Source organism: Paraburkholderia sp. GAS348 (assembly GCF_050434205.1).
GTDB lineage: Bacteria > Pseudomonadota > Gammaproteobacteria > Burkholderiales > Burkholderiaceae > Paraburkholderia.
On the sequence record NZ_JBNPVT010000010.1, the window covers coordinates 1 to 230686 of the forward strand.

A 230686-nucleotide genomic window follows, 5' to 3' on the forward strand; every position below is an offset into this window, starting at 1 on the left:
AGAAGCAATTTGTTCGCGTTGTCGACCGCGGTGAGCTGAGCCGTGCCCAACGCCGCGACCTGCGTGTTCGTCAACGACTGGATCTGCACCGACGACATGTCATTGATTTCGGTGCTTGACAGCCCCGACAGCTGAGACGCGGTGAGCGCCGCCACCTGGGTGCTCGACAAGTTCGCAATGCCCGTCGAGAAAGCTCCGCTGAGCTGCTCGCTATTGAGCGTGGCGATCCCAGCCGCGCTCAGGTTGACAACACTCGAACTCAACGAACTGATCTGCGTCGAGGTCAAACCGCTCACCTGAGCGGCGGACAAGGCACCGAGCTGAGCGGTCGACAGCGCGTCGATCTGTGAAGTCGTCAGAACCGATATTTGCGACGACGTCATGTACAAAATCGGCGATGCTGTTACGGCTGAGGTCATACTTCTCTCCTTTGAGAATTTTGTTTATTCGACGAAAGGCGTTTGTCACCTCTGTCGTCGTCGGCCACTCACAGACTCGACCCGATCTCGCACTGGCTTCGCTCCGCTCGCTGCCTCGCATTGTCGTCACTGTCGCAGCCCTTACCCGTCCCAAGCCTATATCCCGCGCACCACAGTGCCGCAAATTCCGGCGTTACGCGGGCCTGACAAAGTCATCAACGCAAACGTTCGCGGTCAACCCCATGACCGCAAGCATTTCTGTCGTTCGCTGTGTCCGCCCGTTCTGCAGCACACTGAGGATGACCCTGACAGCTACCTAGCTAGTGCGTTTACGGACGGAGGGAGGACAAACTTTAGGGGGAATTGGATGGGAGCTAGTGACAAAACATGCGGCGTATCTTTCAATTAGAAAGAAACTCGTATTAACTGCCCGCCGCGCAACGATTCGATACTCTGAGCCTGCCCCCGTCTGGCTGAATCCCATAATCGAGGATGTTATGCAGCCTTGTCTTTCTGTGCTGCGAACCCGTTTTTCTCGAACATCTGAAGGGCAGTAATGTGCGCTACCGCAGCCTCCATACCGAACAGACAGGGCTCCAGACCGGTGAAGAACGGTGCCGCCCGGGGTCGGCCGAGACGTTTGCGGTATGCGGGATGCGATATGGCCACGAGCATCCACCGCGTGCCCCCGGAAGATGTGTTTCGCGAGACCCACATCGACAGCGGTAATATCCATTTCGGGTACCGCCGCTCGTCAGTTGAACGTCAGACCTCAACTTGTCGTTTGGGTGGGTGGCACCTATATAAAGGGCGGGCTCACTAGCGTCGACGCGCGCGGTCCGCGCTCGACGCCCGATACGATCGTCGCCAGCGGTCCGGCCTGCGGCCGCGCCGCCCTCATACGACCTACCCATGCGCGCGGCGCCTGCGTTACTGGAACGTCGTGCCAAGCGACAAGTCAACCGCATTGTTCATTTGGCCGGTTGCTCACGTTGAACTCCTTAACCCAGCGCAACGTCGCGCCCACCGGCGCCTTGCTGATCTTGCCGTTCCACGTGACCGCCGGCCCAACGCCCACCGAGTGCCCCTGCGCGCCGCCCACAAGGTCTGCGAGACCGCCGGTGTCATGGCCGAGTTCCTGAATATATGCATGCCGAGATGTTTGCACGACGATTGCGCCAACGCATCCTCACCGCCCGAACCGCCCACCCCCGCCACCAAAGTGCCGCTGCCCCTGAAACTGCCCACTCGCTCGCGCATTCCCAAGATCATGCCCTTGCTTGAGCGAGTCGAGCCGCTGGGTCTGACTGGCATTCGGCTGAACCGGCTGCCAGCCGTTGGCGCCGTGCTGCTCCCAGCCGCCGCCCTGATCATGCCGGTAGACGTTGCCGTCGCTGCCCGCATAGACATTGCCGTTATTCCACGCGACAGCGCGCCCCGTGTCCTTGTTACCCACGATGCCTTTCGTGCCCGCCTGGTGATCGCCTGAATACGCGTTCCCGGTCACGCCCGCTTCAGCCGCACCATAACGCCCGGTCTGCGCGTTGTAGCCGGCGCGCTGCCTGCCCGCCGCATAGTCGCCCGTGCCTTCATTGCCGACCACGCCGCCGCGCGCCGCCCCGCTGCGTCCCGTCGACGGATTGCTGAACGAGCCTTGCCGCCCGGCCGCGAAGTTGCCGTTGTACGCATTCTCGACGGCCCCGCGGCTCGCCTGGAAGTGACCGCCGGTGTACGGATTGAAACCGGATGCCGCCGTGCCCGCCCAACTGTTGCCGGTCCAGCCGTTCCAGCCGCTCGCGTGGGTCACGGTGGCCTGCCCTCCCCAGCGGCCGTAAATATTCGCCTGATTGACGTTTGCGTACTGCCAGCTCGCCGGGCCGCCACCCCAATACGGTCCCCAGTATGGCGATGGCGCGCCCCACGTGGCGCCGATTGCAAAGCCGAAGGCGAAGCCCACCGTCGTGCCGAGCGCAAAGCCCGCGCCGTAGCCATAGGTGGCCGGGTAGCCGTAGTAGACATCTCCGACATACGGCGCGTAGACATAGCCAGTGCCGTACACGACGGTGCCGTCCGCATTGACAACCACGCCCATGTAGCCCGGCGTATAGCCGACCACCACCGTATCCGGCGTCGCCGCATAAACGTGCACGTACGTCACGTAATGCACGGGCGACGCCGCCGGAATCGTATAGATCGCGGCCGGCACGGTATCGGCGACATGCCATGGGCCACTCGTCGCGTTCGCAGTGAACCAGATCCCGTTGGCGACCGCGAAGAATTGCGCAGGCCCGGTCCGGATCACCGGCGTCGCCGTGTTCACCGCATAAGACAGCGACGTGCCCGCGATGCCGACGAACTTCGGCGCGCCGTCGTAGACCACCTTCAATGTAGTGGACTTGCGCGACACAGTCGCCGTCTGCGGGATGGCGGCGGCGATCGCCGCCTCCTTCGCCTGCGGCGTGCCGGGCACGGAGACGAGCGCGTTCGCATGCGGGTCGTCGGTGGCGATCTTCGCGAAGTCGGCGGGCAGGCTCTTGCCGTCGACAAAGGTCCAGGGTCCGTTCAGGCCGACTGCAGTGAACCACCGGCCCGACAGCAGCAGATAGTAATGGTTGTCGCGCGGTTCGACGAACAGCGCGTGGTCCGCGTTGGCGACGGAAAGCAGGTTCACCCCCTTCACCGGTTGCAGGGCGGGCTTGCCGTTCGTCACCACCAGTTCGGCCGGTTGCGCGGCGACGATCACGTCCGGAGCCTGCGCCGGCTTCTTACTGTCGGCGGGCAACATCGGATCCGCTTTCAGATTGGTTTGCGCTTTGTTCGCCGCGGCGACCAGCTCACGCGGCGGGGCTGCGTTCAGATGCCACGGACCGTCAAGCGTCGTCGCCTCGTACCAGTAGCCCGCCGCGTTCAGATGCAGCGTGCCGCTGCCGTCCTTGAGCAGCATCGCCCGCGTGTTGATCAGGCGTTGATAGTGCGCGTCGCCGAGCGCACGCCAGTTCGCGTCGCCATCAACCAGCACGAGCAGCGTGGGGCGTTCGGCAAAAAGGATGTGAGGCACGTTGTTCTGCACCGCGAGGCCGGGTTCGCTGCCTTGGTGAGTGCTGGCATAACTGGCCTGCAGTTGTTCGAGCGACGTGGTCAGGCCGTCTTTCGGAATCCGTGCCTGCAAGGCTGTTTTGACGCCGGCGGCAGCGGACGGCGTAGCCGGCATGTCGACCTGGTCGATCACGATGTCGAGCAGTTGGACAGTCGAACTCGCCTTGTCGACGTCAGCACGCGCCGTGAAGTGGGCGACGCCGTAGTTCGGAGTGGTGTTCTTCGCCCCCACCGCGAAAGCTGCGCGTCCTTCGATCCGGTTGCCTTGCCACACTTCCACCTGCGGCTGATACAGCTCGATGCGCTGCTGCGCGCTATCGAAGTCGCGCGGCCAGGCCGTCGGCAGTGGCTGCAATGCGGGCTGCACCGCGGCGGCGGCGAGCGCCTGCGCGGGCGTGGCGAGCGTCACCGCCAGTGACGTGCAGACGCCGGCCAGCAACAACAAGGATCGCTTCATCGTGGTTTTCATGGCGCTTGATTCCTTCAACATGGACATCGGTATGCGGAAACAGGTAGACGGCGGCCGGCGCTCGCACCGTGCATGCAACCGGTTGCCGCGCCCTTTAGCGAACTCGACTGAACTGATTGACTCTCGTCACCGCCAGGCGCTGCCCACCTGCACATAGAAAGCGTTCTGCCCTGGCCCATGCGCGACATCGAGCCCCATCGTCACGCCGAGCTTGCGGGCAATCAGATAACGAAAGCCGGTACCGAAACCGAAGGCGGTCGGCGCATCCGAAAACGAATGCAGATGGCCATAGGCTTTGCCGACGCCGCCGAAACCGAGCAGCGACCAGCGCGGCGTGACGTTCCAGCGGATTTCGGCTTCGGCGGTAAGCTGGTTGCTGTCCTGGAACTTCGCATCGGACACGCCGCGCAGCGACACATACGGCTGCGCAAAAAACGGAATGTTTCCTTGCGAAAAGCCGGTGTCGGCACGCAGACCGAGCACCCAGCGCTTCGACAGCGGAATCCACTGGTAGGCACGCCCTGTCTGTTCCTGAAAATTGGTGGAACTGCCGAGGCCGCCGCGCGCGAGGTCCGCTTCGAGTTCCGCATAGGTTCCGCTCGACGGATAGAACATGTTGTCGCGTGTGTCGAAGTCGGCCACCACGCCGCCCTTGGCGACGCGCTGGTCCCGCTCGAACTGACGGATCCCTGCCGGAATGGCCGAATCGAAGCGCGTGCTCGCGTCGAAGAAGGTATAGCGTGGACCGACATACCAGTGACTATTGCCGACCCTGAACAGGACCTGTTGCACGAGTGCGATACCGTCGAGCTGGTACGCGCGTGGCTGGTTCTGGATGCCGTAGTAATTCAGATGCAGCCCAACCTTGCCGATTACGCCGAGATAGCGGATGTGGTCGTCGTCCCATGTGTGGAAGTGCATGAGCCCCGCGCCCCAGCTATGCGTGCCGGTCACGAAGCCGCCGAGGCCGGTGATGTTCGGCGGCGTCTTCGAATCGTCCGGCGCGTCGGTGCTTTTCTTCGGCATTGAAAAATAAAGCAGACCGAGGCCCAGGCCATAACCGACCGCCGGCTCGGTGATCAGCGTCGGCACCGGCAAGACGCCGCGATGCGTCAGCAGAAAATTGCTCAGGTCGAATGCACCGTCTTCGGGATCGGTGAATTTCGACTCGGCATGACCGTGGATCGACAAGAACATCAGCGCCACGGCCGCAACCGAAGCACGCAGCGCGCGGCCGCTTGGCACGCGCGCGCCGCTGTCAGGCCTCGCCAACGGAAACGGCACATACAGGAAAAGGCAGATCAACGGGGGCGTGCTCCGTTACTGGAAAGTCGCACTCACCGACAGCTCCACGGCATTCCCCTTCGGCCGGTTGCTGACGTTGAACTCGTTGACCCAACGCAGCGATGCCGACACCGGCGTTTTCTCAACCTTGCCCGACCATGTGACCATCGGCCCGATACCCACCGAATGCCCCTGATTGCCACCGGTGGCATCGGCCAGCCCGCCGCTGTCATGACCGATCTGCTGGATATAGCCGCCCACCACGCCCACTCCCCAACCGCCGCCAAAGCGCTTGAGCGCGAGCAGGTCGAGCACGCTGACCGGTGCGTTGTGGTAATGGGTGTCGTTGTTCGGCGTGTAGAATTCGACGCCGTAGTTCAGCGACAACTCGATCTCTTCTTTCGGGAACAGCTTCGTGTACGAGACCGTCGGCGTGAAGGTCCACGTGTTCTGCCCGGCATTGGCGAGGCGGCTCGAGGTGTATGCGCCGGTCGGTGCATAAATCTGCAGGCTCAACGCGATATGGTCAGTTCTGGTCAGGTGATAGCCGGCCACCACTGGCGTGAAGAAGAGGTCGGCGAACTGGGTGCCATGATCGTTCGGCAAGCGGCTATGAAACGACGACACGTCGGTGTACTGGATCGGTACGCCGAACGAAGACGCGAAGTTCCAGCCGCCCGCGGTAATGCCCCAGGTTTTGACCGCGTTGACGAGCGTGTACACGATCGAATAGTCGAGCCCGGCAGTGACAGTCCCGGCGATCGGGATCGTCTTGCTCGCACCGAGCGAGCCTTCGTAGTAAATCGTATTGGCCGACACGATCCAGTCGCTGGTGGGCGGCACCACGCCTGCATACGGCGAAATCTGCATGCCGGTGATCGGCCTGCCGATGCCGGTCTCCGTGGCCCACCCTTGCGGCGAGAGACCCACACCGGCGGTGGTAAGAAGCGCACCCGTGCACAACCTGGCGAGTGACCGGCTTGCGGACAAACGGTTTGGGCGACTCATAGTCATCCTCATGAAATTGGTCTTTCGCATTCTCACTCTGCGGAAGCAGTTGTTGACGAGTTGCGGCGGCAAGCCGCATCACAACGGCGTGTTTCTCACGGTTGGCGCACAACCGGCGGCGGCGTCCAGCTGCCGTCGAGCGCCGCCTGCTGCGGCCAATAGGCGCGTACATACAGCGAGAAAGTCTCGTTGGCCGGCGCCGGCAGCCAGTTGGCGAGCTTGTCGTCGCCGGGGCTGGTGTTCTGCACGTAGAGCGTCAACGAGCCGTCGGCATTGAACTTCAGGTCCTTGTTCTTGGTACCGAGCGAATAGCGGCGCTGCGCATTCGGCGAAAAGAAGTGATGCGAGTTGTACAGCGTCAGCGACCAGAACCCTTTGACAGGCGGCAGACTATCTTTGGCAAACGTCACCGCATAGTGCGCGTTGCCGTCGAGGCGCTGACCGGACGCGTCAGCATCGGCGTAGAAATACTTGGTCTCATTCGGCTTGTTGACGAAGATGTTCGACTTCGCCACCGCCGTCCGCGTGAAGTAGTCCGTGCCGAACGCGGCGCCGTTGCTGATGGTGTTCCAGTTGGCCGGCAGCCGCTTGCCAAAGGTGTTGAAGTTGAACAGCGGCGTGACCAGGTCCGTCTCGGCCTTGGCCCCTTCGTCGACAATAGCGGCCTTGATCGCCGGATCTTTCTGCGCCGCCGCGATCAGCGCGCGCGCCTGCGCGTAGAGGGCTTCTTCACCGCTTTGCGGCGGCGTCTCGTCGAGCACCGTGGGCAGCAGATCCCAGAAGCGGTTCGGATCGACCCACTTGATCTCTTCGGCGCTGCCGCCCGCGGCACCACCGGCCAGACCGAAGCTCGGCAACTTCGACCAGTCGGTCTCCTTGACCTTGCCGTCGTACTCGGCGAGCGGATACAGGCCAACCTTCGCAATCACCGACTGCACGGCCACGCGATCTTCAGGCGTGTCGTCCATGAAAACGCGCGGAATGAAACTGCCGACCCCGGTCGACGAACGGAACACCTGGCGGATGCCCTTCGGCACCTGGCCGTGCCAGTCGGGACCCGCCAACAGATAGAAGCCCGGACGCGTGCCGTACATCTTGCCGAGACTCGCGAAACCGTCGGTACGCAGATCGACGGCCTGATAGACCCAGAAGCGTTTGCCGAAATCGGGCACCTGCACGACCACCGGCGTCTGATTCAGATCGAGGATCGCGGAGCCGTAGACCACGTCCTGGTTCGGACACGCGACAAATCGCTCCTGCGGCTGAATGTAGTCGCGCAGCATCGAGAGGTGATTGGGCGGCGCGACCGGCACGATGCCGCCGTTCAGCCCCGGCTGCGGCACCTGCTTCATCGCCAGCAGACGGCCATAGACGTTCACCATCGGCCACGCCCAGAAGTAGGTCTGGCGCGCCACCAGCCGTGCGTATTCTTCAGCGACTACGTAGCCGGCCACCGGGCCCGATACGGTCGTCGTGGACGCCGTCGCATGGGCCGGCGGGTCCTGCTGCGTCTTCGCCAGAATGGGGGCGCCGACCGATGCCAGTACCGCTACCGTGACCCATGTCGCAGTTTTCTTATTCATGTTGTTGTCCCGTTCGTCCGTGCGCGGCTTAGCGCTTTTGCGGCACGGGGAATTTCCAGGCGCCGTCGAGCACGGCCTCATCCGGGCCATAGATCCGCATGATGAGGGTGTAAGCACCGGTGGGCGCCGGCAGCCAGTTCGACACCTTGTCCGCACCCGGCGACGTTTTCTGCACGTAGATATCCAGCGAGCCGTCAGCGCCGTACTTCAGGCCTTTGGTGCGATCACCGATCGAGTAGCGGCTGATCGGATTCGCGACCAGATGACGCGCGGGCAGGTCATACAGCGTCATCGACCAGAAGAACTTCGCGGGCGGCAGGTCCTTCTTGTCGAAGTGCAGTACGTAGGGCTCAGAGCCGAGCAGTTGCTGGTGCTCGCCGTTCACGCGCGTGCCCACGTACATCGCTTCTTCCTTGGTGTTGCCGTAAATCCCCATCGCCGCCGCGACGGCGCGCGTGGTGTAGTCGCCCTTCAGATCATCACGGCTGCCGAACAGGTTGAACGACCTGGTGGTGCGTTTTTCCGCATCGGCCAACGCGGCTTTGCCGTCGGCGACACCGGCTTCGAGCGCAGCGCGGGTTTCCGGCGGCAAAGCGGCGGGATCGAACGGCGCGCCCGGCGCGATGCCAATCTTCGCGAAGCGCTCCATCAATTCCTTCTCGGACGGCGCGCACGGTTGCGCGAACTGCAGCAGGAAGTTCAGATAGGCGATGAAGTCGACCGAGGTCGCCTTCGCTTCATCCCACTTCGGAAAATCGGGCTTCGCGACGGGTGGCGGCGCAGCCGTATGCTCGAAGGCGGACAGCGGCTGAAGCTTGTATTGCTTCTGGATCGCCTCGACGTTTTTGACGTCGCTCGCGCCGTTGAGCGCCGTGCGGCCGAGTGTCAGGATCAAGTCCGTCTCGGAGCGGAACACCTTGTCGATGCCTTTGGGCGTATCGCCGTGCCAGTTAGGTCCGGCGAACAGATAGTGACCGGCGCCGTTGCCCGTGGTGCGCGAACCGACGTACGCGAAGTTGTAGGTAAACAGGTCGATCCATTGGAACACGTAGTAGCGGTCTTTCGGTACCGCAGGCACGCTCAGCACCCACGGTTCGCGACGCAGATCGAGCCACGCCCACGAGTACGGCGTGTCGTTGTTCGGCGTAACGATTTCCTTGTTCTCAGGGCCGTAGGGATGAGAGTAGTTGCGGAATGTGCCGAAGCCGCCCACATAGGATTTCGAGCTGGAATCGACCGCCTGCTCATAAAGCGTCTTGTAGTCGAACAGCATTGGATAGGCGTAGAGGAACGCGTCTTTGGCGATCGCGCGCGCTTCTTCAGGCGAGGCAGTGACGGCCGCTGTCGCCGCATTGGGTGCGCTCGCTTGAGCGGTGGCTTGCGTGTGCGGCAACATGGTCAGTGACAGGGCAGCGATGATTGCGCAGATAGGCAGACGTTTGAATAAGGTCATGGTTAAGCCTTCGGTTTCTGTGTTCAGTTTTTGTGCTCAGTTATTGCGCTTACTTGCCGAACGTCATGTTCAGCCCGGCGAAGATGGTGAACTTCGGCACGCCGGCGCCGGAATGCGCTACCGAGTATTGCGGTTCGATAAACGCGTTGTAGATAGTCGAGCCGCCTTTCCACGCTTTGCCCGCGCCCAGACCCACCGGGATGTAGTAGCTGCCATGCTGCAGGTCGAAAGTCCAGGTGCCAGTCGAGCGGATGTACCAGCCACCCGGCAGGTTGAAGATGCCGAACGGCTGCGCGGTGAGCGATTGCGTGGTGGGACGGCTGCTCTGCCCGGCGAACGAGTGTTGCCACTGCACCAAGGCGCCCAGCAGTCGCGCCTTGGTTGCGCTCACCGCGACCGCAGCCAGACCGGCCTGCCATTTGCCAGTGCCGAGGCTCGGGTCGGTGGCGGTCGGCATGGTCACTAGCGGGCCGACGCCAATCTGCACGTCGCCCTGCGAGAGCAGGAAGATGTCGAACAGGTTCAGGTCGCCGAGACCGGTGTTATAGCCGCCGCCTGGATCGGGACGCGTGCTGACCGGCACCGTGGCGCGGAAAATTTCCGGCACGCCGATCAGGCTATTCGGGCCGATCGGCACGGTGGGCCGCAAGAGCAGATCGTTGGTGTGCGCGCTCGCGCCGAACACGCTTGGCGTGTAGTAATTCTGGATATTGAATGAGGCTGCCAGGTTGAGTGGGTTATTACTTTTATTGGCTTCGTCGGCTGATGCCTGAGCGAACGCAGGCGACCACATCACCGAGACAGCGTATAACACTGCCGCCCCAACCATGCATTTCCAATCCATTCCCGTACCTCGTCTATGGGCATTTCTTATTGGCGAACACACTTCTTTGCCCGGCGCAAATAAAACCAAAGAAACGGCATTCGTATTTTCGAATTAAGTCAAACTAATCGCGGGCGTAAGTCCACCGCACCCGGCGGCATATGTGCAGCCGGGAAAATATGCAAAACAGATGAGGCGCACAATTAAATCGCGCTAAGTCTCTCGAGCGAGCCGGAAAGACGGTACGGCCGGATACAGGGCTTGCATGGACGCTCCTTTTCAAACTCAAGAGACGCCGCACAAAACGACGCATGCGGGAGTAAAAAGTGCACAGCCGAGGACTGTTGTGGCGGAATGGTAGCAAACGTTTCAGCAGATTACAGAGATAAATTTGTAACACGGGAAAAATTACGTCATTTCCGATCGAGTTAGATTTTGGTCGCCATTCTTATTCCACACTTCTGCCATAGTTTTGAGCATTTATTCTGCATAATTGTGGAAATTCGCATAGCGGCATATGCCATTGCAAATTACAGCATTGACGCCGCCGCTGAAAAAATCCACAGAATGGGCTGCAACAACCACCGCGTCCTATTAGACTTGCGCTCGCTTTAGATTCGACCCACCGCTTTTGATGAGGCATTCATGATTCGCACAATGCACCGGTACTGCGTTGCTTTCACCGTTGTGGTTCTTTCAGCTTGCACCGCTACGCCTCGTTACGACGCGAGCGGGTCGCCGGCCGGCGCATCGAGCGCAGCAGCCCTCGCGTCATGGAACGACACCGCGACCAAACGCTCGATTGTCGATTTCGTCACGCTGGTCACCACGCCCGAGTCGAAAAATTTCATCGCACGCGCAGACCGGATCGCCGTGTTCGACAACGACGGCACGTTGTGGCCGGAGCAACCCGCCTCGGTGCAACTGGTGTTCGCGCTGCAACGGGCGAAGACAATGGCCGGCCGGCATCCGGAATGGAGACGGCAGGAACCGTTCCGCTCAATTTTGAGAGGCAATCTGAAGCGTGCCGCGGCGAGCGGCGACGCTGGTTCGATGAGACTGCTGGCGGCGGCGTATGCCGGCATGACTAGCGATCAATTCGCTGCTCTCGTGCACGAATGGTTCGATTCCGCGAGCGACCCGCACTTTAACCGCCCGTATGCCGACCTCGCTTATCAGCCGATGCTCGAGTTGCTCGGCTATCTGCGCGCAAACGGCTTCAGGACCTATCTGGTGACGGGCGGCGATGTCGAGTTCGTCCGCGACATGGCGCAGCGCGTGTACGGCATTCCGCCCGAGCAGGTAATCGGCAGCACTGTCAAATACAAGTACAGCCAGACGAACGGTGCCGTTGCGTTGACCCGACTTGCGCAAGTCGACAATCTCGTCGATGGAGCGGCCAAACCGCTCGCCATCGACCGCGTGATTGGCAGGCGTCCAGTGATTGCGTTCGGCAACGCGGACAGCGACGTGCCGATGCTCGAATGGACCTCGGCCGGCGACGGCCCGCGCTTCGCGGTGCTGCTGCATCACACCGACGGCGAACGGGAGTATGCGTACGACCGCACGGCGAAAAGTGGCAAGCTCGACAGGGGACTGGACGAAGCCGGTGAGAAAGGCTGGCTCGTCGTCGATATGAAGGACGACTGGAAGACCGTGTTCAAGCCGGATAGCGCGGCAACGGTTGCGGCATCGTCCAATTAAGGGTGGCGTTTGGCTCGGCCCTCGCTTTAGTCATCGCGGTGGCTTTTGCCGCCGTCTTCCTGCCTTTCATCACTCGCTTAGCGGGTCAGCGTGATCACCAGATAGCTGGCGTACAGCACGCCGCACACCAGCAACGCCCACACCGGCACGCCGCGCGCGCACACGTTGATCCTCAACCACGCGGCTGCGGCGAGTGTAATCACGATACCGGTCACCACTTCGACGCGCGGCGTCCACGGCGTCAGCAGAATTCCGATTGCGGGCAGCAAGGTGCCCTGAAACACCATCGCGCCAGTGATATTGCCGAACGCCAGCGTGTCCTTGCCACGGCGAATCCACAGGATGCTGTTGACCTTCTCTGGCAACTCTGTTGCGATCGGAATGATCAGCAGCGACAGCAGCAGCGGCGAGACACCGAGCGCCTGCGACACGCCCCGCACCCCGTGGATGAAGCCTTCCGCGCCCCACACCAGCAATGCAACCGCCAGCGCCAGCTGCACCGCGATGGTCGCGAGGTTGGTGTGCAAGCTCAGACGCGACAGCAGCATCTTGCCGGGCGCTTCGGTGCCGTGGCCGGCGTCGACCAGTTTGGTCGATGCGCGGAACGTCATCACCACATAGGTGATGTACACGCCGACCAGAGCCACGCTGAACAGCGCCCGCACGACCATGTGTTCGTGCGGCACGTACATCGCCGCGGCCGCCAGCACGAAAGCGCACAGGAAGAAGTTCAGATCGCGCGTGAAACCCGTGCGTTCCGGCGTGACCCAACCGCCGGCGCCGCGCGAGCCGAGAATCGCGAGCGTCATCAGGAAGGTGGACAACGTTGAGAGCATGAGCGGCGCGCCGAGAATCGCGCCGACGCCGATTTCCTGATTGACCGCGCTATCGGCCGTGCCGCCCGCAATTGCAAGCAGCGGGACGAGAGTTTCGGGCAAGGCGGTCCCGACCGCCGCGAACAGCGAACCCGTCACGCCCTCGGAGATTTTCAGGCGCTCGCCTAGATGTTCGAGTGCGTTGGTGAAGAGCTCAGCCGCCACCAGAATGACGACCAGCATGATGGCGAGTTGGAACAGGAGGCCGGTCATGTGCGGCTCCTTGCAGATGCAAGGGGGAAGCGGCACAACGGACGGGTAAGCGGCGAGACTGGCAGGGCACAACGATATTTCACAGGGCAACTCCGCGGTCGGACGTAAGTGACGAACCAATGACGCACCGCGACCCGTCCGACCAGAACGAAGCAGTGCGCCAATGGTCTCGCCAAACCGACCCGGTCGAACGCGCCATGACCCGCAGGCCAAGTATGTTGACGCGCTCTCCTTCAATGGATGAAGGAAGGCTACTCCCCAGTGACCGGGGAATTCTAACGGGATGCGCAGCTTTCAACAAGCTTGGGATCTGGTGCATGCTCGGGCGCCTGTCGGCTTCTTTGCTTGCGTGCGTCCGTGATGCGGCGTCGGGCGCGCGAGGGTGCGACGGTCCCACTGGTAAGATCGCTCACCGTCCATGACAGCAGTGAGTCTTCAAATGAATTATCAAAATCGTCAGTGGTTTTACGTCAAGCGTCCCGAAGGACGAGTGAGCGATGAGCATTACGAGTTGCGCGAAAGCGAACTCGACGACACGTTGTCATCCAACGAGGTGCTCATTCGGGCGCGCATCATTAGCGTCGATCCGTACATTCGAATCCAGCAACACGAACGTAATACTTACGATGTGCCGCATCCACTCGGCATCGTGCAGCGGGCGGGTGTGGTGGGGGAAGTGGTGGCGTCGGCGAGCCCTCTGTTCAAGCAGGGCGACTGGGTGTCGGCCTATAGCGGCTGGCAGTTGTACGTCAAGTGCCATCACAGCGAACTGACCAAACTGGACCCGAACGCGGCGCCGGTTTCGACCGCGCTCGGCGTGCTCGGCATGCCGGGACGCACCGCATGGTTCGGTTTGATGGAAGCGGGTAAGCCGCGTCCGGGCGATACGCTGGTTGTGTCTGGTGCGGCGGGCGCGGTCGGCTCGTTGGTCGCGCAGTTCGGCAAGCGTGCAGGGTGCCGCGTGATCGGGATCGCGGGCGGCCCGGACAAGTGCGCGTTTCTGACCGACACGCTGAAGCTCGACGGCGCGGTCGACTATCGGGCGCATCCCACGCTCGAAGGCTTGCAGTCAGCGCTGCAAGCGGCGACCGGCGGCGTCGATGTCTATTTCGACAACGTGGGCGGCATGGTCACCGATGCGGTGATTCCGCTCATCAAGCGCCGCGCGCGGATCGTGATCTGCGGGGCGATCGCTCAATACGACGGCGGGCTGGACACACCGGATCTTGCACCGCGCTTCCTGCAGCACATGCTGTTTCAGCGCGCGACGATTCAGGGGATTCTGGCGCGCGACTTCACGCATCGGATGGACGAGATGCTGCAGACGGTCGCGCCGTGGGTGAAGAACGGGGAGATCGTTTATCAGGAGACATATGTCGATGGGTTTGACGCGTTGCCGAATGCGCTGAACAGTCTGTTCGAAGGGAAGAATCTTGGGAAGCTGCTGGTGAGGGTGTGATCGGGCGAGATGAAGCGGATGGCAGACCGTCGTGACGACGGTGGGCCGGAAAAGCCGACGGTTCCGACGCCTGTAATGGCGCCTGGAAGATCTGCGGTCTGCCCGCGCAGGCCGCCCTGCAGTCCACGGACACGCTCGTACGCGACGCAACTCGCAGTGCCGATATCTAGCTGACGACCCTTGGTAGCAGCACTGCGCTCAGTCCGCAAGCAAGCGGGGCAACTGTCCCCAAGCAATATTCCGCGTATGTCGTATCGTGCATTTTCAGAGCCTCGCAGTTCTAGCCTGGTTTGGCAGCGAGTATCCGTTCGTTCGCAGCCGTGCTTCGGCTATTTGGGTCGATGTGTGGCGATAACCTGCTGAGAACTCGGAGCTTCGCAAATCGAATATCTAAAGTGGGTAGAATTCGTTACACCCTCAGCCGAGGGGATGCCTGCTCAGCCAGGAGCGAAGACGGCACGATTTCGCCAACTGTTGGCGGCGATCCAGGCTCTCGCCGTCAGTCGATGTAGATTAGCCGCGCTTCCGCACGAGTGCGCCATAAGCCCAAGCGAGTTCCGAAGTCCGCGATTACCAAGGCAATAGGCAATGAAAATCTCCGAACTGGTGCTGCACAACTTTCGCAGGTACGAGGAGGCCTTCTTTCAGTTCAACCCCCAGTTCAATGTCCTGATTGGCAATAACGGGAAGGGCAAGACGACGGTACTCGACGCACTGGCGATGCTGCTCAATACCTACTTTCAAGGCGGCAAACTCACGACCGGCGGAGGCACAATCAAGAATACCGATGCGCATGCCGTCTACAAGGAGATCGAAGGCCAAGTCTTCTACGAGCCTACCACCGACGTCTGGCTGGAGGCTACGGCCGCAGTGGGCAACGTGCGCACTCAATGGCGGCGGGATCTCGGCGACCGTGGCGGCAAAGCAAAGACTCTTGTCAGAAAGGGCAAGGAGGCGCGTGATCGCGTGACCAAGCAGTCGGACGTCGATCTGCCACTGCTTCTGTATTATGGCGCAGGCCGCCTCTGGGACAAACACGACGATATCGAGACGGATCAGCCGGCGTCCCGCCTCATGGGCTACCGGTATTGCCTTGACCCGAAATCGGATCACAAGGCCTTTGAGAAATGGTTCAAACGTCTGTCCCTCTCAAGACTACAGAAGCGAGTTGAGATACCGGCGCTGGACGCCGTCACCAACGCGGTGACGGCGTGTATCCCGGGGGCACATGGTTTCTTTTTCGACATTGGATACGACCACCTGATGGTCAAGCTAGACCACGAAGGTCTGATCCCATTCGACGATTTGAGCGATGGTTATCGAAACATGATCGGGATCATTGCCGACATTGCCCATCGCGCCTCACGTTTGAACCCGCACTTCGGCGCTGAAGCCGCGCTAAAGACACAAGGCATCGTTCTAATCGACGAGATCGATCTGCACCTGCATCCCAAATGGCAACGCCGCGTCGTCGCGGATCTGAAGCACGCGTTTCCCGAGCTGCAGTTTATTGTCTCCACGCATTCTCCGTTCATCTTGCAATCGCTGGAACCCGGAGAAGTCATTGACCTGGGGCGCGGCCTGAAGCCTGCTCAGGCGAAGTCGATCCCAGATGGTATTGCCGCGCCCGCTTCGGACGCAAAGTACGTCAATCGGTCCATCGAAGACATCGTTGAAGATGTGATGAAAGTCCCGGTGCCTCAGCGTGGAGAGCGCTACCAGAAAATGTATGACGCTGCGCTGGAGTATTTTCGTCTACTCAAAGAGACTCCCAAGGACGTAAGTGAGGAGCTGAAGGCGCAGGTCAAGCAGCGACTCGATCAGCTATCTGGCCCATTCAGTGACAACGTGGCCTACCACGCCTTCCTGGAGATGCAGCGCATGGCTTCTGGAATCGATGGTGCTCCTGAGACGAGTTCCACGAGGAAAGACGCATGAGGCCGGTGGTGCGCGGAGCCTGGCCCACTGACGACGAGGGAAATCAGGTTGCGTTCAGTACATACTCAATGGCGCGCGGTGAGCTCATCAAGCGACTCGGAGAATGCTGCTCGTATTGCGAGCAGCATCTCGATTCCAGCCTGGCCGTGGAGCATGTCCAGCCCAAAAAACCACCAGGCGCTGTTACCAACGACCCGACTCGCGAGTTCAACTGGGAAAACTTCCTGCTCGCATGCACGAACTGCAACAGCACAAAAAGTAACCACGATATCGACCTCGACGACCACCTTTGGCCGGATCGGGACAACACCTTTCTTGCCTTGATCTACAAGCAGGGAGGACTTGTCGAGGCCGCGCCTGGCACCGAACATACTCGGGCCCAAAACATCGTCGAGCTAGTCGGACTGGACAAGGTTCCTACTGATCACGAGCAGGAAACAGAGGCATCCGACCGTCGATGGAACAACCGGCGAGAGGCCTGGGACATCGCCGAGCTATCGAAACTGAATTTAGCCCAATTTGATTATCCGCAAATGCGCGCCCAGATTGTGTTGCAAATACAGGGTTACTGGTCCATTTGGATGACGGTCTTCCATGACGACCCAGATATGCTTGAGCGCATCCTGGACCGCATTCCAGGCACAGCGAAACACTGCTTCGACGCTGCCAACGGGTATCGGGCTGTGCCCCGCGTGCTGCCGTAGTAAGCCGCCGTTAGGTAGAGTTGTTGCCCGTTGGCACGAAGCAGCACGAATTTTTGTCGGTTCATCGCCGATCTGCGGGTGATTGAGGGGCGGAGAATGGCACGAAGCGGTCGGTTTGCCACAAAACGGGCAATGCAACTTCAACGGAGTGGCATCCGAGGAATGCCGAAGGCAGTTACCGCTCCTTCTTTTTCGCCTGTGCAGCGACCATCCAACAGACCACTGCACCCGCAGCCCAACCTCATGCGAACATCAGTTCGAGATCGAGCAAGTTTGAAAATTCGCCGCATTTTCGTCGTCGAGGAAGAACCATTTTGGGGTACACAGCCGGGCACATGCAACCGCCGGGTTTTCCAGGATCTGCTTGGCTTTCCCCGGACGCAAATTTCCCACAACGCCTTATCTGGCGGAGGTTTTCAGGATTTCGGGGGATTTCTGCGGAAAACCAGATGGTGCGCCCGGCTGGGATCGAACCAGCAACCCCTGCCTTCGGAGGGCAGTACTCTATCCATTGAGCTACGGGCGCTTCAACACGAAAGCGCGGCAACCTGAGCAGGAGCGACGCCAAAGCGAGACCGAAAGGATACCCGGTTTCGGCCAAACCGTCCACCGGGCGGCCTATATGACGGGATTGTGCGCCTCCTGCCCGTCATCCGGCCGATACCGGCCGCGCCCCACGATGCGGGTAAACGCCTCCTGAACACCTCGCCGCGCCCCTCGCCGCCGCCGAAATGTTGCGTCTATAATCTTCCGTGCCTGATTAAAGAACAAGAAGTTGCCGTCACGCTGTACCGCTCACATACCCACGGAGACGAGACAAGCATGAGCGAAGCACCACACGGAGCCCCAATCAAAACCCCCGGGCAGCTCATTGCCGCGATCATTGCCAGTTTTGCGGTACCGATCGTCATCATCGTTCTGCTAGTGATCTACGTCGATAATTCGACCCGCACTGGCGCCGGCACCGACAGTCTTTCCGAAGCCGAAGTCAGCGCCCGTATCAAGCCCCTCGCCCAGGTCGACATCCGCGACGCCAATGCGCCGCGCGTCTACAAGAGCGGCGAAGAGGTCTACAAGGCCGTTTGCTCCGCGTGTCACGCGTCGGGTGCGGCAGGCGCGCCGAAATTCACCAATACCGCCGACTGGGCGCCGCGCATTGCGCAGGGCTTCGACACGCTGTGGCACACGGCGCTCGCCGGCAAGGGCGCGATGCCCCCGCGTGGCGGCACCAGTCCGGACGACTACAGCGACTTCGAAATCGCCCGCGCAGTGACTTATATGGCGAACAATTCCGGTGCAAGCTTCCCTGAACCGGCGCAGCCGGCAGCGGGTGCGGCCGCCGCCGCTTCGGGCGCTGCCGCCGCGGCGCCAGCGGGTGCTTCGGACGCAGGCGCCGCACAAGCCGCTGCCGCGATGGCAGCCATTGCAAGCGTGCCGCAAGCGGCCGCGCCGGCAGCAGGCGGGACACAAAGCGCGGACGCCTCGCAAGCTGGCAAGGCGTTGTATCAGCAGGTTTGCCAGGCGTGTCACGCGGCCGGCGTGCTGAACGCACCGAAGTTCGGCGACAAGGAAGCGTGGGCGCCGCGCCTGAAAGACCCGATCGACACGGTCTACAACTACGCACTGCACGGCAAGGGCGCGATGCCGCCCAAAGGCGGCTCGACTGCTTCCGATGCGGACGTGAAGGCCGCCGTCGACTACATGATCAGCGCGGCGAAATAAGGCGCTTTCTGCGGTTGTCGCAGAACAAAAAAAATCCCTGCACCGTGGCGACACGGGCAGGGATTTTTTATGTGTGAGCGAGCGAACGGAAACCGCGCATGCGCTCACGTTCGCGCCAACGTTCAAGGCTTCTGCAACAGTGCCTTCAAACTCGCGAGCCGGTCTTTCGGCGACATCGGCGCTTCTTCGGGCGTCGGCGGCGGAGCGTCGTCGAGCAGCATCTCGGGGATAAAGCGCGACGGCTCGCACACCACAGTTTCCCGCGCGCGCTTGCGCTTCTTGCACCAGTTCAGATGCAGGCTGCGCTGCGCCCGCGTGATCGCAACGTACATCAGACGGCGCTCCTCCTCGATGCGCGCGTCGTCGATCGGCTCGTCGTCGGGGCCGCCACGGTGCGGCATGATCCCTTCTTCAACGCCCACCAGAAACACGTGCGGATACTCCAGCCCCTTCGACGCATGCACGGTCGAGAGCCGTACCGCATCCGGATCTTCTTCGCGGCCCTCGAGCATCGACATCAGCGCCACGGTCTGGATCAGGCCGAGCAGATTCTTGCCAGTGTCGCCAAGGCCGTCGGCGGTGTCGTAGCCAGTTGCCTCACTCTTCTCCGAACCTTCGGCCTCAGCCTTGGTGCCTTTGCGCTTCAACCATTCCATGAACTCGAGCACGTTCTGCCACTTGGACTGCGCCTGACGTTCGTCGAACGCGTCGTACAGATACGCTTCATAGTGAATCGCGTCCATCAGTTCGTCGAGCAGCGTGCCGGCGGCATCCTTCTCGGCGCGATCGGTGAGACGCTGCATAAAGTCGCAGAACACGCGCATCGGCTCGATCTGACGCGGCGACAAGCGTGCCTCGATGCCGCCCATGTACACCGCTTCGAATAGCGACACCTTCGCCTGGCCCGCAAACGAGCCGAGCGCTTCGAGCGTCGTATTGCCAACGCCACGGCGCGGCGTGGTGATCGCGCGGATGAACGCGGGATCGTCGTTGGCGTTCGCGATCAGCCGAAGATACGCGCAGATATCCTTGATCTCGGCTTTGTCGAAGAACGACTGCCCGCCCGAAAGCACATACGGAATCCGCTCGCGACGCAGCACCTGTTCAAAGATGCGCGCCTGAAAATTGCCGCGATACAGGATCGCGTAATCGCGGAAATTCGCACGCCGCTCGAACTTGTGCGCAGACAGGCGGAACACGACGGACTCGGCCTCGTGCTCTTCGTCGTTGCAAGGCGTGACGGTGATCGTGTCGCCCATGCCGTGTTCGGACCACAGCTTCTTTTCGAACAGCTTCGGGTTGTTCGCGATCACGTTGTTCGCGGCGGTGAGGATGCGCACTGTCGAACGGTAGTTCTGTTCGAGCTTGATCAGATGCAGCTTCGGAAAATCCTTGCTGAGCTGCCCAAGATTTTCGAGCGTTGCGCCGCGCCAGCCGTAGATTGCCTGATCGTCGTCGCCGACCGCCGTGAACGCCGCGCGCTTGCCGGCCAGCAGTTTCACCAACTCGTACTGGCACGCGTTGGTGTCCTGATACTCGTCGATCAGCAGATAGCGCAGCTTGTTCTGCCAGCGGTCACGCACCTGCTCGTTCTTCTCGAAGAGTTCAGCAGGCAGACGGATCAGGTCGTCGAAATCGACCGCCTGATAGGCATGCAGCGTCGCCACGTAGTTGCGATAGACGATCGCGGCCTGATGCTCGTCCTCGTTCGCGGCAATCGCGATCGCCTGCTCGGGCATGACCATGCCGTTCTTCCACAGCGAGATGATCGACTGGATCTTGCGGATGAAACCCTTGTCCGTCGAGCCGACCTGCTCCTGGATCATGCCGAAGCAGTCGTCCGAATCCATGATCGAGAACTGCGGCTTCAAACCGACGTGTTCCGCTTCCTGCCGCAGAATCTGCACGCCGAGCGAGTGGAAGGTGCAGACCGTCAACTGGTTGACGGGCACCTTACGGCCTTCCTTGCCGGGCGTGGTGAGCGTCTTGCCTTCGAGCAGCTTGCCCACGCGCTCGCGCATTTCCAACGCGGCCTTGTTCGTGAACGTGACGGCGGCAATGTGGCGCGGCTCGAAGCCTTTGGCCTCGATCAGGTGGGCGATTTTCTGCGTGATCACGCGCGTCTTGCCGCTGCCTGCGCCGGCGAGCACGAGACACGGACCGTCAAGATAACGGACCGCTTCATTTTGAGCGGGGTTCAGGCCTGCGGACATCGTCGGTGGATGGCTAATGCGGTTGAGGGCGCTTGGGTGCGGAATCGCGAGACCGAAGGCCCGGGGGCATGCTGCGCGGTACGGGCGGCTGGCTCGCGCGCCTCGGTGTGAGGGGCGTTCCGGCTCGCTGCGATCCGCGCGAGAGGAGCGATGTTAACACGGATGCCCGATGCTGATGCCGCGACAGACGCGCTGTCGAACGGCCAGGAAAGGGGGCCGCAATGGCAGCTCGCCCGACGACAAAAAACGGACGCTCAACCGGGCTGCCCCGAACGCGGCTGCAACTGCCGCCCGAGCGCCGCCGGACAGGCACCGCCGACAACCGCCCTCGCCAACGCTGACAGCCCGCCTTCGGGACATGCCACAATTACGCTGTTGCGCGCCGTCGCCGCGGTGGCAAAACGGCGCGCCGTTTTTGCAGGAAGACACGCATGTCCGCATCGCTGAAGATTGGATTGATGGGTTACGGTTTTGCTGGCGCGACCTTTCATGCGCCGGTGATCGAGCACTGCGGGCGAGCGAGCATCGCGGCCATCGCGACGAGTCAGCCCGAGCACGCGCTGGCCGATTACCCGCACGCGAAGGTGGTGGCCGATCTCGACGCCCTGCTGGCGCTCGAGGAAATCGACTGCGTCGTGATCGCGACGCCCAATGACACGCACTTCGACCTGGCGCGCCGCACGCTGGAGGCGGGCAAGCACGTGGTGGTCGACAAGCCGGTCACGCTGACCGCCGCCGACGCCCACACGCTCGCGAACATCGCGCTCGCCCGGGGCAAGCGGTTCGTGCCCTTTCACAACCGCCGCTGGGACGGTGATTTTCTGACCGTGCGGGATCTGCTGGCCGGCAGAGAGTTGGGGCGCATCACGCACTACGAATCGCATTTCGACCGTTTCCGGCCGGAGGTTCGGCAGCGTTGGCGCGAGGAAGCCTCGCGCGGCGGCGGTTTGCTATTCGATCTTGGGCCGCACCTGATCGATCAGGCATTGGCGTTGTTCGGCGCACCGCAAACCGTGTCCGCGACGGTTCGGACCCATCGCGACCAGGCCAGCGCGCCGGACTACGTGCATATTCAGCTTGGCTACGGCGAGTTCGAAGTGGTGTTGCATGCAAGCGCACTGACTGCGCTAGTCGCGCCAAGGTTTGCGATTCACGGCACGCAGGGGAGCTATGTGAAATACGGGCTCGATACGCAGGAAGATCAGTTGAAAGCCGGCTTGCGGCCCGGCGACGAGGGATTCGGCGCCGGCAATGCGGCGGGGGTGCTGCGCGCGCTCGAAGGCGATCAGGAAGTGGAGCGGGCGGTGCCTACGCGCAATGGGGAATACGTCGGCTTTTATATTGCCTTGGCGGATGCCATTCAGAACGGCGTGAAATTCCCGGTCAGCGCTCAGGATGCGGTCGACGTGATGACGATCATCGAGCTTGCCGCCCGGAGTTCGGAAGAAGGCGTCCGGCTGCCGTTTGAGCGTCTTCGCTGACTTTTTGCCTAAGGGGCGCTTTCTGGCTATCGGGCGGTGGCATGCGAACCATGCCGCCGCCAAAGGCAAAGAGCCTGACAGCCCCGAAAGGAACATAACGTTACAAATAACCCCGCCTCCGCGGTCAGCGCGAATCCCCAGCAATCCGTTGCTACCCCAGTAGCACCACAAAACGACAACGACTTCCGGAGAGTCCATGCCCCGTATCGTCCGCGCAGTAGCAGCATGCGCATTGCTCAGCTCCCTCGCCGCCTGCGTGGTGGCGCCCCAGCAACCCGCGCCGGCGCCGCGCCCTAATCCGCAGCAGATCGCGGATCAGCGCCTCAACCAGGTCAATGGCCGGATCGACAACCTGAGCCGCCGCATCGACGCTCACGTCAACCAAGGCTACTACCCGCCCCCGCAAGGCGGCGCCCTGCATCACCGTCTGGACGTGATCCGCCAGGAAGCCCACGACATGGCCGCTCAACACGGCGGCGGCCTGTCCGGCGACGAACAGCGCGTGCTGAACCAGGAACTGGACAACGCGGCGCACGCCATCGGCGAATAATCGCGCGGGTTCCGGCACTGCAGCAAAGAAGCGCGGGCATCACGTCCCGCGCTTTTTTTCGATATTTGCGAACCCGCAACGCCAACCGCCGTGCCCCTTGCGAGCCTTTATTTGACAAGCCCCCGGCCCTCGCGTACATTCGCCGCACGCGTCGGGAGAGCGTGCTGGCCGCAGAAAATCGCAGGCCGCGCCGCCGAAGGGGCACACCCGCAAACTCTCAGGCAAAAGGACCGGCCGCGTCGAAAAACCCGCCTCATGGCAGAGGTTTTTCGCACTCTGGAGAGCGGCAGTAGCCGTCTGCGTCGTGTATGCGCCGTATACATCGAGCAGATTCTGGCAAGCTGCCCACCGAAGGGGCGCGCGCTTAACCGTAGCGATGGTGGCTTCAACATCGTACGGCAGCGCAATCTCTCAGGTATCGAGGACAGAGGGGTCATGCAACGCAATCGCTCGCAGCCGGCAGGCCGCGAGGCGTCGTGCCGCATGGCCTTTTTTGTTTCGCGAGACGCCCGAGGCCCCATGACCGAACTCAAACACACCCCGCTCAACGCCACCCATCGTGCGCTCAACGCCCGCATGGTCGATTTCGGCGGCTGGGACATGCCCGTCAACTACGGCTCGCAGATCGACGAACACCGCGCCGTGCGCACCGACGCCGGCATGTTCGACGTCTCGCATATGTGCGTCGTCGATTTCGCCGGCGAGCGCGTGCGCGCCTTCTTCGAATACGCGCTCGCCAACAACGTCGCCAAGCTGCAAACGCCGGGCCGCGCGCTTTACTCCTGTCTGCTGAACCCGAATGGCGGTGTGATCGACGATCTGATCGTCTATTACTTCGGCGAAAATCACTTTCGCGTGGTCGTCAACGCCGGCACCGCCGATAAAGACATCGCCTGGTTCGGCCAGCTCAACGCCGAAGGCAGCTTCGGCCTCACCATCACGCCGCGCCGCGATTACGCGATCGTCGCCGTGCAAGGTCCGAACGCCCGCGAAAAAGTCTGGCAAACCGTGCCAACGGCGCAAGCCGCCACTGAAGCATTGAAGCCATTCAACGCCGCGCGCATCGAAGACACGCCGTTCGGCGAACTCACCGTCGCCCGCACCGGCTACACCGGCGAAGACGGCTTCGAAATCATCGTCCCGGCGGATCACGTCGAAGCGCTGTGGAACGCACTGCAGGTCCAAGGCGTGCGCCCGGCAGGTCTTGGCGCGCGCGACACGCTGCGTCTCGAAGCCGGCATGAACCTGTACGGCCAGGATATGGACGACAACGTCTCGCCGCTCGACGCCGGCCTCGCCTGGACTGTCGATCTGACCTCGCCGCGCGACTTCGTCGGCAAGGGCAAGCTCGAAGCCAACGGCTCGCAGGCCGCATTCGTCGGTCTGATCCTGCTGAAGGAAAACGGCAAGGCGGCAGGCGTGCTGCGCGCTCACCAGAAAGTCGTCACGCCGCAGGGCGAAGGCGAGATCACCAGCGGTACTTTTTCACCCACGATGCAGGAATCGATCGCCTTTGCGCGTGTGCCGAAAGGCGTGCAGCCGGGCGACACCGTTCACGTCCAGATTCGTGACAAAAACGTACCCGCAAGCGTGGTAAAACTGCCGTTCGTACGCAACGGCAAAGTGCTGGCGATTTAAGCAGCCGGCGCGTGCGTCACCTTTTTGAAACACTACCGAATAACACCGCATAGGAGCATCCGATGAGCATCCCGGCCGATCTGAAATACACCGAATCGCACGAGTGGGTCCGCACCGAAGCGGACGGCACGCTGACGGTCGGCATCACCGACCACGCGCAGGAAGCGCTCGGCGACATCGTCTTCTTCGAAGTCCAGGAACTGGGCAAGACCGTCAACGCTGGCGACACCGTCGCCGTGATCGAATCGGTGAAAGCCGCTTCCGATATCTACGCGCCGGTCTCGGGCGAAATCATCGAAGCGAACCCGGCCGTCGCCGACACGCCGGATGGCGTCAACAGCGCGCCGTACGAGAACTGGCTCTTCAAGATCAAGCCGGCTGCGGACGCATCGCAGGATCGCCTGATCGATGCAGACGCGTACGCAAAGTCCGTCGGCGCCTGATTCACCGCAAGTTGCACCATTACGTTTAAACCCGACAGGCGCGGCGCGTCCGATTCGACAGTCGAACGGACGCCCGCACCGCCAGGAACACCTCATGAAGCTCGAACACCCGGATCGTCTGATGAACCGCACTCCTCTCTCGCTCGCCGCGCTCGAAGTGCATGACGCCTTCGCCGAACGGCACATCGGCCCCGATTCGGCCGACCAGCACGCGATGCTCGAAGCCCTCGGCTTTGCGTCGCGCGCCGCGCTGATCGACGCCGTCATTCCGAAGACGATCCGCCGCAGCGAAACACTGCCGCTCGGCCCCTTCGCGCAGCCGAAGAGCGAAGCGGAAGCGCTCGCCGCGCTGCGTGAGCTGGCGGACAAGAACCAGGTGTTCCGCTCGTACATCGGGCAGGGCTATTACAACGCGCACACGCCGACGGTGATCCTGCGTAACGTGCTCGAAAATCCGGCGTGGTACACCGCGTACACGCCGTATCAGCCGGAAATCTCGCAGGGCCGTCTGGAAGCGCTGCTGAACTTCCAGCAGATGATCGTCGACCTCACCGGTCTGGCGATCTCGAACGCCTCGCTGCTCGACGAAGCCACCGCCGCCGCCGAAGCAATGACGCTGCTGCAACGCGTCGGCAAGCCGAAGTCGAACGTGTTTTACGTCGCCGACGACGTGCTGCCGCAAACCATCGAAGTGGTGAAGACGCGCGCCACGCCGGTCGGCATTGAAGTGAAAGTGGGCCCGGCTGCGGAAGCGGCGAACGCGAATGCGTTCGGCGTGCTGCTGCAATACCCAGGCGTGAACGGCGATGTGCGCGACTACCGCGCACTCGCTGAAGCGATCCATGCAGCAGGCGGCCACGTGGTAGTCGCCGCCGATCTGCTCGCGCTGACCGTGTTGACGCCGCCGGGCGAATGGGGCGCGGACGTGGCCGTCGGCAACACGCAGCGTTTCGGCGTGCCGGTCGGTTTCGGCGGCCCGCACGCGGCTTACCTCGCCGTGCGCGACGAATTCAAGCGTCAGATGCCGGGCCGTCTCGTCGGCGTGACCGTCGACGCGCAAGGCAACCCCGCGCTGCGTCTCGCGCTGCAAACGCGCGAACAACATATCCGCCGCGAGAAAGCGACCTCGAACGTGTGTACCGCGCAAGCGCTGCTCGCGATCATGGCCAGCATGTACGCCGTCTATCACGGCCCGCACGGTCTGAAGACGATCGCGCTGCGTGTGAACCGCATCGCTGCATTGCTGGCAGCCGGCGCGAAGAAACTCGGCTACACGCTCGTCAACGACACGTTCTTCGACACGCTCACGTTCGAAACCGGCGCACGCACCCAGGCACTGCATGATGCGGCAACGGCCAAGCGCATCAATCTGCGCCACGTGAGCGACACGCGCGTCGGCATCTCGATCGACGAAACCACCACGCGCAGCGATCTGGCCGATCTGCTCGCAGCGTTCGCGCAGGCGGCATTTGTCGAGGAAGTCCCGCAAATCGACGCCCTCGACGCAGAACTCCCCGCAGAGAACACGGTGCCCGCCGCGCTTGAACGCACCAGCGCGTACCTCACGCACCACGTGTTCAACCGTCATCATTCTGAAACGGAAATGCTGCGCTATCTGCGCAGCCTGTCGGACAAGGACCTCGCGCTCGACCGCTCGATGATCCCGCTGGGCTCCTGCACGATGAAGCTGAACGCGACCTCCGAAATGCTGCCGGTCACGTGGCCGGAATTCGGTCAGATTCACCCGTTCGCCCCGGCTGAGCAAACGGTCGGCTACCGCGAAATGATCGATCAGCTGGAACAGATGCTGGTCGCGGCCACCGGCTACGCAGCCGTGTCGCTGCAGCCGAATGCCGGCTCGCAAGGCGAATACGCGGGTCTGTTGATCATTCACGCTTACCACGCGTCGCGCGGCGAAGCACATCGCAATGTCTGCCTGATTCCCGCTTCGGCGCACGGCACGAACCCGGCGTCGGCGCAAATGGCCGGCATGCAGGTGGTCGTGGTGGCTTGCGACGCGCAAGGCAACGTCGATATCGAAGACCTGAAGAAGAAGGCTGATCAGCACGCCGACAAGCTCGCGGCGATCATGATCACGTACCCGTCGACGCACGGCGTGTTCGAATCAAACGTCCGCGAAATCTGCGAGATCGTGCATGCGCACGGCGGCCAGGTTTATGTGGACGGCGCGAACATGAACGCCATGGTCGGCCTCTGTGCGCCGGGTCAGTTCGGTGGCGACGTCTCGCACCTGAATCTGCACAAGACCTTCTGTATTCCGCACGGCGGCGGCGGACCGGGCGTCGGTCCGGTCGCGGTCGGCGCGCATCTCGCGCAATTCCTGCCGAATCAGATTTCGTCGGGCTACGAGCGTGCGCCGAACGGTATCGGCGCTGTGTCGGGCGCGCCGTACGGTTCCGCTTCGATCCTGCCGATTTCGTGGATGTACATCGCGATGATGGGTGCGAAGAACCTCACCGCTGCCACCGAAACCGCGATCCTCAACGCCAACTACGTGGCGAACAAACTCGCGCCGCATTATCCGGTGCTGTATTCGGGTCCGGGCGGACTGGTCGCGCACGAGTGCATTCTCGATCTGCGCCCGCTCAAGGAAACCAGCGGCATCTCCGTCGACGACGTCGCCAAGCGTCTCGCCGACTACGGCTTCCACGCACCGACCATGAGCTTCCCGGTGCCGGGCACGCTGATGGTCGAGCCGACCGAATCGGAGTCGAAGGAAGAGCTCGACCGCTTCATCGAAGCGATGATCGCGATCCGCGAGGAAATTCGCGCCGTCGAAGAAGGCCGCTCGGACCGTGAAGACAATCCGCTGAAGCACGCGCCGCACACGGCGGCGGTAGTCATCGCGAACGACTGGAAGCATGCGTATGCGCGCGAAACCGCCGCGTATCCGCTGCCCACGCTGATCGCCAAGAAGTACTGGCCGCCGGTCGGCCGCGCGGACAACGTGTACGGCGACCGCAATCTGTTCTGCTCCTGCGTGCCGATCGCCGACTACGAGTAAGCGTGGCCGCAAACCGCGCAGCGTCTGAAGGTTGTAAGCAGGCGTTGCACGGTTCTGTCGCTTGTGTCCGCAAACGGCTAACATCACACACCGAATCAGCCTAACGAGGAGTTTCGCATGGCGCGAAAGGTGCGATTGATGCAAAGCCAGACCGAAGCAAGGCGAGCCCAGACGTGGCAGCAGGCTTGCACATTGCTGTTGGCGGGCGCGGCGGTACTGCTGCTGCCGCTGCGGCAGGCGCAAGCCGCGATGAATTTTTGCGCGGCGCCCGCGCTGCAAACCAGCGAGCGCACGAATGCCGATCCAGGCGTCAAGGCACTGGTGAGCAATGTGCAGGCGCATCTGAACGACCCGCCGCATGCGCTGGCGAAACTGCATACCGAAGGCACGCTGCCGCACGAGGGTATCTACGATCAAAGCGTCGAGGCAGAGAGGGATCTCGATCTGCTGCGCGACGCCGCGCTCGCCTGGCGCGCGACCAGCGAGGACCGCTATCTGAAGCTGGTCGACCGCTTGCTGTACGCGTGGGTCACGACTTATCAACCCAGTTTCAATCCAATCGACGAAACCCATTTCGAAGGCCTGATCCTCGCCTACGACATGACCGCGAGCGCGTTGCCGGTCAAGACGCGCAATGCATCGATGGCGTTCCTGACGAAGTTCGCGAACGGCTATATCGCGCAGATCGACGCGCAGCCGCGGCCGCTCACGGGTACGTTCAAGAACAACTGGCAGAGCCACCGGATCAAGCTGATCTCGATGGCCGCGTTCACGCTGGATAACCGCAAGATGATCAACGCGGCGCAGCGCCTGTTCGACGAGCATATCGGCGACAACATCGCGGCGGACGGCTCGACGTTCGACTTCGGCGAGCGCGACGCGCTGCATTACGTCACCTACGACCTGCAACCGCTTGTGACCGCCGCGCTCGCCGCGCGCCGCCACAGCCGCAACTGGTTGCCGGAAAAAGGGGCAAATGGCGCGTCGCTGGCGGCCGCGCTGGACTGGCTCACGCCGTACGCGGACGGCAGCAAAACGCATGAAGAATTCGTGCATTCGAACGTTCCGTTCGATGCGAAACGTCGCGAGGCCGGTTTGCCCGGCTATTCGGGTCAATGGGATCCGAAAAACGCGACGGAACTGTTTCACCTGGCGGCGCGTCTCGACGGACGCTATACGCCGATCGCGCTGCAGCTCGCACCGACGCCGCCCGCGTGGCTCGCCGTGTGCTTGCCGCTGCCGGCGCGTTAAACTAACTCTTATCAGCAGGGAGCAGTAAATGGCAGTCAGCGTGTTCGACCTCTTCAAAATCGGCATTGGTCCGTCCAGTTCGCATACGGTCGGGCCGATGCGCGCTGCACTGATGTTCGCGCAAGGGCTCGAACGCGACGGGCTGCTTGCGGCAACGGCATCGGTGAAAGTGGATCTGTATGGTTCGCTCGGCGCGACCGGCAAAGGGCACGGCACCGATCGCGGCGTGATGCTCGGCTTGATGGGCGATGCGCCCGACACGGTCGATCCGGACACAATCGCGCAACGGCTGGAAGCGGTGAAGGCGTCGCGCAAGCTCGCCTTGCTCGGCACGCACGACGTGCCGTTCGTGCAAAAAGATCACATTTCGTTTTATCGCCAGGCACTATCGGAGCATCCGAACGGCCTGAAGCTGCGTGCGTTCGATGCGCAGGGAGAGACGCTGCGCGAGTCGACCTATCTATCGGTGGGCGGCGGTTTCGTGGTGACGGCCGGCGCGCCGAACACGAAGGTGCTGAGCGCCGTCGAACAATTACCGCATTCGTTCCGCAGCGGCAACGAATTGCTCGCGCTGTGCAAATCGACCGGCAAGAGCATCGCGCAATTGATGTGGGAAAACGAACGCGTCTGGCATACGGAAGAAGAGACGCGCACGGGCTTGCTGAAGATCTGGAACGTGATGCAGTCGTGCGTGGCACGCGGTTGCGGCATCAACAATCCGGATGCAGACGGTAACTTGCCCGGTCCGTTCCATGTCAAGCGCCGGGCGCCGCAGTTGTATCGTGCGCTGTCGAGCAATCCTGAACTGGCGCTGCGCGATCCGCTGTCGATGGTCGACTGGATCAACCTGTACGCGATCGCCGTCAACGAAGAAAACGCTGCGGGCGGGCGCGTGGTCACGGCGCCGACCAATGGCGCGGCGGGCATCATTCCGGCAGTGCTGCACTATTACACGCGCTTCATGCCGGGCTCGAACGAGCAAGGTGTCATCGACTTCCTGATGACGGCGGCGGCAATCGGCATTCTTTACAAGCTGAACGCGTCGATTTCAGGCGCGGAAGTGGGGTGCCAGGGCGAAGTGGGCGTGGCCTGTTCGATGGCCGCGGGTGCGCTCGCGGCGGTGATGGGCGGCACGCCCGAGCAAGTCGAGAATGCTGCCGAGATCGGCATGGAGCATAACCTCGGGCTGACGTGCGATCCGGTCGGCGGGATGGTGCAGATTCCGTGTATCGAGCGCAATGCGATGGGCTCGGTGAAAGCCGTGAATGCTGCGCGCATGGCGCTACGCGGTGACGGCACACATTACGTGTCGCTGGACTCCGTGATCAAAACGATGATGCAGACCGGCGCCGACATGAAGACGAAGTACAAGGAAACGTCGCGCGGCGGGTTGGCGGTGAATATTGTGGAGTGTTGAGAACACAACGCGACCCGACCGCACCGATCGCACCCATCGCAACGCCTGGAGGCTTCATCGCAATGCCGCTCGCTTCTGAATCGTCTTTCACCGCCCAAACCACCGGCGCGCGTCTCGTCGTTGACGCCTTGCTGACGCACGGTGTCGAACGTGTATTTTGTGTTCCCGGCGAGAGCTTTCTCGCCGTGCTCGATTCGCTGCACGACGAAACGGACCGCATTCAGACCATCGTCTGCCGGCACGAAGCGGCGGCCGCCAACATGGCGGAAGCGGTCGGCAAATTGACCGGCCGTCCGGGCGTCGCCATTGTTACGCGCGGACCGGGCGCGACGCATGCATCGATTGGCGTGCACACCGCGTTTCAGGACTCCACGCCGATGATCCTGCTGATCGGCCAATGCGCGCGCGAACATCTCGACCGCGAGGCCTTCCAGGAAATCGACTATCGGCGCATGTTCGGTCAGATGGCCAAGTGGGTCGCGCAAATCGACGATCCGAAGCGTATTCCCGAGTATCTGAGTCACGCGTTTCACACGGCGACGTCGGGCCGGCCAGGGCCGGTCGTGTTGTCGTTGCCGGAAGACGTGTTGAGCGATGCATGCGAAGCCGTCGCCGGCGCGCCGAGATATAAGCGCGTGGCGGCGTCACCGTCCGCGGCGCAGATGGAGGCGTTGCGCCGATTGCTGGAAGGCGCGCAACGGCCGATGGTCATTGCCGGCGGCAGCGGCTGGACGCCTGCCGCATGTGCCGACCTGCAACGCTTCGTCGAGAATTGGCAATTGCCGATCGGCCTTGCCTTCCGCTTCCAGGACACACTCGACAACGAGCATCCGACCTATGCGGGTGATATCGGCCTCGGCATCAATCCGGCGCTTGCTCAACGTATCCGCGATGCGGACCTGCTACTCACGCTCGGCCCACGGCTAGGCGAAGCAACGACGAACGGCTACACGCTGCTCGACATACCGAAGACCAAACAAACGCTGGTTCACGTGCATCAAGGCGCGGAAGAACTCGGGCGCGTGTATGCAGCGGATCTGCCGATCGTCTCTGGTATGCCGGAACTGGCAGCGCTGCTTGCCGAGTTAAGGCCGTCTTCCGACAAGCTCGCATGGACCGGCGCCGCGGAAGAAGCGCATCGCGCTTATCTCGACTGGCGCAAACCACGCCCGATTCCAGGCGACGTGCAAATGGGCGAAGTGATCCAGCAGTTGCGCGCGCATCTACCGGAAGACGCGATCCTCACAAACGGTGCGGGCAACTACGCAACGTGGCTGCATCGGCATTTCTCGTACCGGCATTTCCGCTCACAACTCGCGCCGACCAGTGGCGCGATGGGCTACGGCGTACCGGCGGCGATTGCGGCGAAGTCGTTGTATCCGCAACGCGCAGTCGTCGCATTAGCCGGCGACGGCTGCTTCATGATGTCCGCGCAGGAACTGGCAACGGCGATGCAGTACGACCTGCATGTGATTTTCATCGTCGTAAACAACGGCCACTTCGGCACGATCCGGATGCATCAGGAACGGCACTACCCGGATCGCGTGCACGGCACAGGTCTCACGAATCCGGACTTTGCCGCGTTCGCGAGATCGTTCGGCGCGCACGGAGAAACAGTCGAGCGGACGGAAGACTTTCTGCCTGCATTGCAGCGCTCGATGGCAGCGAAGCGTGCGGCAGTGATCGAAATCCGCATGCCGCAGGAAGCGAGCACGCCAGGTGCGACGCTGGAGCAGATTCGGGAGCAGGGGAGGAAGCTGCGCGCGAGCGTTCAGCTTCGCTAGATAGTCGGACCTGAACAATTCGTTTTACGCAGTGCCCAGCCTCGCGGGCACCGACGTTGTGGCGATGGTGCGATTGAGCGGAACGGTGAGAAAGAAGGCATAAAAAAGCCGCCGTTTCCTCAGGTTCATCCGCAGATTGTGACCGGCGCCGCATAGAACGGCGTTGATCGCATCGCCCAGCGCACCCTTGAGCCAGTTCCGCTCAAGTTTTCCATCTGCCTTCATGTGGCCGATCGCTGGCTCGATTGCACTGCGCCGCCTGATGATCGCGCGCAGTGTGCGCGTGATGCCGCATTGCAATGTCCGGATGGTAGATCTTCACGGTGTCGATCGCGACACCCTTGCATCCCCGATCCACGATGGCGACGTCTGGTTTAACGTCACTCAGAAAGCCCCACCCTGCAAAGCTTTCCGGATTATTCAGCTCCGACTGCATAGCGCCGCCAGGCGAGCTGCCTCAACTTGTCACTTTCCTTAGCGCTTAAGCGGCTTTATGGTCGTACGCCATCGTATCGATTAAGCCGTATTGCCGTGAGTCTGGCTCGGGCTCGCCTCAGCGGAGGCACTTGTTTTCGGGTGCCGTGAAGATCACTGATACAGAAACTGTGAGAGTGAAGATGCCTTACTCTGCGGCATACGTCGGCAAAGCGCCGAATAGATCCGAAAATAAATACAGAAAGCCGCGTAAAAAGCGCGCTTCTGGCGAGAACTATTCTTCCGAATGGGTAGACCTCGACTCCGAATATGTCACTGCAAATGAAGATTTTGACGATACTGTACCTGCATTCAGCACCGATCCCATTGCGACAGTCCGCGCGAGAGGCGCCAATGCCGATTGCAAAGATCGGCGTGACGCACGCAAAATTGAAGCACTTGCGCGGCGCCTCGAGCAGCCAGATGACTGGATCTTCGAAAATGGACATTGGGTACCGACCTACCCCTTTATGTTTGACGGCGCCGATCTGGTACCCATGATAATTTCCCGTCTCCCGGGTTTCGTAAGTGCCTCGATTGTTCTACGAATCAGCGTCAGACCGCCATCCACCGCCGATAATCCCCGACCTGACAGCTATACAAGTGAGTTTGGCGGAAATTCAAATGAGGAACGCGGAAGTCCGACAAACAGAATTATTGATGTGGAGAGAGTTAACGATAACCATTATTACCCTGTAGTTCGGGGAAAAATAGAGGATCAGGGGGGCCACGGCAAGTGTCTGTTTTACTCAGTCTGGCACGCGCTCGATCAGACCACCGATCGCGAAACAAGAAATATAATATACCGAGGCAGAATCCCCAATAATAAAGAAGAAGGGGCCGCCTATCTAAGAGAACAGGTAATCGCCTATTTACGTGAAAATCCAGCCGAATTTGCCGATTTCTTGATTGATGAGGCTGAAGAAAATGAAATACCCTCCGACGTCGGCGCTACGTGCACCAGCACAGCGGAGTTGACTCGCGACGCTGATGAAGAGTGGCCCGATCTCCTTGATGAAAGTTTTATTTGCGATTCGGATGCGTTAAATTCGATCATCCCTCCTGTTGTCGAGAATTTGTATGTCGTCGCGCAAAAAATTCCGTTCGCTCTAAAGGAAATATCGAAGGCTGCTGCGCAATTTGTCGGTGAATCGCTATCGCGTAGGGCCATCCCATCCGCAACGATCGCGTATCTACCGCATCTGCGGAATTATCTCCCTATTGCAACAATGCCTCCGCTTGCAATGTCCCTGTATCGTACAGCCGATACCAGGAAGCGCGTGCGAATGCTCTTGCTGATCGCTGCAACGATATTACCGGTTTTCAATCCTGCACTGACACCGTACGCCGCAATTACGCGCCTGCTGTCCACGCTGCATGCCTTAATCGCAGACGATAATAATTGGAGAGATCGCGGATTGACTGCGCTGCTTGCGACAATTCATGCGCTGCACCTTCCTATCGCTAGCCAGTACGTTGGCGAATTGCTCGCGTCGCTAGACAATAATCTCGGATTTCTCGCACACATCCGATGGGTTTTTGAGCTGGAAGAGCGGTTAATGACAGACGACCCTTGCACGGCGGCGGCCCTACTTTCTAGCGCCGCCTGCTACCAGTTACTGCTCGCCGATAAGATGACAAAATCTGCGAACGGTGAAAAGAAGAAGCTCGCCTATTTCGTCGACTATTTAACGTCCCTCAGTCGCCTTCGCGTTGAAATGGAAAATTTCGTCGCATCAGAAGCCGGGCCCGTTTATCAGGGGTTCAACAATTTTGTCTGCCGCAATTTGTTCTCCGAAAATCGGCATGACAATGTCTTCTTTGCGGGATTGCGACTACCTCTATCCAACGAAGAAGTGGCGGATTTTTGCACGCAAATGCAGCAATACGAAGTTGATACCAATGCCGCACATGGCACCGGCTTACTCGCGTACACGCTGTCCCGATGTGACGATTTATATTCAAAGCGAGGGATAGACAAACAACTATGGTCTCGCGATAGCTGGATTCCGGCGGACACCCTCGATCTCATGACGACTTGTGAAGCTGTTCGACTTTACGCAGCAGAGTTGAACAGCCGCGATGAAGCCGTATGGGAAGCCTTCAGTGCCGAGCCGCCGCCCGCCAGCCCCTATTTGTCGTGGCTGGACGATTGGGTCACGGAGCCAGCCGAAAACGACGTCTGCGCAACCAGGTCAGGCGGAGCTTCGACGCCTGTGGAGGCTGTCAATTTCGCGGCATTCCCCAATAACGCTTTCGTCGGGCACATTGACGCTGCGATAAGCGACGCCGCCTACGGATCAAATCTTCCTTTACCGGATGAAGAGGCGCAGATCCACGCGTTTCAGCCCGAGCCTGCAGCAACGTCGCCGGCGACCGCCAATTCGCCTTTGTTGGCTGTGACCGCAGCAGCCGGCATCGGTGCGGCGGGCCTGTTGCAGGGTCCAGATGGCCTCGCGGCGGCGGGGAGAGACGCATTGGCGGGCATGGCCGGCACACTCGCGTTCAAGCGAACGGGGATCGCCGTGGCCGTCGGGGTCCCACTCGCTCTGACGATCTGGGCAGTTATCAAGGCGCGCGCCGGATGGCTGAGCGCGCATTCCAACCGTCCCGATTCTGCTGAAGATTTATCGCGCCTGGCGCCGCACAGCCTAGTTCAGACCGGCTCACACGACAATACTTACCACAAGTGGATTTATAATTTTTGGTTGAAAATGGAGTGGCTGGGCGAATTTATTACGAGTAATTTCGATAATGGGTTATTCGAAAAAACAATGATAGATTTGTGGCTACGCAAGAAATCAACTAATTCTTCGCACGAGTCGACCATATATTTCAACGCTGCGAAAGCAGCTTTTGCCGACTATCAAACGGACAAAAACAATACGGACGCACGACGCCTATCCTCGGAGGATCGATACGGCGCTGAACTATATCAACTCGCCAATTCGACTGTCAGTCAGGGTTCCTCGCCGAAAGCCTATAGTGTCATTCCCATCTTAGTAAAAATAAAAACGTATGAAACCTGTCGCTGGCGCGACCTTTTTGGTCATCCCGCGGAAGGTTCCATTTCATCGGCCGTTGAATTGGAATCGCTTTTCTCCTTACCCGTCACCCCACGCGAGGCTCGCGCGTCCGAAGTGGAATTGCAGAAATTTATTCGGTCCGAACTCAGGCCGGGAATGTTTTTTGAACTAGACGAGAATTGTAGAAAGGGTTGCGAGACAGCATTGAATATATACAAGGATTCATTACAAACTGAGATGGCCAAACGAAATGGAAACTTGAATGCCGCCGACATTTCCACAAGTTCCATATATACCAGCAATATCATTTCTTCAACAGCAAACGAGTGCCAGAATTTTTTATACAATTACAGAGGACCAACTTATGGCTCTGCATGCGACAAAAAGAGGGCCGAGCTCTTGCAGTGTAGATACGCAGCCATGTATCTCTCTATACTTGTAAAGAGGTCTCAGGAATATCTTGACATTTTAACTGACCTCAAAACTCGACTGCCGGACGCCTACCGTGCGGATACCAATGTTCTGTTGCTCGATAGCCGTGCTTTCGCCGTCCGTGAGGCGCTTCGAAAATTCTCGACCGAGGAATCCCGACCAAATCTCGAACAACTTTCCGCCAAGGAACTCCTCAATAACTATCCTGCATTAATCGCGTCGAACGAGGAGATTTTTTATTTTGTCTCTTTCGCGGAAGCGATCTTTATGAGGGTGAAAATGGGATCGACTGTCGAACAACTGTATCGCGAGGTCGCCGATCCGTCCCGAGTCGTTCGCCATTTCAATTCGCTGATGCAGCAGCTCCCGTTTACGCAGAGGGCCCACCGTAATGGCATAGCCGGGTTATCGTATTTGCAGAGTGTGGAGAGCAACACAGAGACAAAAAGCGATACCGAATACTACAATCAATTTTCTGTTTTCAAAAATGAATATTTATCCGATGTCGCAAAATTAATCGCCATTGATAAGTTGACACAATTTGGCGTCCATCCGTATGACATTGTAGCCTCGCGGGTAATTCGCTGTGCGCGAATGGAATTGACGTTGTATATACCACGGGCTGTTGAACTACATGGTTCCCTGCCAGTCCTTTCCACAATGATACATGCAGGAGATCTGGCCTTCTGCCAACTTGAGTCGAGTGATTGGATAATTATATCAACTATCGGTGGCCAGCTATTTTTAAAAACGATTTCAGACTCAACAATGTGCTCAAATGCAGCTCTTTGTAAAATAAGAACAAGCTCTACCCCGCCTCCCATTACCGCACACTGTGACTATCCGGGTGAGGAGGATAAGTGGCATGGCGAGCGGCTGTCCAGCCTTATCCTTACCCCTATCTTTGGAACTAAAAATCCGCTGGATAAAATATCCTACGAGACTGCCTTCTTGGGGTTTTCGACGGCGGAGTCGCTGGTCGAGCGACCGGACGGCACTGGCGCTTCGTTGCTTCAAGTCGTCCAGCAGGTGGCAGGATCTTTAGTTAAAGACGCCGCCGAACAGTCTGAAGCCGCACATTACAAAAGGAGGTGGTGGCAGTATTTCACACCGATGATACCCGGTTTCGATATCGCCTACCGCCGTTATCACGACGTCGAATATGCACCATCGTATGGAGATATCACGTGGGAAGTAATAAATGCAGGAATGGCCATCGCTTTCTTCGGCGTCCCCATCGGCGAAATTCTTTATGCGGAATCAAATCTGCTTCGCAGCACCATTTTACTCAATGCCCATAAAGGTTTCAGAGGATTGGCTCTGGTGACGCGTGTTATTGAGCAGGCCGGCTCCGATCTGGCACTCGCATCGCTGCGCGCATCGACTATGACAGTGTCCTATTTCATTTCGCCGTGGGAGCCGGTTCCTCTGGAGTTAATCGGGACGGCCTTGTACAAGGGGGGCCGCAGGCTAATGCGCGGCAAATTGCTATTTAAACCAAGGCCTGCCAACGTGGTGATCGGCAAAGCGGAAGGAGCGCCCTCCCCTGGCGCAAAATCCAAAAATCCTGAATCGCCCGAAAAACAAGCGCCTGAAGTAAAGCCGCTCCCGCAGATATTTAGAACGGAATCCATGCGCGATGTCAAAGTCTATGAATTCTCATACACTGAGACCTCAGAAACTCTCCTCGGCGCAGATAACGAGCCACAGCCGGGCCCGAGCGGCACCGGCGAACAACCCGGCGATGCTAACGGATTCACGTGGAAAGGAGACTTTCGCGCGCTCGAAGATAGGGGAGCAATATCGCTCGACGCGACGCGTCATACCGTCAAAATTAACACACCTTTTCAGTTCGCCAGAAACGATAATCAATTTCTCTCGCTGGACCCGGTTCAGTCAACACATCCCGTACCTCAGAGCGGCTTTGAACTGTTTCAGCTTGGACAAGTTGACGACATAATCTTCTCTAGTTTTGGCGGGAAAGTCAGCTTTATCTCCGGATCATCCTCGTCCAATGAAAACGTCGAAGTCCTTATGATTCCCGCAGCCGAGGAGGGCGCGATTGGAGTTCGACTCAACTTCGAGGACATCGACAAAGATCGCCCTCTTCTAGTCAGTCCGGGCGCATTGTCGGACAGCATCTTTATGATGGGAGTCAGCAAGCAGGAGGGCTGTGTTCTTTTCTATCACATCAGCAAGCCCTCTGTGGATTCGGTCGCGTCCGCACGGCGAGATTCCACGATCGAGAGGCTATTGGAAGTTCACAATAGCCTGATGACCAGTCAAAGTATGCGGATGGCTCTCCCCGAGGATGTAGCCATGGGCGACATACAACTGCTCGCTCGACTGTTTGATTACGCGAATATTGTATATTCCGACCCGTCAGGAGCGACGGGATTTGACGTCGTCGCACCGGGTTCGCCCATCTCACGGAAGTCGGCGATTAAAAATCTGTCCCGCCACGCGGTTTCCACTGAAGACCTATGGATTCTTAACTATGGCTTACTTGACGGCAACGTCAAATTTTCTAAATTGGAAAGCCATACCCACTACCTTCTGTCCCGGACTCCCGCCGATCAATTGAATATCAGAGGGCGTTCGGAAATTGAGGGTATATTTTACGAAAAAATCGAAGCAAAAACACTTGATAATGCCCTTCAAACAGACAGTGAATCGGCCGTTTTGGAAATTGTCCATCTACTGATACAGAAAGCATCGTACAATAAATTTGCGCGGTCCCCGGAAGAGTTCGAGATCAGCCACTTGCCCGGTCTCGCGGAAATATTTTCGGAAGCAGGATACACCACAAATTTCCGTTTGATGAAAATATGGTCATCAGCAAACCGGCCAGATTCACAGTTTCATTTTTTGCTTACTGTTCAAAAGAATAATTTAAAATATTCAGTTGACATTTCCTCGGCCAGACTTCTAAACCAGTGGATTGAATCTCCAATCATCGAATCCGACGAAAATTGGCGACAAACATATCAAAAATATCTTGGTGACAAGCTCTGCGTTTTCCAGGATTTCTCTACCTTCAATCTCTTTGAAGACCGTTTCAGGGCAGGCCTCGGATCCGCTACGCCTTTTGACGATGCCAATGATTCCTCTTGGACAGTCATCAACCGGCCCGCGTGGATGCTCTCTCGATCCAATCATATGCTTGTGGATGCGATGGATACCGACCGGACGGTCGAAATTTCTTCTGAGGTACTGGATCCTTCCCCTACCGCGCCGGTAAATAAGAACCCTGAGGCGGTGGCCACACGGTGGTTTGCTCAACGGTGGCTAGACGTAATTCAGGATGACGAGTTCAACGCGGCAATTGCGGGAGCCGGTGATATCAGGGCTATCGAGAATATCGAAAAAATTACAAAATCACATGGCATCCGCACCAAAATTTATCTGACGCTCACTTATTTTAAAATAACAGACGATCTCCCGACAGTGAATCTGGCAGTGGCGGTTCATCATAACAATAAAATTGTGTCCATAATTGATCCATCTGCACGAAGGAAAGGAAAAGGCACAGCGTTATTTTCATGGGATGAGTGGATTGGCCATAGATCCAGAGGAATATTGCTCGGAAAAAAATATGGCTCCGCTTCAATGGTGGGGGAATTATCTGATCCGCAGGAAAACAAATACTCATTTGGCTCTGCGGATTTTTTCGATGAATCGAATCAACCCTATGAAATCCTGTCATTCGATTCTTCTTACCTACGGGAGCTTGATACCCTGATAGGAAATGTCGAAACCGAAATGCAGGAAATGGGTATCGATAATCCGGATCGCGATTTTTCCCTGGAGCGCGAGAAGCTTGAAAGGCTGCGCAACACCGTGGACAAGGATGATAGCGATGCAATACTGACGATCCGCACTGAGCTTATCGGGCAGGAACAAATAGTTAAGGATATTTCAAAGTATGTGGCACTCCGTGGACTATTGGGGCGTTTGACCGATCTGAAAGGTCGGGTTTCCAGATTGCGAAGTGAAAGACCCATCTGCCGAGGTCTGGTTTATAGCTGCAATAGCATGCTGGGAAACAAGGTCGATCTCGTGGCACGGATGTCGATCACATACCCTTTTATTCAGGAACGATTGAAAATACGGACTTATGATTCCGACAAACAGCGATACGCCCCGAGCTCGCGGTTTGAACTCGTTCTGCTGGGCAACATTGAATATCTGATAAAAATTGAAGACGTGCGGACCATTCTCAAGCACTATCAGAGACTATATGATGAGATGGCATATTTAGCGACGGATTACGCAAATGGAGGTGGCGGCCTGCGCGCACTCGACGTAGCCGAAAATGCCAGAGCCGGGTCAACCGTCGTTGACGAATTGCTGCAATATTATTCCTCGTCCGCCACAAGAATTTTTGGAATAGTTGACAAAGCTGAAAAGGGAAAATCATCAGCGACCGTTTTCGGGCTTTCCGCCATTCACGATGAGTCAACAGCAGATGTTTATACCGTGGCGGTGAGTGGCATAATTGCTCACCCATTTTCCCAAATTCGAAATGACGAGAAATTCATAGGCTACGTGTTCCGTCATCGTCATAGCCCGTCCTGGAGCATGGCTGAGCTGCAAAAATATAATCTCGAAGGTATTGGCCGTTTTCTGAGCTACCATACTGTGAAATACGCAGTGTTTCACATGAGCGGGGTTCAAAAAATCGCCGCGTTGGCAATAAATCCGCGCTCGGAGACTATCGCGACCAGCTTCGGAATGAGAAGAGTGGATGAATTGGCCAGGTATCGCGCAGTTTTTTCCCGCGCAACCTTTAATAATCTACGTTCTGTTTTGAATAGCGCCATAAGGCGTACCGTGGTTCGAGCCCCGGAGGTCCCACAGAGCGGCTCCGTACCCGGGGTAGTTAGTCCACCCGTAACCGAAAATGCAGAACTTAAAAAATTACTATCGGGAAATATCTCCGCTGCAATCGGCAAGGGTGCCATCTTCCCCGAGCCAAACCGGACGGTTAGAAGCTTGCCCTGGAAATTCGTTTTCGCCAGAAGTGATTCCCAGATCACACATGAATCGCCTCAGCCCTCCACGGCACTAGGCACCACGTCGCCATATGATATTCAGCTGGGGCAGGGTTCCGATATTGTTTCCTACTCACAATCCTCGAGAGTTTCCTATGGTGATTTCTGGAGCGGAGAAAATGACGAGCTGCAAAAACTCGATGTCATTCTGGTTCCGAACGGGAACGATGGCGCTAACGGAATAAAAATATCGCTTGACGAGCTTATCCCCGGGCGCCCGCTCCTTATTTCTTCGGGCGCGCTATCTGGATGCACTCAAATCATATGTATAAAGAAATCAGAAAATTCAATATATATATACCACGCTGGCAAGCACTCTCCGGACACCCAATGGCAAACTCACGCTGACGGCGTAAAACATATCGCTCATGTTCACGGTGTTCTGACCGGGCAGAAATCATCATTGGTTTTGCCGGACGAGCCTACGAGCGCCGATTTGACAGGATTATACGGTTACTTTGACAACACCTATATCATCTCCTCTCGCCCCTTGGAAAGCACCTCTCCAACCCGGATTGAAAGACAGGATAGCACCCACTGGGCATATAGCTATAAGGGCGACGAGGGTCGATTTTCCGTTGGGAATAGTCAGCTCCTGATCTTGAAAGACAGTAAAGGCGATGTCCAGGTTGAAGGATTTGTGGAGGTTGGTTCACTAGGCCAGACATCAGTAAAGAAAGTGAAGGTTACGGCAGCCAATGATATAGAACGCTATTTTCCACCGTCAGCAGCACGGCCGTCGGTCGAGACCTCGCGCACCATTGCCGAGCTGCGAACGAAGCTCGAAAGTGACGATAAACTCAGGCCCTTTTTTAACGATCCTCGTACCGCCGAAGCCGCCGCCGCGAAGGAGGTCATGTCATTTATGAATGGACTCGGTCGAGCGGTGAAGTGTCGCCTTGTGATGATCTGGCGTTTGCCAAACACTATCGAGCCCGAGATGCATTATCTCATCATCGACGATACCGGCGATACCGCAGTGGCTGTCGATATTACCGCTGGGAGATACCCCGTGATGGGACTGCCTTTTTACGGTACTGAGGAAGCGTGGGCGAGAAAATTTAGAGACGTGTATCCTCGATCATTTGTCGCATACAAGGATTTCGATTCTGTTGCGGATATCGACACAGTGTTTTCCGGCGCCATTTCCGATAGCAATAGCGCGGTCGGATCGATGACGCCGTTACGTGTTCCCCAGTGGCGTTTGCGTAAAGTTGATTACCCCATGTATCCCTACACTTCGCAGGACACAACCACCTTTTCGGCGACAGTTCACCTTGGCCAAAAGGGAGATGCCTATGCGGATGAGATGGGTTTAAATCCGGAGTGGAGTGTCGATACTGATACAAAGGGACTGTATTTTGGCAGGGCCGAAGATATCTTCAAGGGTGTTTACGAGAAGCGCATGCCATTTCGGCAGAAAGATTATTATATTCGATCGGACGGTCACACATACCAGGTGGTGTTGGATAGTTCTGGAAGAGGTTGGAATCTTAAGCCAGGGCGAGGCACCGAACCCACCACAGGCACCATTGCCGTCGAGAGAAAAGTGGACGGTCGCTGGGTTGTCAGAAAAACGGCATCAGAGACCAAGCCTGTGCCCTCACGCGGCGATGCTTATCCGGGCAAGACGGCTTTCCGAAAACTGGCGGAGGACCTGTCGGATATCAATGTGGATCGCACATTATGGAACGGCGATTATGCTAAACGGATTGTTGACCGGGATACCGCCGAGATCCGAAAGAATATCGATATCGAGGTCAAGGAAATGGGTGGCCTTGAGACATATATAGACTTGGTGGGTATCAACCCCTACGCCCCAAAGGAACCTCCGGGCGACCTTTCCGCGAATAACATCTTCAAGCTGATGGTCGAGGATGTCTCCGCGGTCGATCCGACCCGAATTCAGCAAACCGATTTTTCGGAATTCGCCACAACGCTGAATACTCTCGATCATCAGAAAAACTATGTCTTTCTGATTATGGATCACCGGCTCGGACATAATTATTTAATCGACATCCCTGCCGGGCCGGAACTGATGGCCTATAGTCTGCAGTCGAATGTGGAACCCGGGGTAATTCCGGAAGTGGGGATCCGGGATTGGCTCAGAGGCCGCGGTATGGAGAGCGTAAGCATCGAGGATATTCTCGCGCTGATGCGCCCCGGTTTTGCGCAGTCGCCTCCGACTGAGCAAGCCAGATTGCTGGCCTCGATCTTTGATAGAGAGAGAAATCCCGCCAATATCGACGTGAGCCGTCTCCGTACGGACAAGGGTGTCACTTTCATTATGCAGAGCTACGATCGTGCCAATTTCGAACGTAACGTTGAGCGGGTGCGTGGTGTCAAAGACCTGAAAAGCTGACGGAAATTCGCGGCTCATCGTATCGAGCCACCGTCGACTGGCGCACCTGGTATTGCGTAGCCAGCTGGAGAGCCCGAACGCGCATTGACCATCGGTGCCGCTTGCGAATCCGCGCTGCCGTAATGGATCAGGTCCGGATTGACCGACCAGGCGACGTGCAAGTGGGCAAAGTGATCCAGCAGTTGTGCGCGCATCTACCGGAAGACGCGACTCTCACTCATCGTCGTGAACAACAACGACTTCGGCACGAACCGGGTGCCGCAGGAGGCAAGCACGCCGGGCGCGACGTTGGAACAGATTCGGGAGCAGGGGAGGAAGCTTCGGACAACCGGAGGTTAGTGGCGATCCACTTTCGCAGTCACTCGAGGGCAACGGTGTCGCTGTCCGGCGTGACGAAGCGTATTGGCGAGGTTGCATTCGGAGAGCGCGTCGGTGCTGCGCGCGATGTCGCATCCCGTCCCCACGGCGACCACCGAACCGTTTCATGACGCAATTGTCATGCAGCCATCATGTCGATGGACATGGCGCTCGTTATATTTCAATTCATCTCCGCAGCCTTACGACGATGTCGAAGGTTCGGCGCGACCCATGCGAAGCACTGACAGGTGCGCCTTCGCCAGCGAGCCGTTGCCAGGTGCGATCCTGCAATCGCGCGTGCAGATTGTTCCAGATAGAACCGCGTCCTTTTGCAGCAAGCGTCTCCGCATCGCGACGACATGCCGGAAGCGACGCGCGCCACGACCGACTAACGCACGGCTCTACTCAAAGTCAGTGGTCCGATTCCGAGGCGGCTTATGCACACCTACGCAGAGAGAGATTCCGCAACCGGAAGTAAGCGACGCGGACACAATAAAGTTGTCAAGCAGCCGCATGTTGTGGAATCGAGGTGGGCCGACCAGGTGGAGCGCATCGGGCGCGATGGCGAATGGAATTTTGAACTGGCGGATTCAATGCCTTACCTGATTTCTGAACTTCCTTGCTGGAAGGAGGGCGGGCTGGCGCTTCACGTAAGGAGCGGTCCAACCAATGTGTCTTTTGGCGAGTTAGAGCGCAGCGCTGGCGATGTGTATATCGAGGTAGCGGACGACCACTACTGGACGCTTATAAATGGTGAAAGAGTCTGGGTTCGACCTGATGGAAACTGTTTCTTCAATGCCATCTGGAAGGCACTGCAAGCGTCTGAGAATGTGGATGCGGTCAAACGGATTTTCCGGGGAAAGGTGCCTGCAAGCGAACGGGAGGCAGTGGATTATTTCCGTCGGGAGATACAGGACTACGCGCTCAGTCATCCGGAGCTCGAGGCGATTTTGCTGGGTGACGATGGCCGTCCGAGCGCTCTACGGGGTCAGCCGCAGAGCCGCTGCGAGGTCCGCAAGGCACTCTGCGGTCCGGTGCACGAATCGCTGAGCGCGCGAGATGCCGCCACTGGAAACGGCGTTTGCGCAACACCTGAACATCTCAGGACGCTCTCGGGATTACAGGGAGACGACGAGACGGACGCGGATGAGTTCTTTGACGCATCGGATACGGCCGACGGGCTGGCAAACCCCGAGCGGCGAGAACAGCCTGCGTTAGCGCCACAACGGGCCGGCTCTAACGAAACGTCCCGCCCGCAGAAACGAGTCCGGCGGCTCACACCCTTTGCCAACCAGTATCGCGGTGCTTCAGGCACCGACCGGGAAACGTCCGAAAGTAGCTCCTTCCGTACCGCTGCCCATATTGCAAAGCGGACGAGTGAGCAGATAGGCCGCCCCGCAGCCGTGATGAGCCCAGTCTATGGGGAACGACAAGAGATATTTCGCGCTCTGGGCGCCCATGACGTATTGAAAGCCTTGTCTCCAGTTCTTATCCCCGATGGTTTCGAGGATGCTGCCTGCGATGCAGACTGGATGCCTCCAACCGCACAGGATGCGGGGCTGGCCGATTCGGACCGGGATGAAATAGCCGCATCGTTCCGCACGCCGACAAGAGTTAAATGGAGCACGCCGCTCGTTGAATACCGTCCTATTCCACTTGCCTGCCACACCGAATCTCAGCGGGTGCTTTTTTCAGCGGGATCCCGGATCAGCGAATGGATCGCCCACAGCGAATTATTGACGTTTGGATATTGGCTACTGGCGAAAGTCTCGCCAACGGCGAGCGTCGCCGCCGCTGCTGGCGCCGCTGTGTATAACCTGGTGACCGCGTTGAAGCAGCGCGATGTGCTGGGCGGACTGATCCAGGCGCTGTCGGCGCTTCCTTATCAGCTACTGTCTCCGCAATCACTTCTATTTGCCGTCGCCGAGGAGACGAAGCGGTATGTCGACGATGTGCTGGACGGGGTAGTTCCCGAATGTCTAAGCGGTCAGCGTGAAAACATTTACATGACTGTCGGGGTTGTCTCACTCATTTCGTACTACGGATATTTTGTTAAGCGGCAGACGGTCAACTCACGCGTCTCCAATGTTCTCCATGGGCCGGCGGTTTACCCCCCAAACGGCTTCCTCTTTGAGAACGATATGCAGCCTCCCGAAACCTCGCTTGGCGAGAAAATAGCGGGAATGATCGGGTATCTGCAGCGGGCGGTACAGAGTTATGCAGTCCTGCAAACGGTGGTCGATGCGAAACCCACGGCCAGCCTCGCCACAGTGGTTGAACCTGTCTGCCCGGTGGATGACGACCCCAATGCCGAGCGAATGAGACTGAGCCACGGGGAGAAGGCTACTCAAAAGCAGGAAAGGCAGGCGCGCTTTATCTACGCGAAATCCCGTATGGCTCGGTTGAGAGCCTCTGCGTCTGCAAGGGGCAGCGCAGCGGCACCTCCCGGTGAGGCTCCAGGTGTGCCTAAGGCCCATCCCGCAGCTAGCCCTCAACACTCGGTTGGATCCTCGAACCCCGTCATCACCGTCGCCGTCGGGACCGCACTTGCTGCGCGCACAGGGCTATCGCGAACGGGTACGCTCCTCGCCGCCATGACCCTAGCCTCCGTTTTCGAATTGACCGCCGGTTTCCCAAGATCAGGAATTTTCCATTCACGAAAGACAAACAACCCCGAAGTTGATGTGCCACAGACTGCCGCCGAACCACTAAGCCGAAAATGCCCCGACGTTGATTCGAACATGCATACCGCGCATTCAAAATGGATTGACTTGAAGGGGAAAAACCTTGAGTGTGTTCGATCCTTCCTCGAAGCTCGATTTGATTATAGGTTTTTTGAAAACGCACTCGATTCAATTTCTGATATAAAAAATGGAGACCGCCCTTCCGGGAAAGATGAGAATATCTACGAAACGGCCGTACGTCAGGCATTTCTCGATTATTCGAATAAGTTGTACCCTCCCGTGTACTACCTCTCCTCAGAAAATCGATATGGCCAGGAATTTTATTCGATTTTGAAAGAAATCAATAATAGCGACGACACGGGATGTACGTCTCAAAAATTTCGGCGTCTCGAGTCAATCCTGATAAAAATAAAAGCCTACGAAACCTTCATCATTCGTAGGCAACAGGGCCTTCGTCCTGAGGGTAAGGAAGGAGTGATTGCCAAATTGGAATCAGTTTTTGATTTGCCAATCGATATCAACCAGCCTCCGTTAGCTATTGAAAGCCTTGATGATTATATTGTCGATCAACTAGGCAACAGGTCCAGAACTGCGCCACCTGGCCCCGTAGCAGAGGGGGTGAGTATTGCGCTTCGATTGTGGGCCGACAACGCATCCAGGGTTCCAATTGGAAAGACCGGCCTCTCCACGGAAATGACATCTGCAATTCGATGCACAATCAAGGCGAAGATCCTCGAACTAAAGGAGGAAATATATAACCTTCGGGGTCCACGCGATCATATCGAATTCGAAATCAAAACCAGGACACTTCTTGCACACCGGTATGCATCCCGTTATATAGAAAATCGCATGGCATTATGCCGTAATTATCGCAATGTCCTGGACAAGATCAAATCAAAACTCCCCGCCGCAGTAACAACCCCGGAAGATGCCACTGTTTTTGAAGCCAGAGCATTGGCCGTCAAAGCGACGCTGCAGATGCTCGGAGAGAATCAAAGCCTACCCCACAGTCTTCACAATTTATCGACGGCGGGCTACCTGGATAATTTCGCCCTGGTCACCGGATCGAGCCCGGAAGTAACGACGTTCGTTTCATTCGCAGAAGCCATATTTTATAAGTCATTGACAGGATCGAGCATTTATGATTTATACTCATACAATCTGGATCCCACTAAATTACTCATCGAGTTTAATAATAAACTCAGCGATCTTCCATTCACAAAGCGGCGCAGCGGGATAGTCGACGAAGCCGAGCAATTCATAAAGAATATCAAGCCAAATGCCGAAACGGGCTCGGACTCTGAATATTACGGCCAGTTCGTAACATTTCGATCTAAATATCTTTCGCCGCTGGCAGAAGCGCTCAGCCTCTTCGCTCTCTTCGATTATGGTTTGCATCCCTACCGGATGCTCATCGAAAAACCGATCAAAGTAATTAAAACAATTGTATTTACAAAACCGGCAACCGAGTCACCTCCATTACCTTCGAAAGAAAGCGCGCAAAGGCGCTTTTTTATGGATATGATAAGTATGCCGATCAAATTTAGAGAAATTGTTTTAAATATATTCGATGCAGGGTATTCGACAGCTGGCGAATTGATCTTTTGTGAAATGGCGTCAGGGAGTTGGACAGTAATCTCCACACTCAACGGACGGTTTATTATCAAGTCCGTAACTGCGGCCGAAATGACCTCAAATAAAATACTCTCGGCTATTTCCTCTGAAAAAGACTACCTTCGGCCTTTACCTGCAATCTCCCCGAAGAAGAATCTTCTGTGGAAGAAAAATCAGTTGTTCACAAAAGTAATACATCCGGTCCTCCGAAATACGACGAGTCTCGATGCGACGATGTTCAGTGAAGCTTATCTTGTTTTAGATAGACCAGACAGAAATGATTTTTCCGGAAATCGACTCATCGAAATCACGGATGCTGCTGCCAAGGCCATGCTTAAAATAATAATCGACCAGAAAGAGGACCTGGAATTTCACATGCACTGGTGGCAATATATAACCTTGTTTATCCCTGGGTTCGACATGGCTTATCACGCCGTGAATGATCCGGATTATCATCCCTCGAACCAGGAAATCGCAGAAGAAGTAACACTGGATCTTCTCACTCTAGTGTCGATCGCAATTCCAGGTGCGGAACTTTCGTTGCAAAGTGCAAAAGCTTTGCGCATATCAGTGTTCGATAATCTCCTCAAAGGACACAGAGGAAAAGCGCTATTAATGGCAATTTTGGCAGATACGGCAAGGGATCTTTCACTTTTTCCAATCCGCCTTTTTGCGATTGCCAGCTATGAGCTATTTGCGTTCTGGGAGCCGTTGCCGCTCAGGGCCATTTCAACCTCCGTTTTCAGACGCGCCAGAAAATTCAAGTTTAAGTCTGGGTTCAAATTGATATCTCAGAAGGCAGTTGCAAAGGAAAAAATTAACACCATAAACCCTGAAATTCGTGGCGAGTCAAAGCCTGGGGCAAACACCTCCAACAAGGCACAAGGGATTGTGTTAGCGCGAAATGACAATGACATCCGATATTACGAATTCTCATATAGTTTCGAAAATGAAGCTTTGCGACGCGCTCCGGTCAGTGGCGGCAAAGCTAGCCACCTTATTGACTTGACTCGAGTCCAGAGTGAGCCGATCTACAAGATTGTATCCAGTGCGCGCAAACGCGCGTTGAATTCTCTAGACAACGCGCTCAAAGCCCTCACCGATGGAAAAGATGCGCAAAAGGTCGACGAGGCGTTGGACATCTTTCTGGGGAGACACACCGACGTTGTGAAAGAAAGGCTTCGAGAAGAGTTGGCCAAAATCAAGACCTTTTTAAGCAAACTCGACGTCGGGGGCGACGTTTCTTATCAGGCCGGCTATCTCGATAATCAACCGAAAATACTTATGCTCACGAGAGCGGCTGCCGCACTCGGTGACTGGAAGAATGAGTTACCGCCCATTACCATATACGTCGACGCAGTGGTCGATGCGTCTCTCAGAAAGAGTTTTACCCAAAGCGAGTTCAAAAATTACCTGGCAACCGTTTTAATTCACGAAGCTTATCACGCGGTGAAGCGCAACACGCCCGATTGTAAATACGCGAAAATCTCAGGTAATTCCGTGGACATTGCAGATATCGTTGCGTTACCGGAGCCACAACTGCGGGGAGAAAATGCGCAGGAGATCATGAGGGAATTTGGACTATCGCCATCGGAACTACACGACCTCCTTGAGGCAGCCAATAAAGCGACATTAAAAAATCCGGACAATTTGGCATATTTGACCGCGAGTCTGGATTATATCCGCACCCGGCACTCCGATCACGACAGATTCATCACCGACTATCGTCGATGGAAAATCGATCGAGACTCGCCGCTTGAATGGCAATTTAAGGATCATCAGAAAAAAGGCGGACCGATCCAGCTAACGCACACGGACATTGGCGATCTGGTTCAGGGAGATATCAAGCCTCTTGCCAGGAACGGATTGTTGTATCGAAAATCATCTAGTGAGATTCGGCTTGGCTTTGACGCTACAAGATTTGATTCGCATACGATCGAGATGAAAAAAGAGTTTTCTCTCGCCGACAGCAAGTTCTCTGATGTTCTGGATACGTGGAAGGGCGGCGACACTACGTCTCAGGGGAGAGATGACGTTTGGTCAGGGACATGGGGAAAAGATAACTTGCTTAATGACGATATATCCATTGTCGAGTTAACGAGTGGAAAATCTGGAACCGCTGCAATCCGGATAAAATTGGAAGATGTAAAGGAGGGATATCCCGTGGTCGTATCCGGAGGCGAATTGAGTGGATCGACCATTGTTTTCGGGGTGGATGAACAATATTTTTATGCTTTCCACGCGGGGCAGAAAACTGACGATCAGAAGTGGCGCCCTGATCAGGAAGGCGCAGCAGGCATCTATCAGGCCTATCTCGCCCTAAACGGAGAAGTGATACCGAGTTTGGGAATCTCTGAAGACATGGCGCTTGTCAATGAACATAACGAATTAGCAGGTAATCGCGGAATAGTCGATATTCTGGAAAAATACGAAAGTGGCTTTTTTGCTTTTTCAGGAAAATCGGCGGGTAGTCCACCGGGAGAAATGAATGCGGAAAAACCTATCGAATGGCTCGACTACGCGCCGGCGGCAACAGACTCGGCGGTAGAAAAAGGGCGTGCTTATGCGCTGCTGGCTCGATGCGACGGCGATCTGAAAATAACAGCTTATGCTGAGGGTGCTTCGTCGATGCACCTTGGCCGCGGGGCCAGGCAGAAAACACCCGGCAAGCAGTTCGTCCTCAAAGGGACGACGCCGGCTTCGTGACAACCCCTTGCATCACGATGCTTGTACGCGCCCCTGTATAGATGGAGGCCGAGCGTGCGGCCGTGATCGAGATTCGGATGACGCAGGAGGCGAGTACGCCGGGCGCGACGTTAGAACAGATTCGGGAGCAGGGGAGGAAGCTCCGGGAGACGAACTCGCGAGCGCATCAGCGTAGCGAAGAGCGACTGCAACGACGTAGTGGGGCGAATGCTCCTGGTTGATCGAAATCACGAAACCTTGCTAACCGCGCGTGACGACCGCTTGCGAAAGCTAAAGTGGTCAATCAATCATCAGAGGTAGGCGAAAATGCTCAAGACAACTGCACTGATTGTTACGCTTGGTTGTTCCGGTGCTGCGCTAGCCAGCAGCAGTGTGACCTGTCCCGTGCATCCCACGGCGGAATGGCTCAACGAAGCCGACGCTCGCGCACAGATCGAGGCGCATGGCTACAAGATCGCGAAGCTCCAGATCGATGACAATTGCTACGAGGTCGAGGCATACAACCAGGACGGCAGAAAAGTCGAACTGCACTACGACACCAAGACGCTTGCTGTCATCCGGCAGAAGATGGAATGACGGCGAAGCGCTCTGAACAAGGGCGCAAAAAAAGCCCCGCGGCCAGTTCATTCACCGCGGGGCTTTTTCATTGCTGCACGATTGGCGGTGGATTGCTTACTTCCCGCCCACGCTTTGCAGCGTCGTCCACTTGCCGTCGACAACCTTGTACAGCGTGATGCCGCCGTTCTTCAGGTCGCCCTTCGCGTCATACGCGAGGTTAGCCGACGTCACGGCCGGCATCGAGGTCTTCGCGAGCAGCGGCAGGTACTTGGCCGGATCGGTCGAGTTAGCCTTCTTCATGGCGTCGAACATCGCCATTGCACCGTCGTAAGCGTACGGCGAATACGTTTGCACGTCTTCGTTGAAGCGCTTCTTGTACTTCGCGACGTAGTCCTTGCCACCCGGCATTTCGTCCAGCGGCAGGCCGGCGAGCGATGCCACCGTGCCGTTCGCCGCGTCACCCGCGATCTGGATGAAGGTCGGCGTGTGGACCATTTCGCCGCCCATCAGCGGCGCCTTGATGCCCAGTGCCTTCATCTGCTTGACCATCGGTGCCGCTTGCGAATCCGCGCCGCCGTAATAAATCAGGTCCGGTTGGACCGACTTCAGCTTGGTCAGGATCGACTTGAAGTCGACAGCCTTGTCGTTCGTGTATTCACGATCGACGATGGTTGCGCCCGATGCCTTCGCTGCCTTTTCGAACTGATCGGCCAGACCTTGGCCGTAAGCCGTGCGGTCGTCGACGATCGCGATCTTCTTCACGCCCAGGCTCTTCACCGCGAACGTGCCGGCGACCGAACCTTGCTGCGTGTCGGACGTCATCATGCGGAACGTGGTCTTGAAACCTTGTTGCGTGTACTCAGGCGCCGTCGCCATGGCGATTTCGGGGATGCCCGCATTCGCGTAGATGCGCGAAGCCGGAATCGTGGTGCCCGAGTTGAAGTGGCCGAGCATGCCCTTGATGCCGTCATCCACCAGCTTTTGTGCAACGGTCGTGCCGGTGCGCGGGTCAGCCTGGTCGTCGGCCGAATCCAGCACGAAGCGAACCGGCTTGCCGCCGATCACCGGCTTGGTGGCGTTCATATCTTCCACCGCCAGCGTGATGCCGTTCTGGAAGTCCTTACCATAGTGCGCCTGAGCGCCCGTCATCGGACCGGCAAAGCCGATCTTCACGTCTTCGGTCGATTGAGCGTTGGCCGTCCCCGCCAGCGACATTGCCGCAACCAGCGCTGCGCCTGCCAGCTGTTTCATCTTGTGTTGCATAGCTTCTCCTTGGTACCAGGTGTGGATGGAGCGGTTTTTCGGGGTCGCCGTACCGCTTCCGTTTTATTGAAGTAATCGATGAGGTTCGCTCAACCGATCGTCATCAAATTCGCATTACCGCCAGCTGCTGCCGTATTCACGCTGACCGAGCGTTCCGTCAACAGACGCTCGAGCGCGTAGTCGTCATCGCCGCTTTCCAGCGCGCGAGCCGCGACGCCCTGTACCGAGACGATCGGCCCCGCACGTTTCGCCACTTCCTTCACCAGCGCCAGCAGTTCGTCGCTATCGCCTTCGAACAGCACCGCGTCGAACGGCGTATCGGCGCTCTTCTTCACGCTTGCGTAAGACTTCAACGCGGCAGGCAGCTGCGACACCAATTGTTCACCCGCCGCGCCCTCGAACAACGCGCGATTTCCCGTAGCCAGCGCGGCGGCGAACTGCACGCGCGCACCGCTCGCCGTCGAGGCGATACACAGCACCGTGCCGCGCGCGCCCAGCGTGTAAGTATTGCGCTCGCCGGTCGGCCCAGACAATACCGCAGTTGCGCCCGCCAGCACATGCGAAAGGTAACCGTCGACGCGTGCAGCCAACACCGGTTGCCGTTCGCCGATCAGCCAGTCGCGGTAAGCGGTCAACGCAGCAGACGGATTGTCACCGCCGCGATTATCCCCGTTTGCGCCCGCTTGCGGCGCATCCACGATCAACGCATCGGCCAGCGACTTCGGCAATCCCGCCGGACGCGTCGCCAGCAGACGTTGCAGATATAGCGCGCCGCCTGCTTTCGGACCCGTGCCCGACAGACCTTCGCCGCCGAACGGCTGGACCCCCACCACCGCGCCGATCACGTTGCGGTTCACATAAATGTTGCCGACATGCGCGCGGCTGATCACGTGGGCGATGGTTTCGTCGATCCGCGTATGGATGCCGAGCGTCAGGCCGTAACCGGTCGTACGGATCTGTTCGAGCAGCTTGTCCAACTGGTTGCGGCGGTAGCGCACCACATGCAGCACCGGGCCGAACACTTCACGCTTCAATTCGTCGATGCTGTCGAGTTCGATCAGCGTCGGCGGAACAAACGTGCCTTGTGCGCCGCCTTCCGGCATCGGCAGTTGCTCGACCTTGCGGCCTTTCTCGCGCATCGCCGCGACGTGCGCGTCGATGCCGCGCTTCGCATCGAGGTCGATCACTGGGCCGACATCGATCGACAGGCGGTCCGGATTGCCCACTGACAGTTCACGCATCGCGCCCGTCAGCATTTCCAGCGTGCGGTCCGCCACATCTTCTTGTAGACAAAGAACGCGCAACGCCGAACACCGTTGACCGGCGGAATCGAACGACGACTGCAGCACGTCCGCGACCACCTGTTCAGCAAGCGCCGACGAATCGACGATCATCGCGTTCTGACCGCCGGTTTCGGCGATCAGTGGAATCGGCTTGCCTTCCGGGTCGAGGCGATTCGAGAGCGTCTTGTTGATCAGACGCGCGACTTCGGTCGAACCGGTGAACATCACCGCACGGGTGCGCGGATCGGCCACCAGAGCGGCGCCGACCGTTTCGCCGTCGCCCGGCAACAATTGCACCGCGCCCGCCGGCACGCCGGCTTCGCGCAGGATACGCACGGCTTGTGCGGCGATCAGCGGCGTTTGTTCAGCCGGCTTCGCGAGCACGGTATTACCCGCCGCCAACGCCGCAGCCACCTGGCCCATGAAAATCGCCAGCGGGAAGTTCCACGGGCTGATACAGACCACCGGACCCAGCGGGCGGTGCGTATCGTTGGAGAATTCGTTGCGGATCTGCGTCGAGTAGTAGCGCAGGAAATCGATCGCTTCGCGGATTTCCGCGACCGCGTTCGCCAGCGACTTGCCGGCTTCACGCACCACGAGACCCATCAGCGTGTGCATCTGCGCTTCAAGCAGATCGGCGGCACGCGCGAGGCAATCGGCGCGGGCATCGACCGGCGTCGCTTGCCAGATCGGCGCGGCGGCGACGGCGTGTGCCAACGCGGCGCTCACATGTTCCGACGTCGCTTCGACGACCGTACCGACGAGGTCGCGATGATCGGCCGGGTTGCGCACGTCACGTGCGGCACCCACGGCGATCTCGTTGTCTTCGAGCATCGGCGCGGCGCGCCACGGGTGATGCGCACTCGCCAGCAATGCCGACGACAGCGAAGCCAGACGATGTTCGTTCGACAGATCGAGGCCCATCGAATTGAGCCGCTCGGCGCCGAACAGATTGCGCGGCAGCGGAATTTTCGCGTGCGGCGCACCGAGCGGCACGATCTTCGAGGCTTCGTCGACCGGATCGGCGATCAGGTCCTTGATCGCGACGTTTTCGTCGGCGATGCGGTTCACGAACGACGTGTTCGCGCCGTTTTCCAGCAGACGGCGCACGAGATACGCGAGCAGCGTTTCATGTGTGCCGACCGGCGCATACACGCGGCACGGACGGTTCAGCTTGTCGCGGCCGGTGACTTCCTCATACAGCGGCTCGCCCATGCCGTGCAGGCACTGGAACTCGTACTGGCCGGGGTAGTAGTTATTGCCCGCGAGGTGATAGATCGCCGACAACGTATGCGCGTTGTGCGTGGCGAACTGCGGATAGACCGCGTCCGGCGCGCCGAGCAGCTTCTTGGCGCAGGCGAGGTACGACACGTCCGTGTAGATCTTGCGCGTGTAGACCGGATAGCCTTCGAGGCCGTCCACTTGCGCGCGCTTGATTTCGGTATCCCAGTACGCGCCCTTCACGAGGCGAACCATGATGCGGTGACGGCTGCGGCGCGCCAGATCGACGATGTAATCGATCACGAACGGGCAGCGCTTCTGATACGCCTGCACCACGAAACCGATGCCATTCCAGCCGGCCAGTTCCGGATCGAAGCATAGCGCTTCGAGCAGATCGAGCGAGATTTCGAGGCGGTCGGCTTCTTCAGCGTCGATATTCAGGCCAATGTCGTAGCGGCGCGCGAGGACCGCCAGCGAGCGCACGCGCGGCAGCAGTTCGCTCATCGTGCGTTCCTGCTGCGAACGCGAATAGCGTGCGTGCAGCGCCGACAGCTTGATCGAAATGCCCGGGCCCTCGTAAATGCCACGGCCGCCGGCCGCCTTGCCGATCGCGTGGATCGCCTGCTCGTACGACGCGTAGTAGCGCTGCGCGTCGGCTTCGGTGGTGGCCGCTTCGCCGAGCATGTCGTACGAGTAGCGGAAACCGCGTGCTTCGTACTTGCGGCTGTTGGCCAGCGCTTCGGAGATGTTCTCGCCGGTGACGAACTGCTCGCCCATCAGGCGCATCGCCATGTCCACGCCCTTCCTGATCAGCGGCTCGCCGCCCTTGCCGATCAGGCGCGTGAGCGCCGAGGAGAGACCCGTTTCGCTATTGGTCGTCACCAGCTTGCCGGTGATCATCAAGCCCCACGTCGCGGCGTTGACGAACAGCGACGGCGCCTGGCCAACGTGCGATTTCCAGTCGCCCTTGCTGATCTTGTCGCGGATCAGCGCGTCACGCGTGGCACGGTCGGGAATGCGCAGCAGCGCTTCGGCGAGGCACATCAGCGCCACGCCTTCCTGGCTCGACAGCGAGAATTCGTGGATCAGCCCTTCGACGCCACCACCCTTGCTCTTCGTGCGCAGCGTTTCGACCAGCTTGCCGGCCATCGCTTGCACGTCGCCCGCGAGATTGGCCGGCAGACGCGCCTGGCCGAGCAGGAACGGCACGCATTCCGGCTCGGGACGGCGATACGCAGCGGTGATCGCCGCGCGCAGCACCGATTGCGGTTGCACGTTCTGCGCAAATTCGAGGAATGGATGCGACGCACCGTCTTCCTCCTGTTCCACCGCGGCGCCGTCAGCCAGATCGGCCGAGCCGGTGTGGCCCGACAATTCAGGAGGTAATTGGCCGTGCTCGATCTTTTCGAGGTAGGCGAAGATCGCCTGCTTGATCAGCCAGTGCGGAGTGCGTTCGAGGCGAGTGGCGGCATCTTTCAGCCGGGAACGCAGGAGGTCGTCGACCTTGACGCCAAGGGTGGTGCTAGCCATGTTTCCTTCTTCGGATACCAGACTAATTCGCTGGCGAAAGACTAAAAGTTGAGCGAATCGTACGCCTCCCAATAAAAAGGTGCAACCATGCGCCCCGCATGGTTGCACCCTCGTGAAAGCCCGATACGACGGGGGTTCGCGCCGGATGGCGCCGCACGAGGCGATGGCGGTTGCGCTCAGTACTTTCCCTGGCGTGATTCTTTTCGCTTTTACCCTTATCAGATTGCTCGACGCGCCGTTATATAGAACATGGATGGTCGCGGCCGCAAGGCACGCACATAAAAACGGTACGGGGTTTTAGAGGACTGGCGAAATGGAAAAGTGGTTGGTGGTATTGGGCATCTGGGCCATGTGTGCAACGTGCGCCGTGCTGTTCATTCGTGGCGCGACGGGTGGTTCGAGCAAACGTGCAGCAGATAAACGCGCGCGGCCGGCATCGTGCGCATCGGCCGGCGACGCGCGAGCCGCGTTGAACGATTGAATGGCTGAACCCGGCGACTCGCGATAGGCATCGCGACGCCGGTCTCGACTGACACAGCGAGCAGTGAAGCAGCGCCGCCCGGTTCGACCAGCGGCGCGGCAAACGCGCGCGTCAGTGTTGCGGGATCGGCTCGAACTGAGTGCAGGTGTCGTCGGGCGAAACGAGCTGGTTGTGCAGACGGCATAGCCGGCTATCCGCGCGACGATAGGCGTCAGATGTCGAGCGGGTCGACTTCGAGATTCCAGCGCAACACGCCTTTCAGGCCGCGCAGCATCGGTTGCCACGCGCGCAAAGTAGCCTGCAACGCGGCCCGCGACGCGCTCTCGATCAGCAATTGCGCGCGATGCACGTGCATCACCTTGACGATGGTGAGCGGCACGGCGTCATAGACCGTCACGCGCTCAGCGGCCGGGATCTCCGTGAGCGCGGCAGCGGCCTGCTGCAGGAAGGCGAGCGCGGCTTCGAGCGTGCGGCCTTCAGCGCGCAGCAAAGCCTGATAGACGAACGGCGGCAGATGGGCATCGCGCCGCTCGGCCAGCGTCGAACTGGCAAAGCCGACGTAGTCATGCCGCCCCAGCGCGTGATACAGCGCATGGCGCGGGTAGCGCGTCTGTACCAGCACTTCGCCCGGCAAACCGGCGCGGCCGGCGCGGCCACTCACTTGCATCAATTGCGCGAAGAGGCGTTCGCTCGCGCGGAAGTCGTGTGAAAACAAGGCGGTGTCGGCGTTCAGCACACCGACCAGCGACACCCGCTGGAAGTCGTGGCCCTTCGCAATCATCTGCGTGCCGACGAGGATGTCGACCTCGCCTGCATGGACATCCGAGAACAGCGCCTGCGCGCTGCCTTTGCGGCGCGTGCTGTCGGCGTCGATACGCAGCACGCGGGCGCCGGGCACCGCGCTCGCCAGCGTTTCTTCGACGCGTTGCGTGCCGCGTCCCATCGGCGCGATGTCGATATTGCCGCAGTCCGGGCACGAGCGCGGAATGCGCGATTCCCAGCCGCAGTGGTGGCAGCGCAGCGCACGTTCGGGTTTATGCAACACGACGTAGGCGCTGCAACGCGGACAACCCGCGACCCAGCCGCAGGCATCGCAGGCGAGCTGCGGCGCGTAGCCGCGCCGGTTCAGGAACACGAGGCTCTGCTCGCCGCGCTCGAGCCGCGCTTTCAACGCCGCGATCAACGGCCCGGACAAACCCTCCACCGAGGCCCGCCCACGCCGCCGCTCTTCTTCCAGATCGATCAGCTTGACGGTCGGCAGAACCGCCTCGGCGACTGCACGGCGCGACAGGGTAAGGCGCTTATAGCGCCCTTGATCCGCCTGCCACCAGCTTTCCAGCGACGGCGTGGCTGAGCCGAGCACAACCGGCAAACCGAGTTGCTTGGCGCGATAGATCGCCAGATCGCGCGCCGAATAGCGCAGCCCTTCCTGCTGCTTGTAGGCCGGATCGTGTTCCTCGTCGACGACGATGATCGCGAGTTTTGGCAGCGATGCAAGCACCGCCAGCCGCGTGCCGAGCACAATGCGGGCGCGCCCGGTGTGCGCCGCGAACCAGTTGCGGGCCCGTTCGCCTTCCGCGAGACCGCTGTGCAGCGTGACGATCGACGTGCCTTCGAGCACGGCAAAGCGCGCACGGAAGGCCGACTCGAACTGCGGCGTCAGATTGATTTCAGGAACGAGGACGAGTGCCTGCGCGTCGGGCCTCGCCGCCAGAATCTCGGCGAGCGCACGCAGATACACCTCGGTCTTGCCGCTGCCGGTCACGCCGTGCAGCAGGAACGGCGCGAAACCGTTCGCGTCGCGGATCGCTTCGACTGCGCTCGCCTGTTCGCCAGTAAGGGTGGGTAGAGCCGGTGCGGGTAGATCCGGCGATGCGGCGGGGGCGAGCACCTCAGCGGCTTCGATCACCTCCAGCGCAACCCAGCCTTCGGCCTGCCATGCGTCGAGGGTTGCAATGGCTTTGGGGTGGAGTGCGCGCGCGTCGGCGGCAATCAGAAATTCGGCCTCGGCGAGGGCCGAGGCAAGCTTGCGCAATGCGCTGGCACGCACAGGCAATGTTTGCGGCAACGCGGCGCGGCCCTCGGCCGTCAGGCTGTAACGCTCCTCCGGTGCGAACAGGCGCGACCAGCGCGAGGCGTCACGCAGGGCTTGCGGCAAAGCGGGTAGGGCCACTTCCCCGAGGCCGCGCTGATAGTAATCGGCAGCGAAGGTTGCCAAAGCCAGCCATTCGCCCGACACCGGCGGACAGGCGGTACAGACATTGTTGACCGCCCGCAGGCGCTCAGCGGGCACGTCACTGTGAGTGGTCACTTCGCATACGAGACCCACCACGTGACGCTTGCCGAACGGCACGCTCACCAGCATGCCCGGCGCGACGCGCTCGGGCGTATCACAGCGGTAGTCGAACAAAGTCGGCAGCGGGTGATCCAGCGCGACGCGGACGAACACGTCACTCACGCGGCGGTGTGGATCAGGTAGATGGATGCGGCACGAGGCCGCATCACGGTACACATTGAGCAAACCGCGAACCCATCGAAGTTAAAGTAAAACTTCAATTTCCGCGCTAAGTTTTGGATTCGGCTGAACAATTGCAATCGGCCCGCTTGCCTGTGGATAACTTTGTTGAGAACTTCGTTCAGAAGAGCCAAGAACCGCGCCGCAGCGGCCTTCTGTGGGATTCCGCACATTTTGTCGTGAACCCTTGAAACCCTTGCCAGACAAGGCTTAGATCAAATGCGCCAGCAATGTGCAAGGGCCGGGGTACGACAAAAGCCTCTACCGCGCCGCAATGCGCTCAATGTGCATAAGTCAAGTCTTGACTTTCACAGGACCGCCACCTGACGGCCCGCTGACTACAATTATTCCCTTAGACCGAGAGCCCAATTCGCTTCGCCGCAGCAAAAGTGGCAGCGATTACGGGTCAGGTTGGTGCATGCGCGCCGCTGCGAATTGCGCGGCTATGACGATGGACTTCGTCCACGAGTTCGGCAACGTGCTCCGGCGGCGTGAACTGCGAAATGCCGTGGCCGAGATTGAAAACGTGGCCGGGATGATTCCCGAAGCTGTCGAGCACGGCGCGCGCCTCCATGCGGATCGAAGCCGGCGGTGCAAACAGCACCGAAGGGTCGATATTGCCTTGCAGCGCCACCTTGCTACCCACGCGCTCGCGCGCCTTGCTCAGGTTCACGGTCCAGTCGAGACCGACCGCATCCACGCCGCTATCGGCGATCTCGTCGAGCCACAAGCCACCGCCCTTCGTGAAGGTGATCACCGGCACTTTTTCACCGTCGTGATCGCGCTTCAACTGGCTCACGACCTGCTGGATGTACTGCAACGAGAAGCGCTGGTAGACGCCGTCAGCGAGCGCCCCACCCCACGTGTCGAAAATCATCACGGCTTGCGCGCCGGCTTCGATCTGCGCATTCAGGTACGCCGCAACCGACTTCGCGTTGACGTCCAGAATTCGGTGCATCAGGTCCGGGCGCGCGTACAACATTGATTTGACCGTGCGGAAGTCCGCCGACCCGCCGCCTTCGACCATGTAACACGCCAACGTCCACGGGCTACCCGAAAAACCGATCAGCGGCACGCGTTGACGGCCTTGCGCGTCGGTCAGCGCGGTGCGGATTTCGCGCACCGCGTCGGTCACGTAGCGCAGCGTGGCGTCGATATCCGGCACCGCGAGGCGCGCCACATCATCTTCCGTGCGCACCGGCCGGGCGAATTTTGGGCCCTCGCCGGTGACGAACTCGAGACCCAGACCCATGGCGTCCGGCACCGTCAGGATGTCGGAGAACAGGATCGCGGCGTCGAGCGGATAGCGCTCGAGCGGCTGCAGCGTGACCTCCGTTGCGTACGCCGGGTTCTTCGCCAGGCCGAGAAAACTGCCCGCGCGACCCCGCGTGGCGTTGTATTCCGGCAGGTAGCGGCCAGCCTGCCGCATCAGCCAGATCGGCGTGTACTCGGTCGGCTGGCGCAGCAGCGCGCGCAGGAAAGTGTCGTTCAGGAGTTTATGGGCCACGTTGCATACGACTGAAGGCAAAGAAGCATTTTACCGGACCCGGCTGGCCGCATCGCGCTTGATGCGGGCAATAACTGTGGCGCACCTTGCTTGCGGCCAGCTTTTTTGCTGCCCCGTGCGGCGCCATGGCCCAGCTGAACGGCCAATGTTCAAGCGCGAATTACCGGGCTATCATCCGACGGCCTTACCAAACAATTACGCACAACCAAGGAGACTCGATGAACAAGGCAGCACTCGCACTGCTCGGCATTTTGGCCAGTGTTTTGATGCACGCAGGCGTGGCCCAGGCGCAGACCAGCGCCACCGCCGCGGCGCCCTCACGGCTCGACGAAATCCTCACGCGCGGCACGCTGCGTGCCTGTACGACCGGCGACTACAAGCCGTATTCGTTTTACAAGGCAGACGGCCAGTTCGAAGGCATCGATATCGACATGACCGAGTCGCTCGCCAAATCGCTCGGCGTAAAGGCGGAATTCGTCAAAACGTCATGGCCGAACCTGATGAACGACTTCGTCGCAAAATGCGATATCGGCGTGGGCGGTGTTTCGCCGACGCTCGAGCGGCAGAAGCGCGCATTTTTCACGCAGGCGTACATGATCGACGGCAAAACGCCGATCGTCCGGTGTGACGACGTCAGCAAATATCAAACGGTAGCGCATATCGATCAGCCGGAGACCCGCGTGATCGTCAATCCGGGCGGCACCAACGAGCGTTTCGCCAAGCAGTATTTCCCGCACGCGAACCTGACCGTCTATCCCGACAACGTCACGATCTTCAAACAGATCCTCGCCGGCAAGGCCGACGTGATGGTGACGGATGCGTCGGAGACCTTGTTGCAGCAAAAGCTGAATCCGGGTCTCTGCTCGGTGCATCCGGACAAACCGTTTCAGTATGGCGAGAAGGCCTGGTTGCTGCCGCGCGGCGATGTGACATTCCAGCAGTACGTAGATCAGTGGTTGCACCTTGCGCGAGCAACCGGCGAGTACCAGGCGATCTCGGATAAATGGCTGAAGTAAAGGTTGCGGGGTGCCGCCCGCATCCTGCCCAATCGGAAAAACCATGCGGCTTGATTGATTAATAGGTCCGCATGGTTGACACAATCATGTAACCAGACGCCAAGGTGTTAAGCAAAAATCTGAACGATCCGGTTGAACAGAGGGGTCAACGAACCGGCCACTTGGGCGTCTTTAGCGCACGCGTGGGGTGTTGCAGTGCAGCGCGCGCATTTGTCCGCGAACGGACGGGCTTCGCAAGGCTGGAAAAGCGGCAGTATTACAGCCGATTCGTCCAGAAAAGGATGAGCATGCAACTAGTTCATGCGGAATCGACTGAATGGATTACGCCGCGATATGCATCGCGAATAGCATCAATCAATCGTATGAAATAGCCCAACAGTCATAGGTAAAAAATACGTTTAAAACGTTTCGGATTGGAAATAAATCCCTCAACGCCTTATCTGGCGGGCGTTACAACCTGAAACACTTTGTTACCGTGCTGGTAGGTTAATTCGCCCACAATGCCCTCAACGGTTTCAACACGGATGTGGCGGGGTGCGTGGTGTGAGCGGATACGATGCACTTGCCGGTCGGCGTATGCCGAAGCCCTGTGAAGGGGCATCCCTGCTGGGGCCGTAGTCGACGCAGGGTCGTCGTCTCAGTTGGTTCCATCATTGGTCTCCTCGCGCTAACCCCGTAGCGTGTGGTTTTTAGCGGGCTCCAGGCCCGCTTTTTTTTCGTCTGGTCAAACGTTTGCGAGCTTTTCAGCGGGCCGATTTGCGGTTTTCAAACCGCGCGTTCCCCCGCTCACGGCGCCCTGTCACAGCAAACGGTTTCCCTCAAAATGTCGGCCGGCGCCACACGAGTCTTCGTGCGGCGCCGAACCAGCATGACCATCAGGCCGTTTTGTCTTCCTGCACCTTCAATTCACTGATCATCCGTTCGCGCATGACGAATTTTTGCACCTTGCCGGTCACCGTCATGGGTAATTCGTCGACGAAGCGGATGTACTTCGGCACCTTGTAGTGGGCGATTTGGCCTTGGCAGAACTGCTGGATTTCCTCGGCTGTGGCCTGCTCTCCTGAACGCAATACGATCCACGCACACACTTCCTCACCGTATTTCGCGTCGGGCACGCCAAACACCTGCACGGTCTGGATTTTCGGATGGCGGAACAGAAATTCTTCGATCTCACGCGGGTAGATGTTTTCGCCGCCGCGAATCAGCATGTCCTTCAGGCGGCCGACGATGTTGCAGTAGCCGTCGGCGTCGAGCGTCGCCAGATCGCCGGTATGCATCCAGCCTTCGACGATGCTTTCCCGCGTCTTCGCTTCGTCCCCCCAGTAGCCTTGCATCACCGAATAGCCCTTGGTGCACAGTTCGCCCGTTTCCCCCACCGGCACGATGTTGCCGAGCGGATCGACGATCTTCACTTCCAGATGCGGCTGGATACGGCCGACCGTCGTGGTGCGCTTGTCGAGCGGGTCGGTGGTCGAACTCTGGAAGGACACCGGGCTCGTTTCCGTCATGCCATAAGCGATGGTGATCTCGCTCAGATGCATCTTCGCGACAACCTTCTTCATCGTCTCGATCGGGCACGGCGAGCCGGCCATGATGCCCGTGCGCAAACGCGAGAAATCGTAGGTGGCGAAATCCGGATGATCGAGTTCGGCGATGAACATGGTCGGCACACCGTGCAGCGCGGTGCACTGCTCTTCGGCGACGGCCGCGAGCGTTGCAGCCGGGTCGAAGCCCTCGCCCGGGAACACCATATTCGCGCCGACCGATACGCACGCAAGCACCGCCAGCACCATGCCGAAGCAGTGATAAAGCGGGACGGGAATGCACAAGCCGTCCTGCTCCGTTAGACGCATCGCCATCGCGATATAGCGCGCATTGTTGACGACATTCCTATGCGTCAACGTCGCACCCTTCGGATTGCCTGTCGTGCCGCTGGTGAACTGAATGTTGATTGGATCGTGGCAGGACAGCGTCGCGCCGATGGTGTCGAGTTTTGCGACGTCGAGTGTTGCGCGGCCCTGCTCGATCACGTCGGAGAAGGTCAGCATGCCGGGCGTTTCCGTGTCGCACATGCGGATCACGTAGCGCAGATCGGGCAGGCGAGCGGCGCGCAGTTCGCCCGGATTTTGCGTCGCCAGCTCCGGCGCGAGCTCCTGCAGCATCTCGAGATACATCGACGTCTTGAAACGCTCGGCCGCGATGATCGCCTTGCAGCCCACCTTGTTCAAGGCGTACTCGAGTTCCGCGAGCCGGTAAGCCGGGTTGATGTTGACGAGCACGGCGCCGATGCGTGCCGTCGCGAACTGCGTAAGCAGCCATTCCACCCGGTTCGGCGACCAGATGCCGACGCGGTCGCCCTTCACGATGCCGAGTGCGAGAAGACCGGCCGCCAGCACGTCGATTTCTTCGGCGAACTCCTTCCATGTCCAGCTGATTCCTTGCTCACGAAACACCACGGCCGGGCGCTCAGGGAAACGCGCCGCGGTGTCGCGCAGAAACTGGCCTACCGGTGCTTCGCTCAACGGGATCTCGGTGGACCCGCGAACATACGACAGGTTGTCCTTGGGTTCGATGAGTGCGCCTTCGCCTGACAGGTGGGTTGCCATGGTGTTGTCTCCGTGAGCGGAAGCTCGCCCAGCCGATTGAAATGGATTTGAAACCGATTGTGCCACCGGCGTATGTCCGTCCGGCATCAAGTGTTACCCGCCCTCTGCAGCAGCCCTGGCTGCTGCGCTTGTTCAAGGCCTGATCCGAGCCTACGATTCTGCTCACCTTTCCGTATACGTCAAGTAGAGGTCAAAAAAAAGCAGCCGCGAAGGCTGCTTTTTCTCTGATACGTACGGCTTATTTCTGACCGCGCAGCTTGCGCAAACGCTGGATCGCAGCGAGCTGAGCCGTCGCGTACGCCAGTTCCGCTTGCGCGGTGGCGTATTCGAGGTTCGAACCCGTGTTTTGCAGCGCTTCTTCCGCACGCTTGCGTGCATCTTCGGCCTTGGCTTCGTCGAGATCCTTGCCGCGAATGGCCGTGTCGGCGAGAACCGTCACTGCGCCCGGCTGGACTTCGAGAATGCCGCCGGCGACGAACACAAACTCTTCTTCGCCGTTTTCAACTTCGATGCGCACCGCGCCCGGACGAATCCGCGTGATAAGCGGCGTGTGGCCCGGCAAAATGCCGAGTTCACCCGCTTCGCCCGGCAGCGCGACGAACTTCGCCTGGCCCGAGAAGATCTGCTCTTCCGCGCTGACGACGTCTACTTTAATAGTTGCCATATCGACTCCTGTGTCGACCAGAGTTAGCGCTTTAGCGCTTACTCTGGCCCCATGCAAAGCTCGACCAGAGTTGGCGCTTTCGCGCTTACTCGGGTCCCATGCAAGGCTGGGTTGAGCGTAGTAAGAGGCGCCGGCTTGGCGTTCCGATACCGTGCAGGTATCGATCCGCGCGAGGCCGGCGCCCGCTTCGTTACACCCGACCTTTACTGGATCTTCTTGGCCTTTTCGAAGGCTTCGTCAATCGTGCCGACCATGTAGAACGCTTGTTCCGGCAGGTGGTCGCACTCGCCTTCAACGATCATCTTGAAACCACGGATCGTTTCCTTCAGCGGTACGTACTTGCCCGGCGAGCCCGTGAACACTTCAGCGACGTGGAACGGCTGAGACAGGAAACGCTGGATCTTACGAGCGCGCGCCACGGCGAGCTTGTCTTCCGGCGCCAGTTCGTCCATGCCCAGAATCGCGATAATGTCGCGCAGTTCCTTGTAGCGCTGCAGCGTTTGCTGCACGCCGCGCGTGATTGCGTAGTGCTCTTCGCCGATCACGTTCGGGTCGATCTGACGCGAGGTCGAATCGAGCGGGTCCACTGCCGGGTAGATACCCAGCGAAGCGATGTCACGCGACAACACGACGGTTGCGTCCAGGTGGCCGAAAGTCGTCGCCGGCGACGGGTCGGTCAAGTCATCCGCAGGGACGTACACGGCCTGCACCGACGTGATCGAGCCGGTCTTGGTCGACGTAATACGCTCTTGCAGCTTACCCATTTCTTCAGCCAGCGTCGGCTGATAGCCCACTGCCGACGGCATACGGCCGAGCAGTGCCGACACTTCCGTGCCTGCCAGCGTGAAACGGTAGATGTTGTCGACGAAGAACAGCACGTCGAGGCCTTCGTCACGGAAGTGCTCAGCCATCGTCAGACCGGTCAGCGCGACGCGCAGACGGTTGCCCGGCGGCTCGTTCATCTGGCCGTACACCAGCGCGACCTTGTCGAGAACGTTCGAGTCCTTCATTTCGTGATAGAAGTCGTTCCCTTCGCGGGTACGCTCGCCAACACCGGCGAACACGGAGTAACCACCGTGTTCCTTGGCGATGTTGTTGATCAGTTCCATCATGTTCACGGTCTTGCCCACACCGGCGCCACCGAACAGGCCAACCTTACCGCCCTTGGCGAACGGGCAGATCAGGTCGATAACCTTGATGCCGGTTTCGAGCAGTTCCGTCGACGGCGACAGTTCGTCGAACGCAGGAGCCTTCTGGTGAATACCGCGAACCACGTCCGAGTTGATCGGGCCGGCTTCGTCGATCGGGCGACCCAGCACGTCCATGATCCGGCCGAGGGTCGGCTTGCCAACCGGCACGCTGATCGGCTTGCCCGTGTTCTTCACGACCGTGCCACGGCGCAGACCGTCCGATGCACCCAGACAGATGGTACGGACAACGCCGTCGCCCAGCTGCTGCTGGACTTCGAGGGTCAGTTCCGAACCTTCGAGAATGAGCGCGTCGTAAATCTTCGGCATGTGGTCACGCGGGAATTCCACGTCGATCACCGCGCCGATGCACTGTACGATCTTGCCTTCTACCAAAGCAGTAGTACTCATCGCTTTTCCTTTAGATACTCAATTCTTCACTCGCGCAAAGGCGCAGTTTCGGTGGGGTGCGCCACAAAGGCGCACACGAAGCGGCGTGCCTGACCGTCAAGATCAGACTGCTGCTGCGCCACCGACGATTTCCGACAGTTCTTTCGTGATCGCGGCCTGACGGCTCTTGTTGTACACGAGCTGCAGTTCGTTGATGACCGTCTTCGCGTTGTCCGAAGCGGCCTTCATTGCGACCATTCGTGCCGACTGCTCCGATGCCATGTTTTCCGCGACGGCCTGATAGACCAGCGCTTCGACATAACGCACCAGCAGTTCGTCCACCACGGCCTGTGCATCCGGCTCGTAGATGTAGTCCCACTGCGTGCTCGGCGTCGTGCCGTCTTCGTCCTTGCGCTCGAACTGATCTGCCGACAGCGGCAGCAGTTGCTCGATCACCGGCTCCTGCTTCATCGTGTTGACGAAGCGCGTGTACGCGAGGTACACCGCCGAAACCTTGCCTTCCGAGTACAGGTCGAGCTGCACCTTCACCGCGCCGATCAGCTTTTCCAGATGCGGCGTGTCACCCAGATGTACGACATTCGACACCACCTTGGCGCGCAGACGGTTCAGGAAACCCAGACCCTTGGTGCCGATTGCAGTTGCTTCGATCGTCTTGCCCTGGCCTTCCAGTTCCTTGAACTTCTGCAGCGACGCACGCAGCACGTTGGTGTTCATACCACCGCACAAACCTTTATCGGTCGTCACGAGGATGATGCCGGCCGCCTTCGCGCCTTCGTTCGACACCATGAACGGGTGACGATACTCCGGGTTCGCACGGCTCATGTGCGCAGCGATATCGCGGACCTTGTCGGCATACGGGCGAGCAGCGCGCATGCGCTCCTGAGCGCGGCGCATCTTCGATGCGGCCACCATCTCCATCGCTTTCGTGATCTTGCGCGTGTTTTGCACGCTCTTGATCTTGCCGCGAATTTCCTTCATTCCAGCCATTGCTTGCTCCTTGTCGGCCCGAGTTGGCGCTTCAGCGCTTACTCGGGTCCCATGCAAAGCGATCGAAGCAGCGCGGGTTCAGTTGCCTGCGGCCCGCGCCGCTTCAAGGTCCGTTTAGGCCTTGAGGATCACTCGCAGATCAATAAGCGCCGGACTTCTTGAAGTCTTTGAGAGCCGTATGCAGCAGGGCTTCGTCGTCCTTCGAGAGTTCCTTGGTATCTTCGATGCGCTTGACCAGGTCAGCGTGCTTCGACTTCAGGTAATCGCGCAGGCCCTTTTCGAACGGCAGCACTTGCGCAACTTCCAGATCGTCGAGGTAGCCGTTGTTCGCGGCGAACAGCGCAACCGCCAGTTCCCACACTTGCAGCGGCTGATATTGCGGCTGCTTCAGCAGTTCCGTCACGCGGCGGCCGCGCTCCAGTTGCTTGCGGGTGGCTTCGTCGAGGTCCGAGGCGAACTGCGCGAACGCAGCGAGTTCACGGTACTGAGCCAGGTCGGTACGGATACCGCCCGACAGCTTCTTCACAACCTTGGTTTGAGCCGCACCACCCACGCGCGACACCGACACGCCGGCGTTAATTGCCGGGCGGATACCTGCGTTGAAGAGGTCGGTTTCCAGGAAGATCTGGCCGTCGGTAATCGAAATCACGTTCGTCGGAACGAATGCGGTCACGTCGCCTGCTTGCGTTTCAATGACCGGCAGTGCCGTCAGCGAACCGCTCTTACCCTTCACTTCGCCGTTCGTGAACTTCTCGACGTACTCTTCCGAGACGCGAGCAGCACGCTCCAGCAGACGCGAGTGCAGATAGAACACGTCGCCCGGGTAAGCTTCGCGGCCCGGCGGGCGGCGCAGCAGCAGCGAGATCTGACGGTATGCCCAAGCTTGCTTGGTCAAGTCGTCATAAACGATCAGGGCGTCTTGGCCGCGGTCGCGGAAGTATTCGCCCATCGTGCAGCCAGCGTACGGTGCGAGGTATTGCATCGCAGCCGATTCCGAAGCCGAAGCGGCCACGACGATCGTGTATTCCAGCGCGCCGGTTTCTTCCAGCTTGCGCACCACGTTCATGATCGACGAAGCCTTCTGGCCGATCGCGACGTAGATACAGAAGAGGTTCTTGCCCTTCTGGTTGATGATCGTGTCGACTGCGACTGCGGTCTTGCCGCACTGGCGGTCGCCGATGATCAGCTCGCGCTGGCCACGGCCAACCGGCACCATCGCGTCAATCGATTTCAGACCGGTTTGGACCGGTTCCGAAACCGACTTACGCCAGATCACGCCCGGAGCAATCTTTTCGATTGCGTCGGTTTTCTTTGCGTTGATCGGGCCCTTGCCGTCGATCGGGTTACCGAGTGCATCGACCACGCGGCCGAGCAGTTCCGGACCCACCGGCACTTCGAGAATGCGGCCCGTCGTTTTGACGATGTCGCCTTCCGAAATGTGCTCGTATTCACCCAGAATCACGGCGCCGACCGAGTCGCGCTCGAGGTTCAGTGCGAGACCGAAGGTGTTGCCCGGAAATTCGAGCATTTCGCCCTGCATCACTTCCGACAGGCCGTGGATACGCACGATACCGTCGGTCACGGAGATCACGGTGCCCTGGTTGCGAACGTCTGCGCTCGCTTCAAGGCCCTGGATCCGGCTCTTGATCAGCTCGCTGATCTCAGAGGGATTGAGTTGCATTATTCGCTCCTGATAGTCAATTCTGTTGCGTGCCAGCCGCTGAAGCGCCTCGGGCGCTTCAGGCCGTCAGAGCCGTCTGCATGCTGGCAAGCCGCGCGCGGACCGAGGTATCGAGCACTTCGTCGCCAACCGTCACGCGCACGCCGCCGATGAGCGACGAGTCGACTTCGACCGTCGGCTTCAGCTTGCGCTTGAATTTGCGTTCGAGACCTGCGACGAGTTCGTTCAACTGCGCGCCTTCGAGCGGGAATGCGCTGACGATCAGCACATCTGCCGCCCCTTCGCGGGCGTTCTTCAACTCTTCGAACTGCGTGGCGATTTCCGGCAGCAATTGCAGGCGATGGTTATCGACCAGCATTTGCACCAGATTCTTCGCTTGCGCATTGTCCTTGAGCGGCGACTTGACCGCGGACAGCAGCAGATCGCTGACCTGTGCGCGGCTCACTTTCGGACTCGAGGCGATCGACAGCACTTCGGGCAGACGCGCAACCTGTGCCAACTCCTGCACGAGCGTGGACCAGGCGGCGATGTCACCAGCTTCGGCCACGCCAAACAGCGCTTCTGCGTACGGACGGGCGATGGTTGCAAGTTCGGCCATGATCAGAGCTCGGCTTTCAGTTGATTCAGCAGGTCAGCGTGAGCTGCCTGGTCGACTTCGCGCTTCAGGATCTGTTCAGCGCCCTTCACGGCGAGTGCGGCAACTTCGCCGCGCAGCGCTTCGCGAGCCTTCACGACTTGCTGGTCCGCGTCGGCCTTCGCTTGCGCGATGATGCGAGCGGCTTCAGCTTGTGCTTGAGCCTTGATTTCGTCAGCGACTGTCACTGCGCGCTTTTCGGCGTCAGCAATACGTTGCTGACCGTCGTTGCGTGCCTGAGCGAGTTCCTGGTCGACGCGCTTGTGGGCGGCTTCGAGTTCCGCCTTGCCCTTTTCAGCAGCCGACAAACCGTCAGCGATCTTCTTCGAGCGCTCGTCGAGGGCGTTGATCAACGGCGGCCACACGAACTTCATCGTGAACCACGCGAGGATCAGGAACACGACCATTTGCGCAAACAGGGTTGCGTTGAGATTCACGGTGTTTCCTTAAACGTTGCTAGTTCGGAAAGTGAAACGGCAAGGCGCTCATCGATTCTGTATTCGATCAGCGCCCAAGTGCCCGTTCCGCCCTGCGCCTTTACCAGTTATAGCTCAGGCGCAAACTTCCGAGGAACCTCAGCCTGCCAGCTTCGACAGCAGCGGGTTCGCGAACGCGAACAGCATTGCCACACCAACGCCAATCAGGAACGCCGCATCGATCAGACCAGCCAGCAGGAACATCTTGGTTTGCAGCGGGTTCATCAGTTCCGGCTGACGAGCACATGCTTCGATGTACTTGCCGCCCATCAGGCCGATACCGATACAGGCGCCGATTGCACCCAGGCCGATGATGATGCCGATACCGATGGCGGTCAGACCCTGGATGTTGGCGATGAAAGCTTGCATGATCACTCCTTTGTGAAAAGTCTTTTAGAACTGGTTGGAACTGGGATTTAAATAAAACAAAACTAAAAACAATTCGTCGTTCGACACGCCGTGATTAGTGGGTGTCGTGTGCCTGTCCGATGTACACCAGCGTCAGCATCATGAAAATGAACGCTTGCAGCAGAACGATCAGGATGTGGAAGATCGCCCAGACCGTGCCTGCGATGACGTGGCCGATAAAGCCGAGCACTGACGCGTCCGCGCCGAAACCCCACATGCTGCCGAGGAGAGCAATCAGCAGGAACAACAGCTCGCCCGCGTACATGTTGCCGAACAGCCGCATGCCGAGCGAAACCGTCTTTGCGACGAACTCGATGATGTTCAATGCAAGGTTCGGGATCCACAGCAGCGGATGCGCGCCGAACGGAGCCGACAGCAGTTCATGCACGAAGCCGCCTGCGCCCTTGATCTTGAAGTTGTAGTAAATCATCAGCGCGAACACGCCGAGCGCGATGCCGAGCGTGCCGTTCAGGTCGGCGGTCGGCACGATGCGGTGATGGGGGATGACTTCCGAGAGGCCCAGCCAGCCGATCACGCGGCCCGGCAGGTCGACGGGGATGAAGTCGAGCGAGTTCATCAACGCGACCCAGACGAACACGGTCAGTGCCAGCGGTGCGATGAAGGTGCGCGAGCCGTGGATCATCGACTTCGATTGATCTTCGACCATCTCGACCAGCATTTCGATCGCGCACTGGAAACGGCCCGGCACGCCGGACGTCGCCTTGCGGGCTGCGAGATGCAGGATGGCGATCGTGGCCAGACCGCAAACGATCGACCAGAAAAGGGTGTCCAGATTCCACACGTGAATGTCGAAAATCGACGTCTGGTGCGCGGTGGAAAAGTTCTGCAAGTGGTGCGCGATGTACTCGGACGGATCCAGAGCGCGCGTGCCTTCGCTAGCTGCCATATCGTTAATGCCACCCAAATTGTCGAAAATCGTCTTAGGCCGGTCCCGCCGCAATTCTGTATTGCGGGAACATGCCGGGTGCGGATCGTGTCATATCCGCACTCCTTACGCCAGCGCTGCGCGCCAGCCTGAATTTTGTGCTGCTACTCTCTGCTACTACCTTAACGCCACGCGAGGGCGATCCAGTAAGTCTTGAGCGCGATGAGGTAGGTCACGAGCAGCGGCACCCAGCGTACGTCGTGATACCAGAAGGCGATGGCTACAAACATCGCGATCGTTGTCCCCATCTTGAGCGCTTCGCCGATCATCCAGCTCATCACTGTTTCGGCGCCGCTCAGCGTTCTAAGACGTGCCGCGAACAACGCGCCCGGCACCCAGCAGATCGCCCCCCCCAGGAACGCGGACAGCGCAGCAGCGCCCGGCGGCTTGTAGAACAGCCACCACACCAGCGTAGCACCCAGGGACAAAACCATTTGCGCCGCCACGACCTTAAAAGGCGTGACGCGCGATGGACGACTCACACTGGGGCCAAACAACTTTTCAGCCTCGGCCCGGGTGAGCGGAACGATATTGTTATCTTGTTGCTCGACATCCCACGCATCGTCAGTTGTAGCGTGCTGACCGGTGGACGCATCGGAAGCGGTGCGTTCAGCGCGGTGGTCGTCACGCCCATTTTTCGGCGCTTGATTCGACGTTTTAACCGCCATCGCAGTGTTCCGAAAGTCTTGTTCCAGCCCGCGTGCTTACGCTGCGCTTACGGGGTTGCCGTGCAATTAAATCCGGGCGATTGTAAGCGATAGTTGCAGGCAATTCAAGACTTTAGGCCGCTCAATAACCAGCGTGAAAACGGCCTTCACGATGCGGGAACGTGATCTCGGGCGACGTGTACACGACAAATGTAAGGCGGTCGGGGGGCGGCAAAACATGCGTGATGAATCGAGGCGGTTGAAGTGCGCGGATGCGTCGTTTCGACGCTGCTGAAGACGTCTCAAATATGCAACAGACGACTGTTTTTGCCAGCTTTGGTGGACATAAAGGACGGCGCCGGGTAGGAGCACGACGGCAAGTGCAGGCCGTGGCCCTCTCCATTGCGACCAAACAAGATTGGGGGCCGCCCTTCGTGCCGGACGATCGACGCCGCGAGCGGTCAGGCCACCCCGCAAGCAGCCACGTCCGCACTACCCACTCAAATCTTTGCACGACCCGACCATCTCGGCATCAGCGGGAAAACGACAGCGCACGCCAATATGCCGGAATCCTAATTATTAACCGCAACATATACTTAGGAAGCCAACTGAAATTCACTTAGGTTATCGATCAATCAGGGGGATCGTCAAACGAGCCACGCTTGCGGCAAATACGACCGCTGCGCCGCCCGCTAGCGCCGACAACACACCAAACTGCTTGCGAGCGCGAGCGAAACTCAACCCACCCGCAAGCATATTCAACTCCCCCGCGTTCAACCCGCCACGATCAGACGGTAGCATTACCACGCAGCCGCACAAGAATGCCTTCCAGTGCGTCCAGATCGCCGAAGTCCACCAGCACCTGGCCGCGGCCGCGCCGGCCGAGCTTGATCTTTACGGTTGCGGAGAGCAGATCGGACAACTCCTCTTCGAGCCGTCGCGTGTCGCGGCCGCCGTCCTGATTCGACCGCGCCTTCACTGCGGGCGCAGCCTTGGTGGTCGCCGTCACCAGCTTTTCGGTCTCGCGCACCGACATGCGCTTGTTGACGACCTGGTTGGCCATCGTGATCTGCGTCGCGGCGTCGACGGCTAGCAGCGCGCGTGCATGCCCCATATCGAGATCACCGGCCAGCAACATCGTCTGCACCGGCGCTGCCAGGTTGAGCAAACGCAGCAGATTCGATACAGCGCTGCGCGAGCGGCCCACCGATTCAGCCGCCTGCTCGTGCGTGAAATTGAACTCGTCGAGCAAGCGCTGAATGCCCTGCGCTTCTTCCAGCGGATTCAGATCTTCGCGCTGGATGTTCTCGATCAACGCCATCGCCGCGGCGGCCTGGTCCGGGACGTCCTTCACCAGCACCGGCACCTCGTCGAGGCCAGCAAGACGTGCGGCGCGGAAACGCCGCTCGCCGGCGATAATCTCGTACTTGTCCGCCGAGACCGGCCGCACGAGGATCGGTTGCATCAGCCCCTGGGCACGGATGCTGGCCGCCAATTCCTGCAACGCGCCTTCGTCCATACGCGTGCGAGGCTGGTACTTGCCGGCCTGCAGCTTGCCGAGCGGCAGCACGTGCGGCGCACCCTCGATCGCCACAGCCTCGGTAATATCCGCACTGCCACCAAGCAATGCTTCCAGGCCACGGCCCAATCCCTTTTTTCTTGCTACTGCGTTCATTGTGCTTCCTCGATCCGCTTAGGACGCCTGGGGCGCATCATTCAATGCGCGCACCCGCTCAATCATCTCTGCACCGAACTGCACATACGCCTGCGCGCCGCGCGACGCCTTATCGAACACAACACCAGGCAATCCATAGCTAGGCGCCTCGGCAAGACGCACGTTGCGCGGGATCACCACATCGAACACCTTGTCGCCAAAGTGCTCTTTCAGTTGATCCGAGACTTGCTGTTGCAATGTGATGCGCGGATCGAACATCACACGCAGCAGGCCGATCACCTTCAGATCGCGATTCAGGTTCGCGTGCACCTGCTTGATCGTGTTGACCAGGTCGGATAGACCCTCGAGCGCGAAGTACTCGCACTGCATCGGGATCACCACGCCATGCGCGGCGCACAAACCGTTCAGCGTCAGCAGTGACAAAGCCGGCGGGCAGTCGATCAGCACGAAGTCGTATTCACGTTCAACCGCCGCCAAGGCGATCTTCATTTGGCGCTCGCGGTTCTGCACGCTGACCAGTTCGACCTCGGCACCTGCCAATTCGCGGTTCGCGGGCAGCACGTCATAGCCGACGGCTTCTGGGCGTACTCGGGCATCCGCCACCGAGACGCCGTCCACGAGCACTTCGTAGACGGTGTTCGTGCATGCGCCCTTGTCTACACCGCTGCCCATCGTGGCGTTGCCCTGCGGGTCCAGATCGATGAGAAGGACTCGCTGTCCCTGCGCTGCCAAGCTCGCGGCCAGATTGACTGCCGTCGTCGTCTTGCCGACACCGCCCTTCTGGTTTGCAACGCAGAAAATTTTTGCCATCGTTGGTGTGTCCCTTTTGCTGCCTGAAGCTGCTTGAATAAAGTAGAAAGCGCCTGTGGTACGCGGTGCGTGCCTTGGATCTGCCGGTAGCCGTCAGTGGTCGGCGTCCACCCGAACCTTGATCAGATGCCGTTCTGCGTCGAGCGACGGCACGTTCAGCCGAATGATCTGCTCCACGTGGGCACCTGCTGGCAAACGTTCGATCTCGCCATCCGGGCGCACGCCCTTCATCGCCCAGATCGCGCCCTGCTCCGCAACCAGATGACGGGCCAGTGTAACGAAATCCGCGAGCTCTGCGAATGCGCGCGACACGATTACGTCGAACTTTGCCGGTACTTCGGCGCCCGGCTGCAAAGTCTCGACGCGGCCTGTGACGACCGAGAGATTCGCAAGGCCGAGTTCAGCCTTAGCCTGCGCCTGAAAAGCTGTCTTTTTATGAACGATATCGTTCACGGTGACGGTCCAGCCGGGCAGTACGATAGCCAGCACGATACCGGGCAGACCACCACCGGAACCCACGTCCAGCACAGAGGAAACGCCGCGCGTAGCGAGATGCGGCACGATCGAAAGCGAATCCAGGATGTGCTGGATAAGCATCTGCCGCGGATCACGAATCGCCGTCAGGTTGTACACGGCGTTCCACTTGGACAGCAGCGCAACATAGTCGAGCAGTTTGCCGAGTTGCGCGTCGCTCAGATCGAGGCCGAGTTCGCGAACGCCGCTTGCCAACAGCGGCGCCAAAGCCTCGTTACCGCTTCCCATCTGACTCACCGTCATTGCGTCACCGGCGTGCTGTCGGCGCCGGGTTCGGCAGGTTTCGTCGAGCGCCGCCCCAAGCCACGCTTCAGGTGCACCATCAGCAAGGAGATCGCTGCCGGCGTAATGCCGGAGATACGCGACGCCTGGCCGATGGTCTCGGGGCGGAATTGCGTCAGCTTCTGACGCGCTTCGAACGACAGCCCCCTCACCTCGGCGTAGTCCAACCCCTCCGGCAAACGCGTACTTTCGTGCGATTCATTTCGCTCGATCTCATCGGCTTGGCGATCGATGTAACCTTGATACTTGATGCCGATCTCGATCTGCTCCTTGATCTGAGCGAGCAGAACATCGTCTTCGGCCAGCGTTTCAGGGGCAGCGCATGCGCCCGCGCGCAAACCGCAGACGCCGTCGTACGTCACGCCCGGACGGCGCAGCAGATCCGCCAAACTATATTCGTGGTCGATCGGTTTGCCGAGCAATGCGGTCGCTTCTTCAGCCGGTAACGTCTTAGGATTGACCCAAGTCGTGCGCAGGCGCTCTGTTTCACGTGAAACAGCATCGCGCTTGCGGCTGAATGCGTCCCAACGGACGTCGTCGACCACACCGAGTTCGCGGCCGATCTCCGTCAGACGCATATCGGCGTTGTCTTCGCGTAGGCTCAGACGGTATTCGGCACGGCTCGTGAACATCCGATACGGCTCGGACACCCCACGCGTCACCAGATCGTCGACTAGAACACCCAAGTACGCCTGATCGCGGCGCGGGCACCATGCATCCTTGCCCTGCACCTGCAGGCCGGCATTGATCCCCGCCAGCAAACCTTGCGCAGCCGCTTCTTCGTAGCCGGTCGTGCCATTGATCTGGCCCGCGAAGAACAGCCCGTGGATCACCTTGGTTTCCAGCGATGCCTTCAGCCCGCGCGGATCGAAGTAGTCATATTCGATCGCGTAGCCCGGCCGCAGAATATGCGCGTGCTCCAAACCACGCATAGAACGCACGAGTTCCAGTTGCACGTCGAACGGCAGACTGGTGGAAATTCCATTGGGATAAAACTCGTTCGTCGTCAGTCCTTCCGGCTCGAGGAAGATCTGATGCGATTCCTTAGATGCGAAGCGGTGAATCTTGTCCTCGATCGACGGGCAATACCGCGGCCCCACCCCTTCGATCACGCCGGTATACATCGGCGAACGGTCGAGACCACCACGGATAATGTCGTGCGTGCGCTCATTCGTATGCGTGACCCAGCACGGCACCTGTCGCGGATGCTGCTCGACACGCCCGAGAAACGAGAAAACCGGCACCGGATCCAGATCGCCCGGCTGCTCCTCAAGCTTCGAAAAGTCGATCGTCCGGCCGTCGATGCGCGGCGGCGTCCCGGTTTTGAGGCGCCCTTGCGGCAGCTTTAATTCCTTGAGACGGGCAGACAGCGACACCGCCGCCGGATCGCCGGCACGGCCACCGGTGTAGTTATTCAAACCCACGTGAATCTTGCCGTCGAGGAACGTCCCAGCCGTCAGCACGACTGCGCGCGAGCGGAAACGAATTCCCACCTGCGTCACGGCCCCGACCACCCGGTCGCCTTCCACCATCAGATCGACGACCGCTTGCTGGAACAGCCACAGGTTCGGCTGATTCTCCAGCCGATGCCGGATCGCCTGCTTGTACAGCAGACGGTCCGCCTGCGCGCGCGTCGCACGGACAGCAGGCCCCTTCGACGAATTGAGGATCCGGAACTGGATCCCGCCCTCGTCCGTCGCGGCCGCCATCGCACCGCCGAGCGCATCGACTTCCTTCACCAGATGGCCCTTGCCAATCCCGCCGATGGACGGGTTGCAGCTCATCTGACCGAGGGTTTCGATGTTATGCGTCAGCAGGAGGGTGGTATTGCCCATGCGTGCCGAAGCCAAAGCGGCTTCGGTGCCGGCATGACCGCCGCCGACGACGATTACGTCAAATTCTGTGGGAAAAAGCATCGCGGATCTCACGCCAGATCGTCGCGTGAGCCTTTCAAAGGAAAATGTATGGGCGAATTATAACGGGTTCGGTTTAGGCCCGAATTTCGGCCGAATGGCCAGGCAACAAAAAAGCGGTGTGTTTCACGTGAAACACACCGCTTTGAACCACAGCGAACCGACCAAAAAATGAAAAACTAAGCCACTTTCTTGGCCAACCCAAGATAGGTTTCAATCACGCGCGGATTCTGCGCCAGATCAACAGCCGGCCCTTCCAGCGCCAGTTCACCTGTTTCAATCACGTAACCGTAGTCGGATATCTGCAGCGCGGCACGTGCGTTCTGCTCGATCAACAGCGTTGCGACGCCGGTCTGCCGCAGCGCGCTAATGATGTGGAAAATTTCCTTCACGATCAGCGGCGCGAGACCCAGGCTTGGTTCATCGAGCATCAGCAGATCGGGTTTGCCCATCAACGCCCGGCCAACTGCGAGCATCTGCCGCTCCCCACCCGATAGCGTCCCGGCCGCCTGCTTCCGGCGCTCTTTCAAGCGAGGAAAAAGCGTAAAGACTGGCTCGATTTGATCGAGAAAGTTGCGCTCCCCTGCCCGCTTGCGCCGATACGCGCCGAGGACCAGATTGTCTTCAACAGTCATCGACGCGAACAGCTCGCGCTTTTCCGGCACCAGACACATGCCCCGCGCAACTCGCTTTTCGACCGGCACCGCGCTTACGTCTTCACCTTGATAGAGGACCAAGCCTCTCGCATGGCCCGTGGTCGGCAATGCGCCCATGATCGCGTTCAGCAACGTGGACTTGCCCGCGCCGTTCGGACCAATCACTGAGACGATCTGCCCGGGCCGCACTTTGATTGCCGCGCCGTGCAGCGCTTCGACCTTGCCATAGCGGACTGACAAACCGTTCACGTCAAGAATCGATGCAGCCGAGTTCATCGTGTTCTCCATCACTCCACCCCGCCCAGATAAGCCTCAAGCACGGCCGGATCTTGCTGGACATCCTGCGGCAGGCCTTCCGCGATCCGCGTGCCGAACTCCATCACCACCAGCCGATCGGTGAGATTCATCACGAAATCCATATCGTGTTCGACCAGCAGCACGCTCATGCCTTCAGTCTTGAGGCGGCGCAGCAAGTCCGCCAATTGCAGTTTTTCCTGATACCGCAGACCAGCGGCAGGTTCGTCCAACAGCAGCAAGGTCGGGTCACAGCACAGGGCGCGAGCAATTTCGAGAATCCGCTGCTGCCCCAACGCCAGGCTGCCGGCCTCGTCGTACATATGTTGCTCGAGCCCGACGCGGCGAATCTGGCGAGCCGCCTCGGCCATCAGACGCGCTTCTTCCGCGCCGTTCAGCCGCGCAACACTGCGCCACACACCGGCCTGGCCACGCAGATGCGCCCCGATCGCCACGTTCTCCAGCACCGTCATCCCAGGCAGCAGCTTGACGTGCTGGAAGGTGCGACCAATGCCGCGCTTGACGATTTCACGTGAACTCAGCGAATCGATACGCTCCCCACGGAAGGTAATTTCGCCACTCGTCGCTTGCAGCACGCCCGTGACCAGATTGAAGGTGGTCGACTTGCCGGCGCCATTCGGGCCGATCAAGCCGATGATCTGCCCCGCCTTCACCTCGAAGCTGACATCGTTCACCGCGACCAACCCGCCGAACTGCTTGCGTGCCTTATTCACCGTCAGCAGATCTTCACCGGTAGTCGGCTTGCTGCGTTGCGGCAACGGCTCCGCGTGGTCCGACAAATGCGCGCGCGGCCCCTTCGGGAAAAACCGCGCGACAAACGGCCAGACGCCTTGGCGAGCGTATTGCAGCAACAGCACCATCAGGATGCCGAACACGATCACTTCGAAGTTGCCGTTCTCGCCAAGCAGTTTCGGCAGCAACGTCTGCAGATAGTCCTGCAACACGGTCAGGATCGCCGCACCGAGCACAGCGCCCCAGACATGCGACACACCACCCACCACCGCCATGAACAGAAACTCGATGCCGTGGTTCAAACCGAACGGCGTCGGATTCACCGCGCGTTGCAGATGTGCGTACAGGAAGCCTGAGATCGACGCCAACACCGCGGCATAGACGAAGATCACCACACGCATCCACGCCGTGTTGACGCCCATCGCCTCGGCCATCAAGCCGCCGCCGCGCAATGCGCGGATCGCCCGCCCCGGCCGGCTATTAAGCAGATTTTGAACAGAAATCACCGCGCCGAGCACCACCACCCAGATCAGGTAATAGATATGGCGGCCGGACTCCAGGTTGATGCCAAAAACATTCAGCACCGGAATTCCGTTGATGCCGTCGTACTTACCGAGCATCTCCATGTTGCCGAACAGATAGAACAGCGCGAGCCCCCACGCGATCGTGCCGAGCGGCAGAAAGTGGCCCGACAGCCGCATCGTCACAAGTCCCAGCATCAGCGCAATCAACGCCGTCACGACCACGCCCGCGATTAGCGCGAGCCACGGCGACACGCCGTACGTCGTCGTCAGATACGCGGTCGCATAGGCGCCGATGCCAACGAACGCCGCCTGCCCGAAGCTGGTCATCCCGCCGATACCCGTCAGCAGCACGAGACCGATCGCGACGATCGAATACAGGCCGATGTAGTTGAGCAGCGTCACCCAGTACTCGGGCACGTGAATTGGCCGCGGCAACACCGGCAACGCGAACAGCACCACGAGGAACAGCCAGAAGAACTTGTTTTGCATGATCCGTTTCATCGTGTCACTCCTCTTCCTCTTCCGAGTGCGGGCTGGCCAGACTCCGCCACAGCAGCACCGGGATGATCAGCGTGAACACGATCACTTCCTTATAAGCGCTCGCCCAGAACGACGAATACGACTCCAGCAAACCGACGAGAATCGAACCGGCGGCGGCCAGCGGATAGCTGACCAGCCCGCCGATAATCGCCCCCACAAAGCCCTTCAAACCGATCAGGAAGCCCGAGTCGTAGTAGATCGTGGTCAAGGGTGCGACAAGGATGCCGCACAGCGCACCGAGGCCCGCAGCGAGCGTGAACGCGAGGCGCCCTGCCTGCGTCGTGCCGATGCCGACGAGCCGCGCGCCGAGCCGGTTCACCGAGGTCGCGCGCAAGGCCTTGCCGGAGATGGAGCGATCGAAGTACAGATACAGCCCGCCGATCAGCACCACCGCCGTGCCGACGACCCACACACTCTGTCCGGAGATCGACAGGCTGCCGATATTGAAAGTCGCATCGGAGAACGCGGTGGTGCGCGAGCCTTCCGCGCCGAACATCACGAGGCCGAGACCGACCATCGCAAAGTGCACCGCCACCGCCACGATCAGCAGCAGCAGCGTAGTCGCCTCAGCGATCGGCTCATACGCGAGCCGGTAGACGAACGGCCCCATCGGAATCACGATCAGCAATGTCAGCGCAATCTGCGCGAACATCGGCAGCGGCTGTAGGAAAACGCCCCGCGTGAGCGCGTAGACCGCGATCGGAAACAGCAGGTATTTACCGACCAGCATCACCAGCGTGCGAGCCGCATGCCGGCGTCTTTCCGGATGCCGCACCAGCCCCGCTATCTCGACGACGAAGCATGCCGCGCCCATCGCCATCAGCAGCCAGCACGTCGCCGGAAATTTCTGTGTCTGCAGCGCGGCGAGCGTCAGTGCGCCGTACGAAACAAACTCCCCCTGCGGGATAAAGATCACCCGCGTCACGGAGAACACCAGCACCAGCGCAAGCGCGAGCAGCGCGTAAATCGCTCCGGTGGTGATGCCGTCCTGCGCGAGGATCGCCGCAATTGATAGATCCATACTTCCTCGTCCTGAAGCGTCGAAATCGAAATCGGGAAACAGTCATGGCGGCAAAACGCACGGCCGGCCACCGACCTGCAATGCCTGAAAAGGCGACCGCCGCGCCGGAATGCGGCGCGGCGGTCGTTGCCATTGTTATCGAACAGAATGGCAATGCGGCGTCAGTCATGCGCCGCAGGTTGCGCGAGAGGCGCGTACCGCTTTTGTTATTAGTCGTTCAGCAGCTTCCACTTGCCGTCGACGATCTGCACGATCACGCGTGCTCGCTTGTCGAGGCCGTTATGGTCGGTCGGCGTGGTGTTCATGATGCCGTGTGCAAGCGGCAGCTCCTTGACGTTCTCCAGTGCCGCACGCAGCGCCACGCGGAACGCTTCCGTGCCCGGTTGCGCGGTCTTCAGCGCTTCAGGAATCGCCCGTTGCAGCATCTGACCGGCGTCCCATGCGTGACCGCCGAAGGTCGCCACCGAGCCCGCACCGTACGCCTTCTCATAGGCGTTCTTGTACGCCTCCGATGACTTCTTCACCGGATTCGAGTCAGGCAACTGGTCGGCCACCAGGATCGGACCGGCCGGCAGCAATTCGCCTTCGCAATCCTTGCCGCACACGCGCAGGAAGTCGTTGTTCGCGACGCCGTGCGTCTGATAGACCTTGCCCTTATAGCCGCGCTCCTTGAGTGTCTTGGCCGGCAACGCCGCCGGCGTGCCCGAACCTGCGATCAGCACGGCATCCGGATTCGCCCCCATTGTCTTCAAGATCTGGCCCGTCACCGACGCATCGGTGCGGTTGTAGCGCTCGCTCGATACGATATTCAGGTGATGCGCGGCGGCCGCTGCGCCGAACACCTTATTCCAGTTGTCGCCATAGGCGTCGGCAAAGCCGATGAAGCCGACCGTCTTAACACCGTGCTTTTCCATGTAGTCGGCGATCGCGTCGGCCATCAGATCGTCGTTCTGCGGCGTCTTGAAGGCCCATGCGCGCTTCGCGTCCATCGGCGCAATGATCGCGGCCGATGCCGCCAGCGAAATCATCGGCGTCTTGCCTTCCGCTACGGGATCGAGCATCGCCAGCGAATTCGGCGTGACGGTCGAACCGATAATCGCATCGACGTGGTCTTCGTCGATCAGCTTGCGCGTGTTCTGCACGGCCTTGCCGGTGTCCGATGCATCGTCGAGGATGATGTATTGCACCGTCTTGCCGCCGATCTCTTTCGGCAATAGCGCGATTGTGTTCTTTTCAGGAATCCCGAGCGATGCGGCCGGCCCGGTGGTAGACAACGTGACGCCGATTTTCACCTGCGCGAAGGCAGCACCCGCGCCGCACATCAACGCCATCGCGATACCAGTGCGTACCCATTGCTTTGTCTTTTTCATGCAAGTCTCCAAACGCTTTGAAGCGCGTATCTGTAATCCGGCTCACGGGCCGGGTGTCTGAATCTAGTTATAGGGTTCACGCGTGCCAAGCATGGTTTTCCCTGCTCAACCTCAATGCCTTCGCCGTTCTGGTGCCACTCCCCCGCTGCGAACCGCTGCTGCGATTTCTTATGCACGAAACACTAACATGTTAGTAGTATTGCGTTCTGTATCATCCACGGTCAATAGACTGCCGCCCGGATACGGGCTTGTCCTGAAACCGGCCGCTTCAGCCGTGTTTCGACCGCGCGTTCATCACCGATCCCTCGCTTGTCCAACACACCTCATGCACCGCCATTCATCAAACGCGGGCAATAAAAAAGACGCGTCAACTGCACGCGTCTTTTATATGGGGCTCCGTATCGCTTCGCCTTCGCTCAGTCGCCGGACAGCTTCCACTTGCCGCCGACGATCTCCACCATCACACGCGCCTGCTGGTCGAGACCAGCGTAGTCGTTCGCGCTCATGTTGAAAATGCCGTGGGAAGCGGGCATGTCTTTATCACCGGATTCGAATCGGGCGGTTGGCCGGCAACCAGCAGCGGCCCGCCACTTCTTTAGGCAGCAGCGCAATCGTGTTCTTTTCCGGAATACCCAGCGATGCGGCCGGCCCCGTTGCCGACACCGTCACGCCGCTTTTCACGTCCGCGAAGGCATGGCCGCTCCATGCTGCGGATAATCCGGTGGCGACCAATGCCGCGCTCATCCAACGCAATGCCGACTTCATCCCGCTCCTCGATCTACCCGTTATTCATTTCAATTTAAATACGCAGATTTAAATGCCCGACCCAGCGGTTGGTGAATAGCGAGTTTAGCGGACGAAAGCTCCGCGCCGCAAGCATTTTGCAGGGTAGCGGCAGGCGAAATCGGACGGAATTCGGTGAATAAAAAAGGGGGCACCGAATTAGTGGAAGATTTGAATGGCGCTTGATGGAAAGTACAAATAAAAAGCGCTGTTGGATATCAATCCAACAGCGCTTTCGTCTGGGCACTGAGTGCCTCATTGTCTCCTCGTTCTCCACCTGCAAAATTCGTGGTGCAACAGAACTGCATGAAGATTAAACGAGCACTTAGACTGCTACAACTAGCAATTACCCTAGTGGTGCACTGCGGCACGAATTTGGGGCGCGTTTTGTGTGGCTTTGACCGCGAGCTCTGCCGCTACGCGCAACGCAAGATTCCGCCTGGCTGATTCAAAAATCGCCGAATTATATCGGATGCCGAAGCAATTTAAGATTCTGTGCCGGTTCAGGCCCGCAACGGCCGCACTCGCGCAATGATCTCACCGACAATCCCGCGCCGGAACGCCAGCACGCAGGCAATGAAAATCACGCCCGTCACGATGGTCACGGATTCGCCCAGCGACCGGAACCAATCAACCCCGGTTGTCGTTGCCAGCGCCGTGCCGATATCGCCGAGCCGGTCTTCGAGCGCGACGATCAGCGCCGCGCCGAGCAGCGGGCCGAACAGCGTGCCCATGCCGCCGACGAGCGTCATCAGAATCACCAGGCCCGACATGGTCCAGTAGGCGTCGCTCAGTGTCTCGAAGCCCTGCACCAGCACCTTGAGCGACCCCGCCAGACCGGCGAGCCCTGCGGACAGAATGAAAGCCAGCAGCTTGAAGCGATCGGTGTCGTAACCGAGCGACACGGCGCGCGGCTCGTTCTCCTTGATCGCCACCAGCACCTGCCCGAACGGCGAGTGCACGATCCGCACGATCAGCAGGAATGCCAGCACCATCACGGCCAGCACGACAAAGTACAGCGTCACATCCGACGACAGATCCAGCAAGCCGAACAGCTTGCCGCGCGGCACGCCTTGCAGGCCGTCCTCACCGTGCGTGAACGGCGCTTGCAGAAATACGAAGTAGACCATCTGCGCGAGCGCCAGCGTCACCATCGCAAAGTAGATGCCCTGCCGACGGATCGCAAACAGGCCGACCACGAGGCCAAGCACCGTCGCCGTGGCGGTGCCGGCCAGCACGCCCAGTTCCGGCGAGAAGCCGAGGGTTTGCATCGCATAGCCGGTGACGTAACCGGCCGAGGCGAGAAACATGGCATGACCGAATGAGAGCAAGCCCGTGTAGCCGATCAGCAAATTGAAGGCCGCGGCGAACAACGCGAAGCACAGCACCTTCATGACGAATAGCGGATAGATGCCGAGCACGGGCACCGCGAGAAGCGCGATCAGCAGCAGACCGTAGAGTACTTTTCTCTGCATCATTTTTCCTTGCCGAAGAGACCCGCCGGGCGCACCAGCAATACAAGCGCCATGATCACGAAGACGACGGTCGCCGACGCTTCCGGGTAAAACACACGCGTCAGCCCTTCGATCACACCAAGCAGCAGGCCGGTAAGAATCGAGCCCATGATCGAACCCATCCCGCCGATCACGACCACTGCGAACACGGTGATGATCATCGGCTGGCCCATCAACGGCGAGACCTGAATCACAGGCGCGGCAAGCACGCCGGCGAACGCTGCCAGCGCGACGCCGAAGCCATAGGTGAGCGTGATCATCAATGGCACGTTGACGCCGAACGCCTCGACCAGTTTCGGGTTCTCGGTGCCCGCGCGCAGATAGGCGCCAAGGCGCGTCTTCTCGATCACGAACCACGTCGCGAAGCAGACCACGAGCGACGCCACCACCACCCACGCCCGATAGTTCGGCAGGAACATGAAGCCGAGATCGGTCGCGCCGGACAGTGCCAACGGCACATCGTACGGCTGGCCGGAAGAACCGTAAATCGACCGGAATACGCCTTCGACTACCAGCGTGAGTCCAAAGGTGAGCAGCAGCCCATACAGGTGATCGAGCTTGTAGAGCCAGCGCAGCATCGAGCGTTCGATCACGATGCCAAACACGCCGACGATCAGCGGCGCGAGCACCAGCATCACCCAGTACGGCAGACCGAAATACGACAGACCCATCCACGCGAGCATCGCCCCGAGCATGAACAATGCGCCGTGCGCAAAATTGATCACGTTGAGCAAGCCGAAAATCACAGCAAGACCCAGGCTCAGAATCGCGTAGAACGAGCCGTTCACGAGCCCCAGCAGCAACTGGCTCAGCATCGCCGGTAGCGGAACGCCAAAGATTTCCATTGAAGCCTTAATCCCTTAAGCCATCGTCAGGGTGAGATCGATTACGTACGATCCGGCCGGCGTGCGATCGGCGAGCCATCCGCCCGATCGCGCGCGGCATATGAAACGGTTTTCCGTCAGCCTGTGTACCAACACGGCACTATGCGTTGCCCGCCAGGCACAGCAGACAGACGGTCATCTGGTTATCAACCAGCGCTTATTTCCACAGCGCGCAGCGCGTTTCAGCCTTGGTCGTGAACGCCTGCTCGCCGGGAATCGTCGCAGTGATCTTGTAGTAGTCCCACGGCTCTTTGGATTCGGCCGGCGTCTTCACCTGCATCAGGTACATGTCGTGGATCATGCTGCCGTCCTGACGGATGTAGCCCTTCGCGTAGAAGTCGTCGATCTTGGTCTTCTTCAGTTGCGCCATCACCTTGTCGGAGTCGGTCGAGCCGACCGCCTGCACGGCCTTCAGGTAAGTCATGGTCGCCGAGTAGTCGGCGGCCTGCAGGCTCGACGGCATCTTCTTCATCTTGTCGAAGTAGCGCTCCGCCCACTTGCGCGTGGCGGCGTCCTTGTTCCAGTACCAGCTGTCCGTCAGCACCAGGCCTTGGGTCGTTTCCAGACCCAGACTGTGGACATCGTCGATAAACATCAGCAGCGCGGCCAGTTTCATCGTCTTCGTGATGCCGAATTCTTTGGCGGCCTTGATCGAGTTGATCGTGTCGCCGCCCGCGTTGGCGAGGCCGAGGATCTGCGCCTTCGACGCCTGCGCCTGCAACAGGAACGACGAGAAATCCGATGCCGACAGCGGATGACGCACGGTGCCCAGCACCTGGCCGCCGTTCGCCTTCACCACGTCCGACGTATTTTTTTCGAGCGCCTTGCCGAACGCGTAGTCAGCGGTCAGGAAGTACCACGTCTTGCCGCCCTGCTTTGTCACCGCTGAACCGGTGCCCTTGGCGAGCGCCGTCGTGTCGTACGCGTAGTGAATCGTGTACGGCGTGCACTGCTCGTTGGTCAGGGTGTCGGCGCCCGCGCCGATGCTGATGTAGACCTTGTGCTTTTCACCGGCCACGGTGTTCATCGAGAGGCCGGTTGCCGAATTCGTGCCGCCGATCAGCAGATCGACGCCATCACGGTCGAACCACTCGCGCGCGCGCGAAGCCGCAATGTCCGCCTTATTCTGGTGATCGGCATAGACCACCGTGATCGGCTTGCCGTTGACCTTGCCGCCGAAGTCCGCCACCGCCATACGGATCGCCTCAAGGCCGCCCTGGCCGTCGATATCCGCGTAAAGACCTGACATATCGGTGATGAAGCCGATCTTCACCGCATCGTCAGCCGCTTGCGCGCTGCCCATTGTCAACGCGGCGCCGGCGGCAACCGCGAAACACAGTGTGGCAAGCCGCGCGAGTGGGTTCTTTTTCATTCCTGTCTCCTGGTTTCTTCACTTGTGGTTATCAGAGGCAATCGGACGCTTTTTATACGCCCAGTAGGTCATGCAGCACGGGCATCTTGCTTTCGAGCTCACTGGCCCCGAAGTGCTCGACGATCGCACCGTGTTCCATCACGTAGAAGCGATCGGCAAGTGGCGCGGCAAAGCGGAAATTCTGTTCGACCATCACGACCGTGTAGCCGCGCGCCTTGAGCGTCATGATCATGCGGGCGAGCGCTTGCACGATGACTGGCGCCAGGCCTTCCGAGATTTCGTCGAGCAGCAGCAAACTCGCGCCGGTGCGCAGAATACGCGCGACGGCCAGCATCTGCTGCTCGCCCCCCGAGAGCCGCGTACCCTGGCTCATGCGGCGTTCCTGCAGATTCGGAAACATCGAATAGATTTCTTCGAGCGACATCATGTGCGCCTTGTCGCCGACGGGCGGCGGCAACAGCAGGTTTTCCTCACATGAGAGGCTCGAAAAAATCCCGCGCTCCTCCGGGCAATAACCAATGCCGCAGTGAGCGATGCGATGCGTGGGCAGGTTGACGGTTTCGCGTCCGCCGATGCGGATCGAACCGGTGCGCCGGCCGGTCAGCCCCATGATCGCGCGCAGTGTGGTGGTGCGCCCCGCGCCGTTACGGCCCAGCAGCGTGACGACTTCGCCGCGGTTCACCGTCAAATCGACGCCATGCAGGATATGGGACTCCCCGTACCATGCCTGCAAACCCGCGATCTCCAGCGCAGGGGCACCGCCAGCCATGCCGCTCACCTCAAGGCTTTCGCGCTCGGCAATCGTATTCATGCGCGGGCTCCGGCAAGCGCCGCATCGACGCTCTCCCTATAGGCTTGAATTACGAGCGGGTTCTTCGACATTTCGGCAATCGTATTCATGCGTGGGCTCCGGCGAGCGCCGCGTCGGCGCTGCCCATATAGGCTTGCATCACGAGCGGATTCTTCGACACTTCGGCGTAGCTTCCTTCGGCGAGCACTTCGCCCCGTTGCAGGACGGTGATGGTGTCGGAGATGCCGGCGATCACGTTCATGTTGTGCTCGACCATCAGGATCGTGCGCCCGCTCGATACTTTCTTGATCAAGGCGGTGACGCGATCGACGTCTTCATGGCCCATGCCTTGCGTCGGTTCGTCGAGCAGCATCAACTCGGGCTCCATTGCGAGCGTGGTGGCGATTTCCAGTGCGCGTTTGCGGCCGTATGAAAGCTCGACGGTCAATACATCGGCGAAATCAGTCAAACCCACCTGCGTGAGCAGGTCCATTGCCCGATCGTCAAGTTGACGCAGCGTGCGTTCGCTCTTCCAGAAATGAAATGCCGTGCCGAGCACGCGCTGCAAACCGACGCGCACGTTCTGCAATGCTGTCAGATGCGGAAATACAGCAGAGATCTGAAACGAGCGGATGATGCCGCGCCGGGCGATTTGCGCCGGGCGTTCATTGGTGATGTCGATTCCGTTGAAGACGATCTGGCCTGCGGTCGGTTCGAGGAATTTGGTGAGCAGATTGAAGCAGGTGGTCTTGCCTGCCCCATTAGGGCCGATCAGCGCATGGATCGAACCACGGCGCACGCGCAGGTTCACCCCGTTCACGGCGATGAAGCCTTTGAACTCGCGGGTGAGGCCGCGCGTTTCGAGAATCGTATCGCCGAGAATCATGTTCCCTTCCATACGGAGTAAGGCGAAGCACTACGATCTTCCGCGCGAAAGGCTGCGCGACGTTTGATGACGGCGACACGCCCGTGCCGCTCATTGGCGTGCTGCACCAATCCGGACGGTAATCCACAGTGCGGCACGCAGCATGGCTGCCATTGTCGCGCCAATGATGCAGCGCATTCATCGGGATTTGCACTTAGTGGATCAAGACTGCCTGGGGCAGGCCTAAGGCGGGCGCGATGTGTCACACAGCGGACACAGGCGGCGCAGTGCTCGTCTGAACCGTAACGCTGCCGGCCACGCGTGCGCGACGGTCTTCACGGATCATGTCGCTGGCGCGCTCTGCGATCATCAGCGTCGGCGAATTGGTGTTGCCCGATGTGATGGACGGCATGATTGATGCGTCGACCACACGCAAACCGTCAACACCGATAACTCGTAGCCGGTTGTCGACCACCGCGCCGGGATCGTCGGTGGTGCCCATGCGACAGGTCCCGACCGGATGAAAGATCGTGGTACCGACCGCGCCCGCGGCCTGCTGAAGTTCTTCTTCGGTCTGGTACTGGACACCGGGCAGAATCTCTTGCGGCCGATAGGGCGCGAGCGCCGGTGCTGCGGCAATGCGGCGCGTGAGACGCAGCGCGTTGGCGGCGACGTGCCGGTCATAATCGGTGGACAGGTAGTTGGGCGCGATTAACGGCGGCGCCGAAGCATCGGCCGATTCGATGTGAATGCTGCCACGCGAGGTGGGTCGCAACTGGCACACCGACGCGGTAAAGGCATTAAAGCGATGCAGCGGTTCACCGAAGCGATCGAGCGAGAGCGGCTGCACGTGGTACTCGAGGTCGGGGCGCGTGAGCGAGCGGTCGTCCGGATCGGATTTGGCGAACGCGCCGAGTTGCGATGGCGACATCGACATGGGGCCGCTTTGAAACACTGCGTATTGCATGCCGATCAACAGCTTGCCCCACCAATGGGCGGAGGCGGTATTGAGCGTGCGCACGCCGTCGACTTTATAGGCCATTCGCAATTGCAGGTGGTCCTGCAGATTTTCGCCGACTGCGCGCAGATCCTTCACAACCTCGATGCCGAGATTCTGCAGACGCGTGCCATTGCCGATACCGGAGAGTTCGAGCAATTGCGGAGAGTTGACCGCGCCGGAACTGAGGATCACTTCGCAACGGGCTTTGGCGAGATAGTCGGTGTTGTCGCCGCGATATTCGACACCGGTGCAGCGGCGTCCTTCGAATACGACGCGTTGTGTGTGCGCACCGGTGATGACGGTGAGATTCGGACGCTTGAGCGCGGGACGCAAGAATGCTTTCGATGCATTCCAACGGACCCCGCGTTTCTGATTGACGTCGAAGTAGCCGACGCCGGTGTTGTCACCACGATTGAAGTCGTCGGTGGCGGGTATGCCGGTTTGTTGCGCGGCTTGTGAAAACTCTTCGAGGATCTTCCATTTCAGGCGTTGCTTTTCGACGCGCCATGGGCCGCCTGCTCCATGCGATTCGGACGCACCAGCGTGGTGGTCTTCGCTGCGTTTGAAGATGGGGAGGACGGCGTTCCATGACCAGGAGGCGTCGTTGGTGACGCGGGCCCATTCGTCGTAGTCCTCGCGCTGGCCGCGCATGTAGATCATGCCGTTGATTGATGAGCTGCCACCTAGTACTCTGCCTCTTGGGTATGAGAGGGAGCGGCCGTTCAGGCCGGGTTCCGATTGGGTTTTGTAGAGCCAGTCCGTGCGGGGATTGCCAATGCAGTAGAGGTAGCCTACCGGCACGTGGATCCAGTGATAGTCGTCTTTGCCGCCGGCTTCTAGCAGGAGGACTTGTACTTCTGGATCTTCCGATAGGCGGTTGGCCAGCACGCAACCTGCCGTGCCGGCGCCGACTATGATGTAGTCGAATTCGCCTTCCAGGCGGCGGGTCGTTGTTGGCGATTTTTCTGAGTTGTTCATTGTTTTGTCTCCTAAGCTTTATTGCCTGCGGTGTTGGCATTTTCTTTTTGGCTTGTCTGCCTGCCCGGCGCTTTTTTCTGCGCACTTGCGGCGTTGGCCTGGGCATACAGCCAAACAAGCGCCGAACAGGCAAATAGATCAACTAAATCCCACCGCCGCAAGCGCACAGAAAAAGGTGCCGCACAGGCAAAAACCCAATCCTATTTAGCCACCGGCATAGTGAACTCCGCCCCCTTGGCGATGCTATCCGGCCACCTCTGCATGATGCTCTTGTACCGCGTATAAAACCGCACCCCTTCTTCCCCATAGGCATGGTGATCCCCAAACAAAGACCTCTTCCACCCACCAAAAGAATGCCACGCCATCGGCACAGGAATCGGCACATTAATCCCCACCATCCCAATCTCAATCTGCCGCGAAAAAGCCCGAGCCACGCCGCCATCGGAGGTAAACAACGCCACCCCATTAGCAAACTCGTTAGCGTTAACAAGCTCAACAGCAGAAGCAAAATCCGGCACCCGCACAACACACAGCACCGGACCGAAAATCTCTTCACGGTAAATCTTCATATCGGTCGAGACATCATCGAACAAGGTTCCGCCGAGAAAAAACCCCTTCTCATGCCCGGCCACCTGATGGCCACGCCCATCGACAACCAGCTTCGCACCAGCCGCAATCCCAGCATCGATATAACCCGCCACTTTCTCGCGATGCGCCGCCGTCACCAACGGCCCCATCTCGGCTTCCGATTCCATGCCATTCAAAATTTTCAGGCTCTTCACCCGCGGCGTCAGTCGCTCGATCAATTCGTCAGCAATATGCCCCACCGCAACCGCCACCGAAATCGCCATGCACCGCTCGCCCGCGGAACCATACGCCGCACCGATCAACGCATCGACCGCCTGATCGAGATCCGCGTCCGGCATCACCACGAGGTGATTCTTCGCCCCGCCCAAAGCCTGCACGCGCTTGCCGTGCTTCGTGCCTTCCGTATAGATGTACTCCGCAATCGGCGTCGAACCGACAAACGACAGCGCACTCACCTCGGGATGCACCAGCAGCGCATCCACCGCCACCTTGTCGCCATGCACAACGTTAAACACGCCGTCCGGCAATCCCGCTTCCTTCAGCAGTTCGGCCAATCGATTCGAGGCGGAAGGATCACGCTCTGACGGTTTCAGCACGAACGTGTTGCCACATGCGATCGCCACCGGAAACATCCAGCACGGCACCATCATCGGGAAATTGAATGGCGTAATGCCAGCGACCACGCCCAGCGGCTGACGCAGATTCCAGTTGTCGATGCCACCGCCGATCTGGTCGGTGAAGTCGGTCTTCAGCAGATTCGGAATGCCGCACGCAAACTCGACAATCTCGATGCCGCGCATCACCTCGCCCTTCGCATCCGAAAACACCTTGCCGTGCTCACGCGTGATCAACTCCGCCAGTTCGTCATGGTGACGGTCGAGCAATTCCTTGAACTTGAACAGCACGCGCGCCCGCTTGATCGGCGCGGTTTCGCTCCATGCAGGAAACGCGGCATTAGCGGCAGCAACCGCTGCGTCTACTTCAGCGACGCTCGCCAGCGGCACGCGTGCGCTCACGCTGCCAAGCGCAGGATTGAAGACGTCGCCAAAGCGGCCGCTCGTGCCGTCGATCGCCTTGCCGTTGATGAAATGGGTCAGCGCGCGTGCGCGCGTCTCGCTCCGGACGGTCTCGTCCTGATATGTCTCGCTCATCTTCTTGTCCTCTTCCTATGAATGTGTTCCACCCGTCGCAGCGGCGTGATGAACGCAAGCGTACGGCGCTTCGGGGCGACAAATCCAATGAGTAATGCTCAACTGCGCTATAAGCCGAGCTAATATCAGGATATGGATCTGACTCTGCTACGGGCGTTCGTCACCGTCGCGCGCGAGGGCAACCTCACGCGTGCCGCGGTGCAGCTTCACCTGACCCAACCTGCCGTCAGCCTGCAAATCAAGCATTTGCAGGAGACGCTCGGCGTGACGCTGTTCACGCGGACCTCGCACGGGCTTTCGCTGACGCGCGATGGCCAGGCCCTGCTGCCCCATGCCGAACGCGCGCTGGGCGCGGCGAGCGACGTGCAGCGCGCGGCGGCGTCGCTGCGCCACGAAGTGCGCGGCCGATTGCGGATCGGCACGATCCTCGATCCGGCTTTTCTGCGCCTCGGCGGCTTTCTCAAGCAACTGGTGGAAACCTGGCCGCATATCGAAACGGCCCTGCGCCACGGCATGTCGGGCTGGGTGCTGGAGCAGGTTCGCGCAGGGGAACTGGATGTGGGCTATTACATCGGCCTTCCATCCGATGACGATCCCCGCGACGGCGCCACCTTTCACGCCGTCACGCTCACGCACTTCCAGTACCGCGTGCTCGCGCCGGCGGGCTGGAAAGATCGCGTGAAGGGTGCGCGCGACTGGCGTTCGCTCGCCGCACTGCCGTGGATCTGGACGCCGCCCGCGTCCGCGCACAATCGATTGTTGTCGCGCTGCTTTGGCGAGGCCGGCGTCAAACCGGTTAAGGTGGCGGAGGTGGATCAGGAGCCGTCGATGCTCGATCTGGTCAAGTCAGGCGTCGGTCTGACGCTCGCGCGCGACGCCACCGCGATCGCCGAAGCCCATGCACACGCGTTGACCATCGTCGAAGGCGTCACGGTGCCGACCCAGCTCAGCTTTATCACGCTGGCGGAGCGCAAGGACGAACCGGCGATCGCTGCCGCGTTGAAGCTGATCGAGCGGCAATGGGCGACATGAGGACGGCATGAGAGCGACATGAGAGCGGCATGAGGGCACGCACGAGGGCAAAACGAGAGCGATATGAGTCACGCTCATGACATCCGTTCATCGTGCCGCTGGTCATGCCCGCTGGCGGTTCCGTGCAGCGCGGCCACGCGGATCGCCCTTGGCGGTCGTTGGCGCTGGTCACATTGACAGGCCATCCTCGTCGGCCCCGTCATCTGAAACTACGCTGTCACGCGCTTTTTGTTAGATTGAGGGTTCGCGCTCACGCGCCGGCCTACTTCGCTTTTGTTCCGTCTGACTTTGTCCTTCCCGGCAGCTTCGCCCCGGCAATACCGGAAGCCGCCGGCCACGCCATCCTTCGACAGGAGCCTGACATGGCACGCAACATTGAAATCAAAGCCCGCGCCCAGCATTTCGAGCAACTGCGCGAGCGAGCTGCAAAGCTTGCACCGGACGCACCGCTGATCTTCCGCCAGCAGGACTTTTTCTACGATGTGCCGCGTGGCCGCCTGAAGCTGCGCCAGTTCGACGACGGCACGCCGGCCGAACTGATCTTCTATCAGCGCGACGACCGCGATGGCCCGAAGGCGTCGTATTACACGCGCAGCCCGGTGACCAACCCTGAAGCGATGCACGCGCTGCTCGCCACGGCGCTGACCACGCGTGGCATCGTCACGAAAGAACGTCACGTTTATCTGACGGGGCGTACGCGGATCCATCTGGACCGCGTCGATGGTCTCGGCGACTTCGTCGAGCTCGAAGTCGTGCTGGCTCAGGACGACGACGAAGAAGGCGGCCATGCCGAAGCACACGCGATGTTCCAATCCCTCGGCGTGCCGGAATCGGACCTGGTAGCGGTCGCCTATGTCGATTTGCTGAGCCCGGACAGCGAACCGAAGCAGGCTGCGTAAAACTTAAGCATCACGGGTCGCGGCGACATCAATCCTGGAACCGCGCCTCCCTTCGCCCCCCAAACACCCGAAAGGCCGGGAAGCCGCTGTATCAAGCGGCGGCCGCCCCGGGCGACAGATGGCCTAGCGGCAACGGTCCGTTGCGCTTGAACGTGGTCAACACGATGTTGGACCGCACGCTGTCGACACCCGGTACCCGCATCAACTTCTTCATCACGAACGTCGACAGATAATTCAGATCGGGCGCGACGATGCGCAGCAGATAATCGGCGTCGCCGACCACCGCGTGACATTCCAGTACTTCCGGCAGCACCTCGATCTGTTGCTGGAATTGCTCGATGATCGAGTCGCCGTGATGCTTTAACTTCAGACTCGTAAAAGCCGTCACGCCGAGCCCGAGCTTTTCCGGGCGCAACACGACACGATAGCCGTCCACCACGCCCACCTGCTCCAGGCGCTGCAGGCGCCGCCCGATCTGCGACGGTGACAGCGGCACCTGCTCAGCCAATTGCTGATGCGTGGCCCGGCCGAAGCGCTGAAGAACGTCCAGCAGCGCGAGATCGAAGTGATCGAGTTCTAACATGATCGATATCCGCATTAAACCTGTATTTGATGCGCGATTATTGCATACCACGGCGCGACAACGCCATCATTGCGCCCATTCCGCAGACTCACCGCTCTACACTTGCATCACCGTTTCAACCCGCAGTCACCGTAGAGCGCGCAGCATCATGTCCCCAGCCAACACCGCCAAACTCCAAGAGCAATTCGAGGCCGGCCTCGAAACCCGCGCCGATTTCACCATCGACCAGCCGACCGAACGATACGGCGCAGTCGACCACGCTGTATGGCAACAGCTTTATGCGCGCCAGACCGCGCTGCTCAAGGGGCGTGTGTGCGATGAATTTCTGGCAGGCGTCGACCGTATCGGCATGCCGTCCGACCGCGTGCCCTCTTTCGACGAAATCAACGCCAGGCTGACGCCCGCGACGGGCTGGCAAATCGTCGCCGTGCCCGGACTCGTGCCAGACCAGGTGTTCTTCGAGCATCTGGCGAACCGCCGCTTTCCCGTGACATGGTGGATGCGCCGCCCCGACCAACTCGATTATCTGCAGGAACCGGACTGTTTTCACGATCTGTTCGGCCACGTGCCGCTGCTGATCAATCCGGTGTTCGCGGACTACATGCATGCGTACGGCCGCGCTGCGCTCGCCGCTAATGATGCCGGCGCCCTGCCGCTGCTCGCGCGGCTCTATTGGTACACAGTCGAGTTCGGCCTGATCCGCGACGCGGCGAGTCCGAACGGCGTGAAAATCTACGGCGCGGGCATCGTGTCGAGCAAAGGCGAGACGTTCTACAGCCAGCAAAGCGCAGCGCCGAACCGGCTCGGCTTCGACCTCGAACGTGTGATGCGCACGCGCTACCGCATCGACACGTTCCAGAAAACCTACTTCGTGATCGACGACTTCGCGCAATTGTTCGGCGTCGCGCAAACCGACTTCGCGCCATTGCTGGCCAAGCTGGCCGCGGAACCGGCGTTCGCGGCAGGCGACGTGCTCGAGCGCGATCACGTCATCACGCGCGGCACGCGGGAAGGCTGGCTGGCCGACGGCGATATCTGACAACACGAGCTGACCCGGCCGACAGCGGACCGCCTGCATCCGTGAAAAAATAGCGGATACGCACGCCGACCGGCGCGCCTGTTCAGATCGACGAGGTAGCACCATGATTCACAAACTGACTTCCGAAGAACGCGCCACGCAAGTTGCTGAACTGCACGGCTGGCAAGCCGTGGCGGGCCGCGACGCGATTCAGCGCCACTTCAAGTTCGCCGACTTCAACGAAGCATTCGGCTTCATGACACGCGTGGCGATCAAGGCACAGGAGATGGACCACCACCCGGAATGGTTCAACGTGTACAGCAAGGTGGAGATCACGCTGTCGACGCACGAGGCGAATGGTTTGACCGAGCGGGACATCAAATTGGCACGATTTATCGACAGTATTACCGAGTAATACAAGCGATCAAGGGCCTTGATGCACCCCGAATCGAACGATTTGAGGGGAATGAAAGGGCATTGCAGGCAAGCCGGCGCCCAAACCTTCAGTTCTACAGGCTATTATTAAGGCGCACGTAAGAATCCCACGCAAGCCTCGCGATCCCGTCCAAACGATCCGGTGATAGCGTCTGCTGACGCTGTACAATCATCAGCGCATACGGCTTGGAGAGCGCGCTTGCCTCCTTGCATAGAACGAGTTCGTCGCCGCTCGAAGGTGAGCGGGCGCGCCAGAAGTTGATTGCGGCTTCCAGTTCGTGAATCGTTATCTCGGACATGACGTCGTGATCGCTCGATGGCTGCTTTGTGGCTGCTTTGTGCTACTTCACGGCTGCTCGACAGCTGCTTCGTGGGAGCCTGGTGCCAGTTCGGCATGGCCGCGCGGCACGCTGCCTGTGCAGCAGGCGCCCCGGCGAACCGCTTGCCCAAACGCCTAAAACCATTGTACTTGAGCGAAATCCATGCGACTCCTTCTGATCGAAGATGACCGCCCCATCGCACGCGGCATCCAAAGTAGTCTCGAACAAGCCGGCTTCACCGTCGACATGGTCCATGACGGCATTTTCGCCGAACAGGCCCTCACCCAAAACCGCCACGAGCTGGTGATCCTCGATCTGGGCCTGCCCGGCATCGACGGCATGACGCTGCTCGCGCGCTTTCGTCAGAGCAATCGCCATACGCCGGTGATCATCCTCACCGCGCGCGACGAGTTGAACGACCGCGTGCAAGGCCTGAATTCCGGCGCGGACGACTACATGCTGAAGCCGTTCGAACCCACCGAACTCGAAGCGCGCATCCGCGCCGTGATGCGCCGCAGCGGCCCGCACGGCGACATGCCGCGTCCGGAAGTGTCGCTGGGCGGTGTGCGTCTGTCGGGCGTCGATCGTCGCATTTTCAACGACGACAAGCCGCTCGAACTGTCGCCGCGCGAATTCGCGGTACTCGAAATGCTGCTGCTGCGCCACGGCCGTGTGGTCAGCAAGGCTCAGCTGCAAGACCACCTGACACACTTCGGCGGCGATCTCGGCGATACCGCGATCGAAGTCTACGTGCACCGGGTGCGTAAAAAGCTCGAAAGCTGCCGCGTCGAAATCGTCACGGTGCGTGGCTTCGGTTACCTGTTGCAGGAAATCCGCCAGGCAGCATAATCGTCGCAAGGGCCGCACGCTGCATTGCGGCCTGACGGCGCCGGGCCGGCGCCGCGCATTCGGTGCGCAATTCGCCGGCTCCCAGCGAATTTTCACGGCGCCACGGCGCTTTACGCCGTTGCCCCTTTCCCGTGCGTTCGATCATGCCCCAGCCGGCCGCCAATAGTCTGCGCCGCACGCTGCTGCGGCGCCTCGCTGCTCCCCTTTCGCTGCTCGCGCTGATGAGCGGCCTGATCGCTTACTGGCTGGCATGGCAGTACACGCAGCACGTGGTCGACCGCTCGCTCGCCGATCTCGCCACGGCGATCTCCAAACAGATCCAGATAGCCGGCCCTGACGCCAAGGTGACGGTGCCGCCGCTCGCGCAGGCCATGTTCTCCGATCCGGTCGAACAGCTCGTCTATCGGATCAGCAACGGCGAAACCGAAATCGCCGGCGACCACAATCTGCCGCTGCAGGGCACCAGCGTGCGGCGCATGCATTACGCGTACGTCTTCGAAACGCAGCACGGCGGTGTGACGGTGCGCGTGGCGCAGGTGCGCGTCGACCAGCCCACCGGCAATCCAATCGTCGTCGAAGTGGGTCAGCCGGTGCATCACCGTTTTCGCATCGCCGCCGAGTTTCTGGTCGCGATCATGATGCCGCTGCTGTTGCTGCTGCTGGCGGGCTGGGTGATCGTGTGGCGTGTCGTCAATCAACAGCTTAATCCGCTCACCGACCTGGCGGACTCACTGAACCGGCAGACCCACACGTCGCTCGAACCGGTGGACGAAACCTTTGTACCAGTTGAAATCCGGCCGCTCACCGGCGCCCTGAACGCGCTGCTCGATCGTCTGAAAACCGCCCTCGACGGCCAGCGCAAATTTATCGCCGACGCCGCGCACCAGCTGCGCACGCCGCTCACCGCCGTCAAACTGCATGCGGAACAGGCCGCGGTCGCGCGTGACCCGCAGCAGACACTCGCCGCAGTCCGTGAACTGCGCGCGGCGGCCGACCGCGCCGTGCGGCTATCAAACCAGCTGCTTTCGCTTGCGCGCGCGGAGCCAGGCGAACAGGCGGCACGCTTCGTCAACGTGGATATGGCCGCACTCGCGTTCGACACGGGTGCGGAATGGGTGCCGCGCGCGTTGACCTTCCACGTCGACCTCGGCTTCCAGCGCCTCGACGATCCGGCCAACGATCACCCGCTGATGGCGCGCGGCAATCCGGTGCTGCTGCACGAAGTGATCGCCAATCTGCTGGATAACGCGCTCAAGTACGTGCCGCCTTCGCGCTTCGATGGCGGCCGCATCACCGTGACGGTGTCGCAAACGGTGATCGACGATCTGCGCATGGCCGAGATCATCGTCGAAGACAACGGGCCGGGCGTGCCGCTCACGCAGCAAGCCGATCTGTTCAAACGGTTCTTCCGCGGCGACGGTCAAAGCGACGCCGGTGTGGATAGCGGCGCCGGTCTCGGTCTCGCGATCGTTCACGACATCATGGTGCTGCATCACGGCAGCGTCCATTACGAAGATGCGCCGGAAGGCGGTGCGCGCTTTATCGTGCGTATTCCGCTTATACCAGTCAGCGTTCGGCACGACGTCGATCCCGAGACACGGCGTCCGGCAAAAAAATCGGCGCACTCGGCGCCGATCGATATGTGACTCTGCAGTGGGTCAATGCGCTGCCACGGGCTGCCTTGAGTTCAATTGCGTTCAACTCAGGGTCCAGCCAAGGCGGCCCGCTTCATTTCTTCTTCGCTTTTTTCGCAGACGTTTTCGCCTTCTTCACCGTCTTGTCGGACCTGGAAGCGCCCTTCGCGTTCTCCGGCGGCGCCAGCATCGTGCCGCGGCACTTGCGCGTGCCGCAACGGCATTCGTATTCCTTCTTGAGCTTCTTGGTCTGACGCGCGTCGATGACGAGGCCGTAGTCGTAAAAGATTTCCTCCCCCTCGGCGATGTCGCGCAGCGCATGTACGTAGACGTGACCGTCGATCTCTTCGGCTTCGCAGTTCGGCGCACATGAATGGTTGATCCAGCGCGCGCTGTTGCCGTCCACTTTGCCGTCGATCACCTTGCCGCTGTCGAGCGCGAAATAGAACGTGTGATTCGGTTCGTCCGGATTATGCGGATGACGGCGCAACGCTTCTTTCCAGGAGATTCGCTCACCCTTGTATTCGATCAGCCGCTCGCCCGCCGCAATCGGCTCGATGGCAAACACGCCTTTGCCGTGCACACCCGAACGGCGCACGGCGATCCTGCGTGAACTCATTGAATGAATCCTTGTGAAGAACTGGGGGTGAAGATCCGGCAGCCGCCAGAAACGCCCACGTCTAACGCGCTGCTTTTCCTGACGCGGATAGCAAACGCGGCGCCTTGCGAGCGCCGCGTCGACCTGCGACGCTCATGCGCCACATCCGGCATCCTACACGCTCAAGACGGCTTCGTTCAACCGTCAAAAAGACGTGTGCGCATGGGGCGCATGGGCAGGTTCACCGTTGTCCGAACGAAATCTCGCCAAACAGTGCCTTTTGGTCGCGCGGTTGCGAACGCCAGTACTGCGGCGGCGCTTCGACCGTTGCGCCGAGTTGCGCCGCGGCGTGCCACGGCCAACGCGGGTTGTACAGCAACGCGCGGGCCAGCGCGATCAGATCGGCATCCCCTTCTTCGATGATTTGTTCGGCATGGAGCGGATCCGTAACCAGGCCCACACCGATGGTAGTGAGGCCGGTTGCCTGTTTGACGGCCCGTGCGAAAGGAATCTGGTAACCCGGCTCAAGCGGAATCCTCTGCAAGGGCGAGACACCTCCGGACGACACGTCGATCCAGTCGCAGCCGCGCTTTTTCAACTCCTGCGCAAACGCAATCGTGTCCTCTAGCGTCCAGCCGCCTTCGACCCAGTCGGTCGCCGAGACCCGCACGCCAACCGGTTTGTCGGCGGGAAACGCAGCGCGCACGATATCGAAGATTTCGAGCGGGAAGCGCATACGGTTTTCCATCGAGCCGCCGTAGTCGTCGCTGCGTTGATTGGCGATCGGCGACAGAAACTGATGCAGCAGATAGCCGTGCGCCGCGTGCACTTCCAGCGCATCGACGCCGAGGCGCGCGGCGCGGCGCGCGGAAGCCGCGAACGCTTCGCGAATCCGGTTCAGTGCGGGTGTGTCGAGGGCGAGCGGCGGCTCTTCACCCGCTTTGTGCGGCAACGCCGACGGTGCATGCGGCAGCCAGCCGCCTTGCGAAACTGGAATCAGTTGACCGCCTTCCCAAGGCACACGACTCGACGCCTTGCGCCCTGCATGTGACAACTGCATGGCAACGCGAATCTGCGAATGCTTGCGGATCGAGGCCAGGACCGGCTCCAGTGCGGCTTCGGTGGCGTCGTCCCACAGTCCAAGATCGTTCGGCGTAATCCGGCCGTCCGGCTCGACGGAGGTCGCCTCGATGCACAACATGCCGGCGCCCGATAACGCGAGACTGCCGAGATGGATCATGTGCCACGCCGTAGCCTCGCCACGTTCGGCGGAATACTGGCACATCGGGGAGACGACGATACGATTGGGAAGCGTCACGCTACGCAGCGTGAGCGGAGAAAAAAGCGCGCTCATGGATTACGCCCACTAAAAACCAGGAGCGAACGAGCATAGCACTGCGGGTGATTGTCTGCAGGCACGCGCAGATCAGGGTTTCGGCTCGACCTGATCGAGCCACTCGCCGAACATCCGGCGCGCGGCGGCTTCCAGCGCCGGACCGAACTGCGCAGTCTCGGCCCGCAACTGACGTACATCGATACCGTGTCCGGCTATCTCACCGGCGTTGCCGATCAGCCAGGGTTCGAACCGGTCAGCGCGAATCTCCGGATGACATTGCAGACCCAGCACGTGGCCGCCCCAGGCGAACGCCTGGTTTTCGCAGGCGGGCGTCGAGGCGAGACGCGTGGCGTTGTCGGGCAGATCGAAGGTGTCGCCGTGCCAATGCAGCATCGACGTGTGCGCGCCATCCAGATGACGCACCGGCGAAGCACGGCCGGCATCGGTGAGCGTAAGCGGTGTCCAGCCGAGTTCGGTATGACCCGCGGGATAAACGCGCGCGCCGAGCGCACGGGCGATCAATTGCGCGCCGAGGCAGATGCCGAGCGTCGGCAAACCGGCGGCAATGCGCTTTTCGATCATGGAGAGCAACGGGACGAGCGTCGGGTAAAGGGCGTCGTCGGTTGCACTGATCGGGCCGCCGAGTACGACCATGAGCGACGCGGCAACAGGGTTGGGTGCTTCGATACGGGCAAAGCCGACATCGAGATAACGCACCGGCCGACTACGCTCGCCGAGCTCCAGTTCAAGACTGCCCAGATCTTCGAAGTGCACATGGCGAATGGCCAGAACTTCGTGATTCATCAGCCTGTCCCACCTTCAGGTTGACTAAAGACTTGCCGCTACGCGCGGCGCGAACCGGCCGGCGGACGGCAATCGCCGCCCGCCGGAACACGGCTTCGCAGTGTAGCGGATTGTCCGGGAAGAAGCCGCCTTATTGGGCGAAGATCTTCCAGGTCTTCTTTTGGGTAGCGATGTCGGCCGCTTCGTAGACCGAGCAATCGAGACGCAAATCCGTGTCCGACATGTTCATATTGAGCAGCGCGCAGTGATGCGGCGTCTTCTTCGGATTCTTGCTCGGCTCGAAGTGCGTGCAGCTCAGGCACATGCGGTGCGGCGGAATGGTGCCTTGCGCTTCCAGCTGGTGGATGGTCTTGAGCAGCGTGCGATAGAACAGCGTCTGCTCTTCGTCGCGCAGCGTGCCGACCGCTTTGGCCAGGAAGTCCGGCCATTGCGCAGCGCGTTTCGCGGCGGTGCGGCCACGCGCCGTCAGACGGACCGCGAGGGCGCGGCCGTCGTCGAGGGCACGGCGCTTTTCGACCAGGCCTTTGGTCTCGAGCGTGCTCACGGCATCGCTCGTGGTCGCGGCGGTCAACGCCGTTTCACGGGCAATTTCGCCGAGACGCATCGGGCCTTTACGCTGCATCAGCAAGACCAGGATTTCGCCCTGAGTCGGCGTAAGGCCTGCGCCCTCCGCCCATTCCCAAGCCTGGCTCCGCATGGCCGTGCTCAATCGCAATAGGCTGTGGGTCACTCGCCCAGCTGCCTTTTCTCCGTATACGCCTTCGCTCATAATCTTCGTTTGGTTTATTAAAGCTTGCGTGCAATGCCGGCAAACCGCCGCCGAACACGCCCGTAGCCTGTGTGGGGTAGCCTCGCCCAACAGCAGACGAGACGGTTTCTACTATCTCAAAAATTTACCGCCTTGCAAGCCAAAGCGGCGAAAACGACATTCTATGCGAGACCGGCCAATCGTACAGCTAAGTTATCCAACGTAAGCTGTGGATAACCACGGGAAAACACCGCGGATGGCGTGTGTGCCGATTCTTGATAAGTAGCCAGCCGCCTCAGCCCTTACCAAAGTTGTCCCCGTATACCGGCGCCTATGCGCCTCGGATCAGCCCACTTATAGTCTACATAGTGCTTTGACTTTTCAGGGAATTATTCAGTTGTCCACAGGCAGATGCAATGCTTGTTAACTACTACTACGTTTGTATACGAAAATTTTAGAAAAATCTGAAGGCCCCCGAGCTGGAAATTTATTTGCGAAAAAAACCCGCACGAAGCGGGTCTTCCTTACGGTTTAACGTAAACAATCCTGGATCCAGCTAGGCTCGCCACTGCAGACACTGCTGCCTTACAGCTTCGTGCAAGGACTTTTCCTGCTCGAAAACCCCGCGCAACCACGTCGCGTCATTGACCTGACCGCGCGCGATCGCCCCGATTTCGGCGAGCGCTTTGCCCGAACCCAATGCTTCGGCGTGCGGTGCAATCAGATCCAGCGTTTCGAGGATGTCTTCGGAAATCGTCTTGCGTTCGCTCGTTTGCGGATCGATGCAGTTGCCGGCCAGACCGAAGCGGCATGCCTCGAAGCGGTTGAAGGTATAGACGAGGTAATCGTCTTCCTTCGGCGTGATCGGCTTGTCGAGCAACAGATGCCGTGCAAGCGTCTGGATGTAGCAGGCAATCGCCGCGGCGCGATCCACTGAAAACGGCGTATCCATCACGCGCACTTCGATCGTGCCGAAACCGGGCTTCGGGCGGATGTCCCAGTAAAAATCCTTCATGCTGTTGACCACGCCCGTATGAACCATCTTCGAGAAGTATTCCTCAAAGCTATCCCACGTCAACACGAACGGCGCGCGGCCCGACAACGGAAACGCGAACACGGAATTCAGTCGTGCCGAATGAAAACCGGTGTCGACACCTTGTACGAACGGCGACGAAGCGGACAACGCGATGAAATGCGGAATGAAGCGCGACATGGAATGGAGCAGATACAGCGCGCTGTTCGGATCAGGACAGCCGATGTGCACGTGCTGGCCGAACACCGTAAATTGCTTGGCAAGGTAGCCGTACAACTCTGAAAGATACTGAAAGCGCGGCGTATCGACGATCTGCCTTTCACTCCATTGCTGGAATGCGTGCGTGCCGCCGCCGCACAAGCCGACGTTCAGATGATCAGCCGCGGAAACCAGCGTATCGCGGATCTTGCGCAAATCGGTAACGGCCTGTTCGTGCGTCGTGCAGATACCGGTCGACAACTCGATCATGCTTTCGGTGATTTCCGGCGTGATGTTGCCGGGGATTTTTTCATCCTTGATGAGGCGCATCAGATCCGAGCCGGCTTTGGTCAGATCATAGTCGTGCGTATTCACGATCTGCATTTCGAGTTCGACGCCGAAAGTGAACGGTTTCGAATCGATGAAGGGTTCGAGTGACATGGCGTCCCCAGAGTGAGGTCGGCTGGTGTGCGTCACATACCTGTGTCACACACCTGGCCGTTTTTGAAGCAAATAAGTCGGATAAAGCGCGCGAATCAAGCGCCTGAAGCATCGAAGAGCGGTGCTGCGTTTACTCTTCGCGCCGTTCGGCCACCAGCGCCAGGCTGCGATACACGAGCCACGGCCCGAGAATCTGCAGCACGAAAATCGAACACATCACGATCGCGCGCAGTTGCGGATCGAAATTCGGATAGAGGGTGTAGGTATCGTCGACAAGCAGGTACGCCAGCGCCGACATCGGCGATAGCGACAAACCGAGGGCCATGCCCTGCTTCCAGTTCAAGCCGCTCGGCTTGGCGAAGGCCATCACGCCCACCAGTTTCGCAGCCAGGCGCGCAACAATCAGGCCCAGCGCCGCGACCCCGCCAAGTGCGATGTCTTTCCATTCGAACGAGGTCAGCGTAAGCACGAACAGAATCACGGTCAATAACCAGCCGGCCGTACCGAAATGTTCGGGCCACAATTGCGGACGCGCTTCAAGATTCTTCACGATGATGCCCGCGGCCAGCAACGCAAGAATGGTGGAAAGCTTGAACACATGCGCCACCGCAATCGCCAGCAGCACGAGGCCGAACAACGCGACGAACGAATGCTCGTCCTGCATGTTCAGACGGCGATAAAAAAACGTGCAGGTGCGCGCGAGAAGATAGGCCAGCACCAGCGAGCCGGCCAGCAGATACAGCGGCTGCAGAATCGTGGCGTATACGTTGCCGTAAACCTCCTGATGCAACCAGCTCGAGACGAGTTTTTCGATCACCACCGCGTACATGCTGTTCAGTGCGGTAAGGGTCAACAACCGTTGGGTAACCTGACCTTCCGCGCGCAGCTCGGTTTTGAGCTGGATCACCATCGCCGGCGAAGTTGCCATGGCAATCGCGGCGAGCACCGTTGCCACCATCAGCGGCACCTTCAGAAACAACAAAACCGGCAAAACCAGCGCGAACGTGAGCGTGGCTTCGGCAACGCTCGACAGAATCAGCCAGGGATTGCGGCGAATCCAGCGCAGATCGAGCCGGCTGCCCAGTTCGAATAACAACAAACCGAGCGCCACATCGAGCAGCGGCCGCGCGGCGCTCGCGGAATCCGCATCGATCACGCCAAAACCGGCGGCCCCCGCGACCAGACCGATGACCGCATACCCGGAAATGCGCGGCAAGCGCCATGCGCGATAGCAAAGTTCACCGCACAGGCCCGCCGCGAGCAATGCGAGACCAGCCCAAAAAATGGCGTCGGGTGTGAGTGGCCACGCTGGAAAAAATGAAAACGCCGACTTCATCGTGATGGGTTCTCCTTGGCAGCAACGGCAGACGACACGAACCGGCGCAAACACCGGCGAGCGGGTGGGCGCATGAGGCGCTCACTGTTGCGATCGCTTCGCGTGACCCGCGTTGCGAGTTTTCAACGATCGGATGATCTGAACGCACCGAAGCCGCGGAGGGCGCGGCGCATTCTGGGGTGCGGCCGTTGCAGCCGGCCTGGCACGGTGAAAGAACGCCGTCGACTTTGAATCAGATTCTGATTGAGCGGCACCGTTCCATTGCTGCGTGTGCCGCCAGAGGCGGGGCACCACGCGGAAAAGAACGGCGATTGTGCCATAGCTTTTTCAGACTCGACCGAAAAGACAGGAACATGCAGGTAAAACGGTAAAACGTACGTTATCTTCGCAAGATGAGGAAAAAGCGACCGTTTTAAAAACGGGTCGGGCTCTCATAGGGTACAGATTCCACGTTGCAGATGTGTTCTTCGGGACACTGTCCGAGGTGTTTTTCTACCCATTGCCGATGGTTTGGGTCCGACGATCACGGTCGATCTCGAGATGGTTCTGCTGTTTACAGGTTTACTGTATGTATACGTAGTAACAGTTAACAAGGTGCCCTGTTTTCTGTGGATAACTCCCGTTTACCGAATCAATTCATCGGGTTGCCGCTCGCATAACAGGATGCACAGCGTGTGCGGCAACGGCGGGTATACAAGGGTAACTTTTGGCGGTTTTCGGCTGCAGCAAAGTTACCCCGTTTACGTCCACAACGGTTCCACATGAGTTGCGCCGGTAAACCGCGCGGTTATCCACACATTTCAGTGGATAACTTTTCTCGTCACTCGTCACCAATGTTCCGCGCGCGCGGTTAACTCGCTGTGCCATGGCGCAACGCGCGTAAGAGGAAGCGGGCAGGATCGATGTCTTCGGCCAACTCCCGTTCGAGCGGCCACGGCTCACCTTCGATTTGCGAGGCGATCAACTCGGCACCCAGCGCCGCCCATACCAGACCGCGCGACCCGTACGCGAATGCGCCGTACAAGCCGTCGACGCGCGGCAAATCGAGCGGCCATGCGCCACGCAGGCGCTGGGCATCGCGCGCCGATGCGGCTTCGTCGGCAAAGTTGCCGATCATCGGCATCCGGTCGCTCGTCACGCAGCGAAACGCGACGCGTCCCGCAAGCGCCGCCGCGCGTGCCGGAGCGACGATGCCGTCAAAGGCCGGCAGCATCTGCGCGACACGCTCGAGGTTTTCCAGATGGCCATCTGGTCGCAGCGAGGGATCAGGGTCGTCGAGTTCGTAGGTCGCGCCGGTCAGCGTGACGCCGTCGGCGAGTGGCACCGCGTAGCCAACGCCCATCACCGGCATCCCAAGCGGCGGTACGGTGCCTGGCGGCAGCAAAGTCAGCTGGCCGCGGATGCTGCGGGTCGGTGCATGCTGCAAACCGGCGATGCGCGCGGCCTCGTGTGCGCTTGCGACAATGACCACCGGCGCGCGCGCGATGGCCTGCCCTGCTGCGTCGAAGACGGTCCATTGATTGCCGGACCGCGCGAGGCGCGCCACGTCCACGCCGAAGCGGCGGTCGAGCAGCCCGCCTGCCGCCGCGCATTGCGCGGCACAAAGCGACGCCGGGTCGATCCAGCCGCCCTCCGGAAAGAGCCAGCCGCCGCGCGCGAGCGGCATGCCCGCAAGTCTTTGCGCTTCGCCAAGCGATACGGGCGTCACATAGTCCGAAGGGTAACCGAACGCCGCGATTGCTTCGCTCATCGAGCGCGCTTCTTCGTCGTCTGCGGCGATCTGCAACAGGCCGGGAGCGCCGCGCATTGGGCGGTGACCCAGCCGTTCGAGCGCTGCCCAGCGTCTGAGCGTGTAGAGAAAGCCTGCACGCGTGACACGCGAAGCGACGCTGTCGTCGCGCGAGATCATGGGATGGAACACGCCGGCCGGATTGCCCGAAGCGTCCTCGGCCACCGACGCGTGCCGTTCCAGCGATGTGACGCGCCAGCCACGCGAGGCCAGACGCTCGATCGTCGCGCAGCCGGCGAGCCCGGTGCCGATCACGATCGCATGCCGTTCGTCGACTTCAAGCGGTGCGGGCGGCTCATAGCGGCGTACGCGCCAGCGTGGCGCGAAATGGCCGACCAGCATCGCGCGTTTCCAGCCGAAGCCGTCAATTTTTTGGTACACAAAGCCGTTTTGCGTCAACGCACGTTTGATGTCGCCGGCGCTGCTGTAGGTCGCGAACGTAGCGCCCTCGCCGGCCAGCCGAGCCAGCGCTTTGAAGATCGCAGGTGTCCACATTTCGGGGTTCCTGGCCGGTGCGAAACCGTCGAGATAGAACGCATCGGCGCGCAGCCTCAATGCCGGCAAGCTGTCTACCGCGTCGGCGAACACGAGCGTCAGCGTGATCCGTCCGCCCTCGAATTCGAGCCGGTGCGTGCCGGGGACGAGCATCGGCCATTCGGCGGCCAGTGTTTCCGCCAGCGCGGCAATCTGCGGATCTGAAATCGTCGCCGCATAGACGCTGCGCAAATCGGCTTGAGTAAACGGATGCTTCTCGGTCGAGACGAAGTGCAGCCGCTCGCAACGCGCCGGATCGGCTCGCCAGGCGGCCCAGCTCATCAGAAAGTTGATACCCATGCCGAAGCCGGTTTCGAGCACGGTGAAGACGCGGCGTCCCTGCCACCGCTCCGGCAGCCCGTTACCGCGGAGGAAGACGTATTCAGCCTGTTCGAGACCGCCGACGGCGCTGTGGTAGATGTCGTCGTAGAGCGGCGAAAAAGGCGTGCCGTTGTCGCGGAATGCGAGGACGGCGGGGATCAGCGGATCGGTCATGCGCGGCGGAAAATGACACTCGAAAGAGCGGGTCAGACGTTACCGCCAGCGCGCGCAGCTCGCCGGGCGGCGAAAAAGACGCGCATAACGTTGGCAAAAACCAACGCCAAGCCACGTCCATACTGGGTTTCAGCCTTCGATTGAGGTCCGCGAAGAGGAAAAAGAAGGGTTTCCCCTCGATATCGGCTCCGGAACCGCTTAATTCTTTGAAACCCTTATCCTGATTGGGTTTGCGCTGCGCTATCATAGCAAGCGCCGCGAAGGGCGCGGCAGCACGGCAGACGGGCAGTCAACTGCCCGGCGCTATTTGTCCGGAGGGGATCCGGAGCCGCCGCTGCTCGACGGCGCGGCCCGCGCACGTATAATCGGCGCGTTCGCGCTGTTCGTGTCAACCTAAACTCAGAAAGGAACCTTAATGAACAAACAGGAACTGATCGACGCCGTCGCAGGACAGACCGGCGCCAGCAAGGCTCAAACCGGTGAGACGCTGGACACGTTGCTTGAAGTGATCAAGAAGTCCGTGTCGAAGGGTGACGCGGTTCAGTTGATCGGCTTCGGCAGCTTCGGTTCGGGCAAGCGCGCAGCACGTACGGGTCGTAACCCCAAGACCGGCGAAACTATCAAGATCCCGGCTGCCAAGACCGTCAAGTTTACGGCTGGCAAGGCGTTCAAGGACGCGGTCAACAAGCGCTAAGCAGATTGCTGCCTGGCAGTTGACACCCGCCAACGGCGGGTTTTTTTTCGTCTGCGATTTTTGTTTAGCCGCGACGGGCGTCGCGGCTAAACACTCAGCAAGCGGCGCAAGGGCCGCCAGGCTCAATCGTGCCGATGCACGATTTCGCCGTGGCCATGGGCGTCGTGGCCATCGCCATGATGATCGTGGTCATGGTCATGGTCATGGTCATGGTCGTCTTCGTCGAAGTCCCATGCCGGGAACGGATCGGCGAATCGTTGCCACGCTTGCGGTCCCGCTGCGTATTCCTCGTCCGTCACGAGGCATGCGTCGAACTTCGCTTTCCAGACAGCCGGGTCGATGCCAACGCCGATCATCACCAGTTCCTGGCGGCGATCGCCGATGCTCAGATCGTCCGGATCGCCGTACCAGTCGGCGGCAATTTCGGCGGCTAGCTCGTCGTCGCCGTCCGGCCATTCGCTGCGATCCTGAGCGGCCCACCACATCCCGGCCGGACCATGCCGGCAAGCGCCACCCGCCTGCGACAGCGAACCGGCGATGTCGTTACGCGTTGCGAGCCAGAAGAAGCCCTTGCTGCGCAAGACGCCCTTCCACTCCTGATGCAGCAGCGCCCATAGGCGCTCCGGGTGAAACGGCCGGCGCGCGCGGTAAATGAAATTGCCGATGCCGAATTCGTCCGCTTCTCCATGATGGGCATGGCCGTGCTCATTTTCATGATTAAGCGATGCCAGCCAGCCCGGTGCGCTCGACGCCTCGTCGAAATCGAAACGCCCGGTGTTCAGCACGTCGGCAAGCGGCACCTCGCCGAAACGGCTCACCACCTGCACGGCGCGTGGATTGATGCGGGCGAGGATGCGCTGCAGGCGAGTGAGTTCATCGGCGCTCACCAGATCGGCCTTGTTCACCACCAGCACGTCGCAGAATTCAATCTGCTCGATCAGCAATTCCACCAGCGTCCGATCGTCCTCTTCCGTCGCGGCGATGCCCCGTTCGGAGAGCGCCTCGGCTGAACCGTAGTCGCGCAGGAAGTTGAACGCGTCGACCACCGTCACCATCGTATCGAGCTGCGCGAGATCGGATAGCGACGCGCCGTCCTCGTCGACGAAGGTGAAGGTTTCGGCAATCGGCATCGGCTCGGCCACCCCGGTCGACTCGATCAGGATCGCATCGAAGCGCTTTTCGCCGGCAAGCCGCTTGATCTCGACCAGCAAGTCGTCGCGCAACGTGCAGCAGATGCAGCCGTTCGACAGTTCGACAAGCTGCTCTTCGACATGCGAGAGCGCTGCGGCGTCGCGCACGAGCGTGGCATCGATATTGACGGCGGCCAGATCGTTGACGATCACGGCGACGCGCAAACCGGAACGATTCGCGAGGATGTGGTTCAGAAGCGTGGTCTTGCCGGCGCCCAGAAAACCGGAGAGCACGGTGACGGGCAGTAGCGGCTGGTTCATCGCAGTACGGAAAGACAAGAGGATTGGAGGGCGTGCCGGGCCAGGGGGCGCGTGACTCCGGGGCCAGAAGATGGCCGAGCACCGACGGCAGCACGAAGCCGCATTGTGCATCAAAACGGGTGACGGCCGCGCGACGGGCCGGATCGGGAAGTGCGTGAGTCAGTGTCCAGCGGGCATCAGATTCCACTTGCGAAGGATCGCAGCGATCTGCATTGCGTACTTATCACGCAGTGCCGGCGTCTCGGAGTGATACGCGCCGACCGCCTGCCAGGTATTGCCATACTTGTTCATCTGGCGGCGCAGATGCCACGCCGCGATATAGACGTTCTTGCAAGGCTCCATCAGCGTGCCTTGCGAGATGCCATATTGCGCGAGTACGGGCAGATGGACCGAATTGATCTGCATCACGCCATAGTCGGTCGAGCCGTTGGCGTTCTTATGCTGCGCGTCCGGCCGATTGTGTGACTCCTGCCACGCAATTGCGCGCAGAATCAAGGGGTTGACCTTCTGATACTTCGCCGCTTCGTCAAAGCAATCGGCGCGTGCCTGCCCTGCTGCGATCAGCACGGCAAGTCCTGCGGCGACGGTGACAAAGGTTCGTTTCATCAGTCAAGATGACTAAATAAATCGCAAGAGTAAATTTTGGTAAGGCAATGTATCCGCCATACTTCAGCCGTTCGGAGCCGGTGAGGCTCGCAAGCCGCGCCGTTGGCGGGCATCGGGGAAAACCCGTGTCGGTAAGTCGCAACCAGTACCGCGAACGGCTCGTATCATACCGGCAGGCCCCTACGCGTCAAGTTGGCTAATCGACATAATCGAGCGTAAAACAAAGCGTGTCTGCGGTTCGGCGCACAGAAGCACATTTGCTTTCAATAGCTTGACAGTTTGTGACGATCTTTAGAGTAATCGCACGGAGCCGTTTGTTTTGTGACAAATACGACATGAAAAACTGTTACTGTTCATTTTTTTTGGACACTAGATGTTCGGCATCCGGGGCCTCGATCGCCCTTGGCACTGGCTGGCAGACCGACAGGGCGGCGGCCTGCTCAAATGTTCGCACTGCATGACCGTCGGCGGCTGCGGCCGTCGGCATCGATCCCATATTCCATGAGAAGAAATCGTATGGCATTGCGTCGCGTCGCAACGGCGCTGCTGGTGGCTGGATTGATCACCGCCCAGACAGCACAGGCCCAGGTGACACTCAACTTCGTGAACGCCGATATCGACCAGGTGGCCAAGGCGATCGGGGCGGCAACCGGCAAAACGATCATCGTCGACCCGCGCGTGAAAGGTCAGTTGAACCTCGTGTCGGAGAACGCGGTGCCTGAAGATCAGGCGCTGAAGACCTTGCAATCCGCTTTGCGGATGCAGGGCTTCTCGCTGGTGCAGGATCACGGCGTGTTGAAGGTCGTGCCCGAGGCCGATGCCAAGCTGCAAGGCGTGCCGACCTACGTCGGCAATGCGCCTGTTGCGCGCGGCGATCAGGTGGTCACGCAGGTGTTCGTGCTGAAGAACGAATCGGCCAATAACCTGCTGCCGGTCTTGCGTCCGCTGATCTCGCCGAACAATACCGTGGCGGCCTACCCGGCCAACAACACGATTGTCGTGACCGATTACGCCGACAACGTGCGGCGTATTGCCCAGATCATCGCGGGTATCGATACGGCCGCGGGCCAGTCGGTGTCGGTGGTGCAGTTGAAGAACGCCAACGCGATCGACATCGCCGCGCAACTGACCAAGATGCTCGATCCCGGCGCGATCGGCAGCACCGACGCGACGCTGAAGGTCTTCGTCACCGCGGACCCGCGCACCAACTCGCTTTTGATCCGCGCGTCGAACGGCGGCCGGCTCGCGGCCGCGAGGCAGCTGGCGAAGCAACTCGACACGCCGACCACCATGCCCGGCAACATGCACGTCGTGGCGCTGCGCAACGCGGACGCGACGAAGCTCGCAAAGACCCTGCGCGGGATGCTCGGCAAGGGCGGCGACACCGGCTCGTCGGGCGGCTCGAGCGAAGCGAATTCGTTCAACCAGAACGGCGGTGGCGGGTTGGGCAGCAATTCGACGGGCACGTCGGGTACGCCGCCGCTGCCGTCGGGCGGACTCAATAGCAGCTCGGGGGCGTCACCATTGGGCGGTGGCGGGGGCGGCGGATATGGTTCGAGCGGCGGTTCGGGTTCAGCCGGCCTGCTCGGCGGCGACAAGGACAAGAGCGACGACAATCAGCCGGGCGGCATGATCCAGGCGGACGCTGCGACCAACTCGCTGATCATCACGGCACCCGAGCCGGTGTACCGCAACCTGCGGGCGGTGATCGACCAGCTCGACGCGCGGCGCGCGCAGGTCTATATCGAGGCGTTGATCGTCGAGCTGAACTCGAACACGAACGCGAATCTTGGCATTCAATGGCAGGTCGCCAACGGTTCGATCTTTGCCGGCACCAATCTGGCGACCGGCTCCGGCAACAGCATCGTCAATCTGACGGCGGCCGCCGCGGCGGGTGCGGCCACTGGCGGTCTCGCCGGGGCGCTCGCAACCCAGAATCTCCAGCAGGGGCTCAACGTCGGGTGGGTGCATAACATTTTCGGTGTGCAGGGGCTCGGCGCGCTGCTGCAGGCGCTGTCGCAGACTGCCGACGCGAACGTGCTGTCGACGCCTAACCTCATCACGCTCGACAACGAGGAAGCCAAGATCGTCGTCGGCACGAACGTGCCGATCCAGACGGGTTCGTATTCGAACCTCACGAGCGCCACCCCGAGCTCGGCGTTCAATACTTTTGACCGCGTCGATGTCGGTCTGACACTGCACATCAAACCGCAGATCACCGACGGCGGGATTCTCAAGCTGCAGCTCTACACGGAAGACTCGGCGATCGTGAACGGCACGACCAACGTGGCGACCAACCCGGCCGGCCCGCAGTTCACCAAGCGTTCGATCCAGTCGACGGTGCTCGCCGACAACGGCGAGATCATCGTGCTGGGCGGCCTGATGCAGGACAACTACCAGGTCAGCAACAGCAAGGTGCCGCTGCTGGGCGATATCCCCTGGATCGGCCAATTGTTCCGCTCGGAACAGAAGACTCGCGAGAAGACCAACCTGATGGTGTTCCTGCGTCCCGTGATCATCACCGATCGCGACACGGCGCAGGCCGTGACGTCGAACCGCTACGATTACATTCAGGGCGTGCAGGGCGCGTACAAGTCGGACAACAACCTGATCAAGGACAAGGACGATCCGGTGGTTCCGCCGATGCCGATCGGCCCGAGCCAGGGCGGATCGCCCGCGATGAATCTGTTTAATCTCGACCAGATGCGTCGTCAGCAGATGGCGCCGCCGCCAGTTTCCGCTCCGGCACCGGTCACGAACGGTGGCCCTGTGCAGACGAACCCGGTCACGAATGGCGGCGCTGTGCAGACGAACCCAGTACCGATGGCGCCGTCCACGGCGTCGCCCGGAGCCCAGCCGTGAGCACGCCGTCCAAGCCGCCGTCAGCTTCTGCGCCGGCAGCCGCGGCGCGAGCCGGCGCGCCGACGCAAGCCTCGGCGATTCCGCCCGCAGTCGTGGCGGAACATGCCGAACGCAGTGCGCCGTCGGCGGTTGCCGCGCGACTCGTGCCCTACGGCTTCGCGCGCAGCGGCCAGATTCTGGTCGCGCATCAGCACGCCGACAGCTTCGAAGTCTGGATCAGCGAACGCACCAACGATGCGGCGCTTGCCGAAGTCGCGCGCAACTTTGGCGCGTTGTCCGTGGTGCGTGTGCCGCCCGACGAACTGGCCCAGGCGATCAACCAGGCTTACGCGCGCCAGGATGGCAGCGCGGCGCAAGTGGTCGGCGAAGTGGAAGGCGAAGTCGATCTGTCGCGTTTGATGCAGGACATTCCCGAGGTCGAGGATCTGCTCGAGTCGGAAGACGACGCGCCGATCATCCGCATGATCAACGCGCTGCTCACGCAAGCGGCACGCGAACAGGCCTCGGATATTCACATCGAACCGTTCGAGACGTCGTCGGTGGTGCGCTTTCGTGTCGACGGCACGTTGCGCGATGTCGTGCGGCCGAAAAAAGCGTTGCACGGCGCGCTGATCTCGCGGATCAAGATCATGGCGCAGCTCGACATTGCCGAGAAGCGTCTGCCGCAAGATGGCCGGATCACGCTGCGCGTCGGCGGACGTCCGGTCGACGTGCGGGTTTCGACACTGCCCACCGGTCACGGCGAACGAGCGGTGCTGCGTCTGCTGGAAAAGGACGCCTCGCGCCTGAATCTCGAAGCGCTCGGCATGGCGCCCGATACGCTCGTCAAGTTCGACAAGCTGATCGGCAAACCGCACGGCATCGTGCTGGTGACCGGGCCGACCGGCTCGGGTAAGACGACCACGCTGTACGCGTCGATGTCACGGCTTGAAACCGCGACCACCAACATCATGACGGTCGAAGACCCGATCGAATACGACCTGTCCGGCATCGGCCAGACGCAGGTCAACGAGCGGATCGGCATGACCTTCGCGCGGGCGCTGCGCTCGATTCTGCGGCAGGACCCGGACGTCATCATGATCGGTGAAATCCGCGACCTGGAAACCGCGCAGATCGCAGTGCAGGCATCGCTGACAGGTCACCTTGTGCTGGCGACCCTCCATACAAACGATGCGGCTTCGGCCGTCACGCGTTTGACGGACATGGGCGTCGAGCCCTATCTGCTGGCGTCATCGCTGCTCGGCGTGCTGGCGCAGCGGCTGGTGCGGCGCTTGTGCCCAGTGTGCCGCGAAGAGCGCGTTGAAGAGGATGGCAGCGTGCGCTGGCATCCGGTCGGTTGCGACAAGTGCGGTCAGTCCGGCTACGCAGGCCGACGCGGCGTATACGAACTGCTTCTGATCGACGACGAAATCCGCACGCTGGTTCACCGCAATGCATCCGATGCGGAAATTCTTGCTTCGGGCCGCGCGCAAGGCATGCGCACGCTGCGCGAAGATTCGGACCGCTGGCTCGCATCCGGGCTGACCTCGCTCGAAGAAGTGATCCGCGTGACAGGCGGAGCATAAGGCCATGCCGGCATTTCGTTTCGAAGCGATCGACGCGGCGGGCAAGGCGCAAAAAGGCGTGCTCGACGCGGACAGCGCGCGCGGCGCGCGGACCAATCTGCGTTCGCAAGGACTGACGCCACTTGTTGTCGAACCGGCTGCGACGCGCACCCGCGGTGAGCGCAATCAGCGTTTGTCGCTGGGGCGGCGGTTGTCGCAGCGCGAGCAGGCGATTCTCACGCGCCAACTGGCCAGTCTGCTGGTTGCCGGCTTGCCGCTCGACGAAGCGCTCGCGGTGCTGACCGAGCAATCGGAGCGCGACTACATTCGCGAGCTGATGGCGTCGATTCGCGCCGAAGTGCTCGGCGGCCATTCGCTCGCGAATGCGCTGACGCAGCATCCTAAAGACTTCCCCGAGATCTATCGCGCGCTGGTCGCGGCCGGCGAACATACCGGCAAGCTTGGTCTCGTGCTCTCGCGTCTGGCCGACTACATCGAGCAAAGCAACGCGCTCAAGCAGAAGATCGTGCTCGCGTTCACATATCCGGCGATCGTGACCCTCATCGCGCTCGGCATCGTCACGTTTCTGTTGAGCTACGTGGTGCCGCAGGTGGTGAACGTGTTCGCCAGCACCAAACAGCAACTGCCGATCCTCACCATCATGATGATGGCGCTGTCCGGTTTCGTGCGGCATTGGTGGTGGGCGATGCTGATCGGTGTTGTCGTGCTGGCGTATCTGGTGCGCTCGATCCTGAAGCAGCCCGGCCCGCGTCTCGCCTTCGATCGGTGGTTGCTGACCGCCCCGCTGCTCGGCAAGCTCGTGCGCGGCTACAACACGGTGCGCTTTGCCAGCACGCTAGGCATTCTGACGGCGGCGGGCGTGCCGATTCTGCGCGCGCTGCAAGCCGCTGCCGAAACGCTCAGCAACAACGCGATGCGCGAGAACATCGACGATGCGATCGTGCGTGTGCGCGAAGGCACGTCCCTGTCGCGCGCGCTAGGCAATACGAAGACGTTTCCGCCGGTGCTGGTTCACCTGATCCGGTCAGGTGAAGCGACCGGCGACGTGACGACCATGCTCGACCGCGCGGCCGACGGCGAAGCACGCGAGTTGGAGCGTCGCACGATGTTCCTGACGAGCCTGCTCGAGCCGTTGCTGATTCTGGCGATGGGGGGCGTGGTGCTGGTGATCGTGCTGGCGGTGATGCTGCCGATCATCGAGCTGAACAACCTGGTGCAGTAAGGTGGTGAAGTTATTCGATTGCGCGGCCGCGCAATCAGCTGAACCGAGGCAGAACGCCCGGGTTAGCGCACGTAGATAGTAGGACCTGCCGGATTGGCCGGTAGGGACACTTCGGAGTGCGCGCCATTGCGGTCGATGATGATCGAGCGGGCGCGGACTTCGGAGAGTTTGGCGCCTTGCATGAGCGCGCTGCCGAGCGATACCGCATGTGGCGGTTCGCCGCCGACGCTGACGATGGCCGCGGCACCTTCCCGCAAAGCGAGGATGCCGAACAGATGCACGTCCTGGTTGGCGTTGCGGGTGAGCTGGCCGCCGAACAGCGTGGCGGCCTGTTCGGTCGAGACCTGCGCATGCGCGGCGGCAGCGGGCAACGGCGCGCCGGACGTCGTGGAGAGCGTGATGACCCAGTAGGTCAGCGTCGCGCAAAACACGGCGAACAGTGCGAGCGACAGAAGGCGGATCTGAATGGCGTTCATGCGCATATTGTACGGACTATTGTGAAAATTGCGTTGGGGCAAAGTGCCCCTAACCTGGCGCTGCGCGGCGTTTTCTCGCAACCCTTCAAGAGCATGACATTAAAATGACCGGCCGGGCGTGTTCGATGGCACCCTGATTGTCTGACACGCGAATCCCGCCCGATCGAAAATTTCACCCGAAAAGAGGTAGCAAGCTATGCAACTGTCGACCACTCGCCGTACCGAAATCGCGGGTCTGCGCAGCCGTCGTCAACGCGGTTTCACGCTGATTGAAATCATGGTCGTGATCGCGATTCTGGGCATTCTGGCCGCGTTGATCGTGCCGAAAATCATGAGCCGTCCGGACGAAGCGCGCCGCGTGGCGGCCAAGCAGGACATCGGCACGGTGATGCAGGCGCTGAAACTCTACCGTCTGGATAACGGCCGCTATCCGACTCAGGAGCAAGGCCTGCGCGCACTGATCGAAAAGCCGACCACTGATCCGGTACCGAACAACTGGAAGGACGGCGGTTACCTCGAACGTCTGCCGAACGATCCGTGGGGCAATACCTATCAGTATCTGAACCCTGGCGTGCATGGCGAAATCGACGTGTTCAGCTATGGCGCGGATGGTAAACCGGGCGGCGAAGGCAACGATGCCGACATAGGTTCGTGGCAGTAGTCTGGTAGTTCAGTCGTTCTTCAGTAGTTTATTAAGCGCCGTTGATTGTCAGGCGCGCCGGATCGCCCTGCTCTTTGGCGATCCACCGCGCGTCTTGTCGACGCATTGTTTTCTGATCTTTAGTTGATCGTTCGTGGCCGGCACTATGCGACTGTCCGCTTGCAAGTCCCGTGTGGACACTCCGTGTACGGCCCCGCTGCCGGGCACGGCGTGCAGCGGCGCGCGCGTGCGCGGCCCGCGTGGCGCACGTGGGTTTAGCGCGGGCAACTGGAAGCGTGCGGCCGGTTTCACGCTGCTGGAAATGATGGTGGTGCTGGTGATCGCGGGCATTCTGGTGTCACTGACAGCGCTCACGATGACCCGCAACCCGCGCACCGATCTGAACGAAGAGGCGCAGCGTCTCGCGCTGCTGTTCGAATCGGCCGGCGACGAAGCCCAGGTGCGCGCACGGCCGATCGCATGGCAACCGCTCGACGGCGGCTTTCGTTTCGATCTGCGTACCGAAGACGGCTGGCGTCCGCTGCATGACGATCTGCTCGGGCCGCGCAACTGGGAAGGTGGTGTGACCGGCGTCACGATCGATTACCCCGGGTCGGATTCGCACCCGAGCCGTGTCGTGTTCGGTACCGAAGCGATCGACATGCCTGTGCAGATCACGCTGTTTTCGGCGGCGGGGCGCGCGACGATCGTCGGCACCGGCAACGGCCGCTATGAGGTGCACTGAGATGCGGCGTTGCAGGGACATGGGCGCGCGCTTATCGCAGCGCGGTTTTACGATGATCGAAGTGCTGGTGGCGCTGGCGATCATCGCGATTGCGTTGGCGGCGTCGTTGCGCGCGGTGGGGAGTCTGGCGAACGGCGAAGCCGATTTGCATCGTCGTCTGCTGGCGGGATGGAGCGCGGACAATACGTTGGCACAATTGCATTTGACGCATGGCTGGCCGAACGTCGGCTCGACGAGTTTTGACTGCTCGCAGGGCAATTTGCAGTTGATCTGTACCGAGCAAGTGACGGCGACGCCGAATCCGGTGTTTCGTCGAGTGGAAGTGATGGTGACGACGCCTGGGCGTTCCGGCAATCTCGCTCAGATGGTCACGGTGGTCGCGAATGAAAACAACCGTTCGCTCTAAGCGCCGCGGCCGATCGGGCGCGCGTGGTTTCACGCTGATCGAGTTGCTGGTCGCAATTGCGATCATGGCGGTGATTGCCGTGCTGTCGTGGCGCGGGCTGGACCAGATCATTCGTGGCCGGCAGACGATTACGAACGCGATGGAAGACGAGCGCGTCTTTGCGCAGCTATTCGACCAGATGCGGCTCGACGCGCGCCAGGCCGTGTCGGATGATGAGTCGGGGGAGGCGGCCGTGTCGGTTAGCGGCAGCGTGCTGCAAATTGTGCGGGAGATGGTATTGCCGGGGACGGCGCCGCGTTTGCAGGTGGTGAGGTATCGCGTGTCCGAGGGGCGTGTGATTCGGTATGCGTCGCCGCCGTTGGGGAATGTGGGCGAGTTGCGCAGCGCGCTGCGCGGTGGCGAGGGAGGGGGCTGGACGTCGGTGCCTTTGATGGGGGGCGTCGGTGCTATTTCGGCTCGTCTTTATGTGCCGAAGGTTGGCTGGACCACGCAGATGGAGGATGTGCAGAGTGCGATTACGGAGAACAACAATAATTTGAAGGTGCCCCAGTTGGGGAATGCGCCGCTGCCGCGGTCGGTGACTGGGCTGGAAGTCAGTATTGGGGGGAAGGCGTTGGCGCGGCCTGTTACGCGGGTTTTTCTCGTCGGAGAATGATATGAAGTTCTCTTTTTTGTCTCCGCGACGGTTGGGTTCTTCGTTGTTTGTATTGTCTCCGCGACGCTGTGTGGCTGGGTGCCTGCGGGCATGCCTTTCGTTCTGTTATTTGCCTGCTCGGCGTTTTTGTCTGTGCGCTTACGGCGTTGGCCTTTCCTTGAATTGTTTTTCGTCTATTAGCGTCGCCCCTGTGCGGGGCAGGCACCTACTTTTCTTTGCCGCCGCAAAGAAAAGTAGGCAAAAGAAAGCGGCTCAAACCGCTAATGCTAAGTGGGCACCATGGCTTGGAGAGGGTAGTGGCTCCGTAGAATCCGTGCTCGTGCCCCTTCAGGCATCAGTGACAAAGGAGTCATACTTCCCGTCTCGCACGGTGTGCTCGCCGGAAGAGCAATTCAACAAACCAGTGGTTCACTCGGTCCCACCCCATTCGCAATTGCTGCCTTGCACCTCGAGCGCTCATGCAACTCGCCACCAACTAATCAGGCGCCTCACCGAGGCGGAGCCGAAAGCTTCCGCTGCGCGAAAATCCGGCCCCTGGTTTTCTGAAGTACTCTTCGGCGCGCGTAGCGCCGCCGGAAGTATGACTCCTTTGTCACTAGCGCCGAATGTGAGAGAACACGGATTCCACGGAGCCACTGGCGGTTCTGAGCTACGGTTCCCGCTTAGCATTAGCGGTTTGAGCTGCTTTCTTTTGCCTACTTTTCTTTGCAGCCGGCAAAGAAAAGTAGGTGCCCCCCCGCACAGGGGGAACGCTAATAGACCAATAACAAATCAAGGAAAGGCCAGCGCCGCAAGCGCGCAGACAAAAGCGCCGACCAGGCAGACAAGCCAGGAAACGACCAACGCCGCAGGCAAACAACCAAACCAGCCACCGCAGGCAAACCAACAAGGCGCAGCCATCATCAGCGCCCTACTAGTAGTCGCGCTATCAGCGATATTAGTATCGGGCATGCTCTGGCGCCAGCAAGTCCAAATCCGAAGGATCGAAAACCAGCGCCTCCTCTCCCAAGCGCAATGGGTCTCCCGCGGCGCGCTGGACTGGACGCGCCTGATCCTCCGCTCGGAGGGCGACACCTCAGCGGGCATCACCTACTTAGGGGGCCTATGGGGCGTCCCCATCGCCAAAACACGTCTGTCGGATTTCCTCGGGCAAATAGGCGAAGTGCGCGCCGAGCAAGGCCAGGAAACCTACCTCTCAGGTTCAATCGAAGACGCCCAGGCGAAATTCAACCTCCGCAATCTGGTCTCGAGCCCAGCCCCCGGTGTCGTGCAACTGGACACGGAGCAAATCGGCGCCTATCAGCGCCTGCTCGTATCCCTCAGCATAAACAGCCAACTGGCGAAAGCCACCGCCGTCCAGGTACGCGCGAGTCTCGCGCAATCGGCGACTCGGTTCCAGACGGTCACTTCCGCCACCGGGGCAGCGGCGACCCCGATCACCGCGGGCGGCGGCGCCACCGGTGGCAGCTTCACCGACAAACCCGGTATCGAAGATGGCGACGACAACGCGGCCGTCGCGCCGTTGCAATTGACCAGCGTCGATTCGCTCCTCGATATCCCCGGCTATACGCCGGAAGTGGTCGCGCGCTTGCGGCCGTTCGTCACCGTGCTGCCGACGGTGTCGGCGGTCAACGTGAATACGGCCTCCGCCGAAGTCATCGCGGCGATCGTGCCGGGAATGAGTCTGTCCGCCGCGCAAGCCTTCGTCGCGCGTCGGCAGACCGTGTTTTTCCATAACGTCAGCGATGTGCAACTCGCCTTGCGCGGCGCCGGCGTGCAGTCGGTCGCGATCGATCCGAGTGAAATGGACGTCAACACGAGCTACTTTCTGATCCACGGCCGTGTGCAGCACGAACGCGCAGAAGTGGACCGCACGACCCTCGTCTATCGCGACGCATTGACTCACACTACGCGTATCGTGCGGGTACAGGACCAACTATGAATAACGCCTTTCCCAGAGAGAGTGCCCTTTGAGCACACTGATCGTTCTATTGCCGCCGCGTGATCCGGCGGTGCCGTCGCAGGAATGGCAACTGCCGGAGTTGCCGTTTGTGCTGCTCGACAAGTCGGGCCGCACCCAGCGCGCGGGCCGCTCGGCGCTCGCGCTGCTGCCGCGCGCCTCGTCGACGGTGCTGATGGTCGCCGCCCGCGATCTGCTGATGATGCCCGCCAAGCTGCCGCCATTGCGCGGCCCGCGGCTGCGTCAGGCCTTGCCGAATATCGTCGAGGATCAGCTGATCCAGGATCCGCAAACCTGTCACATCGCCGTCGATCCGCAACCGCTCGCGGGCGGCCGGCAGTTGCTCGCGATCGTCGACCGCGGCTGGTTCCGCTTCATCTGCGAGGGTTTCGCCGCAGCCGGCCACCGCAGCTTGCGCGCCGTGCCGGTCACGCGTTGTCTGCCGCAAACCGCCACGCTCGACACCCCCGCCGAAGTCGCGGAAATGGTCAACGCGGGCGAGCCGGCGATGGCGGGCTCCGCTAGCGTGGCGACCTCGCTGCCGGGCGTGGCGCCGGTGGTGGCGCCGGGCGTCGCGCCGGTGCTGCCAATGGTGGCGGCCGTACTCGGCGCTGTTGTTCAGACTGCACCGGCATTCTTACTTGAAGGCGCGGTCGAAAGCGCGGCGGTCAACGGCGCGCCACGCGTCGAGCTGGCCATCGCGCGCGGCGTCCAGGGTGAGGGGCTGGCGGTGCCGGCTAACGCCGTGAACGCGACCCTCAGCGCGCTCGCCGGCGCTGCGCCGGTCTCGCTGTATATGCTGACGGAGGTGCCCGGCAACGAGCCGGGCCTCGCCGCAACCAGCCCGGCGAAGCTTGCCGCTTACGTGCACGGCGCCAGCCCGTTGCCGTTCGAGCAACTCGCCCGCCGCGCGCTGGCGTGCCGCTTCGACCTGTGTCAGTTCGAGTTTGCCTCGCAGCCGTGGCGGCTCGACCGCGCGACGCTGTGGCGTCTGCGCCTGCCGGTCGTGCTGGCGGTCGGCGCGCTGGTGATCGCGATTGTCGGCGCGAACGTGCAGTGGCTGATGCTCGCGCGCCAGCGCGACGCGATCAACACGCAGATGACCGAGCTGCTCCTCAACACCTTCCCCAAGACGACGGTCGTGCTCGATGCGCCCGGTCAGATGTCGCGCCAGCTGCAGCAGTTGCGGGTGGCGGCGGGTGAACTGTCGCCGGACGATTTTCTGTCGCTCGCCGATGGTCTCGCGCGTTCGTTGGCGCCGGTGCCGGTCAACGGCATCGCGGCGCTCGACTATCACGACCGGCGGCTCGATGTGACCTTCAAGCCCGAGGTGAAACCCGATGCCGATCTCGCCAAACGCCTCGCGCGCAACGGCCTCACCGGCGCGATCGACAGCGACACCGGCAAGTGGACCATCAGGAACGGACAATGAAAGCTGAACTCGCCCAAAGCTGGGCTGGATTCTGGGACCAGCGCACCGAGCGCGAAAAAACGCTGCTGGCATGGGGCGGCGGAGTGCTGGCCGTGGTGATCGCATGGTCGGTGCTGTGGGCTCCGGCGCACGATGGCCGCGCGCATCTGCGCGAATCGCTGCCCTCCTTGCAGCGGCAGTTGGCGCAGATGACCGCGCAGTCGAATGAAGCGCGCCAGCTTTCCGCCGCGGCTCAAGGGGTCGCGCCGACCGGCGCTGCGCTGAAGGATGCGCTCACTGCCTCGCTCAGCGATCACGGCCTGGCTGCGACGCAGGTGCAGGTGATCGGCAACGCGGTGCAGATCCAGATGAAGAATGCGTCGTTCCCCGCGTGGACGAGCTGGGTCGACGACGCGCGCAAGCAGTTCAAGGTGCAGGTCGCCGAGGCGCACGTGACCGCCCTCACGGAAGACGGCCAGGTGGATCTGACGGCGTCGTTGCAGCCATCTACCGCGAAATGACCGCGCCGTTACAGGATATCGCATGACTTACTGGATGCGGCGCCTGCGTGTCGCACTACCCTGGCTGGCGGTCGCGGTGCTGGCCAGCGCGGCCGTGATGCTGACGTTGTTGCCGGCCGCCTGGATTACGCCGCAGTTCGCCAAACAGGCCCGTGGTCACGTCAATCTCGTCGACCCGGCCGGCTCGCTGTGGCGCGGTTCGGCCACGCTGATGCTCACCGCCGGTTCCGACATGAGTGCGGCGACTCTGCTGCCGGGGCGGATCGAATGGCGCACGGCGTTCTGGCCGCTCTTCACCGGCCGTGTGCGGATGATCATGCGGCACAGCGAAGCGATGCCTGACCCGATCACCGTGGACATCACCCCGCGCAGCGCCACCGTCACGCCGGGCGCGATGGCGGTGCCGGCTTCGCTGCTAAGCGGCCTCGGCGCACCGTTCAACACGCTCGATCTGCAAGGCGACGTGCGCCTCGCATGGTCCGATTGGCGCAGCTTCAATCAGGAGGCGTTCGGCCTGATGACCGTGACCCTGAACGACGTCAGTTCGCGCGTCTCGCTGGTCAAGCCGCTGGGCTCTTACCGGCTGCTGTTCCAGGCGCAGGGGGCGTCGTCCACGCTGGATCTGACAACGCTCAAGGGACCGCTGATGCTGACCGGCAATGGGACGGTGTCGGCAGTCTCTACATCGTTTCATGGGACGGCCAGCGCCGCCCCGGAAGCGCACGATAACCTCGCGGGACTGCTGAATCTGTTGGGCCGGCCAAGCGGGCCGGATACGGTCGCGTTGACGTTCGTGCACTGAGGCGCGGGTCGTAAAAAAGAGGCATGGCTGCATTTCGCGGCCATGCCTCTTTTGCTTTTACTTTGACTTTACGAGTCGCGCGCCTAGTTGCTCTGCGCCGGTTGCGACGTGGCTCCGCTTTGCGCCACCGGCGTCGCCGGCGCTGCCGGCACTGGCGCGGGCGCCGCTACATCGCCCGTCTCGCGGTTCATTTGCGACACATCCCAGCCACCGCCGAGCGCCTTCACCAGACCCACCGACGACACCATCCGCTGCCCTGCGATGGTCTCCAGCTTCTGCTCGGCCAGGAAGGCCGTGGTCTGCGCGGTCAGCACGTTGACGTAGCCGACCGTGCCGGCCTTGTACTCGTTGGTGACGATGGCGAGCGCCTGGCGAGCTGAATCCACCGCTTGCCGCTGCACGACGATTTCCTGTTCGAGGATGCGCTGTGAGGCGAGATTGTCCTCGACGTCCTGGAATGCGGCCAGAATCGTTTGACGGTATGTGGCGACGTTCTGATCGTAAGCGGCGCGAGCGGCTTCGGTCTTTGCCTCACGCAAGCCGGCGTCGAAGACCGTGGAGGCGAGTTGCGGGCCGAGCGTCCAGAACCGCGACGGCGCGGTCAGCAATTGCGAGAACACTGAATTTTCGAAGCCGCCGGTGGCCGACAGTGTCAGCGAGGGGAAGAACGCGGCAATCGCAACGCCGATCTGTTCGTTCGCCGCCGCGGCCTTGCGTTCGGCCGATGCGATATCCGGGCGCCGCTCGAGCAGCGCCGACGGCATCTGCGCGGGCACGGCGGGCGGCGTGGCGGTGAGCGGCATCGGCGGAATCGAGAAGGTCGAGGCTGGCTCGCCGATGAGTACGGCGATCGCGTGCTCGTCCAGCGCGCGCTGCACACCATTGTCGATCGCGGCCGCTTGCGCCGACTGCAACTGCGTTTGCGCCTGAATCACGTCCGAGCGTGCGGCGACGCCTGCTGCGTACTGGTTCTGCGTGAGCTGCAGCGAGCGTTGATAGGCCGCCACGGTGTCGTCGAGCAGCTTCTGGGTGGAGTCGAGCGAACGCAGCGAGAAATAGGTTTGCGCGAGTGTGGCCTGGGCGGACAGCCGGGCATTCGCCAGATCGGCGGCGGCGCCTTGCTGGCCGGCTTTCTGCGAATTAACCGAGCGGGTGACCGAACCCCACAGGTCCAGCTCCCAGCTTGCGTCGAGTTGCAGGTTGAAGCTGTTGCTGACGCGGGAGCGGCTCGAGGCGATGGTCGAGTTGCCACTGGACGATGAACCGTTGCCGGAGCGCGTGGCGCCTGCCGAGGCACCGATGGTCGGGAAATACGCCGCGCGCGCTTCACCAACCAGCGCTCGCGCCTGGCGATAGGCGGCGGCAAATTGGGCGATGGTCTGGTTCGACGCGTTCAGCTTGTCTTCGAGCGCGTTGAGTTGCGGGTCTTCGTAGATGCTCCACCAGTCGCCGCGGTCTTGCCGATCGGCCGGCTGAGCGACTTTCCAGCCGGGCGCCGCTTCCTTGTAGGAAGCGGGGATCTCGGCCGCGGGCCGCTTGTAGTCCGGGCCGACCGCGCAACCGGCCAGCAGGGCGGCGAGGGCCGCCGCTACCGCGATAGTCAGGGCGCGCGGCGCAAGTGTCCGCGCGCGCGCGGTTCGATCAAACTGCATGCAATGGATTCCTTCTGGACGCCGCAGTGCGGCCGATGGCGGCACTGCTGGCCGGGCGAGATCATGGCTCTGCCGGAATGTTAGCGTATGGGGCCACTTGGGCGCGGGAAACTGAAAGGGTAATGCGGGGGGAGGCGGAGGTGTGTTACTTAGGGTGTCGGGATGGTTACGTGCTGTTACCGGGCTGGTTGGCTTTGGCGGCGGAAAGCGCCGCACAGGCAACCAGGACCGGTTCTGCGAGAAGAGAATTAGACCCGTGAATCCGCAGACGTAGTCTGCCGGGCGAGCTTGCCAGCCGCAGCCCGACACGGCGCGCCGGAGCGTGCCGCGCAAGCACCTGCCGGGCTGGCAGCAGCGGCCGTCGCGACACTCCCCGCCGCAATGGCGAACCGCACCGGTTCCGCTGGGGCAGCGTTGGCTTCCTTCTGCCCCCGCCGATGCCCCATCCACGCAAACACCGCGACCCCCACCGATCCGCCGGGCAGCACGAACAGCATGGCGAACAACGCCAGTTTCCACCAGCGATGCGGCCCTTGAAAGCTGCTTAGCGCGGAATCGGTCAGGGAGCGGCTCAAGCCGCCAAGGGTGTTTTTGAGGTACAGCATGGGGGAAATCCTTTTCGCACGGCGCCTTTGCGGCGTGCAGACAATCGATCAGAACATGGTCTCGGGTGGCGCGGGTCGCGCGTAACTCGTTGCCTGCAATAATATTGACTATGCAATTAAATTTCAAGATACTTTGCTTCGCCCGCAAGGGCAGTGTTGTTTTTTGCGCTGTTCGCGCTACGCGAAATCACGTTTGACTTGTCTGCTTAGGCAGCTAGAATTCGTTCTGCTTGCCGATGTTCAAATGTTCCCGGATACACGATGACTGACGGCCCCTACAAAGCGGATGAGATTCACCTCGAATCGAGTCTTGGCTATTACCTGACGAAAGCGCGAAACGTGCTTGTCGAACGAATGGACCGCGCGGTCAAACCGTTAGGACTGACTGCCCAGCAGATCGGCGTGATTCTGGTGTTGTCCGCGCAACGCGCGAGCACGCCGTTCGAGTTGTCGCGCGTCATGTCTTACGACAGCGGATCGATGACGCGTCTGCTCGATCGCCTTGAAAAGAAAGGCTTTATCGTGCGCACGCGCAGCGACGCCGACCGCCGGATGGTCAAGCTGGAGTTGACAGCGCAGGGCCACGAAGCCGCGCGGCAATTGCCCGGTCTGGGCGCCGCCGTGCTGAACGAGCAGTTGCGCGGATTTTCCGCCGCGGACCACGCCGCCCTCCTCGACCTGCTCGGCCGGTTCATCGCGAACGGCATCGGCGAGGGAGCAAGCGCCTGCTGCGGAATCGGACCGTCGCAGGAATCGGAGGAAGCATCACCCGCAGAGCCGCTGCCCGATCACGACGGGCAGTAACCAAGAGGCGTTTTTGAAAGCGCCATCGTTTGAAGATATCTGTCTGGGCAGAGGGTGTTCCGGCATATAAGCGCACCGTTTGGAGGGCGCAATAAAGCTGTCGCGACAAGCTTTCCCAGCTGAGGAGAAACACATATGGCCGCTACGGCTCCCGCCGAAGCCCTACCCGCCGCCGAACCCGCTCCGCTCAAAGGGGGTGCGCTGGCGTTGCTCACGGTCGGTCTCGCGCTCGGCACGTTCATGGAAGTGCTCGACACGTCGATCGCGAACGTCGCGGTGCCGACCATTTCCGGCAGTCTCGGCGTGGCGACCAGTCAGGGCACCTGGGTCATCTCATCGTATTCCGTGGCCTCGGCGATCGCGGTGCCGTTGACCGGCTGGCTTGCGCGGCGCGTCGGCGAGGTGCGGCTGTTCACGCTGTCAGTTCTGCTTTTCACGATCGCCTCGGCGCTGTGCGGCTTTGCGCACAACTTCGAGTCGCTGATTGCGTTCCGGCTCCTGCAAGGGCTCGTCTCCGGCCCGATGGTGCCGCTCTCGCAGACGATTCTGATGCGCTCATACCCACCGGAAAGGCGCGGGCTCGCGCTCGGCCTCTGGGCGATGACCGTGATCTGCGCGCCGATTTTCGGGCCCGTGATGGGCGGCTATATCACCGACAACTACACGTGGCCGTGGATCTTCTATATCAACGTGCCGATCGGCTTGTTCTCGGCGGTGTGCGCGTTCCTGCTGCTGCGCGGCCGCGAGACCAAGGTCACCAAACAGAGGATCGATGCGATCGGCCTCGCATTGCTCGTGATCGGTGTGTCGTGCCTGCAGATGGTGCTCGATCTGGGCAAGGATCGCGACTGGTTCAACTCGACGTTCATCATCACGCTGGCGATTATCGCGGTGGTGTCGATTGCGTTCCTGCTGGTGTGGGAGATGACGGACAAGGAACCTGTCGTCGATCTTTCCTTATTCAAGGATCGCAACTTCGCGCTCGGCGTGGTGATTATTTCGTTCGGGTTTATGGCGTTCTTCGGGTCGGTGGTGATTTTCCCGCTCTGGCTGCAGACGGTGATGGGGTACACCGCGGGGATTGCCGGTTTGGCGACGGCGCCGGTCGGCATTCTGGCGCTGTTTTTATCGCCGATGATCGGCAAGAATATGCATCGGCTGAACCTGCGCGTGGTAGCGAGTTTTGCGTTCATCGTGTTTGCGTTCGTGTCGTTCTGGAACTCGACCTTTACGCTCGATGTGCCGTTCAATCATGTGATCTGGCCGCGGTTGGTGCAGGGTATTGGGGTTGCCTGCTTCTTTGTGCCGATGACTACCATTACGCTGTCCAGCGTGTCGGATGATCGGCTCGCCAGTGCTTCTGGGTTGTCGAACTTTTTTCGGACTCTGTCCGGGGCGATCGGGACGGCTATTAGTACGACTTACTGGGAAAATGACACGATCTATCATCATGCGATGTTGACCGATTCGGTAAATGTCTATGCGGCTAATACCAATGCTTATACCAATGCGTTGGCCGGGCTCGGGCTTTCTGGGGATGGCCTCACGGCTCAGTTGAATCAGGTCGTTACGGCGCAGGCTTATATGATGGCCACTAATGATTTTTTCCGCATTTCTTGTGCGGCATTTCTTGTTCTGGCTTTGCTTGTCTGGGTTACCAAGCCACGGAAGGGGGTGGGCGCTTCTATGGGGCATTGAGGTTTTTTCTGCGCGCGCCGAAGCGTACTTCTTAAAACCATTCGCCGCGCTTTTGCGCGGCGGGTTACCCAGCGCCACACTCGCGTTTCATGCGTGAGCGCTTTCTCCTCGCTGAATGCGTTACCGTTTCCTCCCCTTCTTCACTGCGTTACCGCTTCCCCACTCGTGCCGGGCATCGATTGTCCCGATGCCTCCGGGTGCATCGCCGTCGGCGCCGGTTGCAACTGTTTTTCGCCGCTCTGCGGCGCGCCCGCCGCACTGCCTCGTACGTATTCCTTGAAGTCGGCGCCCGCCTCCCATGGGTTCGGTTTGCACCCCATCGATCCATCGCAATGCGCCGCGAAACCAATCGTTGCCGTGCCGTCCGGGTTCGCGGTGCGCGTAATCTGGTACGCCAGCGCGCGCTTGCCGCCGTCCGGGCCCGCCGTCTGGATCAGCGTGTCAGTCGCAGATTCAATTTTGTACTTCGAATGGCCCGCAACCCACGTCTGTGCACGCTGCCACCAGATATCGCACTCGGCTTTGGTCGAACACGTCAACGGCGTGGTCGCGATCTGCATGATGTCCGGATCGATCTGCCCCTGCGTCGAACAGCCCGCCGCCGACACCAAGCACAATACGGCCAACAGACCTTTTTTCATCACGTTGAAGCCTCCCTCTCCGGGACCTGTCATCCAAGTTGGACCGCATCCCCGGCACGGTGTTTCATAGCATCAGCGAATCGTCAAAACGAGTGCGAGTGGAGATTTTGCCGGTATGGTCAGGCGTCCAGCGTCGCTTGGCATAGACGTTACCTGTACAGAATAAAAAGCGGCCCTCGGTGCCGATTCTTGCTCCGCAAAAAATAATGCCGTTCAGTGTTGGCTGAACGGCATTAGCCCTCTGGGCCGCTTTTTCCGGCGCTGCCTGTGTTTCGTCGTTTAGACGCTAAACCGGTTCAGTGTGTACGCCCGGTATGCCGCGACAAATGCGTCGAATGAACCCACCTCTTCCCGTTCGAGTTTGGCCTGCTCTGCAAGCGATTGCGCAGCAAGGTCGGCGAATTCTTTGGTCTGCGCAGCATCCAGCGGACGCGAGCGGAAATAGGCGGCGTGCGCTTCGCTTTGCTCGAGGCCGAACGCAAGGAAGCTCTGCTGCTTGTCGCGCATCGTCTGCAACACGCGCGCGGACGGTGTCAGCGATACATCCGCCAGCTTCGCGCGCTGAACCGCCACGGCGCGTGCGTGTGCGTCGCCGCCGTGCAATGCGTCAAGCGTTGCCGCGGCTGTGTCTATCTTGACGAGCAATTCGTTCGACCAATCCATCATCGCGATCGGGCTGCCGTCGCGTGTCAGTTCGAGCCCCGGCTTGCGGCCCTCCATCGTCACGCGGCCAAAGTTCTCATTTGCCTCGGCGGACGCGTCCGGCGGCAGCGGCGCGCTGTCGTCGAGCGCACAGACCAGCAGATAAGCATCAAGGAAGCGCGACGTCTCCAGCGAAATGCCGGTCGGCTCAAACGGATCGATGTCCATGCAGCGCACTTCGACATACTGCACGCCACGCGCAGCCAGCGCATGCAGCGGACGCTCGCCCGGATGCGTGACGCGCTTCGGACGGATCGTCGAATAGAACTCGTTTTCGATCTGCAGCACGTTCGTGTTGATCTGCACCCACTCCCCGTCGCGCTGTGTGCCGATCGCCTCGTACGCGGGATACGGCTGGCTCACAGCCTTCGCGAGCGCGTCGAGGTAGCCCGGCAGCGTGTCGTAGTCGGCGCACAGCGCGGCTTGCGCGGTGGTGTTCGAGTAGCCGAGGTCGCTCATGCGCAAGCTGGTCGCGTAGGGGCGATACAGCGTGTCGGCGTCGAAGGTTTCGAGCGTGTGTTGGCGATCGCGCAGGAATCGGCGATCCAGCGCCGGCGATGCGCCGAACAGGTACATCAGCAGCCAGTTGGTGCGGCGGAAATTGCGGATCAGCGCGAGGTAGCGATCGGACTGGAAATCGACGGCGTTCGCCGTGGATTGCTGGTCGGCATGCAACGCCCGCCACACTTCTTCGTTCAGCGAATAGTTGTAGTGAACGCCCGCAATGCACTGCATCGTGCGGCCGTAACGGAGCGCGAGGCCAATGCGGTACACGTACTTCAGTTTGCCGATATTCGACGTGCCGTAATGCGCGATCGGAATGCCCTCGTCCGTTTCGGGCAGCCGGCCCGGCATCGAGTTGTTCCACAGGATCTCGTCGCCGAGTTCGGCGTAGACGAAACGATGCAGCGTATCGAGCTTCTCTAGCGTGATCGCGACGTCGTGCTCGGCCGGCGTAATCAGTTCGATCAACGCTTCGGAATAGTCGGTGGTGAGCGACGGATGCGTAAGCGCCGAACCGAGCGCGCGCGGATGCGGCGTCATGGCAAGCTTGCCGTCGTGCGTCACGCGCAGGCTCTCCTTTTCGATGCCGCGCAGGCCGCGTATCAGCGCGTCGCGCTGCGGGCCTGAGGTCAGCACGGACAGGCGGTGAGATAACGCGTCGTTCGTACGAGAAGGTGTCGTGTTTGGCATTGATGCGAGTCGGGCGTTGTCGGCCGCCATGTGCCGCTTCGCTGCTTAGGTGCAGCACTGCGCGGTTGACAACGTTCGGCGGAATTTTCGGGTAGCGGGCACTTTAACATCTCGCCACGAGGCCTGCTTGAGGCCGCTTCGGCCGGCCCTCGGACGACACAACCTGGCCTGAATCCACTACCTCAGCCGCCGCGCGCGGCGCCTGCCCGATCCGCTACCTCGTTCCACAGATGCATCGCCGCATACGCGCGCCACGGCCGCCACGCGTCGGTGCGAGTGCGTTGCTGCGTGGGCCGTGCGAGCGACGGGTCGCGCGCGCAGATCGACTGCATCAGCACGAGGTCCGAGGCGGGCCAGGCGTCCGCGTCACGCCATGCGCGCATCGCCACATACTCGACTGTCCATGGACCGATGCCAGGCAGTGCGAGCAACGCCGCGCGCAGGCTGTTGGCATCGGCGACGCTGCTGTCGAGCGGTACGTCGCCTGAAGCGACCGCCTGCGCAAAGCCCTGCAATGCGGCTACGCGTTTACCCGGCATGCCGATCTTTTCCAGATCCACAGCCGCGAGCGCGGCGGGCGTCGGAAAGCGCCAGGCGGTGTTCTCATGCGGATGACCTTCGATGCGCACGCCGGCACGCTGCACCAATCGCCCGATGATCGTGGTCGCCGCCTTCACGCTGACCTGCTGCCCGACAATGGCGCGCACCACCAGTTCGAAGCCCGACCACGCGCCCGGCACGCGCAAGCCCGGCACGGCTTCGATCAGCGGCGCGAGCCATGGGTCGGCGGCCAGTTCGTTGCCGATCTTTTTCGGGTCGGCGTGCAGGTCGAACATCCTCGCGATCGGCGCGGCGAGCGCGTCGGCATGACGGCTCGCGGGGCCTTCGATGTTCGCGACGATGCAGCGCTTGCGCGGATGCAGGCGCACGCTCAGTGTGCCGCTGTCGCCGGCCCAATCGATCGCGCGGCGATAGGCGCCGGCTTCGACCGCTTCGACGCCGGGCGTCGCGCGTCCGCCGAAAAAGCGCAGCAGGCGCGGCCAGTCGAAGGGGGCTTTGAACGGCAGTTCGAGTATTGCGACGTCGTCAAGCGTGCTCACGCGGCGTGGTCCAGGTTGGTGATGGCAGCAATGGCCGCGCGCTCGCGGCGATCAGGTTCATCGAGCGGAACGACAGGTGCGTGCTGCGCTTCGTTATCGAGCAGCACGGCCTTGCGCGACAGGCCCCAGCGCTCCACCCTTCTGCACGACGCGATGGCATGGAATCGCCAACGCGACTGGATTGGTCGCGCATGCGCTCGCCACCGCGCGCACGGCGCGGGGTGAGCCGACCGCTTCCGCGATCTGGGAATAGCTGCGCGTCTCACCGTAGGGAATGCGCCGCAGCGCGTCCCATACACGTTGCCGGAACGCGGTGGCGGCAATATCCAAAGGCAGATCGAAGTCCTGACGCGTGCCGCGCAGATAGGCGTCGATCTGCGCGATGAACGGTGCGAGCCGCGCTGCGTCCTCGACCAGCTCGGCGTTGGCGAACTCGCCGCGCAGTTCGTCGGCGAGTAGGACGGCATCGTCGCCGAAACCGATCTTGCAGATGCCTTTGTCGGTTGCGGCGACCAGCACGAAGCCGAGCGAGGTCGGTGCGCTGGCGTAACGCACGGTGAGCCCCGCGCCTTTGCGGCGGAACGCGGATGGCGCCATCCCCAATTCCGCCGAGGCGCTGTCGTACATCCGCGATGGCGAGCCGAAGCCGGCGTCGAGCGTAGCGCGCGTCACGTCCGACCCGCTCTGCAGCGCATCGCGCAGCGCGGCGCCGCGTTGCGCGGCCTGATACTGACGCGGCGACACACCCACCACGCGTTTGAACAGGCGCTGCAGGTGGAATGGGCTGACGTGCACCGCGTCGCTCAATTGCGCGAGCGTGAGGCGTTGTTGCGGATCGGCATCCAGCGCGGCACAAGCGCGATTGACGATTTCCAGCTCGCGCGGCAGGCCGCCGGGCTGGCAACGCTTGCAATCGCGATAGCCCGCGGCGCGCGCGGCGTTGGCGTCGGTGAAGAAAACGACATTCTCGCGGCGTGGCTGGCGCGACGCGCATGACGGGCGGCAGAACACGCCCGTCGTTTTGACGGCGTAGAAGAACGCGCCGTCGGCCTGCGGCTCGCGGCAGGTGACGGCTTTCCAACGCTCGGCGTCGGTGGCCCAGCTCGGAGTGCTGACGGCGGCTTCGTTGCTGGTCTCGGTACGGTCGCTGCGGTTCATGATGGTCCCGGAAAGGCGGTGTCGATGCTCACCAATGTAGGCCGCATGCCAACACACTACGCCCCGGTTCTTGCTCTGTCATTTCGCTTCCTCGTAGGCATCGAGCCCCGCCAGGCGCTCGGTTAGCCTCAAACTGCGACAATTTGGCCCGATATCGGGTTTTCCCTTAAAAAGTTATTGCGTCGCATCAGCCCGATGTGTATATTAGTACCTGTCTCCTCCATGTCTCCTCCTGATATGGATTCAGCCCGCTCCACATAGAGCGGGCTTTTTTTCGTCTGAACATTTCATATCTGTCCCTCGGAGCCGGTTCATCGCCCGCTCTCGCTACCCTCTCCTTTCTTCTACACTGGTGGCTGTTCATCCATTTCTGCGAACCAGCCAAGGGGCGTTCGACATGAAAATCCACATTCGCGAGATCGATCACATCGTCATTCGGGCGTCGAACGTTGCGGAGATGACGCGTTTTTATTGCGAAGTGCTCGGTTGCAGCGTCGAGAAGGAGCAGGCCGATCTGGGCCTGACGCAATTACGCGCGGGGCGCTCGCTGATCGACCTGTTAAAGGTCGGTGCTGAGCTCGATCGCCCCGAAAACGGTGTGCCGGGCGCGGGGCGGAATATGGACCACGTGTGTTTGCGCGTCGACCCGTTCGACGCCGAGGCGCTCACGGCTCATCTGGCCCAACACGGCGCGCGGCCTGGCGAGGCGGCTTTGCGCTATGGCGCGGACGGGTTTGGGCAGTCGCTGTATCTGTTCGACCCGGAAGGCAATATGGTCGAGCTCAAAGGGCCACCCGAAGCGGCGCGTGCGACGTCGTTGTAACTATCAAGCGTCGGCGGGCGCCTTCAACACCGTCCACTCGATCTTCACCGCATCGGCCTCGGCGCTGCCGAGCCATGCTTCGCCGTCCTGCACGGTGCATTGCAGACGCATGGTCCGTTCGGCGAGCGACCCAAGCGCGGCGGCGACGTCTTCGCCCAGCGTCCAGACCGTCACATTGCGCATGCGTTCGACCTTGCTGCGCACCCCTTGCCACCAGATATCCGACGTGCGGCCGCCATAGGCGATCACGATCACTTCGTTCGAGCGTCCGCTTGCCTTGGCAATGCGCCGTTCGTCCGGCTGGCCGACCTCGATCCAGGTTTCGATCGCGCCGGTGAGGTCCTTCTGCCAGAGGTCCGGTTCGTCGACGTCCGACAAACCCTTACAGAATTCGAGGCGCTCCTGTGCGAACAGCGCGAACGCGGCGACGCGGACCATCATCCGGTCGTCGGTTTCCGAGGGATGGCGGGCGATCGTCAGCGAATGGTCGGCGTAGTAGTGCCGGTCCATGTTGGCGATCTGGAGTTCTGCCTTGTAAATCGTCGATTTGAGAGCCATGCCGTTAATAAACCAGGCGTTCGCTCCACCGGAGCGAACAGAAAAAGAGTCGTCGACGGCGCGTTGCCGTGTTCGGTGTTTGTTGTACATCGCGTGTCCCTCCCGAGCCGAAGCCGGCTGCAACTGCGACTATCGCAACGGGAGAAGCATTTATCGCGCCACTGCCGGCTCGAAAGCGCTGCCGTAGACCTCGCCCGCGGCTTCCCGCAAGGCTTCGAGCACGATGGAGGCCGCAAGCGAAAGCAGGTGCGACTGGCCGCGTGATGATACCGAATGTATCCATTTTGCACGGTAAATCGATCGGTACCTGCTTGAGAACACCGTACTGTTGGTACTGGCGCGCCACTTCATCGGGTAAAACCGCCAACATGTCGCTTTGGAGCAATAAGCTCGAAATCGCCAGAAAATTGTTGGTATTGACTACGTTTTGCGGCGGATTCAGTCCGATCTGCGAAAACATCAGATCAAAGCGATGGCGCAAGACGCTACCAGGCGGGTGCAAAACCCAGCTCGCGTTGACGATTCCGCGCAGTGTCAAACCTGTTTCATTTTCGAAAGGATGGCCGGGACGCGCCACCACGCACGGCGGCTCGTCGACGAGCGGTTCGTAGCGGACCTCGGTCCTGAACGGGTTTTGCCGCTCCAATACCCGGCCGATCATGATGTCCAGTTCGCCTTCGGCGAGCTTCGGCAGCATCATGTCTGACGTTTCGACTTCCGCCCAGATTTGTAACTGGGGATAACATTTTTTCACGCTGGCGATCGCCATGGTCGCATATCGAAATTGATATCTGGATGGCCGAAAAAGGGATTGGAAAGTTATCGGGGCGGCTCATACCATTCGGGGACTTTCTGAGCTTCCTGATACATCTGCAATACATGGTCCGAACTGACGCCTTGCAACGCGCATTTTCGCGAACTCGCCGAGCCGTTCAAGCCGAAGGCCGGCATTGCGGTGCTCAAGGGCAACCTGGCGCCGAACGGCGCGGTGATCAAGCCTTCGGCGGCGACACCGCATCTGCTGAAGCATCGCGGACGTGCTGTGGTATTCGAGAACATCAAGGAATTGCACGCGAAGATCGACGACGAATCGCTCGACATCGACGACCACTGCATCATGGTGCTCAAGGGTGCGGGGCCGAAGGGTTATCCGGGCTTTGCGGAAGTCGGCAACATGCCGTTGCCGAAGAAGGTGCTGCAAAAAGGCATTACGGACATGGTGCGTATTTCCGATGGCCGCGCCGCGTGGCAGCCGCCTGCGACGCCGGCGCGCGGTTACTACAAGCTCTACGTCGAACACGTGCTGCAAGCGGACCAGGGCGCGGATCTCGACTTTCTGGTTGGATCGAGCGGCGCGCCGGTGCCGCGCGACTCGCATTGATCGCCGTTTGAACGGAGGGACGTTTTTCCCTGCGCTTTGCGAGAAGGCGTATTGCCGATGCGGATCGAAAGCCCGCATCGGCTTTATTTATCTGCTTCGCATCATGGAAAAAACGAGCGGAAATAAAAGCGGCCGGGCGCGTAAAGCCCAGCCGTTTTATAACTCGCAGGTTCACAGCCTCTGGCTTCAAGTCAGAGGATTGATGGCGTAAATCAAAACCCGTCAAACCCCGGTGTTCCACCGGAGCGTTGGCGTACAGCTTATTGCTTGATGAATCGATCGTTTGCCCAGAGGCCTTGCGTATCGCTATTGGCGGCGTTCACGAATTCGACATCGTGTCCGACCACGCGCACAACGCGGAAACTCGAGTTCTCCGGCGTTGAGACACACTGATACCCGGAGAAGAATTCCTGCATCTTTTGCTGCTCACCGGCTAGCGCATGCAGATCGGCGGCGTCGAGTTTATCCTTCGACAGGCAGCCGTACGCATTGGCCTTGAACTGGATGGTTTGCTGCGGCTTGACCATGGAGTCTTGCGCCTGAACAGAAGCGGCAGCCAAACCCGCAATGGCGCAAAGAAGGGCGATTCGCATTTTCATATTTTCCTCCGGTGCGGGTTAATACTCAGGTTAGCTATGTATTTAACTTTAACGTCGAACCCGCATCTCGCACTCTAGGAGAATGCGAGAGAACGACAAGCACATCTTGTGTGCGGTCGCAACAGCGGCGAATTGTCGCACCATCTGCCGCACCCGCTTAAACCTTGGGCAGCAGCTTAAACAGGGCGGATTGAAACGGATAACTAAAAGACACGCGGGCCGCATCGCTTTAACCAGTAAAGCTTTGCGGTGCGTATTGGCGTAAACGAGAGGCACAAATTAAGTGAATTAATACAATGCACGGATGCATTTGGTGCAATGCACACAAAGTCATTCGCCCGACTAATCAGAAATCGCGAAATAACGGTATACGTGCAGAAGATAAACGGTGCCAGGTGCTCCAGGCGACGCTGCATGGCGTCCCTGGACGACACGACATGACTTGAGGTCACTCAGCCGTGTTGATTGCCCTCGAAGAACTCGGACTGGAACATGCACATGCGCAACGCATTGTGACAGCGGCCATTGCCGAAAAACTTCCTGCGGGTCCAGCGAGGGCGAGGCCTCGCATTGTCGCAGACCGGCGATCGCAAATTTGTGAGAGGCACTGCACCGTGTGGGCACAAGCGGTGCTCTACAATGAAATCATGCTCTTGCGATGGAGGCTACCGTGATCGAGCAATTGATATTAGGCGCCTTTCTGGTCATCCCGCTGCTAATCGTCGCGTTCCTTTTTTCTGACGAATTATGGCAGGAGCATCGGCATCTGCATGAGATCGATCTTGAACCTGGGAAACCTCGCCATATCGACTGGCGGCATCCGCTGCGCCGCTCGCGGCATCGGGTTTGAGTCGTTCGAGTCGCGTTGGCCGGCCGCATGCGTCATAGCGCTGCAAGCGTCGTTGCGAGGCAAGGGCGGTTCGAGAATTGGATCCGCAAAAGAGCCGCAAATAAAAAAGCCTGCCGTTTCGGGCAGGCCAAAAAGAAATCCACACTCAATGCCTTGTGGGTACAAGGCAGGCGCCAGTCTAGCCGCACAGCGCGTGGGGTTGATTTCACCGGCCTTTACACATATTACGGGGCGTGACCAGTTGCGCCGCATCCGGTGTCAGTGGGCGCGCCAATGGTCTCGAATGCGCTTGGCCAGCGCTTCGAGCGTGGCCGCATCGGCGACCTCGCGCGCATGCATGCGCAGCGGCTGTCCTTCCCAGCGTGGGATCACATGAAAATGCACATGCGGTACCGTTTGTCCCGCCGCGGCGCCGTTGAATTGTCCGATGAAGACGCCGTCGGGGCGCAAGGCCGCGCGAACGGCGATGGCGAGCTTCTGCGTCATGCGCATGCAGGCCACCGTCGATTCATCTGATAAATCGAAAATCTCGATCGCGGCTTCCTTCGGCACGACCAGCACGTGCCCATCGGCTTGGGGCATCAGATCCATGAAGGCCAGCGCCGCATCGCTTTCCGCCACTTTGATGCAGGGTAGTTCCCCACGCAGAATCTTCGCGAAGGGATTGCTGTCGTCGTAGTTCATCACGCGTCCTCTAAGTTGCCGTACGGTTCAAAGTCGAGATGCTGTCGGCGATATTGTCCACTACCTCTGTTACAACGCGCTGTTACAACGCGCGCGCGGCGCGTTTGATCGCTGCGGAGAAACGTCGATGCAATGGATTTGCTGATCGATTCTGACGTGGATCAACTCAAAAGCATGATCGACCCGAACGCGACGGCGCTGACGCGCCTGACGGCGGCGGTAGTTGCCGGGTTTATGGATGCCGGCCGGGCGTTATACACGCGGATCAGCCGCGGCTTGGTGAGCGCTTGTGGCCGCCTGGTGCGCGTTTAGCATCAGGCGGGGCCGGAAATCGTGGCGAAGCGGACCTGGGCGCCGCCGTTTGACAACGCTTCAGCCGCTCATCGCCACCTGATTCTTGCCATCCCGCTTCGCCCGATACAGTCCGACATCGGCGGCTTCGATCACCGTCGTCACCGGTTCGGCTGCGGACGGCACGATCGTCGCCGCGCCGATGCTGATCGTCACGACACCACTCGTCGAACCGGCATGTGGGATGGCGAGCGCTTCGATTGCAAGGCGCATCTTTTCGGCGAGCAAGCGCAAGCCACCCGCCGACGCGCCCGGCAACACCACCGCAAACTCTTCACCGCCAAACCGTGCCGCGAGATCCGGCGAACGCCCCAGGCACGACTCGATGGTGTGCGCGACGCGTTTCAGCACTTCGTCGCCGGCGACGTGCCCGTAGGTGTCGTTGTAAGCCTTGAAGTTATCCACATCGATCATGAGAAAGCCGAGGCCGGTCTTGTCGCGCGTGCCGCGACGCCATTCGGCGGCCAGGTACTGATCGAGGTAACGGCGATTCGACAAACCCGTCAAACCGTCCGAATGGGTGAGCCGCTGCAGTTCCAGATTGGTCGCGAGCAACTGTTGTTGCGACTGGCGCAAGGCCTGATAGGCCTCGTCGCGCTGCAGCAGGTTCAGATACGAGCGCGAGTGATAGCGAATCCGCGCGATCAGTTCGATGCGATCCGGCAGCTTCACGAGGTAGTCGTTGGCGCCCGCAGCGAAGGCCGCGCTTTTCACCAGCGGCTCTTCCTTGGTCGACAGCACGATGATCGGAATATCGCGCGTCGCCGGATTCTGCCGGTATTGCCGCACCAGGGTGAGGCCGTCGGTGCCTGGCATCACGAGGTCTTGCAGGATTACCGTCGCGCGGGTTTCCTCCGCGCAGCGCACCGCCTCCTCAGGGAACGCGCAGTAGTGAAAGTCGACGCTCCCTTCGCCGGCCAGCGCCTGGAGGATCGCCTCGGCGATGATCGCCTGATCGTCGACCAGCAACACCATGATCGGGCACTCGGCTGCGGGCGGATTGCCGAGGATGCGCGCCAATGCGTCGTCGATGGCGCTGTTGGGCGCGTCCTCCGCGTACGCCTGCGCGTTCGCGTCGTGTTCTGCGAGGTCCGGCGCGGTGGCGTTCTGATGCGGTTTGGAAGTGTCCATGTTGGTCAGCCAGAATGAATGTCAATAAATCGTAGCGGGCTAGTGTGCGCCTGCCTGGCCTCAACGTGCGTCGACGGCGGCGGCGAGCGCAGCGGCAATACGGGGCAGAGGCAGGATCGCGGCGGCGGCGCCGAGCGCCGCCGCCGCCTTCGGCATGCCGTACACGGCGCAGGTCGCCTCGTCCTGCGCGATCGTGTGGTAGCCCTTGGTGCGCATCGCCTTGAGTCCGATCGCGCCGTCGCGGCCCATGCCGGTCAGCAGCACGCCGATCGCCCGCGCCGGCCAGCGTGCCACGATACTGTGAAAAAACACGTCGACGGAAGGCCGGTAGGGCGTTTCGGCCGGCACCTTCGTGTAGCCGAGCACGTTGGGCAATTTCAGGTGCAGATGATCGTCGGTGGCGGCGAGCAGGACGATGCCTGCTTGCGGCCGGTCGCCTTCGCCGGCGATCCGCACCGGCAGCGCCGACTGCTGGTTCAGCCAGTCGGCCATGCCGGCAGCGAAAGCCGCGTCGACGTGCTGGACGATGACGATGGCCGCCGCGAAATCCTTCGGCAAGCCGGCGAGCAGGGTGGCAAGCGCTGCCGGGCCGCCCGCCGAAGCGCCGATCGCCACCAGCGGCGTGTCGCGATTCGTCGCGCTTTTCGGTCCCGCCGCCGCCGCTGCGCCCGGCGCACTGCGCTCCGTGACGAGTGCGGCGATGCGGTCGATCTTCGCGATCAGGGTGGCGATGCTCTTGTGCGCGTCCGGACCGCTCAGCGAGGGCGTGTCCACCGCATCGAGCGCGCCCGCGCCCATCGCTTCGTAGACGCGCCACGCGTTCGCGCCCACGTCGACGGTGACGATCAGAATCGCGCACGGCGCCTTCGCCATGATGCGGCGTGTGGCTTCGATGCCGTCGACGTTCGGCATCACCAGGTCCATCAGCACGATGTCGGGCCGCTGCGCGGTGCAGAAATCGACCGCTTGCTGGCCGTCCTGCGCGACCCACAGCACCTCGTAGTCGTGACGCGCGGCAAGCGCGCGGCGCAGTGCTTCGACGGCAAGCGGCAGGTCATTGACGATTCCGATTTTCATCCGTTTTACCCGTGGGTTTAACCGTAAGCTTCGCCGATCAGATCGCGCACTGCATCGAGCAATGCTTCGTCATGGAAACTGCCTTTCGCCAGATAGTAATCCGCCCCCGCGTTCAGGCCGGCGCGGCGATCTTCTTCACGATCCTTGTACGAGACGATCATCACCGGCAGCGACTGCAGTTGCGGATCGCGTTTGATGAGTGTGACGAGCTCGATGCCGTCCATGCGCGGCATATCGATGTCGGTAATCACGAGGTCGAAGCGCTCGCCGCGCACCGCGTTCCAGCCGTCCATGCCGTCGACGGCGATCGTCACGTCGTAGCCGCGCGTCGCCAGCAGTTTGCGTTCGAGCTCGCGCACGGTGAGCGAATCGTCGACCACCAGCACGCGCCGCGTGACGCGCCGGGCAGCGAGGGCAGTGCCGTGCTGGGTGTGTTTCAGATCGCCGCCCGCCACGAGCCGTTCGACCGAGCGCAGCCAGTCGTCGACATCCGCGATCAGCACGGGGTCGCCATTTTCCATCAGCGCACCCGCGGTGATGTTCCGGATCTTGCCGAGCCGCGGGTCGAGTGGCTGCACGACCAGCATCCGCTCGCCGAGAAAGCGATCGACCACCACGCCGTAGGTTTCTTCACCGTCGCCGATCACGATCAGGCTGACGGTATCGCCTTCGTTGGCGGGCGGCGCAGTGTCGAGAATCTGATGCGCGGTGACGACGCCAATGCGGTGGCCGTCGAAGGCAATGTGCTGATGGCCTTCGAGCAATTCGATCTCCGCGCGGCTCACGTGCAGCGTGCGGTTCACATGCGCGAGCGGCACCGCGTACGGCTCACCCGCGACTTCGACGAGCAGGCTGCGGATCACCGAGAGCGTGAGCGGCAGTTGCAACTGCACACGCGTGCCGACGCCGGGGTCATTCGTGATGCGCACCGTGCCGCGTACCCGCTTGACGACGTCGTATACCGCGTCGAGTCCGATACCGCGGCCCGAGACCTCAGTGACCTGATCGCGCAGCGAGAAGCCGGGCAGGAACAGGAATTCGAGCAGTTCGGCCTCGGACAGGCGCGCGGCCGTTTCAGCGCTCGCCAGTTTTTTGCGGACGATCGACGCGCGCAATGCGTCGAGGTCGATGCCCGCACCGTCGTCGGTGACGGTGATGAGCAGCGCGCCGGCGGTGTGGCGCGCGTCGAGCGTAAGTGTGCCTTCTTCGGACTTGCCGTGCGCGAGACGGACCGCAGGCGCTTCGATGCCGTGGTCGATCGCGTTGCGCAGCAGGTGGCCGAGCGGCGCTTCGAGCAGATCGAGGATGTCGCGGTCCACCTGAGTCGATTCGCCGACCAGTTGCCAGCGCACCTTCTTGCCGAGCGCGCGCGCGACGTCGCGCACCATGCGCGCGAGACCGCTGGTGCCGTCGCCGAAGGGGCGCATCCGGCATTGCAGCGCGGCGTCGTAGAGCTGCTGCGACAGATGCGTCGAGCGGCGGTCGAAGCTCTCCAGATCGGCCAGACGCTCGGCGAGCAGATGCTGCGATTCCGCGGCGAGGCGGCGCAATTCTTCGAGCGCGGCGTGCGCGCGCGGGTCGAGCTTCAGGTCGGCGAGCGTTTCGTGCAACTGATCGAGCGCGCGCGAGCCGTCACGTTGGACGCGCTTGACGCGCAGCATCGACTGCGCGAAGGGTTTGAGCCAGCGCGATTCGACCAGCGACTCGCCGGATAAGGAGAGCAGGCGGTCGAGGTTGTCGGCGCGTACGCGCAGCATGCGGCCGGGGTCTGTTGCTTGGCGGCTTGTTTCGGTCGAGGTGGATGCGGTTGCGGCCGACGACGCAGAGGCACTTGCAGGAGCCGGTGGGGTTGCGGAGTCGGACGCAGAGGCACTTGCAGGAGCCGGTGGGGTTGCGGAGTCGGGCGCAGAGGCGCTTGCAGGAGCCGGTGGGGTTGCAGAGTCGGACGCTGAGGTGCTTGCAGGAGGCGGTGGGGTTGCAGAGTCGGACGCCGAGGCGCTTGCAGGAGGCGGTGGGGTTGCAGAGTCGGACGCCGAGGCGCTTGCAGAAGCAGATTGAATTGCAGAGGCGGACTTGGACCCACCCGCAGTCGTGCTGGCCGGTGCGGCTGAGGCGGGCGTCGCTTCGGCGCGCAGGGCGTGGGCTAGCAGATTGAATGCGGCGTCATGGTCAGCGTCGGCGGATGCGGTGCGCGGTTTGGCGGCTACGCTGGATGCAGATGCAGGCCCGGCGACGCGCGCAAGACTCGCGGCAGGCATAGCAGCAGCCTGCCGCACTGCCGCCCCATGCGGCACGACACGCGCCATACGCGCTTGCAACGACGCCACGCACGCGCTGACCGCGTCACGCGCCGACTCGTCCTCGTCATTGCCGATGCGCGCAACGATATCGACACCGCGCAGCAACTCATCGATCCAGGCGGCGTCGAGCGACGCGCGCCCTTCCTGCGCTGCGACGAAGCAATCTTCCATCGCGTGGGCGAGTTCGACACCGACCTGCACACCGACGATACGCGCCGCGCCCTTCAGCGAATGAGCGGCGCGCATGCAGGCTTCGAGTGCGGCGGCGTCGCGTGGTGCGCGGTCGAGGGTGAGCAGGCCGTCGTTGAGCACACGGGCCTGGGTCCGCGCTTCTTCGCGGAAGAGATCGATCAGCGACGGGCGGCGCGGGTCGTCGGTCATCCGAGACTCCGGTTCAAGGTATCGAACAATGCGTCGGCGTCGAGCAGGCCGACCGTCATGCCGCGCCACGGGGCCACGGCGCGCGTATGCGCAGCAGCCGCGTGCGAGAGCGTCGCGGGCGGCGGGCGAAAGGTGGAGAGCGCGATCCGATGCACGCCGTCGACCTGATCGACGGGCAACACCGCGTGCTCGTCGGCGCGCGAAACCACCAGCAAACGCGGCAGTTCGTGACGCGTTTGATCATTGTCCGCGCTGGTGTCGGCCTCGAAACCCAGCAGATGCGCAAGCGACAGGCATACCAGCAAGTCGCCCTGCACATTCACCACGCCCAGCACCGCGCGATGCTGCCGGTGCGGCAACGTATGAATCGGCCGCGTCTGCACGATTCGCTTGAAGATCGGCGTCGGCAGGGCGAGCCATTCGCCGCCGATACGGAAGATGAGGAACGACTCACTCGCTCCTTGAGGATCATGTCGTCGCTGTAGCGCCGGCGTGTCGGCATCATGCTGCGAGAGATCCACGAGCGTAATCGGCCGCTCCAGCAATTTGGCCGCGGCCGTTTCGAACACCGGGCAATTCAGACAGCGCACGTATTCGGCCAGCCGTTCGCACGACGAATCGCCGCGTACGCCGATGCGGTTCCAGCAATCGTCGAAGGTCACCGTGCGGTCCTCAACCACGTTGCGCTCCCTGTGCGCGCAATGCGCGCTCCATCAACAGACGCGCGCCGTGGCGATCGCCTTCGAGTTCCAGCAGCGTCGCCAGATGCGCGAGCGCTTCGCCGTGCTGCGGGTCGAGATAGAGCGCTTTGCGATACTGGCTGCGTGCGAGGTTCGTATCGCCGCTGGCGTCGGCTAGCACACCGAGCAGATAGAACGCCTCGGCGTGCGGTGCGTGCTGTTCCAGATAGACGTTGATCGCGTTCGCGGCTTCCGTCAGTCGGCCCGCATCGGCCAGCGCATGCGCGGCTTGCAGCGTGTTGCGTGCGGTGTTGGTCGGCGAGGTGATCTGCGGCTTCGTCAGGTCGTGCAGCTGCGGAACGGTCCCGGACGGTTTCGGCGTGCGCTGCGAAATACCGTTCAATGGCTTGTGCTGCGAAACGTCATTCGACTGCGTGTGCTGCGAAATACCATCCGACGGCGTGTGCTGCGAAATACCATCCAACGGCGTGTGCGGAGAAATTCCGTTCAACGGCGAGTGCGTTGAGCCAGCGCTGAACGACGTGCGCGCCACCGGATCGGGCCACGCGAAAGGCTCCGCTGAGAACACTTGCGGCGGCGCGAGCGCGGGCACCGGCGAATGCGTCATTGCGAGTGCGGCGGCGCTGGCGAGCGGCGCGGTGTGCCCGCCGCCAAGCTGCGCTTCAGCGGGCGCGGCGCGGTGGAACGCGAACGCCAGGGGAATCTTCGCCGACTGCATGCCATGACGCATCAGCAGCCCCGTTTCCGCAGGTCCGACGAACAGTGTGCCGTTTTCGGCCAGCACGTCGTTGAGCGCATGCAAGGCTGCCTGTTGTGCGTCGCGGCCGAAGTAAATCAGCACGTTGCGGCAGAACACGAAGTCGTAGACGCCGAGCGCCGTGGCATCGAGTTGCATCAGGTTGGCGCGCGAAAACCGGACCGCGTCGACGATGCGCGGCGCGAGGCGCCAGCCGTCTTCTGTACGCGTGAAGTGGGCGTCGCGAAACGGAAACGCATTGCCGCGAAACGAGTTGCGGCTGTACACGGCGCGCTGCGCGACGGCCAGCGAGCGTTCGCTGATATCCATTGCGTCGATGCGCATGTGCGCGGCGCCGATGCCGGCGTCGAGCAGCGTCATCGCGATTGTGTACGGTTCTTCGCCGGTCGAGCAGGGCAGGCTCAGAATCCGCAACGGCAGCGCGGTGCCGCGCTCGTCAAGGCGTTCGTGCGCGAGACGCGCGAGCGCTCTGAACGCATCGGCGTCGCGATAAAACCAGGTCTCCGGCACCACCACCGTTTCCACCAGCGCCTGCACGATGGCGGGCGATGCCTGCGCTGCGTCCCAGTAGTCGGCGAGCGTGGCGCTGGCGTGACCGTTCGCGCACCAGGCGGCAGCGCGCTGATCGATTGCTCGCTCGATCGCGTTATGACCGAGCGAGGCAGCATCGAGCCCGATGGTTCGATGCAGCAGATCGACGAAGCATCGATAAAGCGGCGCGTTGTCGTGATGCGCGTTCATGCGTGCGCCTCGGGAAACAGCAGGGCTTTGACGGCGTCGGGCAGCAGATGCTCGACGCGAATCCATTGCACCAGACCGCCTGCTTCGCTCGCGACCGGACCCAGATAGCGCGCGTGCGGCGTGTCGATGCCGGCATCGTGAAACGCGTCGACGCTCAGGCGGATGGTGCGCGTTGCGCCTTCGAGCAGGAGCGCGAGCAAGCGCACGGTGCCCGCATGGGGATAGCGCACCAGCACGACGCGCGTCGACATCAACTGCGCGGCGGGGCGGCCGAGCGCGAGCGCGGGCAGATCGATCACCGGCAACGGCGCGCCTTCGTGATCGAGCACGCCCGCGACCCACGACGGCGCGCCGGGAATCGTCTTGGGCGGCGACTGCGGCGTGAGCGGCATCAGACGCTCCACCTGCGTCGCGTCGATCACGTAGCGTTCGCTATCGAGCGTGAAGAGGATGAAGAGCATCGGCGTGAGCTTGGGTGGAGTGGATGGTGTGGCGTGCGGGCGGTTTGCTTCAACGTGCGTGTCTGAACGAGCCCGCCGCGGCGCGTCAGGCCACCACCTTGAAGCGCGACACGCCGGTGCGCAGATTATTGGCGACGTGGGTCAGATCGTCGATGGCCTGGGTCGACTGGCGCAGCGATTCCGCCGTCTGCTGCGCGGCCTCCGAGAGCTGCGTCAGTGCCTGGGTAATCTGCTCGGCGCCGGTGGCCTGCGTCTGCATGCCCTCGTTGACCATCGAGAAGCGCGGCGCGAGCGCCTGCACCTGCTGGATGATCTGTGTGAGATGGCCGCCCACGTTCTGCACGTCGAGCATGCCGCGCCGCACTTCTTCGGAGAACTTGTCCATGCCCATCACGCCCGCGGCTACCGCCGACTGGATCTCCTTGACCATCTGTTCGATGTCGTAGGTCGCCACGGCGGTTTGATCGGCGAGGCGGCGAATTTCGGTTGCCACGACCGCGAAGCCGCGGCCGTATTCGCCGGCCTTTTCTGCTTCGATCGCCGCGTTCAGCGAGAGCAGGTTGGTTTGATCCGCGACCTTGGTGATGGTGGCAACGACCTGGTTGATGTTGCTGGCTTTCTCGTTGAGGATCGCGAGCTTCGCATTGACCGAGCCGGCCGCTTCCATCACGAGGCGCATGGTGTCTTCCATGCGGGCGAGACCGGCGTGGCCGGTGCCGGCGAGCGCCGCCGATTGGCCGGCCACTTCGGAGACCTCGTTCATCGTGCGCAGCAGATCGCGCGAGGTCGCGAAGATTTCGCGCGACGTGGCGCCGATCTCGGTGGTGGTCGCCGCGGTTTCGTTCGCGGTGGCTTGCTGCTCGCGCGAGGTCGCGGCGATTTCCGTCACCGACGTGGTGACCTGGACCGCCGACTTCTGCGCCTGGCCGACCAGCGCGGTGAGCTCGTCGGTCATGCGGTTAAAACCCGCTTCGAGCGCGCCGATTTCGTCCGCGCGGTTCAGTTGCAGACGTTGCGTGAGATCGCCCGTGCGCATGATGTCGACGACTTGCAGCACCTTCGCCATCGGCGTGGTGACCGCGCGCAGCAGCCAGTAACCGGCCAGCAAGGCGGCGACGGCGGCGATCAGCAGCATCACGAGCAGCACGATACGGGTCGTCTCCACCGAGTTGCGGATGCTCTCGGCGGACTGGTCAGCGTAGGTCTTGTTTTCGTCCACCAGCTTGCGCAGGGAGAGCCGGCCGGTTTCCCAGATCGGCGTGAGCTGCGTGTTGAAGATGCGCACGGCGTTCTCTTTCGAGGTCGGCAGGGCGGCCATCAGCGACGCCTGGATCGGCAGGTATTGCGTGTGTTGCTGCCGGAAGCCGTTGAAGATGTCACGGTCGTCCTGACGGAAGAGGGTCCCGCTGTAATCGTTGAGCAGCGTTTGCTCCGTTTGCTGTGTCTCTACGAGGCGCGCGGTGTCGCGCTTGACGGAATCGGGGTCCGCGTCGACATAGATGAGACGTTGCGTGACGGTGTAGTTCTCGAGCCAGGCCCCGCGCATGGCGGTCGCGTAGTAGAGGCCGGGCATCGAGTCCTGCTGCTGGCTCTTCGCGTCGCGGTCAATGCCGCCGAGTTGCTCGAAAGTGACGGTTGCCATTGCCAGCATCACGATCAGCACGATCCCGAAGCTGCACAGAATCCGTTGCCGGATGGTCCATTGTTTCACGCGCACGCCCCTTAACTTTTTGGTTTGGTCTCGACGCCCGATGTCGACTTGTAGGTCTCGGGGTCGATGGATCGGAAAGCTTTGCGGGTCGTCGGATTTGTCCGACGGGTCATGCGGCGAATTTTACATTGATCGTGGGAATGGATGGCGTTCGATGTGGCGCCTGCTCACACCCGGCGTTACACCCGTAATGCCCGGTTACCAACTGCAGCATCTATTTCCGCACGGGCCCTACACAATCTGCTCCATGCCTGAACGGCGGGAGCGAAACATGAAAAAGATTGCGGTGGCGTTGTTGATGGTTGGGAGCCTGAGCGTAGCGGGTCAGGCGTCGGCTCATGGCAATGGCGGGGATGTGGTCGGTGCGCTGATCGGTGGTGCCGTGCTGGGCGCGGTGGTGACGTCCGCGTTGAATCCGGCGCCGGTGGTTGCTTACCAGCAGCCGGTCTATGCGCAGCCGGTGTATCAGCCGGCCCCCGTGTATGCGGGGCCGCCGCCGGGATACTGCTATGACCAGTACCAGCGCGCATACGTCGCGTGCGGTGCGCCGCCGCCCGGACAATATGAGTATCCGCAGCAGCCTCAACCGGGCTGGTAAATCTGGCCAGTGACGTGCGCTGGCGCGCGCAGCCTGGATGCTCGCGCGCACCAGAGAAAAAGGCCGTCGCAGGTGCGACGGCCTTGTCTTGTTGGATGTCTCTAATCAGTGCTTATGGTGCAACCACTCCGCATAGTGCGTGTCGAGCCAGCGCTCGAGGCGCTCCGGCTTCGTCTTCTGGCGATAGTGGGACGCGGCCCAGATAGCCACACCGACTACCAGCATTACCAAAGGTCCCAACAAATAAGCCATTAATGATTCAGACATGCGAGCCTCCGTCCCGACGTGCATGGATGCTTTAGTTTAGGCGATGAACGGCGGGAAAAAAGGACGCTTTGGTGGGGTGGCTGGCCGCACGGCGGGATCGATGTGAATGGGCTGGCGGGGCGCGACGCAGGGCGACTGAGAACCTAGTGAATAAGTTGGTTTTCTTTTTCTAGACAGGTGTTTGTGGATGACGTTTATTTAACTGTGTACCATCAAACGTACCGCTGGCCGATGCCGAAGCGCACTGAGGCAACGGGCCAGATACCTGCCCCTGAAGCGTTTGCGACACCTGCCGCACTTCCCGTACTTAGGCGAACACGTGTTGTCGGCTGCTCTCGATCTGGGCGTCGACAAAATCCGCCCACAGTTGCAAGGTTCGACGCCGTTCCGCGGCATGCTCAGTGTGGCCGTCTCCGCCCGGGATGTCTTTGACGGTATGCGCCAGCGCATTTTCAATCGCGTCCGAAGGCTGCCCCATTTCGCGCAAGTGGGTCGCGGCGGTACGTCGAAAGTCATGTAGGACGAAATGCTCCGCGTCGAGTCCGAGCGATTTGACGGCCTGGTTGAGTGTACTTTTGGCGATCGGCCGATCGTCGCCCCTCACGCTCGGGAATACGAAATTCCGGCTGGTCTTCGTGTCCTGAAGCTCGCGGAGCAGGGCGACCGCCTGATGCGAGAGATACACCACATGCTCGCGGCCCTTGTTCATCCGCGCGGCGGGGATCGTCCAGCGCGCTGCGTTGAGGTTGAATTCGGACCAGGCGGCCTCGACGATGTCCGATTTCCGCACCATCGTCAGCACGAGCAGGTGCAAAGCCAATTTCAATGGACGTCGAATGTTCGATGCATAGATCGCCCGCAGCATGGTGCCCATTTCGTCTGGCGCGAGCACGCGGGTGCGGCTGTCCGGCGTCGCGATGAAGCGGGCCGGGATGAGTTCCGCCGGATTGGCCGTAGCGAATTGCCTGGCGATCAGGTACTCATAGAGCCGCTTGACCGCGTTGCGCGTGTGCAGCGCCATTTTGGGCGAGCCGCGGCTTTTGATCTGATCGCATATTGCGCGGATGTCGTCGTCCGTTACGGCTTTGATCGGCTTCGCGCCAATGGCGGGGAGAACATCTTTTTCGAGCGCGCGCCGCGTGGTGCGTTGATACTCCGCCGACTTGCCGGCCATCTCCGTCGCGAGATAGAGCTCCGCGCCCTCGCGCAGCACCTCGACCTTGCTCTCCACACCGCGGTCGCGGCGCGCCGTCGCCACCGGCGAGGCGCCGCTCGCGACCATGTCGGCGTACTTCTGCGCCTTGGCGCGCGCGACCCGCAGCGAAATCATCCGGTAGTCGCCGATCGTGACGAGCGGCTGGCGCTTGCCGTTCAGTGAGTAGCGGAAGCGCCAGACCTTGGTGCCCGTCGTCATGATTTCGATGACGAGGCCGTTGCCGTCTGCGACGCAATACCGGGTGGCGCGCGGTTCGAGCGCGCGAATCTGCGATTCGGAGAGGGGGGCGGCTAGTTTGGGCATGGGGGATCGGTGATGCGCGGGCAGCGGTGATTTTAGACCGGCTGTCTTTTGTGTACCAAAGGAATGACTAGAGTTTCCGTGCGTACCGCGCTGGGTAACGCGCATCGCGGACTGGCGCTCAAGCGAAGCCGGGTTCGGCGGTTGGTTCGATGTGGGCGCGGTTTGATCGTCAGCCATCAAGGCCGGGTTTCATTTCTTCAGCTTCTTCTGCGCTTGCTCAACCTGCTTGATGCTTGTTTCCGGAGTCGGCAGATTTTCGGGCATGGTTCCGCCAAGCTCCTGGATCGTCTGGCGCACCTTGCTGCCAACCTCGAAGTGCGTCTGGTTAGCGTGCTGCTTACCCTTGACCGCCTCGCGCCGCAGCTTTTCTTCAGTCTGGGTTTGTGCACGGGAGCCGATCTCGACCATTTTGCGAATGTCCGCAAAATGGTATTCCACCTGTTGTTCACTTTGGCGACAGGCTTCACGCGCCCTCTCCAGCACCGGCACAAAGTTGCGCCACTGAGGGTAGTCAAGCAGAGGCGCAAGGTCTCGCGCGAACCAAAACTCTGCGCCGTCCTCGGTTACCTGTTTAATGCTCTCGAATGTGTGGTGGTGCAGCGCTGTGATGGGCTTGCTATTCAACATAGGCGGCTCCTGCCTCGTCATGCGATATGTTGGGTTGCCATAGCTTGGCGACAGTTGCGGGTCATTGTAGACTCATATACTGTGTTTTTGTACAGGGGTTGGCTGCGGATCAGGGTTGTCTGTGGCACACGCGATTTCGGGGAGTCCGCTTTTGTGTGCCAAGAGCTCGTTGCTGTTTATTACGGAAGCTTGGTGAAAGTTGGAGGAAAACTCAGATGGTATAAGTCTTTTAGACGGCCTGACTTGTGGAGCTTTGGCGTCGCTTGGCAACAGGTTATTTGCCGATACAAAACCTGCTGAAAATCACTCCGAGCAGGTCGTCCGAGCTGAATTCCCCGGTGATCGAGTTCAGTTGGTCCTGCGCGAGCCGCAGTTCCTCGGCGAACAGATCCAGCGCTTGAGCATTCTGATCGGCGTGCGCCGCAGCCGTCGCCAGATGTTCCTGGGCCGCGCGCAGCGCAATCAGATGCCGCTCGCGCGCGAGGTAGACGCTCTCCGCGCCGGCCTGCCAACCGGCGATGCGCAGCAATTCCTCGCGCAGCAACGCAACACCATCGCCCTGTTTCGCCGACAGCCGTACTTCGCTGAGATCCAGATCCGCGTCCAGCGGTGTCACGGTCGGCGCGAGCCCGGTCAGATCCGTCTTGTTCAGCACGCGCACCACCGGCACACCGCTCGGGAAACGGCCAGCGATCGTTCCGTCTTCGGCGGTCATGCCGGTTCGCGCATCGAGCAGATGCAGCACGACGTCCGCGCGTTCGATCTCGCTCCACGTGCGCGCAATGCCGATCTTTTCCACTTCATCTTCCGTATCGCGCAGGCCGGCCGTGTCGATCACATGCAGCGGAATGCCTTCGATCTGGATCGTTTGCGCGACTTTGTCGCGCGTCGTGCCGGCGATCGGCGTGACGATGGCCAGCTCCGCGCCGGCGAGCGCGTTCAGCAGCGACGACTTGCCGACGTTCGGCTGTCCCGCCAGCACCACCGACAAACCCTCGCGCAGCAACGCGCCCTGGCGCGCTTCGCTCAACACGTGCGCGAGGCGCTCGCGGATCCGCGCGAGCTTGCCGCGGGCGTCGGCGGCTTCGAGAAAGTCGATTTCTTCTTCCGGGAAATCGAGCGTCGCTTCGACCAGCATCCGCAGCGTGATGACCTCTTCGACCAACGCATGGATGTCGCGCGAAAACGCGCCGTCGAGCGAGCGGCCCGCCGAGCGTGCGGCGGCCTCGGTGCTGGCCTCGATCAGATCGGCGACGGCCTCCGCTTGCGCCAGATCCAGCTTGTCGTTGAGAAACGCGCGCCGCGTGAATTCGCCCGGCTCGGCCAGACGCAGACCGAACGCTCGGCCGGCGTCGATGCACCGCTGCAGCACCAGTTGCAGCACGACCGGACCGCCGTGGCCTTGCAGCTCGACCACATGCTCGCCGGTGTAAGAGTGCGGCGCGGGGAAGTACAGCGCGATGCCGCGGTCGAGCGCGTTGCCGGCGTCGTCGAGGAACGGCACATAGCTCGCGTGACGCGGCGCCAGCGCCTGGCCCGTGAGGGCTTGCATCAGCGGTTGTGCGGCGGCTTCCCCGGCACGGCCACACGAAATCCGCACGACCCCGATTCCGCCTCGGCCGGGTGCGGTGGCAATGGCGACGATCGGATCGGAATCGGTGGAGAGCATGGGAGCGAGGCTATCAGAAGGGATTGAATGCGCAGGAGCGGGCGCCGGGCATTGTAACGCGGAGCATTCTCTGGCTCTGGATCAGGGCCTGATTCCTGGTGCGGCCCGAGTTTCATAAGACAAATAAGGATTTATCTCGCACAAGCTAAGATAGCCTAAGATGAATTTGCGACTAATCGACGCAGCAGAATGCCTAAAACGCGCTCTGCACAAGGAAAAGATGGTAATCGAAGAAATCGCGAAACGCGTTATTAGGTGGCGATTTCAGGCTAAAAATAGCTTATTAGAGCTATAAAGTTGCGTGTTTGGTTGTCCACTGATTATGCGCCGAATTGCACAATCGGGCCCATGCCGACCTCCAAAGAAAAAGCAGCTTTCGCCAAACGGCTGAAAGACTCACTCCCCAAAGATATTAAGGGTGGGACTGATTTGGCCAGGGAATTCAATCTGCTTTATAGCAGTGGCCCTGCCGTCTCACCGCAAACCGCGCACAAATGGCTCGCGGGTACGACGATTCCAAAGCGCGATAAGTTGCAGGTTTTAGCGACGTGGCTGCAAAAGGACGTTCACTGGCTGCACTATGGGCCCGCGCCGTCCGGCAAGACTAAACCGCTTGCCCGTGGCGAGAAATATCCGATGACGCCAGAAACGATCGAGCTGGTTACGCAGATGGCTAACCGGTTCGCGGGTTTGTCGCCGAAGCAGCGCAATCTGGTGGAAGAACTGATCACTGAATTTGACGGCGGCACGCAACAGGAAGCCGGCGCCGCGCCTGAAGACGCATCGAAAGATAAGGGCCCATCGGCCGAGTCATAAAAAAAGCCGCCCGGCGCAAACCGGGCGGCTTCTTTACAGCCAGCTTCTGCTTCTGCCTGTCAGCCAGCGGGCGCTACCGCCGCCCGCCGCAGGCAAGACATCAATCAGGCCGCTTTCGTCTTCGACTGACCCATCATCCGCGTGATGTAGTACTGCTGGGCGATCGACAGCACGTTGTTCACCACGTAATACAGCACCAGACCGGCCGGGAAGAAGAAGAACATCACCGAGAACGCGATCGGCATGAACATCATCATCTTGGCTTGAACCGGGTCCGGCGGCGTCGGGTTCAGCTTGGTCTGCAGGAACATCGAGACGGCCATCAGCACCGGCAGGATGAAGAACGGATCCTGTTGCGACAGATCGTGAATCCAGAGAATCCACGGCGCGCCGCGCATTTCAACCGACGACAGCAGCACCCAGTACAGCGAGATGAACACCGGAATCTGAATCACGACCGGCAGACAGCCGCCGAACGGATTGACCTTCTCGGTCTTGTACAGCTCCATCAGCGCCGAGTTCATCTTCTGCGGATCGCCCTTGAAGCGTTCGCGCAGGGCTTGCATGCGCGGCGTGATCGCCTTCATGCGCGCCATCGACTTGTAGCTTGCGGCCGACAGCGGGAAGAACACGGCCTTGATCAGCAGCGTGAGCAGCATGATCGACCAGCCCCAGTTGCCGACATAGCTGTGGATCTTTTCGAGCAGCCAGAACAGCGGCTTCGCGATGATCGTCACATAGCCATAGTCCTTGACCAGTTCCAGACCCGGGGCGACGCCTTCGAGCATGCGCTCTTCTTCCGGACCGGCGAACAGGCGCGCGGACACATCAACCGACTGGCCCGGGGCGATGGTCGCCACCGGTTGCTTGACGCCGACGCGATACAGCGTCGGATCGATCTTCTCGACATAGATGTCGCGCTTCGCACCCTGCTGCGGAATCCACGCCGACGCGAAGTAATGCTGCACCATCGCGATCCAGCCGTTGTCGGCCGAATTGACGAAGTCTTCCTTGTTCTTGTCGATGTCGCTGAACGTCATCTTCTGGAAGTGGTGCTGGTCGGTGTAGACAGCCGGTCCGATGAACGTGTGCGAGAAGCGCGGCGTTTCCACCGGCGTGTCGTCGCGCACCAGTTCCATATAGACCGACGGCGTGACCGGCGCGGTCCCGACGTTCTCGATCTTCGTGTCGACGCCGATCACATAGCTGCCGCGCGTGAACGTGTAGGTCTTGATGACCTTCACGCCGCCCTTGACCGGCGACTCGAGGCTGAGCTGGAACGACTTGGCGTCGCCCGTCAGATCGTGTGGCTGGTTCGCCACCGGCGTGAAGATGTCGGTGTGGTTCGGGAAATCGCCGCCGAGCAGACCGGTGCGCGCCAGATACGTATGGTTCGCGGTACGGTCGAACAGCGTGATGACCAGATCGGGCTGCTTGCCGTTGCCTTGCTTGACGAGCGACAGCTTCGACAGCGTGCCGCCGCGGGTGTCGATCTCGCCGTTATAGACGTCGGTGCTGAAGCTGATCAACTGGCCCTGGGCCGCGGCAGCCGGCGCATTGCCCGGCGCTGCGTTGGTGGCCGGCAGATCGGCGGATTGGGTTCCCGGCGTCGTGGTTCCCGGAGCGGCGCTACCGACGGTCTTGGTCGGGTTGGCGCTCGGGAAGAACATCGACGGGCGTCCGTGGTCGCGTTGCCAGTTGTCGAACAGCATGACCGCTGACATGAAAAAGATGACCCATAGGACGGTGCGTTTGATATCCATGCGTTGTCTCAGTGTCGATGGAACGGCGCGTCAGCGCTTTTCAGAAGTAGGAGGCGGGACGAGATCGATGCCGCCCGCGGAAAACGGGTGGCAGCGGCAAATACGCCTGGCGGCGAGATAAGTCCCGCGCGCGGCGCCATGATACTGGATTGCTTCGCGCGCGTAATCAGAACAGGAAGGGTAAAAACGGCACCGGTTGCCGAGCATGGGGCTGACGGCAACCTTATAGAAACGCAATAAAGCGATGAGTACCGTTTGCATGACTGGTGCGGCCTAACAGCGCCGCGCAACGTGGAGTACCGGGCGACGCCCGCGCAGCATGGCTGCCGGAGCGGCCTGTACTGCAAAGCGGGCAGTCACGTGAGCGTCATTCCGTCTTGGGCGCTTCCGCGGGCGGCGACTCGCGACGGACAATTTCGCGCGCTGCCTTGTCGAGCAGCGCCTCTATCTCGCTGCGGCACAGCGCCCTCAACGGCGACGACGAGGCGCTCGGCAAAGCCTTCTTGTCGAAGCGCGTGTGCAGACGCAACAGCACATCCCAACCGCCGAACTCCGCGCGACGCAGCCGGAAGGCTTCACGCGCGAGTCGACGCACCAGATTACGCGTGGCCGCGCGCGGCGCATACTTTTTGCCGATCACGAGACCTAAGCGAGCGTCATTGCCGGTGGGCCGGCCGTACACCACGAAGTGCGCGGTGCGGCGCCACGGGCGCAAACGAAAAACGGATGAAAATTCATCCGTTTTCAGTAGCCTTGCGGCTTTGGGGAAGGCGGCTTGCGCTCGCAACGGAACCGAGCCCTGTTGCGGCGCCCCAGCAGCTCCCGCTTCACCGCGGGCTTCACCTGGCATAGACGGAGCGCGCAATCCGCTCGCCTGCCTTAGATGGCGAGGCGCTTGCGGCCCTTCGCGCGACGTGCGTTGATGACCTTGCGGCCACCTGCGGTCTTCATGCGAACGCGGAAGCCGTGGGTGCGCTTGCGACGGGTAACGGAAGGTTGGTAAGTACGTTTCATGTTGCTCTCACTTGATCGACTGATCGAAAATTAACCGCACGATCATCGCTGAAGCGGCAATGGCCGGAGGTTTACAGAATTGGTTTTCGCGGAACCCGCTATTTAAACCGGTTTTCTTTTGGCCGTCAATAGTTTAGCCTGGTTTGGCCCGACCCCAGGAAGACTTCGCCGGATGATCGGTCCCTGTGGATAACTCCCTTTCGCCGACGTTTTGGCGGTAGAATCTCGCCTTACTTCCCAAAAATCCTGCACGCCGCTCCGGCTCGCTTGCCCCGCAAACCCTTGTGGCACAAGCGCCTGGAGCCATTACGCCTGGTTCGGTCTAGCTGCTGAGGGCCTTGTTGCGCATGCGCGACAGGGGCAGCGGCGAACCGCCGTGCACACCATAACGACAGCAACTCGATGAACGATTTCTGGCAACACTGTTCCGCATTGCTGGAGCGTGAGCTTACGCCCCAGCAGTACGTGACGTGGATCAAACCGTTGGCCCCGGTCGCCTTCGACGCCGCTGCGAACACGCTTAGCATCGCCGCGCCGAACCGCTTCAAGCTCGACTGGGTCAAGAGCCAGTTCTCCGGCCGGATCGCGGATATGGCCCGCGATTTCTGGCACGCCCCGGTCGATGTGCAATTTGTGTTGGACCCGAAAGCCGGCATGCGCGCCCCTGCGGCAACGTCGTCGGCGCAGTCGCGTCCGTCTTCTGGGCTTGGCTCGATGGGCGGCGGCCATTCGTCTGGCTCAAACGGCGGCAGTGCCGCCGTGGACGCAGCCGTCGGCGCCGTACAAGCGTCGCAAGCTGCGCGCGCCAATGATGCGAACAGCGCGATGGCGATGCTCAACGCGAATGCACGCGCTGCGGCTGACCACAACGCGAACGCACGCGCGGTCGCTGAAGACGCCGCCGACCTCGATCTCCCCAGCCTCGACGCGAACGAAGCCGCATCCGCACGCCGCACGTGGCGGCCGGGCCAAAGCGCGAGCTCGAACGGCAACGGCGAGAACGACTCGATGTACGAGCGTTCGAAGCTCAACCCCGTGCTGACCTTCGACAACTTCGTGACCGGTAAAGCCAACCAGTTGGCGCGCGCCGCGGCGATTCAAGTCGCGGACAATCCCGGCATCTCGTACAACCCGCTGTTTCTGTACGGCGGCGTGGGCCTGGGCAAGACCCACCTGATCCACGCGATCGGCAACCAGCTTCTAATGGACAAGGCCGGCGCGCGGATTCGCTACATCCACGCGGAACAATATGTGTCCGACGTGGTGAAGGCCTACCAGCGCAAGGCGTTCGACGACTTCAAGCGCTACTACCACTCGCTTGACCTGCTGCTGATCGACGATATTCAATTTTTCTCAGGCAAGTCCCGCACACAAGAGGAATTCTTCTACGCGTTCGAGGCGCTGGTCGCGAACAAGGCGCAGGTGATCATCACCAGCGACACGTATCCGAAGGAAATCTCCGGCATCGACGACCGCCTGATCTCGCGCTTCGACTCCGGCCTGACGGTCGCTATCGAGCCGCCAGAGCTGGAAATGCGCGTCGCGATTCTGATGCGCAAGGCGCAATCGGAGTTCGTGAGCCTGAATGAAGACGTCGCGTTCTTCGTCGCCAAGCATCTGCGCTCGAACGTCCGTGAACTGGAAGGCGCGCTGCGCAAGATCCTCGCGTATTCGAAGTTCCACGGCCGCGAAATCACGATTGAAGTGACGAAAGAAGCGCTGAAAGACCTGCTGACGGTGCAAAACCGGCAGATTTCGGTGGAAAACATCCAGAAGACCACGGCTGACTTCTACAGCATCAAGGTCGCGGATATGTATTCGAAGAAGCGTCCGGCGAACATTGCGCGGCCGCGGCAGATCGCGATGTATCTGGCGAAGGAGCTGACGCAGAAGAGTTTGCCGGAAATCGGCGAGTTATTCGGCGGGCGCGATCACACCACCGTGCTGCACGCGGTGCGCAAGATTGCCGCCGAGCGCGGCACGGACGCGCAGCTGAATCACGAACTGCACGTGCTGGAGCAAACACTGAAAGGTTAAGCAGGTCGGATGGAAAAAACGACCTGTTTATTTCCAAACTCGCCCCCATTTTAGGGGAGCGGTTCCGTTTTCAGGCACAATACAGGTTTAACCGCCCGGCGGCCGCGGGCGGAATTCACGCCGTGACAGGCGCTGCGTGGCGCCGGCGGGGAGCCGCGGTTGCGCGCTGTAAGGCTGGCAAGTCAGGCGCGCAGGCCGTCATATCAACGAAGGAACTCTATGCAACTGGTCAAGACCGAACGCGATAACCTCCTCAGGCCGCTGCAAACCGTGAGCGGCATCGTCGAACGCCGCCATACGTTGCCGATCCTCGCCAATTTGCTGATTACCAAGAACGGCCCTGAAGTGTCGTTCCTGTCGACCGACCTCGAGTTGCAGATCACCACGCGTGCCGATTTTGGCGTGGGCGGCGATTCGGTCGCGACCACGGTGGCAGCAAGAAAGCTCCTCGACATTCTGCGCGCCATGCCCGACGGGCAGGTCACGCTCACGCTGAACGACAAGCGTTTGACCGTGCAATCCGGCAAGAGCCGCTTTGCGCTGCAAACCCTGGCGGCCGACGAGTTCCCGACCGTCGCTCAGGCTAAAGACTACGGCGCGAACCTGGTGGTTCCCCAGAAAACGTTCCGCCAGTTGCTCGGCATGGTCCATTTTTCGATGGCCCAGCAGGACATCCGCTACTACCTGAACGGCATGCTGCTGGTGGTAGACGGCGACCAGCTGATGGCGGTCGCAACAGACGGCCACCGCCTCGCGTTCTCGTCGATGAAGATCGAAGGCTCGTTCGCGCGTCAGGAAGTGATCATTCCGCGCAAGACGATTCTGGAGCTGCAGCGTCTGCTGGAAGACATCGACGACACGCTGAAGATCGACATCGCGCCGACCCAGGTGAAGTTCACGTTCGGCCAGGTCGAACTGGTGTCGAAGCTGGTGGAAGGCAAATTCCCCGACTTCCAGCGCGTGATTCCGAAGTCGCACAAGAATCAGTTCGTGATCGGCCGTGAAGAACTGCAGCGCTCGCTGCAACGCGCCGCGATTCTGACGTCGGACAAATTCAAGGGCGTGCGCTGCATCATCGAGCCGGGCCAGTTGAAGATCATGTCGACCAACGCCGATCAGGAAGAGGCGCAGGAAGAACTGGAAATCGCGTACGACGGCGACAGCGTCGATATCGGGTTCAACGTCACGTATCTGCTCGACGTGCTCGCGAACCTGAAGGTCGACATGTTGCAAGTGAGCCTTGGCGACGCCAGCTCCAGCGCGTTGATCACGATTCCCGAGAACGACGAATTCAAATACGTCGTGATGCCGATGCGCATCTAACGCGTCCAAAACCAAAGAACACACCAAGGGGCGCAGCGCCCCTTTGGCGTTTTTATGGTGTTTTGAAAAGTCCCGAGCAGCAACCTTGCAGTAACGCAGAACCGGAAAAAATCCATGACTGAAACGAACAATTCGCAACCCGATAACAGCTACGGCGCCTCCTCGATTCAGATCCTCGAAGGTCTGGAGGCGGTACGCAAGCGGCCGGGGATGTACATCGGGGATACGTCAGACGGGACCGGTTTGCATCACCTCGTATTCGAAGTGCTGGACAACTCCATCGACGAAGCGTTGGCGGGGCATTGCAACGATATCCAGGTGATCATTCACGCGGACAACTCGATCTCGATCACCGACAACGGCCGCGGTGTGCCGACCGGCCTGAAGATGGACGACAAGCACGATCCGAAGCGCAGCGCCGCTGAAATCGTGATGACGGAACTGCACGCCGGCGGCAAGTTCGACCAGAACAGCTACAAGGTGTCCGGCGGCCTGCACGGCGTGGGCGTCTCGTGCGTGAACGCGCTCTCGGCGTGGCTGCGCCTGACCATTCGCCGCGACGGCAAGAAGCACTTCATGGAATTCCACCGTGGCGTGCCGCAGAACCGCGTGATCGAAGAGATCGACGGCGTGGCTGTCTCGCCGATTCAGCTGATTGGCGACACCGAAAACCGCGGCACCGAAGTGCACTTCCTGGCTGACGAGACGATCTTCGGCAATGTCGAATATCACTACGACATTCTGGCCAAGCGGATTCGCGAACTGTCGTTCCTGAATAACGGCGTGCGCATCAAGCTGACCGACCAGCGCACGGGCAAGGAAGAAGATTTCGCGTTCGTGGGCGGCGTGAAGGGTTTTGTTGAGTACATCAACAAGAACAAGGCCGTGCTGCACCCGAACATTTTCCACATCAGCGGCGAGAAAGACGGCGTGGGCGTGGAAGTGGCGATGCAGTGGAACGACAGCTACAACGAAAACGTGCTGTGCTTCACGAACAACATTCCGCAGCGCGACGGCGGCACCCACCTGACCGGGTTGCGTGCGGCGATGACGCGCGTATTGAACAAGTACATCACCGATCACGAAGTCGCGAAGAAAGCGAAGGTCGAAACGGCCGGCGACGACATGCGCGAAGGGCTCTCGTGCGTGCTGTCGGTGAAGGTGCCGGAGCCGAAGTTCAGCGCGCAGACCAAGGACAAGCTGGTGTCGTCGGAAGTGCGCGCGCCGGTGGAGGATGTGGTCGCGAAGGCGCTCGAAGAATTCCTGCTGGAAACGCCGAATGACGCGAAGATCATTTGCGGCAAGATTGTTGATGCGGCGCGGGCGCGGGATGCGGCTCGCAAGGCGCGTGAAATGACGCGTCGTAAGGGCGTTCTGGATGGCGTTGGTTTGCCTGGGAAGCTGGCGGATTGCCAGGAGAAGGACCCGGCGAAGTCTGAGATTTATATCGTCGAGGGTGACTCGGCAGGTGGGTCGGCGAAGCAGGGGCGGGATCGGAAGTTTCAGGCGATTTTGCCGCTGCGCGGCAAGGTGCTCAATGTGGAGAAGGCGCGCTATGACAAGCTGCTTTCTTCGGAGCAGATTGTGACGCTGATTACTGCGTTGGGTTGCGGGATCGGCAAGGAAGACTACAACCTCGACAAGCTGCGTTATCACCGCATCATCATCATGACCGATGCTGACGTGGACGGCGCGCACATCCGCACGCTGCTGCTGACGTTCTTCTATCGTCAGATGCCGGACATGATCGAGCGTGGGTATATCTATATCGCGCAGCCGCCGCTGTTCAAGATCAAGGCGGGTAAGGATGAGCGGTATTTGAAGGATGAGGCTGAGGTTAATGCTCACATCCTGAAGCTGGCTTTGCAGGGGTCGGAGTTGTTGGCTTCTGAAGGGGCTACGCCTATCACCGGCGATGCGCTTGGGGAGTTGGCTCGGGCTTATTTGTTGGCTCAAGCTGTGGTTAACCGTCTGAGCCGGTTGTATGACGCTGGGGCGCTTGAGGCTGTGATGGATGGGGTTGTTATCGACCTGTCTAGCGAGGAAGCGGCTGCGGTGTCGGCGGCGGCGCTTGAAGCGAAGCTGCGGGATGATGCGTTGAAGCCTGAGGTTAAGGTCACGACGATGTATGACCCGGTCCGTGAGCTGCGCTCGCTGCGCGTTGCGCGGACTCATCACGGTAATCAGAAGATTTCTGTGCTGGATCAGGATTTCCAGCTGACCGCTGATTACCAACAGCTGATCAATACCGCTAATACGTTTAAGGGGTTGATTGGGACTGGGGCTGTCATTAAACGTGGCGAGCGCAGTATGGCTGTTACCGACTTCAAGAGCGCTATGAAGTGGTTGCTGGCTGATGCTGAACGCAACATCTCGAAGCAACGCTATAAGGGTCTCGGTGAGATGAACCCTGGGCAGCTTTGGGAGACGACGATGGATCCGACTGTGCGTCGCTTGCTTCGTGTGCAGATTGAGGATGCTATCGCGGCTGATGGCATCTTTACGACGCTCATGGGGGATGATGTGGAGCCGCGGAGAGCGTTTATTGAGTCGAATGCGTTGAGGGCGGGGAATATTGACGTTTGAGGGCGTATGTAGCTGAACGCATAACCTGAGAATCTGGGACCCATAAGTTGAGAAACTTATGGGTCTTTTTCCCTGATAGCTCGAATTAACTGACAACTCATCAACGTCCACCGTCTCGAAAAGATTGCCAAGCGGAGGGTGGTGCATCTTTCAGTTCGATGTCGCCAAAAGGTGGAATCTGGCGAAGTCGGTGATGGTGGGCTGTGTAAAGCGGTTGTCAGGGACCTGTTGGCAAGTTCTAATAGTTTTACTTAAAGCTCACTGCAAAAGTTTTCCTTAAAGTCTTCGGACCGCCCGCAAACCAAGGCGGGACGGGGCTTAAGGGAAACTAATAGAACTGGGGCGTGGCACCTCGGAAACGCCTCAAAGGCAGGGAAACCTTCCCCTCCGTTGGCCCCGCGGCTTCGGCGCCGGGCCTTCGCCAGCCGCACCCGCTCCTCCCGCCGTTTCCGCCGCTCGCCCCCGTATCGCCGCCCCGGCCAGCTTCGGGCCCCTCCATCCGTACGCTCCCGCCGCGCCACCTTCCGCCTGGCAGTCGCGCACACGACGAAAGCGTCCCTCAATGTGCGAGCGCTCTCAAGTCAGCGCCGCCACCGCATTCAAAAGATTGTCGCGTGCCGCGTCGAGATTTTTGGCACTGGTCTTGATGGATAGGTTGGCCCGTGCTTTCTCGCCCAGGAAATATGCAACGCGCTCGGCGTTCGCTGTGCTCGGATGCGGGAGCCCATGGAGAACCCGCGCCTTGCTCAAATAGCCTTGCTCGCTTAGCCATTCGACTCCTTCAGACGCAGCACTTCCCAGTGGCAGGAACGCGGCATCAGGCATCGCTTTGGCCATCTCACCGAAGTGGTCTCGCATCTGCATGCGTAGCAAGGGGTCCCTCAGGGGCTTGGGCGAGGCGCCCGTGTAGTTTTCTCCGGCTTGGAACACCGGGAACTGGAGCAGTGACGATGTCTGCAGCAGGTCAGACGCCTCACCAAAGAGCTCTTCGGTCGAATGCAAGCCCAACCACCGATGCAGGCCGATGTGGTCCATGAGGGCGATAATCCGCGGCCGCATTTTTCCCGAGAACGCGCCGACATGCTTGGCGCGGCGGAGCACCTCGGTTGTGGGTAGACCCTCGACCAGAGCGCGCTGCGCCTCGACCAATGCATTGTTTGCCTGCACCTTCCCCGGGGTAATGCCAACGAACACTACCTTAGCGGAAGGGTTCACCCATTCGAACGGCGCGTAGCAAACCTCCAGTTCGCCGTCCCGAAACATGCGGAGAGAGGGCGATAGCGGGTCGCCTTGGTAGCCCCGGATTGCAGATTCGTATTTCTCGAAAAGCTTGAAATTCATTTTTGTACTGGTCCGTATATGTTGTTTTATGTAGTGTGGCTATGCGGCATGCATTTCGACGCACGAAACCAGCGGATGCGCGCGTTGGCGCCGCCCGCATAGGCGAGGTGTTCAGCACGGAAGCAAAGGCGTGAAGGAATGACCGGTGGGTATCCTGTTCTAACGCGCGGCTACCTGCGCTGAAATTATGACGGCACCAAACGTCGTCTGGGTCGGTTCGTTGGCCATGAGCGCGTTTCTCATCGCGGGTTGGCGCAAGGGCATGCCTTTGTTCGAACGTCTAGTGCGCGGGCCAAACGAGGACACGTAGCGAGGAGGAGTCGCGCCGGCTGGGCAACACGGGAGGTAGCTGGCACTGATTTCTGCGACCTGGCAATGATAACGGCGCCGGGATTACAATGGCGACCGACTTATACGGCAGGTACGCCCGCTGACAATAACCCAGACCAAATGGCTGCTTTGCAATCCGTCGCTCCACTTGCGAAATCACGCGCACCGCGCCGAACCTTGAGTTCAGCGGAGCGGCTGCGGCTGCTCGCGCGCATGTTCACGCGACCGGTTTTTGCCGATATTGCGCGGTCTGGAGACTGGCAGGTAGCGCTCGGGTTCCTGGCGGAGCATGGACTGTTGACGGCGGCCAAGGGCCAACCGTTGGCATCGTTATTTGAGTCTGCGTGGCTCGAGATTCGCCGCGCGTATCGCAACGAGTTCGTCTACAAGACTGAAATTGCCGGCCGGATAGTGTTTGGAAGGCACAGTCCAAACACTGCGTCGCTGCACGTAGAGCTTCCCGTCGGGCGTTCAATCGTCGACGTTGCGGTCTTCAACGGCACGTCGACTGCCTACGAAATCAAAACTGAATTCGACACACCGCGACGCCTCACTACACAGACATCGGACTTCTTGGCTGCGTTTGACCGCGTTTGTTTGGTGACCCATCCGCGCTGCGCGGAAAGCTACGCTGAAATCGTTGACCCGCGCGTTGGTGTCCTTGTCCTGACCGAGCGGGGCTCCCTGCGACAGATTCGCGAGCCTTTGACCAACCGCAATAACGTATCACCCCAAACCATATTCAACTGCCTTCAGAAAGCCGAATATATCGATGCTGTTTCGATGAAAACCGGCGCGCCGGTAGTGAAACCATCCGGGATTATCCAAGCCTATTGCGGTGAGGTTTTCAGGGAGTTTACGTCCCTGGAGGCGCATGCTATCTTCGTCGACGCATTAAGAAAAAGGAAAACTGACGGGGAAACCGTGCGCTTTGTGACCGCGCTGCCGGAGAGCTTGCGCGTGCTTGGCTACGCCACTCCGTTGTCAGGGCGCCAGAGAGAAACCGCACTCTCTGTATTGAGAGAGAACGTCGGCTTCCAGCTCGCCTGAGGCTCTCTCTCCGCCTGCATGGCGGAATGCGAGAGGGCCAAACTTTGTACTTTCCTTATCTCTACGCTCGGCAGTCGGAGATGTTGGCATTACGTTCGTTGCGTAGTAACTACCCGCTTCGAGACACCGTTATTCCGATACTAGAGCCTGTCAATCGCGCCCATGCGCAGTTGCAGCGACTGTTGAACGATTTCGGGGCGGCTAATGACAACCTGATTGTCGTTACCAACCCATACCAGCACGAATTCCATGGCCGTGGCCTCGATGGTTGGATTGAGCCTATCGAGGAAGCTATCGACGCGCACGGTTCTTTGATGCCTGGCCTGCTGTGCTCGCAAGCGACGACCGCGGAGCAAATCAGAGATTTCCTCACGCAATATCGCGAGCGCGACGTCGCCCTGCTGTACTTGAATGCCCGGCTGTCGGACGCTCAGGTACAACGGCTAGCAGAAAGGGCGAACATCCGATTCCATATCAACCTGCACGAGCGGATGAGCGCGGCGCATCGAGCGATGCTTCCTCGTGAAAAGGTTGTGGATGTACGCGACGACTTCCAACGCAAGGCGCGCAATGCTGACTACGTCGGCATCGAGTTCTTCACCGACCGACACCTGAACTATCAGCAAGTAGCGGTCGGATTCGGCGATTACACAATCCTTGGGGCCACGTTTGAAGCGGGTGGCGGTCCTGCCGCCGCGGTAGCGGTACACGGCACGTTCAAGGAGCGAGGCGGAGACGTGTGGGTTGAACACTTCGTTTCCGACGACGTTGAACTCAACGTTGGCACCGTCGGCGAAAAATTTCTCCAGGCCGCAGGGAAACTTGTCGCGCGCGCTCGGCAGTTTCCGCGAAAGTTCGGCAACGACCAAGCGTTGCAGGACTACGCTGACGACGTCGCGGCACAACACTACCCTGGGTTGGGGAAGAGCAAAGAGCGGCAGATTTATCACCATGTCGCTCTGATGCATCAACTGCTCACCGGTCAGCTCTAAGCGACGCGAGCCCTCATGCCGTTTATGGCCGCGCAGCGGAACCGTGAGCAGCGCGGCCACTGTGGTCATGCCGCGCCCGCGCGTGGCATCCTGACCTATGCGCGCATGATGAAACGCTCGCGCTCGCCGCACAGCGGCAAGGGGACGACATCCTTCACCCACCATAACTCAATCAGCCTCATGCTGGGTCTGCATCCGGCCTTCACCACTGCGGTCGCGGCTTCTCGAACAATGTTTAGTGCCGGCCGCAACGCGCGTGACATATCGGAACGGAAGACTCTCGCGCAGGTGCGGAATCGTAAGACGGGTTGAGTCAGAAGAAGCGCCCCGGGAAAAATATATCTACGCGAAGAGAAAGAACGTGTACCTACATCGAATAAGTGGTGAAAACTTCCGTGTGTTTGGCTCCAAGGAAAGCGGCACGGATTTGCAACTCGAGTTCGCTTCGGGTCTCAATGTGCTCGTCGGGGAGAACGACGCAGGCAAAACGTCGGTCATCGATGCAATTCGGCATGTGCTACTGACCACGAGCTATGAATTCTTGAGAATTCAAGAGCACGACTTCCATATCGAAGGGGACACGCGTGCGAAAACACTCTGGCTCGAAGCCGAGTTCCGCGGCTTGTCGAAAGAACAACGGGCGACAGTCGTTGAATGGCTGACGTACCCGAGTTCAGGTGACCCCTATCTTGTCGTTCACGTAACCGCAAAATTTGGCAAACCGATTGGTCGGAACCGCGGGAATGTTGTCGCCGTCGTGATGTCCGGGCATGACGGCTCGGGTGTCGAAATTGGCGCCGCAGTGCGTGACCTCATTCGCGCTACTTATCTTAGACCGCTACGTGACGCGGAAGCTGAATTGCGCGCGGGTCGCCAGTCACGACTTTCGCAAATCTTGCAGGCTCACAAGAACATCGTAGGCCAGGAGCTTGACGATTTCGACCGTGACGACGCGTCCACGCAACCGACGACGCTTGTGGGATTCATGCAGCAGGCTCAGCATCGAATCTCGTCAAGCGAAGTTATTAAGGCTGTACAGCAAGAGGTTAATGACAAGCACCTTGCTCGGGTCTCGTTTTCCGGCGACCAGCTATCGTCGCGCATTGGCATCTCATCAAGGATGTCACTTCTCCAAATCCTGGAGAAGCTGGAACTTGCTCTGTTGCCACCAATCGGAGTTTCGGAATTTGAACAATGTGCGCGCGGTCTTGGCTACAACAATGTCCTTTTCATGTCGGCGGAGCTTGTTCTCCTAAGCGAAGGCGAGGAGCTGGCTCTTCTGCTGATTGAAGAGCCCGAAGCGCACATTCATCCCCAGCTACAAGGCCGCGTTCTTGAGTTATTCCGTGAACACGCGGAGCGCAAGGAGCAGCCCGTTCAAGTGCTGATAAGCACCCACAGCCCCACGCTCGCATCAGCGGCGCCGGTTGAGAGCACGATTTTGATGGTTAAAGGTAAACCTTACCCTTTAAGGAAAGGTTTCACCAAACTCGAAGATGGGGACTACGCGTTCCTTCAGCGCTTCCTCGACAGCACAAAGGCGAACCTTTTCTTTGCTCGGTCGGTCGTCATTGTCGAAGGCCCAGCCGAAGCCATTCTGCTCCCGACGCTAGCAGCTCAGTGCGGATTGTCGTTCTCGGAACACGGCGTGTCCATCGTCAACGTCGGCACAGTCGGCCTGTTCAGATACGCGCGCATCCTTCAGCGCCAGAACGATGAGCTCCTTCCTATCCCGGTCGCATGCATTACTGACCGCGACATCGTTCCGGCACACATCGACTATGTTGAACGCCCGACAAAAGGAAAACGCTTCTTTGACCAGTACACGGCCGCCGAGATTGTTGACCACGTGAAACGGAAAGAGAAACGTGCCGAAGGCGGTTCCACCAAGGTTTTCGTCTCAGACGACTGGACGTTGGAATACGACATGGCCGCGTCAGGTTGCGCAAAACTACTCCACGATGCGGTCGCGTTGGCAAAGAAGGCCGGCGACGATGGCTTTCTAACTCAAACCGAAATTGAAACTGAGCTGACGTCAGCTAAGGTGGTCTGGGACGGCTACGTCAAAGACGGGAAGGCCGCGCACGAAATCGCTGCGAACGTCTACAAGCCGCTGCAGACGAAACAAGCGTCAAAAGCCATCACCGCTCAATTTTGCGCTCATCTGCTCAAGACTGGAAATTACGGCTCGGGTCAGAGTCTTTTGGCGGCGCTTCCGACCTATCTCCAGAATGCGCTTCGCTACGTGACTACAGACAGCGTGACGCCGCCCGCCACAACGTCGGCAACCGGCGCGGCGTCCGCCGTGGGTGCGAGCGTTGTAGCTTCGCCGGGAGCAACGCCGTGAGCATCCCCGCTATTACTCAGGCAGACATCGACGAACTGCAAGTTGAGTATCCTTCGCTGGACTTTACGCACCCAGAGCGTCAAGCCGTTCTGTTGGCGGATGGCACCGTAGACGTCCAGGCTGCGCCCGGAAGTGGCAAGACAACACTCTTGGCCGCGAAGTTATCTATTCTGGCGAAGAAATGGCAGCACGCGAACCGAGGAATTTGTGTCGTCTCGCATACGAACGTTGCTCGCGAGGAAATCGAGGCTAGGCTCCGTGAAAGCCGCTACGGGGCACTCCTTTTCTCACACCCTCATTTTATCGGTACAATCCAGACGTTTATTCACAAATTCGTGTCGTTACCGCTGCTCCGTAGCTCTGGCGTCGAAGTGCGAGTGATTGACGACAATGAGTGTCGAAGGATTGCAGAGCTACGAATCCACGCAGACTACAAGCTGAGGGCTTTGGCCCGAAATTCGCCGAACAAGTACGCTCCCGCGTTACGGTCGCTGCGCTACATCGGTCCGGAGCTCGAGCTATCGTGCGCGGATGGAACTCTACCGGGCAAGACTGCACCCACGTATGCCCTCATTGAAGACCTCAAGCTGTCACTGACCACCGACGGAATCTTTCGTTACGACGACATGTTCGCCTTTGCTCAGCACGCGTTGGCGAAGTATCCCGCGCTCTCCAGAGCTTTGGGGTACAGATTCCCGCTCGTGTTCGTTGACGAAATGCAGGACACGAGCGACGCGCAAGATGCGCTTCTCAAGAGCGCTATGGGAGCGCAAAGTATCTTCCAACGCTTCGGCGACGTGAACCAGCGCATATTGCGGATTGGCGACACAACTGCCGCAGCGTTCCCACTCCCTGATTCGCTCCCGGTATCGACAAGCAAGCGCTTCGGCGCCGGCATCGCGGCCGTTGCGAACAGCTTGCGCGCGTTTGGTCAGGACATCGTCGGGGACAATATCGAGAGTAATCTGCCAGTCACGCTTTTCACGTTCAGTGACGAAAGCGTGAAGTCCGTCATACCAGCTTTTGGAGAGAGAGCCGCTCAATTAGTATCGCCGGCCGAAATCGAGCGGTACGGCATCAAGGCCGTGGGACAACGGAAGGACGAGACGACGACGGAGGGCTGTGGACGATTCCTCGGGGACTACGCTGCTATCGATGCTCCCGCGGCCGGAAAAGCCTCATACATAGTGAATTTGCACAGGGCGCTGCAGTTGGCGGCGGCCGCGCGCGCGGAAGCCCGCAATCTCGCGGAGGCGGCGTCGCGCACGCGAGTTGCCTTTCTCCACCTTTTGCGCGACCTGGGCTGGTCGCCAGCGAAGGAAGCAAAGACTTGGCGCCAGTTGGAAGCCTACGCTGAAGAGTCTGCTTTTCGCGAGTCCAACGCGATGGTTGAGAACCTGCTGCATATGCCTACGCCATCCGTCGTTGAGAGCGACTGGGACGTCATCCTGAGCGACTTGGCCGTGCGTTTGTCGTCGATTGCGGGACAAGTCATCACGCTTGATGACCTGCGCGAGCGTGAAATCAGTCGGTTCAGTGAGTCGCAGCCAGCACCCCTAAGTCTCACTCAACCGGGGACAATGGCCCACGGTCCGGTTGTCGAGACTATCGCAGCGGTCAAAGGCGAAACCCACGCAGCAACATTGGTCCTTGAATGCGTCTACAACCGTAAGTACGATGTCACCGCGTCACTGCCGTTTTTATGCGGAGACAAATCGAGCCTTACCGAAACAGATGGCAACACGTTAAGTCGCCTTCACAGTCTTTTTGTGGCGGCGACACGCCCGCGACACTTCTTGGCGTTCGCCATCCATCAGAAAAGGTTGACCACCGCGCATCGAAGTCGCTTGGAAGCACTGGGTTGGGTCGTAGAAGATGTGACCTGAATCGTCAATTGCCCACTTCAATCGTCGTCCCGGCCGCGGCAAGCTCTGCACGCTGGGCTGGCGTTTGCGTTTGATGGGCTACGAGGTGCCTAAGGTACGGCATCTTCTCGACGCCTTGGCGCAATTTGCCGCGCAGGGTGCGCTGGATTGATACTGGGCAACCGACACTCGCGACATGCCCAGCGGATAGCTGATGGCACAGTCTTCCAACTTATGGTCGGGCTTCAGATGGCCCGCGCCGACTGATGGGGTGTTGCGGTTCGGGCACTATCGGAAGCCCGTGAACGGGTCCGAAAATACACCTGCATCGAACCCGTGCGCTCTCGGTAGGCAACCGCATGAAGCGAAGGCTAGAATGGCGTTTCGCTGACCGACCTGAGGGAGCCAAAAGACATGCTCTCAACGGCCATGCCCGTGTTACAGCGCTTCCTAAGTTGGCTATGCTCGTGTCATCGAATTGTCGGCGAAGGCCGTGTTCGACTACCTGCACGTGGAAATCGCAGACGGCTGTCGGTGCCCTGAATCCTGAGCGCTCTACATTTTCCCTATGATTTCGTTCCAACAGGCCGTCAGCCTTCGCGAGATTGAAGCCGCATACGACGAGGCTGGCCGTGACCCGATTTTGCGAATTCCACTTGCCCTTCGATATGGCGGTGCCGTTGGCGTCCCGTCGGCGCTAATGCAATATGTCGCGACGTGGTCGCGTCATCAAATGCATTCCGCACTTCGACTGTACGGAAGCGTTGACAGCAATCCGATGGAAGCCCTGGCGCAAGAGCCTCACGGGCTGGTATCCACGTATTTCGCCGGCTCGGTCGAAGTGCCGGGGCGTGAAGACCCGTTATCGACACGGGAGGCCCTGTCGTTTGGCGTCGGCAGAATTCAGGCCATGCAGGAGAGTCAGTTCCGCGACACGATGCGTGGCAGAGGGGTCTTCCTGTGTTGCTTCGCGCGGGCGAAGAACGAATATCTCCTTCCGTTTTATAGCCGGCCGCATCCCGGTGCGCTGCGCTCGCGAGCGGACTTTGTCTGGCTCACCTCGAAGATAATCAGTGCATGCGCGCCCGCGGCGGAATGGAAGGTTTCCGAGCAAGATAACACCGCGATTGGGACGTTGATTTACGAGCTCTTCAAGAACACGGATGAGCACGCCACCGTCGACGAGGAAGGGAAACCGTATGTTAGAAACGTACGGGCGCTTATGGCGAAGTTCATTTCGTATGACCGCGATGCTCAACACGAGCAGGTGGTCTCCGACGACGCGGTATTTAACGAATACCTTGCAGAGCATTCTGCAGCTCATGCAGCGGCGGGGCCTGGCGGAGATTCCCCGCTTCAGCGTACGTCGTTTTTAGAGTTGACAGTGCTCGACACCGGGCCAGGTCTCGTCCGTCGCTGGATGTCACGATACGGTGCGCCGTCGGCAGGAGCTCTTTCTATTGACGAAGAGGTCGACATCGTTAAGCGTTGCTTCGCTCTGCACGAGACAACGAAGGAAACGAATGCAAGCGGTGGTGGACTTACCTACGTACTCAAGACACTGAGCGAGTTGAACGCATATCTTCGCCTCCGCACGGGACGGATTTGCCTCATCCAAGATTTTTCGAACACACCCGCCGGCGCATTCGAGCCTACGCATTGGCTTGAAGACCAGAGAGAACTGAGCCACACCGCAGGCGCGTCGTACTCCATTGTGATTCCCATGACGACGGCGGTGTCGCGATGAAGGGTTTTTTTGCGTTTGATTGGGTACTCGAAAGCAGTTCGCCGGTCCGAAACTTCCATTTCCTCTTCAAGCCACCCGGCACGTTCAACGTAGAGAACCTGGCCGATGCCATTGAGGCCGGCTTGCAGGGCATCAATCCGCCGGACGTGGTCGCCATCATCTGTGAGTCAGAGGAAGCCGCTGGGGTGAAGGAGGCGTTCGAGCAACCGCTGCTCGTCCAGGCTTCGAACCGTACGTCGACCAAGGTTTGTCTTTGTATCTGCTCATTTGGCCACGACGGGACCATCAAGCAGGTGGATGCGCTCACCAACCCCGTTGCTGACCTCGAACGGTTGTTCCGTGGCCAGACCGTTGCCATCCGGACCGCGGGTCTCAAAGAACTGTTTTCGGCCAAGCACGTCTCCGTCGTTGCGCCGCCGGGCTTCACCTTCGTCAAACCGTCTCAAAAGCGCTCGACGCACTTCTTGCGCGCCGAAGAAGCGTTGGCCGAAGTTGAAGGAGTCCAGTTCCTCGCATTCGCCCTTCTCGAAAAACTCTGCAATCGCGCCCGGAAAGTTGGGGCGAAACTCGATGTGATTTTCGTCGACACGATGGGAATTGCTGCGGTGGCCTATGCGCTGCGTGACATGTACTGCACGTTGTTTGACGTTCCAAAGCCTCGCGTGGTCACGTTCCATTCTCATGAGGGGATAGACAAAATCGATGCGCCACTTCATGGCACGTCGTTCACGCTCATCTCGGCATCATCGTCGATGAATCTGGAGCGAGATTGGAAACAGAAGGTGAAATGCGACGCCACCGAGGTCGTCACACTTCTAACGCTCCTCGACGCGAAGGACGCGCAGGATGCTCTATTTGCACTTCCGGCTCCCGCAGGCCTCGATGACAAACCGCACCATAAACACCTGAAGGACCTGCCAATCGTCGGCGAGCGCTTCGCTCCAGAAGACTTGTTGCCGAAGTCGGTCCTGCTCCGAAAGAAGCAACATCGACTGCAGGAAGTCTCTGATTTCTGTAAGGCCTTCGGTCTGAACGGCGCGCTCGCTGTTCAAGCTCGTGGCCCGATTCCAACCGCGAAGGTCCGCCCCATTTATCTCGATGGACGGAAGCTGTTGGGTAACCTTGGCTTCAAGCATTTCGCCGACAAGCTGGTGAGTCAGCAGACCCCCGCGTCGGTGAGCGCCATCGTTTATCAAGATGATGAAGCGTCGCGCGAGATTGCGAAACACTGCGCTGAGCGGCTGCAGGAGGTCATGAATCGAGCGACTCCGCTCACTCTGATAAGCGATACCGAAATCGAGTCTGGCGATGCCGAGCTGGATAGCACCGCCGGGATTCTGGTGGTTGCAGCCGTGGTCGGGCGTGGCACGCGCCTCCTTTCGATAAGCCGTGACTTACGCGACGTCCACTCGGGCGCGCGCACCTACTTCATTGGGGCCCAGATTGCGGAGACCGCAGCTCAGCTATCCGCACTTCCGTTGAATCTCAAACACTCGGCTTCAGGGGCGGAAATCAGAATCGAACGATTCGCGGGCGTCGCTGTTGGGCAAGGTATCGACGAATCGTTCGAGGAAGAGTTGCAGGCGTTCCGAAATATTCAACGGCAGTTGGGTGACCCTTTCGCTGCGCGCCTCGAGCGCCTCGCTGGCTCCGCGAACGGCTTGGGGAACGCGGTCTTCATGCCGCGAGACGACAGCCTCGTTGAGGGTATGCGACTCCGTCCAGATTTCGCGTACTGGGACGGTTTTTACGAGGAAGTGAACGACACAAACGCTGCTGTTCTGGCGACGGCCGGCGCGCTTCTCCAGAATGCTAGAGAGGGGAAAAGTTTTACGAGTGAAAGCGACCGGCTCGCCACCGACGCATTCCAGCAGGTCATCCTCAATCCAGAGAACTTTACGCGATACAACGATGGCGCAATCCAGGCGGCACTTTTGCGCTGCGCGCGACCCAGCGAGCTGGACTACTCGCGGGAAGCGAGTGCCAGCCAGTTCATGTTGGACCTGCTGGCAAACATCTTCGAGCAGCACAACCGACGACAAGGCGAGGCAGCGTGCGAGTTTGCGTTCGCGCTGTACACACGCAAATTGCGCCTTCAGCAACAGCACCTTGATGAGCTGAAGGCTCGCATCCGGCCGAAGCTGGAAGGCACCACCCACAAGCTTCGCCTGCTCCGCATGCTGTTTAAATTTGACGCGATGCCGACAAGCGAGACCCTTCCCGACGAGTTCTGAGGGCACATCAGGCGCCTTCTTCAGCGCAACGGACAACAGGCGGTTGTCCGTTGCTCCAGACCGAAAATAGAGCAGTGAGCATCGACCACGTCGCACCGGTTGAAACATCAGCGCGTTGGCGAAAAAGTGCAGCTACAAACCGGGGTGCTAATTACATGAAAGCCAGCAAGAAAGAGTCGTATTCGCACGAGAATTTTCAGAATTTCGTCAGCGACCCCAACACCGGGCGCGCGATTGAGGCGCTGAAAAAAGCGAATGATGTTTTTGACATCCTAACGCCCTCAGAAACCCAGCATTCGCAGATGTTGCAGTGGCTGCTCAATCCGCGTGAGGGCCACGGGCAAGGTGACGCCATCCTCAAGGACTTCCTCATCGCCGCTTGGAAGTCTGTGCAGAATTCCGACATCATCGGCAGCGCACGAAGCAGTAAGTTCTTTGCCGAGTGGACGCCGGCGCGCATCAACATGTCTGGTTTTCACGGCGCCGTGGTCCTGAGCGAGTTTTCCATCACTGAGTCTCTACGGCTTGACATCCTGATTCTCGACCCCCAGAACCAGACGCTAATCGTCGTCGAAAACAAGTACAAGTCGATTCATAACGACCGGCAGTTGGCAGCGTATCGCAGCGCCGTACTTGAGATGTGCCGGAATGGGGCTTTCAAGGGATGGTCCGTCGCCCTGGTCGCTCTCGACAAGGGACGCTCAATCGGAGTCGAAAGTGACGAGTGGAAACATTGGGTCTATCTTGACTACGGCTGGCTCGAGAGTGGCGCTCAGCGGGCCGAGACGCAAATGCAACGGGGCAATCACTCAGCGAGCCTCGTGATTTCATATTGCCAGCGTCAGCTTGACGAATATGAGTCGCCGGCCGAAAAGCACTTGGACGAGATGCTTTCGAAGCTCATACATCAGCATGGCCCGGTACTTGACCGCCTCGCTGAGCTGAACCGGGAAGCGCTTGGCAACGGCAAACGGCTCCTGCAAGACGGCGGCCAGAACCCAGACAATCAGATGTGGCTGTTTGCGCAGCACTATCCGGAACTCATCAGAAAAGTGGGGAGATTGCGTCGTCTTTCGTATCTGAAGGCCGAATTGGCGAAGGAGTTTCCAAACGAGGAATTCCGATTCTACGCGAACGACAACCTCATCGACATCTTCAGCAAACAGTGGGATAAGTTCGTCGAAGAGGATGACCAGGGCAATACTTGGTGGCCTGTCTTTGTTCGCGCGCGCCGCATTGATGCCAGCTCTGCCGAGCAGGGCCGAAAGACAAAGGAAGGTGAAAGCGCCGAAGTGGCTGAAGCCCGCGACGACGTCAAAAGAAAATATCGCGTGTTGACGTTGTACGACCAATACCACGTTGCTGAGCAGTATGCAGAAGGCGTCCATAGCGCATTGATGGCTGGCTACGCCGACTCCATCGACGGACGAAATATCAATGCAGCAACGCGACGATTCGATGTCGCTATCTATGACGAACACTCGCTCGTGCGAGAGTTGGGTAAGCGCTATCGGAAGCTCAAGGATGTCCTCGCCGACTGTTGACCTCCCAGTCAGGTCGGTGGAGCCAGTGCAAACTTTCCGGGATGTCGCCGCTTTTGTTCGGCAACGGCAGGCTATCGAGTTGCAAAGGCGACGGCGGCCCTCAGCACTTCATTGACCCTCCCCTGAGCGAGCGCCCGAAGCGGGGTGGCTCGCCCAAGGGAAGTCGCGCAATCTGCGCCGTTTGGATGCTTTCGGGAACTGCAAATGCTAATTTGTCGCGGACTTTTGCAACCAGGACCAACGCGGGACTGGGCCAGTCGACCGACTAAGCTTCATCAATGAGCGCGTAGAGCAACCACGCTCCGCAGCCCTCATCTCACGCGGCAAGCTTGTGTTCGTAGTAAGGCTAGTCAGTCGCAACTTCTGCTGAATACGCGCGGTCACGCCACGACAATCCGCCAATGCCACCGCAGGAGCCACCATCCTGCATACGACTCGAATGGCGGTCCCGCAAGTTGCTCCTACCTACGAGCTATGCGAGCCGCCGGTGGATTCTCGTTGCATCTGGAACATCCCAGAATCGGCGAGCTGCTCTCCGATATACGAGCTTAACCTAAGGGCTGCTTCAATGTCAGGCGGAACGTCGTCGCCTTTGACCCTATAACCTTCAAGCTTCCAAGACTGATTGGGCATTGTTGTTGTGAACTGCTCAATCGCAAGCCTCTTATCGCGCTGGCGAAATGGGTTGCAAAAACTCACGTTAAACGCCTTGCCCAAATTCCAGTGGTCAGCGAGCTGGTCTTTCTCGCGATAGTTATAGTGACGGTGATAGAGGTTCGTCAACAGCACAACGTCCACTCTCTCGTACTCCTTCGCCGGATGATAGGAGTCTCTTGTGAAAAGGCCCTGCCATCCGTACAAATAGCCGACCCACTTCTGCATATCGCTGGGGCCGTCGCCGCACACTGCAAGAACGTTCACCGTATCGTCGTGTGTCGAATCGGAGAACTTGCCGTGGGCGGAAATAAGAAAATCCTTGAGCTTATTGTCCATATGGGGCTGCAAGACCACCGGTCGCCCCGCTGGGTCATTCGACAACGCTCTACTAAGGTCTTCATGTATTTGCGCGAGCTCAGGGTGACGCCCGAAGACCCCAAGCTGAATCCCCCCTGTTTGGTCTAACGCGTTCTTTTTCGAATAGTCGGCACACTTCACCTCGACATTGAATCTAAATCCACGCGATTCGAAAGAACAGTCAACATCCTTCGGAGCTGTTATGACGGGCTCATACTTGAACGTCGACGGAAATTTGCCGGCCAAGTATCCACAAATCGATAGCTCACAAGCAGCCTGTAGATATTGAGCTTCGTTGAGCACGGGATTTTCCAGCTGAAGCTTTCGCCCCAAATCTGCCAGTTGCCTCGGCGTAAGGAACGGCTTCAATGTCTCATAGACGGCGAGCATGCCGCCCGTGTACGGATTAAAACCACCAGGTTCTGACGTCAGGTAAGGGTTGAGGATGTGGTCCTGCTGCATGCGAATGGAGCACCAAATGTGGGGCAGTCATTTTACAAACTATCCGTAACATCGGGGCCGTTGCATATGGGCGTGCCGCCCGCTCAGGCGTCCGCCCATGTCCGTTTTCGACGTCGTTTGCTGCACTATCGGGGAGCAAGACGCGCGATTATGCTCCCCGATTCGCAAATAACAACGCCATCAGCTCGCACTTGCCGGACGACCTAGCCCGATTCTTCGCTGCGTACCCGAGTGTGCGTATCTCACTCGAAGAGCGGTTGAGCCACGATATTGTGGGCGCCGTGGTGGCGGGTCGCGCCGACGTAGGTGTAGTGGCGTTGGAAACCGAGCATCCCGCGTTGGAGTTTTTACCGTATCGGAAGGACCAGCTAATCCTGCTCGCTCCCTTGGCGCATCCTATTGCAGCGAAGAGCGATGTGAGCTTCGCGAAATGCCTTGGTCAGCCATTCATCAGCTTGCAGTCGGGAGTCCATCGCTCGGCGCAGCCGTACGAAACTGGCGTCGGAAATCTTGGCGTCTCGAGCCGCAACTTCGATATCGGCAGCCGCGTCAGTCAGGATGTCGTCGAGCAGGTCGGCGGGACGCTTCGTGATGTGAGTGAGCGCAAACTTTCGGTGGGATTGGCTGCTGGTGACGTTAGATTTTCTGCAGCGATGCGACTTAAATCGTCTTGCAGTAGCGGAGTGGCCTCAGTAACCGCCTCGTATCCAACGAATAGCTTGCAGAACGCCCCTCGTCTCGTCAAATCAGTCTTCGTCCGTTGAGTTCAGACTCGTTTCCACGGCTGCAATGTCCTGCCTCGGTCGGCCGACGACGACAAAACCAGCATTGCAAGCCGGCGACGCGGGGCTGCTTGCTTTGGTCGTACTATACTGCTCGAAAATGGCGGAAATGACCGGACGAGTCAATCCGCATAGTTCAAAAGACGCGAGAGATTGAGACCATGGGCCGGAAGGCGAAAAAATCGGGCTCCGGCACGGGCATGCTGGTGTTGGCCCTATTGCTGGCAATAGTACTTGCCCCGAAGGGCGGCTGGACCGTCTTCCTTCTCTTCTTGCTCGTTTCCGCGCTTGTTGCTGCCTTTAGCCAGAAAGAGAAAAAGGCTACTGTTTCCAGCGGCAAGCCTCCGCCCTCGACCGAACCAGGCGATATCAAATCAAACCTTCCAATGTCGCCCAATAATATTGGCAGTCGCGCTCAACCTGACGACGAATTTCTGACGGTGACCCTCTCATCCGATTCGACTTCTTCGTCTTATCGAATTGCTCGCCCGTCGCTCGAATCGGCGCCCAACGTCCGCTGGGTCGGCGCCGACGAAACAATTGAGATTGGTGGCGTAGCAATCACTGGTGGCATGTTTTATCTGGGCGTGCCGCGACGAGGTGAAGCACACAGAGGGCTCGACGCGTGCGTGCTCAACCCCGAAGCGAACATCGCACGTTCGGCCAGCGACGTCTCCAATGGATTGGAGGATTACTGGCTCAGCTATAACGGCTTTTCGGCCGAGCAGCGGCGCGCTTACCTTCAGTGGTTGGCATCCGACCGCTCGGACCCACGATTGCATCGAAGCTTTGCCGTTTTCTACCTGTATGGTCTCGAGAGGCGTGTCCTCGTCGACGGGATGCAGGGAAAGGTGCCGAACGACGAATTCGAAGCTATCGCGAATGAACTGAAGCGGCTGAATGCAATATATCCGGACGCCCTGAGGACAGGATACATTGACGGGTTGCTAGAGTTTATCTTCGTGCATTTGACACACCCTAAGCGCCAATACGAGCATGCGCCGGGGACAATCAAGGGAGGTTTCGAGGCACCCCTAAGCCTACGTGTAGCGTTTGGCCAAGCCGCGGTTGATAAGAAGCCGGTTCCGCCCGATTGGGCAATCACCTGGGCGCTATCAGACCCGGGCGTAAGTAAGCGCACGCCAGTGACGCGCTGCGAAAGCGAATTTCGTCAGCTGTTTTTGCGGAAGTACCGGGAGCGATTCCGCGAAGGCATGATGCTCGCGGCGAACAAGACAAAACTAAGGGTGTCTGCCCGCGCCGCGTTCCCTGCACTGCAGAACGTCGAATACCCGGACTACATTACGGCACTCCCGGATATTGCTGCGGTATCGGGGCCACGCAACAAAATCCAGCAACTGGTCAATGAGTGCTCCGACTCCCTTGACGCATATAGTCGATTTCTCGGCCGCGACCCCGATGCGAAAGGGTCGCTGGAAGGCGCGCTCCTGCTGCCAGTCGAACTATGGCCAGAAAGCGCTCGGCAGGAACTCGAGTCGCTGGCGAAAGATGTTGGCAATGTGACCGTTGTGACGACCTTCGGCAGCCTGTTCGAGCGATTCAAAGCGTCGGGCAACATCTCGCGCGACAAGCTGACCACTTTTGCCCTTGTTCTGGGAGAGGCCGGCATTGCTATCGAACCGGATGTGCGAATCTCGGGCCGGACTCCGAAGAGCGCCGACTACGTCGGGTTGTATGCGACGCCTCCAAGCAACTCAACCAGTTTCGCCGACGACAGTTACCAGACTTTCGCGCTAATGGTGGATATGGCGGCATCGATTGCAACCGCTGACGGTAGCGCGTCCGAACAGGAAGTTGCGTTGATTCATCGCCAGATTGAGTCGTGGCCGCAATTGACCGCCCGACAGCAGGACAGGCTCAGAGCCCGCGCGGCAGTGCAGATTGCCCAGCCGCCCACACCGGCGAGCCTGAAGAAGCGGCTCGAACCGCTTTCCACGGAGGCAAAAGTTTCCGTCGCCACGTTACTTGTGCAGACAGCAAATGCGGATGGGTTTGTCTCGCCGGCCGAAGTGAAAATGCTGGAAAAACTCTACCAAATGCTTGGTCTCGACCCTCAGCGGCTTTATGGGGACCTGCACGGAAACAATGTTGCCCGTTCCTCCAACGTATCGCGAACGTCGTCCGCGGCTGGCAATGCGCCGAGCAGCTTGGCGCAAACGCCTTTTGCTCTGGATACATCGAAAATCGAGGCGCTGCAGATGGAGACGGCAAAAGTCTCCGCCTTATTGGCTGATGTGTTTGCGGAAGAGGTCCCGGTTGCAGAACCTGTCCAAGAAGCCCTGGAGCCACAGACGGGCTCTGCAAGCCTGCTAGGACTGGACGACGCGCACTCGACATTTTTGCGCCTTCTGCTGTCACGTCCGTCATGGACTCGCTCCGAGCTTTCTGACGCGGCGTCGGACCTGGAACTGATGCTCGACGGAGCAATTGAACAGGTAAACGAAGCCTCGCTCGACCATTGGGACGAACCGCTGACTGACGGCGATGACCCAGTCGAAATCAATCAGGAATTTGCACAAAGGTTAGCCTCATGACAACAATTCGCCCGAAGGACCGCGATGCGGTTCTTCAGTCCCTTCGCGCCGGCGTCGTTCCGCGCATCGGGCAACATCTAATCCAGGTCGGTCGCGCAAAAGAACTGGAAGCTTTGATTCAGGACATCGGTCGTGTCGCGGACGGTGGCTCGAGTTTTCGGGTGGTGGTCGGCGAATATGGCGCGGGGAAGACCTTCTTCCTGAATCTCGTCAGAGCCATTGCACTTGAGAAGAAGCTGGTAACGGTCCACGCGGACCTGAATCCTGACCGGCGGTTGCACGCCTCCGGCGGCCAGGCGCGTTCGCTGTACGCCGAACTGGCAAAGAACATGTCGACGCGCACTAAACCGGACGGCGGGGCGTTGGCGGGTATCGTGGAGAAATTCATCGGGCAGGCGAAAACCGAAGCCAAGGCATCGGGGCGAACGAGCGAAGAGGTGATTCGCTCGCAGCTAAACCAGTTGACCGAGATGGTCAATGGCTACGACTTTGCCGACGTTATTGCGGCATACTGCCGCGGGTTCGAGGAGGGAAACGAGCAGCTCAAGGGCGATGCCATTCGATGGCTGCGCGGCGAGTTCTCCACCAAGACCGATGCACGGGCGGCACTCGGGGTTCGCACCATCATTGATGACGCGTCGGTGTACGACCAACTTAAGCTCATGGCGCGGTTCGTGAAACTCGCCAGGTACGGCGGCATGATGGTGTGCCTCGACGAGCTGGTGAATCTGTACAAACTCGCTAACGTCCAGGCACGGAACTCCAACTACGAACAGATTCTGCGGATACTCAACGATTCGCTCCAGGGTTCTGCAGAAGGATTGGGTTTCGTTCTTGGGGGCACCCCTGAGTTTTTGCTCGACACGAAGCGTGGGCTCTATAGCTACACCGCACTTCAGTCGCGGCTTGCCGAAAACACGTTTGCGACCAATGGTCTTGTCGACTACACCGGTCCAGTGATACGGCTGGCCAGCCTCATACCGGAGGACTTCTACGTTTTGCTGAATAACATTCGCATCGTCCACGCCTTTGGCGATGCGACCAAAGCGATTCTGCCGAAGGAGGCGATTCCGGCTTTCATGGAACATTGCTCCGCGCGGTTGGGCGATAGTTATTTCAGGACACCGCGCACGACCATTACTGCGTTTATTAACCTGCTGTCGGTTATAGAACAGAACCCGTCGGCGGACTGGCGACAGCTAATTGGGGCGCTCGAAGTCGAGAAGGACACGGGAGGCTTGGCTGACGTAGCGACCGAGGGTGATGATGAACTCGCCAGCTTCCGCCTCAACTGATTCCCGAAGCTTTGACCTGCTCCACGAAAAGATTCGACGCTGGGTCTGGAGGGAGGGTTGGACGGAGCTACGCGATGCGCAGGAGCGCGCCGTGCCCGCGCTCATCGATGCGGACCGTGACATCATCATCGCAGCGGCGACGGCGGCGGGGAAAACCGAAGCAGCGTTCCTCCCCATTCTGTCGAATCTTCTGCGCGACGAACCGTGCAGCGGCTCGGTTCTCTACGTCAGTCCGCTCAAAGCTTTAATCAATGACCAATGGTCGCGATTGAACAATCTGTGCGAAGAACTCGAGGTACCGGTCGTCGGGTGGCACGGGGACGTATCTGCTAGCCGAAAGCAGCGATTCTTCAAAAATCCGACGGGCGTTCTCTTGATAACGCCCGAGTCTCTCGAAGCGATGTTTGTCAATCGTGGTTCGTCCTTGCAGGCAACATTCGGCGCGCTGCGCTACGTCGTTGTCGATGAATTGCATGCGTTCATTGGGTCTGAGCGCGGAAAGCAGCTCCAGTCACTGATGCACCGGGTCGAGCGCACATGCGGACGGCGGGTTCCTCGCGTTGGGCTTTCTGCCACGCTCGGCGACATGCAGCTTGCAGCGCAATTCCTTCGGCCTGGCCACGACACCGCCGTCGAGGTCATCGAATCGAAGAGCGGCGGTCAGGAACTGAAGGTCCTGATAAAGGGCTTTGTCCTCCGACCGCCCAGAATCGAACTGGAACCCGATTTAGAAAATCCGGTGCTGGAGGACGCGGTCCCCGGAAGTACCGTCGACGTCGCGAACCAGCTGTACAAGTCGCTGCGTGGCTCAAACAATCTCATATTCCCCAACAGCCGGCGGCTCGTTGAAACCTATGCCGACCTTCTGCGCCGCGCGTGTGAAAGAGACGGATATCTGAACGAATTCTGGCCGCATCATGGAAGCCTTTCGAAGGAACTCCGCGAGGACACGGAGCAAGCACTCAAGGACGGTACCAGGCCGGCGAGCGCCATCTGCACGACGACTCTGGAACTCGGTATCGACATCGGCGCAGTAAAAAGCATCGCGCAGATTGGTGCGCCGCCATCGGTAGCGAGCCTCCGTCAACGTCTCGGGCGCTCAGGCCGGCGCAAGGGGGAGCCGGCAATCTTGCGCGGGTACTGCGTCGAATCGGAGCTGAAGGCGGATTCCGATTTTTCCGACCGGATACGGGAAAGTCTGGTCCAGTCAGTCGCGATGGTAAGTCTGTTGATGCGAGGATGGTTCGAGCCGCCCAGGGTTGGCGGAATGCATGCGTCGACTCTAATCCAGCAAATTCTGTCCATCATCGCCGAGCGTGGTGGGTGTATGGCCGCAGAGCTTTGGGCCAGCCTGATAGCCAGTGGTACGTTCGAGGCAATAGATAAGTCCTCATTCACGGAGGTCTTGCAGAATCTGGGCAAGCTGGACCTTCTTGTCCAATCGTCAAACGGGCTGCTCCTTCACGGCGGGGTCGGTGAAAAACTGGTCAACCACTACGAGTTCTATTCGGCTTTCGCCAGCGATGAAGAATTTCGGGTGATTGCTGGTGGACGCCAGCTTGGAAGCGTCCCAGTGGCGCATCCGCTGACCAAGGGTCAGGGCTTAATATTTGGCGGACGGCGCTGGCGTGTCGAAGAAGTCGACCAAGAAGGAAAGACCATTTACGTAACACCCGATAAAGGTGGCGCTCCGCCGCAATTTGATGGCAACGGCGCGATGGTTCATGACGAGGTGCGGCGCGAAATGCGGCGTCTTCTGGCGGGCGCGGAACCCGTATCGTTTCTGGACGCCGCGGGCCAAGGAATGCTGCGAGAGGCGCGTCGATACTATGCCGAAGCGTCACTGGAACGGACCGCCATTTTCCGAGAGGGCTCGGGTACCTTTATTGCCACGTGGCAAGGTGATTATCTCAACGACGCTCTGGTCCTGCTGCTACGTGCCAACAAACTCGACGCGTTTAACAATGGCGCAGTCATCGGCGTGTCGAACGGCAGCGCAGAGCGCGTGACGGAAGCTCTACATCAGATTGGTCAGTTAGACCAGGCGACAGCCATCAAGACCGTAGCCGAGATAGAAAATCTTGACCGGGAAAAATGGGACTGGGCGCTACCGATGTCCGTGAAGCGCGCCGCGTTCGCATCGACGCATCTCGATATTGACGGCGCCTTGGCATTCGCTCGAAGTACTGCGCGGTCTGCGACGGACGAACCGACGACCAAATAAGCCGAAAGCCGCTGGCTCCGAGAAGCGGTGGTTTTGTGAAGTTGCGGCGAACATTACAACGACACTGAGAGGAGCAGTAATGGCTACTGCCAAACAAGATTTTGAACACTTCGTCCGCCGGCTCTACGAGCCGGATAGCGCAATGCCTGCCGACGTGCGCCGTCTGGCGATGCTCTGTTTGCAGAACTTCGACGAGCTTGCGGCGACCACAAGACAACGCAGTCAGCGCTCAATTACTCTTGCGCGGCTAATACGCGACTCAATGCCGGAAATCGCGGACGTCGTGCCAGCACCGGCGGCTCAGGCCGTCGCTGGCGTGTGGGCATGGAAGCGGCTGCGCAACTTCACTCTTGGTCCGTTCCGTGGATTCAGAAACCCTGAGACCTTCGACCTGACCAAGCAGGTGGTCCTCTTCTATGGCCCGAATGGAAGCGGTAAGACTAGCTTGTGCGAAGGATTGGAATACGCGCTGCTAGGCGAGGTCGAGGAAGCAGGCGCCAAGCGAATCGTCGCGCGCACGTACCTCGCGAATTTGCACGCCGGGCGCTTCGTTGACCCCGTCCTGACAGCAACGGACCACCGGGGCGGTGAAATCAATGTCGCCGCGAACCCTGACACGTATCGCTTCTGCTTCGTCGAGAAGAACCGAATTGACTCCTTCTCTCGGATTGCTGCACGGCCGCCAGCACAACGAGCAGAATTGATAGCCACGCTGTTTGGCATGGACCAGTTCAGCGACTTTGTCGGCAACTTCAATGAAAACATCGACGGCCAGCTCGTCCTGACTGATAACAAGCTAAAAGCGTTGGCCGCGCAGCGTGCCACGCTGGCCACTGACCAACAAACCGTCAAAGGCGAAGCGGAGTCACTTCGCGGGCTTGATGCCGAGGAAGCCAAGTTGGGGCTCGAACACGCCGCAGGCACGACCTATGAAATGCTTAAGCAGCTCATTGGCTCCGAGGCAGTACCTGGCCGACTCCATGCCCTCAATGCCATTCTGGAACGCATGCCGCCAAGCATCATCGGTGTGACGCGTCTGGGACTCGTTGCAGCATTTGACAAGGCGAACGAGTGTCAGAGCACAGTTGACGAACATACTGCCGCCCTGCATGCCCGCAGCGAGCAAGTATCGTTCAAAGGCCTGTATGACGCGGTCGTTGCCCTGAAAGAGTCTGTGGGAGACCGGTGCCCCGCGTGCGATACACCACTTGCCGGGCCGATGCAGGTGACGACCAACCCGTACGAGAAAGCATCGGCAGGGCTTAAGCAGCTCGAGGAGCTTGGCACCCTTCAGGAAAAGCAACGTGCCGCACAGCGCGAAGTGGACCAAGCATCCCGGGAACTTCGAGAGTTGCTCGGTCGGGTATCTGGGTTCCTCGCTTCTCTGACTGAGAAGCCGACAGCGCTCACGCAGTTTCTTGCTCCATTGCCGCCGGCCCCTGGCGGCGCATGGTGGGCCGGCGTCTATCCCAAACAGCCTGCACAACCAGCCAACCCTGACGTGCGGCGGGAACTGCTTGCAATTGTGGAGCGTATGGAGGCACAAGATGCCGCTTCGCATCAAGCGCAACAGAACCGGCAACCCCACGTCGAGGAGCGCAGGCGTCTTGAGGATTTTCGCCTCAGAGTTCAAGCACAAGACCAAAAACGGCAGACACTTAAGGATAACGTCGCTGCGGCCAGCAAGCGTATTGACGCTTTTGACGTTGCAAATGCCCAACTGATAGCAGAGGCCGAACAGGAGCGACTCGCTATCGCTCGCGACACGCCGCTGAAGGGTACGTATGACCGATTCCTCGAGGAGCTGCGGTCGTATCGGGACCGCCTCCCGGGTCAATTGATGGCGGGCCTCAACGAGACGGCGCTTAATCTGTACAACGAGTTCAATCGCAACGACCTGGACGCCGACAAGCTTGCGGCACTGCATTTGCCCTTGACGGACGATGGAAAAATTGAAGTCACCTTCCGCGGCGACCAAGACAGACGTGTTGATGCATTGCATGTCCTGAGTGAAGGTCATATCCGCTGTCTTGGCCTCGCGATTCTTTTGGCAAAGGCGAAGAGCATCGACTCACCGACGATTGTTTTCGACGATGCAATCAATGCGATTGACCACGACCACCGCGGCGGTATCCGGGAAGCCATATTTGAGAGCGATACGTTCGCGGACACTCAAATCGTCGTCACCTGCCACAGCAACGAATTCATCAAGGACATCCAGCAACATCTGCCCCGAGAGCGCGACTCTCAGGTTTATCTCTTCCGCCACCATACTGGAGACCATCATCCGCGCGTGAGCGGCAATGTCCCAACTGCGAACTACGTTGCGAAAGCGCGAGCTGCTCGGGACGTATTGAACGACCGGGAAGCTTTGTCTGCATCACGGCAGGCGCTCGAGATGCTAACCGAGAAGGTCTGGCGGTGGCTGGGAACACATGACCTAGGTACGCTCAGTGTGCCACTCGCCGGTGTCGGCGCGGAGCCGGCGCTTAGAAACCTGTGCGAGGCGCTGCGGAAGAAGCTGCGCGATGCCGGCTCGTTCAATCACGCCAACAAGGAAATAATTGTTGGAGCACTGGAGCGCATCCTCGGCATCCCAGGGACCAGCCTTATCTGGACTTACCTGAACAAAGGCACACATGAAGAGGCGGACCGGGATGACTTCGATGGCGAACAGGTAGAGGCGGTTGTTCGCACGCTCGAGGAACTCCGTGATTTGGAGCTCCGCAAAGGGAAATAACATCTAGCCTTCGAGCAGCGACACCCTCCAGGCAGATACTCCCACATGGAAGCCCTCGCGGGCGATTCTGCGTGCAAATTCAGCGAACATTCTCGTACTATTACGTATCACGCTCCCAAGTTGGCGCGTGCCAGCAAGCACGCGCATCGGATGCTTTTACGCCGGTTCGCGGGGACAGCCGTGGAGCATCGATGGGCCAAATGAGTACACTGTTGGTTAATGGTAAACATTGGCGTCAATGTTGGTATTTGAGCGACCACAATACGACCGAAAAATCGCCGTCATGACCAGCGCTACATGGGTGGCCGAAGGCTCCCAAATTTTTCTCAAAAAAGCGACCGGGGAGCGCCTGCTCCTGCCGGCAATCGATATCTTCCGGGCGGTCTTCGGGCGGTTGCGCATTTGCGGGGACGAGGCTGTTCGTAGTCCAGTGGAAGACATCGCCGGATTAACATTCTCCCGCGAGCCGGCCCAGCCAGCCGTTTTTCTCTCGGGATTTGATGGCCGAAACCTCCGGCTTTCGCTTGGTCTGGCCACGGATACCGGTTTCGTTCAGGTAAACAGAGTTGGCGACCAGTTGATTCATGGCGGACGGTGGTATCCCATAAGAGAAGACCTCGTGCGAACAGCTCACAACTGGCTGAAGACCGCAGGCATCGAGACGCAGGGGCGTATCACCATTGGTGACCTTGTTACCTTGCGCGCTCAGAAGGACCTACCGTTTGCTGTGTTCGATGAAGTGGCGTTCAACGCCTCTGCACCGGTAGTTGGCAACACCCAAGGGCAAATTGCCGGATTTTCTGGGACGCTTTACGCATACCAGTCATCAGGGGTCGCTTTTTTGTCCGTTGTGGCGGAACAGGGCGTCGGCTGCATCCTCGGGGACGAGATGGGACTGGGCAAGACGGCGCAGGTCATTGCAATGCTCCAGATTGAAAAGAACGCCGGGCGCGGCCCGTCCCTTGTGGTTGCTCCGGCAACATTGCTAGAGAACTGGCGCAGGGAACTGGCGCTCTTTGCACCGACGCTCTCTGTCTTACTCCATGCCGGCGCAGACCGGGCTGGCTCAGCCGGCCGGCTACGAGATGCGGACGTCGTTCTTGTTTCCTATGACACGACCATTCGCGACGAGGAAATACTCAATCAGCTTCATTGGAACGTCGTCGCACTCGACGAGGCACAGGCAATCAAGAACCCCGACGCCGAGCGGTCAGCTACGGTTAAGCGGATACCTCGCCGGGTTTCGATAGCGATAACTGGTACGCCTTTGGAGAACTGCATTGATGACCTATGGTCCTTGTCAGATTTCGTCATGCCGGGCCTACTCGGAGCACGGACCGCATTTACCTCCCAGTTCGGGAACGAACTGGAGGACGCCGCGCGATTGGCGCCTATCGTTGCCCCGATGCTGTTGCGCCGAAAGGTGCAGGACGTAGCGCAAGACCTGCCCGAGCGGATTGAGGTGCCTCAGGCATTAAGGATGTCCTTGCCCCTTGCTCAGACATATGAAGCTCTGCGCAAGGCCACTCTCGAGCAGTTCGGCGCTGCCGGCGGTCTCGTCGCGACCACGCGCCTTCGTATGCTGTGCGTCCACCCATCGTTGGTAGGGAACTGGCACACCGACCCTTCAGTCGAGATGCCAAAATACGAACGGACGATTGAACTTGTCGATGAAATCTTTAGCTCGGGGGAAAAAGCGCTCGTTTTTTCAACCTACCAGGCTGTCGCGGACCTCTTCATGTCCGATTTTCCGAGGCGATTCCCGAAGGGCTTTTTTGACTTTATTGATGGCCGGGTCGACAGCGCCGGACGACAGGAGGTCGTCGACCGGTTTTTCGCGCACAACGGTTACGGCGTACTCTTTTTGAATCCAAAGGCGGCAGGTTCCGGCCTTAACATCACGACCGCAAACCACGTGATTCATTACAACCCGGAGTGGAACCCCGCACTCACGGCCCAAGCGTCGGCACGCGCATATCGAAGAAAGCAATTGAAGCCTGTAACCGTTCACCACCTGTTCTACGTGCAAACTGTCGAAGAAGTGATTAGAGGTGCTGCAGCTTTCAAGCAAGACCTTGCCGATGAAGCTGTAACCGGTCACGACGGAAATGTTGACCCAATGACCATCGCGCGGGCGCTGCAGATATCACCGCTTGCCTGAGACTGGAGCTAAACAAGTGACAACAGAAGTTCGGAAGAGATTGAGCGCCAACGACGTCGGGACCACGGGCGGTCACCAAGCAGGTATTTTGGTTCCAAAGGAAGAGCGCATCCTTTCGTTCTTTCCGTCCCTCGACAAGACGGTTAAGAATCCGAGAATGAAACTTGTAGTTTTCGAGCGACAGAGTCGGGAGCGTTGGGAGTTCAACTTCATCTATTACAACAACAAGCTCTTCGGTGATGGGACGCGTAACGAATACCGCCTGACCGGTATGACGGGATTCATGCGTGCCATTGACGCCAAGGTTGACGACGCACTGGTCTTCTCACGCGACGAAAACGCTTCTTTCGAGGTCGACATCATTCGCTCGAACACGTCATCCAGTCTGGAAATAGACGGGGATACGCTCGTTTTGGGTGGAGGATGGACGGTCATCCACTCGAGTTAACTGAAAATTGAGCAGTCCCATGACCGAAAAACTTATCAGCGTCCCCCCCGACGTGGCTCGCATCAGCGAGGGCCTACGAGACACGGGGTATGACTTCAATGCTGCCGTTGCTGACATCCTCGACAACTCCATCGCAGCTGGGGCTGACAAGATTCATGTTCGATTGGAGGTCGATTTCGCGGACAGCGTCATCATCTCAGTCGTTGATAACGGACATGGAATGACTGAGGAAGGTCTCGTCAACGCGATGAAGTACGGCTCCAGTAAGAGGGCCAGCGCCAAGAGCCTTGGCAAGTTTGGAATGGGCCTGAAAACAGCTTCCACGGCGTTCTGCCGACGTCTTTCGGTTGCCTCTCGTGACGCTGGCGCATCCCCATTGCTGCGCGCAACGTGGGACCTCGATGAGATGGCAAAACGGAATAGTTGGGACCTCGAGATTGCCGCCGCCGATGCTGCCCACGCGCAAGTGCTTGATGAGGTTGCCGCTGGTGGACCCGGAACGCTCGTGCTATGGGAAAACGTCGACCGAATAAACGCTCCCGACGGGCAGCCTATCCGGAAAACCGTCGACAAGCTGGCGTCAGGCCTCCGGGACCATATCGGGGTCGTCTTTCAGCGGTTCCTCGATGGCAATGACAGTCGCGAGCGCAATGTTGATATCAAGCTGAACGGTGAATCTGTTGTTGCATGGGACCCGTTTTGCGTAGTCGAGACAAAGGAGCCTGTTGCCGAGAAGAAGATGGATGTCCGGCTGCAGGACGGAACGCAGACTTCATTCGTCGTGCGCGCCTTCGTGCTGCCTCGAAAAGAGGAGTTTTCTTCTGACGCGAATCGTCTTGCGGCACGCATTTCCAACGAACGTCAAGGGCTCTACATCTACCGGGAAAACCGGCTTATCCATGGGCCTGACTGGATGAACATGTTTAAGCAGGAGCCGCACTATTCCTTGCTCCGCGTTGAGCTATCGTTCGACCATACTCTGGACAATGCATTTCAGGTGGACATCAAGAAGTCCCGTATCGAGCTGAATTCGGGCCTTTACGAGTGGCTGCGCGACAGGTTTCTCTCGGGGCCTCGACGAGAGGCTGAAACGCGCTATCGTAAGGGGGCGGCCGGGGTCGCCAAGGGTGCGGCCGTCCTGCTCCACTCATCGGCTAGCAATGTCATCGAGCAAAAGGGTTCCGCCCTAAAGACTGCTGCAGTCTCCAAGGTCGACGAGACGACTGGCAAGGTTACGGTCAGCAACAATTCGGGCGTGACCACGACGACAGTCCGACTTTTGAATTCGGAGGATGCCGGCAGCGCTCACGTCGTTACCAGTGGGACCCTTGAGCACGGCGTGCTATGGGAGCCGACTATTGGCAAGAACAGCAAGGCGGCGGTGGCCCTGAATACGGGCCATCCGTTCTACACCAAAGCATATTTACCCAACAAATCCAACAGTACGGTCATCCAGGCCCTGGATTACCTCCTTTGGGCACTTGCGCAAGCGGAACTCAACAACATTAATCCCGAGAATCAAGATGCGTTCGAGGAGTTCCGCATTGAGGTATCTCGCAACCTGAAGAAGTTGGTGGCTGACCTGCCAGACCCGGTTGAAAATGGGGATAGCTGATGTCCGAAGGGCTCGATATCGAAGCATTGCGTCGCAAGCTCGAGAGCAGGTTTCAGGTCGCTATCTACTCGCACTCAGAGACGGTCGATGGCGGGGACTTCAACGCGTTGCGGCCTTCGGAGTTGGAGCAGGGGAACGGCTTTGCCATCTTGCTTTCCCGAACGCACCGACAGTTTGAGGCTTCGTTTAAGGCTGACAATTTCGCAGGAGCCCTTCTCCGGGTCATGTCTGAGGCTAGCGAAGCTCAAAAACAAGCGTTCTTCCGTGCCAAAGAGTCTGCCGTGGCTTCAGGTGCACAGGTTTACGTGGCCATTAACGGCAACGACGGCGAGAATTGCATTGAACTGCCGGACCGTTGGGCTCGAGTTGAAATTGACGTCTCTCGCCGCTTCTCATCGGGGACGACAGCAGAGGACACACAAACAACGGCCTTTCACGTCGCTTCGGCATGCTTCGCCTTAGTTCTTGCCCTGACAGGCACCGGAGAGGAGTGTCAGGATGTCCCGGATAGCTCAACGAAAGGGTTGCCGGAGGGAGCCAAGCTGCGAGTCGAGGTGAACCGCTATGAGCGCAACCCAGTAAATCGGGCCGCCTGCATCGAGCATTACGGTCTCCGGTGTCAGTGCTGCGGATTCGACTTCCTTGATATCTATGGCGATTTAGGGGATGGCTATATCGAAGTACACCATCGCACGCCGGTGTCAAAATTAGGGCCGGCCTATATCGTTGACCCCATAAAGGACCTAATTCCTCTGTGCGGGAACTGCCACTCAATGGTCCACCGGACGGACCCTCCGATGCTCGTGGAAGACTTGGGTTCTCTGGTGGAGGCCCGCAGAACCGCTAGGCTACGGGCCTAATGAAAACCGCAATTGCAGTCCTGGCGAACGAAGCTAGGACTTGGTAAAGTGATGCAGTTTCGCAGACTACGCGAACTGGGCTTTGCTCTTCCTGCGGTGGGTTGCGGTTAGAGGCGGCCGCCACGCCAAGTCAGAGGTCTTGCACCTGCGTGGTGTTGGACGGGACTCGGTTTGGCGACTGTGTCAGCGTCTCTGATGTTGGTGCCAACAACCTTTGCTTTCTTCTTGTGCTCAGGCACGACGTCCGCGTCCATGCTCGAGGCACGCATTTTGGAAGTTCTGTTTGCAGGAGCGCTGAGGAGGGCCGTTATTTTTGTCCGATGACCGCCAGGAATCCAGGGGAAGAAGTCCGTTCCGCCTGCAAATGACGAACAACTACTGAAAGCTACCCATGGCAGCACCAAAATTCACCTTCATTGACCTCTTCGCGGGCATTGGCGGCATCAGAAAAGGATTCGAGCACATTGGAGGCAAATGCGTCTTCACCAGCGAGTGGGACAAATATGCCCGTATCACGTATGCAGTGAACCACGAGGAAAACGAAGAGGACATTGCTGGGGACATCTGGTCTGTTCCCTTGGACGCTATTCCCGACCATGACGTTCTCGTGGGCGGATTTCCGTGTCAGCCGTTCTCGCTGGCCGGCGTATCAAAAAAGAACGCGATGGGCCGGACCCACGGGTTCGCTTGTGATGCCCAAGGCACCCTGTTTTTCCGCATAGCCGAAATCCTGAAGGAGAGGCGGCCGAAGGCCTTCATGCTGGAAAACGTGAAAAACCTCGTTTCGCACAATCGAGGGCACACGTTTCGTGTCATCCAGCACGTGCTCGAACAGGAGCTTGGATACCACATCGATTGGAAGGTTATTGACGGTAAGCGCTGGACACCTCAGCATCGCGAAAGGATTTACATCGTTGGCTTTCGTGAGGACGTCGGCTTTGAGTGGCCCGACGAGTCCATTTGGCCGGAAGCGGGTTCCGTTAAGCTCGGCTCCATCTTGGAACCGGAATCAACTGTTGACTCGAAATACGTCCTTACTGACAAGCTTTGGAGCTATCTGAAAGGGTATCGTGACAAGCACGAAAAGGCGGGGAATGGCTTCGGTTACTCTGTGGTGACGCCTAACGATACGACCCGGACGTTGTCGGCCCGTTATTACAAGGACGGGTCCGAGATTCTGGTCCATCGTGGCCACGGCTTGAATCCGCGTCGCCTTACTCCGCGTGAGTGCGCACGACTTATGGGTTTCGAGGACCGCTTTGTTTTGCCAGTGTCAGACACGCAGTTGTATCGCCAGTTTGGCAATTCAGTAGCCGTTCCCGCAGTCAAGGCAGTGGCCAAAGCAATGGAGCCGTATCTGAAGAAGGCTCTAAAGCAAGGGAGGGCTTCTGGTATTGCCAAGGTAACGGAGAAACCAGAGTTGATTCTCAAAGGCGCTCCGAACTTGCCAACGCGGCCCGTCAAGATTCCCGTAGTGGTTTGATTTATGTGACCAGCTCGGGGCGTCGCACTCGTAGCCTGCCTATTTAGGCAGGCTTTGTTATTTCGCAGCCCCCTTCAGGTAGCGGACGAAAGCCGATAAGGACACCTTGGACGGCGTGAATTAGTTCTGGTGACTTTGCGATAAAAGCCGGTCAAATTCCTCGCGCGCGTCTCGAAGTTCCTGCATTGAAGCAGCAAAGCGCGCAAGTTCAAGCGTCGAGGGCTGTGCTCCTCCGGCGGCGCCGAAATACTTCTCCAGCGCGGCTGACGCTGCTTGTACGTCCCGCGCAGCCGTTGCGATACGGGTAAGTGCGATTGCCTCCGGCGAGGCGACAATTTCTTCTGTCATATCCCTATTGCAGCTTCGGCCAACTGCCGCGAAGTCATCAACAGTTGGACATTGCTTCCGCTCATTTTGTTTCCCCTGCGGTTCACTTTTTATGGCGCTGCTTCGAACAAGGTAGCCAACGCTCATACGTTCCTGATTTTTCCTGCTCCGACCGGAAGTGAACACCACCCATCGCCAGAACTGAGGGGCAAGCTCAGCGACCACAAGCATGGGAGGACGATGCACGTATCGGAGCTCGATGACGCGGCATTCAGTATCTCCACTGTCTGGCGAAACGACTGTGCCAATATGCGCCACGTGCCGGTTGGCCGGCACCGCCGGCGCGTGGCGTTCGGAGAGCAAGTTTGGCGCAGACGCCTGAGCCGCGGCGCAACTGCTATCAAGCGCGACGAAGCACAGCAGCATGTTTTCAGCGACATCGCCCAAGCGCGGCCGTATTCGCAAAAGTACGCTTAGAGAATATTCCCGTTGTCTGCCCAAAGCGTCTACCTCCCTTTGGACAATCCTGTCCGAGAGGCGCCCCGTTTGCGTGTTGGCTTCGCATTCCCGTCTTCAGGATTGGAAACGTCAAATACCACCACCTCTGTGCGCTGTGAGACAGCGCCGAACAGGTCAGATTTCAGCATTGCCTCCATCTCCTGCGCTGTCATTGGTCCCGCAGAACCGTCCGGTCGAGAAGGAGTCTTGTTCGGCGCGTTTCCGAACCAGAATACAAGGTAGATGCCATGTCCATCCGCTCCCGCCGCGTTCGCATAGCCTTGAAGTTGCGTGGCTGCAGCGGTCCACACGTCTGGATGGCTGTTTCTTTTGGCCTCGATGGGGACGGTATGCCCAACGGCGGTAAGAGCAATTATATCTGCCCGAGTTTCCGCAGCTCGTCTTGCCTCCGGCATCGGTGGCGCTATTTTGTATGGCTTCAACCGGTCACGAAGGCGCTCAAGAAGGCGGTCCCTGCATTCATTCTCGACCAACGGAGTCGTCGGCTTCCCCCGCTCATCTACGTTCCAATATCGCTTCCAAGGTGTGACGTCGTCTGTTCGCAGTTCGCGGACCAACCGCCGAAGCTCCTCCACGACAACAGCCATGAGGTCCGGTCCGTTCGCGGGCGGACCTCCAGCCAGCGCGGCCCTGACGCTGGCTGGCTGAGGGTGTCTGAAGGCGCGGTCACGTCTTATTCTGCTAAGTGTGGCGATGGCGTGGCGAATTGAAGGGTGCCAGAGAATGAGAGCCGGGTCGCTCAACAATCGTCCCAGAGCATCCCATGCATCTTGTTGGGCGGTTGTCGGTAACCAGTTCAACGCTCTTCGGACAACTTGTCCCGCCCGGGCTTCTACAGACGTCCCGCCAAAATCGTCGCCGGGTGGCGTCAGCTTGCCGAACATTCGAACTACAAGCTCTTCCCGTACTATGCGCCCCGTAGTACCGGCCGGCTCCAGACTCCGCGCAAGCCCTTCCCCGAAGTAAGAGTCAAAAAGGTCTACGAGCTCGTCACCCTCGTGCTCAAGTATGAATTCTTCGCCGTACTTGCGAGGGTCCAAATAGAAGGCGACATACTTCCAGACAGCGCGACTCGGAGCAGCCATAAACTGATTAGCCACGGCCGCCTCTGCCATAGCGACAATCCGCTCACACGGCAGAACCTTGGATGCGAGGCCTAGCAGTTGCTTCAGTGCCTCCATAGGCATGTCTGCTCGTTCTGTCAACATGACATCCAGTGCTTTGCCGACGACGTCGACGGGCGCCCCGGCCTCGGGCGCCAACTGAGACATCAAACTCACATCTTTAGCACCGGCATCGAGCGCTGCATGCCAATATTCAGTGAGACAACGCACACCCTGCTCGGTGCTGTAGCTCAGACGAGAGAACGCCCATTCTTCAAGACGCTGCCGTCTGTTCCCGGCCTGGACCAAATGGCTTAAGCGTAAGACTGCGATTGCTATTTCGATAACAGTGTTTTGCAACACAATGGGTTCACCGGAAGCAAGCATCAAGTCTATGCCCGCGATTGCCGCAAACTCAACGAAGTACGGCTTATTGTGCGCATAAGCCGTGCCGAATTCTCGCGCGCTGAGACCAGCAAGTCGCCCAGTTACGGTCGCCCGCCATCCGTCAATAATCGCCGCTGCTGTTGACGCATTTGAGGAGTAGACAATACGCTCAGTGCCATGAGGCAGACCTCCGTTCGAGACGGGCGCAAAGTAAAGCTCTGCCGCCCAGTGGAGGACCTCTGGCCGGCTGCCCGTGCTGATTTCATGGAGCAACGGCGCAAGATGTTCGACGTTTGTGGCGGCTGTTTGAGTATCTTTTTCGTCGCTTCGAGATTGGCTCTGGAAAAATAGCGCCCTGTCCGGGTTCAACTCGTCGTAGGTCAAACGAGTCAAAAGGTTCGCGGATGTTCCAATTTGGAGCAGGTCCTCAAAGACCGCCCAATAGCAGTCGCTTGTTGCCGCTCCGTTCCGAGCAATTTCAACGACGATAGAAAGCAACCGATGCCGAACGTCCTCGCTTTCTGCCTCGCGGGCCTGCGACATCACTTCCCGTACGATTGGCTCCGCCGGAGGGCAGCCGGTGAGATGTCTATAAAGGTTGCCCACAACCCAAGGTCCCTCAGAAGGGTCGTCGTCGGCTAGTATGGCCTTGAACAGTTCGACGTGCCGTCCGTCATCAGCTACTAGCCAAGTCCTGAGCGCATCGCGACCGTCGGTCTTCTGAACAAACCACTTACTCTCGTTGATATTACCCAACCAGCCCCAGATTTGCTCCGCCCCGAGACACGTACTGCTTTTCAAGATTGCCGCTAACATCTGGTCCAAAAATTCATCTACTTCGCCAGCGCGTGGGCGACACTCGGATTTGCTCCGCCAAGATGAAACGGGCTCATCAAAGAACTCCCAGATAGGGTCACTTTCCAGCCTGCGCCGCAACCCAATCAAATGTCCCACCGTGTTATCTTCTGGGCTCTCTTCGAAGGATGACAGAATCGACTTGACAACAGCCGCGTCGAGCGACGCCGGTGGCAGCCCAACGGCGAGTTCGATACGAACTTTTTCTTTTGAAAGCGATGACGCCTCCGGTGCTAGTGCATCAATTAGCTCCAGGCGTCCCGTCGAGGTATCGCAGCCATTTAGCAGAGCTTTGACTGCGCGAATGCGTTGCCATTCTGGCCGTGCGCTATTCAAGGCAAGGTCACGTAGCAAAGGGCGTAGTGAAACAACAGGCCGGCCGGACGAAAGGACTTCGAAGACCGTCACGAGCAGATGACCGTCATCCTCTCTCCCGTTGAGGATGGTCGCAAAGTCTTCGGCGAGCTCCTCGTTAGCAAGGCTCCCAAACGCAACGATGTCTGTATTGAGCCAATCGTCTGATGCCCGGAAGTAGGGGTCATCCTTGCCCAAACTCAGTAGAACGCTTCGTTGCGCTGCAATGGGAAAGACCGAAACATCGCCGTAGGCAAGTACAGACAGCGCATCAGCCTCAATCATCCGGTCTGCGCCAACGACGTCTTCAAGTATGGAGAGGTGTGCGGCCAGCCACGCATACAAGCCACGCAATTCTGTCGGAGGGGCGGCATCTGGGCCGCTTATGAGTGCAATCGCGCGGGACAACGGAAGCGCGGCGCCATGATTATCTCCGGTGATAGCTTGGGCCAAAGTCTTGGCAGAAAGGAACTCTGCTATCGTCCGATGAGCCGGTTCAAATTGCTTGCCCTCGCCTTTGAATAGAGAGCTATCAAGCACGCTTGAAAGTTGCTCGCTGTCGACGCCCAAGTCATCCGCGTCAACGAAATGCGCTCGGTTCCCTCTCAGGTACGGCTTGGTGGTCTTGGAGCGCCATACATGGTCCGCCCCGGATATGAGCATAATGAGACATGCCCAACCCGCAAGTTCCAACTTCTGCCTAGGCGAAAGACCAACCCTATCCTCATAGTCTTCGTTGCTTTCCGCTGCTAGTGCCTTCGTTGCCATGTCGAACAATGCGAAACGGTCGTTCGGCCATGCGTTCCCGTTCTGATTGACTGCTCGATGTAGAAGTTTGACGCTGAGGGGCGATTGCAGGAATCCATTGGCGCCAAAGCCGAACGCACTCTCCACAAAGTGCTCCGGAGACTTTTCACCAAGATGGCGAAGGATTTCAAGGACTTCTTCGTCTTGAAGCGCTTGCAACTGGACAACCAACGGCCGGACCCCATTGGTCAAACGAAGAAACGGCTTGATGTCGGCCTCGCTACGCCAATCCTCGGACCGACAGGCAAGCCTCCACCGCGAAGCGTTGACCGCGGCCATCGCCTCCGTGAGACCCCAAGCCTTGTCCGCGCGGTCACCATCACTCCGATACTCGTCGAGTGCATCAATATAGAGCGTACCAACGTCAATTTCTGCTCTATCAGTTATCGCGCTTCTTTGATATATCAACTCCCTTGCGGTGACAACGACTGAACCTTCTTTATGCGCTTCGAGTCGCATCGTCGATGACTTCCCGCTTCCCGGCTCACCCAATAGCACGACATACGGATAGCTCGAGAGGTCACTAACGAACCGAACCTCCTCGGCTCGGACGTTAGGTTGGCCAATAACTTTGAGCCGTCGATTGAGCTGTCGCAATCCAGCGATGTCTTCGGATAGAGATGAGAAGGTGGGCATCGGTATCAAAATTTAAGCCTTCTTCGGTGAAGCAGTGTGCCAATGAAGCCAAGACTGCGGCCAAAGCGAGAATGACAGCAAATCGCCGCGCGTTGAGCGGCAAACGCCGTGAGCAGCGCGAGCTAGTCAACGAGGACAGGAACAGCGCAATTGACGCTTATTTTCGCACCGAGCTGAAGATTCTATGTTCTGAATTTCGAATCGACCCCGGTTTTGAATTCGAGAATAGCTCGCCTATGGATTACAAGCGACTCGCAGCCCTTTGCGGGGGCGCCGACAGTTCTCGTTTGCAGCTTGCCTACCAACTGACAATGCACCGACTTATCCCGCAATGAAGTCTGCGTCCTGGCACGACAGTCACCTGACAGCGAGTCCCTCGGAGGGAGGGGCGTATGTCGGCTAGCGGCTGCGGCGACATACATGCTTGAGTTGGACGATAGTTCGGTTCGTGACCATCTTCTTTATCCGAAAGACCTAGCGGTGTTCGCCCGCGACCAGCGCTTTGCGAATGAGGGCGAGGCGCCTCCGTCGGACAGCGGCGTCGTGCGTACCGGACAGGTATGTCCCGAGTCAGGTATCTGGAAAGCGGTTGGTCACAACATGCTTGGCGTGATGGTACGGCAGGGTGAAGTGATGACCATGCAAAACATAGCAGGCTATGCTCAGCACGCCAATTGCCAATGGAATCATTATTCTGAATCTCGCCAGGGGCTAGGCGCCTCGCTGCCACCGGCGGGCTGTGAATTATGCGAGTTGATTCAATAGGCGGTCTGACTTAATTGCCTGACGCGACGTTGTCGGTTACACGCCTCCCGCCCGGCAGCATCGAGCAAGCCAAAACGTTAACAACGGCGATTTTTCGCCCGGCTTTAGACCACGCAACAATATTCTGGCGTTTCTACCGTCAAACGCTGATAGCTGGCCCCCTTCGCCGCACGTCAGAGAGCAATCACATGCCGGGTGTAGTGGTCAAGTTATTTCGGACAGGCCGATAGGTTCTTTCACTGTCGGTTTCGCCTCGTAGGCGACGGGCGACAGATAGCCTAAAGTCGAATGTAAGCGTACAGCGTTGTAGAAACCGACGATGTACTGGTTGATGTCGCGCCGTGCCTCGTCGTGGTTGGCGTATCGACGCTGCCACACGCGCTCCATTTTCAGGTTCAGGAAGAACCGCTCCATCACCGAATTGTCCCAACAATTTCCCTTGCGGCTCATGCTGCAAACCACGTGATGCTGCTTCAGCAACGCCTGGTATTCATCGCTCGCGTACTGGCTTCCACGGTCCGAATGCAGGACCAGTCCTGGCTCAGGCCGACGCTGCTGCAGCGCCATGGTCAATGCCGACATGACCAGTCCGGCCGGCATGGTGGGCGCCATGGACCAGCCAACCACCTTGCGTGAGTACAGGTCCAGCACGACCGCCAGATACAGCCAGCCCTGCGCCGTGCGGATATACGTGATGTCCGAAACCCACGCGCGATTGGGTTCGGCCACGTCAAACTGCCGGTCGAGCAGGTTCGCGGCTACAGGTAGCGTATGCCTGCTGTCGGTCGTCGAGACGAACTTGCGCCGCCAGCTCGTGCGCAGGCCCGCTTCGCGCATTAGCGTACGCACCCGGTAACGACCGATACGTAGCCCCTGTTCCCGCAGCGCATGCATCACACGCCGGCTGCCATAGCTCGCGCCGCTGGCGGCGAATGCTGCCTTGACGTGGCTGCGCTCCTGCAGACTCTTTGCACTCGGCTTTGCTCGCCGGTGTGCATAGTAGCCAGAGCGGCTCACCTGCAAAACCCGGCAGGCGTTACTGACCGATACGGCCTCCTGTTGCAAGTGCGTTACCACTCGGTAAGTCACTTCAGTTCCCGGGCAAAGAAGGCCGACGCTTTTTTTAGTAGCGCATTGTCCTCCCGCAATTGCCGGTTCTCAGCTTCAAGTTGCCGGATGCGCTGCTGTTCCGCCGTCAGCGGCTTACCTTCGCCGGCGCCGCCAGAGCGTTCCGCATCGTACTGCGCCACCCAGCGCCGTACGGCTGTCTCAACCAGGTCCATCGACCGGCTGACTTCGCTGACCGATAAACCCTGGTCTCGTACCATCCGTACCACTTCCAGCTTGAAGCTGGCGTCAAATTGTCGGCGCCTTCTTGTCATCTTGCTCTGTTTCCTCGTCGATTCCGGATTGTCCTCCTATCGACCTGTCCGAGGAAATTAGACCATCACATCTGGCAGCCGCAATGAATGCGGGACGAGGAGCGGCGCCAACGGGCGTTGGCCCGAACAGGGTTTGCTCGGCCGAGGTTTCCCATAGGTCGGGCGTGGCCGGGCCGCCGAGGCGCCAAGTCCCGGGTTGATGACCCGCGAAGGCTGCGAGTTTCCAATAGATGCCCATATTTTGGCCACCAGTCCGAAAAACGTTCGATAATGGAGCTTCTCTGCGCTTAAAATGCGCTGGAAATAGTCGGATAACGAGAGAGCTTCTGAGTCGCTGGCCACCATTGAGGGTGCCAGCGCGAGTCTCAGGAGACCGCCGGCAAGTAGACGCGACGATAGTGCTGCGAGTCGCCGGGACGCCACGTGGGGGCATCAGTTGATTCAAACAGATTTCGGAACATTCGATGGCGCAAGCTGGGAACGCTTATGCCAGATGGCGTTCAAGCTAAAATTTGGTTCTCTCTATCAGAGGATGCCAGCATCTCCCGGAGACTATGGCATAGAAGGATGGACCACTGATGGCGTGGCATTCCAATGCTATTGCCCCGAGAAAAGCTACACGCAGGATGAATTACGCGTTGCAATTCAAAGCAAAATCACGCGAGACGTCCCCAAGCTAAAGCTTTACCAAGCCCAAATTGCCAGTCGTATCGGGGCCACCAAGATTCAAAAGTGGCTCCTCGTCACTCCAGTCTTCGACCATAACAATCTGCACGAACACGCCAGAAAGAAAGAAAGCGAAGCGCGAGCTTGGGGGCTTCCGATTCTTCACGATGACTTCACGGTTCTTATACAGGACGCAGGGTATTACGCTACGGAGTTCGAACAATGTCGTCGCTCCGAAGGACACCCGTTGCAAATGGGTCCGGCTGTGACAGCCGAGGACGTGCTTCCGCGGGCGCCAGAGGAGTTCGAAAAGCTCATCGACCGGAAGAACAGGGCGCGACTCCGAGATAAGTCTGGTTCAGATTCGTTCGAGACCGAGCTGCGAAAATTCAACACTCTAACCGAGTCAAAGTTCCTAAAGTGCGATGCACATCTCGCGACTATAGAGCGAACGTCGCCCCAAGCGTTTCAACAAATCATCCGGGTGATTGGCCACTACGCCGAGGAGATGCAGGAGCTCCAGGTCGCTTGGACTGGCGAGCCTAATGGGCTGGTCGAAGAGGTAAAGACAGAACTCGGACGTCGACTGGAAGAGGATTTGAAGGGAACCATGGGCTTTAGTGACGCCCGACGACTGGCAGATTTGATGGTCTCACGCTGGCTGGCGGTCTGCCAGCTGGACTTCTCGGAGTAAGCCGAGCTTATGAGCTACCTTGCCTTTAACTTGCGTCCGTCGGTGGTACTTCCGGACCATCGGCCCCTTTACAAGATTACGCAGCTACTGCTGGTGCTTATGCTCGCATCACACGGCAAGAAATCCAGCGTGGTTCGACTTCAGCTGTTCAATTGGATTCTGAAGGACGATGGCCGGCGTGCAAAGCTCACCCAAGCATCGGTCACCAAGAGCCTCCAGTTCCCGGCGTGGGGCCTGGACCCGACCCTCGACACGGCGCTTTCGTACGCAAAAGCGGAGGGCCTTATTGAAAGCACATCGACCGGTGTGAAGCTGACAGCTCACGGTCAAGGATTTTGCACACGTGCGCTGAAGGTTGGGCTCTTCGAAGAAGACGAAGCGTATTTAAAGAAAATAGGTCTTGCCATCACCGAGAAGATGGTCGGGACAATTGTCGAAAGGTGGATTTGAGAATGTTCATCCGCGCAGTCGAGATACGTATCAACAGTGGTAACGAGCGCTTTGGTTTCCGGTGCAAGTTTGATTCTGGTCTCAACATCATCAAAGGAAGGAACTCGTCCGGGAAAAGTACGTTCGTCAACACCCTCATGTATGGCCTCGGGCTAGAAGAACTCATTGGGGTAAAGGGCGAACGCGCACTCACGTCTGCCGTGCGGGACCGATTCCAGTATGACGGACGACCTCACGACATCGAAAAGTCTGCCGTGCTTGTCGAGTTGCAAAACTCTGCCGGAAATATCATCACCTTCCGGCGGCCAATCCGGAATGAAGAGAAATCGACGAAGCTTGTCGAGGCTTTCGACGGAGCAATGCTGACTGGACCTGTCAGTGACCGCCGCTCGGCGACCCCGCTATTTCTCCACGACCCGGGTGCGGCTCAGTATGAAGAAGGATTCTTGAAATACTTGGAATCCTTCCTAGGAATGCGGCTTCCACGGGTTCAATCTTCAACGGGCGGTCTTACAAGACTCTACCCTCAGGTAGTTGCAGCGGCTCTGTTCATCGAGCAAAAGCGTGGCTGGACCGATTACGTTGCAAACATTCCGTTCTATCAAATCCTTGGAGCACCGACTAGAGTCGTTCAGTATCTCCTCGGGCTTGAATGCTTTGAGCTCGAAGAAAAGAGAGCACTCAATGAGCAAACGATAAGTCGACTCCAATCCGACTGGGCAAATTCGCTGTCGGAACTAGCCGGTATCCTCCTGCCTCTAGGTGTCGCAACACGCGGCGTACCGAAGGTCCCCGTCTCGACGTTTTCTGCTGAAAGCGCTTCGATTGTGGTACGCGTCAACTCGGAAGACGTACTTGTTTCCGAGGCAGCCGCAACAAAAACTAAGGAATGGCACGTTATCGAAGAGAGACGTGTAGGAGGCCCGAAGTCAGCGTCGCCGGATGTCATCCAGTTGCTGAACACGGAAACCGTGAAACTTGAGCGTCTTGCCGCGCAGTATGAGGAGCTTTCCGGCGAGGACCGGCTACGCAACATCAGTCTTCAAGAATTCACGCAGCTTCTGAACCAGGCGGAGTCGGACCTGCGGAAAAACAAAACCACTCGTAAGTTGCGTGACCTGGGTGCGGAGGTCGGCCTAAGTACCGCAGAAGACCATTGTCCGACATGCGGCTCAGAAATCGAGAATACGCTTCTGCCTCGCACCGAAGGTGTTCCATTGATGGACCTTCAGTCGAATATTGACTATCTAGAGGCTCAGATACGCATGCTGAAAAGACAGATAACAGGTCTTGAGAGCATGCGCGACCAGACTCGGAGCTCCCTCCAGCAACTTGAAGCGAACATCAACGAGCAACGAGCATACGTGCTTAGCATCAGGAAAAGCGTCGTGCAGTCGGATGCAACTCTGGAAGCAAGTATCCGGAAGCAAGTTACTCTTGAACGGGAAATTCGGTCCCTTCAAGCCGCCGAGTCGCGTTTTGCTACTTTTCTCGAGCACGCAGCTGATATAGCGTTGAAACTAGGCGGAGCTGAGCAAGTCCGCAGCAAGCTGCCTAACGACCTGTATAGCGAGACGGACCGTACCAAGATTACGTTACTCGAGAAGAATTTTCGCGCAAACGCTTCCTCGTTCGGATATACGAGCGCGGAGCCGGCCGAGGTCACAATCAACCGCGGCACGCTCTTGCCAGCCCTTGGCGACATTACTCTTCGAGAAGTGCTCCGGAAGAATGTGAAGTCGGAATCTTCGGCAAGCGACTTCGTCCGGCTAATCTGGGCATTTCTGCTGGCGATTTACCAGACCTCCAGCACGAATGGATTCACCGGCAACCACCCCGCCTTCCTGCTTTTTGACGAGCCCGGGCAACATTCTATGAGCGAGGGGAGCCAGAAGGCCCTCATGCAGCTCTTCAGCGGTTCTCGAAACTTGCAAAGCGTCGTAGCAGCTTCTTTCGATGAAAGCGAGAACCTGTTCATCCGGGTCACTGAGGGTAGCAAGTTTCACCTCATCGAATTGCCTGAGAAGATTATTGCTCCGCTGGCCCATGATGGGATTATGTAGTCGACCAACTGGTTGATACCTTAGCGTTACGCATGCCGCAGCGCTGAGGTATCAACACTCGGGGAACTATTCCGTTGCCACTGCAAAGCTGGATACGCCCAAGCAGACATTGAACTGCGACCCCGTGAAACCCGTCTGCAGCGCCCGCTGCTACTCGGATGTCGAGCTTACGGCTTAGGAAACTCCCTCAGCAAGAATCGTTTGTTCCGGCTTGGATGCCATGCGTTGATTAGCCCATCACGGTGCTCTCCAGCGGCCGCAAGCATTACCTGAATCCGCACATCACCCATGTGCATGAACCACGCAACGAACGCGGGCTTTCCGTCCTGATAGAAATCGCAGTGCATGTCGGACAGTCCAGCCGTCCCCGCACCGCCGGCGAGAGCTCTGTCCATCGGCCCAATCGCGACGTAGATGTCTGGATGCGGTTTTCCAGAGCAAATGGCTGCGGCAAAGTCCCCAAGGTCGATACGAACATCTCCTTCGCGGACCAGACAACCGAACAACTTCACGAAATAAAGATGCAGCTGGACGGAATGTGCACGTGTGCGATATGGAAACAGTCTATTCATGCGGAAAGAGGACTGTGCGAGCACTTTCGGGGGCAGCCCTTTTAGGTAGCTCATCAGGATATCAAACGACCTGTCTGCAGCTTGCGTTCTGCTGCTGTTACAAAGAGCGCACAGAGACTTGGATTTAAGATACTTGCTGTCGATACTCTGAAGACGTTTGTTTTTCTTGCGCGCACTGTTGTAGAAAATCGGCCGCGCTTGCGAAACGGCGGTGAAGAGCTCTCGTAGCGACGCGGCCTTCAGTCGGTGTTCGCCCGTCGTTGCCTCTTGTCCGCAAATCCAACATTTCATAGCTCGTCTCCTTCGCGTGACCTTATCGACGTCTAATCCCAACTTCTGACTACGAATAGCAAGAATACGCCAGTCAGCGAGTGGCAACCAGCGGGCCGCAGGTTCTCCCTAAAATCAATAGGGGTGTCAACGTATTTGGACGTTCGATGGCCACGCTGCTCCTGGAAGACCTTAGAGTCGGTCCACCTGCGCTGGCGATAAATAGGTTCTCTCATGACGGACGTAACGTTAACCGACCCTGCAAATTACCTCGGCGCTGTCGCTAATGTGCGCGCTCGGACGCGGACGCGGACGGGTCAGGCGAAGTTTTGATTGTGGCGTGGCTGACCAGTCTTGCTAGAGCGGGACGGCACCATCGACTCGTGCTGGGGCGCACCGGACCTCGCCCTGCCTACGTTGCGCAACGCACAACGCAGCGTCAAGCGACAACTGCGGTGAGGTATCATCGTCCTCATCACTCACCCAAGGACGCCCAAATCTGATGTCCGTAGATTCCAGCTGGTTTAGCCAGATTGAACTCGAGTGGGTACAACTTCGCCATGGCGACCCGTCACTCGACGTGGAAAGGTTCTTCCGGCACGTTGTGTCGGCAAACAAGGTTGGATTTCTTTCACTTGAATCCATCGCGGCTATTGCGAATGGCCTGCTCACAAGCCCGCTGCCGGGCGCGCCTTACCTCGGACGGCGGCTTCTTGAACGGGTTGGCCCTGACCGGCACCCGTCGCTCCGGGTCGCCCTTGCACTGTCTCTTGTCACGGAGACAGGTGGGCCTGCGGACTACGAGGGAGGGCATGTCATTCTGGGAGACGTGCTGAAGGACGATATGGCGAGCGACCCGCTGCGCGGCATGGCGGCAGCGGCTCTTGCGGACAGCGCGCGGCTTGGTCGCGGCATGGACGCCGACCTCGAGATGGCCAAGGGCATGTATGCCACGGCGCTGGAGCTTGGACACCGGGCGGCCGCGTATAACTTGGGCTTGTATTGGGAGGGATGCTGGGATACGAGTGCTCCCGGCGACGTCGTCCCCAACAGCGCAAAGGCGGCACAGGCCTACAAGCGTGGTGGCTCGCACGCAAAATGCGCCGCCCGTCTGGACGCATTGCGAGCCCGTTAGCGGTCAACCACGCCAATCGTGCATGCCGACGCAACGAAAAGCGAGCTCCGGGGTAGCTCGTTTTAAAACCGGGTAGCTGACGCCTTCACAGAAAGAGACGTGCCATGAACGTGCTTTGCGGGAGCGCTGGCTAACCAAGACCAGCACCGCCAAACTTCCATGGCCAAATCCAACTGAGCTTCACAAGGCTCATCGCCAGCCCTTCTTGCGCTCAGCGGCCACCCATGCCCGTCAGCAAACCTGCCGGCCTAGTTAGAAGCCGCCTTGGTTCTTACAGCGCTGGGCTCGCCGGCCTCCTTGAACATGTCGTCCATCAAGTCCTGGACGACGCCGTCGGCATTTGGAAACTGATGCAAAACCGAATTTTTCCAGTGGCCGGACGCGATAAGGCCGCCGCTTGGCGCCTTATAAAAGCGGATGTCCATCGAACGCAAGTACATAACGATGTCCCAGAACCAGCTGTCGGAGTAAGTGACATTCATGTCGGCTTTGTCGCACGCAGGGGCAACCGACACCGACACGCCGTGGTTTTCCAAGTTGCGTTGGATTGCAGCGTCCATATCAGCCGACTTGCCGCCGTGCGCGGTAAAGCACGCTGTCGTCATCGGCGAGCCTTTCGCCTGCGGACCAGCGGTGACACTTTGAGTTGTGGAGCATCCAGGCAGGACGAGCAGCGCCGAGACGGCGGCGACCAGGGAAACCAGAGTGCGCATTTTATTTTCCAGTTTGAATGCAGTGGCGGCACTCTGAATATCGGCAGCTATGTCGTCAACTTAAGCGAGCGGGAGAAGACTCCGCTCGCCGTTCGACCCCTGCCCAGTCGACTACGCGCTCACCTCTGTTGACGCAGTCGGCACTGCGGGAGTCTCAACCTTGGCGGCAACTGTTTTGACCGGAGCAGCCTTCTTGCTTGTTGCCTTCTTCGCAGCGACCTTCTTGAGAGCAGAAACAGCCTTCTTTGCAGCCGGAGACTTCGCGTCAATTCACGACGCACCCTTATATGTCGCAACAAAGCTCGCAAGGTCGCCCCAGTTCGGAGAAGACAGCAACTCCGGATGGTCCTGCTGGACCTTAAGCGCGACGCTACGAAAGGCTTGCGCGCATGCCGAGAATCCGGTCGGTGGCGAGACGGGAGCCGGTACAGGTGAGTTGCTCGGTATGGGGACATTTAGTTTCGGTGCAGAGCCCGGCGTTTTGGTTTCAGAGAGAGCGGAGCTGAGCTTCGAAATTTGTGTGCGTGCGCTGACCGCGGCAGAGTACGTGCTACCAGCGTTGAATTTATCCGCGAGAAGCTGAAGTATCGACGTATGGTCCAGGTCGCCGGAGAAGACGCCCCCGGGCGCGACATAGGGCGAGACCAGGAATGCGGGAACCCGCAGCCCAGTAGTTTGAAACTGATAACCGGCGACGTCGGTCGAAATCTCAAGTGGGCTTACATGGTCGAAGAACCCCCCGTGCTCGTCATACGTGACAATCATCAGCGTCTCATCCCATCGCTCGGACGCAGAAATCGTTTGATAAATGTCGGCAAGGAACGCTTGCCCTGGGGAGACGCCAGTAGGCGAATGGTCGTCATTCGGTACCTGGTGCGGCCCATCCGTGTATTCCGGCTCGATGAAAATGACTTGAGGCAAGTTGCTACTGTTCGTCCAGTCTGCCTTGAAGCGCGAATACCGCCTGAACCTCCCTCCGTTGCCATCCAGCGGCAAGGCAAGCGAAGTTACTATCTCAGGCAACCACTTGGGCATCAAGCTGAAGAACGGGAAAAATCCTCCCGACTGGTAGACACACCAACTTGCGCCGTGTGCCGTCAGCCAGTCGTAAACCAGGGACTGCTCAGGAAGAAAACCAGAAACATTGTCGCTAATCGCACTCTCTCCCGCCATTGCCATCAAACGATTTGCCTGGGTTCCCGTCGGAAGTGGCGCAAACCAGCTATCGCAGATTGTGAAATTTTTTGCGAAAAAGTCATAGACAGGCAACGCACCGGCCGTGTAGTAGCCCATCACCATCGATAGGTCGGCTGGCGCAGGGTTTCGCGTCGCGTAGCTCGCGACGAATCCACCCAGTTCGGGGCAGCCCCCATTCGCGCACGGCGTGTTTATTTGCATCGAAATCGGCGTGCGGTCATGCGGAGGGTCGGGGATAAGTTGGGTCGACGGCGAAAGCGCATGTATGGCATACGTCTTGTCGCCATAGAGGTTCGTGAAATTCTGTTGCCAGGTGGGGTCGGCCGAGAGGCCGTTGACATCCTTCCCGTCGAGGCTCAGGTAGCCAAGAACGTGGTCGAAAGACCTATTCTCCATCATGACTATGATGATGGTCTTAATGTTGTCAACAGACACGCTCCCTCCGATATAACGGCATCAGGGCGACGAAGTCGCCTATAAATGTGCCAGCCCGAAGGAATCAACGGGAGCGCGGCACGTGGGGGCTCCTGACACGAACCTGTCTCCTATCCAGGTCCTACAGCCCTAGCCCGGACCGGATAGGTCAAACGTTCGCTACAGGGGGCTCGCACCTCCGACGAGGCTCGATACCAACGGCTTGCTTCCGGCTAGACGTTAAGGCTAGTTCACGTTACATGACTGTTCAAGTTCAGTTGCGTGGTAGCGTTACCCTGTTCACTTGCCACACGGCACAGCTGCAGGTTCTGAAGGCGTATCGCCCACGCGGTACGCCTTCAGGAGTAATCCCATGTTACGAATCTCGCACCGCCGTTTCACATGTGTCCGACATCGCTCCTTACACTTCGAGCCGTAGTCACTGACATTGCACTCAATGTGCGAGGAGTAGCGAAGATGAACAAGAAAATTCTCGGCGCAGCGCTCGGTCTGGCAGTACTGGCAGCATCAACGGCAGCATCAGCACACGTCGACGTCGCGATTGGATTGGGCATCCCCGGAGCCGTGTATGCGCCGGCAGAGCCAGTGTACGCACCGCCGCCTCCCGTCGTGTATGCTCCCGCACCTGTCGCCGTCGCGTACGGCGGTGACGACGACTGGCGAGCCCGTGAATGGCGCGAACGTCGCGAGTGGCGTGAACGTGAATGGCACCGCCAGGAGTGGCGCGAGCATCGTGATTGGCGCGGGTATTGAAACGACGCCGGAAAGCGCCACATCCGAAAAATCCGACCTCAGAGTACTTTCGAATGAAAACTAGCCCGATACGAATCGCTTTGATTGCAACGACGCTGGTCTTCGCAACGGCAGGCACGGCAAACGCCGCAGGCTGCCTCAAGGGCGCGGTGGTAGGTGGGGTCGCCGGGCATTACGCGGGGCACCACGCTGTGGTTGGTGCGGTCGGCGGCTGCATGGTCGGCAGGCACCTTGCGAAGCAGCACGCTCAACAGCAAGCCGCGCAACGTCAGGCAGCACAGGCGCAATAAAACGTCGTCGGCTTGGTGTACCCGGTGGAACCAGAAAATCGCTGGTCCACCGGGCATCTGACAACTACGTTTAGGTCGTTAACTCGGCGCCGGACTCGACTGTGGCCAACGGAGCGGGCACGGCCACGCTCTTGCGCGGCGCTTTTTTCGCCGGCGCCTTCTTAACCGGAACCTTCGCGCTCACGGCCTTTTTCGCAGCAGTTTTCTTCGCAGTCAGGGCCTTCTTCGCAACTGCCTTCGTGACCGCCGGTTTCGTATCGGCCGCTGCACTGGCGCCAACAATCAAAAACTTCGTTCGGTCTTTCGCACCGGCTAGCCACGTCGGAGCCGGACCGCGTCCGCTCCAAGTTGCACCGGACTTCGGGTCGCGATACTTAGCCGGCTGCGGACCTTTCGGCTGACCCTTGGTAGAGGTCGCACCAACTGCCTTCGAGGCGTTCTTCACCGCAGCCTTCGTCTTGCTCACAACCGCTGCGTTCGTCGCAACAGTTGCTTTAGCACCACCTGCAATCAGGAACTTACTCCTGTCTTTGGTTTCGGCAATCCACGCCGGCGCGCGGCCGCGTCCACTCCACGTCGCGCCTGACTTTGGGTCCTGGTACATCGCCGGCTGCGGCCCGCGGACATAGTTGCCAGCAGCCTTCGCTTTGCTAGCAGAGGCCGGTTTTGTTGTCGCCGTACTTCCGTCAACCAGGAATTTGTCTCGGTTCTTCGCGGCGGCAATCCAACTTGGAGTCCGGCCGTGTCCGGTCCAGGTTGCACCACTCTTCGGGTCGCGATACTTGACCGCGGCAACACTGCCTTTGCTCATGGTCTTAACAACTGCCTTCACGGCGCGCCATTTGCCGTCAGAGTGCGCGTCAATGTCGGCAGTGGTCAGGCCGTGCTTCGCCATCAACTCGCGAATCTTTTCGATGACGCCCGACGATTGCTTTGCAATCAGCGCATCCGCCTGCGCTTGCAGTTTTTTCATCTTCGCCTGGACTGCTTCCAAAGTTGTTGCCATCAGGTGGCCTCCTCATAAATGTGGTCGCAATATGCCACGGTCGCGCTAGAAAAGACTAGTGCATTGACTAAAGCGGCGTATCACCAAAAATCACAACACTGCGTCGCCGCGCTCCATGCCCTTCAATGCGGTCCGCTCAAGGCTTGTCCTTGCCGCGAACTTTGCTTGGTGGTTCCCCGATGCTTCCACCGTTCCTCCTTCGGCGTTGGAAGAGAACGCCGAATCCAACCGCAACAAGCAAGGCCGTCATCAGGCCGGTGCTCAATCCAGTCGCGCTACGGGAGTCACTCGCGCTGGAAGCAGCGGAAGCGACCGTAGGCGAAGAGGCGTGCGTCTCCACAGGCTGCGGAAGCGCCACGCCGGCGGCACTCCCTTGACGCACAAGAGATGCTTCCGACGTCGGCAAGGCTTGGGACGCGGGGAGTACGATTGGTTCAGAAGCAGGTCCGACAGGGGCCATCGCATTAGTCGAGGCTATAACCGGAGCCACTGCAGCGCGAGAAGTGGTTTCGACAGACCTGGCTATCACCGCCCACCGAACAAATACGCCGTCGATGCAGTGGACGTCAGTGCAGGCGTTCCGCGATTGCCTCCACCGGGCGAGTTGTGCGGGCGAGAGTTTCCCACTGCTCAGCAGAGCCTGCTGTTGCGCGAAGATATCTTCGTACTCGTTGTTCAGGATGGCGTGGTCGCATATGACGCGCTCAGCCGGTTGTCGCGTGGTTGCACACTGAATATCATTCGCCCATGCCGCGGTCGAACCAAACGCTGCCATTGACAGCAACAAGACCAAATGTCGTCTCAGATACACCAGTCCTCCTGGAATGTGATTGCCGCTATTACAACTGCCGTCGCCTGTGAGGGAACTCAAGTCTGTGCCTAACGGACTCAAGGGACACATGGCGCCGCTATTGCATCAGCCGTATTAGTTCAGTCGTGGGAAAGGTCTGAACTAACTCGCCTATCGTGAACAGCGGGAGTAGGCACCACGATGAATCCCCCTAGCTCATCGCCGTACGCTTCGACTCTTCCGTCAAGTAGATAATTTGCCGTCAGCGCGCACAGCGCCGCATCAACGTCGTCGATTGACCTCAGCGGCGTTGTTTCGACTCCCTGATGTTTGAGGATTTCTCGGCGCTGAGTTCCCTTTTTCTTCGCTGATGCGACTTCCTTCCCAAGAAAGGCACAGGTTATCGCGTGGGGAAACGTCTCAAAGCACACGCCGCCACCGGTTTCTTCACCATTCTTGAAAAGAGGAAAGTGTGGGGTGAATGCATCATATACACGCTCGCCGTTGAACATCCACCCGTAGAATCCGCTTTGGCTGGCCATGGCCGTTTCGCGAGTCGGTGTGGCAAACGAAAAGATTCGTTGCTGGGCAAGAGACTTCTCAGCTTGCCTGCCGGTCTCGCCAATTCGCCATCGACAGGGTGCGTCAATGCCCACCGCTGCTACCTCAAATTGGAGGCACTTTTCGAGCATATGCTCCGGCGCTTCTTTGCGGAGGTTGCACACAATCTGGGTACCTCGCAGGATAACCAGATGATTCCCCTTCCGGTCGCCGCCAATATCGATTCCAGCTACAGCTCGTCCAGAGCTCATAGTGCAATTGCCCATTTGAATAAGTCCCGGCGTTCGCAGGGGAAGAATGCAGAATAGACCGGTGCGTTGTCGTCGTTGAACTGCACGGGCACTCTCACTCGATTATCTCTACGCTGTACCCATCGCTGCGTTTTTCCGATTTCGTGCAATCCAAGCGTGAGGGCAATCGTGCTCCTTCGAGATTGAACAAACGTTGTTGCGTCAATGCTGGCCGGCATTTAGCAGCATCCAAATTCGTTGCGTGGGCGGCCCGGCAAGGATTCGCGCAAATACCGCGCGGCACCTAACGCAGGTGTCGTGCTCTTCGACTCGCGCATCTTTCACCGCGCCGACGCCGTTGAGCGTGAGGTCTTGATGCGGAAGCTCAGCCGCTGACTTTCCGTACAGGTCAGCACAGCGCGTGCAAGGTTGAATCCAAAGGTGTATTCGTCAGTTGCAGATGGTTGCGAACGGTCAGGCAGCCAGCAGGTGCTCGTAGTAAGGGCGGCCCCTGTCATCCAGTATTGCATACTGCGCCGCCAAGTCCGACCCGTCCAGATTCAGCCACGCGTCAACGTTTTCCGGCTTAATGGGGATGATGCACCGGTCATGTCCGGCGGCCGCAATTTCTGGCGGAGGCATGTCCGTAATGGCCGAAAATGAGAGCAAGTCTGGCTCGCCCGGGAGACGTCCAGCGCGACAAAAGAAAAGCGTCCCGCATGTCGTGCGCGGGAATCAGCCTAAACTCGAAAACAACATTCTCGTTCTTTTCGCCCTCCGCCAGCTCACCGCCCTCCATCTTCGGGCAACTCACTCACCAGCTCGGCGTTGAACTTGTCGATGAGTGCTTTTACCGCGCTCGCCATCGGACTGTGACACCGAAAACGCATCTTCCATCGCCTTCGGTATCTTCGCTTTGCTGCCCTCGGCGCGCTCACAGACACCCGACGCTGGACTCGCGCGAGAGGTTTTCTCCTCTTGCCCGTGCTTCAAATCCTTTCGCATAGCCGTTTACCTGGGTGCAGCCTTCTGCGGAGGGGTACAGGTCATCGTTTTTGCGTCACCTCGGCGCCAAACCCTTTGTTTTAGGGCCTCCCCCGTTGCAGATTCAAATCCGGATTGCTACGCTAGCGCCAGCCTGAGGATTTGGACCTTTGCGTATTGTCGGTGACTGTGCAAAGGCAAGGGTCTCGGGCCAATCATTTGACCAATGACGAGGAATCTATGGCAACAACGAGTGCAACGAAAACTGCCGCAAAGCCGGCTCCGAAGAAAGCTGTAACGCCGGTCGAGAAAAAGGCGAAAGCGCCGACGGTGCAGAAGGCTGCGACTCCTGTCACGAAGAAGGCGGTCGCTGCCACGCCGCTGAAGCCCATCAAGGATTCGTTCACGAAGGCTTCGCTTGCTACCCATCTTGCCGAGCGCGCAGGTGTCGAGCCGAAAGCGGCGAAGGCTTTGATGGCAGCGCTGGAAGAAACGGTGCTCGCGTCGGTCCACAAGAAGGGTGCGAAGGAGTTCACGCTGCCCGGTCTGCTTAAGGTTGTCGCTCAGGACGTGCCGGCAAAGAAGAAGCGCTTCGGCAAGGACCCGTTCACGGGCGAAGAAAAATGGTTTGCCGCAAAACCCGCTTCGGTGCGTTTGAAAGTACGCCCGCTGAAGAAGCTGAAGGACGCCGCTCTCTAAGCCGGACCGCTGGAAAGGAAGCCCCTCGCGACGGAAGTCTGAGGGGCTTTTTTGCTTCTATGCCTGCCCACAGGCAACGAAAACCGTTCCGTAACGTCAAGTTGATTGCTTCGCAAACGGATTGATGGGCTGAACCTTCCGGCGGTCCTTGACGCGCTCCAGCATCTGGCATGTGCTCCAATCAGAAACCAGCGCTTCAAACCCGCGGACGACATTCGATTCCATAGCTTGCACCCCGGCATCGCCATTGAAATTGGCACTGAACGCAGAGTGGAAGCGATACTGGAAGTAGGCAGAGACCTCCTGGATGCGCTCTTGCGTACCCGAGTCCGTGAACATCACGGATTCAGGCGAGAACGGGTCGTAGTAAATGACATTGGGGTAGTCGGTAGCCACAGCTACGCGTGGTTCATCACTCACAAGCAGCGAGCCGACCAACTGGATAGACCCTTTCATCCCCTTCGGGGTTTTGAATACCCAAATGCGCTTTGGCAACCGCTCCGCGAGTTGAATGACTCTCGTATTGTTGGAGCCAACGTAGCCAACTTGGCCGTTCTTGAGGTTCTGCTCGAGCTTCTGCCAGTAGTAGAAAATGTCCATTCGATGTCTGCTATTCGATGCTTGGTTCACTGCGATGCTTAATCAACGTCGCAATGTTACTAGAAGCTGCTTTTATCGAGCACGAACCGGTTCAAGATGGTTCACGCCGTTATGCCGCAAACCGATACGCGTAGTACGGCCCGTCCCTGTCATCAAATACGGCACGGAGCGCCGCCAACTCCGACGCATCCGAACATGCGCCAAACTCGCGTCAATGCTGGCCGGCATTCAGCAACGTCCAAGTCTGCCGCGTTGGCGGCCCGGCAAGGATTCGCGCAAACACCGCGCGGCATCGAACGCAGGTGTAGTGCTCTTCCACTCGCGCATCTTTCACCGCGCCGGCGCCGTTGAGCGTGAGGTCTTGGTGCGGAAGCTCATCCGCCGACTTGCCGGCAAGGTCAGCGCATGGCGCGCAGGGTTGAATCCAAAGGTCCATTCGTCAGTTGTCGGCAATTTTGAGCAACATGCGGGCATGTCGATGCTGGTAGAAAGCATCGGTTTCAAACCGAGGAATATCTGCGACGGGGCGTCGCAAGGTAGACCATTTGAGGTAAGCGCATCAGTAGTGACTACGCCATCAAAAACGAACAACGAATCGATGTCTTTCGCGGTTAGTCCCCAAACGGGTTGCCGGTGTCTTTCACTTCGGTATTGAGGTTGTATTCCGCACGCACGGCCTTGAGCACGCCCTCGATGTCGCGCTCGAAGCCGACCGCGTTGCCGAAGTGGGTCATGTTCCAGTTGCAGCCTGTCTTGTCAGCCTCTTGAAACTGCGGCCGTGGCACACGAATCTTCACGCCATCCTCGACGATTTCCTGCAGTCGATGGATTCGCCGGTTGACCTCCTGCTGAAGCTGCGAGGCATTGAGCGTCTTGCGTATCATCCAAGTCTCCTTCCGGTTGCTCAAGCCAGTCTAGCGCATGTGAGGCATTCCGCGACCTGGCGCTGAAATGCAAAGTGCCTGAGAGAGACGACGCCTTGGTTCGGCGGGGTAGGAGCCGCACAAGTGCACCTGGTATCGCTTGCGAAACTATCGGGCGCCAGCCAGAAAGTCTTGCCAGTCCCACGCGTACGCGCAGTCCATTGGCTCTGGGTCGTCTTCGATGACAGGGCGCGTTGAGTAAGCCAAGTTTCTACGGAAAAACGTTCGCGTCGGTTCAGGTATTTCGCGCAGGCGCACATATCGCAGGCCATCGCTTTCGTGCACGGGGACTTCGGGAGGCGTCGGTCTTGCTGGCAATTGTTCATCGCCGTTATTGAGCGCAGCAGCGATGCTCCTTACAACCAAATCCCACACCGACGCGGACCACCGAGGGTACCTGTGCAGCGTCGACGTTTCGCCCACTTCGCCGAGCAGGTCTTCGCGAAGGTCCACCTCATAGTCGGCAAGCGCGCCGTCTTTTATGCGCACAATGTTAGCGGTCGCGATGACGCGCCGGCTCGACTCGCGGCCACCTGGCCACAGCTCAACGGTAACTTTCAGCATTTGTTCGCCTTTATTGTCCAACCCGCTCGGGTTGAATAAAACGTGCGCATATACAAAATACGCGCCGGCTTGGCGCGCCACTTCTAAAGTCATAAGCATGCAGAATTTTGACAACTTTTCTTCACATGAAGCTTCCGAGGTACTTGAGCAGGCAACTGACTGCTCACTCGCAGCTCTCAATTCCACCTGGGAATGCGAGACCCTCTGTTTCTGGCTTACAGTCGACGCCGGGGACCTGTTCATCTGGCTATGCGAGGACCAACCTCAATTGGCCGCCAGAATTTGGCGCATGAACCTGCTGAAGAAATATAAAAAGAGAATCGCGGCCCGGATATCGTTGATGCAACGCGCAGAGGGTTTCGTCTGGAAGCATGTGGACGATGCACTACGCACCTTCATCGCCGATTCGCCAACTGGGGAGCGGCTAGGCATGGTCCGCGCTCTGATGGAGAAGGCACGTTTGACCTTTTCTGATGACCACTATTACTGGGATGATGAGGACGAGGAAACCTACGTTTCCTACCTCGATAACCACGACGGAGCGGACGAGAGATGGAGAGGCGGCGGTCCGGGATACGGTGCTATGGTGACGGAGGCGGTAGCACGTGAGGCGCTCAGGATTATAGTGGGACGAAATATCCACGCCATCGAGACCGGGCAGCGAGGATATACGCAGCAAAGCAATTCTTGGGAAACGGATGAAGGGTGCGCGATTGTTGACGAGATTCGCCGCTGCGCGCATTCCTCGGCGACAACCTGCTACGTGGTGGCCGAAGACGCACTCCCTCAGTCGCTGCGCGACAGGACGGCGGAGCACCGGTGTCTCGCGGTAGAAGTCGACGACCAGTGGCTCGACCACCCTGAGCTGATTGCGAATCCGGATGGTCTTTGCTATCACCTTTTGGACGACGGAGACAATCCGATTCCGATTCCAACCTGGGGGCTGGCGAACAAGGTTCTTTGGCTCCGTGCGGAGACTTTTCTCGAGCCCATCCGCCGGTTCAGAAGCGCTTTGCCCGTACTCTATGTTGGAAGCACGAGATGTCGACTTGTAATCCATAAATTTGCTCATTGGGCGGACCTGCACCGACTGATTGACGAGCAAAGGAAGGATGGGACTCGCCCTGAATACCACGAGTCCATCGACATGAATTCCCTCACAACTGAACTGCCCGACGGAACGGTGCTGTACCCGTCGCTGAAACGAAATCTTGTCGATTTGACGGGCGGCTGAAACTGCCCGCGGTGGCGCCCCACCCGTCGGAGGAAAGTGAGCGTTCCACGTGGGGTCAACCTGTTGCCTTGTATTGCGAGGTCCAAGCTACCCACTATTGGCCCGAAAAAGGCGGCGCCCATCAGTACGACGAGCATTGCCAGCGGAGCGACGGCGAACTTATCAACCATCACGCTCTCCCGGCTTCTTTCGCTGAACACGAGTGACCATGACATATCGAACGGCCGCGCGAATCCCAAGCACCAGCAACCCCACCACAATCACAATAGCGAAAGGGAAGGCGAGCAGAAGAAGCTGACTGGAAGAGATGTCTTGCATAACATGACTGCGAGTTTGGGGAAGGTCAAGAACACCGCGAGCCCGAAGAAGAGTTGCGCTGTCACTGCAGACGACCATCGTTTGCGCCAATAATCCGCATGTGAGGTGACACGTCGTATTGCGCTAACTCTAACTCTGCGTCAATCCCCAGCATCGCACCATGACGAAGATGCTATAGCGCCTGGCATTCGCGTAGCCAGGATTTAATCCGCGAACGCGCATCGGGCGAACTAATGCCGCTCTCGGGGGACAGATGAACAAAATGCCTGGCGTACCCAATCGGCACGCCCCATGCTCGGTCGTCGAGCACGAGCCAACTCAGCACACCGTGAGACGAAACGTGGCGCAGGATTTTGGATACACGGTCGGTGCCGTCCCGGACTTCGCTCATCCTGGACCTGACTCTCGTAGTGTCGTCAACAACTCGATAACGTAGGGCATCGGGCAGATAAGAGACAACGCCGGCACAGCCTATATGCGACACCCACGATGTGGTCAGCACAATCTGAATGCTCGGGTGCGGGGCGAGCAGTTCGACGAGTACCGGGGCGAATTCGAACAATTCCCGTCCGCTGTCAAGAGTAATGACTCCGGTGTCATCAATGACCGCAGAACCAGCATGCAACGTTCCGTCTATATCTAGGTAGAGGGTCGGTGCGCGCGCGTCGAATACGAGTTGAGTTCTGGCCACGAGACTCCTGGCTATCAACGATTAATGCTGCTTCGAAGGTCGGATTTTAGAAATTAACGGACGTCGAATTTATCGAATGGCGCCGGGGGCGATTCAACACTTTCATCTGTTTAGTTCACGTCAAGCACCTTGCGCACAACGGTGACTACATCGTCGGCGCTATTCACTCTCACCCGCAGCAAATCGCAGCGCGGATAGTTGTCAAACACCGCACTGGTGTGTGCATGGCCCTTGGCAACAATTATGTCCAACCTCGCTTCGACGAACACATTCGGTCTTGGCACTGAGTCTCGCGTAATAAACACCGTCGCCTCGCGCAACCTTGGATACGGCCGTTGTGGCCACAAATTTCGTTCATCGTGCAACGCCTCACGCGCCCGTCGCCAAATATTCAATCGCGGGTCAATCCCTGTTTCGCCGATGCACACGACTGGAAGTTCACCTCCGTGACTGAATTCTCCAGCGCAGATTTTCACGATAGTCTTCGGGAGTTCCGACGCCCAATCACACGCTACTATCAACAATTGTCTGAAACTCCTGTCGTCAATTATTGGCCGCAGCGACGTAAATTTCACCGAGCTCACGGGTGCGCTCGCTGAGTAAGCAGAAGCGCGCGGCCGAACGCACGAACCACAGATGCGACATGTGTATCGAGGCGTTGCCGATTGTAGGCGCCGTCGACGAGAAACGATGCATAGACGGGACGTCTTCGGCATCACGGTCGAGTTAGCGGAGCTCACTCGCCGAGTGCCTTTCTGGATACGTTCGCCAGCAGGATGGCGAGTGCCACCTTTCGTTTCGAAGATGCGCGACGGGCTGGCGCGATTTCTGGCTCTTCGCACACGTCCCTCGGCTTCCAGGTAGGCGCCTGCACGCTTGAATGTCGCGAACGGCTCGCGCTACGCTCTGGCGAAACGCCGAGACCGCACTCGGCTGGTCGCTCGCCGTGTGCTCGCCGGCGCCCGGGCTCCGGCGACGCGCAGAGCAAGTGGTGATGGCACCCACGCTATCGGATACGGCGAAATATTTTGCGTGTGTTTTCACGCGCCGACAGATACGACTATAGTCGCCTCGCACAGGGTTTCAAGGGAAATTTTTGGGTGCCAAACCACGTGCCTAACGAGAGGCGGTTGAGGTCGCAGCAGCCGCGGCGTAGAGGTCCGAGCGGTCGATGAATCGCTCGACGTCGGTTATCCACAGGACGGCCGCGCACTGAAGCAGGAGTGTGAGCGGATAGGTGCCCGTTGTAACCTGCTCGCTCAGGGTGTGGGCTGGAATGGTGACGCCAATGCTGCAAAGCCGGCGACTCAGTTCAACGAACGTCATGCCGGCCCGTATGCCCATCTCGACCTGCATTACACGCGACGCGCGTTGTTCCCAGGTACCTGGTGTGTCAATATCGGCGCGCCACTGCAGAGGGTACTCCGCACCAACCACGCTCAGCGATTGAAGAAAGAAGGCGAATCTGAAACTGCCTCGTTGAACCTTGCCTTCAACGGAGCGAGCCGTTTCGTCCGCGCCGAGTTTTCTTAACTCGGCTGCCAGCGCAGCATAATTTTCGTCCTTCCGGGCCAGGACTGCGCGCATGACCCGAGTTGCGAGCTTAGTCCAGGTAATATCGTTTTTGTCGCTCACGGAAATCCCTTGCCGTTAGGTTGCGTCCGGACCTTCATTTTTCGTGTGAAAACACACGCAAGAGGCTTTACAAATGCGAAAAGTGCGAGCGTGGGAAAACGCTCCCGCGCAGTGGGCCGCAAGCGGACGATTTTAGGCTGCGTAGCGTACGCCAGCCAGCGCCATTTTGGGCCGGCGGGCGCGATTTTCCGGGCCACCCAAGCTTCGGTAACAGCAGGCGCTTCATGCCACGAGTTAGTCAAATATCGGGTCTCTTCCTCCAAAGGGCGAGGCGACCCGATGCTTTTGTGCCGGTCCAACGGCGTGTTCGCAGCGTCCCTAATCAATTGGACCTAAGGCGGTACTCAAGCGATATCGGTTGCACGGCCGATGATTTCCAGGGAGAGGCCTACTACGATTTGTAAACGAACGACGCCAGGATGAATGGTCCGTGCATGGTTACGGAAAGCGAAAGTTTCGCGGTGACGGCTACCGGCCGGCGAACGGGTACTGGTACACATCAAGTCGTGCGAGGACGGCACGTGATTCGCTGCCTACGCCGAGTTAAGGAAGCCTCTCTGCAGGCGTTAGTGGATTACCCAAGTATCATTGGGTAAAAATACTATTAGTTGTGCTGTCTGGGTTTATAACGGACTTAAGACCGTGCGAAGCGCGAGAATAGTTAAGGCGACGAATGACTGCTGGCGTGAGTGGGGAGTGAGTTGGCAACTTGAATAGGTAATTCATTAGTAAAGACTTTTCAAGTCTTGCAATCATGGGCAACGGCGTGAGGCGCCCGCACAATGCAGCCTCTTCCGAAGAGTGGAGCTCCGGGAAGAAGGGGCGACGGATGTTTGCGTGGAGAACCCACCGCTCTCGATAACGCTCCACCTTAATCTGTAGCGAAAAATACTCAGACAACTTGCTTGAACAGGGAGGCAGGGGTCCGAAAGCGCAGCGGCTATTCCGTCGCTCAGTGATGGGGTCGTGCAGCGCTCGCGGATGCTGCACCACTTCGCGGGCACGTATATATCATTGGCTCAAAGTACATGAGCCAACCGGCGCATTGTGCGAGAAAGGGCGTATTTGATGTCTGGGACAAAGTTATCGATGTCACAGGTAGTTTGCGAGCCACAGTAACCATCCAGCTTGAAAATCTCCCAACTATTGCCTACGTTGGTAAACCCAAGCCGGTGCAACGCCGGCACGCAGAGCCAGAAATGAGCTTGCATTCGTCCGCTTGACCGCCTGCTCGGTCAGGCCCCTCTATTAATGAGAGGGTATGACGGGAGCAGGCGATGAAGATGGTCTGGCTGGGGGCGAATCCGGCGGCGTGGGCAGCCAGTCGCCTATTCCTCACCGTTCTGTCCCTCTTTGGACTGGGGGACCCTGATGTTCTCCACCTCCATGGCACGCAGACAGGCAAACAGGAAGGCTGCCGAGAACCGCCTGCGATTGATTTTGCGGTTTATCTGGCCGGCCGGCTCATAGATTTTCAAGCGCTCCAGCATCTGCGAAAGCTGCTTGTAGCTGATGCCGCGCCGCACCATCTGTTCCTCTATCAGACCCTTCGCCTGTTTTTCCCAATGCTCATATGGCTGCGCCGGCAGCTCGTCACGCTTGTGCGGCATTTGTTCAACTCCCCTCGACCTTGCTCGAGCCTCTCTTTTTCTGGTGCCGGAATTCTCTCACGGCTATTTTCGGTCGTATACGACCGACACCCAAAAGTAGGCTCTACACGTCCTAAGCAAGCCATTTTTTCGAGGACAGAATGCTGACAAAAACTTTACAGAGCAATTCACCGACCCGACGCGCCGCAGTTGCATCCCGGACGAGCACGCAGACCGGCAGTCGCCTACTGGCTGCGGACGAAGGCGCGAAATGAGAAGCGCACTGTCCTATGGCGTCCGTAGCCGCCGGAGTGCTGCGAACGCTGGCGTCCGGCTCACGGCCCGGACGTATGGCAAGGCCCGCATCGGCACCTATGCCGAAAAAGCCGGCGGCCACATCACCGTCGAATCCGACGCTGAACGCCTGGTAGCGCACATGCTGTGCGTTGACCCGCGCGTGCGCTCCTTCAGGCAACAACCGTTCACCGTCGACCTGATTGGAGAGCGGCTGCTGTTCACGCGCGAGGAGCTGTCCGAAGCGCGCAGGATTCGTGGTGGTCGTAATGGCCAGACGGAGTACACGCCAGACTTTGCGACCGTTCAGGCCGACGGCCTGCAGCGCGCATACGAGGTCAAGCTGCAGGGCTTCGAGGGCGATGGCCAGTACTGGGCCAAGGTCGAGCGGGCCCGGGAAATAATGTCGGCGTACTGCTATCCGCTATCCACGGTGGTCGTGCCTGCGGATGAACGGCACCCGGTCGTCGTCAACGTGCAACTGTTGAAATCGGCAATAGCGCGCGCCCACGAATACCTGACCCCGGACATCATCGACCGGGTCGAAAGCTATTGCGAATCGGGCCCGGTGCTGCAGCGCACGCTGTGCGCTGACCTCCAGATTCCGGCGGGCCTGATTCCTCCGCTGCTCGCCAATGGCGTTCTGCAGGCCGACCTCGCGCATCACCATATTTGCGCCACGCTGGAACTATCGTCCGCGTATGGCGACCTGGGACACCTCTGTCTGATTGAGGAGCTGCGGCCATGATGGCCGACCTGCGCGCCGGAGACAAGTTCGCGCTGCCCGGCAAACCGGACAATTTCTTCGAGGTGCTGGACAGTCGCCTCCATGCTGGCTCCATCCACCTTTTCGATGCCGAGAAGCGTGAGGCCCGCTATGTCGAATACGAGGAAATCCGCGCGCGGATTTCGGAAGGCAGTTTGGTCCTGCATCGAAAGGGAATGCCGCGTGTCAGCATTGCCGCCCAGTACGACAATCCGGAATTGCACAGTAAGGTGCGCCTGCTGAACGATACATTGCGACGCATTGATGCCATCAGGGACCAACGGGGCCTGTCGTTTAACGCAGCGATATCTCTGGCCTGTGATGCCTATCTGATGGAAAACGGAGACAAGCCAATTGTCAACCCCTTTCCGTCGCGCGCAACCCTGTACCGGGCGCACAAAAATCAACTGCTCGGCCTGCCGGTTCTCAAGGGTGACAAGAATAAAGGCAATGCAACGGCGAGGTATTCGAAAAACCTTGTCGAATTCGTCAAAGAGGTAATCGAGAACGAATTCCTGGTTCCGGAATCCAAGTGGACCGTCCTCGACCTCACGAGATACATCGACCGTGAGGCCCGTCGCCGTGGCCTGCATGTTGCCACGCACGCTATCAGCCGAAAGTTCGTGTGCGCAAGGATTGGCGACTCGACCGTCGACGCAGAATACGACCGGATGGACCCGCACAATCGGGTCGCCGGCAAATCGTCCGCGAAGAAGCGTATCCGGGCGGCGTTCCCATTCGCTCGAATTGAACAGGACGCTCTGCACCTGCCATTCGTGGTGCGCACCCCCCATGGCATCGCCCGGACCATCTATCTGGTGCTGGCGATTGATGTCTGCACCGGATATCCGGTGGGGTGGCATCTCGTCATCGGTTCGCCGCGAGAGACGGATTCGCTGTTGTGCCTTGAGATGTATCTGACGCCCGCCAAGGCAGACCGCTTCGCGGCGCTTGGCATCGCTCACGCGCTGAACGTGTATGGCACACCTGCACAGGTCATTTTTGATAATGGCCCGGAAACAAAAGGTGCGCGAATCGTCCGCCTAGAGCAGCTGGGAATGGATGTCAAGCACTGCAAAGCAAAGCACGCGCAAGGCAAGCCGTTCATCGAGCGCCTGAACCGGTCGCTCAAGGAGGGACTTCAACGTCTCCCCGGCTGCACGCGCTTCGAAGGAAAAGATGGCAAGCGCGACCCCGTCGCGCTGGGCGAAGAGTTGATGAACATTGAAGCACTCGAGAAGTGGATTGTCAGGTGGCTCTATGAGGACTGGGTCAACAGCCCGCTCGACCGGCTGCGCTGGGACGAACTGCTCGTCGATTCGGTGAAGGGAAAGACGCCGCTTGAGCGGCTGACTTACCAGACCGACGAATTGGGACAGCCCATCACCCTGCCGCCGCCGCGTCGTGAATGGATGGCTGCGCTTTACGAACACAAGCTGTGCGTGTTGAGTGCGAAAACGGGCATCACGCTTGAGCATGGATTCAGGTACAAAGGTGAGGCGGCCATGTCGTACCTGCTGGCCAAGTACGGTGACCATGAGCAGCTCCACATTCTCTACAACCCCGACGATTTCCGTCAGGTGTACGTGTACGAGGGAGATGACCTTGACCTCGTGACGCTGACGCACGAACACGTTCGCCCGGACACGCCGGCATGGACCTTTGCGGAAGCCAAGGCCCGATTCGATTCGGGCATGGAAAACTGGACGACCCCGGACGAAAAGGTCCAATTCGAGCGGGAAATGGACGAGGCGGTCACCGGAAACGCGAAAGCCGGTAAGCCTAGGACTCGCGGCAAACGCGAGGAAAACAGGGAAACCGTGCGCCGCTCAAGGGAAAGCTCAGCCGTCCAGCGAGCCATGGACCGGCCGCTTTCAGCGGCAGCGCCGTTTGGGCTTCCACCTTCGAACAATCCGTCGTTGCCGGCAAAAGAGCTTCAGCCCGATGTCATCTCGTACGACGACGCGCCTTTGATGAATATCGTGAACAGAAACACTGGAGAAAAACTGCTGTGACGCCAGCCCAACAACTACGCAGGGACATCGAGACCTGCGAGCTTCCGCATTCAATGTTCGTGGAGCATCTGACTGCGCTCAAACGGCGCATCGATGACGCGCTCGCCGGTTTTGCGCCCAAAGTCATTCGCGTTCCTGGTCCGAGCGGTGTGGGTAAATCCTCGCTCATCGCCAACCTGTCGCGTGACTATCCTGAAACCCGCATTGAGGGACGGCGCCATGTCCCCGTACTGGTTGTTGAGGTGCCCCACTCGGCAACGGCCAAACTACTTCCCAAGAGTGTGCTGCGTGCGTTGGGCATCCAGGTTCCCGGCAGCATGACGGCGGGCGCGATGTTCGACCTGATGGTGACGCAGCTGCGCTTGGCCCGCACACGTGTCGTGATTTTCGACGAGATATCGCACCTCGTTGATGAAGGCTCGCGGGTGCCTCCGCGCGCGGCCAGCGACTGGCTCAAGATGCTGGCGGACGCGCTCCGCATGACACTGATTCTCTTCGGCATTCCGCGACTCGAGCGGCTTTTTTCGGCAAATGAGCAGCTGCGTCGCCGCGCATGTCCCGCGCTCAATTTCCTGCCGTATGACGCAACCATTGTTGAGGAGATGGTGGCCTACAACTCGTGCGTCGCGAATTATGCGCGCCTTTTCTCAGCGGCAGGCTACCCCATTGAAGTGCCCACGCGGGTGCTGACACAGCAAAGCTATCTGCTAACCGGAGGTTTGGTCGGAGTGCTCGCGGACTTCGTGCGCGAGCTGGCGAGTTGCATGGCGAACGAAGCACCGCGTGCCATTACATACGCGGACTGCCGGAAGGCGGCTGGATACGTCAGCCACGCAGGCTCACCGCACAGACTTGCTTTCCAGGACTCTGACGTCGACGACGCGGGCGTGGAGCCGGCGGCACTGAAACAGGCATACGTTCATGTGCTGACCAGTAACGCGACGTCCGTACCGGTTCGCAAAAAATCAGGAGGTAAACAATGAGCCTCGTTCTCACCTACACGCCTAGGGACGACGAGTCCGGGATGGGCTACCACCGACGCCTTGCCGCAGACAATGCGCTTTTCAGCTGGCGTGACCTCGCGAGTACGGCGGGTGTCGAGCGCAACCGCCGTGCGTTGCTGACGCGCACGGACGACGTGGCCCGTAACCTCGGCCTGGAACCTGCATGGGCCGTGTTTACCTCTAAGCAGGAAGGCCTCTGCCGGGATTGGGGACGCCTGCACCGCGCGCAATCTGACGCCGTTTGTCCTGAGTGCCTGGCTGAATCCCCTTACCTGCGACACCAGTGGGAACACACCTATGTCACGGCATGCCCGAAACATCGAATCCTGCTGGTCGACCAGTGCGACGCGTGCGGGAAGCACCTGTCGCCGGAGCGGCTTTACATTGGATTGTGCTCGTGTGGTCACGACCTGAGGAGCCTGCCGCGCGTGCCCGCGACAAGGGCGCAGCAGTGGCTGTCGACGCTGATTGGGAGCAACGGGCAGCAGCCTGGCAGCGTGAAGCCGCTTCTGCACGGCGTGGACATCAATGTGCTGGTGAAGGTGATTCGCACGCTCTGCCAATATGCGCAGCCGGCGCGCCCAGGGTTGCCGCGCGGCGCGGCATTGCCGAAATTCGTCACCGAAGCGGTCGAATTTCTCTCGCCGCTCGAAGGCTTGCTGGCCGACTGGCCGACGGGTTTCCGCAATCACGTCGAGCAGCGCATTGCCGCCGGTCGCAAGGATGCCCGCACGCTGAACACGTTGCTCGGTGACTGGTACATCAGTCTGCGCAAGCTTTGCCAGGGCACGACGCTCGAGCCTCTGCTCCACATCATCATCGACGTCGCTGCCCGGAAGTCCGATTGTGTCCTAGGCCTGGATTCCGCCAAAGAAATGGCCGAGGATGCGACCGGCTATATGCGCGCGCCGGATGCTGCAAAGGCTATCGGCGTCAGTGTTTCACGCCTGCATGACTCCATCGTCGCTGGCGAGTGCGAGCACCGCGCACGGCGCACTGGCACACGTGGCCAGTTGTTCGAAATTCCTTGCGCTGAGGTTGAACGCGTCCAGCGGCAACGCGCCGGCTGGATTGCCGACATCAACGCCTGCGAATTGTTGGGTGTTCCACCCGTCGTGCTCGAGCGCATGAAAGCAGCCGGTGTTATCCGGTCAGACGTCCGCTGGCGCGAAGACCTGATGAAGGGCGGTCCGGTTGAGCGCCAGTCCATCACGGATTTATATGAGCGTGTGGAAAGTTGGGCTCAACCCGCTACGGTGGCTGACGATTCGACGCTCACATGGGCGGAGCTGACAAGCCGGCGTATGGGGGACCGACGGGCTATCGAGCAACTGATGCAGGCCATCGCAGGCGGCAAGGTGAAAGCCGTCGTACGTGGTCGGACGCTGGGCGAAATGTTCTTCCTGAGGTCGGATGTATCGCAGTATTTCGGCACGCCGCTGCTCGAGGCCGGCATGTCGATTCAACAACTGGCCAAAGCGACCGGTTGGAAGTGGGAGTCCATCCAGCACTGGGCGGACGAAGGGCTACTGGCGTCGGAACGGATTCAGCGACGTGGCCAGCCATGTCGCGTGGTGCTGCCGCACCAGCTGCTGGAGTTCCGGCAAGCCTATGTTCCGCTGGCAGACCTGGCTCGTGCCATGGATACGAGGTCCTCGGCGCTGTCCCGCTTGCTGCCCGGCGTCGAACTGGTCGGTGCGAAACAGCTTCCTGATGGCGCCATGCGGGGCGCGCTGATTCGTATCGCCGACCTCGGCCGGCTGGCGATTATCGGTGCGAGAGCCGGGCACGATTTGTTTGTGCCTGCATCGTTGACGCCATGAGCGGGCGGGCGTTGCGTCGAACCACCCCAATGCCTGACCGGCAATGTGTGCGCCGGTCGGCACATGGTTGGGCTCGCATGTAGTGCCGCCACGTCCACGACAGAACCGAAAGGTATGACTTTCCCCCACCAGGAGACTGCGATGCCTATCTGGCGACCACGCCCCGCTTCCGAATTGCCGGGGATTCCGTTGTCTCGATGGCGCATATTCGAGACGAAGGGCGGGAGCGGACATTTTGTTGGCGTCGATATGTTTGACTCGTCGGGACGCGTCAGCTCCCCGATAGTGACGTTCGACCCGGTCATTTTGCAGGGTACGACTCAGACGGGACGTATTTACGAGCCGGTCGGCAGGAAAGGCTCGTCATTGAACGTTGACCACGTCTGGATGCGGTGGAGCGAACTGTACGAGGTGACGTCATACACCGACGTCACCGAACGTCTGTTTGACGGAGCTGATGATGACGACCCCACATGAGCGCACGAAAGCCGTGACTGATACGCGAGAGCTGTTGCAGATGCTCGCGTCTGCCGAAGAGATAACCATCGACGGCCTTGTCCAGTCGGTGGCGCTAGGTCTGCTCAGGCACTACCCACTCGACATCGACCTTGATGTGTCGGCCGCAGCATTACCCGGAATCTGGGCAGCACCGAAACACCGGCGGGCGGTCTCAACAGCAGCCTCAGAATGTCGAAGAGGCTCCCCCGGCCGGCTCGATTCTGACGATATACGCAATCAAGGAGAAGATGATGACCGGACGGCATCTGGTTCCTGACGATTTCCCGAAAGAGCCGGCGCCTGGAGCTTTGCCCGGTGCGCGGCTCAAGCTTCTCGTGCGCGAGATAGACGGGCGGTATCACACCGGTCTTACAGACGAAGAGGTGTGGACACGTTATGACGCGTGCGAGGACCTTGCCGGTCAGCTCACGGAGTACGCGTCGCGAAAGATGTCTGCGTCTGGCCTGTCGCTGGACGACGCATTGGGGCGGGTCGAGAAAGGTCTGAAAGCGAAAGTCGGCGCCGGCAAATGGGATTTTTCTCGCGGCGAGGTGGCCTGGCTGATGAAGCGCACGCGTGAGCTACTGCTGGCTGCAGCGAATGGCGAAGGAAGCGGGAATGCGAGCGATTGACTTTACGGGCGCCAGAAATCTTCGCGCTGGCGGGTAGGCCGATGTCCACATCCGCTACCGCCGTATCGGCGTTGGACGACCAGCGAAAGGTCCTGACGCCGAAATGTCGCGGAAGATTCCGGAGTCAGAGGAGGTAAAACGTGAAGCGGCTCAATCGCATTTCTGAATGGCTACTTCACTTCGCTTCATCACAGAAGAACATCGACCGCGTCGCGATGTGGTTCGGTGGCGGCGTCTCGGTGCTTGCAGCGACATTTACCGTCGCTGTCATCGTCATGCTGCTGCGCAGACGAGCTATGTCAGCGAACGACATGGGCGTCGATGGCTTCCCAAAATGTCTTTGCGAATAGGCAGGCCAACCAACGATGTCCGGCAGCCTGACCGTGAAACCATAACCCGTCACGACGGAGGA

Annotated in this window: 172 protein-coding genes, 1 tRNA gene, 7 pseudogenes and 3 riboswitches; of the genes and pseudogenes, 83 read left to right on the plus strand and 97 right to left on the minus strand. The window is 59.7% G+C overall.

The window, feature by feature from the left end; translation table 11 throughout:
• The 8 genes and pseudogenes from P3T22_RS18180 to P3T22_RS18215 all read right to left on the minus strand — a co-directional run.
• A pseudogene (locus P3T22_RS18180) lies at positions 1 to 419 on the minus strand (hypothetical protein); the annotation flags it as partial.
• A 958-nt stretch (positions 420 to 1377) separates the two neighbouring features.
• The gene (locus P3T22_RS18185; RefSeq protein WP_429325714.1) at positions 1378 to 1587 is read right to left on the minus strand and encodes a hypothetical protein; all 210 of its coding nucleotides are present in this window, start codon (positions 1585 to 1587) and stop codon (positions 1378 to 1380) included.
• A 21-nt stretch (positions 1588 to 1608) separates the two neighbouring features.
• Positions 1609 to 3984, minus strand: coding sequence for a carbohydrate-binding family V/XII (locus tag P3T22_RS18190; RefSeq protein ID WP_429325715.1), 2376 nt, complete (start codon positions 3982 to 3984; stop codon positions 1609 to 1611).
• A gap of 126 nt (positions 3985 to 4110) precedes the next feature.
• Entirely contained in the window at positions 4111 to 5289 is a 1179-nt protein-coding gene (locus tag P3T22_RS18195; protein WP_429325716.1) for a BamA/TamA family outer membrane protein, read from the minus strand.
• 15 nt (positions 5290 to 5304) lie between these two features.
• Complete coding sequence (locus tag P3T22_RS18200; protein WP_148662211.1) at positions 5305 to 6276, minus strand: SphA family protein; 972 nt, start codon at positions 6274 to 6276, stop codon at positions 5305 to 5307.
• A gap of 95 nt (positions 6277 to 6371) precedes the next feature.
• The gene (locus tag P3T22_RS18205) at positions 6372 to 7859 is read right to left on the minus strand and encodes a DUF1254 domain-containing protein (protein ID WP_429325717.1); all 1488 of its coding nucleotides are present in this window, start codon (positions 7857 to 7859) and stop codon (positions 6372 to 6374) included.
• Between the two features lie 28 nt (positions 7860 to 7887).
• Positions 7888 to 9312 (minus strand): DUF1254 domain-containing protein, encoded by a 1425-nt coding sequence (locus P3T22_RS18210; protein WP_429325718.1) that lies wholly within the window; start codon positions 9310 to 9312, stop codon positions 7888 to 7890.
• Between the two features lie 49 nt (positions 9313 to 9361).
• Positions 9362 to 10156, minus strand: a complete 795-nt coding sequence (locus P3T22_RS18215) for a hypothetical protein (protein ID WP_063497677.1) — start codon at positions 10154 to 10156, stop codon at positions 9362 to 9364.
• Positions 10157 to 10780: 624 nt separating this feature from the next.
• Here P3T22_RS18215 and P3T22_RS18220 point away from each other — a divergent pair.
• Positions 10781 to 11839 (plus strand): HAD family hydrolase, encoded by a 1059-nt coding sequence (locus tag P3T22_RS18220; protein WP_429325719.1) that lies wholly within the window; start codon positions 10781 to 10783, stop codon positions 11837 to 11839.
• A gap of 77 nt (positions 11840 to 11916) precedes the next feature.
• Here P3T22_RS18220 and P3T22_RS18225 read toward each other — a convergent pair whose 3' ends face one another.
• Entirely contained in the window at positions 11917 to 12927 is a 1011-nt protein-coding gene (locus tag P3T22_RS18225) for a sodium:calcium antiporter (protein ID WP_429325720.1), read from the minus strand.
• A 100-nt stretch (positions 12928 to 13027) separates the two neighbouring features.
• A riboswitch (yybP-ykoY riboswitch) is annotated at positions 13028 to 13199 on the minus strand.
• A 167-nt stretch (positions 13200 to 13366) separates the two neighbouring features.
• Here P3T22_RS18225 and P3T22_RS18230 point away from each other — a divergent pair.
• The 3 genes from P3T22_RS18230 (at position 13367) to P3T22_RS18240 (ending at position 17028) form a co-directional block, all read left to right on the plus strand.
• Positions 13367 to 14386 (plus strand): NADP-dependent oxidoreductase, encoded by a 1020-nt coding sequence (locus tag P3T22_RS18230; protein ID WP_429325721.1) that lies wholly within the window; start codon positions 13367 to 13369, stop codon positions 14384 to 14386.
• 588 nt (positions 14387 to 14974) lie between these two features.
• A complete protein-coding gene (locus P3T22_RS18235; protein WP_429325722.1) occupies positions 14975 to 16324 on the plus strand; it encodes an AAA family ATPase in 1350 nt (449 codons plus the stop codon).
• Positions 16321 to 17028 (plus strand): HNH endonuclease, encoded by a 708-nt coding sequence (locus P3T22_RS18240; protein WP_063497682.1) that lies wholly within the window; start codon positions 16321 to 16323, stop codon positions 17026 to 17028. Before P3T22_RS18235 ends, P3T22_RS18240 begins: the two co-directional genes overlap by 4 nt.
• Positions 17029 to 17478: 450 nt before the next feature.
• On the opposite strand, the gene P3T22_RS18245 is transcribed toward P3T22_RS18240, so the two are convergent.
• Positions 17479 to 17554 (minus strand) — tRNA-Arg (locus tag P3T22_RS18245).
• A gap of 296 nt (positions 17555 to 17850) precedes the next feature.
• Here P3T22_RS18245 and P3T22_RS18250 point away from each other — a divergent pair.
• Complete coding sequence (locus P3T22_RS18250; protein ID WP_429325723.1) at positions 17851 to 18750, plus strand: c-type cytochrome; 900 nt, start codon at positions 17851 to 17853, stop codon at positions 18748 to 18750.
• A 122-nt stretch (positions 18751 to 18872) separates the two neighbouring features.
• Here the strand turns inward: P3T22_RS18250 and P3T22_RS18255 are convergent, their stop codons facing one another.
• Complete coding sequence (locus tag P3T22_RS18255) at positions 18873 to 20963, minus strand: UvrD-helicase domain-containing protein (RefSeq protein WP_063497684.1); 2091 nt, start codon at positions 20961 to 20963, stop codon at positions 18873 to 18875.
• A gap of 431 nt (positions 20964 to 21394) precedes the next feature.
• Between P3T22_RS18255 and P3T22_RS18260 the strand changes: the two genes are divergently transcribed.
• The 8 genes from P3T22_RS18260 (at position 21395) to P3T22_RS18295 (ending at position 32552) form a co-directional block, all read left to right on the plus strand.
• Entirely contained in the window at positions 21395 to 22444 is a 1050-nt protein-coding gene (locus tag P3T22_RS18260; RefSeq protein WP_063497685.1) for an oxidoreductase, read from the plus strand.
• Positions 22445 to 22640: 196 nt separating this feature from the next.
• Positions 22641 to 22994, plus strand: a complete 354-nt coding sequence (locus tag P3T22_RS18265; protein WP_063497686.1) for a hypothetical protein — start codon at positions 22641 to 22643, stop codon at positions 22992 to 22994.
• 142 nt (positions 22995 to 23136) lie between these two features.
• Positions 23137 to 23238, plus strand: a riboswitch (glycine riboswitch).
• Between the two features lie 22 nt (positions 23239 to 23260).
• Positions 23261 to 23432, plus strand: a riboswitch (glycine riboswitch).
• Positions 23433 to 23513: 81 nt separating this feature from the next.
• Entirely contained in the window at positions 23514 to 24632 is a 1119-nt protein-coding gene (gene gcvT, locus P3T22_RS18270; protein ID WP_429325724.1) for a glycine cleavage system aminomethyltransferase GcvT, read from the plus strand.
• A 62-nt stretch (positions 24633 to 24694) separates the two neighbouring features.
• Entirely contained in the window at positions 24695 to 25075 is a 381-nt protein-coding gene (gene gcvH, locus P3T22_RS18275; RefSeq protein ID WP_063497688.1) for a glycine cleavage system protein GcvH, read from the plus strand.
• 94 nt (positions 25076 to 25169) lie between these two features.
• Positions 25170 to 28100, plus strand: a complete 2931-nt coding sequence (gene gcvP, locus P3T22_RS18280; protein WP_063497689.1) for an aminomethyl-transferring glycine dehydrogenase — start codon at positions 25170 to 25172, stop codon at positions 28098 to 28100.
• A 117-nt stretch (positions 28101 to 28217) separates the two neighbouring features.
• Positions 28218 to 29351 (plus strand): alginate lyase family protein, encoded by a 1134-nt coding sequence (locus tag P3T22_RS18285; protein ID WP_063497690.1) that lies wholly within the window; start codon positions 28218 to 28220, stop codon positions 29349 to 29351.
• Between the two features lie 28 nt (positions 29352 to 29379).
• Positions 29380 to 30768, plus strand: a complete 1389-nt coding sequence (locus P3T22_RS18290) for an L-serine ammonia-lyase (RefSeq protein WP_429325725.1) — start codon at positions 29380 to 29382, stop codon at positions 30766 to 30768.
• Positions 30769 to 30830: 62 nt separating this feature from the next.
• Positions 30831 to 32552 (plus strand): thiamine pyrophosphate-binding protein, encoded by a 1722-nt coding sequence (locus P3T22_RS18295; protein ID WP_429325726.1) that lies wholly within the window; start codon positions 30831 to 30833, stop codon positions 32550 to 32552.
• Between the two features lie 24 nt (positions 32553 to 32576).
• Here the strand turns inward: P3T22_RS18295 and P3T22_RS18300 are convergent.
• Positions 32577 to 32940: pseudogene (locus tag P3T22_RS18300) on the minus strand (IS5/IS1182 family transposase); the annotation flags it as partial.
• Between the two features lie 193 nt (positions 32941 to 33133).
• On the opposite strand from P3T22_RS18300, the gene P3T22_RS18305 reads away from it, so the two are divergent.
• From P3T22_RS18305 to P3T22_RS18315, 3 genes are all read left to right on the plus strand, one after another.
• Positions 33134 to 43900 carry a cycle-inhibiting factor gene (locus tag P3T22_RS18305; RefSeq protein WP_429325727.1) on the plus strand — a complete coding sequence of 3589 codons (10767 nt, stop codon included), beginning with the start codon at positions 33134 to 33136 and terminating at the stop codon, positions 43898 to 43900.
• A gap of 794 nt (positions 43901 to 44694) precedes the next feature.
• Positions 44695 to 51261, plus strand: coding sequence for a cytotoxic necrotizing factor Rho-activating domain-containing protein (locus P3T22_RS18310; protein ID WP_429325728.1), 6567 nt, complete (start codon positions 44695 to 44697; stop codon positions 51259 to 51261).
• 306 nt (positions 51262 to 51567) lie between these two features.
• Positions 51568 to 51837, plus strand: coding sequence for a PepSY domain-containing protein (locus P3T22_RS18315; RefSeq protein ID WP_063497698.1), 270 nt, complete (start codon positions 51568 to 51570; stop codon positions 51835 to 51837).
• Between the two features lie 96 nt (positions 51838 to 51933).
• Here the strand turns inward: P3T22_RS18315 and P3T22_RS18320 are convergent, their stop codons facing one another.
• Complete coding sequence (locus tag P3T22_RS18320; protein WP_063497699.1) at positions 51934 to 53082, minus strand: branched-chain amino acid ABC transporter substrate-binding protein; 1149 nt, start codon at positions 53080 to 53082, stop codon at positions 51934 to 51936.
• An 89-nt stretch (positions 53083 to 53171) separates the two neighbouring features.
• Positions 53172 to 57116, minus strand: coding sequence for a trifunctional transcriptional regulator/proline dehydrogenase/L-glutamate gamma-semialdehyde dehydrogenase (gene putA / locus P3T22_RS18325; protein WP_429325729.1), 3945 nt, complete (start codon positions 57114 to 57116; stop codon positions 53172 to 53174).
• Between the two features lie 313 nt (positions 57117 to 57429).
• On the opposite strand from putA, the gene P3T22_RS18330 reads away from it, so the two are divergent.
• The gene (locus P3T22_RS18330; protein ID WP_181448390.1) at positions 57430 to 57597 is read left to right on the plus strand and encodes a hypothetical protein; all 168 of its coding nucleotides are present in this window, start codon (positions 57430 to 57432) and stop codon (positions 57595 to 57597) included.
• Positions 57598 to 57808: 211 nt separating this feature from the next.
• Here the strand turns inward: P3T22_RS18330 and P3T22_RS18335 are convergent, their stop codons facing one another.
• Positions 57809 to 60055 (minus strand): primosomal protein N', encoded by a 2247-nt coding sequence (locus tag P3T22_RS18335; protein ID WP_181448391.1) that lies wholly within the window; start codon positions 60053 to 60055, stop codon positions 57809 to 57811.
• Between the two features lie 463 nt (positions 60056 to 60518).
• On the minus strand, positions 60519 to 61619 hold the full coding sequence (gene hemE, locus P3T22_RS18340) for a uroporphyrinogen decarboxylase (RefSeq protein WP_063497703.1): 1101 nt from the start codon (positions 61617 to 61619) through the stop codon (positions 60519 to 60521).
• 218 nt (positions 61620 to 61837) lie between these two features.
• Between hemE and P3T22_RS18345 the strand changes: the two genes are divergently transcribed.
• Positions 61838 to 62635 carry a transporter substrate-binding domain-containing protein gene (locus P3T22_RS18345; protein WP_063497704.1) on the plus strand — a complete coding sequence of 266 codons (798 nt, stop codon included), beginning with the start codon at positions 61838 to 61840 and terminating at the stop codon, positions 62633 to 62635.
• An 875-nt stretch (positions 62636 to 63510) separates the two neighbouring features.
• On the opposite strand, the gene P3T22_RS18350 is transcribed toward P3T22_RS18345, so the two are convergent.
• From P3T22_RS18350 to P3T22_RS18475, 26 genes and pseudogenes are all read right to left on the minus strand, one after another.
• Complete coding sequence (locus tag P3T22_RS18350) at positions 63511 to 65241, minus strand: AMP-binding protein (protein WP_063497705.1); 1731 nt, start codon at positions 65239 to 65241, stop codon at positions 63511 to 63513.
• A gap of 238 nt (positions 65242 to 65479) precedes the next feature.
• Positions 65480 to 65905: a F0F1 ATP synthase subunit epsilon gene (locus tag P3T22_RS18355; RefSeq protein ID WP_063497706.1), complete on the minus strand. Its 426-nt coding sequence runs from the start codon at positions 65903 to 65905 to the stop codon at positions 65480 to 65482.
• A gap of 203 nt (positions 65906 to 66108) precedes the next feature.
• Positions 66109 to 67503: a F0F1 ATP synthase subunit beta gene (gene atpD / locus P3T22_RS18360; RefSeq protein ID WP_063497707.1), complete on the minus strand. Its 1395-nt coding sequence runs from the start codon at positions 67501 to 67503 to the stop codon at positions 66109 to 66111.
• A 102-nt stretch (positions 67504 to 67605) separates the two neighbouring features.
• Positions 67606 to 68490, minus strand: a complete 885-nt coding sequence (atpG, locus tag P3T22_RS18365) for a F0F1 ATP synthase subunit gamma (protein ID WP_054038570.1) — start codon at positions 68488 to 68490, stop codon at positions 67606 to 67608.
• 139 nt (positions 68491 to 68629) lie between these two features.
• The gene (gene atpA / locus P3T22_RS18370) at positions 68630 to 70171 is read right to left on the minus strand and encodes a F0F1 ATP synthase subunit alpha (RefSeq protein ID WP_063497708.1); all 1542 of its coding nucleotides are present in this window, start codon (positions 70169 to 70171) and stop codon (positions 68630 to 68632) included.
• A 58-nt stretch (positions 70172 to 70229) separates the two neighbouring features.
• The gene (locus tag P3T22_RS18375; protein ID WP_054038574.1) at positions 70230 to 70769 is read right to left on the minus strand and encodes a F0F1 ATP synthase subunit delta; all 540 of its coding nucleotides are present in this window, start codon (positions 70767 to 70769) and stop codon (positions 70230 to 70232) included.
• A gap of 2 nt (positions 70770 to 70771) precedes the next feature.
• Positions 70772 to 71242: a F0F1 ATP synthase subunit B gene (locus P3T22_RS18380; RefSeq protein WP_063497709.1), complete on the minus strand. Its 471-nt coding sequence runs from the start codon at positions 71240 to 71242 to the stop codon at positions 70772 to 70774.
• Positions 71243 to 71380: 138 nt separating this feature from the next.
• Positions 71381 to 71650, minus strand: coding sequence for a F0F1 ATP synthase subunit C (atpE, locus tag P3T22_RS18385; protein WP_007180033.1), 270 nt, complete (start codon positions 71648 to 71650; stop codon positions 71381 to 71383).
• Between the two features lie 94 nt (positions 71651 to 71744).
• On the minus strand, positions 71745 to 72596 hold the full coding sequence (gene atpB, locus P3T22_RS18390; protein ID WP_063497710.1) for a F0F1 ATP synthase subunit A: 852 nt from the start codon (positions 72594 to 72596) through the stop codon (positions 71745 to 71747).
• A gap of 161 nt (positions 72597 to 72757) precedes the next feature.
• Positions 72758 to 73303: an ATP synthase subunit I gene (locus P3T22_RS18395; protein ID WP_429325730.1), complete on the minus strand. Its 546-nt coding sequence runs from the start codon at positions 73301 to 73303 to the stop codon at positions 72758 to 72760.
• A 766-nt stretch (positions 73304 to 74069) separates the two neighbouring features.
• Entirely contained in the window at positions 74070 to 74957 is an 888-nt protein-coding gene (locus tag P3T22_RS18400) for a ParB/RepB/Spo0J family partition protein (protein ID WP_429325731.1), read from the minus strand.
• Positions 74958 to 74975: 18 nt separating this feature from the next.
• Positions 74976 to 75767, minus strand: coding sequence for a ParA family protein (locus P3T22_RS18405; RefSeq protein ID WP_063497713.1), 792 nt, complete (start codon positions 75765 to 75767; stop codon positions 74976 to 74978).
• A gap of 93 nt (positions 75768 to 75860) precedes the next feature.
• Positions 75861 to 76544, minus strand: a complete 684-nt coding sequence (gene rsmG / locus P3T22_RS18410; RefSeq protein ID WP_429325732.1) for a 16S rRNA (guanine(527)-N(7))-methyltransferase RsmG — start codon at positions 76542 to 76544, stop codon at positions 75861 to 75863.
• Positions 76541 to 78499, minus strand: coding sequence for a tRNA uridine-5-carboxymethylaminomethyl(34) synthesis enzyme MnmG (gene mnmG, locus P3T22_RS18415; protein WP_429325733.1), 1959 nt, complete (start codon positions 78497 to 78499; stop codon positions 76541 to 76543). The genes rsmG and mnmG overlap by 4 nt, the downstream gene beginning before the upstream one ends.
• Before the next feature lie 176 nt (positions 78500 to 78675).
• Entirely contained in the window at positions 78676 to 79428 is a 753-nt protein-coding gene (locus P3T22_RS18420; protein WP_181448392.1) for an ABC transporter ATP-binding protein, read from the minus strand.
• Positions 79429 to 79439: 11 nt separating this feature from the next.
• On the minus strand, positions 79440 to 81224 hold the full coding sequence (locus P3T22_RS18425) for an ATP-binding cassette domain-containing protein (protein ID WP_063497717.1): 1785 nt from the start codon (positions 81222 to 81224) through the stop codon (positions 79440 to 79442).
• A 4-nt stretch (positions 81225 to 81228) separates the two neighbouring features.
• On the minus strand, positions 81229 to 82284 hold the full coding sequence (locus P3T22_RS18430; protein WP_063497718.1) for a branched-chain amino acid ABC transporter permease: 1056 nt from the start codon (positions 82282 to 82284) through the stop codon (positions 81229 to 81231).
• Positions 82285 to 82493: 209 nt separating this feature from the next.
• Positions 82494 to 83654: an ABC transporter substrate-binding protein gene (locus tag P3T22_RS18435; RefSeq protein ID WP_063497719.1), complete on the minus strand. Its 1161-nt coding sequence runs from the start codon at positions 83652 to 83654 to the stop codon at positions 82494 to 82496.
• A 579-nt stretch (positions 83655 to 84233) separates the two neighbouring features.
• Positions 84234 to 84419: pseudogene (locus P3T22_RS18440) on the minus strand (ABC transporter substrate-binding protein); the annotation flags it as partial.
• 521 nt (positions 84420 to 84940) lie between these two features.
• Positions 84941 to 85912 (minus strand): branched-chain amino acid ABC transporter permease, encoded by a 972-nt coding sequence (locus P3T22_RS18445; RefSeq protein ID WP_063497721.1) that lies wholly within the window; start codon positions 85910 to 85912, stop codon positions 84941 to 84943.
• Complete coding sequence (locus P3T22_RS18450) at positions 85912 to 86796, minus strand: branched-chain amino acid ABC transporter permease (RefSeq protein WP_429325734.1); 885 nt, start codon at positions 86794 to 86796, stop codon at positions 85912 to 85914. Before P3T22_RS18450 ends, P3T22_RS18445 begins: the two co-directional genes overlap by 1 nt.
• Before the next feature lie 196 nt (positions 86797 to 86992).
• The gene (locus P3T22_RS18455; RefSeq protein WP_063497722.1) at positions 86993 to 88207 is read right to left on the minus strand and encodes an ABC transporter substrate-binding protein; all 1215 of its coding nucleotides are present in this window, start codon (positions 88205 to 88207) and stop codon (positions 86993 to 86995) included.
• Between the two features lie 52 nt (positions 88208 to 88259).
• Positions 88260 to 89018 carry an ABC transporter ATP-binding protein gene (locus tag P3T22_RS18460; protein WP_063497723.1) on the minus strand — a complete coding sequence of 253 codons (759 nt, stop codon included), beginning with the start codon at positions 89016 to 89018 and terminating at the stop codon, positions 88260 to 88262.
• 85 nt (positions 89019 to 89103) lie between these two features.
• Positions 89104 to 89883 (minus strand): ABC transporter ATP-binding protein, encoded by a 780-nt coding sequence (locus P3T22_RS18465; protein ID WP_429325735.1) that lies wholly within the window; start codon positions 89881 to 89883, stop codon positions 89104 to 89106.
• A 241-nt stretch (positions 89884 to 90124) separates the two neighbouring features.
• Entirely contained in the window at positions 90125 to 91840 is a 1716-nt protein-coding gene (locus P3T22_RS18470; RefSeq protein WP_429325736.1) for a GMC family oxidoreductase, read from the minus strand.
• A 200-nt stretch (positions 91841 to 92040) separates the two neighbouring features.
• Positions 92041 to 93579 (minus strand): CoA-acylating methylmalonate-semialdehyde dehydrogenase, encoded by a 1539-nt coding sequence (locus P3T22_RS18475; RefSeq protein ID WP_429325737.1) that lies wholly within the window; start codon positions 93577 to 93579, stop codon positions 92041 to 92043.
• 132 nt (positions 93580 to 93711) lie between these two features.
• Here P3T22_RS18475 and P3T22_RS18480 point away from each other — a divergent pair, with 132 nt between their 5' ends.
• Complete coding sequence (locus tag P3T22_RS18480; RefSeq protein WP_429325738.1) at positions 93712 to 94611, plus strand: LysR family transcriptional regulator; 900 nt, start codon at positions 93712 to 93714, stop codon at positions 94609 to 94611.
• A gap of 362 nt (positions 94612 to 94973) precedes the next feature.
• Positions 94974 to 95510 carry a class IV adenylate cyclase gene (locus P3T22_RS18485; protein WP_408454848.1) on the plus strand — a complete coding sequence of 179 codons (537 nt, stop codon included), beginning with the start codon at positions 94974 to 94976 and terminating at the stop codon, positions 95508 to 95510.
• A gap of 91 nt (positions 95511 to 95601) precedes the next feature.
• Here the strand turns inward: P3T22_RS18485 and P3T22_RS18490 are convergent, their stop codons facing one another.
• Positions 95602 to 96093 (minus strand): Lrp/AsnC family transcriptional regulator, encoded by a 492-nt coding sequence (locus tag P3T22_RS18490; RefSeq protein WP_054042727.1) that lies wholly within the window; start codon positions 96091 to 96093, stop codon positions 95602 to 95604.
• 148 nt (positions 96094 to 96241) lie between these two features.
• On the opposite strand from P3T22_RS18490, the gene phhA reads away from it, so the two are divergent.
• Both phhA and P3T22_RS18500 read left to right on the plus strand, forming a co-directional pair.
• The gene (gene phhA / locus P3T22_RS18495) at positions 96242 to 97132 is read left to right on the plus strand and encodes a phenylalanine 4-monooxygenase (RefSeq protein ID WP_063497729.1); all 891 of its coding nucleotides are present in this window, start codon (positions 96242 to 96244) and stop codon (positions 97130 to 97132) included.
• Positions 97133 to 97235: 103 nt separating this feature from the next.
• A complete protein-coding gene (locus tag P3T22_RS18500; RefSeq protein ID WP_063497730.1) occupies positions 97236 to 97526 on the plus strand; it encodes a 4a-hydroxytetrahydrobiopterin dehydratase in 291 nt (96 codons plus the stop codon).
• A gap of 94 nt (positions 97527 to 97620) precedes the next feature.
• On the opposite strand, the gene P3T22_RS18505 is transcribed toward P3T22_RS18500, so the two are convergent.
• Positions 97621 to 97845, minus strand: coding sequence for a DUF3717 domain-containing protein (locus tag P3T22_RS18505; RefSeq protein WP_063498128.1), 225 nt, complete (start codon positions 97843 to 97845; stop codon positions 97621 to 97623).
• Positions 97846 to 98028: 183 nt separating this feature from the next.
• Here P3T22_RS18505 and P3T22_RS18510 point away from each other — a divergent pair, with 183 nt between their 5' ends.
• Both P3T22_RS18510 and P3T22_RS18515 read left to right on the plus strand, forming a co-directional pair.
• Positions 98029 to 98715 carry a response regulator gene (locus P3T22_RS18510; RefSeq protein ID WP_006050820.1) on the plus strand — a complete coding sequence of 229 codons (687 nt, stop codon included), beginning with the start codon at positions 98029 to 98031 and terminating at the stop codon, positions 98713 to 98715.
• Positions 98716 to 98858: 143 nt separating this feature from the next.
• Positions 98859 to 100361, plus strand: coding sequence for a sensor histidine kinase (locus tag P3T22_RS18515; RefSeq protein ID WP_063498129.1), 1503 nt, complete (start codon positions 98859 to 98861; stop codon positions 100359 to 100361).
• 82 nt (positions 100362 to 100443) lie between these two features.
• Here P3T22_RS18515 and P3T22_RS18520 read toward each other — a convergent pair whose 3' ends face one another.
• The 7 genes from P3T22_RS18520 to mnmC all read right to left on the minus strand — a co-directional run bounded on the left by P3T22_RS18520 (position 100444) and on the right by mnmC (position 109661).
• On the minus strand, positions 100444 to 100968 hold the full coding sequence (locus P3T22_RS18520; protein ID WP_063497731.1) for an SET domain-containing protein: 525 nt from the start codon (positions 100966 to 100968) through the stop codon (positions 100444 to 100446).
• A 220-nt stretch (positions 100969 to 101188) separates the two neighbouring features.
• The gene (locus tag P3T22_RS18525; RefSeq protein WP_063497732.1) at positions 101189 to 102301 is read right to left on the minus strand and encodes an NADH:flavin oxidoreductase/NADH oxidase; all 1113 of its coding nucleotides are present in this window, start codon (positions 102299 to 102301) and stop codon (positions 101189 to 101191) included.
• A gap of 72 nt (positions 102302 to 102373) precedes the next feature.
• Positions 102374 to 103087, minus strand: coding sequence for a glutamine amidotransferase (locus P3T22_RS18530; protein ID WP_063497733.1), 714 nt, complete (start codon positions 103085 to 103087; stop codon positions 102374 to 102376).
• A gap of 130 nt (positions 103088 to 103217) precedes the next feature.
• Positions 103218 to 103856 (minus strand): MarR family winged helix-turn-helix transcriptional regulator, encoded by a 639-nt coding sequence (locus P3T22_RS18535; RefSeq protein WP_063497734.1) that lies wholly within the window; start codon positions 103854 to 103856, stop codon positions 103218 to 103220.
• 535 nt (positions 103857 to 104391) lie between these two features.
• Positions 104392 to 105507, minus strand: a complete 1116-nt coding sequence (locus P3T22_RS18540; protein WP_063497735.1) for a YbdK family carboxylate-amine ligase — start codon at positions 105505 to 105507, stop codon at positions 104392 to 104394.
• A gap of 130 nt (positions 105508 to 105637) precedes the next feature.
• Positions 105638 to 106843 (minus strand): cation:proton antiporter, encoded by a 1206-nt coding sequence (locus tag P3T22_RS18545; RefSeq protein ID WP_063497736.1) that lies wholly within the window; start codon positions 106841 to 106843, stop codon positions 105638 to 105640.
• 850 nt (positions 106844 to 107693) lie between these two features.
• Positions 107694 to 109661 (minus strand): bifunctional tRNA (5-methylaminomethyl-2-thiouridine)(34)-methyltransferase MnmD/FAD-dependent 5-carboxymethylaminomethyl-2-thiouridine(34) oxidoreductase MnmC, encoded by a 1968-nt coding sequence (gene mnmC, locus P3T22_RS18550; protein ID WP_063497737.1) that lies wholly within the window; start codon positions 109659 to 109661, stop codon positions 107694 to 107696.
• A 415-nt stretch (positions 109662 to 110076) separates the two neighbouring features.
• Between mnmC and P3T22_RS18555 the strand changes: the two genes are divergently transcribed.
• Positions 110077 to 110355, plus strand: a complete 279-nt coding sequence (locus tag P3T22_RS18555) for an HU family DNA-binding protein (protein ID WP_006050811.1) — start codon at positions 110077 to 110079, stop codon at positions 110353 to 110355.
• Positions 110356 to 110477: 122 nt separating this feature from the next.
• Here P3T22_RS18555 and P3T22_RS18560 read toward each other — a convergent pair whose 3' ends face one another.
• Together P3T22_RS18560 and P3T22_RS18565 are read right to left on the minus strand one after the other, a co-directional pair.
• On the minus strand, positions 110478 to 111806 hold the full coding sequence (locus P3T22_RS18560; RefSeq protein WP_429325739.1) for a GTP-binding protein: 1329 nt from the start codon (positions 111804 to 111806) through the stop codon (positions 110478 to 110480).
• Positions 111807 to 111965: 159 nt separating this feature from the next.
• On the minus strand, positions 111966 to 112412 hold the full coding sequence (locus P3T22_RS18565; RefSeq protein WP_063497739.1) for a lytic transglycosylase domain-containing protein: 447 nt from the start codon (positions 112410 to 112412) through the stop codon (positions 111966 to 111968).
• Positions 112413 to 112928: 516 nt separating this feature from the next.
• On the opposite strand from P3T22_RS18565, the gene gspD reads away from it, so the two are divergent.
• The 3 genes from gspD to gspF are packed head-to-tail and all read left to right on the plus strand — an operon-like array spanning position 112929 to position 118061.
• Positions 112929 to 115274: a type II secretion system secretin GspD gene (gene gspD, locus P3T22_RS18570; RefSeq protein WP_063497740.1), complete on the plus strand. Its 2346-nt coding sequence runs from the start codon at positions 112929 to 112931 to the stop codon at positions 115272 to 115274.
• Entirely contained in the window at positions 115271 to 116839 is a 1569-nt protein-coding gene (gene gspE / locus P3T22_RS18575) for a type II secretion system ATPase GspE (protein WP_063497741.1), read from the plus strand. The genes gspD and gspE overlap by 4 nt, the downstream gene beginning before the upstream one ends.
• Before the next feature lie 4 nt (positions 116840 to 116843).
• On the plus strand, positions 116844 to 118061 hold the full coding sequence (gene gspF, locus P3T22_RS18580) for a type II secretion system inner membrane protein GspF (protein WP_063497742.1): 1218 nt from the start codon (positions 116844 to 116846) through the stop codon (positions 118059 to 118061).
• A 62-nt stretch (positions 118062 to 118123) separates the two neighbouring features.
• On the opposite strand, the gene P3T22_RS18585 is transcribed toward gspF, so the two are convergent.
• Positions 118124 to 118537 carry a type II secretion system protein N gene (locus tag P3T22_RS18585; protein ID WP_063498130.1) on the minus strand — a complete coding sequence of 138 codons (414 nt, stop codon included), beginning with the start codon at positions 118535 to 118537 and terminating at the stop codon, positions 118124 to 118126.
• 196 nt (positions 118538 to 118733) lie between these two features.
• Here P3T22_RS18585 and gspG point away from each other — a divergent pair, with 196 nt between their 5' ends.
• From gspG to P3T22_RS18625, 8 genes are all read left to right on the plus strand, one after another.
• Entirely contained in the window at positions 118734 to 119198 is a 465-nt protein-coding gene (gene gspG, locus P3T22_RS18590) for a type II secretion system major pseudopilin GspG (protein ID WP_063497743.1), read from the plus strand.
• A gap of 145 nt (positions 119199 to 119343) precedes the next feature.
• Positions 119344 to 119922: a GspH/FimT family pseudopilin gene (locus tag P3T22_RS18595; protein ID WP_082855138.1), complete on the plus strand. Its 579-nt coding sequence runs from the start codon at positions 119344 to 119346 to the stop codon at positions 119920 to 119922.
• Position 119923: 1 nt separating this feature from the next.
• The gene (gene gspI, locus P3T22_RS18600) at positions 119924 to 120328 is read left to right on the plus strand and encodes a type II secretion system minor pseudopilin GspI (RefSeq protein WP_063497744.1); all 405 of its coding nucleotides are present in this window, start codon (positions 119924 to 119926) and stop codon (positions 120326 to 120328) included.
• A complete protein-coding gene (locus P3T22_RS18605; RefSeq protein WP_063497745.1) occupies positions 120306 to 120983 on the plus strand; it encodes a PulJ/GspJ family protein in 678 nt (225 codons plus the stop codon). The genes gspI and P3T22_RS18605 overlap by 23 nt, the downstream gene beginning before the upstream one ends.
• A 580-nt stretch (positions 120984 to 121563) precedes the next feature.
• Complete coding sequence (gene gspK, locus P3T22_RS18610; RefSeq protein ID WP_429325740.1) at positions 121564 to 122925, plus strand: type II secretion system minor pseudopilin GspK; 1362 nt, start codon at positions 121564 to 121566, stop codon at positions 122923 to 122925.
• A 28-nt stretch (positions 122926 to 122953) separates the two neighbouring features.
• Positions 122954 to 124375: a type II secretion system protein GspL gene (gspL, locus tag P3T22_RS18615; RefSeq protein ID WP_063497746.1), complete on the plus strand. Its 1422-nt coding sequence runs from the start codon at positions 122954 to 122956 to the stop codon at positions 124373 to 124375.
• Complete coding sequence (locus P3T22_RS18620) at positions 124372 to 124875, plus strand: type II secretion system protein M (protein ID WP_063497747.1); 504 nt, start codon at positions 124372 to 124374, stop codon at positions 124873 to 124875. Before gspL ends, P3T22_RS18620 begins: the two co-directional genes overlap by 4 nt.
• A gap of 22 nt (positions 124876 to 124897) precedes the next feature.
• On the plus strand, positions 124898 to 125677 hold the full coding sequence (locus tag P3T22_RS18625) for a type II secretion system protein N (protein WP_063497748.1): 780 nt from the start codon (positions 124898 to 124900) through the stop codon (positions 125675 to 125677).
• A gap of 83 nt (positions 125678 to 125760) precedes the next feature.
• On the opposite strand, the gene P3T22_RS18630 is transcribed toward P3T22_RS18625, so the two are convergent.
• Together P3T22_RS18630 and P3T22_RS18635 are read right to left on the minus strand one after the other, a co-directional pair.
• The gene (locus P3T22_RS18630; RefSeq protein WP_429325741.1) at positions 125761 to 127329 is read right to left on the minus strand and encodes an efflux transporter outer membrane subunit; all 1569 of its coding nucleotides are present in this window, start codon (positions 127327 to 127329) and stop codon (positions 125761 to 125763) included.
• A gap of 248 nt (positions 127330 to 127577) precedes the next feature.
• A complete protein-coding gene (locus P3T22_RS18635) occupies positions 127578 to 127934 on the minus strand; it encodes a hypothetical protein (RefSeq protein WP_429325742.1) in 357 nt (118 codons plus the stop codon).
• 261 nt (positions 127935 to 128195) lie between these two features.
• On the opposite strand from P3T22_RS18635, the gene P3T22_RS18640 reads away from it, so the two are divergent.
• Positions 128196 to 128738 carry a MarR family winged helix-turn-helix transcriptional regulator gene (locus tag P3T22_RS18640; RefSeq protein ID WP_063497751.1) on the plus strand — a complete coding sequence of 181 codons (543 nt, stop codon included), beginning with the start codon at positions 128196 to 128198 and terminating at the stop codon, positions 128736 to 128738.
• A gap of 135 nt (positions 128739 to 128873) precedes the next feature.
• On the plus strand, positions 128874 to 130436 hold the full coding sequence (locus P3T22_RS18645) for a DHA2 family efflux MFS transporter permease subunit (RefSeq protein WP_063497752.1): 1563 nt from the start codon (positions 128874 to 128876) through the stop codon (positions 130434 to 130436).
• 140 nt (positions 130437 to 130576) lie between these two features.
• Here P3T22_RS18645 and P3T22_RS18650 read toward each other — a convergent pair whose 3' ends face one another.
• From P3T22_RS18650 to ada, 4 genes and pseudogenes are all read right to left on the minus strand, one after another.
• Positions 130577 to 131077: a hypothetical protein gene (locus P3T22_RS18650; RefSeq protein ID WP_429325743.1), complete on the minus strand. Its 501-nt coding sequence runs from the start codon at positions 131075 to 131077 to the stop codon at positions 130577 to 130579.
• Between the two features lie 279 nt (positions 131078 to 131356).
• Positions 131357 to 132973 (minus strand): glutamate--cysteine ligase, encoded by a 1617-nt coding sequence (gene gshA, locus P3T22_RS18655; RefSeq protein WP_429325744.1) that lies wholly within the window; start codon positions 132971 to 132973, stop codon positions 131357 to 131359.
• Between the two features lie 182 nt (positions 132974 to 133155).
• Positions 133156 to 134073: a DNA-3-methyladenine glycosylase family protein gene (locus P3T22_RS18660; RefSeq protein WP_429325745.1), complete on the minus strand. Its 918-nt coding sequence runs from the start codon at positions 134071 to 134073 to the stop codon at positions 133156 to 133158.
• Positions 134070 to 135231, minus strand: a pseudogene (gene ada / locus P3T22_RS18665) (bifunctional DNA-binding transcriptional regulator/O6-methylguanine-DNA methyltransferase Ada). Before ada ends, P3T22_RS18660 begins: the two are co-directional and overlap by 4 nt.
• Positions 135232 to 135628: 397 nt before the next feature.
• Between ada and P3T22_RS18670 the strand changes: the two are divergent.
• The gene (locus P3T22_RS18670; protein ID WP_429325746.1) at positions 135629 to 136054 is read left to right on the plus strand and encodes a VOC family protein; all 426 of its coding nucleotides are present in this window, start codon (positions 135629 to 135631) and stop codon (positions 136052 to 136054) included.
• 3 nt (positions 136055 to 136057) lie between these two features.
• On the opposite strand, the gene P3T22_RS18675 is transcribed toward P3T22_RS18670, so the two are convergent.
• On the minus strand, positions 136058 to 136612 hold the full coding sequence (locus P3T22_RS18675) for a YaeQ family protein (RefSeq protein WP_063497757.1): 555 nt from the start codon (positions 136610 to 136612) through the stop codon (positions 136058 to 136060).
• Positions 136613 to 136762: 150 nt separating this feature from the next.
• Positions 136763 to 137378: pseudogene (locus P3T22_RS18680) on the minus strand (LysR substrate-binding domain-containing protein); the annotation flags it as partial.
• A 156-nt stretch (positions 137379 to 137534) separates the two neighbouring features.
• On the opposite strand from P3T22_RS18680, the pseudogene P3T22_RS18685 reads away from it, so the two are divergent.
• Positions 137535 to 137993, plus strand: a pseudogene (locus P3T22_RS18685) (dihydroxy-acid dehydratase); the annotation flags it as partial.
• Between the two features lie 260 nt (positions 137994 to 138253).
• On the opposite strand, the gene sap1 reads toward P3T22_RS18685, so the two are convergent.
• Positions 138254 to 138592: a surface attachment protein Sap1 gene (gene sap1, locus P3T22_RS18690; protein WP_429325747.1), complete on the minus strand. Its 339-nt coding sequence runs from the start codon at positions 138590 to 138592 to the stop codon at positions 138254 to 138256.
• A 670-nt stretch (positions 138593 to 139262) separates the two neighbouring features.
• Here sap1 and P3T22_RS18695 point away from each other — a divergent pair.
• A complete protein-coding gene (locus P3T22_RS18695) occupies positions 139263 to 139442 on the plus strand; it encodes a hypothetical protein (RefSeq protein ID WP_429325748.1) in 180 nt (59 codons plus the stop codon).
• A 258-nt stretch (positions 139443 to 139700) separates the two neighbouring features.
• Here P3T22_RS18695 and P3T22_RS18700 read toward each other — a convergent pair whose 3' ends face one another.
• Positions 139701 to 140126 (minus strand): HIT family protein, encoded by a 426-nt coding sequence (locus P3T22_RS18700; RefSeq protein ID WP_063497760.1) that lies wholly within the window; start codon positions 140124 to 140126, stop codon positions 139701 to 139703.
• A 132-nt stretch (positions 140127 to 140258) separates the two neighbouring features.
• Here P3T22_RS18700 and P3T22_RS18705 point away from each other — a divergent pair, with 132 nt between their 5' ends.
• Entirely contained in the window at positions 140259 to 140438 is a 180-nt protein-coding gene (locus P3T22_RS18705; protein WP_429325749.1) for a hypothetical protein, read from the plus strand.
• 60 nt (positions 140439 to 140498) lie between these two features.
• On the opposite strand, the gene P3T22_RS18710 is transcribed toward P3T22_RS18705, so the two are convergent.
• From P3T22_RS18710 to P3T22_RS18740, 7 genes are all read right to left on the minus strand, one after another.
• The gene (locus tag P3T22_RS18710; RefSeq protein WP_429325750.1) at positions 140499 to 141608 is read right to left on the minus strand and encodes a diguanylate cyclase; all 1110 of its coding nucleotides are present in this window, start codon (positions 141606 to 141608) and stop codon (positions 140499 to 140501) included.
• Positions 141609 to 141668: 60 nt separating this feature from the next.
• Positions 141669 to 142685, minus strand: a complete 1017-nt coding sequence (locus tag P3T22_RS18715; RefSeq protein WP_429325751.1) for a chemotaxis response regulator protein-glutamate methylesterase — start codon at positions 142683 to 142685, stop codon at positions 141669 to 141671.
• A 17-nt stretch (positions 142686 to 142702) separates the two neighbouring features.
• The gene (locus tag P3T22_RS18720; protein ID WP_429325752.1) at positions 142703 to 145366 is read right to left on the minus strand and encodes a hybrid sensor histidine kinase/response regulator; all 2664 of its coding nucleotides are present in this window, start codon (positions 145364 to 145366) and stop codon (positions 142703 to 142705) included.
• Complete coding sequence (locus P3T22_RS18725; protein ID WP_429325753.1) at positions 145363 to 146046, minus strand: chemotaxis protein CheW; 684 nt, start codon at positions 146044 to 146046, stop codon at positions 145363 to 145365. The genes P3T22_RS18720 and P3T22_RS18725 overlap by 4 nt, the downstream gene beginning before the upstream one ends.
• The gene (locus P3T22_RS18730; protein WP_429325754.1) at positions 146039 to 147565 is read right to left on the minus strand and encodes a CheR family methyltransferase; all 1527 of its coding nucleotides are present in this window, start codon (positions 147563 to 147565) and stop codon (positions 146039 to 146041) included. The genes P3T22_RS18725 and P3T22_RS18730 overlap by 8 nt, the downstream gene beginning before the upstream one ends.
• Entirely contained in the window at positions 147562 to 148026 is a 465-nt protein-coding gene (locus P3T22_RS18735; protein ID WP_429325755.1) for a chemotaxis protein CheW, read from the minus strand. The genes P3T22_RS18730 and P3T22_RS18735 overlap by 4 nt, the downstream gene beginning before the upstream one ends.
• A gap of 85 nt (positions 148027 to 148111) precedes the next feature.
• Positions 148112 to 149737: a methyl-accepting chemotaxis protein gene (locus P3T22_RS18740; protein ID WP_429325756.1), complete on the minus strand. Its 1626-nt coding sequence runs from the start codon at positions 149735 to 149737 to the stop codon at positions 148112 to 148114.
• Positions 149738 to 150008: 271 nt separating this feature from the next.
• On the opposite strand from P3T22_RS18740, the gene P3T22_RS18745 reads away from it, so the two are divergent.
• Complete coding sequence (locus P3T22_RS18745; protein ID WP_063497767.1) at positions 150009 to 150335, plus strand: hypothetical protein; 327 nt, start codon at positions 150009 to 150011, stop codon at positions 150333 to 150335.
• Positions 150336 to 150440: 105 nt separating this feature from the next.
• Here the strand turns inward: P3T22_RS18745 and P3T22_RS18750 are convergent, their stop codons facing one another.
• The 4 genes from P3T22_RS18750 to mnmE form a co-directional block, all read right to left on the minus strand.
• Positions 150441 to 150602 (minus strand): hypothetical protein, encoded by a 162-nt coding sequence (locus tag P3T22_RS18750; RefSeq protein ID WP_166618149.1) that lies wholly within the window; start codon positions 150600 to 150602, stop codon positions 150441 to 150443.
• Positions 150603 to 150909: 307 nt separating this feature from the next.
• Positions 150910 to 152121, minus strand: a complete 1212-nt coding sequence (locus P3T22_RS18755; protein WP_429325757.1) for a tyrosine-type recombinase/integrase — start codon at positions 152119 to 152121, stop codon at positions 150910 to 150912.
• A gap of 189 nt (positions 152122 to 152310) precedes the next feature.
• Positions 152311 to 152748, minus strand: coding sequence for a hypothetical protein (locus tag P3T22_RS18760; RefSeq protein WP_063497769.1), 438 nt, complete (start codon positions 152746 to 152748; stop codon positions 152311 to 152313).
• Between the two features lie 274 nt (positions 152749 to 153022).
• A complete protein-coding gene (gene mnmE, locus P3T22_RS18765; RefSeq protein WP_429325758.1) occupies positions 153023 to 154417 on the minus strand; it encodes a tRNA uridine-5-carboxymethylaminomethyl(34) synthesis GTPase MnmE in 1395 nt (464 codons plus the stop codon).
• Positions 154418 to 154765: 348 nt separating this feature from the next.
• Between mnmE and P3T22_RS18770 the strand changes: the two genes are divergently transcribed.
• The gene (locus tag P3T22_RS18770) at positions 154766 to 155233 is read left to right on the plus strand and encodes a hypothetical protein (RefSeq protein WP_063497771.1); all 468 of its coding nucleotides are present in this window, start codon (positions 154766 to 154768) and stop codon (positions 155231 to 155233) included.
• Positions 155234 to 155337: 104 nt separating this feature from the next.
• Here P3T22_RS18770 and yidC read toward each other — a convergent pair whose 3' ends face one another.
• From yidC to rpmH, 4 genes are all read right to left on the minus strand, one after another.
• Positions 155338 to 156996 carry a membrane protein insertase YidC gene (gene yidC, locus P3T22_RS18775; RefSeq protein WP_063497772.1) on the minus strand — a complete coding sequence of 553 codons (1659 nt, stop codon included), beginning with the start codon at positions 156994 to 156996 and terminating at the stop codon, positions 155338 to 155340.
• Between the two features lie 30 nt (positions 156997 to 157026).
• On the minus strand, positions 157027 to 157257 hold the full coding sequence (gene yidD, locus P3T22_RS18780) for a membrane protein insertion efficiency factor YidD (protein WP_007180115.1): 231 nt from the start codon (positions 157255 to 157257) through the stop codon (positions 157027 to 157029).
• Between the two features lie 106 nt (positions 157258 to 157363).
• Entirely contained in the window at positions 157364 to 157846 is a 483-nt protein-coding gene (rnpA, locus tag P3T22_RS18785; protein WP_429325827.1) for a ribonuclease P protein component, read from the minus strand.
• 29 nt (positions 157847 to 157875) lie between these two features.
• Entirely contained in the window at positions 157876 to 158010 is a 135-nt protein-coding gene (rpmH, locus tag P3T22_RS18790) for a 50S ribosomal protein L34 (protein WP_004198824.1), read from the minus strand.
• Positions 158011 to 158412: 402 nt separating this feature from the next.
• Between rpmH and dnaA the strand changes: the two genes are divergently transcribed.
• The 3 genes from dnaA (at position 158413) to gyrB (ending at position 163956) form a co-directional block, all read left to right on the plus strand.
• Positions 158413 to 160047: a chromosomal replication initiator protein DnaA gene (gene dnaA / locus P3T22_RS18795; RefSeq protein WP_429325759.1), complete on the plus strand. Its 1635-nt coding sequence runs from the start codon at positions 158413 to 158415 to the stop codon at positions 160045 to 160047.
• A gap of 219 nt (positions 160048 to 160266) precedes the next feature.
• A complete protein-coding gene (dnaN, locus tag P3T22_RS18800) occupies positions 160267 to 161370 on the plus strand; it encodes a DNA polymerase III subunit beta (protein ID WP_054037057.1) in 1104 nt (367 codons plus the stop codon).
• 114 nt (positions 161371 to 161484) lie between these two features.
• A complete protein-coding gene (gene gyrB, locus P3T22_RS18805; RefSeq protein ID WP_054037059.1) occupies positions 161485 to 163956 on the plus strand; it encodes a DNA topoisomerase (ATP-hydrolyzing) subunit B in 2472 nt (823 codons plus the stop codon).
• A gap of 576 nt (positions 163957 to 164532) precedes the next feature.
• On the opposite strand, the gene P3T22_RS18810 is transcribed toward gyrB, so the two are convergent.
• A complete protein-coding gene (locus tag P3T22_RS18810) occupies positions 164533 to 165297 on the minus strand; it encodes a hypothetical protein (RefSeq protein WP_429325760.1) in 765 nt (254 codons plus the stop codon).
• Positions 165298 to 165747: 450 nt separating this feature from the next.
• Between P3T22_RS18810 and P3T22_RS18815 the strand changes: the two genes are divergently transcribed.
• The 8 genes from P3T22_RS18815 (at position 165748) to P3T22_RS18850 (ending at position 177406) form a co-directional block, all read left to right on the plus strand.
• The gene (locus P3T22_RS18815) at positions 165748 to 166677 is read left to right on the plus strand and encodes a sce7726 family protein (RefSeq protein WP_429325761.1); all 930 of its coding nucleotides are present in this window, start codon (positions 165748 to 165750) and stop codon (positions 166675 to 166677) included.
• Positions 166678 to 166703: 26 nt separating this feature from the next.
• Complete coding sequence (locus P3T22_RS18820) at positions 166704 to 167669, plus strand: sce7725 family protein (protein ID WP_429325762.1); 966 nt, start codon at positions 166704 to 166706, stop codon at positions 167667 to 167669.
• A 15-nt stretch (positions 167670 to 167684) separates the two neighbouring features.
• Complete coding sequence (locus P3T22_RS18825) at positions 167685 to 167981, plus strand: hypothetical protein (RefSeq protein WP_429325763.1); 297 nt, start codon at positions 167685 to 167687, stop codon at positions 167979 to 167981.
• Positions 167982 to 168030: 49 nt separating this feature from the next.
• A complete protein-coding gene (locus tag P3T22_RS18830) occupies positions 168031 to 170016 on the plus strand; it encodes an ATP-dependent nuclease (RefSeq protein ID WP_429325764.1) in 1986 nt (661 codons plus the stop codon).
• Positions 170013 to 171902, plus strand: coding sequence for a UvrD-helicase domain-containing protein (locus P3T22_RS18835; RefSeq protein ID WP_429325765.1), 1890 nt, complete (start codon positions 170013 to 170015; stop codon positions 171900 to 171902). Before P3T22_RS18830 ends, P3T22_RS18835 begins: the two co-directional genes overlap by 4 nt.
• 547 nt (positions 171903 to 172449) lie before the next feature.
• Positions 172450 to 173628 carry a hypothetical protein gene (locus P3T22_RS18840; RefSeq protein WP_429325766.1) on the plus strand — a complete coding sequence of 393 codons (1179 nt, stop codon included), beginning with the start codon at positions 172450 to 172452 and terminating at the stop codon, positions 173626 to 173628.
• On the plus strand, positions 173625 to 175862 hold the full coding sequence (locus P3T22_RS18845) for a hypothetical protein (protein WP_429325767.1): 2238 nt from the start codon (positions 173625 to 173627) through the stop codon (positions 175860 to 175862). The genes P3T22_RS18840 and P3T22_RS18845 overlap by 4 nt, the downstream gene beginning before the upstream one ends.
• Positions 175863 to 175936: 74 nt before the next feature.
• Entirely contained in the window at positions 175937 to 177406 is a 1470-nt protein-coding gene (locus P3T22_RS18850; RefSeq protein ID WP_429325768.1) for a PD-(D/E)XK nuclease family protein, read from the plus strand.
• Positions 177407 to 177871: 465 nt separating this feature from the next.
• On the opposite strand, the gene P3T22_RS18855 is transcribed toward P3T22_RS18850, so the two are convergent.
• Positions 177872 to 178882 carry a hypothetical protein gene (locus tag P3T22_RS18855; protein ID WP_429325769.1) on the minus strand — a complete coding sequence of 337 codons (1011 nt, stop codon included), beginning with the start codon at positions 178880 to 178882 and terminating at the stop codon, positions 177872 to 177874.
• A gap of 191 nt (positions 178883 to 179073) precedes the next feature.
• Between P3T22_RS18855 and P3T22_RS18860 the strand changes: the two genes are divergently transcribed.
• The 10 genes from P3T22_RS18860 to dcm all read left to right on the plus strand — a co-directional run bounded on the left by P3T22_RS18860 (position 179074) and on the right by dcm (position 195045).
• The gene (locus tag P3T22_RS18860) at positions 179074 to 179646 is read left to right on the plus strand and encodes a LysR substrate-binding domain-containing protein (protein ID WP_429325770.1); all 573 of its coding nucleotides are present in this window, start codon (positions 179074 to 179076) and stop codon (positions 179644 to 179646) included.
• Between the two features lie 179 nt (positions 179647 to 179825).
• A complete protein-coding gene (locus P3T22_RS18865) occupies positions 179826 to 182219 on the plus strand; it encodes a TerB N-terminal domain-containing protein (protein WP_429325771.1) in 2394 nt (797 codons plus the stop codon).
• Positions 182216 to 183514: an ATP-binding protein gene (locus P3T22_RS18870; RefSeq protein ID WP_429325772.1), complete on the plus strand. Its 1299-nt coding sequence runs from the start codon at positions 182216 to 182218 to the stop codon at positions 183512 to 183514. Before P3T22_RS18865 ends, P3T22_RS18870 begins: the two co-directional genes overlap by 4 nt.
• Entirely contained in the window at positions 183486 to 185738 is a 2253-nt protein-coding gene (locus tag P3T22_RS18875) for a DEAD/DEAH box helicase (protein ID WP_429325773.1), read from the plus strand. The genes P3T22_RS18870 and P3T22_RS18875 overlap by 29 nt, the downstream gene beginning before the upstream one ends.
• Before the next feature lie 79 nt (positions 185739 to 185817).
• Positions 185818 to 188478 (plus strand): AAA family ATPase, encoded by a 2661-nt coding sequence (locus P3T22_RS18880; protein ID WP_429325774.1) that lies wholly within the window; start codon positions 185818 to 185820, stop codon positions 188476 to 188478.
• Positions 188479 to 188761: 283 nt separating this feature from the next.
• Entirely contained in the window at positions 188762 to 190639 is a 1878-nt protein-coding gene (locus tag P3T22_RS18885) for a DEAD/DEAH box helicase (protein WP_429325775.1), read from the plus strand.
• 16 nt (positions 190640 to 190655) lie between these two features.
• On the plus strand, positions 190656 to 191087 hold the full coding sequence (locus P3T22_RS18890; protein WP_149673848.1) for an EcoRII N-terminal effector-binding domain-containing protein: 432 nt from the start codon (positions 190656 to 190658) through the stop codon (positions 191085 to 191087).
• Between the two features lie 19 nt (positions 191088 to 191106).
• Positions 191107 to 192702 (plus strand): ATP-binding protein, encoded by a 1596-nt coding sequence (locus P3T22_RS18895; RefSeq protein ID WP_429325776.1) that lies wholly within the window; start codon positions 191107 to 191109, stop codon positions 192700 to 192702.
• Positions 192702 to 193562: an HNH endonuclease gene (locus P3T22_RS18900; RefSeq protein ID WP_429325777.1), complete on the plus strand. Its 861-nt coding sequence runs from the start codon at positions 192702 to 192704 to the stop codon at positions 193560 to 193562. The genes P3T22_RS18895 and P3T22_RS18900 overlap by 1 nt, the downstream gene beginning before the upstream one ends.
• A 391-nt stretch (positions 193563 to 193953) precedes the next feature.
• Positions 193954 to 195045 (plus strand): DNA (cytosine-5-)-methyltransferase, encoded by a 1092-nt coding sequence (dcm, locus tag P3T22_RS18905; protein ID WP_429325778.1) that lies wholly within the window; start codon positions 193954 to 193956, stop codon positions 195043 to 195045.
• A 120-nt stretch (positions 195046 to 195165) separates the two neighbouring features.
• Here the strand turns inward: dcm and P3T22_RS18910 are convergent, their stop codons facing one another.
• Both P3T22_RS18910 and P3T22_RS18915 read right to left on the minus strand, forming a co-directional pair.
• Positions 195166 to 195819: a hypothetical protein gene (locus P3T22_RS18910; RefSeq protein WP_429325779.1), complete on the minus strand. Its 654-nt coding sequence runs from the start codon at positions 195817 to 195819 to the stop codon at positions 195166 to 195168.
• A 59-nt stretch (positions 195820 to 195878) separates the two neighbouring features.
• Positions 195879 to 199856 carry a hypothetical protein gene (locus tag P3T22_RS18915; RefSeq protein ID WP_429325780.1) on the minus strand — a complete coding sequence of 1326 codons (3978 nt, stop codon included), beginning with the start codon at positions 199854 to 199856 and terminating at the stop codon, positions 195879 to 195881.
• Between the two features lie 161 nt (positions 199857 to 200017).
• On the opposite strand from P3T22_RS18915, the gene P3T22_RS18920 reads away from it, so the two are divergent.
• Together P3T22_RS18920 and P3T22_RS18925 are read left to right on the plus strand one after the other, a co-directional pair.
• Positions 200018 to 200368: a hypothetical protein gene (locus P3T22_RS18920; protein WP_429325781.1), complete on the plus strand. Its 351-nt coding sequence runs from the start codon at positions 200018 to 200020 to the stop codon at positions 200366 to 200368.
• A gap of 85 nt (positions 200369 to 200453) precedes the next feature.
• Positions 200454 to 200798, plus strand: a complete 345-nt coding sequence (locus P3T22_RS18925; RefSeq protein ID WP_429325782.1) for a hypothetical protein — start codon at positions 200454 to 200456, stop codon at positions 200796 to 200798.
• Positions 200799 to 201002: 204 nt separating this feature from the next.
• Here the strand turns inward: P3T22_RS18925 and P3T22_RS18930 are convergent.
• A protein-coding gene (locus P3T22_RS18930; protein WP_429325783.1) for an IS3 family transposase occupies positions 201003 to 202180 on the minus strand; the annotation gives its coding sequence in 2 pieces (ribosomal slippage) (positions 201003 to 201913 and positions 201913 to 202180; 1179 coding nt in all).
• A 436-nt stretch (positions 202181 to 202616) separates the two neighbouring features.
• Here P3T22_RS18930 and P3T22_RS18935 point away from each other — a divergent pair.
• From P3T22_RS18935 to P3T22_RS18945, 3 genes are read left to right on the plus strand one after another with little or no spacing between them, the layout of a single operon-like run.
• Complete coding sequence (locus P3T22_RS18935; RefSeq protein ID WP_429325784.1) at positions 202617 to 203540, plus strand: hypothetical protein; 924 nt, start codon at positions 202617 to 202619, stop codon at positions 203538 to 203540.
• 9 nt (positions 203541 to 203549) lie between these two features.
• Entirely contained in the window at positions 203550 to 203990 is a 441-nt protein-coding gene (locus P3T22_RS18940; RefSeq protein ID WP_429325785.1) for a hypothetical protein, read from the plus strand.
• A 2-nt stretch (positions 203991 to 203992) separates the two neighbouring features.
• Positions 203993 to 206053, plus strand: coding sequence for a hypothetical protein (locus P3T22_RS18945; RefSeq protein ID WP_429325786.1), 2061 nt, complete (start codon positions 203993 to 203995; stop codon positions 206051 to 206053).
• 167 nt (positions 206054 to 206220) lie between these two features.
• Here the strand turns inward: P3T22_RS18945 and P3T22_RS18950 are convergent, their stop codons facing one another.
• Positions 206221 to 206916, minus strand: coding sequence for a hypothetical protein (locus P3T22_RS18950; RefSeq protein WP_429325787.1), 696 nt, complete (start codon positions 206914 to 206916; stop codon positions 206221 to 206223).
• 481 nt (positions 206917 to 207397) lie between these two features.
• Between P3T22_RS18950 and P3T22_RS18955 the strand changes: the two genes are divergently transcribed.
• Positions 207398 to 208030 carry a sel1 repeat family protein gene (locus tag P3T22_RS18955; protein WP_429325788.1) on the plus strand — a complete coding sequence of 211 codons (633 nt, stop codon included), beginning with the start codon at positions 207398 to 207400 and terminating at the stop codon, positions 208028 to 208030.
• A 248-nt stretch (positions 208031 to 208278) separates the two neighbouring features.
• On the opposite strand, the gene P3T22_RS18960 is transcribed toward P3T22_RS18955, so the two are convergent.
• Both P3T22_RS18960 and P3T22_RS18965 read right to left on the minus strand, forming a co-directional pair.
• A complete protein-coding gene (locus P3T22_RS18960; protein WP_429325789.1) occupies positions 208279 to 208743 on the minus strand; it encodes a hypothetical protein in 465 nt (154 codons plus the stop codon).
• 270 nt (positions 208744 to 209013) lie between these two features.
• Entirely contained in the window at positions 209014 to 210375 is a 1362-nt protein-coding gene (locus P3T22_RS18965) for an alkaline phosphatase family protein (protein WP_429325790.1), read from the minus strand.
• 456 nt (positions 210376 to 210831) lie between these two features.
• On the opposite strand from P3T22_RS18965, the gene P3T22_RS18970 reads away from it, so the two are divergent.
• Positions 210832 to 211128, plus strand: coding sequence for a hypothetical protein (locus P3T22_RS18970; RefSeq protein WP_429325791.1), 297 nt, complete (start codon positions 210832 to 210834; stop codon positions 211126 to 211128).
• 53 nt (positions 211129 to 211181) lie between these two features.
• Positions 211182 to 211418, plus strand: a complete 237-nt coding sequence (locus P3T22_RS18975) for a hypothetical protein (RefSeq protein WP_429325792.1) — start codon at positions 211182 to 211184, stop codon at positions 211416 to 211418.
• A 70-nt stretch (positions 211419 to 211488) separates the two neighbouring features.
• On the opposite strand, the gene P3T22_RS18980 is transcribed toward P3T22_RS18975, so the two are convergent.
• The 3 genes and pseudogenes from P3T22_RS18980 to P3T22_RS18990 all read right to left on the minus strand — a co-directional run.
• On the minus strand, positions 211489 to 212313 hold the full coding sequence (locus tag P3T22_RS18980) for an H-NS family nucleoid-associated regulatory protein (RefSeq protein WP_429325793.1): 825 nt from the start codon (positions 212311 to 212313) through the stop codon (positions 211489 to 211491).
• Between the two features lie 1041 nt (positions 212314 to 213354).
• Positions 213355 to 214026: a DUF429 domain-containing protein gene (locus P3T22_RS18985; protein ID WP_429325794.1), complete on the minus strand. Its 672-nt coding sequence runs from the start codon at positions 214024 to 214026 to the stop codon at positions 213355 to 213357.
• A gap of 453 nt (positions 214027 to 214479) precedes the next feature.
• Positions 214480 to 214807: pseudogene (locus P3T22_RS18990) on the minus strand (SOS response-associated peptidase family protein); the annotation flags it as partial.
• Between the two features lie 422 nt (positions 214808 to 215229).
• Here P3T22_RS18990 and P3T22_RS18995 point away from each other — a divergent pair.
• Positions 215230 to 215688, plus strand: a complete 459-nt coding sequence (locus tag P3T22_RS18995) for an HU family DNA-binding protein (RefSeq protein WP_429325795.1) — start codon at positions 215230 to 215232, stop codon at positions 215686 to 215688.
• A 96-nt stretch (positions 215689 to 215784) separates the two neighbouring features.
• Here P3T22_RS18995 and P3T22_RS19000 read toward each other — a convergent pair whose 3' ends face one another.
• From P3T22_RS19000 to P3T22_RS19010, 3 genes are all read right to left on the minus strand, one after another.
• Positions 215785 to 216288 (minus strand): hypothetical protein, encoded by a 504-nt coding sequence (locus P3T22_RS19000; RefSeq protein WP_429325796.1) that lies wholly within the window; start codon positions 216286 to 216288, stop codon positions 215785 to 215787.
• A 611-nt stretch (positions 216289 to 216899) separates the two neighbouring features.
• Complete coding sequence (locus P3T22_RS19005; RefSeq protein ID WP_429325797.1) at positions 216900 to 217172, minus strand: hypothetical protein; 273 nt, start codon at positions 217170 to 217172, stop codon at positions 216900 to 216902.
• A gap of 147 nt (positions 217173 to 217319) precedes the next feature.
• Complete coding sequence (locus tag P3T22_RS19010) at positions 217320 to 217889, minus strand: hypothetical protein (protein ID WP_429325798.1); 570 nt, start codon at positions 217887 to 217889, stop codon at positions 217320 to 217322.
• Between the two features lie 175 nt (positions 217890 to 218064).
• Between P3T22_RS19010 and P3T22_RS19015 the strand changes: the two genes are divergently transcribed.
• Positions 218065 to 219009 carry a hypothetical protein gene (locus P3T22_RS19015; protein ID WP_429325799.1) on the plus strand — a complete coding sequence of 315 codons (945 nt, stop codon included), beginning with the start codon at positions 218065 to 218067 and terminating at the stop codon, positions 219007 to 219009.
• Positions 219010 to 219171: 162 nt separating this feature from the next.
• Here P3T22_RS19015 and P3T22_RS19020 read toward each other — a convergent pair whose 3' ends face one another.
• From P3T22_RS19020 to P3T22_RS19035, 4 genes are all read right to left on the minus strand, one after another.
• Positions 219172 to 219327, minus strand: a complete 156-nt coding sequence (locus tag P3T22_RS19020) for a hypothetical protein (protein WP_429325800.1) — start codon at positions 219325 to 219327, stop codon at positions 219172 to 219174.
• 172 nt (positions 219328 to 219499) lie between these two features.
• Entirely contained in the window at positions 219500 to 220018 is a 519-nt protein-coding gene (locus P3T22_RS19025; RefSeq protein WP_429325801.1) for an HAD domain-containing protein, read from the minus strand.
• A gap of 1116 nt (positions 220019 to 221134) precedes the next feature.
• Complete coding sequence (locus P3T22_RS19030) at positions 221135 to 221653, minus strand: DUF6471 domain-containing protein (protein ID WP_429325802.1); 519 nt, start codon at positions 221651 to 221653, stop codon at positions 221135 to 221137.
• A 1328-nt stretch (positions 221654 to 222981) separates the two neighbouring features.
• Positions 222982 to 223263 (minus strand): DUF6471 domain-containing protein, encoded by a 282-nt coding sequence (locus tag P3T22_RS19035; RefSeq protein WP_429325803.1) that lies wholly within the window; start codon positions 223261 to 223263, stop codon positions 222982 to 222984.
• A gap of 250 nt (positions 223264 to 223513) precedes the next feature.
• Between P3T22_RS19035 and P3T22_RS19040 the strand changes: the two genes are divergently transcribed.
• The 8 genes from P3T22_RS19040 (at position 223514) to P3T22_RS19075 (ending at position 230624) form a co-directional block, all read left to right on the plus strand.
• Entirely contained in the window at positions 223514 to 224284 is a 771-nt protein-coding gene (locus P3T22_RS19040) for a hypothetical protein (protein WP_429325804.1), read from the plus strand.
• Entirely contained in the window at positions 224281 to 226317 is a 2037-nt protein-coding gene (locus P3T22_RS19045; RefSeq protein WP_429325805.1) for a transposase, read from the plus strand. Before P3T22_RS19040 ends, P3T22_RS19045 begins: the two co-directional genes overlap by 4 nt.
• The gene (locus P3T22_RS19050; protein ID WP_429325806.1) at positions 226314 to 227300 is read left to right on the plus strand and encodes a TniB family NTP-binding protein; all 987 of its coding nucleotides are present in this window, start codon (positions 226314 to 226316) and stop codon (positions 227298 to 227300) included. The genes P3T22_RS19045 and P3T22_RS19050 overlap by 4 nt, the downstream gene beginning before the upstream one ends.
• Complete coding sequence (locus P3T22_RS19055) at positions 227297 to 229144, plus strand: TniQ family protein (protein WP_429325807.1); 1848 nt, start codon at positions 227297 to 227299, stop codon at positions 229142 to 229144. The genes P3T22_RS19050 and P3T22_RS19055 overlap by 4 nt, the downstream gene beginning before the upstream one ends.
• A gap of 141 nt (positions 229145 to 229285) precedes the next feature.
• Positions 229286 to 229621, plus strand: coding sequence for a hypothetical protein (locus P3T22_RS19060; RefSeq protein WP_429325808.1), 336 nt, complete (start codon positions 229286 to 229288; stop codon positions 229619 to 229621).
• 40 nt (positions 229622 to 229661) lie between these two features.
• A complete protein-coding gene (locus P3T22_RS19065) occupies positions 229662 to 229919 on the plus strand; it encodes a hypothetical protein (protein ID WP_429325828.1) in 258 nt (85 codons plus the stop codon).
• Entirely contained in the window at positions 229894 to 230274 is a 381-nt protein-coding gene (locus P3T22_RS19070) for a hypothetical protein (protein ID WP_429325809.1), read from the plus strand. Before P3T22_RS19065 ends, P3T22_RS19070 begins: the two co-directional genes overlap by 26 nt.
• A 140-nt stretch (positions 230275 to 230414) precedes the next feature.
• Positions 230415 to 230624, plus strand: a complete 210-nt coding sequence (locus P3T22_RS19075; RefSeq protein ID WP_429325810.1) for a hypothetical protein — start codon at positions 230415 to 230417, stop codon at positions 230622 to 230624.
• Positions 230625 to 230686: the final 62 nt, after the last annotated feature.

Coding starts and splice junctions, on each gene's coding strand:
- P3T22_RS18190 (WP_429325715.1), bottom strand. CDS start 3,984: ATGAAAACCACGATGAAGCGATCCTTGTTGTTGCTGGCCGGCGTCTGC.
- P3T22_RS18200 (WP_148662211.1), bottom strand. CDS start 6,276: ATGAGTCGCCCAAACCGTTTGTCCGCAAGCCGGTCACTCGCCAGGTTG.
- P3T22_RS18205 (WP_429325717.1), bottom strand. CDS start 7,859: ATGAATAAGAAAACTGCGACATGGGTCACGGTAGCGGTACTGGCATCG.
- P3T22_RS18210 (WP_429325718.1), bottom strand. CDS start 9,312: ATGACCTTATTCAAACGTCTGCCTATCTGCGCAATCATCGCTGCCCTG.
- P3T22_RS18215 (WP_063497677.1), bottom strand. CDS start 10,156: ATGGATTGGAAATGCATGGTTGGGGCGGCAGTGTTATACGCTGTCTCG.
- P3T22_RS18220 (WP_429325719.1), top strand. CDS start 10,781: ATGATTCGCACAATGCACCGGTACTGCGTTGCTTTCACCGTTGTGGTT.
- P3T22_RS18225 (WP_429325720.1), bottom strand. CDS start 12,927: ATGACCGGCCTCCTGTTCCAACTCGCCATCATGCTGGTCGTCATTCTG.
- P3T22_RS18230 (WP_429325721.1), top strand. CDS start 13,367: ATGAATTATCAAAATCGTCAGTGGTTTTACGTCAAGCGTCCCGAAGGA.
- P3T22_RS18235 (WP_429325722.1), top strand. CDS start 14,975: ATGAAAATCTCCGAACTGGTGCTGCACAACTTTCGCAGGTACGAGGAG.
- P3T22_RS18240 (WP_063497682.1), top strand. CDS start 16,321: ATGAGGCCGGTGGTGCGCGGAGCCTGGCCCACTGACGACGAGGGAAAT.
- P3T22_RS18250 (WP_429325723.1), top strand. CDS start 17,851: ATGAGCGAAGCACCACACGGAGCCCCAATCAAAACCCCCGGGCAGCTC.
- P3T22_RS18255 (WP_063497684.1), bottom strand. CDS start 20,963: ATGTCCGCAGGCCTGAACCCCGCTCAAAATGAAGCGGTCCGTTATCTT.
- P3T22_RS18260 (WP_063497685.1), top strand. CDS start 21,395: ATGTCCGCATCGCTGAAGATTGGATTGATGGGTTACGGTTTTGCTGGC.
- P3T22_RS18265 (WP_063497686.1), top strand. CDS start 22,641: ATGCCCCGTATCGTCCGCGCAGTAGCAGCATGCGCATTGCTCAGCTCC.
- gcvT (WP_429325724.1), top strand. CDS start 23,514: ATGACCGAACTCAAACACACCCCGCTCAACGCCACCCATCGTGCGCTC.
- gcvH (WP_063497688.1), top strand. CDS start 24,695: ATGAGCATCCCGGCCGATCTGAAATACACCGAATCGCACGAGTGGGTC.
- gcvP (WP_063497689.1), top strand. CDS start 25,170: ATGAAGCTCGAACACCCGGATCGTCTGATGAACCGCACTCCTCTCTCG.
- P3T22_RS18285 (WP_063497690.1), top strand. CDS start 28,218: ATGGCGCGAAAGGTGCGATTGATGCAAAGCCAGACCGAAGCAAGGCGA.
- P3T22_RS18290 (WP_429325725.1), top strand. CDS start 29,380: ATGGCAGTCAGCGTGTTCGACCTCTTCAAAATCGGCATTGGTCCGTCC.
- P3T22_RS18295 (WP_429325726.1), top strand. CDS start 30,831: ATGCCGCTCGCTTCTGAATCGTCTTTCACCGCCCAAACCACCGGCGCG.
- P3T22_RS18310 (WP_429325728.1), top strand. CDS start 44,695: ATGCACACCTACGCAGAGAGAGATTCCGCAACCGGAAGTAAGCGACGC.
- P3T22_RS18315 (WP_063497698.1), top strand. CDS start 51,568: ATGCTCAAGACAACTGCACTGATTGTTACGCTTGGTTGTTCCGGTGCT.
- P3T22_RS18320 (WP_063497699.1), bottom strand. CDS start 53,082: ATGCAACACAAGATGAAACAGCTGGCAGGCGCAGCGCTGGTTGCGGCA.
- putA (WP_429325729.1), bottom strand. CDS start 57,116: ATGGCTAGCACCACCCTTGGCGTCAAGGTCGACGACCTCCTGCGTTCC.
- P3T22_RS18330 (WP_181448390.1), top strand. CDS start 57,430: ATGGAAAAGTGGTTGGTGGTATTGGGCATCTGGGCCATGTGTGCAACG.
- P3T22_RS18345 (WP_063497704.1), top strand. CDS start 61,838: ATGAACAAGGCAGCACTCGCACTGCTCGGCATTTTGGCCAGTGTTTTG.
- P3T22_RS18350 (WP_063497705.1), bottom strand. CDS start 65,241: ATGGCAACCCACCTGTCAGGCGAAGGCGCACTCATCGAACCCAAGGAC.
- P3T22_RS18355 (WP_063497706.1), bottom strand. CDS start 65,905: ATGGCAACTATTAAAGTAGACGTCGTCAGCGCGGAAGAGCAGATCTTC.
- atpD (WP_063497707.1), bottom strand. CDS start 67,503: ATGAGTACTACTGCTTTGGTAGAAGGCAAGATCGTACAGTGCATCGGC.
- atpG (WP_054038570.1), bottom strand. CDS start 68,490: ATGGCTGGAATGAAGGAAATTCGCGGCAAGATCAAGAGCGTGCAAAAC.
- atpA (WP_063497708.1), bottom strand. CDS start 70,171: ATGCAACTCAATCCCTCTGAGATCAGCGAGCTGATCAAGAGCCGGATC.
- P3T22_RS18375 (WP_054038574.1), bottom strand. CDS start 70,769: ATGGCCGAACTTGCAACCATCGCCCGTCCGTACGCAGAAGCGCTGTTT.
- atpE (WP_007180033.1), bottom strand. CDS start 71,650: ATGCAAGCTTTCATCGCCAACATCCAGGGTCTGACCGCCATCGGTATC.
- atpB (WP_063497710.1), bottom strand. CDS start 72,596: ATGGCAGCTAGCGAAGGCACGCGCGCTCTGGATCCGTCCGAGTACATC.
- P3T22_RS18395 (WP_429325730.1), bottom strand. CDS start 73,303: ATGGCGGTTAAAACGTCGAATCAAGCGCCGAAAAATGGGCGTGACGAC.
- P3T22_RS18400 (WP_429325731.1), bottom strand. CDS start 74,957: ATGAACGCAGTAGCAAGAAAAAAGGGATTGGGCCGTGGCCTGGAAGCA.
- P3T22_RS18405 (WP_063497713.1), bottom strand. CDS start 75,767: ATGGCAAAAATTTTCTGCGTTGCAAACCAGAAGGGCGGTGTCGGCAAG.
- rsmG (WP_429325732.1), bottom strand. CDS start 76,544: ATGACGGTGAGTCAGATGGGAAGCGGTAACGAGGCTTTGGCGCCGCTG.
- mnmG (WP_429325733.1), bottom strand. CDS start 78,499: ATGCTTTTTCCCACAGAATTTGACGTAATCGTCGTCGGCGGCGGTCAT.
- P3T22_RS18420 (WP_181448392.1), bottom strand. CDS start 79,428: ATGAACTCGGCTGCATCGATTCTTGACGTGAACGGTTTGTCAGTCCGC.
- P3T22_RS18425 (WP_063497717.1), bottom strand. CDS start 81,224: ATGAAACGGATCATGCAAAACAAGTTCTTCTGGCTGTTCCTCGTGGTG.
- P3T22_RS18430 (WP_063497718.1), bottom strand. CDS start 82,284: ATGGATCTATCAATTGCGGCGATCCTCGCGCAGGACGGCATCACCACC.
- P3T22_RS18435 (WP_063497719.1), bottom strand. CDS start 83,654: ATGAAAAAGACAAAGCAATGGGTACGCACTGGTATCGCGATGGCGTTG.
- P3T22_RS18445 (WP_063497721.1), bottom strand. CDS start 85,912: ATGCAGAGAAAAGTACTCTACGGTCTGCTGCTGATCGCGCTTCTCGCG.
- P3T22_RS18450 (WP_429325734.1), bottom strand. CDS start 86,796: ATGGAAATCTTTGGCGTTCCGCTACCGGCGATGCTGAGCCAGTTGCTG.
- P3T22_RS18455 (WP_063497722.1), bottom strand. CDS start 88,207: ATGAAAAAGAACCCACTCGCGCGGCTTGCCACACTGTGTTTCGCGGTT.
- P3T22_RS18460 (WP_063497723.1), bottom strand. CDS start 89,018: ATGAATACGATTGCCGAGCGCGAAAGCCTTGAGGTGAGCGGCATGGCT.
- P3T22_RS18465 (WP_429325735.1), bottom strand. CDS start 89,883: ATGATTCTCGGCGATACGATTCTCGAAACGCGCGGCCTCACCCGCGAG.
- P3T22_RS18470 (WP_429325736.1), bottom strand. CDS start 91,840: ATGAACAACTCAGAAAAATCGCCAACAACGACCCGCCGCCTGGAAGGC.
- P3T22_RS18475 (WP_429325737.1), bottom strand. CDS start 93,579: ATGAGCGAGACATATCAGGACGAGACCGTCCGGAGCGAGACGCGCGCA.
- P3T22_RS18480 (WP_429325738.1), top strand. CDS start 93,712: ATGGATCTGACTCTGCTACGGGCGTTCGTCACCGTCGCGCGCGAGGGC.
- P3T22_RS18485 (WP_408454848.1), top strand. CDS start 94,974: ATGGCACGCAACATTGAAATCAAAGCCCGCGCCCAGCATTTCGAGCAA.
- P3T22_RS18490 (WP_054042727.1), bottom strand. CDS start 96,093: ATGTTAGAACTCGATCACTTCGATCTCGCGCTGCTGGACGTTCTTCAG.
- phhA (WP_063497729.1), top strand. CDS start 96,242: ATGTCCCCAGCCAACACCGCCAAACTCCAAGAGCAATTCGAGGCCGGC.
- P3T22_RS18500 (WP_063497730.1), top strand. CDS start 97,236: ATGATTCACAAACTGACTTCCGAAGAACGCGCCACGCAAGTTGCTGAA.
- P3T22_RS18505 (WP_063498128.1), bottom strand. CDS start 97,845: ATGTCCGAGATAACGATTCACGAACTGGAAGCCGCAATCAACTTCTGG.
- P3T22_RS18510 (WP_006050820.1), top strand. CDS start 98,029: ATGCGACTCCTTCTGATCGAAGATGACCGCCCCATCGCACGCGGCATC.
- P3T22_RS18515 (WP_063498129.1), top strand. CDS start 98,859: ATGCCCCAGCCGGCCGCCAATAGTCTGCGCCGCACGCTGCTGCGGCGC.
- P3T22_RS18520 (WP_063497731.1), bottom strand. CDS start 100,968: ATGAGTTCACGCAGGATCGCCGTGCGCCGTTCGGGTGTGCACGGCAAA.
- P3T22_RS18525 (WP_063497732.1), bottom strand. CDS start 102,301: ATGAGCGCGCTTTTTTCTCCGCTCACGCTGCGTAGCGTGACGCTTCCC.
- P3T22_RS18530 (WP_063497733.1), bottom strand. CDS start 103,087: ATGAATCACGAAGTTCTGGCCATTCGCCATGTGCACTTCGAAGATCTG.
- P3T22_RS18535 (WP_063497734.1), bottom strand. CDS start 103,856: ATGAGCGAAGGCGTATACGGAGAAAAGGCAGCTGGGCGAGTGACCCAC.
- P3T22_RS18540 (WP_063497735.1), bottom strand. CDS start 105,507: ATGTCACTCGAACCCTTCATCGATTCGAAACCGTTCACTTTCGGCGTC.
- P3T22_RS18545 (WP_063497736.1), bottom strand. CDS start 106,843: ATGAAGTCGGCGTTTTCATTTTTTCCAGCGTGGCCACTCACACCCGAC.
- mnmC (WP_063497737.1), bottom strand. CDS start 109,661: ATGACCGATCCGCTGATCCCCGCCGTCCTCGCATTCCGCGACAACGGC.
- P3T22_RS18555 (WP_006050811.1), top strand. CDS start 110,077: ATGAACAAACAGGAACTGATCGACGCCGTCGCAGGACAGACCGGCGCC.
- P3T22_RS18560 (WP_429325739.1), bottom strand. CDS start 111,806: ATGAACCAGCCGCTACTGCCCGTCACCGTGCTCTCCGGTTTTCTGGGC.
- P3T22_RS18565 (WP_063497739.1), bottom strand. CDS start 112,412: ATGAAACGAACCTTTGTCACCGTCGCCGCAGGACTTGCCGTGCTGATC.
- gspD (WP_063497740.1), top strand. CDS start 112,929: ATGGCATTGCGTCGCGTCGCAACGGCGCTGCTGGTGGCTGGATTGATC.
- gspF (WP_063497742.1), top strand. CDS start 116,844: ATGCCGGCATTTCGTTTCGAAGCGATCGACGCGGCGGGCAAGGCGCAA.
- P3T22_RS18585 (WP_063498130.1), bottom strand. CDS start 118,537: ATGAACGCCATTCAGATCCGCCTTCTGTCGCTCGCACTGTTCGCCGTG.
- gspG (WP_063497743.1), top strand. CDS start 118,734: ATGCAACTGTCGACCACTCGCCGTACCGAAATCGCGGGTCTGCGCAGC.
- P3T22_RS18595 (WP_082855138.1), top strand. CDS start 119,344: ATGCGACTGTCCGCTTGCAAGTCCCGTGTGGACACTCCGTGTACGGCC.
- gspI (WP_063497744.1), top strand. CDS start 119,924: ATGCGGCGTTGCAGGGACATGGGCGCGCGCTTATCGCAGCGCGGTTTT.
- P3T22_RS18605 (WP_063497745.1), top strand. CDS start 120,306: ATGAAAACAACCGTTCGCTCTAAGCGCCGCGGCCGATCGGGCGCGCGT.
- gspK (WP_429325740.1), top strand. CDS start 121,564: ATGACTCCTTTGTCACTAGCGCCGAATGTGAGAGAACACGGATTCCAC.
- P3T22_RS18620 (WP_063497747.1), top strand. CDS start 124,372: ATGAAAGCTGAACTCGCCCAAAGCTGGGCTGGATTCTGGGACCAGCGC.
- P3T22_RS18625 (WP_063497748.1), top strand. CDS start 124,898: ATGACTTACTGGATGCGGCGCCTGCGTGTCGCACTACCCTGGCTGGCG.
- P3T22_RS18630 (WP_429325741.1), bottom strand. CDS start 127,329: ATGCAGTTTGATCGAACCGCGCGCGCGCGGACACTTGCGCCGCGCGCC.
- P3T22_RS18635 (WP_429325742.1), bottom strand. CDS start 127,934: ATGCTGTACCTCAAAAACACCCTTGGCGGCTTGAGCCGCTCCCTGACC.
- P3T22_RS18640 (WP_063497751.1), top strand. CDS start 128,196: ATGACTGACGGCCCCTACAAAGCGGATGAGATTCACCTCGAATCGAGT.
- P3T22_RS18645 (WP_063497752.1), top strand. CDS start 128,874: ATGGCCGCTACGGCTCCCGCCGAAGCCCTACCCGCCGCCGAACCCGCT.
- P3T22_RS18650 (WP_429325743.1), bottom strand. CDS start 131,077: ATGAAAAAAGGTCTGTTGGCCGTATTGTGCTTGGTGTCGGCGGCGGGC.
- gshA (WP_429325744.1), bottom strand. CDS start 132,973: ATGCCAAACACGACACCTTCTCGTACGAACGACGCGTTATCTCACCGC.
- P3T22_RS18670 (WP_429325746.1), top strand. CDS start 135,629: ATGAAAATCCACATTCGCGAGATCGATCACATCGTCATTCGGGCGTCG.
- P3T22_RS18675 (WP_063497757.1), bottom strand. CDS start 136,612: ATGGCTCTCAAATCGACGATTTACAAGGCAGAACTCCAGATCGCCAAC.
- sap1 (WP_429325747.1), bottom strand. CDS start 138,592: ATGAAAATGCGAATCGCCCTTCTTTGCGCCATTGCGGGTTTGGCTGCC.
- P3T22_RS18700 (WP_063497760.1), bottom strand. CDS start 140,126: ATGAACTACGACGACAGCAATCCCTTCGCGAAGATTCTGCGTGGGGAA.
- P3T22_RS18705 (WP_429325749.1), top strand. CDS start 140,259: ATGGATTTGCTGATCGATTCTGACGTGGATCAACTCAAAAGCATGATC.
- P3T22_RS18710 (WP_429325750.1), bottom strand. CDS start 141,608: ATGGACACTTCCAAACCGCATCAGAACGCCACCGCGCCGGACCTCGCA.
- P3T22_RS18715 (WP_429325751.1), bottom strand. CDS start 142,685: ATGAAAATCGGAATCGTCAATGACCTGCCGCTTGCCGTCGAAGCACTG.
- P3T22_RS18720 (WP_429325752.1), bottom strand. CDS start 145,366: ATGACCGACGACCCGCGCCGCCCGTCGCTGATCGATCTCTTCCGCGAA.
- P3T22_RS18730 (WP_429325754.1), bottom strand. CDS start 147,565: ATGAACGCGCATCACGACAACGCGCCGCTTTATCGATGCTTCGTCGAT.
- P3T22_RS18735 (WP_429325755.1), bottom strand. CDS start 148,026: ATGCTCTTCATCCTCTTCACGCTCGATAGCGAACGCTACGTGATCGAC.
- P3T22_RS18745 (WP_063497767.1), top strand. CDS start 150,009: ATGAAAAAGATTGCGGTGGCGTTGTTGATGGTTGGGAGCCTGAGCGTA.
- P3T22_RS18750 (WP_166618149.1), bottom strand. CDS start 150,602: ATGTCTGAATCATTAATGGCTTATTTGTTGGGACCTTTGGTAATGCTG.
- P3T22_RS18755 (WP_429325757.1), bottom strand. CDS start 152,121: ATGCCCAAACTAGCCGCCCCCCTCTCCGAATCGCAGATTCGCGCGCTC.
- P3T22_RS18760 (WP_063497769.1), bottom strand. CDS start 152,748: ATGTTGAATAGCAAGCCCATCACAGCGCTGCACCACCACACATTCGAG.
- mnmE (WP_429325758.1), bottom strand. CDS start 154,417: ATGCTCTCCACCGATTCCGATCCGATCGTCGCCATTGCCACCGCACCC.
- P3T22_RS18770 (WP_063497771.1), top strand. CDS start 154,766: ATGCCGACCTCCAAAGAAAAAGCAGCTTTCGCCAAACGGCTGAAAGAC.
- yidC (WP_063497772.1), bottom strand. CDS start 156,996: ATGGATATCAAACGCACCGTCCTATGGGTCATCTTTTTCATGTCAGCG.
- yidD (WP_007180115.1), bottom strand. CDS start 157,257: ATGCAAACGGTACTCATCGCTTTATTGCGTTTCTATAAGGTTGCCGTC.
- rnpA (WP_429325827.1), bottom strand. CDS start 157,846: ATGCCAGGTGAAGCCCGCGGTGAAGCGGGAGCTGCTGGGGCGCCGCAA.
- rpmH (WP_004198824.1), bottom strand. CDS start 158,010: ATGAAACGTACTTACCAACCTTCCGTTACCCGTCGCAAGCGCACCCAC.
- dnaA (WP_429325759.1), top strand. CDS start 158,413: ATGAACGATTTCTGGCAACACTGTTCCGCATTGCTGGAGCGTGAGCTT.
- dnaN (WP_054037057.1), top strand. CDS start 160,267: ATGCAACTGGTCAAGACCGAACGCGATAACCTCCTCAGGCCGCTGCAA.
- gyrB (WP_054037059.1), top strand. CDS start 161,485: ATGACTGAAACGAACAATTCGCAACCCGATAACAGCTACGGCGCCTCC.
- P3T22_RS18810 (WP_429325760.1), bottom strand. CDS start 165,297: ATGAATTTCAAGCTTTTCGAGAAATACGAATCTGCAATCCGGGGCTAC.
- P3T22_RS18815 (WP_429325761.1), top strand. CDS start 165,748: ATGGCTGCTTTGCAATCCGTCGCTCCACTTGCGAAATCACGCGCACCG.
- P3T22_RS18820 (WP_429325762.1), top strand. CDS start 166,704: ATGCGAGAGGGCCAAACTTTGTACTTTCCTTATCTCTACGCTCGGCAG.
- P3T22_RS18825 (WP_429325763.1), top strand. CDS start 167,685: ATGCCGTTTATGGCCGCGCAGCGGAACCGTGAGCAGCGCGGCCACTGT.
- P3T22_RS18840 (WP_429325766.1), top strand. CDS start 172,450: ATGATTTCGTTCCAACAGGCCGTCAGCCTTCGCGAGATTGAAGCCGCA.
- P3T22_RS18845 (WP_429325767.1), top strand. CDS start 173,625: ATGAAGGGTTTTTTTGCGTTTGATTGGGTACTCGAAAGCAGTTCGCCG.
- P3T22_RS18855 (WP_429325769.1), bottom strand. CDS start 178,882: ATGCAGCAGGACCACATCCTCAACCCTTACCTGACGTCAGAACCTGGT.
- P3T22_RS18865 (WP_429325771.1), top strand. CDS start 179,826: ATGGGCCGGAAGGCGAAAAAATCGGGCTCCGGCACGGGCATGCTGGTG.
- P3T22_RS18870 (WP_429325772.1), top strand. CDS start 182,216: ATGACAACAATTCGCCCGAAGGACCGCGATGCGGTTCTTCAGTCCCTT.
- P3T22_RS18875 (WP_429325773.1), top strand. CDS start 183,486: ATGAACTCGCCAGCTTCCGCCTCAACTGATTCCCGAAGCTTTGACCTG.
- P3T22_RS18880 (WP_429325774.1), top strand. CDS start 185,818: ATGGCTACTGCCAAACAAGATTTTGAACACTTCGTCCGCCGGCTCTAC.
- P3T22_RS18885 (WP_429325775.1), top strand. CDS start 188,762: ATGACCAGCGCTACATGGGTGGCCGAAGGCTCCCAAATTTTTCTCAAA.
- P3T22_RS18895 (WP_429325776.1), top strand. CDS start 191,107: ATGACCGAAAAACTTATCAGCGTCCCCCCCGACGTGGCTCGCATCAGC.
- P3T22_RS18900 (WP_429325777.1), top strand. CDS start 192,702: ATGTCCGAAGGGCTCGATATCGAAGCATTGCGTCGCAAGCTCGAGAGC.
- dcm (WP_429325778.1), top strand. CDS start 193,954: ATGGCAGCACCAAAATTCACCTTCATTGACCTCTTCGCGGGCATTGGC.
- P3T22_RS18915 (WP_429325780.1), bottom strand. CDS start 199,856: ATGCGACTCGAAGCGCATAAAGAAGGTTCAGTCGTTGTCACCGCAAGG.
- P3T22_RS18920 (WP_429325781.1), top strand. CDS start 200,018: ATGAGAAGGTGGGCATCGGTATCAAAATTTAAGCCTTCTTCGGTGAAG.
- P3T22_RS18925 (WP_429325782.1), top strand. CDS start 200,454: ATGCTTGAGTTGGACGATAGTTCGGTTCGTGACCATCTTCTTTATCCG.
- P3T22_RS18940 (WP_429325785.1), top strand. CDS start 203,550: ATGAGCTACCTTGCCTTTAACTTGCGTCCGTCGGTGGTACTTCCGGAC.
- P3T22_RS18945 (WP_429325786.1), top strand. CDS start 203,993: ATGTTCATCCGCGCAGTCGAGATACGTATCAACAGTGGTAACGAGCGC.
- P3T22_RS18950 (WP_429325787.1), bottom strand. CDS start 206,916: ATGAAATGTTGGATTTGCGGACAAGAGGCAACGACGGGCGAACACCGA.
- P3T22_RS18955 (WP_429325788.1), top strand. CDS start 207,398: ATGTCCGTAGATTCCAGCTGGTTTAGCCAGATTGAACTCGAGTGGGTA.
- P3T22_RS18960 (WP_429325789.1), bottom strand. CDS start 208,743: ATGCGCACTCTGGTTTCCCTGGTCGCCGCCGTCTCGGCGCTGCTCGTC.
- P3T22_RS18970 (WP_429325791.1), top strand. CDS start 210,832: ATGAACAAGAAAATTCTCGGCGCAGCGCTCGGTCTGGCAGTACTGGCA.
- P3T22_RS18975 (WP_429325792.1), top strand. CDS start 211,182: ATGAAAACTAGCCCGATACGAATCGCTTTGATTGCAACGACGCTGGTC.
- P3T22_RS18980 (WP_429325793.1), bottom strand. CDS start 212,313: ATGGCGAAGCACGGCCTGACCACTGCCGACATTGACGCGCACTCTGAC.
- P3T22_RS18985 (WP_429325794.1), bottom strand. CDS start 214,026: ATGAGCTCTGGACGAGCTGTAGCTGGAATCGATATTGGCGGCGACCGG.
- P3T22_RS18995 (WP_429325795.1), top strand. CDS start 215,230: ATGGCAACAACGAGTGCAACGAAAACTGCCGCAAAGCCGGCTCCGAAG.
- P3T22_RS19000 (WP_429325796.1), bottom strand. CDS start 216,288: ATGGACATTTTCTACTACTGGCAGAAGCTCGAGCAGAACCTCAAGAAC.
- P3T22_RS19005 (WP_429325797.1), bottom strand. CDS start 217,172: ATGATACGCAAGACGCTCAATGCCTCGCAGCTTCAGCAGGAGGTCAAC.
- P3T22_RS19015 (WP_429325799.1), top strand. CDS start 218,065: ATGAACCTGCTGAAGAAATATAAAAAGAGAATCGCGGCCCGGATATCG.
- P3T22_RS19020 (WP_429325800.1), bottom strand. CDS start 219,327: ATGCAAGACATCTCTTCCAGTCAGCTTCTTCTGCTCGCCTTCCCTTTC.
- P3T22_RS19035 (WP_429325803.1), bottom strand. CDS start 223,263: ATGCCGCACAAGCGTGACGAGCTGCCGGCGCAGCCATATGAGCATTGG.
- P3T22_RS19040 (WP_429325804.1), top strand. CDS start 223,514: ATGAGAAGCGCACTGTCCTATGGCGTCCGTAGCCGCCGGAGTGCTGCG.
- P3T22_RS19045 (WP_429325805.1), top strand. CDS start 224,281: ATGATGGCCGACCTGCGCGCCGGAGACAAGTTCGCGCTGCCCGGCAAA.
- P3T22_RS19055 (WP_429325807.1), top strand. CDS start 227,297: ATGAGCCTCGTTCTCACCTACACGCCTAGGGACGACGAGTCCGGGATG.
- P3T22_RS19060 (WP_429325808.1), top strand. CDS start 229,286: ATGCCTATCTGGCGACCACGCCCCGCTTCCGAATTGCCGGGGATTCCG.
- P3T22_RS19065 (WP_429325828.1), top strand. CDS start 229,662: ATGCTCGCGTCTGCCGAAGAGATAACCATCGACGGCCTTGTCCAGTCG.
- P3T22_RS19070 (WP_429325809.1), top strand. CDS start 229,894: ATGACCGGACGGCATCTGGTTCCTGACGATTTCCCGAAAGAGCCGGCG.